General features: G+C 48.0%; 200 protein-coding genes and 3 tRNA genes (2 of these 203 running past the window's edge). 106 read left to right on the top strand and 97 right to left on the bottom strand.

The features are described from left to right. Positions 1-254, top strand: partial view of a Co2+/Mg2+ efflux protein ApaG gene (apaG, locus tag HHL17_RS05605; protein WP_169223779.1) — the 3' portion only. Its footprint begins 133 nt before the window's first position; the window shows 254 of its 387 coding nt (coding positions 134-387); its start codon lies beyond the left edge, outside the window; it ends in the stop codon at positions 252-254. An 11-nt stretch (positions 255-265) separates the two neighbouring features. Here the strand turns inward: apaG and gldB are convergent, their stop codons facing one another. Continuing rightward, positions 266-1,294 (bottom strand): gliding motility lipoprotein GldB, encoded by a 1,029-nt coding sequence (gldB, locus tag HHL17_RS05610; RefSeq protein ID WP_169223780.1) that lies wholly within the window; start codon positions 1,292-1,294, stop codon positions 266-268. Between the two features lie 139 nt (positions 1,295-1,433). Between gldB and HHL17_RS05615 the strand changes: the two genes are divergently transcribed. From HHL17_RS05615 to HHL17_RS05640, 6 genes are all read left to right on the top strand, one after another. Then, the gene (locus HHL17_RS05615) at positions 1,434-2,117 is read left to right on the top strand and encodes a porin family protein (protein WP_169223781.1); all 684 of its coding nucleotides are present in this window, start codon (positions 1,434-1,436) and stop codon (positions 2,115-2,117) included. 30 nt (positions 2,118-2,147) lie between these two features. Continuing rightward, complete coding sequence (locus HHL17_RS05620) at positions 2,148-3,815, top strand: NAD+ synthase (RefSeq protein ID WP_169223782.1); 1,668 nt, start codon at positions 2,148-2,150, stop codon at positions 3,813-3,815. A gap of 43 nt (positions 3,816-3,858) precedes the next feature. Beyond that, the gene (serS, locus tag HHL17_RS05625; RefSeq protein ID WP_169223783.1) at positions 3,859-5,130 is read left to right on the top strand and encodes a serine--tRNA ligase; all 1,272 of its coding nucleotides are present in this window, start codon (positions 3,859-3,861) and stop codon (positions 5,128-5,130) included. Between the two features lie 64 nt (positions 5,131-5,194). Beyond that, positions 5,195-5,737 (top strand): GNAT family N-acetyltransferase, encoded by a 543-nt coding sequence (locus HHL17_RS05630; RefSeq protein WP_169223784.1) that lies wholly within the window; start codon positions 5,195-5,197, stop codon positions 5,735-5,737. An 18-nt stretch (positions 5,738-5,755) separates the two neighbouring features. Further along, complete coding sequence (locus HHL17_RS05635) at positions 5,756-6,844, top strand: HesA/MoeB/ThiF family protein (protein WP_169223785.1); 1,089 nt, start codon at positions 5,756-5,758, stop codon at positions 6,842-6,844. Between the two features lies 1 nt (position 6,845). Continuing rightward, on the top strand, positions 6,846-7,589 hold the full coding sequence (locus HHL17_RS05640; RefSeq protein ID WP_169223786.1) for a sulfite exporter TauE/SafE family protein: 744 nt from the start codon (positions 6,846-6,848) through the stop codon (positions 7,587-7,589). Between the two features lie 2 nt (positions 7,590-7,591). Here the strand turns inward: HHL17_RS05640 and moaA are convergent, their stop codons facing one another. After that, positions 7,592-8,557, bottom strand: a complete 966-nt coding sequence (gene moaA / locus HHL17_RS05645; RefSeq protein ID WP_169223787.1) for a GTP 3',8-cyclase MoaA — start codon at positions 8,555-8,557, stop codon at positions 7,592-7,594. A 2-nt stretch (positions 8,558-8,559) separates the two neighbouring features. Further along, positions 8,560-8,931, bottom strand: a complete 372-nt coding sequence (locus HHL17_RS05650; RefSeq protein WP_169223788.1) for a DUF7009 family protein — start codon at positions 8,929-8,931, stop codon at positions 8,560-8,562. A gap of 78 nt (positions 8,932-9,009) precedes the next feature. Between HHL17_RS05650 and moaD the strand changes: the two genes are divergently transcribed. Both moaD and HHL17_RS05660 read left to right on the top strand, forming a co-directional pair. Further along, positions 9,010-9,243, top strand: a complete 234-nt coding sequence (gene moaD / locus HHL17_RS05655) for a molybdopterin converting factor subunit 1 (protein WP_169223789.1) — start codon at positions 9,010-9,012, stop codon at positions 9,241-9,243. A 45-nt stretch (positions 9,244-9,288) separates the two neighbouring features. After that, entirely contained in the window at positions 9,289-9,693 is a 405-nt protein-coding gene (locus tag HHL17_RS05660) for a molybdopterin synthase catalytic subunit (RefSeq protein ID WP_169223790.1), read from the top strand. On the opposite strand, the gene HHL17_RS05665 is transcribed toward HHL17_RS05660, so the two are convergent. Both HHL17_RS05665 and moaC read right to left on the bottom strand, forming a co-directional pair. Beyond that, positions 9,668-10,279, bottom strand: a complete 612-nt coding sequence (locus HHL17_RS05665) for an NTP transferase domain-containing protein (protein ID WP_169223791.1) — start codon at positions 10,277-10,279, stop codon at positions 9,668-9,670. The two genes, HHL17_RS05660 and HHL17_RS05665, sit on opposite strands and share 26 nt — an antisense overlap. A 39-nt stretch (positions 10,280-10,318) precedes the next feature. Then, complete coding sequence (moaC, locus tag HHL17_RS05670; RefSeq protein WP_169223792.1) at positions 10,319-10,810, bottom strand: cyclic pyranopterin monophosphate synthase MoaC; 492 nt, start codon at positions 10,808-10,810, stop codon at positions 10,319-10,321. A 46-nt stretch (positions 10,811-10,856) separates the two neighbouring features. Between moaC and HHL17_RS05675 the strand changes: the two genes are divergently transcribed. Genes HHL17_RS05675 through HHL17_RS05685 form a run of 3 tightly spaced genes read left to right on the top strand, consistent with a single transcriptional unit; the run spans position 10,857 to position 14,783 of the window. Then, positions 10,857-12,065 carry a molybdopterin molybdotransferase MoeA gene (locus HHL17_RS05675; protein ID WP_169223793.1) on the top strand — a complete coding sequence of 403 codons (1,209 nt, stop codon included), beginning with the start codon at positions 10,857-10,859 and terminating at the stop codon, positions 12,063-12,065. Positions 12,066-12,107: 42 nt separating this feature from the next. Beyond that, the gene (locus HHL17_RS05680) at positions 12,108-13,556 is read left to right on the top strand and encodes a DUF1800 domain-containing protein (protein ID WP_240975098.1); all 1,449 of its coding nucleotides are present in this window, start codon (positions 12,108-12,110) and stop codon (positions 13,554-13,556) included. Between the two features lie 24 nt (positions 13,557-13,580). Beyond that, the gene (locus HHL17_RS05685) at positions 13,581-14,783 is read left to right on the top strand and encodes a DUF1501 domain-containing protein (protein ID WP_169223794.1); all 1,203 of its coding nucleotides are present in this window, start codon (positions 13,581-13,583) and stop codon (positions 14,781-14,783) included. Positions 14,784-15,031: 248 nt separating this feature from the next. On the opposite strand, the gene HHL17_RS05690 is transcribed toward HHL17_RS05685, so the two are convergent. The 3 genes from HHL17_RS05690 to HHL17_RS05700 all read right to left on the bottom strand — a co-directional run bounded on the left by HHL17_RS05690 (position 15,032) and on the right by HHL17_RS05700 (position 19,567). Further along, complete coding sequence (locus HHL17_RS05690; RefSeq protein ID WP_169223795.1) at positions 15,032-15,547, bottom strand: hypothetical protein; 516 nt, start codon at positions 15,545-15,547, stop codon at positions 15,032-15,034. A 132-nt stretch (positions 15,548-15,679) separates the two neighbouring features. Next, positions 15,680-17,728: an OPT family oligopeptide transporter gene (locus tag HHL17_RS05695; RefSeq protein WP_169223796.1), complete on the bottom strand. Its 2,049-nt coding sequence runs from the start codon at positions 17,726-17,728 to the stop codon at positions 15,680-15,682. Between the two features lie 126 nt (positions 17,729-17,854). Beyond that, positions 17,855-19,567, bottom strand: a complete 1,713-nt coding sequence (locus HHL17_RS05700) for a peptide MFS transporter (protein WP_169223797.1) — start codon at positions 19,565-19,567, stop codon at positions 17,855-17,857. Positions 19,568-19,736: 169 nt separating this feature from the next. Between HHL17_RS05700 and purD the strand changes: the two genes are divergently transcribed. The 9 genes from purD (at position 19,737) to HHL17_RS05745 (ending at position 29,206) form a co-directional block, all read left to right on the top strand. Next, a complete protein-coding gene (gene purD / locus HHL17_RS05705; protein ID WP_169223798.1) occupies positions 19,737-21,014 on the top strand; it encodes a phosphoribosylamine--glycine ligase in 1,278 nt (425 codons plus the stop codon). Between the two features lie 227 nt (positions 21,015-21,241). Next, a complete protein-coding gene (locus HHL17_RS05710; protein ID WP_078669179.1) occupies positions 21,242-22,264 on the top strand; it encodes a rod shape-determining protein in 1,023 nt (340 codons plus the stop codon). 106 nt (positions 22,265-22,370) lie between these two features. Then, complete coding sequence (gene mreC, locus HHL17_RS05715) at positions 22,371-23,258, top strand: rod shape-determining protein MreC (protein ID WP_169223799.1); 888 nt, start codon at positions 22,371-22,373, stop codon at positions 23,256-23,258. Continuing rightward, entirely contained in the window at positions 23,255-23,764 is a 510-nt protein-coding gene (gene mreD / locus HHL17_RS05720; protein ID WP_169223800.1) for a rod shape-determining protein MreD, read from the top strand. The genes mreC and mreD overlap by 4 nt, the downstream gene beginning before the upstream one ends. A 114-nt stretch (positions 23,765-23,878) precedes the next feature. Then, positions 23,879-25,816 (top strand): penicillin-binding protein 2, encoded by a 1,938-nt coding sequence (gene mrdA / locus HHL17_RS05725; RefSeq protein WP_169223801.1) that lies wholly within the window; start codon positions 23,879-23,881, stop codon positions 25,814-25,816. Between the two features lie 31 nt (positions 25,817-25,847). Further along, positions 25,848-27,134, top strand: coding sequence for a rod shape-determining protein RodA (gene rodA / locus HHL17_RS05730; protein WP_169223802.1), 1,287 nt, complete (start codon positions 25,848-25,850; stop codon positions 27,132-27,134). A 41-nt stretch (positions 27,135-27,175) separates the two neighbouring features. Continuing rightward, positions 27,176-27,922 carry an MBL fold metallo-hydrolase gene (locus HHL17_RS05735; protein WP_169223803.1) on the top strand — a complete coding sequence of 249 codons (747 nt, stop codon included), beginning with the start codon at positions 27,176-27,178 and terminating at the stop codon, positions 27,920-27,922. A gap of 27 nt (positions 27,923-27,949) precedes the next feature. Continuing rightward, positions 27,950-28,807 carry a helix-turn-helix transcriptional regulator gene (locus HHL17_RS05740; RefSeq protein ID WP_169223804.1) on the top strand — a complete coding sequence of 286 codons (858 nt, stop codon included), beginning with the start codon at positions 27,950-27,952 and terminating at the stop codon, positions 28,805-28,807. 48 nt (positions 28,808-28,855) lie between these two features. Beyond that, positions 28,856-29,206 (top strand): nuclear transport factor 2 family protein, encoded by a 351-nt coding sequence (locus HHL17_RS05745; protein ID WP_240975099.1) that lies wholly within the window; start codon positions 28,856-28,858, stop codon positions 29,204-29,206. 63 nt (positions 29,207-29,269) lie between these two features. Here HHL17_RS05745 and HHL17_RS05750 read toward each other — a convergent pair whose 3' ends face one another. The 8 genes from HHL17_RS05750 to HHL17_RS05785 form a co-directional block, all read right to left on the bottom strand. Beyond that, positions 29,270-29,644 (bottom strand): hypothetical protein, encoded by a 375-nt coding sequence (locus HHL17_RS05750; RefSeq protein WP_169223805.1) that lies wholly within the window; start codon positions 29,642-29,644, stop codon positions 29,270-29,272. A 123-nt stretch (positions 29,645-29,767) separates the two neighbouring features. Then, positions 29,768-30,490, bottom strand: coding sequence for a hypothetical protein (locus HHL17_RS05755; RefSeq protein WP_169223806.1), 723 nt, complete (start codon positions 30,488-30,490; stop codon positions 29,768-29,770). Positions 30,491-30,590: 100 nt separating this feature from the next. Then, positions 30,591-31,148, bottom strand: a complete 558-nt coding sequence (locus HHL17_RS05760) for an RNA polymerase sigma factor (RefSeq protein ID WP_169223807.1) — start codon at positions 31,146-31,148, stop codon at positions 30,591-30,593. A 240-nt stretch (positions 31,149-31,388) separates the two neighbouring features. Continuing rightward, positions 31,389-32,351, bottom strand: a complete 963-nt coding sequence (locus HHL17_RS05765) for a transketolase family protein (protein WP_169223808.1) — start codon at positions 32,349-32,351, stop codon at positions 31,389-31,391. A 51-nt stretch (positions 32,352-32,402) separates the two neighbouring features. Further along, positions 32,403-33,431 carry a UDP-glucose 4-epimerase GalE gene (gene galE, locus HHL17_RS05770; RefSeq protein ID WP_169223809.1) on the bottom strand — a complete coding sequence of 343 codons (1,029 nt, stop codon included), beginning with the start codon at positions 33,429-33,431 and terminating at the stop codon, positions 32,403-32,405. Between the two features lie 31 nt (positions 33,432-33,462). Then, complete coding sequence (gene rfbA, locus HHL17_RS05775; RefSeq protein ID WP_169223810.1) at positions 33,463-34,335, bottom strand: glucose-1-phosphate thymidylyltransferase RfbA; 873 nt, start codon at positions 34,333-34,335, stop codon at positions 33,463-33,465. Between the two features lie 148 nt (positions 34,336-34,483). After that, on the bottom strand, positions 34,484-35,485 hold the full coding sequence (locus tag HHL17_RS05780; protein WP_169223811.1) for an inorganic phosphate transporter: 1,002 nt from the start codon (positions 35,483-35,485) through the stop codon (positions 34,484-34,486). 41 nt (positions 35,486-35,526) lie between these two features. After that, positions 35,527-36,177 carry a DUF47 domain-containing protein gene (locus HHL17_RS05785; RefSeq protein WP_169223812.1) on the bottom strand — a complete coding sequence of 217 codons (651 nt, stop codon included), beginning with the start codon at positions 36,175-36,177 and terminating at the stop codon, positions 35,527-35,529. Between the two features lie 180 nt (positions 36,178-36,357). On the opposite strand from HHL17_RS05785, the gene HHL17_RS05790 reads away from it, so the two are divergent. From HHL17_RS05790 to HHL17_RS05805, 4 genes are all read left to right on the top strand, one after another. Next, a complete protein-coding gene (locus tag HHL17_RS05790) occupies positions 36,358-37,185 on the top strand; it encodes a UDP-2,3-diacylglucosamine diphosphatase (protein ID WP_169223813.1) in 828 nt (275 codons plus the stop codon). 210 nt (positions 37,186-37,395) lie between these two features. Beyond that, positions 37,396-37,770, top strand: coding sequence for a hypothetical protein (locus HHL17_RS05795; RefSeq protein WP_169223814.1), 375 nt, complete (start codon positions 37,396-37,398; stop codon positions 37,768-37,770). Between the two features lie 230 nt (positions 37,771-38,000). Continuing rightward, the gene (locus tag HHL17_RS05800) at positions 38,001-40,817 is read left to right on the top strand and encodes a TonB-dependent receptor (RefSeq protein ID WP_169223815.1); all 2,817 of its coding nucleotides are present in this window, start codon (positions 38,001-38,003) and stop codon (positions 40,815-40,817) included. Between the two features lie 72 nt (positions 40,818-40,889). After that, positions 40,890-42,275, top strand: a complete 1,386-nt coding sequence (locus HHL17_RS05805) for a cell shape-determining protein MreB (RefSeq protein WP_169223816.1) — start codon at positions 40,890-40,892, stop codon at positions 42,273-42,275. A 119-nt stretch (positions 42,276-42,394) separates the two neighbouring features. On the opposite strand, the gene HHL17_RS05810 is transcribed toward HHL17_RS05805, so the two are convergent. The 6 genes from HHL17_RS05810 to HHL17_RS05835 form a co-directional block, all read right to left on the bottom strand. Beyond that, positions 42,395-43,465, bottom strand: a complete 1,071-nt coding sequence (locus HHL17_RS05810; RefSeq protein ID WP_169223817.1) for a cytochrome-c peroxidase — start codon at positions 43,463-43,465, stop codon at positions 42,395-42,397. A 24-nt stretch (positions 43,466-43,489) separates the two neighbouring features. Then, positions 43,490-43,771, bottom strand: a complete 282-nt coding sequence (locus HHL17_RS05815) for a YHS domain-containing protein (protein ID WP_169223818.1) — start codon at positions 43,769-43,771, stop codon at positions 43,490-43,492. 17 nt (positions 43,772-43,788) lie between these two features. After that, complete coding sequence (locus HHL17_RS05820) at positions 43,789-44,598, bottom strand: MbnP family protein (protein ID WP_169223819.1); 810 nt, start codon at positions 44,596-44,598, stop codon at positions 43,789-43,791. A gap of 10 nt (positions 44,599-44,608) precedes the next feature. After that, positions 44,609-45,514, bottom strand: a complete 906-nt coding sequence (locus HHL17_RS05825) for a transporter family protein (protein ID WP_169223820.1) — start codon at positions 45,512-45,514, stop codon at positions 44,609-44,611. Between the two features lie 168 nt (positions 45,515-45,682). After that, positions 45,683-46,063: a hypothetical protein gene (locus HHL17_RS05830; RefSeq protein ID WP_169223821.1), complete on the bottom strand. Its 381-nt coding sequence runs from the start codon at positions 46,061-46,063 to the stop codon at positions 45,683-45,685. A 173-nt stretch (positions 46,064-46,236) separates the two neighbouring features. Then, positions 46,237-48,303: a M13 family metallopeptidase gene (locus HHL17_RS05835; protein ID WP_169223822.1), complete on the bottom strand. Its 2,067-nt coding sequence runs from the start codon at positions 48,301-48,303 to the stop codon at positions 46,237-46,239. Between the two features lie 328 nt (positions 48,304-48,631). On the opposite strand from HHL17_RS05835, the gene HHL17_RS05840 reads away from it, so the two are divergent. After that, positions 48,632-48,952 carry a hypothetical protein gene (locus HHL17_RS05840; protein WP_169223823.1) on the top strand — a complete coding sequence of 107 codons (321 nt, stop codon included), beginning with the start codon at positions 48,632-48,634 and terminating at the stop codon, positions 48,950-48,952. A gap of 22 nt (positions 48,953-48,974) precedes the next feature. Continuing rightward, the gene (locus HHL17_RS05845) at positions 48,975-50,231 is read left to right on the top strand and encodes a replication-associated recombination protein A (RefSeq protein ID WP_169223824.1); all 1,257 of its coding nucleotides are present in this window, start codon (positions 48,975-48,977) and stop codon (positions 50,229-50,231) included. A 47-nt stretch (positions 50,232-50,278) separates the two neighbouring features. Here HHL17_RS05845 and pbpC read toward each other — a convergent pair whose 3' ends face one another. Further along, the gene (gene pbpC / locus HHL17_RS05850; protein WP_169223825.1) at positions 50,279-52,678 is read right to left on the bottom strand and encodes a penicillin-binding protein 1C; all 2,400 of its coding nucleotides are present in this window, start codon (positions 52,676-52,678) and stop codon (positions 50,279-50,281) included. Positions 52,679-52,846: 168 nt separating this feature from the next. On the opposite strand from pbpC, the gene HHL17_RS05855 reads away from it, so the two are divergent. After that, positions 52,847-53,896, top strand: a complete 1,050-nt coding sequence (locus tag HHL17_RS05855; protein ID WP_169223826.1) for a PDDEXK nuclease domain-containing protein — start codon at positions 52,847-52,849, stop codon at positions 53,894-53,896. A 61-nt stretch (positions 53,897-53,957) separates the two neighbouring features. Here HHL17_RS05855 and HHL17_RS05860 read toward each other — a convergent pair whose 3' ends face one another. From HHL17_RS05860 to HHL17_RS05875, 4 genes are all read right to left on the bottom strand, one after another. Continuing rightward, a complete protein-coding gene (locus tag HHL17_RS05860; RefSeq protein ID WP_169223827.1) occupies positions 53,958-55,457 on the bottom strand; it encodes a RagB/SusD family nutrient uptake outer membrane protein in 1,500 nt (499 codons plus the stop codon). Between the two features lie 30 nt (positions 55,458-55,487). Beyond that, on the bottom strand, positions 55,488-58,448 hold the full coding sequence (locus HHL17_RS05865; RefSeq protein ID WP_169223828.1) for a SusC/RagA family TonB-linked outer membrane protein: 2,961 nt from the start codon (positions 58,446-58,448) through the stop codon (positions 55,488-55,490). 1,108 nt (positions 58,449-59,556) lie between these two features. Further along, complete coding sequence (locus HHL17_RS05870; protein WP_169223829.1) at positions 59,557-65,160, bottom strand: alpha-2-macroglobulin family protein; 5,604 nt, start codon at positions 65,158-65,160, stop codon at positions 59,557-59,559. 221 nt (positions 65,161-65,381) lie between these two features. Continuing rightward, on the bottom strand, positions 65,382-66,872 hold the full coding sequence (locus tag HHL17_RS05875) for an ATP-binding cassette domain-containing protein (RefSeq protein WP_169223830.1): 1,491 nt from the start codon (positions 66,870-66,872) through the stop codon (positions 65,382-65,384). 94 nt (positions 66,873-66,966) lie between these two features. Between HHL17_RS05875 and HHL17_RS05880 the strand changes: the two genes are divergently transcribed. Continuing rightward, entirely contained in the window at positions 66,967-67,410 is a 444-nt protein-coding gene (locus HHL17_RS05880; RefSeq protein ID WP_169223831.1) for a GNAT family N-acetyltransferase, read from the top strand. Between the two features lie 82 nt (positions 67,411-67,492). Here HHL17_RS05880 and HHL17_RS05885 read toward each other — a convergent pair whose 3' ends face one another. From HHL17_RS05885 to fabF, 4 genes are all read right to left on the bottom strand, one after another. Further along, complete coding sequence (locus HHL17_RS05885; RefSeq protein ID WP_169223832.1) at positions 67,493-68,305, bottom strand: DUF6048 family protein; 813 nt, start codon at positions 68,303-68,305, stop codon at positions 67,493-67,495. Further along, positions 68,268-68,780 carry a DUF6452 family protein gene (locus tag HHL17_RS05890; RefSeq protein WP_169223833.1) on the bottom strand — a complete coding sequence of 171 codons (513 nt, stop codon included), beginning with the start codon at positions 68,778-68,780 and terminating at the stop codon, positions 68,268-68,270. Before HHL17_RS05890 ends, HHL17_RS05885 begins: the two co-directional genes overlap by 38 nt. A gap of 25 nt (positions 68,781-68,805) precedes the next feature. Continuing rightward, positions 68,806-71,685: an excinuclease ABC subunit UvrA gene (gene uvrA / locus HHL17_RS05895; RefSeq protein WP_169223834.1), complete on the bottom strand. Its 2,880-nt coding sequence runs from the start codon at positions 71,683-71,685 to the stop codon at positions 68,806-68,808. A gap of 136 nt (positions 71,686-71,821) precedes the next feature. Beyond that, entirely contained in the window at positions 71,822-73,084 is a 1,263-nt protein-coding gene (fabF, locus tag HHL17_RS05900) for a beta-ketoacyl-ACP synthase II (RefSeq protein ID WP_169223835.1), read from the bottom strand. Between the two features lie 357 nt (positions 73,085-73,441). Here fabF and HHL17_RS05905 point away from each other — a divergent pair, with 357 nt between their 5' ends. From HHL17_RS05905 to HHL17_RS05920, 4 genes are all read left to right on the top strand, one after another. Then, the gene (locus HHL17_RS05905; RefSeq protein ID WP_169223836.1) at positions 73,442-74,002 is read left to right on the top strand and encodes an RNA polymerase sigma factor; all 561 of its coding nucleotides are present in this window, start codon (positions 73,442-73,444) and stop codon (positions 74,000-74,002) included. A gap of 64 nt (positions 74,003-74,066) precedes the next feature. Continuing rightward, the gene (locus tag HHL17_RS05910) at positions 74,067-75,200 is read left to right on the top strand and encodes a FecR family protein (protein WP_169223837.1); all 1,134 of its coding nucleotides are present in this window, start codon (positions 74,067-74,069) and stop codon (positions 75,198-75,200) included. 215 nt (positions 75,201-75,415) lie between these two features. Further along, a complete protein-coding gene (locus HHL17_RS05915) occupies positions 75,416-79,003 on the top strand; it encodes a TonB-dependent receptor (RefSeq protein ID WP_169223838.1) in 3,588 nt (1,195 codons plus the stop codon). A 17-nt stretch (positions 79,004-79,020) separates the two neighbouring features. Beyond that, positions 79,021-80,790 carry a RagB/SusD family nutrient uptake outer membrane protein gene (locus tag HHL17_RS05920; protein WP_169223839.1) on the top strand — a complete coding sequence of 590 codons (1,770 nt, stop codon included), beginning with the start codon at positions 79,021-79,023 and terminating at the stop codon, positions 80,788-80,790. Positions 80,791-80,869: 79 nt separating this feature from the next. Here HHL17_RS05920 and HHL17_RS05925 read toward each other — a convergent pair whose 3' ends face one another. Further along, positions 80,870-81,943: a fatty acid desaturase family protein gene (locus HHL17_RS05925; RefSeq protein ID WP_169223840.1), complete on the bottom strand. Its 1,074-nt coding sequence runs from the start codon at positions 81,941-81,943 to the stop codon at positions 80,870-80,872. A 278-nt stretch (positions 81,944-82,221) separates the two neighbouring features. Between HHL17_RS05925 and HHL17_RS05930 the strand changes: the two genes are divergently transcribed. From HHL17_RS05930 to HHL17_RS05940, 3 genes are all read left to right on the top strand, one after another. After that, positions 82,222-83,238 carry a LacI family DNA-binding transcriptional regulator gene (locus tag HHL17_RS05930; RefSeq protein ID WP_169223841.1) on the top strand — a complete coding sequence of 339 codons (1,017 nt, stop codon included), beginning with the start codon at positions 82,222-82,224 and terminating at the stop codon, positions 83,236-83,238. A 330-nt stretch (positions 83,239-83,568) separates the two neighbouring features. Further along, a complete protein-coding gene (locus tag HHL17_RS05935; protein ID WP_169223842.1) occupies positions 83,569-85,857 on the top strand; it encodes a GH92 family glycosyl hydrolase in 2,289 nt (762 codons plus the stop codon). Between the two features lie 94 nt (positions 85,858-85,951). Beyond that, the gene (locus HHL17_RS05940; protein WP_169223843.1) at positions 85,952-88,240 is read left to right on the top strand and encodes a GH92 family glycosyl hydrolase; all 2,289 of its coding nucleotides are present in this window, start codon (positions 85,952-85,954) and stop codon (positions 88,238-88,240) included. 130 nt (positions 88,241-88,370) lie between these two features. On the opposite strand, the gene HHL17_RS05945 is transcribed toward HHL17_RS05940, so the two are convergent. The 6 genes from HHL17_RS05945 to HHL17_RS05970 all read right to left on the bottom strand — a co-directional run bounded on the left by HHL17_RS05945 (position 88,371) and on the right by HHL17_RS05970 (position 96,293). Next, the gene (locus HHL17_RS05945) at positions 88,371-91,778 is read right to left on the bottom strand and encodes a ThuA domain-containing protein (RefSeq protein ID WP_169223844.1); all 3,408 of its coding nucleotides are present in this window, start codon (positions 91,776-91,778) and stop codon (positions 88,371-88,373) included. Positions 91,779-91,849: 71 nt separating this feature from the next. Beyond that, positions 91,850-92,584, bottom strand: coding sequence for a ThuA domain-containing protein (locus HHL17_RS05950; protein ID WP_169223845.1), 735 nt, complete (start codon positions 92,582-92,584; stop codon positions 91,850-91,852). A 108-nt stretch (positions 92,585-92,692) separates the two neighbouring features. Next, complete coding sequence (locus tag HHL17_RS05955; RefSeq protein WP_169223846.1) at positions 92,693-93,415, bottom strand: 3-keto-disaccharide hydrolase; 723 nt, start codon at positions 93,413-93,415, stop codon at positions 92,693-92,695. 31 nt (positions 93,416-93,446) lie between these two features. Then, entirely contained in the window at positions 93,447-93,860 is a 414-nt protein-coding gene (locus HHL17_RS05960; RefSeq protein ID WP_169223847.1) for a c-type cytochrome, read from the bottom strand. Positions 93,861-94,046: 186 nt separating this feature from the next. Beyond that, entirely contained in the window at positions 94,047-95,102 is a 1,056-nt protein-coding gene (locus tag HHL17_RS05965) for a sugar phosphate isomerase/epimerase family protein (protein WP_169223848.1), read from the bottom strand. Positions 95,103-95,129: 27 nt separating this feature from the next. Continuing rightward, the gene (locus HHL17_RS05970; protein ID WP_169223849.1) at positions 95,130-96,293 is read right to left on the bottom strand and encodes a Gfo/Idh/MocA family protein; all 1,164 of its coding nucleotides are present in this window, start codon (positions 96,291-96,293) and stop codon (positions 95,130-95,132) included. A gap of 476 nt (positions 96,294-96,769) precedes the next feature. Between HHL17_RS05970 and HHL17_RS05975 the strand changes: the two genes are divergently transcribed. The 10 genes from HHL17_RS05975 to HHL17_RS06020 all read left to right on the top strand — a co-directional run bounded on the left by HHL17_RS05975 (position 96,770) and on the right by HHL17_RS06020 (position 111,768). Further along, entirely contained in the window at positions 96,770-97,369 is a 600-nt protein-coding gene (locus tag HHL17_RS05975) for an RNA polymerase sigma-70 factor (RefSeq protein WP_169223850.1), read from the top strand. A 91-nt stretch (positions 97,370-97,460) separates the two neighbouring features. Then, positions 97,461-98,450: a FecR family protein gene (locus HHL17_RS05980; protein WP_169223851.1), complete on the top strand. Its 990-nt coding sequence runs from the start codon at positions 97,461-97,463 to the stop codon at positions 98,448-98,450. A 60-nt stretch (positions 98,451-98,510) separates the two neighbouring features. Then, positions 98,511-101,909 (top strand): SusC/RagA family TonB-linked outer membrane protein, encoded by a 3,399-nt coding sequence (locus HHL17_RS05985; RefSeq protein ID WP_169223852.1) that lies wholly within the window; start codon positions 98,511-98,513, stop codon positions 101,907-101,909. Positions 101,910-101,927: 18 nt separating this feature from the next. Beyond that, the gene (locus HHL17_RS05990) at positions 101,928-103,364 is read left to right on the top strand and encodes a RagB/SusD family nutrient uptake outer membrane protein (protein WP_169223853.1); all 1,437 of its coding nucleotides are present in this window, start codon (positions 101,928-101,930) and stop codon (positions 103,362-103,364) included. A gap of 15 nt (positions 103,365-103,379) precedes the next feature. After that, complete coding sequence (locus tag HHL17_RS05995; protein ID WP_169223854.1) at positions 103,380-104,147, top strand: DUF4843 domain-containing protein; 768 nt, start codon at positions 103,380-103,382, stop codon at positions 104,145-104,147. Positions 104,148-104,158: 11 nt separating this feature from the next. Next, positions 104,159-105,667, top strand: coding sequence for a PKD-like family lipoprotein (locus HHL17_RS06000; RefSeq protein WP_169223855.1), 1,509 nt, complete (start codon positions 104,159-104,161; stop codon positions 105,665-105,667). 343 nt (positions 105,668-106,010) lie between these two features. Beyond that, positions 106,011-109,331, top strand: a complete 3,321-nt coding sequence (secA, locus tag HHL17_RS06005) for a preprotein translocase subunit SecA (protein WP_169223856.1) — start codon at positions 106,011-106,013, stop codon at positions 109,329-109,331. A 139-nt stretch (positions 109,332-109,470) separates the two neighbouring features. After that, positions 109,471-110,148, top strand: a complete 678-nt coding sequence (gene deoC, locus HHL17_RS06010; protein ID WP_169223857.1) for a deoxyribose-phosphate aldolase — start codon at positions 109,471-109,473, stop codon at positions 110,146-110,148. 20 nt (positions 110,149-110,168) lie between these two features. Next, positions 110,169-110,609 carry an SPOR domain-containing protein gene (locus tag HHL17_RS06015; RefSeq protein ID WP_169223858.1) on the top strand — a complete coding sequence of 147 codons (441 nt, stop codon included), beginning with the start codon at positions 110,169-110,171 and terminating at the stop codon, positions 110,607-110,609. Further along, entirely contained in the window at positions 110,593-111,768 is a 1,176-nt protein-coding gene (locus HHL17_RS06020; RefSeq protein ID WP_169223859.1) for a M20 metallopeptidase family protein, read from the top strand. Before HHL17_RS06015 ends, HHL17_RS06020 begins: the two co-directional genes overlap by 17 nt. A gap of 146 nt (positions 111,769-111,914) precedes the next feature. On the opposite strand, the gene HHL17_RS06025 is transcribed toward HHL17_RS06020, so the two are convergent. The 5 genes from HHL17_RS06025 to HHL17_RS06045 all read right to left on the bottom strand — a co-directional run bounded on the left by HHL17_RS06025 (position 111,915) and on the right by HHL17_RS06045 (position 116,595). Beyond that, positions 111,915-112,670, bottom strand: coding sequence for a hypothetical protein (locus HHL17_RS06025; RefSeq protein ID WP_169223860.1), 756 nt, complete (start codon positions 112,668-112,670; stop codon positions 111,915-111,917). Between the two features lies 1 nt (position 112,671). Beyond that, complete coding sequence (locus tag HHL17_RS06030) at positions 112,672-113,043, bottom strand: GntR family transcriptional regulator (protein ID WP_169223861.1); 372 nt, start codon at positions 113,041-113,043, stop codon at positions 112,672-112,674. A gap of 11 nt (positions 113,044-113,054) precedes the next feature. Continuing rightward, positions 113,055-113,858 (bottom strand): hypothetical protein, encoded by an 804-nt coding sequence (locus HHL17_RS06035; protein WP_169223862.1) that lies wholly within the window; start codon positions 113,856-113,858, stop codon positions 113,055-113,057. Between the two features lie 8 nt (positions 113,859-113,866). After that, positions 113,867-114,700 carry an ABC transporter ATP-binding protein gene (locus tag HHL17_RS06040; RefSeq protein WP_169223863.1) on the bottom strand — a complete coding sequence of 278 codons (834 nt, stop codon included), beginning with the start codon at positions 114,698-114,700 and terminating at the stop codon, positions 113,867-113,869. Positions 114,701-115,317: 617 nt separating this feature from the next. Further along, positions 115,318-116,595 (bottom strand): serine hydroxymethyltransferase, encoded by a 1,278-nt coding sequence (locus tag HHL17_RS06045; RefSeq protein ID WP_169223864.1) that lies wholly within the window; start codon positions 116,593-116,595, stop codon positions 115,318-115,320. Positions 116,596-116,788: 193 nt separating this feature from the next. On the opposite strand from HHL17_RS06045, the gene HHL17_RS06050 reads away from it, so the two are divergent. Both HHL17_RS06050 and HHL17_RS06055 read left to right on the top strand, forming a co-directional pair. Then, positions 116,789-117,781 (top strand): sugar phosphate nucleotidyltransferase, encoded by a 993-nt coding sequence (locus HHL17_RS06050; protein ID WP_169223865.1) that lies wholly within the window; start codon positions 116,789-116,791, stop codon positions 117,779-117,781. A gap of 18 nt (positions 117,782-117,799) precedes the next feature. Then, positions 117,800-118,741 (top strand): NAD(P)H-dependent flavin oxidoreductase, encoded by a 942-nt coding sequence (locus HHL17_RS06055; RefSeq protein WP_169223866.1) that lies wholly within the window; start codon positions 117,800-117,802, stop codon positions 118,739-118,741. A 133-nt stretch (positions 118,742-118,874) separates the two neighbouring features. Here HHL17_RS06055 and HHL17_RS06060 read toward each other — a convergent pair whose 3' ends face one another. The 4 genes from HHL17_RS06060 to HHL17_RS06075 all read right to left on the bottom strand — a co-directional run bounded on the left by HHL17_RS06060 (position 118,875) and on the right by HHL17_RS06075 (position 123,303). Continuing rightward, a complete protein-coding gene (locus HHL17_RS06060; RefSeq protein WP_169223867.1) occupies positions 118,875-120,179 on the bottom strand; it encodes an ABC transporter permease in 1,305 nt (434 codons plus the stop codon). A gap of 18 nt (positions 120,180-120,197) precedes the next feature. Further along, the gene (locus HHL17_RS06065) at positions 120,198-121,142 is read right to left on the bottom strand and encodes an ABC transporter ATP-binding protein (protein ID WP_169223868.1); all 945 of its coding nucleotides are present in this window, start codon (positions 121,140-121,142) and stop codon (positions 120,198-120,200) included. 46 nt (positions 121,143-121,188) lie between these two features. Next, positions 121,189-122,760, bottom strand: a complete 1,572-nt coding sequence (locus HHL17_RS06070) for an NAD(P)/FAD-dependent oxidoreductase (RefSeq protein WP_169223869.1) — start codon at positions 122,758-122,760, stop codon at positions 121,189-121,191. 159 nt (positions 122,761-122,919) lie between these two features. Further along, complete coding sequence (locus HHL17_RS06075; RefSeq protein ID WP_169223870.1) at positions 122,920-123,303, bottom strand: DUF3127 domain-containing protein; 384 nt, start codon at positions 123,301-123,303, stop codon at positions 122,920-122,922. A gap of 559 nt (positions 123,304-123,862) precedes the next feature. Between HHL17_RS06075 and dnaA the strand changes: the two genes are divergently transcribed. From dnaA to HHL17_RS06130, 11 genes are all read left to right on the top strand, one after another. Then, on the top strand, positions 123,863-125,296 hold the full coding sequence (dnaA, locus tag HHL17_RS06080) for a chromosomal replication initiator protein DnaA (RefSeq protein ID WP_169223871.1): 1,434 nt from the start codon (positions 123,863-123,865) through the stop codon (positions 125,294-125,296). Positions 125,297-125,508: 212 nt separating this feature from the next. Next, positions 125,509-125,691: a hypothetical protein gene (locus tag HHL17_RS06085; RefSeq protein WP_169223872.1), complete on the top strand. Its 183-nt coding sequence runs from the start codon at positions 125,509-125,511 to the stop codon at positions 125,689-125,691. Between the two features lie 2 nt (positions 125,692-125,693). Next, on the top strand, positions 125,694-125,996 hold the full coding sequence (locus HHL17_RS06090) for a hypothetical protein (RefSeq protein ID WP_169223873.1): 303 nt from the start codon (positions 125,694-125,696) through the stop codon (positions 125,994-125,996). A 58-nt stretch (positions 125,997-126,054) separates the two neighbouring features. Next, a tRNA-Ser gene (locus HHL17_RS06095) sits at positions 126,055-126,145 on the top strand. A 288-nt stretch (positions 126,146-126,433) separates the two neighbouring features. Further along, positions 126,434-127,444 carry a PDDEXK nuclease domain-containing protein gene (locus tag HHL17_RS06100; RefSeq protein ID WP_169223874.1) on the top strand — a complete coding sequence of 337 codons (1,011 nt, stop codon included), beginning with the start codon at positions 126,434-126,436 and terminating at the stop codon, positions 127,442-127,444. A 94-nt stretch (positions 127,445-127,538) separates the two neighbouring features. After that, positions 127,539-128,006 (top strand): GNAT family N-acetyltransferase, encoded by a 468-nt coding sequence (locus HHL17_RS06105; protein ID WP_169223875.1) that lies wholly within the window; start codon positions 127,539-127,541, stop codon positions 128,004-128,006. Between the two features lie 134 nt (positions 128,007-128,140). Continuing rightward, entirely contained in the window at positions 128,141-130,495 is a 2,355-nt protein-coding gene (locus HHL17_RS06110; RefSeq protein ID WP_206155917.1) for a TonB-dependent receptor, read from the top strand. Positions 130,496-130,953: 458 nt separating this feature from the next. Further along, complete coding sequence (locus HHL17_RS06115) at positions 130,954-134,010, top strand: SusC/RagA family TonB-linked outer membrane protein (RefSeq protein WP_169223876.1); 3,057 nt, start codon at positions 130,954-130,956, stop codon at positions 134,008-134,010. 29 nt (positions 134,011-134,039) lie between these two features. Then, entirely contained in the window at positions 134,040-135,512 is a 1,473-nt protein-coding gene (locus tag HHL17_RS06120; protein WP_169223877.1) for a RagB/SusD family nutrient uptake outer membrane protein, read from the top strand. A gap of 22 nt (positions 135,513-135,534) precedes the next feature. Next, a complete protein-coding gene (locus tag HHL17_RS06125; protein WP_169223878.1) occupies positions 135,535-137,172 on the top strand; it encodes an arylsulfatase in 1,638 nt (545 codons plus the stop codon). A gap of 24 nt (positions 137,173-137,196) precedes the next feature. Next, complete coding sequence (locus tag HHL17_RS06130; RefSeq protein WP_169223879.1) at positions 137,197-138,804, top strand: arylsulfatase; 1,608 nt, start codon at positions 137,197-137,199, stop codon at positions 138,802-138,804. On the opposite strand, the gene HHL17_RS06135 is transcribed toward HHL17_RS06130, so the two are convergent. Then, entirely contained in the window at positions 138,782-139,636 is an 855-nt protein-coding gene (locus tag HHL17_RS06135; RefSeq protein ID WP_169223880.1) for an AraC family transcriptional regulator, read from the bottom strand. The genes HHL17_RS06130 and HHL17_RS06135 overlap by 23 nt on opposite strands. Before the next feature lie 130 nt (positions 139,637-139,766). Here HHL17_RS06135 and HHL17_RS06140 point away from each other — a divergent pair, with 130 nt between their 5' ends. From HHL17_RS06140 to HHL17_RS06150, 3 genes are all read left to right on the top strand, one after another. Continuing rightward, on the top strand, positions 139,767-140,756 hold the full coding sequence (locus HHL17_RS06140) for an NADP-dependent oxidoreductase (protein ID WP_169223881.1): 990 nt from the start codon (positions 139,767-139,769) through the stop codon (positions 140,754-140,756). Between the two features lie 150 nt (positions 140,757-140,906). Next, positions 140,907-140,981: transfer RNA gene (locus HHL17_RS06145), tRNA-Pro, on the top strand. 257 nt (positions 140,982-141,238) lie between these two features. Continuing rightward, a complete protein-coding gene (locus HHL17_RS06150; RefSeq protein WP_169223882.1) occupies positions 141,239-143,017 on the top strand; it encodes a hypothetical protein in 1,779 nt (592 codons plus the stop codon). On the opposite strand, the gene HHL17_RS06155 is transcribed toward HHL17_RS06150, so the two are convergent. From HHL17_RS06155 to HHL17_RS06180, 6 genes are all read right to left on the bottom strand, one after another. Further along, the gene (locus HHL17_RS06155; RefSeq protein WP_169223883.1) at positions 142,989-143,189 is read right to left on the bottom strand and encodes a hypothetical protein; all 201 of its coding nucleotides are present in this window, start codon (positions 143,187-143,189) and stop codon (positions 142,989-142,991) included. The two genes, HHL17_RS06150 and HHL17_RS06155, sit on opposite strands and share 29 nt — an antisense overlap. Then, complete coding sequence (locus tag HHL17_RS06160; protein ID WP_169223884.1) at positions 143,186-143,659, bottom strand: DUF6036 family nucleotidyltransferase; 474 nt, start codon at positions 143,657-143,659, stop codon at positions 143,186-143,188. Before HHL17_RS06160 ends, HHL17_RS06155 begins: the two co-directional genes overlap by 4 nt. 606 nt (positions 143,660-144,265) lie before the next feature. Next, entirely contained in the window at positions 144,266-145,033 is a 768-nt protein-coding gene (locus HHL17_RS06165) for a hypothetical protein (RefSeq protein ID WP_206155918.1), read from the bottom strand. Between the two features lie 285 nt (positions 145,034-145,318). Beyond that, positions 145,319-146,218, bottom strand: a complete 900-nt coding sequence (locus tag HHL17_RS06170; RefSeq protein ID WP_169223885.1) for an alpha/beta hydrolase — start codon at positions 146,216-146,218, stop codon at positions 145,319-145,321. A 186-nt stretch (positions 146,219-146,404) separates the two neighbouring features. Then, the gene (locus HHL17_RS06175) at positions 146,405-146,938 is read right to left on the bottom strand and encodes a Crp/Fnr family transcriptional regulator (RefSeq protein ID WP_169223886.1); all 534 of its coding nucleotides are present in this window, start codon (positions 146,936-146,938) and stop codon (positions 146,405-146,407) included. Positions 146,939-147,077: 139 nt separating this feature from the next. Beyond that, complete coding sequence (locus HHL17_RS06180; protein ID WP_169223887.1) at positions 147,078-147,452, bottom strand: nuclear transport factor 2 family protein; 375 nt, start codon at positions 147,450-147,452, stop codon at positions 147,078-147,080. A gap of 228 nt (positions 147,453-147,680) precedes the next feature. Between HHL17_RS06180 and HHL17_RS06185 the strand changes: the two genes are divergently transcribed. From HHL17_RS06185 to HHL17_RS06195, 3 genes are all read left to right on the top strand, one after another. Beyond that, on the top strand, positions 147,681-148,091 hold the full coding sequence (locus HHL17_RS06185; RefSeq protein ID WP_169223888.1) for a winged helix-turn-helix transcriptional regulator: 411 nt from the start codon (positions 147,681-147,683) through the stop codon (positions 148,089-148,091). Between the two features lie 53 nt (positions 148,092-148,144). Beyond that, positions 148,145-149,197: a hypothetical protein gene (locus HHL17_RS06190; RefSeq protein WP_169223889.1), complete on the top strand. Its 1,053-nt coding sequence runs from the start codon at positions 148,145-148,147 to the stop codon at positions 149,195-149,197. A 261-nt stretch (positions 149,198-149,458) separates the two neighbouring features. After that, positions 149,459-150,418 carry a lipase family protein gene (locus HHL17_RS06195; protein ID WP_169223890.1) on the top strand — a complete coding sequence of 320 codons (960 nt, stop codon included), beginning with the start codon at positions 149,459-149,461 and terminating at the stop codon, positions 150,416-150,418. Positions 150,419-150,544: 126 nt separating this feature from the next. On the opposite strand, the gene HHL17_RS06200 is transcribed toward HHL17_RS06195, so the two are convergent. Beyond that, positions 150,545-150,832: a hypothetical protein gene (locus HHL17_RS06200; RefSeq protein WP_169223891.1), complete on the bottom strand. Its 288-nt coding sequence runs from the start codon at positions 150,830-150,832 to the stop codon at positions 150,545-150,547. 268 nt (positions 150,833-151,100) lie between these two features. Here HHL17_RS06200 and HHL17_RS06205 point away from each other — a divergent pair, with 268 nt between their 5' ends. The 5 genes from HHL17_RS06205 to HHL17_RS06225 all read left to right on the top strand — a co-directional run bounded on the left by HHL17_RS06205 (position 151,101) and on the right by HHL17_RS06225 (position 155,744). After that, positions 151,101-151,583 (top strand): GNAT family N-acetyltransferase, encoded by a 483-nt coding sequence (locus tag HHL17_RS06205; RefSeq protein ID WP_169223892.1) that lies wholly within the window; start codon positions 151,101-151,103, stop codon positions 151,581-151,583. A gap of 198 nt (positions 151,584-151,781) precedes the next feature. Beyond that, the gene (locus HHL17_RS06210; RefSeq protein WP_169223893.1) at positions 151,782-152,087 is read left to right on the top strand and encodes a hypothetical protein; all 306 of its coding nucleotides are present in this window, start codon (positions 151,782-151,784) and stop codon (positions 152,085-152,087) included. Positions 152,088-152,244: 157 nt separating this feature from the next. Then, the gene (locus tag HHL17_RS06215) at positions 152,245-152,775 is read left to right on the top strand and encodes an RNA polymerase sigma factor (RefSeq protein WP_240975100.1); all 531 of its coding nucleotides are present in this window, start codon (positions 152,245-152,247) and stop codon (positions 152,773-152,775) included. Positions 152,776-152,782: 7 nt separating this feature from the next. Then, the gene (locus tag HHL17_RS06220; protein ID WP_169223894.1) at positions 152,783-154,459 is read left to right on the top strand and encodes a hypothetical protein; all 1,677 of its coding nucleotides are present in this window, start codon (positions 152,783-152,785) and stop codon (positions 154,457-154,459) included. Positions 154,460-154,628: 169 nt separating this feature from the next. Beyond that, positions 154,629-155,744, top strand: coding sequence for a hypothetical protein (locus HHL17_RS06225; RefSeq protein WP_169223895.1), 1,116 nt, complete (start codon positions 154,629-154,631; stop codon positions 155,742-155,744). A gap of 148 nt (positions 155,745-155,892) precedes the next feature. Here the strand turns inward: HHL17_RS06225 and HHL17_RS06230 are convergent, their stop codons facing one another. From HHL17_RS06230 to HHL17_RS06240, 3 genes are all read right to left on the bottom strand, one after another. Further along, positions 155,893-156,426, bottom strand: coding sequence for a cysteine hydrolase family protein (locus tag HHL17_RS06230; protein WP_169223896.1), 534 nt, complete (start codon positions 156,424-156,426; stop codon positions 155,893-155,895). Between the two features lie 202 nt (positions 156,427-156,628). Continuing rightward, the gene (locus tag HHL17_RS06235) at positions 156,629-157,216 is read right to left on the bottom strand and encodes a Crp/Fnr family transcriptional regulator (protein WP_169223897.1); all 588 of its coding nucleotides are present in this window, start codon (positions 157,214-157,216) and stop codon (positions 156,629-156,631) included. A 51-nt stretch (positions 157,217-157,267) separates the two neighbouring features. Then, complete coding sequence (locus HHL17_RS06240; RefSeq protein ID WP_169223898.1) at positions 157,268-157,687, bottom strand: DoxX family protein; 420 nt, start codon at positions 157,685-157,687, stop codon at positions 157,268-157,270. Between the two features lie 110 nt (positions 157,688-157,797). Between HHL17_RS06240 and HHL17_RS06245 the strand changes: the two genes are divergently transcribed. From HHL17_RS06245 to HHL17_RS06265, 5 genes are all read left to right on the top strand, one after another. Beyond that, positions 157,798-158,181 carry a winged helix-turn-helix transcriptional regulator gene (locus tag HHL17_RS06245; RefSeq protein WP_169223899.1) on the top strand — a complete coding sequence of 128 codons (384 nt, stop codon included), beginning with the start codon at positions 157,798-157,800 and terminating at the stop codon, positions 158,179-158,181. Positions 158,182-158,236: 55 nt separating this feature from the next. Then, on the top strand, positions 158,237-158,875 hold the full coding sequence (locus HHL17_RS06250; RefSeq protein WP_169223900.1) for a hypothetical protein: 639 nt from the start codon (positions 158,237-158,239) through the stop codon (positions 158,873-158,875). Between the two features lie 42 nt (positions 158,876-158,917). Next, positions 158,918-159,445, top strand: coding sequence for a hypothetical protein (locus tag HHL17_RS06255; protein WP_169223901.1), 528 nt, complete (start codon positions 158,918-158,920; stop codon positions 159,443-159,445). Between the two features lie 129 nt (positions 159,446-159,574). After that, a complete protein-coding gene (locus tag HHL17_RS06260) occupies positions 159,575-160,333 on the top strand; it encodes a hypothetical protein (RefSeq protein ID WP_169223902.1) in 759 nt (252 codons plus the stop codon). Then, entirely contained in the window at positions 160,330-161,187 is an 858-nt protein-coding gene (locus HHL17_RS06265; protein ID WP_169223903.1) for a nucleotidyltransferase domain-containing protein, read from the top strand. Before HHL17_RS06260 ends, HHL17_RS06265 begins: the two co-directional genes overlap by 4 nt. A 36-nt stretch (positions 161,188-161,223) precedes the next feature. Here HHL17_RS06265 and HHL17_RS06270 read toward each other — a convergent pair whose 3' ends face one another. Further along, positions 161,224-162,045, bottom strand: a complete 822-nt coding sequence (locus tag HHL17_RS06270; protein ID WP_169223904.1) for an SDR family NAD(P)-dependent oxidoreductase — start codon at positions 162,043-162,045, stop codon at positions 161,224-161,226. Between the two features lie 36 nt (positions 162,046-162,081). Continuing rightward, positions 162,082-162,576: a GNAT family N-acetyltransferase gene (locus HHL17_RS06275; RefSeq protein WP_169223905.1), complete on the bottom strand. Its 495-nt coding sequence runs from the start codon at positions 162,574-162,576 to the stop codon at positions 162,082-162,084. Between the two features lie 144 nt (positions 162,577-162,720). Between HHL17_RS06275 and HHL17_RS06280 the strand changes: the two genes are divergently transcribed. Next, complete coding sequence (locus HHL17_RS06280; protein ID WP_169223906.1) at positions 162,721-163,143, top strand: TolB family protein; 423 nt, start codon at positions 162,721-162,723, stop codon at positions 163,141-163,143. 55 nt (positions 163,144-163,198) lie between these two features. Here HHL17_RS06280 and HHL17_RS06285 read toward each other — a convergent pair whose 3' ends face one another. The 5 genes from HHL17_RS06285 to HHL17_RS06305 form a co-directional block, all read right to left on the bottom strand. Beyond that, positions 163,199-163,399 (bottom strand): hypothetical protein, encoded by a 201-nt coding sequence (locus HHL17_RS06285; RefSeq protein WP_169223907.1) that lies wholly within the window; start codon positions 163,397-163,399, stop codon positions 163,199-163,201. 42 nt (positions 163,400-163,441) lie between these two features. After that, positions 163,442-163,822: a hypothetical protein gene (locus tag HHL17_RS06290; protein ID WP_169223908.1), complete on the bottom strand. Its 381-nt coding sequence runs from the start codon at positions 163,820-163,822 to the stop codon at positions 163,442-163,444. A gap of 373 nt (positions 163,823-164,195) precedes the next feature. Further along, the gene (locus HHL17_RS06295) at positions 164,196-164,525 is read right to left on the bottom strand and encodes a hypothetical protein (protein WP_169223909.1); all 330 of its coding nucleotides are present in this window, start codon (positions 164,523-164,525) and stop codon (positions 164,196-164,198) included. A 3-nt stretch (positions 164,526-164,528) separates the two neighbouring features. After that, positions 164,529-164,909 (bottom strand): DUF4267 domain-containing protein, encoded by a 381-nt coding sequence (locus tag HHL17_RS06300; protein WP_169223910.1) that lies wholly within the window; start codon positions 164,907-164,909, stop codon positions 164,529-164,531. 64 nt (positions 164,910-164,973) lie between these two features. Next, on the bottom strand, positions 164,974-165,585 hold the full coding sequence (locus tag HHL17_RS06305) for a Crp/Fnr family transcriptional regulator (protein WP_240975101.1): 612 nt from the start codon (positions 165,583-165,585) through the stop codon (positions 164,974-164,976). A 227-nt stretch (positions 165,586-165,812) separates the two neighbouring features. Between HHL17_RS06305 and HHL17_RS06310 the strand changes: the two genes are divergently transcribed. The 3 genes from HHL17_RS06310 to HHL17_RS06320 all read left to right on the top strand — a co-directional run bounded on the left by HHL17_RS06310 (position 165,813) and on the right by HHL17_RS06320 (position 167,367). Then, entirely contained in the window at positions 165,813-166,640 is an 828-nt protein-coding gene (locus tag HHL17_RS06310; RefSeq protein WP_206155919.1) for a helix-turn-helix domain-containing protein, read from the top strand. Positions 166,641-166,709: 69 nt separating this feature from the next. After that, positions 166,710-167,207 carry an anthrone oxygenase family protein gene (locus HHL17_RS06315; RefSeq protein ID WP_169223911.1) on the top strand — a complete coding sequence of 166 codons (498 nt, stop codon included), beginning with the start codon at positions 166,710-166,712 and terminating at the stop codon, positions 167,205-167,207. 85 nt (positions 167,208-167,292) lie between these two features. Next, positions 167,293-167,367 (top strand) — tRNA-Pro (locus tag HHL17_RS06320). A gap of 163 nt (positions 167,368-167,530) precedes the next feature. Here the strand turns inward: HHL17_RS06320 and HHL17_RS06325 are convergent. Beyond that, the gene (locus HHL17_RS06325; RefSeq protein ID WP_169223912.1) at positions 167,531-168,421 is read right to left on the bottom strand and encodes a winged helix-turn-helix domain-containing protein; all 891 of its coding nucleotides are present in this window, start codon (positions 168,419-168,421) and stop codon (positions 167,531-167,533) included. Positions 168,422-168,523: 102 nt separating this feature from the next. On the opposite strand from HHL17_RS06325, the gene HHL17_RS06330 reads away from it, so the two are divergent. Further along, on the top strand, positions 168,524-169,147 hold the full coding sequence (locus HHL17_RS06330) for a hypothetical protein (RefSeq protein WP_240975102.1): 624 nt from the start codon (positions 168,524-168,526) through the stop codon (positions 169,145-169,147). Positions 169,148-169,256: 109 nt separating this feature from the next. Here HHL17_RS06330 and HHL17_RS33705 read toward each other — a convergent pair whose 3' ends face one another. Continuing rightward, on the bottom strand, positions 169,257-169,388 hold the full coding sequence (locus HHL17_RS33705) for a hypothetical protein (RefSeq protein ID WP_262889022.1): 132 nt from the start codon (positions 169,386-169,388) through the stop codon (positions 169,257-169,259). Positions 169,389-169,409: 21 nt separating this feature from the next. After that, entirely contained in the window at positions 169,410-169,859 is a 450-nt protein-coding gene (locus HHL17_RS06335) for a winged helix-turn-helix transcriptional regulator (RefSeq protein WP_169223913.1), read from the bottom strand. A gap of 136 nt (positions 169,860-169,995) precedes the next feature. Between HHL17_RS06335 and HHL17_RS06340 the strand changes: the two genes are divergently transcribed. The 3 genes from HHL17_RS06340 to HHL17_RS06350 all read left to right on the top strand — a co-directional run bounded on the left by HHL17_RS06340 (position 169,996) and on the right by HHL17_RS06350 (position 174,918). Further along, entirely contained in the window at positions 169,996-170,919 is a 924-nt protein-coding gene (locus HHL17_RS06340; RefSeq protein ID WP_169223914.1) for a quinone oxidoreductase family protein, read from the top strand. 463 nt (positions 170,920-171,382) lie between these two features. Beyond that, positions 171,383-173,350, top strand: a complete 1,968-nt coding sequence (locus HHL17_RS06345; protein WP_206155920.1) for a hypothetical protein — start codon at positions 171,383-171,385, stop codon at positions 173,348-173,350. Positions 173,351-173,454: 104 nt separating this feature from the next. Next, the gene (locus HHL17_RS06350) at positions 173,455-174,918 is read left to right on the top strand and encodes a cytochrome c family protein (protein ID WP_169223915.1); all 1,464 of its coding nucleotides are present in this window, start codon (positions 173,455-173,457) and stop codon (positions 174,916-174,918) included. 86 nt (positions 174,919-175,004) lie between these two features. Here HHL17_RS06350 and HHL17_RS06355 read toward each other — a convergent pair whose 3' ends face one another. From HHL17_RS06355 to HHL17_RS06365, 3 genes are all read right to left on the bottom strand, one after another. Next, positions 175,005-177,611, bottom strand: a complete 2,607-nt coding sequence (locus HHL17_RS06355; RefSeq protein WP_206155921.1) for a carboxypeptidase-like regulatory domain-containing protein — start codon at positions 177,609-177,611, stop codon at positions 175,005-175,007. 80 nt (positions 177,612-177,691) lie between these two features. Continuing rightward, positions 177,692-178,528 carry a GLPGLI family protein gene (locus tag HHL17_RS06360; RefSeq protein ID WP_169223917.1) on the bottom strand — a complete coding sequence of 279 codons (837 nt, stop codon included), beginning with the start codon at positions 178,526-178,528 and terminating at the stop codon, positions 177,692-177,694. A 55-nt stretch (positions 178,529-178,583) separates the two neighbouring features. Beyond that, positions 178,584-178,871 carry a hypothetical protein gene (locus HHL17_RS06365; RefSeq protein WP_169223918.1) on the bottom strand — a complete coding sequence of 96 codons (288 nt, stop codon included), beginning with the start codon at positions 178,869-178,871 and terminating at the stop codon, positions 178,584-178,586. A 442-nt stretch (positions 178,872-179,313) separates the two neighbouring features. Between HHL17_RS06365 and HHL17_RS06370 the strand changes: the two genes are divergently transcribed. Further along, positions 179,314-179,859 carry an SRPBCC family protein gene (locus HHL17_RS06370; RefSeq protein ID WP_169223919.1) on the top strand — a complete coding sequence of 182 codons (546 nt, stop codon included), beginning with the start codon at positions 179,314-179,316 and terminating at the stop codon, positions 179,857-179,859. 118 nt (positions 179,860-179,977) lie between these two features. On the opposite strand, the gene HHL17_RS06375 is transcribed toward HHL17_RS06370, so the two are convergent. The 6 genes from HHL17_RS06375 to HHL17_RS06400 all read right to left on the bottom strand — a co-directional run bounded on the left by HHL17_RS06375 (position 179,978) and on the right by HHL17_RS06400 (position 185,069). Next, positions 179,978-180,619 carry a hypothetical protein gene (locus HHL17_RS06375; protein WP_169223920.1) on the bottom strand — a complete coding sequence of 214 codons (642 nt, stop codon included), beginning with the start codon at positions 180,617-180,619 and terminating at the stop codon, positions 179,978-179,980. 128 nt (positions 180,620-180,747) lie between these two features. Further along, positions 180,748-181,482: a hypothetical protein gene (locus tag HHL17_RS06380; protein ID WP_169223921.1), complete on the bottom strand. Its 735-nt coding sequence runs from the start codon at positions 181,480-181,482 to the stop codon at positions 180,748-180,750. A gap of 131 nt (positions 181,483-181,613) precedes the next feature. Then, positions 181,614-182,159: a hypothetical protein gene (locus HHL17_RS06385; protein ID WP_169223922.1), complete on the bottom strand. Its 546-nt coding sequence runs from the start codon at positions 182,157-182,159 to the stop codon at positions 181,614-181,616. A gap of 193 nt (positions 182,160-182,352) precedes the next feature. After that, on the bottom strand, positions 182,353-182,988 hold the full coding sequence (locus tag HHL17_RS06390; protein WP_169223923.1) for a flavin reductase family protein: 636 nt from the start codon (positions 182,986-182,988) through the stop codon (positions 182,353-182,355). 130 nt (positions 182,989-183,118) lie between these two features. Beyond that, complete coding sequence (locus HHL17_RS06395; RefSeq protein WP_169223924.1) at positions 183,119-183,649, bottom strand: OmpA family protein; 531 nt, start codon at positions 183,647-183,649, stop codon at positions 183,119-183,121. A 523-nt stretch (positions 183,650-184,172) separates the two neighbouring features. Further along, complete coding sequence (locus HHL17_RS06400) at positions 184,173-185,069, bottom strand: glycerophosphodiester phosphodiesterase family protein (protein WP_169223925.1); 897 nt, start codon at positions 185,067-185,069, stop codon at positions 184,173-184,175. Positions 185,070-185,212: 143 nt separating this feature from the next. Between HHL17_RS06400 and HHL17_RS06405 the strand changes: the two genes are divergently transcribed. Further along, positions 185,213-186,511: a serine hydrolase domain-containing protein gene (locus HHL17_RS06405; RefSeq protein WP_169223926.1), complete on the top strand. Its 1,299-nt coding sequence runs from the start codon at positions 185,213-185,215 to the stop codon at positions 186,509-186,511. Here HHL17_RS06405 and HHL17_RS06410 read toward each other — a convergent pair. Continuing rightward, positions 186,501-187,043: a hypothetical protein gene (locus HHL17_RS06410; protein ID WP_169223927.1), complete on the bottom strand. Its 543-nt coding sequence runs from the start codon at positions 187,041-187,043 to the stop codon at positions 186,501-186,503. The genes HHL17_RS06405 and HHL17_RS06410 overlap by 11 nt on opposite strands. A gap of 3 nt (positions 187,044-187,046) precedes the next feature. After that, the gene (locus HHL17_RS06415) at positions 187,047-187,520 is read right to left on the bottom strand and encodes an RNA polymerase sigma factor (RefSeq protein ID WP_169223928.1); all 474 of its coding nucleotides are present in this window, start codon (positions 187,518-187,520) and stop codon (positions 187,047-187,049) included. Between HHL17_RS06415 and HHL17_RS06420 the strand changes: the two genes are divergently transcribed. Beyond that, positions 187,519-187,677: a hypothetical protein gene (locus tag HHL17_RS06420; RefSeq protein WP_169223929.1), complete on the top strand. Its 159-nt coding sequence runs from the start codon at positions 187,519-187,521 to the stop codon at positions 187,675-187,677. The genes HHL17_RS06415 and HHL17_RS06420 overlap by 2 nt on opposite strands. Here HHL17_RS06420 and HHL17_RS06425 read toward each other — a convergent pair. Together HHL17_RS06425 and HHL17_RS06430 are read right to left on the bottom strand one after the other, a co-directional pair. After that, a complete protein-coding gene (locus HHL17_RS06425; protein WP_169223930.1) occupies positions 187,664-188,191 on the bottom strand; it encodes a DUF1697 domain-containing protein in 528 nt (175 codons plus the stop codon). The genes HHL17_RS06420 and HHL17_RS06425 overlap by 14 nt on opposite strands. Continuing rightward, positions 188,188-188,925: a DUF4184 family protein gene (locus HHL17_RS06430; RefSeq protein ID WP_169223931.1), complete on the bottom strand. Its 738-nt coding sequence runs from the start codon at positions 188,923-188,925 to the stop codon at positions 188,188-188,190. Before HHL17_RS06430 ends, HHL17_RS06425 begins: the two co-directional genes overlap by 4 nt. 177 nt (positions 188,926-189,102) lie before the next feature. Here HHL17_RS06430 and HHL17_RS06435 point away from each other — a divergent pair, with 177 nt between their 5' ends. Next, positions 189,103-189,627: a YceI family protein gene (locus tag HHL17_RS06435; RefSeq protein ID WP_169223932.1), complete on the top strand. Its 525-nt coding sequence runs from the start codon at positions 189,103-189,105 to the stop codon at positions 189,625-189,627. Between the two features lie 112 nt (positions 189,628-189,739). Continuing rightward, a complete protein-coding gene (locus HHL17_RS06440) occupies positions 189,740-190,990 on the top strand; it encodes a DEAD/DEAH box helicase (RefSeq protein WP_169223933.1) in 1,251 nt (416 codons plus the stop codon). 6 nt (positions 190,991-190,996) lie between these two features. Here the strand turns inward: HHL17_RS06440 and HHL17_RS06445 are convergent, their stop codons facing one another. The 4 genes from HHL17_RS06445 to HHL17_RS06460 form a co-directional block, all read right to left on the bottom strand. Next, entirely contained in the window at positions 190,997-191,623 is a 627-nt protein-coding gene (locus HHL17_RS06445) for a hypothetical protein (RefSeq protein ID WP_169223934.1), read from the bottom strand. A 157-nt stretch (positions 191,624-191,780) separates the two neighbouring features. Then, a complete protein-coding gene (locus HHL17_RS06450) occupies positions 191,781-192,368 on the bottom strand; it encodes a YceI family protein (RefSeq protein WP_169223935.1) in 588 nt (195 codons plus the stop codon). A gap of 42 nt (positions 192,369-192,410) precedes the next feature. Then, complete coding sequence (locus tag HHL17_RS06455; protein ID WP_169223936.1) at positions 192,411-192,845, bottom strand: DoxX family protein; 435 nt, start codon at positions 192,843-192,845, stop codon at positions 192,411-192,413. 154 nt (positions 192,846-192,999) lie between these two features. Then, positions 193,000-193,503, bottom strand: coding sequence for a MarR family winged helix-turn-helix transcriptional regulator (locus tag HHL17_RS06460; protein WP_206155922.1), 504 nt, complete (start codon positions 193,501-193,503; stop codon positions 193,000-193,002). A gap of 95 nt (positions 193,504-193,598) precedes the next feature. On the opposite strand from HHL17_RS06460, the gene HHL17_RS06465 reads away from it, so the two are divergent. Continuing rightward, positions 193,599-194,147, top strand: a complete 549-nt coding sequence (locus HHL17_RS06465; protein ID WP_169223937.1) for a DinB family protein — start codon at positions 193,599-193,601, stop codon at positions 194,145-194,147. Here the strand turns inward: HHL17_RS06465 and HHL17_RS06470 are convergent. The 3 genes from HHL17_RS06470 to HHL17_RS06480 all read right to left on the bottom strand — a co-directional run bounded on the left by HHL17_RS06470 (position 194,144) and on the right by HHL17_RS06480 (position 195,865). Next, positions 194,144-194,884 (bottom strand): SDR family NAD(P)-dependent oxidoreductase, encoded by a 741-nt coding sequence (locus tag HHL17_RS06470; RefSeq protein ID WP_169223938.1) that lies wholly within the window; start codon positions 194,882-194,884, stop codon positions 194,144-194,146. The two genes, HHL17_RS06465 and HHL17_RS06470, sit on opposite strands and share 4 nt — an antisense overlap. A 98-nt stretch (positions 194,885-194,982) precedes the next feature. Next, positions 194,983-195,492 carry a DinB family protein gene (locus tag HHL17_RS06475; RefSeq protein WP_169223939.1) on the bottom strand — a complete coding sequence of 170 codons (510 nt, stop codon included), beginning with the start codon at positions 195,490-195,492 and terminating at the stop codon, positions 194,983-194,985. Between the two features lies 1 nt (position 195,493). After that, positions 195,494-195,865 carry a transmembrane 220 family protein gene (locus HHL17_RS06480; RefSeq protein ID WP_169223940.1) on the bottom strand — a complete coding sequence of 124 codons (372 nt, stop codon included), beginning with the start codon at positions 195,863-195,865 and terminating at the stop codon, positions 195,494-195,496. A 609-nt stretch (positions 195,866-196,474) separates the two neighbouring features. Between HHL17_RS06480 and HHL17_RS06485 the strand changes: the two genes are divergently transcribed. The 6 genes from HHL17_RS06485 (at position 196,475) to eboC (ending at position 206,418) form a co-directional block, all read left to right on the top strand. Next, positions 196,475-199,717 (top strand): SusC/RagA family TonB-linked outer membrane protein, encoded by a 3,243-nt coding sequence (locus tag HHL17_RS06485; RefSeq protein WP_169223941.1) that lies wholly within the window; start codon positions 196,475-196,477, stop codon positions 199,715-199,717. Positions 199,718-199,748: 31 nt separating this feature from the next. Beyond that, the gene (locus HHL17_RS06490) at positions 199,749-201,521 is read left to right on the top strand and encodes a RagB/SusD family nutrient uptake outer membrane protein (RefSeq protein WP_169223942.1); all 1,773 of its coding nucleotides are present in this window, start codon (positions 199,749-199,751) and stop codon (positions 201,519-201,521) included. A gap of 122 nt (positions 201,522-201,643) precedes the next feature. Beyond that, a complete protein-coding gene (locus HHL17_RS06495) occupies positions 201,644-203,161 on the top strand; it encodes an FG-GAP repeat domain-containing protein (protein ID WP_169223943.1) in 1,518 nt (505 codons plus the stop codon). Between the two features lie 396 nt (positions 203,162-203,557). Next, positions 203,558-204,445 carry an EboA domain-containing protein gene (locus HHL17_RS06500; RefSeq protein ID WP_169223944.1) on the top strand — a complete coding sequence of 296 codons (888 nt, stop codon included), beginning with the start codon at positions 203,558-203,560 and terminating at the stop codon, positions 204,443-204,445. 12 nt (positions 204,446-204,457) lie between these two features. Further along, positions 204,458-205,444: a TatD family hydrolase gene (locus HHL17_RS06505; RefSeq protein ID WP_169223945.1), complete on the top strand. Its 987-nt coding sequence runs from the start codon at positions 204,458-204,460 to the stop codon at positions 205,442-205,444. A gap of 53 nt (positions 205,445-205,497) precedes the next feature. Further along, positions 205,498-206,418, top strand: coding sequence for a UbiA-like protein EboC (eboC, locus tag HHL17_RS06510; protein WP_317166522.1), 921 nt, complete (start codon positions 205,498-205,500; stop codon positions 206,416-206,418). 45 nt (positions 206,419-206,463) lie between these two features. Here the strand turns inward: eboC and HHL17_RS06515 are convergent, their stop codons facing one another. Together HHL17_RS06515 and HHL17_RS06520 are read right to left on the bottom strand one after the other, a co-directional pair. Then, positions 206,464-207,102, bottom strand: a complete 639-nt coding sequence (locus HHL17_RS06515; RefSeq protein ID WP_169223946.1) for a response regulator — start codon at positions 207,100-207,102, stop codon at positions 206,464-206,466. Positions 207,103-207,120: 18 nt separating this feature from the next. Beyond that, positions 207,121-209,100 (bottom strand): tetratricopeptide repeat-containing sensor histidine kinase, encoded by a 1,980-nt coding sequence (locus tag HHL17_RS06520; RefSeq protein ID WP_169223947.1) that lies wholly within the window; start codon positions 209,098-209,100, stop codon positions 207,121-207,123. A gap of 540 nt (positions 209,101-209,640) precedes the next feature. Between HHL17_RS06520 and HHL17_RS06525 the strand changes: the two genes are divergently transcribed. The 4 genes from HHL17_RS06525 to HHL17_RS06540 all read left to right on the top strand — a co-directional run bounded on the left by HHL17_RS06525 (position 209,641) and on the right by HHL17_RS06540 (position 214,149). Continuing rightward, positions 209,641-210,798, top strand: a complete 1,158-nt coding sequence (locus tag HHL17_RS06525; protein ID WP_169223948.1) for a 3-dehydroquinate synthase — start codon at positions 209,641-209,643, stop codon at positions 210,796-210,798. Continuing rightward, positions 210,795-212,009 carry a metabolite traffic protein EboE gene (eboE, locus tag HHL17_RS06530; RefSeq protein WP_169223949.1) on the top strand — a complete coding sequence of 405 codons (1,215 nt, stop codon included), beginning with the start codon at positions 210,795-210,797 and terminating at the stop codon, positions 212,007-212,009. Before HHL17_RS06525 ends, eboE begins: the two co-directional genes overlap by 4 nt. Before the next feature lie 86 nt (positions 212,010-212,095). Then, the gene (locus HHL17_RS06535) at positions 212,096-213,460 is read left to right on the top strand and encodes an alkaline phosphatase family protein (RefSeq protein ID WP_169223950.1); all 1,365 of its coding nucleotides are present in this window, start codon (positions 212,096-212,098) and stop codon (positions 213,458-213,460) included. 329 nt (positions 213,461-213,789) lie between these two features. Then, positions 213,790-214,149: an MmcQ/YjbR family DNA-binding protein gene (locus HHL17_RS06540; RefSeq protein ID WP_169223951.1), complete on the top strand. Its 360-nt coding sequence runs from the start codon at positions 213,790-213,792 to the stop codon at positions 214,147-214,149. Here the strand turns inward: HHL17_RS06540 and HHL17_RS06545 are convergent. Continuing rightward, on the bottom strand, positions 214,139-214,927 hold the full coding sequence (locus HHL17_RS06545; RefSeq protein ID WP_169223952.1) for a sulfite exporter TauE/SafE family protein: 789 nt from the start codon (positions 214,925-214,927) through the stop codon (positions 214,139-214,141). The two genes, HHL17_RS06540 and HHL17_RS06545, sit on opposite strands and share 11 nt — an antisense overlap. A 214-nt stretch (positions 214,928-215,141) precedes the next feature. Between HHL17_RS06545 and HHL17_RS06550 the strand changes: the two genes are divergently transcribed. Beyond that, on the top strand, positions 215,142-215,837 hold the full coding sequence (locus HHL17_RS06550; protein ID WP_169223953.1) for a hypothetical protein: 696 nt from the start codon (positions 215,142-215,144) through the stop codon (positions 215,835-215,837). A 1-nt stretch (position 215,838) separates the two neighbouring features. On the opposite strand, the gene HHL17_RS06555 is transcribed toward HHL17_RS06550, so the two are convergent. Continuing rightward, positions 215,839-217,176 (bottom strand): Gfo/Idh/MocA family protein, encoded by a 1,338-nt coding sequence (locus tag HHL17_RS06555; protein ID WP_169223954.1) that lies wholly within the window; start codon positions 217,174-217,176, stop codon positions 215,839-215,841. Between the two features lie 25 nt (positions 217,177-217,201). Between HHL17_RS06555 and HHL17_RS06560 the strand changes: the two genes are divergently transcribed. Beyond that, positions 217,202-217,348, top strand: coding sequence for a hypothetical protein (locus HHL17_RS06560; protein WP_169223955.1), 147 nt, complete (start codon positions 217,202-217,204; stop codon positions 217,346-217,348). 120 nt (positions 217,349-217,468) lie between these two features. Here HHL17_RS06560 and HHL17_RS06565 read toward each other — a convergent pair whose 3' ends face one another. Together HHL17_RS06565 and HHL17_RS06570 are read right to left on the bottom strand one after the other, a co-directional pair. Beyond that, a complete protein-coding gene (locus HHL17_RS06565) occupies positions 217,469-219,241 on the bottom strand; it encodes a DUF885 domain-containing protein (RefSeq protein ID WP_169223956.1) in 1,773 nt (590 codons plus the stop codon). A gap of 115 nt (positions 219,242-219,356) precedes the next feature. Continuing rightward, positions 219,357-220,724: a 3-keto-disaccharide hydrolase gene (locus tag HHL17_RS06570; protein WP_169223957.1), complete on the bottom strand. Its 1,368-nt coding sequence runs from the start codon at positions 220,722-220,724 to the stop codon at positions 219,357-219,359. A gap of 782 nt (positions 220,725-221,506) precedes the next feature. Here HHL17_RS06570 and HHL17_RS06575 point away from each other — a divergent pair. The 5 genes from HHL17_RS06575 to scpB all read left to right on the top strand — a co-directional run bounded on the left by HHL17_RS06575 (position 221,507) and on the right by scpB (position 229,192). Continuing rightward, on the top strand, positions 221,507-224,509 hold the full coding sequence (locus tag HHL17_RS06575) for a SusC/RagA family TonB-linked outer membrane protein (RefSeq protein WP_169223958.1): 3,003 nt from the start codon (positions 221,507-221,509) through the stop codon (positions 224,507-224,509). A 24-nt stretch (positions 224,510-224,533) separates the two neighbouring features. After that, the gene (locus HHL17_RS06580) at positions 224,534-226,156 is read left to right on the top strand and encodes a RagB/SusD family nutrient uptake outer membrane protein (RefSeq protein ID WP_169223959.1); all 1,623 of its coding nucleotides are present in this window, start codon (positions 224,534-224,536) and stop codon (positions 226,154-226,156) included. Between the two features lie 110 nt (positions 226,157-226,266). Then, positions 226,267-226,848 (top strand): DJ-1/PfpI family protein, encoded by a 582-nt coding sequence (locus HHL17_RS06585; protein ID WP_169223960.1) that lies wholly within the window; start codon positions 226,267-226,269, stop codon positions 226,846-226,848. 191 nt (positions 226,849-227,039) lie between these two features. Next, the gene (atpG, locus tag HHL17_RS06590; RefSeq protein ID WP_169223961.1) at positions 227,040-227,924 is read left to right on the top strand and encodes an ATP synthase F1 subunit gamma; all 885 of its coding nucleotides are present in this window, start codon (positions 227,040-227,042) and stop codon (positions 227,922-227,924) included. 104 nt (positions 227,925-228,028) lie between these two features. Beyond that, positions 228,029-229,192, top strand: coding sequence for an SMC-Scp complex subunit ScpB (scpB, locus tag HHL17_RS06595; protein ID WP_169223962.1), 1,164 nt, complete (start codon positions 228,029-228,031; stop codon positions 229,190-229,192). Between the two features lie 216 nt (positions 229,193-229,408). Here scpB and HHL17_RS06600 read toward each other — a convergent pair whose 3' ends face one another. The 3 genes in view from HHL17_RS06600 to HHL17_RS06610 are tightly spaced (at most 27 nt apart) and all read right to left on the bottom strand, a layout consistent with a single transcriptional unit that may run on beyond the window. Further along, entirely contained in the window at positions 229,409-229,624 is a 216-nt protein-coding gene (locus HHL17_RS06600) for a hypothetical protein (protein ID WP_169223963.1), read from the bottom strand. 27 nt (positions 229,625-229,651) lie between these two features. Continuing rightward, positions 229,652-230,440: an SDR family oxidoreductase gene (locus HHL17_RS06605; RefSeq protein ID WP_169223964.1), complete on the bottom strand. Its 789-nt coding sequence runs from the start codon at positions 230,438-230,440 to the stop codon at positions 229,652-229,654. Positions 230,441-230,449: 9 nt separating this feature from the next. Next, on the bottom strand, positions 230,450-230,686 hold the 3' portion of the coding sequence (locus tag HHL17_RS06610; RefSeq protein WP_169223965.1) for a 3-keto-disaccharide hydrolase. The gene runs 378 nt beyond the window's last position; 237 of the gene's 615 nt are visible here — the last part of the coding sequence; its start codon lies off the right edge, out of view; its stop codon occupies positions 230,450-230,452.

The following is a 230,686-nucleotide window of genomic DNA, read 5'->3' on the forward strand; positions in this document are numbered from 1 at the left end:
TCAAATTGCTGCGTCGCCACTGGTACATCATCGATTCCAACGGTACCCACCGCGAAGTGGAGGGTGAAGGAGTTGTAGGCGTACAGCCGTTACTGGCCCCCGGCGAGACTTATCAATACGTCTCGGGATCCAACCTCCGCACTGAAATAGGAAAGATGTACGGTACCTACCAAATGGAAAACCAACTGGATAAGAAAGTCTTTGAAGTAAGGATTCCTGAATTCCAGATGGTTGTTCCCTTCAAACTCAATTAATTCGTTATTAATTACGGTCTGTACTTAGACGCCTTGAATATTTCCAGCAGATTTTTCGACTCCATCAATTGCTGAACGCTTACGTCAGCGTGTTTTTCCATGTATTTGTTCACGATCTCGTAGCCCACGAAGTAGCCGATTTTTCCGGGAGATCCTTCGGACATGCCCTGGGTGGCCGGTGCATCGTTCATGAAAAGGTTGATCTTCTGCCAGTCCGTTGTATACAACAGGTTGTTCTGTACAAAAAACTGCCAGATAAATTTTTCATTTTCACGGCACCATTGCAGCTGCTCTTTCGCATAGCCGAAGCGGATAGAGTCGGGCGTATTGGGAAGTACTTTGGACAGGAAATACTGTTGTTTGCCGGCTTCTATCATCTGCTCGAGCAGGCCGCCGGCATTGCGGGGCGCAGGATACAGCTGCTGTTGCAGCACCTGCATACAGTTGGTGGTAATATACTCCGGCGCAAAATGACGGATCATATAGTCAGGATAGTCCGGTATCTGGGCATAAGGGGGGAAATCGGCGCCCATATACATGTCCAGCCCTATCCCCAGGATAGAGTCGATCGTAATGGCACCATAATTGGCAATACCGGAGGTGAAAGTGACCACTTTGGGGGGATGAAAAGCAGGAATGTAATATTTGGTATAACGAAACGCCTCTTCCAGCTGTTTTTGCAGCGTACCGGCGTTACCATATTTTTGAGACACGGCTGTCTCCAGTTGCCGGAAATCGCGGTTGGTCAGGAAAAGCCGCAGCTGCTGCTGTACTTCCTGGCTGCTGTCTGCATAAGCGCCGAAGTTCATGATCTCTGAGATATAGATAGGCATGAAAAGCGGATAGGCCTGATGCAGCCGGGTTATTCCGGGTTGTATATCGTTGGTGTCGATGGTAAACAGCGCTGAGTCGAACCGCTGGATACTAACGTTCATGGGTATATGGCTTACGTCCGGTGTTTTATTGCCGGTATTGCAGGCGTACAGGAACAGTGCCGCGAGGCAGCCAGTCAGCAGGGAATATGTAGGGTTGTTTCGCATTCAGGTAAAATTATTGGAAAATTATGAATTACGAATTACGGTTAACGAATATATGGCAGATATTATTGCGGGGTTCTTATAAGTAACGTTGATGAATAAAGTATTTCAAATTCGTAATTTCATCGTTAAAATGAATCATATGAAGCGGTTTTTTTTGCTGGCATTAACATTAGGGATAGCAACAGCAGGGATGGCACAGAGCGGACAGGGTACTTTTGCCCGTAAAGTGCGGCTGGGCTTTAAATTAGATCCTATGATCTCGATACTGAAGCCACAGGAGTCGGGCGTAAGCCGCAACAGCTCCAAAGGAGGACTGAGCTTCGGGCTGATGGCCGATTTTAACCTGAATGAAGCCGGTAACTATGCGCTGGCCTCGGGCTTTAACGTGGTGTTGGGTGGCAGTAAGCTGAAATATGATGCTGGTAAAGGATTGGGCGATTTTAAGGCCAATCCGGCAGAATACAACATGAAACTCACCTACATCGAGATACCACTGGCACTGAAGCTGAAAACAACATCGCCCAACGATCTTAATTTCTGGGGACAGTTCGGTACCTATTTCGCTTTCCCGGTAAGCGGCAGGGCGGATGTCATCTCCCTGAATCAAACGCATGACAGGGTAAACATACTACCGGAAATGAACCGCATCAATATCGGTATGCTGATCGGCGCCGGTGTGGAATACCCGCTGGGCGAAACCCTTACCGGTATTATCGGCTTAACCTACCAGAACGGCTTCGTGGACGTTACCCGAAACGCCAAATGGGATGATGGTAAAGTAAATATGAATAGCTTTGCGCTGCGGCTGGGCGTATATTTTTAACAACAGCCGATCTAAACTTTTTTCAAGGGTATGAAAATTATACTGGCACAACAGAACTATCATATAGGTAATTTTGAACACAACACACAGAAGATCATCGAAGGAATAGCCGCTGCTAAAGCACAGGGTGCTGACCTGGTGGTGTTTTCCGAACTGTGTGTATGTGGTTATCCCCCACGTGATTTCCTCGAATTTGAAGATTTTATTGCGCAATGTTATCATGCTATAGACATGATCAAAGCGCATACGCACGATATCGCCGTGCTGGTAGGCAGTCCGGCCCGCAACCCGCAACGGGAAGGCAAGGACCTGTTCAACGCAGCCTGGTTTCTCCACGAAGGGGAAGTAAAGCAGGTGGTACATAAAACCCTGCTCCCCACCTATGACGTTTTTGATGAATACCGCTACTTTGAGCCATCTTACGAGTGGAACATCATTCCGTTTAAAGGGAAAAAACTGGCCGTGACCATTTGTGAAGACATCTGGAACCTCGGTGATAACCCGCTGTACCGCATCTGCCCGATGGATATGCTGATGGCGCAACAGCCGGACGTGATGATCAATCTCTCCGCTTCCCCGTTTGATTATGATCATGATGAAGACCGTAAAGAGATCATCCGCGCCAATGTGCTGAAGTACAAGCTGCCCATGTACTATTGCAATACTGTGGGCTCCCAGACAGAGATCGTATTTGACGGCGGCTCTCTTATCTTCGACGCGGCCGGTAATGTAGCAAAGGTACTGCCCTATTTCACCGAAGCTATGGGGGGAATGGACCTGGAAGACCTGCTTTCCAAAGGAGAAGCCCCTGCCGAAATGGTGACTTTCACTCCGCTGACGGAATTAATGTTTGAACACAACATTAACCGGATATATGATGCGCTGGTGCTGGGCATCCGTGATTACTTCAGTAAGATGGGCTTTAAAAAGGCGATCCTGGGCTCTTCCGGCGGTATAGACAGCGCCGTGACCCTCGCTATTGCCTGCGATGCGCTGGGCAGTGAAAATGTGCGTGCTGTACTGATGCCTTCTCCTTATTCTACCGAACATTCCGTAGATGATGCCGTGGCGTTGTCCAAAAACCTGGACAACCCTTACGACATTATCCGCATCAATGATATTTACGAGAGCTTCCTGACTACGCTGGAGCCGTATTTCAAAGGACTGCCCTTTAACGTGGCAGAAGAAAATACCCAGTCCCGTATCCGTGGTAACCTGCTGATGGGACTTTCCAACAAATTCGGGTATATCCTGCTCAATACCTCCAACAAAAGTGAGCTGTCTACCGGTTACGGTACGCTGTACGGCGATATGGCCGGCGGCCTGTCTGTACTGGGCGACGTTTACAAAATGCAGGTGTACGCCCTTGCGCGGTACATCAACCGGGATAAAGAGATCATCCCCGTAAATATCATTGACAAGGCCCCTTCCGCAGAGCTGCGCCCCAATCAAAAGGACAGTGACAGCCTGCCTGATTACGCGGTGCTGGACAGGTTGCTGTACCAGTATATTGAGCGCCGTCAGGGACCTAAAGAAATTATTGCTCAGGGATTTGACTCCGCTTTGGTTTCGCGGGCCTTAAAGATGGTCAACACCAATGAATACAAAAGGAATCAATTCTGCCCTATTATCCGGGTATCTTCAAAGGCCTTTGGTGTGGGCCGAAGGATACCGATAGTAGGTAAATATCTCAGCTAAATGCTATTTTTCTATCTTTGAGCAAATTTTTTAATAATACAACATGTTACAAGTACCGTTTATACGTCAAAATAAAGAACTGGTATTAGAGCGTCTCGCCCTGAAAAACTTTAAAGAAACAAACCTGGTCGATGAAGTGCTGGCACTGGACGACAAGCGTAAGCGCCTCACCCAGGAATATGATGAAACACAAGCGCAGGTAAACAGTCTCTCCAAAGAGATCGGTAAACTGATGGCGCAGGGTAAAAAAGAAGAAGGCGAAGCACAACGTGCCGCCGTAAACGCCCTGAAAGAGAAACTGGGACCGGTGAATGAAGAGCTGAACGCCACTGAAAAAACGCTGCACGATACCCTCGTTAAGCTGCCTAACCTGCCTGCTGCCATCGTACCTCCCGGTAAAACCCCGGAAGAAAACGTGGAAGTGCGCCGTGGTGGCAATATCCCCACACTGGCCGCTGATGCTGTGCCTCACTGGGACCTCGCTAAAAAGTACCAGCTGATTGATTTCGAGTTGGGCAATAAAATCACCGGCAGCGGTTTCCCTGTTTTCCAGAAACAAGGCGCCCGGCTGCAACGTGCGATGATACAGTATTTCCTGGATTTTAACCTGGATAACGGTTATACTGAATATGCTCCTCCTTACCTGGTAAACGAAGCTTCTGCCTTTGGTACCGGCCAGTTGCCTGACAAAGAAGGACAGATGTACCACGCTACTGAGGACAACTATTTCCTGATCCCGACAGCAGAAGTGCCGCTGACGAATATCTACCGCGATGAAATCGTGAAAGATACCGATCTGCCTATCAGAATGACCGGTTATACCCCCTGCTTCCGCCGTGAAGCCGGTTCTTACGGTAAAGATGTACGTGGCCTCAACAGGGTGCACCAGTTTGATAAGGTGGAGTTGGTACAGATTGTACATCCGGACAAATCTTACGAAGCGCTGGACGAGATGGTGGCCCACGTGGAAAAGCTGCTCAACAGTCTCCAGTTGCCCTACCGCATTTTGCGGCTGTGTGGCGGTGATATGAGTTTTGCATCCGCCATCACCTATGACTTTGAAGTGTACAGCGCCGCCCAGCAAAAATGGCTGGAAGTGAGCTCTGTATCTAACTTCGAGACATACCAGACCAATCGCATGAAGATCCGTTTCAAAGAAGCCAACGGCAAGCCGCAGCTGACCCATTCCCTGAATGGCAGCTCTTTGGCCCTGCCCCGTATCATGGCATGTGTGCTGGAAAACAACCAGACAGAAGCGGGTATTCCGTTACCGGCCGTACTGCATCGTTATTTCGGCGCAGACAAGATTGCATAAACACTATCTTTTTTTGATGATAAAGAGCAGCCCTAAACCGGCTGCTTTTTTTTATTTTCGTACCATGAGACATTTTTTGCCCAACGGAGCAGAACTGATCATCCGGCCGCCGGTGGTAGAAGACGCCCTCGGATTGCTGCGTAATTTCCAGCGGATGACGCAGGAAACAGACTTCCTGTTGTTCACTCCCGGAGAAGCCCTGGAGCTGAATGAGAAATCAGAAGAAGATTTTATCAAAACCTACCTGAAGAATCCTGACCAGCTGATGCTGGTCGCCATCGTGAATGACACACTGGTAGGTTCTATCACCGTAAACCATGGCGGATACTACAAAAGAGGCCATACCGCCGAAATGGGCATCGCTGTGGAACGTGCCTGGAGTGGTTTGGGCATCGGCCGGCGGTTGATGACCGCCATGCTGCGCTGGGCCGAACAACATGAAAAAATACAGCTGTTATACCTGCAGGTGTTTGGTTCCAATGATAAAGCCATGCATCTCTACCGTAACTTTGGTTTCCTGGAATGCGGCCGCCTGCCCTACGGTATACAGCTGAAAGAGGGACAATATGCAGACCTGGTGACGATGTACCGCCGGGTAAAACCATGATCATAAAGACGATTTGTTATGCAACGATATGACCGACAGACAAGACTGGAAGGCTTTGGCCCGGAGAAACAACGTTTATTACAGGCAGCGTCCGTGCTGGTGATTGGCGCCGGTGGACTGGGCGTGCCGGTACTGCAATATCTAACGGCCATGGGTATAGGAAAAATAGGTATTGTGGAGCATGATACCGTATCCGTTACCAACCTGCAAAGACAGGTGCTGTATCATACTGCCGATCAGGGAAAACCCAAACTGGCCCTGGCTGCAGCAAGGCTGCAACAACTTAATCCGGAAGTGCAGATTGTACCACATGATACCTGGCTGACGACAGACAACGCGCTGGAGATTATCGGCGCTTATGATGTAGTAGTGGATTGTTCTGATAATTTTGGTACCCGTTACCTGGTGAATGATGTCTGCGTGATTACCGGCAAACCGTTGGTATACGGCGCTATCTATAAATACGAAGGACAGTTGAGCGTATTTAACTACCAGGGCGGCGCCACCTATCGCTGTATTTTTCCTGAACCACCGGAATCCGGCGAGATGCTGAATTGCAGCGAGATCGGCGTGCTGGGTGTGCTGCCCGGTATTATCGGTTGTTACCAGGCCAATGAAGCAGTGAAGGTGATCACCGGCATTGGCACACCGCTGAAAAACCAGCTGCTCACTATCGATACATTACATAATACCCACCTTACTTTTAATATTACACCGGTAGCCGCCAATCAGCAGATAACGCGTTTGGCAGACAACTACCAACAAACTGTTTGTGAAGTGAATAATCTGCAATCCCTGTCTGTAGAACAGCTGCATCAGTGGCTACAGCAACAAGGCAATGACCTGCAACTGTTGGATGTGAGAGAAGATGACGAATGGGATATCTGCCATCTGCCACAGGCCATTCATATCCCTATGGGACAGGTATTGGGGCGCGTGAACGCTCTGCAGTCGGAGGCGCCGCTGGCGGTACTATGCCATCATGGTATGCGCAGCAGGGCTGTGGGACAGCGTTTGGTAGAGATGGGCTTCAAACAGGTGTACAATGTGGAAGGCGGTATTCATGCCTGGGCCTGTGCCATAGATGACCAGATGCAAACTTATTAATGTGACCATAGAACTCTGTCTCCTTTTTTTCCTGGTAGCGTTGGTGTATTCATCAGCCGGTTTCGGCGGCGGTTCCAGTTACCTGGCTATCCTGGCCCTGTGGGGCATCGATTTTCAACTGATGAAGTCCACGGCATTATTATGCAATGTAGCCGTGGTAGCTGGTGGGGTATATCATTTCTACAAAAGCGGCCATCTCCCGATGAAAAAGGCGTTGCTGTTGTCTTTCGTTAGTGTGCCGCTGGCTTTTGTGGGCAGTTATCTGCCGCTTAAACAGGAAACCTTTTTCCTGCTGCTGGGCGTAGCCCTTACGTTGGCTGCTGTGTTCATGTGTTACCGCCTCTTTTTTGAACGTAATCAGGAGACGGAAACCCTGCGGGAAGGCAACGGTGTCCTGTATGGATTTATCGGCGGTGCTATCGGGCTGCTGTCCGGGATGACCGGCATTGGTGGCGGTATTTATCTGGCGCCGGTACTGCGGCTGGGCAAGTATGATACTGCTAAAAACGTAGCTGGACTGAGTAGTTTCTTTATCCTCGTTAATTCTATTTCAGGTTTGCTGGGACAGGCCGCTAAAAAGGCGATTGTATTTGAGCCAGCTTTCGCCGGACCGCTCCTGCTGGCGGTGATCATTGGCGGACAAATCGGTGCGCGGCTGAGTGCCCGTGTGCTTAAACCCAAATGGGTGGCAGGTGCTACGGCGGTATTGATTTTGTATGCAGGTGTCAGAATGCTGATAAAGTAATTTTATCCCCCTATCACAGACATGCTTTCTGGGGCGCTGGTGTGCAGCTGTTCGGCTTCAAACCCGTTGGCAGCGCGGTGATGCAGTGCCTGTTGAATAGCCGGTAATAACGGCTCTCCTGACCGCATCAGGTCTTTCACATTTAAAACATCGGGGCCATAGAGACAGGTTTTTACACTACCGGTAGCGGATATACGTAGTCTGTTGCAGGTACCGCAGAAGGTACGGCTATAGGCCGGTATCACCCCGATATTGCCGGCATGGCCGGGAATACTGTAGTTGAGCGCAGTGGAATGAGGGGCGTCCGGTAATTTATGCAGGGTGTACTTTTCACGGAGGGTATCAAGAATGGCCTCATAGTTCCAGTTGATACCGGAAAAAGCATGCCCCTGGCCGTTGAATGGCATTTCCTCAATGAACCTTACAGATACGGGTTGCTCGCGGGTAAGCGCTGCAAAGTGTACCAGCTCATCTGTATTTACCTGGTCCATTACGACCACATTGATCTTCACCTGCATCTGATGTGCCAGCAGGTTGTCCAGCGTTTGCATGACAGCGGCAAACTGGTCGCGGCGCGTGATCTGCTGAAAGCGCGCAGGTTGCAGCGTATCGAGACTGAGATTGACATGTGTAATGCCCAGTGCTTTCAGGTCCGGGATATGATGGTGGGTGAGTACGCCGTTGGTCGTGATAGCGATCTGCCGTATGCCGCTAATGGCATTGATTTTAGCCAGGAGGGGTATGAGGCCCGGGCGAAGGAAGGGTTCTCCACCGGTAATCCTGACTTTGGAAATGCCGGCGGATGCCAGTGTTTCCAATAAGGTGATGATTTCTGCATCTGTAAGCAGGGCGGACGATTTGACAAAACGCATATTTTCCGGCATGCAGTAAGTGCAGCGGAGATTACAACGGTCTGTTACAGACAATCTAACGTAATCGATTATACGATGATGGGCGTCCGTTAGCATGTTCAGCAGTTTTTACCTGCATTCGGATTTTCAAAAGCCTGGCTGTCATCTTCATTTCTGGGGGAAAGGCACTGGAAATCCTTTTCCACCAGTACTTTCAGCTCAGAGCCATCAGGATTGGGAAGTATCAGTTCAAAGCCCACCTGGTCCGGTGCATACCAATGCTGTAGCCGCTCTGCGGGCAGTAACAGGTGTACGCCGTCATGTTCCATTTTGATCACCGGATCGGTGATGCTTTTGGACCGTACGCAAAAATGAAGCACGCCGGCACCGATATGGGTGATGGATTCCACTTTGCCGGTAGTTTCCAGCAGTTCCATATCTGTTTTGTCCAACCGGTAGCGGATGCTATTCCCTCTTATCCTGATCTTCATAGAAAGTGATTTTCTCCGGTATTAAAAGTACTATTTTATCGCTGCTATATTGTAGTTTTAACCAACAAATTTCAATGTATGGGCCTTCTGCTTTTTGGTGTGGCAAAAGATATTGCCGGTGCGGCGCTGGTTGATCTTCCGGAAACGGTGACCAATGTGGCGGAACTGAAACGGTGGTTGTATGACCATTACCCGGCCATGCAACAGCTCAGTTCCCTGATGATAGCGGTCAACCGCGAATATGCGGCCGATACACAAATGATCCATGCAAGTGACGAAGTGGCCGTGATACCGCCGGTGAGCGGCGGGTGAAGCCGTCAGGCAAACCATGGGCCTGGGCAGATTTTAAAGATAATTATGGAAACATTAATAGCCATCAGAGATACCATCACCGTACAGGAAGCGCTGGACTTCATTCAGTCCCCGGAATGTGGTGGAGAGGTGATCTTCACCGGAACGGTACGGAATGATACCCGTGGCCGCGGGGTGACGAAATTGTTTTATGAATGTTATGAGACGATGGCGCTCAGCGAAATGCAGAAAATTGCCGATCGTGTACAGGCGCAGTGGAACATTAAAAAGCTGGTCATGTTACATGCCATCGGTGACAAATATCCCGGCGACATTGCCGTGGTGATTGCTGTTGCTTCCGCGCATCGCGGTATTGCATTTGACGCTTGTGAGTTTACCATCGACACACTGAAAGAAACGGTGCCTATCTGGAAGAAGGAGTTTTTTATGGACGGAGAGATTGGTCAGTGACCTGTTTCATCGCTGTAGCCTTTTCTTCAGGCGTATTGGCATTGTATTGCTCGGCGGCATAAGGATTGTGCAGCAGCCGGATGTTGGTATTCAGCAACGTTTTGCGGGGACAGTTTTTGCCAGACTCCACACTTTGCTGTAAAGCACGCAGACCGGCAGGCTCCCAGATGGCAATCAGCGGTTCGGGAAGGTCATTGACCGGACTGATGAAGGCGGTGGCTGATTGTGCTGCATCCCGCTCCCGGACCAGTATTTCAAGGCTTTGCCGGCTGATCAGCGGAAGATCGCAGGCCAGTACTAACCAGGCCGTGTCCGGTTGTAGCAGGTGTGCACTCAGCAATCCAGCAGAAGGGCCGCCATAAGGCACGTTGTCAGGTATCAACCGGGGATAGTGATCAAAATCTGTTTGTTGATCTGTCCGGCAGGACAGATATGTTTCCAGTTCAAAAGACGCTAATAAATCCGCCAGGTATTGCCATTGCGGTATACCATGATAGCTGATCCTGCTTTTATTTTCCTGCATCCGGGCACTTTGTCCGCCGCAGAGTACCAGTCCTTTCAATGGTGCGATATTATTCCCTGCCATATGCTGCTGTTTTTAAATTTGTTGTTGCGCATTATAGGATTACCCGCCGTGCCCGTAATCCTGTTTGCCGCCGGTTTTACTGATCAGCCGGGTTTGGCGGATGATCATTTCCTGTGTGAAAGCTTTGCACATATCGTAGATCGTGAGCGCGGCCACGCTGGCGCCGGTGAGGGCTTCCATTTCCACGCCTGTTTTTCCGGTGGTTTTCACGGTACAACGGATAATGGCTTCTTCGTCTTCGAGGTGTATCTGTACATCGCAGCCGTCCAGCAGCAAGGTATGGCAGAGCGGAATGAGGTCCGGTGTTTTTTTCGCCGCCATGATACCGGCGATAATGGCCGTCTGGAATACGGCGCCCTTGCGGGTTTGTATATCATTATCGCGGAACTGTTCCCGTACCAGTGCGGGTAAATACACCCGGCTTTCGGCAACGGCTACACGATAAGTGCTGCCTTTGCCGCTCACATCTACCATTGCCGGTTGACCGGAAGAATCGAGATGGGTAAAATCGCTGCTTGATGGATTGGCCATAATATCATAAATTTAATCACTTTCACCTTTACAAAAATAATACAAAATGATGCTGACTGTTGCCGCTGCGTATACCGCCGTATTACAAACTGTGAGGGATATGGGCACAGAAGTGCTGCCTTTTGAAGTGGTTACCAGGCGCGTATTGCGTGAGCCCGTTAAAGCTGACAGGCCCTTCCCGCCGTTTGACAGGGTTACCATGGATGGTATCGCCATCCTGTACGACAGCTTTGCACGAGGGCAGCAGATTTTTGGTGTGGAAGATATCCAGGCTGCGGGCGCTCCGCGGCTACAGTTGTCCAATACTGCCAATTGCATTGAAGTGATGACCGGCGCCATTCTGCCGGAGCTGACAGACAGCGTGATACCTTATGAACAGCTGCAAGCTACTGATCATGAAGGTTTCCGCCGTTTTACCATTACAGGTGAAGTTACACAGGGACAGAACATTCACCGCAGAGGCTCCGATGTGGCGGAGGAGACAGTACTGCTGTCGCCCGGGACCCTGATTGGCCCTGCGGAAGCGGGCGTGCTGGCCACTGTTGGTAAAACGCTCGTGGAGGTGGCGCGGCTGCCACGTGTAGCCGTGATCGCTACCGGCAATGAACTGGTGCCGGTGGATGCCACACCCGAAGAGCACCAGGTGCGTATCTCCAATATATACAGCCTGATGGCTTCTCTGCAGCAATGCGGTATTACCGCAGTATACGTACACTTACCGGATGAAGAAGCTGCCATGCACGAGCGACTGGAACCATTATTGCGGGAGACAGATGTGTGGATCAGCTCCGGGGCGGTATCAGCCGGGAAATATGATTACCTGCCGGCGGTATTACAGCGGTTGGGCATGCAGCAACGTTTTCATAAAGTACAGCAAAGGCCGGGAAAACCTTTCCTGTTCGGCACTTTCACCAACGGACCTGTGGTATTTGCTTTGCCGGGCAATCCGGTTTCGGGCTTCATGTGTTTTTACCGTTATGTGCTGCCCTGGCTGAGAGCTGCTATGGGAGCGCAGGATGAAGCACCTGTTTATGCAGTGTTGCAGGAAAAAGTGACTTTTAATCCTTCATTGGAATATTATCTTCCTGTTAAGTTGCAATCGCTGCCCGATGGCACCATGGGCGCCATCCCTCAGCCCTATCACGGCTCAGGAGACCTTGCCAGCCTGCTTCATGCCGATGCCTTCATGGCGCTTCCATCAGATAAGAACATCTTTGAAAAAGGAAGTTGTTATCAGATCTGGAGATTTCGTTAAACCCAGGCGGGAAAACACAGTCTTAGATTAAAATATTTACGTATGCCTGTAGTTGCCAAAAAACTGGAAATGCAACATCTCGCCTGGCGTGCCGGCTTCGGTGAAACCCTGCCTGTTATCTCCGACTGGGAAAGAAGACGGCGAAAAGAAATCGTGAATAAAGTATTGATCGGCCCTAAACGGGCTGAGCTGGAGTCGATAGACGTAATCAACGCCACAGACCTGCCGGATTACAGACGCTCAAAAAACATGACGGACGAGCAACGGAAAACCGTCAATGAGATGAATACCCAGGGCATCAAAGACCTCAATGTGGCCTGGATGAACATGATGCAGAAAAGCGATCATCCGTTGCGCGAAAAAATGAGCCTCTTCTGGCATGGCCACTTTGCATGCCGCACCCAGAACGTGTTGTTCAACCAGCAGCTGATAAGCGAGATCAGGAACAATGCTTTAGGCAACTTCGGCGATCTGCTGACCGCTGTCTCCAAATCTCCGGCGATGCTGCAATTCCTCAATAACCAGCAAAACCGGAAGCAACATCCCAACGAAAATTTTGCCCGCGAAGTGATGGAACTGTTCACCATGGGCCGTGGACACTACGCTGAAACAGATATTAAAGAAGCTGCCCGCGCCTTTACCGGATGGGGCTTCGATGAAGATGGCCAATTCGTGTTCCGTGAAAAACAACATGATGACGGGATCAAAAATATCCTTGGTAAAAGTGGTAACTATAATGGGGATGATGTCTTGAAGATATTATTGGAACAAAGACAGACGGCCACTTTTATCACTACTAAAATATTCAGGTATTTTATAGATGATACACCGGATGATACCCTTATCCAGTCTCTTTCAGAGAAGTTTTATCACTCGGGTTATGATATCAAAACACTGATGCGGGAGATATTTATGGCCGATTGGTTTTACGATAGTAAATACATTGGCAACCGTATCAAATCGCCGGTAGAACTGCTGGTAGGCATACGCCGCACCGTTCCCATGGCTTTTGAGCAGGAAGAAGTGACGCTGGTATTTCAGCGTATACTCGGACAGATGCTCTTTTACCCGCCTAATGTGGCCGGCTGGCCCGGCGGCCGTAACTGGATAGACAGCTCCAGCCTGATGTTCCGGCTACGGGTGCCACAGGTGATCCTGTACTCGCAGGTGCTGAATATACGGCCTAAAGAACTGACACCGGAAATGGGCGATGGCGGGAACTATAAGATGACGCTTCAGATCAATGATTTCCTGAAAAGACAATTCGCCAAAAAAGTGAATGCCCGGATCAACTGGGACCCTTATGTGCAGGGCTACAGCGACGTTCCCCGCGAAAACCTCGCGGATGCCATCGCCGGCGTGTTGTTGCAACAACCCGGCAATGTTAAAAAAACGCTGTTGGAAAAATATGCAGATACCAGCTCCCGCGAAGGATATATCAAGACGGTGACCATTGATGTCATGAGCACTCCGGAATATCAACTTTGTTAATCATTCACCAGAAAGCTATTAGTTATGTTAATACTTAACAGGCGTCGTTTTTTACAGGTAGGTTCCCTGGCTTCGGCAGCAGTGCTGATGCCGAAGTTTCTGAAAGCGTTGGAAACGGGTGCACTGGTGCCTCCGGGCAATAAAGTGCTGGTGATTGTACAACTGTCAGGTGGCAATGATGGCCTGAATACCATCATCCCTTACCGCAACGATATCTATTACCGCTCCCGCCCGGCGCTGGGTATTAAGCGGGAAACGGCATTGTCGCTCAATGATGACCTGGGTATCCATCCTTCTTTAGAAGGGCTGAAAGCCTTATATGATGATGGTTCTATGGGAATCCTCAACAACGTGGGATATCCCAATCCTGACCGCTCGCACTTTCGCTCCATGGATATCTGGCATTCCGCCAGCCAGGCAAATGAAATATGGAACGATGGCTGGGTAGGCCGCTACCTCGATGCCCAGTGCAACGGCTGTGATAAACCCACGCAAGCACTGGAAATAGACGATACACTGAGCCTTGCGCTGAAAGGCGAACATAATAAAGGACTGGCGCTTACAGATCCGGGCCGTCTTTCCAATACCAGTAACGATCGGTTTTTCAAAGAGCTCCTGCAACAGCATGCACATGAAGATGAACACCATAATGTAGAATATCTCTATAAAACCATGGGTGAAACCATTTCTTCTGCAGCTTATATCCAGCAACAGTTTAAGACTTACCAATCCAAAGAAAATTACCCGGGTACTGAGCTGGGACGTAATATGCGCACCATTGCCAATCTGATCATGTCTGATATCAATACCAAAGTGTACTATGTATCGCACGGCAGTTTTGATACCCATGTGAACCAGCAGGACCAGCAGGCGCGGCTTTTTAAACAGTTGAGCGATGCCCTGACAGTGTTTACCGGCGATCTTAAAAAGAACAACCGTTTTCAGGATGTGGTGGTGATGACCTTTTCCGAATTCGGGCGGCGCGTGAGCCAGAATGCCAGCGGCGGAACCGACCACGGTACCGCTAATAATATGTTCCTGATAGGTGGTGGATTAAAACGACAGGGAGTATTGAACGACGGACCAGACCTGATGAACCTGAAAGATGGGGATTTACAGTATAAGCTGGATTTTAAAAGCGTGTATGCCACCCTGTTGGATAAATGGTTGGGGGCCAATGATAAAATGATCCTGAAATCTGATTATGCAAAATTGGATTTTATCTAACGCCGGTCCCAGGGCTGAAGCCCTGGGCTACGATGTTGTTCAAGCATGTTTAGAAGTACGGTTTAATATTGACGCCCTAACATCATTAAAAGGCGCAAGGGTCCTATGATATCGTAACCTGGGCTAAGATGTTGTCTTGGCGTGTTTCGGGTGTAGTTTAATATTGAACCCTAAATTATTAATAACGAAATATTGATGATAAACACGCCTGAAGAACATCGTAGCCCAGGGCTTCAGCCCTGGGATTCTTATTGAGCCGTAACGGTATATATCGCTCTGAAGGCCGCGTTTTTGATGGTGCGGCTGCCGCCTACACCGCTGAGGTCTCTCACCGTGCCGGAGAAAGTTCCTTCCACCAGGATATTATTGCTATTGGTGACGGTGAGGAAACAATCAGCGCTGCCTTGTGAGCTGTAAGTAGCAGGATAGCCTCCGCTGTTGATCACCATCAGGATGCTGTTGCCCGCCCTGGTGCAGGGATATACGCCCGGAGGGAAGGGTATTTTCAATCCTGCCATGCTAATGCTGATAGCATCGTTGTTGACAGTCTTCCCGTTAATTTCCAGTTTATAGTAGTCATTCGTAGGATCATCGTCCTGAAAGTTAGGAGCATATGCTACTCCTTTAGGATTCTCGCTGAGATAGATTTTATTATCCAGCTTTACGGAAACAAACTTACGGTCTTTGCTATCGTCTTTATCTTTTCCGCAGGAGCTGCCGAGGATTACAACGGCACTGAGTAGTGCGGTTACAAGTATGCGCATAGGTACTTATTATAGAAAGATGTAATAAAAATTCCGATAAAAATAATCATTTTCAGAATAGAAAAACGGATGCCGGCCCGGTATTGTTACATTCCGGTGCCGGCATCTTAAAATATCCTGATAACTTGAGTGTTATGCTTTGCGGGCGGTGCGGTAAAGATACCAGCCCATAAAGGCAAAGAAAGCACATCCCAGTACAAAGTAGCCGCCATGGCCCAGTATACCGGCGAGGCCACTTTCCATATTGAGTTTGGCGAGTATAGCAGCAGAGCTGTCAAACCCGGCGAGTATGGCAATAATGACACCTGCCACAGCGCCTCCGGCAACAAGCCCGGTAGCAAACAGGTTGCCTTTGCCCAGTTCCTCTTCCGCGGCGGAAGTGTGGACATTGTCTTTTTTGTTTTTATGGTCTACCACGCCACGGATAGCGCCACCGATGAAGATCGGTAAAGTAGTGGACAACGGCAGATATGCGCCTACTGCGAAAGAGAGCGAATTGATGCCACACAGTTCCATGGTGATGGCGAGGAAAACACCAACCAGCACGAACTGCCAGTCAAGGTTGAACGACAGGATGCCTTTTGCCAGTGTAGCCATGAGCGTGCCTTGCGGCGCCGGATAATAGGCGCTGCCGATAGCATGTTCAGTAACACCTTTGCTGATCATCTCAGCGGTAGGCTTGTCGAGGAATTTTACGGTCAGCCCGATCACAATAGAAGATACGATCGCGCCGATGAACAGGGCCAGCTGCTGGTACATGGGCGTGGCGCCCACGATATAACCGGATTTCAGGTCCTGTGAAGTGCCGCCGGCATTGGCAGCAGCGATACAGATCATACCGCCTACGACAAGGGCCATAGGCTCAAATACTTTACCGGTCCAGCCTACAGCGATAAACACCAGGCAGGTGCCCATCAGCGTGGCGATGGTCATACCGGAGATAGGATTGTTGGAAGAACCGATAAGGCCTACAATACGGCTGGACACCGTTACGAAGAAGGCGCCGAAGACTACCACCAGCAATCCTACCAGCATTTTTTTGCCGATGGAATCGCCGGGCAGCTGTGGCAGGAAGGCCATCAGGAGGACCAGGGCGATGCTGCCAAACAGCACCACTTTGAGGTTCAGGTCTCTTTCTGTTCTTGGTACGTTTGCCTGGGCGTCGCCACCTTCTTTACGGTCTTTGATAGCGCCGATGCTGCCTTTAAAGGAAGAGATGATGGTGGGGATGGTTTTCAGCAGGGTGATGAAACCACCGGCAGCCACCGCGCCTGCGCCGATCTGGCGTACATAGGCATAATATACAGCGGAGGAATAATCAGCGAAAGTATGGGCCACAGGGTCCCAGTTACCTTGTCCGCCGGGTGTTTGCAGGCTGGCGAGATAACCGATTTTCACCAGTTGGGAGGCGATCACATCGCCTGGCAGCAGGGAGGCCAGCAGCGGAATGAGGGCCAGCCAGGAAAGTACGCCGCCGGCTACCAGTACGCCCGCAATACGGGGGCCGATGATATAACCCACACCCATATACTCCGGGGTGATGTCTGCGCTGATTTTGGCAGAAGGGAAAAACTTGTTGGCTTGTTGGGTCATGTACGCCGGTGTTTCAGCGATTACATGCAATATCTTCTGGAAGATGGCATAGGCGAAGGCGAAGCCGAGGCCATAGAACGCCGTACGGGCAAAGTCGCCTCCTTTCTCCCCGGCAATGAGCACATCGCCACAGGCGGTGCCTTCCGGGTACGGGAGGGTTTTGTGTTCCTTCACGATCAGCGACCGGCGCAGGGGGATCATCATCAGGGTGCCAAGGATACCGCCGAAGATGGCCAGAATGAGGATGGTGAAGTAGTTAAAGAACTGGGCGCCACCGCCATCGCTGAGGAACAGGAAACCCGGCAGGGTGAATACTACGCCGGCAGCAATGGATTCACCGGCGGAACCGGTGGTCTGGATGATATTATTTTCCAGAATGGTGGTGTTGAAAAATTTCCTGCCTAAGGTGATGGCAATTACGGCAATCGGGATAGAAGCGGAAACAGTGAGACCGGCTTTCAGGGCAAGGTATACAGTGGCAGCGCCAAAGATGATCCCGAAGATGCAGCCCAGTAAAATGGATTTGAGGGTAAATTCTTTCATTTGTGTGCCTGGCGGCACAAATGGTTTGAAATTGTTGTCAGCCATATTATAAGGTAAAAGTGTTAAGGGCTGAAATTAACGAATTACGGGGTTACTTACCGCGTATAAAAGGAAGACCGGAACAAATTCTATTGTTCCGGTCTTCCTTTTTATACATAAGAGGTATGTCTGTTATCTTACGCCATGCATCCATTTTTTCAGGAAGCTGCTGGACAGGAACAGGAGTACTGCGGCTCCACCTGGCAGGATCACGAACACCATAAAGAACTCATAGAGGTTATGGATCGTTTGACCGGCGAAGGTTGGATAGTGGGCAGCCAGTTTCAGTTCATGTAATTTCTCCAGTTGTTGGGCAGTGGCGGTGATCGTGCCGTCCAGGATGGCCTGGAGGTCGATGTTGTTTTTGGCCGCCAGTTCAAATTTATCCTGTGTAGGCGGCAGTAAGGCACCCAGTGTACCTGCCAGCGCGTAGCCGGCGGCGTTAGCGAGGAACCATACACCCATCAGCAGGGAGGAGAAGCGGTGTGGCGCCAGTTTGGACACCAGTGACAGGCCTATCGGAGACAAGCAAAGCTCACCGAGGGTATGGAACAGGTACATCACGATCAGCCAGATTACGCCGAGTTTCTGACCAGCGCCCAGGTTTTTCACCTGCAGGGCGATGAGGAAGAAGCCAAATGCCAGCAAAGCCAGCCCGATGGATTGTTTTATCGGGGAGATAGGCTCCAGGTTGCGTTTCTGAAGTTTCATCCACAACCAGCTGAAAGGCAGTGCAAATACGATGATAAAGATAGAGTTGGCGTTTTGTACAAAGCTCGGCGGCATGTCCCATCCAAAGAGGCGACGGTCTGTCTGATAGTCAGCCACGAAGGTGAGGGAAGAACCGGCTTGTTCAAAACAGGCCCAGAAGAAGATAACAAAGAAGGCCACAAAGTAGATTACGAGAATCCGTTGTCTTTCTACTTTGGTAATGCTTTTATCTGTCAGGATCAGCACCGCGAGGCTGATACCAGCAGCATAGATGAAGGGATACAGCCAGGCTTTGATCGGGTTGGGGTCCAGGGACAGGTAGTGGATAATAAAGAACAATGCTACCATGAGGCCCAGTACGCCCATCAGTGCGCCGGTAGAAAACTTGGCTTTGTCAGCTTCGCCTTCAGCCAGGTTGGCGGCAGGCTTGCTGAAATCAGGTTTGCCACCAATCGGTTTGCCATCGGGTGTTACCACATACTTATCCTTCATGAAATAGAACATGACGGAGCCGAGGAACATGGCTAAACCGGCAGCGAGGAAGCCCCATTTGAAGGCGCTTACCATTCTGACGTTGTCTACTTTCACGTCTCCCAGCAGCGGGCAGATCAGCATACCGAGGAATGCACCTACGTTGATGCCCATGTAGAAGATGGTGAAGGCTGCGTCCAGGCGGCTATCATTTTTAGGATACAGCTGGCCTACCATGGAGGAGATATTGGGTTTAAAGAACCCGTTACCGATGATGATCACCAGCAGGGCAGCCCAAACGCACAGTTTGGCTGTTTCCACGCTGCTGGCATAAAGGGTAGCGGCGAGTACCATGAGCAGTTGTCCGATGCCCATTACAAAGCCGCCTAATAAGATACAGTTCCTGTTTCCGAGGTATCGGTCGGAAAGGTAACCGCCAAGCATAGGAGTAAGATAACAAAGACCGAGGAAGCCACCATAGACGTAAGAAGAGTCAGCTTCAGAGAAAGCCAGTGCATTTACCAGGAAGAGGGTCAGCAACGCCCTCATGCCATAAAAGTTAAATCGTTCCCACATTTCCGTGGTAAATAAGACTGCTAGGCCTTTAGGATGCCCTTGTGACGAGGCATCAGCAGGCTTCTGTGCAACAGCTGTTTGCATCATAAATGGTTAGTTTTAGCAATAGTTGTTTTAAGGTTCTGTAAATCTCTAAATGCGGCAATTTAAAGTAAAATAGGTTATCTCGTAAAAAAATGGTGGAAATGGACCGTTTTTGTGCTTTTTTCATCTTTCTTTGCATTTTCTTTCGCACCTGCATTATTAGGCAATTCATATGAACATTTTATTACTAGGTAGTGGTGGCCGGGAACACGCCCTGGCCCGGAAAATGTCCCAAAGTCCACAGTGTGGCCACTTATTTATCGCGCCAGGCAATGCCGGCACATCGCAATGTGGAACGAACGTCGACATGGGCGTGAGTGAATTTGAGAAGATCCGGGCTTTTTGCCTGGACAATGCCATCGACCTGGTAGTACCGGGATCAGAAGAGGCCCTGGTAAATGGTATCTATGATTTCTTTGCCCAGGATGCTGCCCTGCAGCATATTCCGGTGATGGGACCTTCACAGGAGGGCGCCCGTTTGGAGGGTAGCAAGGCTTTCGCCAAACTGTTCATGGAGCGGCACCAGATCCCTACTGCTGCTTACCGGGAATTTAATGCAGACAATTTCGAAGAAGGGGTTGCCTATCTTCAGCAGCATTCCTTACCAATTGTGTTGAAAGCCGATGGGCTGGCTGCCGGTAAAGGCGTGGTGATCACCAGTTCACATGAAGAGGCGGTGGCCGAGTTTGAGCAGATGATCCGTGCCGCCAAATTTGGCGATGCCAGCAAAACCGTAGTGATAGAGCAATTCCTGACCGGTATTGAGTTGTCTGTGTTTGTGCTGACGGACGGCCATTCTTATAAAATACTGCCGGAAGCGAAGGACTACAAACGGATTGGCGAAGGTGACAAAGGCCTGAATACCGGTGGTATGGGAGCAGTATCTCCGGTACCTTTTGCGGATGCAGCTTTCATGAAAAAGGTAGAAGATAAAATAATCCGCCCTACCGTAGCGGGCTTGTCAAAAGAAGCGATCAAATATAACGGATTCATCTTTTTTGGCTTGATTAATGTGGAGGGAGAGCCTTTTGTTATTGAGTACAACTGTCGCATGGGCGACCCGGAAACGGAAGTCGTAATGCCCCGTTTACAAAACGATTTACTGGATCTGTTTACCACGGTATCGAACGGTACACTGGCAGAACAAACCATTTATGCCGATCCGCGTGCAGCCGCCACCGTCATGCTGGTGTCTAAAGGTTATCCGGAAGCATATGAGAAAAACAAGGAGATCAACGGAATACCGGCGCCTACCCAGGATCAGGTAGTATTTCATGCTGGTACGAAACAGTCGGGAGCGCAAGTCGTGAGCAATGGCGGCCGTGTATTGGCCATCACTTCTCTGGCAGCCAGTCTGCCGCTGGCACTGGCTCATTCGGTGCAAACCGCAGAGCAGATTTCGTTTGAAGGCAAAACGTATCGTCGGGACATCGGTTACGAATTCATTTAGGCATTGGATTATTTTTTTATTTAGGGGTTTTCTCTGTGGAGACATGCTTTCTAAATGATCAAATAACTAAATATTAAAATGGTAAAATAATCGTGTCGGGTTGCCGTTTAAACAACAAATAACTTTTTTTAATATTTAGCCGTATTATTGCAAGAATATCCACTTTTTGCATCGTATATTCGTTAGAATTATTCATTTTTGCATTCTAATTTTTGACCGTATCAACAATGGGATTTTTTAATTTTTTAACGCAGGAAATCGCGATTGATCTGGGTACAGCGAACACGCTGATAATACATAATGACCAAGTGGTTGTGGACGAGCCTTCCATTGTAGCGATAGAACGGGCTAGCGGTAAAATTGTGGCAGTCGGTAAGAAGGCCATGATGATGCACGAAAAAACACACGAATATCTTCGAACGATACGTCCCCTGAAGGATGGTGTGATCGCGGACTTTAATGCCGCTGAGGGTATGCTCAGGGAACTGATAAAAATGGTTTATCCTAAAAAGCCACTGTTTGCTCCCAGCTGGCGTATGGTGATCTGTATCCCTTCCAGCATTACTGAAGTGGAGAAGAGAGCGGTACGTGACTCTGCTGAGCAGGCGGGCGCCAAGGAAGTGTACTTGCTGCACGAACCAATGGCCGCTGCCCTGGGTATCGGTATCGACGTGGAAGAACCGGTAGGTAACATGATCATCGATATCGGAGGTGGTACCACCGGTATTTCTGTGATCGCCCTGGCTGGTATTGTGTGCGACCAGAGTATCCGTATTGCCGGTGATGAGTTCACCGCAGACATTATGGAGGCGCTGCGCCGCTACCATAGCCTGTTGATCGGTGAAAGGACCGCTGAACAGATCAAAATCCATATCGGATCAGCCCTGAAAGAACTGGACAACCCACCGGATGATATCCCGGTTAACGGTCGTGACCTGGTGACAGGTATCCCTAAGCAGATCATGGTATCTTACCAGGAGATTGCCGAGGCACTGGACAAATCTATCTTTAAAATCGAAGAAGCCATCCTGAAAGCGCTGGAAACAACGCCTCCGGAGCTGGCATCAGATATTTACCGCAGAGGCTTGTACCTGACCGGTGGCGGTGCGCTGCTGCGTGGCCTGGACAAACGCCTTGCCCAGAAAATCAAACTGCCGGTTCATGTAGCAGACGATCCGCTGCGCGCCGTGGTAAGAGGTACTGGCATCGCTTTGAAACATGTGGGTAAATATCCGTTCCTGATGCAATAAACCTATTTAGGTATTTAGAGATTTGGTTATTTAGAGATCTTTCTTTCAGAGAAATCTCTAAATAACCAAATCTCTAAATAATAAAATCTCTAAATGACTCGCGCTTGTGCGGAATTTAATCATTTTCTTTAGGCGATATTTCAACTTCTTCTTATTTCTGCTGCTGGAAGTGATTTGTATTGTGTTGGTATTCCAGAACAATAACCTCCAGCGATCTGCCTACCTTAACTCCGCCAATGATATTAGTGGGAAGATGTACGACAAATACAACAACGTACAATACTACTTTCACCTGAAAGCTACCAACGACAGCCTGGTAGCGGAAAATACCCGCCTGCACAATGCCATTCGCACCAGCTTTGATTCTGTGGTGACAGGTACCGGCCTCAAAATAGATACGATCCGCCAATACAGCGACGATACCCTTCACCGGGTGATCGGTACCCAGATCCGCCGCTATAAATACTTTGAGGCTAAGGTGATCAATAACTCCGTTAACAAGCCCATCAACTACCTGACAATCCACCGCGGCAGCCTGCAGGGTATCCGTCCCAATATGGGCGTGATCAGCAGCAGCGGCGTGGTAGGCGTGGTAAGAAGCGTGAGCGATAACTATGCAGTAGTGCTTTCCATGCTCTCCAAATCCAACTCCGTGTCCATCAGCGCCAGGCTGGGCCAGGGCAAGGAAATGGGATCGGTGCACTGGGACGGCGACAATGCCACCTATGCCCAGTTAAAGGACATTCCGAAGAGCGCTAAAGTACATAAAGGGGACACGGTGGTTACCAGCGGCTTTTCAGCGCTGTTTCCCGAAAACATTCCCATTGGCTACGTAGATACGGTGATGCTGTCGGATAAAGCCGGCACTTCTTTTAATATCCGTTTGAGACTGGCCACGAATTTCTATAACGTGCAATATGTGTATGTGATAGAAAATCTGCTGAAAGATGAACAACAAAGACTAGAAGACTCAACTTACAAGTTGATTAAATGAGTATACTGTTAAGAAATATTATCCGGTTTGCATTCCTGTTGCTGATACAGGTGTTTGTGCTCAACAAGATACTGATCCACCAGCTGGTGAGCCCTTATCTGTACATGCTCTTCATCCTGGCGCTGCCTTTTAACCTGCCGCGCCCGGTGGTGATGTTGCTTGGATTCCTGATGGGTATCTCCCTCGATATGTTTTCCAACACCATGGGGATACATGCGGCTGCCTGCGTATTCGTCGCTTACCTGCGACCGTTTATAATCAATGTCCTGTCGCCCCAGGGCGGCTTTGAAACAACCCAGAAAACGCCGTCCATGACCAGTATGGGCGTTTCGCAGTTTCTGATCTATGCAGCGGTGCTGGTATTTCTGCATCATGTGGTCTTTTTTACCCTGGAAGTTTTCGGCTTCGGCAACCCATTGTACCTGATGCTGAAAATCCTCCTTTCTACTGCTGCCAGCCTTATTTTGATCGTTTTATACGAATTGCTATTTTTCACAAAGAAATAGCAGTCTGCAATAAGCGTTTGCCAAATATTACTATTAAATTACATCAGAAAAAGGGAAGTTGTCAGCAGTTAATGCCAGCAACAAGCATTTAAAAATTTATCCGTCCTCAATAGCATGTCAGTTTTTAATCAGCCCAGAAAAAGAGTTATACAGGCGATTATACTTGGGATGGTGGTGCTGATCATTACCAGGTTATTTTTCCTGCAGATCGTGGAGAAGAAGTACGCGAAGCTGGCGGATGCCAACGCCGTACTCAGAAAGGTGGTGTATCCCAGCCGTGGTATTATCTACGACCGGCAGAACAGGGCTATCCTCAGTAATGACGTACTTTACGACCTGGTGGTAACACCCGCCAGTGCCAAAAACATTGACACTGCCTATCTCTGTAAGATATTAAACATCGATAAGGAAGAATTCCGGAAACGTATTATCAACGCGATCGTCAGAAACGGCCGCGTAAGACAATCGGTTTTTGCGGCGCTGCTGCCGGCTGAAGTATTCGGCCAGCTACAGGAAAGTATGTACCTCTTCCAGCCCGGATTTGAACTGGTGCCCCGTCAGATACGCTCCTATCCTTATGCAGCAGCGGCCAATATCCTGGGGTATATCGGGGAGATTTCACCGGAACGCCTCAAAGACACTACTTATTCTTCCTACAACTCCGGTGATTACCTCGGCCTGGCCGGTCTTGAAAGGACCTATGAAGCAGTGCTCATGGGCACACGCGGTATACAGTACCTCGTGAAAGATAACCTGAACAGGCCGCAAGGAGCTTATGAAAACGGTGAATTCGACAGCGCTGCTATTGCCGGCAAAAACCTGCGCCTGTCGCTCGATATTGAACTGCAGCAGTTCGGAGAAAAACTCATGAAAGGCAAAATGGGCAGTATCGTGGCCATCGATCCGCAAACAGGCGGTATCCTGGCGATGGTCAGCGCTCCTACTTTCGACCCTAACCTGCTCACCGGTTCTTACCGCAGTACCAACTCGGTGCTGCTGAACCGTGATACGACCAAACCTACCTTCAACCGTGCCATTCAGGCTACTTATCCGCCAGGGTCTACCTTCAAGCCGATGATTGCGCTGGTAGGGCTGGATGAAGGCGTGATCACGCCCAGCTTTGGTTATCCGTGTGGTGGCGCGTACTACGGTTGTAGCAGGCCCATCAAGTGTGAGCACCATGATGCCGGCCACGCTGCTAATCTGCGCCTGGCGCTCTCCCACTCCTGTAACTCCTACTTTTCGCATGTATACCGGCTCTGCGTGGATGCCAGCAAATTTGGCGGCATTCGTGCAGGAGGGCTCCAGAAATGGTCTGACTATATGAACAGCTTCGGCTTCGGTCACCGTATTGGTGTGGACGTGCCTAGTGAGGCCCGTGGTATTGTGCCTACGCCAGCGTTCTATGATAAGATGTATAAAGGCAGCTGGAACTCCTGTACCTCCGTGTTCCTCGGTATTGGTCAGGGTGAGCTGACGCTGACGCCGCTACAGATGGCCAACGCCATGTGTATTGTGGCCAACCGTGGTTCCTATTACATCCCGCACTTTGTAAAAAGCATTGACAACGACGATACCCACTTACTCGATAAATACAAGGAAAAACACGTGGTGGCCCATATCTCTGATACTGCCTACAGCGCTGTAATCCATGGTATGACAGACGTGGTGGAAAGCGGTACCGGCCGCGTGGCCCAGATTGAAGGGATCACCATCGGTGGTAAAACCGGTACGGCGGAAAACTATGGTATCGTTGACGGTAAACGGACCAAGCTGAAAAACCACGCTGCGTTTGTGGCGTTCGCTCCGGCTGAAAACGCCCGTATAGCCGTCGCCGTTATTGTGGAGAACTCCGGCTTCGGCGCCCGTTATGCAGCGCCTATCGCCAGTCTCATGATGGAGAAATACCTGAAGGACTCCATCTCCACCAAAAGACAGGCCCTGATGAAAACCGTAATGGAAACGGTAACACTGGACCCGGCCATGGTGGCTAAATCTAAACTGGACTCGCTGAACAATAGCGCCATTATCAAGAAAAACGGAACTAAATAACTAACAACGAAATAAACATACGAAACTGCTCATGAACCGCTCGCAAGCCAAACTGACACAAGGGATTGACTGGCCAATTGTAGGCCTGTACCTGGCGCTGGTGATCATCGGCATCATGTCCATCTTTGCTGCGGAATACCGGGGCGATGATAATGTCTGGCAGAATATCATCCACCTGAATAAAAACTATTCGCGCCAGATGATGTGGTTTGGCATATCGCTGGTACTGGCGTCGGTTATCTGGCTGACGGACAGTAAGTTCTTCACAGCCACCTCCAACCTGTTGTACGCCGGCGGTTTGTTATTGCTGCTATTGGTATTGGGCATTGGTAAGGATGTAAAAGGATCTCACTCATGGCTGGTGATCGGCGGTTTCCAGTTTCAACCGGCGGAGCTGACGAAACTCTGTACCAACCTCGCTTTGGCCAAATACTTATCCTCGCAGGAGACGGACTTCACCAAGTTGCGGTCGCGGCTGATCGCCGCTGCCATTGCGCTGATTCCTGCGGGCATCATCATTTTGCAGGATGAAACGGGTCTGGCGCTGGTGTACTTCTCCTTTTTCCTCGTGATGTTCAGAGAAGGGTTGCCTGGTATCCTGCTGGTGATCGCCTTTTCCGGTATCGTGCTGGTATTGTCTGCCCTGTTGGTGGACAAGTATGTGTTGTTTACCATCTTCTCCGTGATTACCGCGCTGGTCATCTATTTCATGCGACGGGAAATCAAACGAAAGAGGTCGCGTTTGCTTGTTATCATTGGTGTATATGCCTTCTGCTCCGTATTCGTCATGTTTGTTGTGCCATTTGCTTTTACCAAGGTGTTGAAAGACTATCAGGTGCGTCGTATTGAGGTAATGCTGGGCAAGGAAAATGATCCCAAGGCGACTTACAATACCCGGCAGAGTATGATCGCTATTGGATCCGGAGGTTTTTGGGGCAAAGGGTACCTGAAAGGGACGCAGACCCGCTTTGACTTCGTACCGGAACAGAGTACTGACTTTATCTTCTGTACCGTTGGGGAAGACTTCGGCTTCTTAGGCAGTGTGATCTTCCTGGGGCTATATGTAGCGTTGCTTTTCCGGATCATCTTTGTGGCAGAGCGACAGCGATCGACCTACTCGCGCGTATATGCCTATGGGGTAGCCAGTATAATCTTCTTCCACCTTGCCATCAATATATCGATGACCATTGGTTTAGCGCCGGTGATTGGTATCCCGTTGCCATTGGTGAGCTATGGTGGTTCCTCCCTGATGACCTTTACCATGCTGATATTTATTATGCTGCGGCTGGATGCCGACAGACAGATGGTGTTGCGGTAACCAGGGCTGCAACCTAATGGTGAATGGGCTATCTTTGCATCATGGCACGAATTATTCCATTATCAGAAGGTTCATTTACGGTAGATGCTACCAAACGGTTTTCTCCATTCAGACTGGGCACAGATAAGCTACAGGACCGTCCGCACGGCTCCCTGTTGGTAGAGATACAGCCTTTTCTCGTGATTACCGACCGTGACTATATATTATTTGACACCGGGCTTGGTTTCCGTAACGAAGACGGTGTATTGCAGATCCATCAGCACCTGATAGACCATGGCATAAACCCTATGGAAATCACCAAGGTGTTAATGAGCCACCTGCACAAAGACCACTCCGGGGGCGTATCTGCAGCCGATCCTATCACCGGCGAGCGCACCCTCACTTTTCCCAACGCCACTTATTATGTAAATAATGAAGAGATGTTGTATGCCATGGAGCATGCCGGCAAATCATATCTGGCCGAAGACATCGTGCTGTTGCAACAACGCGATAACGTGGTGTTTACGACCGGTAACGGTACTATAGACGGTTATATACATTATGAATTGACGGGTGGCCATTGTCCTTATCATCAGGTATTTCTGGTAGATGACGGGGAAGACAAAGTCTTTTTCGGCGGGGACGTGGCACCGCAGATTTCTCAGATGAAGAGCCGTTTTGTAGCCAAATATGACTATGATGGCAAACGCAGTATGGAGCTGCGGCAGGAGTTTATGGAGCGTGGTAAGCAGGAAGGATGGACTTTCCTTTTCTATCATGATACCAAAGAACCATTTGCCAAATTCTGATAAAGGAACAGGAGCAAGCAAACACCTATGTACACCTTGTATGATCGCTTCACACTAAGAGGGCAACACCATATCAGGACATGGGAGCAGCAAGGCCAGAGCTGGGCTGCTTATAGCAATTACCGGCAACCGGCTGCTCATGGCTTGTACATACCACAGGCGGTGCTCAACCTGGTGGTACGTGGTGAGAAGAGAATATACGACGGCTTGCGGGCACATCACCTGCGGGCCGGCGATGTGTTTCTGATACCGTCGGGCAGCGTGCTTTGCTCGGAGATATTACGGCCATCGGAAGATTATGCCAGTATTAATTTCTTTCTGCCGCCGGACCTACTGGCAACACATTACGCCTGCGCAGGTACCAGCAAACACATGGCAGGATCTACCCTGACACTTTCCCCTTCTTCTCAATGGCAGCAGCTGACGCAGGCATTGCTGCGTGATTTCCGGGAAGACGGGGCCATGCCAGCCTATGAGAACATGATGGACCGGGTGTTGCATTTACTGCAACAGGAAACCATCACCGTAAAGCAGGCACTGGCCGGAAGACCGTCTGCACCGATGCAACGGATGATGGCACGATTGCATAAAGGCATTCATGAAGTTCGGTTACTGGAAGAAGTAGCGGCCATGGGAAATATGAGTCTGGCCACCCTGAAGCGGCGTTTCCGCGAAACCTACCAATGCAGTCCTATGCAATGGATATGGACCAAGCGGTTACAAATGTCGGCATTGTTATTACGCACGACCGAACAACCTATCCCGGAGATTGCCTATAGCACTGGATTTGAAGACCTCTCTCATTTTTACCGGCAGTTCCGCAGATGTTTTGGGGTGACGCCTGTACAATGGCGCCGCGGGGAAATTGAGCTTTCCAGCCAATAACCCCGGTAACAAAAGCCCTACCTTGTCATTTCAAAAAAAGTGATTATAATGGAAAACATGACCTCCTTTGGGAATGCCTGGGTGGCAGCCTGGAACAGCCATAACCTCGACGAAGTGATGTCGCACTATTCACCGGACATTACCTTTTACTCTCCCTTTATCCAGAAGATCAACAATGATCCGGAAGGTTGTATCCGTGGCATTGATAACCTGCGCGCTTATTTCAGCAGGGCATTGACTGCTTATCCGGACCTGCATTTTGAATTGTATCATATACTGGAAGGTGTAAATTCTGTTGTGCTGTATTATAAGAGCGTCAACAATTTACTGAGTACAGAGATGATGGTACTGAAAGATGGCAAGGTGGTGGAAGTAAGAGCGCACTACAAAGCACAATAAAATCTGTATAGGTTAGTATAACAAAAAGGGAGATCAACATGATCTCCCTTTTTGTTATACTGTTTAAGGTCTTTTTCTGAAATTCCCGCCCTGATTGATTCTGTTGAGGCGTTGATTATTCAGGTGATTCAACATAATGGTCCGGAATTCGCGTTCACTTTTGAAAACTGCGCCGGCTTTGCGGGCGGGCAGTACGCGTTGAAATTCGTTGGTATATCTTGACCTGATATCGTACATTCTTTTTTCGTAGCCGAGGTCATTGTCCATATTTCTTTTGGCAATATCATCGGCGTCGCCGGGGAGTGTTCTGTCCTGTTGTCTTCTGTTATGACGTTCGGCGATGAGCGTTTCCACTTCTTTTGTATAGTTCTTATATACCGGCCAGAACTTCTCTGCTTCATCAGCGGAGAGGTTTAATTTCTGGGAGAGGTACTGCATCTGAAGGTTTTTTATTTTTTCAGCTGCGTCGTCAGATGTGGGCTTTTGTGCCTGGGTTATGGCACTGGTCAACATAAGCAGGACAATCCCTATTATTTTAAAATTAAAGCGTTTCATGCATCACTACTGGTTAGGTAATACCTCTTTGGAAAACGATGATTGTTGCAGGTATTGTTCAATGGCAGCGGGCGGAATCCCATCATTCAGTTGTTGTTGCAGGGCTTCCGGAGCTGACACGTCGGCAAAGCCGGCAAAGATAGCATCGTTGTCAAAAGCATCAGTATGGTTTTGGAGATAGTATTCAATATCCTGGTTGTCGATCCTTTCCAGTTGTTTTTCCACATTAAAGCTGCCATCCCGTTGCAGGAAGAGCAGGGCCGTGGTTCCGGCGAAAGTGATTAAACAGGCGGCAACGGCATATCTCAGCCATTTTTTGACCGGATTCCGGGTTACAACGCGCAGCGGTGGCGTAACAGGAACCGGCGGGAGTGCAGTGAGAGAGCCGAAGTATCCTGTGGGTACGGTAAAGGGAACCTGTTTGGGTATGGCCGCAAGCAGAGGGGATAACGCCTCCAGTTCGGCTATGACAGGGTTTTCCTCCGCAGCATGTATCCGTTGGAGGATGGCTTGTGGGAGCTCCTCAAAATATCCGGTGGGTACTGTAAAAGGAATATCGGGTGTAAGTACGCCCGTGTGGTTGGGTTGCAGTAAATGAACCTGTTGCAGCACTGCATCCGGTAACCGGTCAAAGTAACCAGCCGGCACCGTAAAAGGTGCGTCAGCGGGCCAGTTGACATCCGGCACCAGTTGTTTTAATTCATTGCTGATATGTTCGTGCTTGTTCATATACAATTTTTAGACACATCACTGCTTCAATAGTTTAATGAGATTTTAATCTTTTGCCAAAAAACTTTAAAGACAGCTTAAAATCGGGAGATGCAGCTGATTATATGTCCGTTCCTTTGATAAAATCCTCGATTTTTTTGACTGCATGGTGGTACGACGCTTTCAGGGCTCCTTCTGAGGTGTCCAATACCCTGCTCATTTCTTCGTAGGGCATTTCGTCGTAATATCTTAGGTTAAATACAATTCTTTGTTTTTCAGGTAATTGTAATATCGCTTGTTGTAATTTCCATTCCAGTCTATTCGCATCAAACTGGGTATCTGCCTTTAGTTTGTTGCTAAGACCGTCTTCCACGTCAGAGAGGGAGACGGCAAATTTTCGTTTTTGTTGTTCCAGGAAGGTCAGGCATTCGTTGGTGGCTATTTTATACAGCCATGTAAACAACTGGGCATCTTCCCGGAAGTTCTCCAGGTTTTTCCAGACTTTGATGAAAACGTTTTGCAGCACATCATTAGCGTCGTCATGTGAAATGACCAGTCGCCTGATATGCCAGTAAAGTCTTTCCTGGTACTTGCGGATGATCAGGGTAAAGCCCTGTTCACGGGTTTCGGGTATCCGGTATAGCGCCAGTAATGTTTTATCGTCCTGTGTAACGGCCATAGGTTAAATGGTTCTTGGACAGGTTTTATTTTCCTGAATATAAAGAAAAATCTTGCTGTCAGGTACTTTAATGATGGTATAAAGTATTGTTTCTTCTATGATATGCAGAAAATGTAAAAGTTTAACGGGGGTATCAGGTATTTGTGAGGTTTGATAGCATTTTCAACATCGTAGCCCTGGGGACATAAAAACAGCCCATGAACATTGGTCCATGGGCTGCAATGAATTTATTCGGGTGCATTATTGTTTCTTTCTCTGCATGGCTTTTTCAGCGGCAGCTACAATATGGTCTGCGTCGAGGCCATATTTTTTCAGCAGTTCCACTGGTTTGCCGCTTTCGCCGAACGTATCGTTGGTGCCTACGTATTCGATGGGCACGGGGATATGGCGGGCAGCCACCTGAGCGATGCTGTCGCCGAGACCGCCGAGCACGTTATGTTCTTCGGCAGTTACTGCACAGCGTGTTTTGCTGAGGGATTTGATGACTGCTTCTTCGTCCAGCGGTTTGATGGTGTGGATGTTGATGATTTCCACGCTGTAGCCTTTTTCTTCCAGTATTTTACCGGCTTCAACGGCGATCCATACGAGGTGGCCGCAGGCGAAGAGAGTTACATCAGTACCTTCATGGAGGATTTGTGCTTTACCGATCTGGAAGTCCTGGTTTTCCGCGGTGAAGTTAGGCCATTTAGGACGGCCGAAGCGGAGATATACCGGTCCTTCGTGCTCTGCGATCGCGATGGTAGCGGCTTTGGTTTGATTGAAATCGCAAGGCACGATCACGGTCATGCCGGGCAGCATTTTCATCATACCGATATCTTCGAGTATCTGGTGGGTAGCGCCGTCTTCACCGAGGGTGAGGCCTGCGTGGGAGGCGCATATTTTCACGTTTTTATTGGAATAGGCCACAGACTGGCGGATCTGGTCATATACCCTGCCGGTGGAGAAGTTGGCGAAAGTGGTGGTATATGGTATTTTTCCACCGATGGTCATACCGGCAGCGATGCCGATCATATTGGCTTCGGCGATACCTACCTGTACGAAGCGGTCGGGGAATTCTTTCACAAAAGCATTCAGCTTCATGGAGCCGAGCAGGTCGGCAGTCAGTGCAACTACATTTGGGTTTTTGCGGCCCACTTCCAGGATGCCCTCACCGAATCCGGCGCGGGTTTCTTTTTCGTTCAGCGGTTGAATATCTTTTACCATTGCGGTCTTTTTAAAATTGAGGCGTAAATGTAAACATTTAATATCAAGAAGTTAGTTGCTCAGCACTTTATTGCGGAGGCTTACTTCCCACTGCCATGCTGTGCGCATACAGTCTTCTATACCAATTTCCGGTGTCCAGCCGAGTTTTTCTTTGGCGCGGGTGTTATTGGCGTAGATTTCGATCACGTCACCGGGGCGGCGTGGGCCAGTGGTGTAGTTGAGTTTTACACCGGATATTTTTTCAAAAGCTTTAATGGCTTCCAGTACGGTGACGCCGTTACCGGTGCCGAGGTTAAAGACTTCGCAGTTGGAGGTATTTTTATGGTCAATCAGATACTGTAGTGCTTTCGTATGCGCGTTGGCGATATCCGTTACGTGGATATAGTCCCTTACGCAGGATCCATCGCGGGTATCGTAATCGGCGCCGTATACGGTCAGTTTCGGGATTTTACCGATAGCCGTTTGTGTGATCACCGGTACCAGGTTGTCTGGTTTGCCGAGGGGCAATTCACCGATGAGGCCGGACGGGTGGGCACCTACGGGATTGAAATAGCGCAGCAGGATGGACTGGGTATTGTTTACCCGGCTATAATCCTCGATGATCTGTTCTCCCATTTGTTTGGTGCGTGCATAAGGGGATTGTGCTTCGCCCAGTGGTGTTTCTTCTACTACCGGCAACGCGTTGGTGTTACCATATACAGAGCAGGAAGAGGAGAATACGAAATTGGGGATATTAAATTCCTTGATGCATTTCAGCACATTGATGAGAGAGGTGAGGTTGTTATGAAAGTACATCAGTGGATCTGCTACCGATTCAGGGACAGTTTTGAGGGCTGCGAAATGGATCACGCCCACGATGTCTCTGTTTTCATGGAATACAGCATGGGTATCTTCCAGGTTACAAAGGTCCACCTTGTAATTACGTACTTTTTTGCCGGTAATTTTTTCCACGCCATCCAACAACTGTGTGGTACTTTTGATGTTGCTGTCAACAGAGACCACGTCGAAGCCATGATTGATTAAATCTACAATAGTATGGGAGCCAATATAGCCACAACCACCCGTAACAAGAACCTTCATGATAATTTCAGATTTACGTTTTAATGAGATGTCAGATCATTTTTTGTTCCAGTACTTTTTCAAGGTACTGGCCATAGCCACTTTTCAGCAATGGTTTGGCCAATTCCATTAGTTGACCGGCCGAGATAAAGCCTTTACGGTAGGCGATTTCTTCGATACAGGCGATTTTGATGCCTTGTCTTTGTTCGATGACCTGTACAAACTGAGAAGCCTGCATCAGGGAGTCAAAGGTACCGGTATCCAGCCAGGCTGTTCCGCGGGGTAAGATAGAAACTTTTAACTTGCCGCGCTTCAAATATTCTTTATTCACATCTGTAATTTCGTATTCGCCGCGTGGGCTGGGTTGCAGGTTTTTGGCGATTTCCACGACATCATTGTCATAGAAATAGAGACCGGGCACTGCGAAGTTGGATTTCGGTTTAACGGGTTTTTCCTCGATGGACAATACACGCATGTCGTCGGAGAATTCCACTACACCATATCTCTCAGGGTCGGATACCTGGTAGGCGTATACAATACCTCCATTGGGATGGGTATTGGCCGCCAGTTGCGTACCGAGACCGGCGCCATAGAAGATGTTATCTCCCAGCACCAGTGCTACGCTGTCATTTCCGATAAATTGTTCGCCGATCACGAAAGCTTGTGCCAGTCCGTTGGGCAGCGGTTGTTCAGCATAGGACAGGTTCAGTCCCAGCTGGCTGCCGTCACCAAAGAGGCGTTGAAAGGAGGGCAGGTCATGCGGCGTAGAGATGATCAGGATATCTTTTATGCCGGCCAGCATCAATGTTGACAGTGGGTAATAGATCATCGGTTTATCATATACCGGCATTATCTGTTTGCTGATGGCGTAAGTGATGGGATGTAATCGGGTACCGGAGCCGCCGGCCAGGATGATTCCTTTCATTATAGATCTGTTTTGATTGGATGTTATAGGCTTTTATAGAAAACCGCACAAAAATAGCTGCTCTAATCCACATGACGGCATTTTTATGCAAAAAAAGCTCCCCGCGGTGGGCGGAGAGCTTTTTTTAATATTATTAAATAACATGATGTTAGATAAAGATACTGGCGATGAGGTAGGTAAGTGCCGCCAGCAGGCCACTGATAGGGATGGTAAGTACCCATGCCCAGAGGAGGCTGACGGTAACGCCCCAACGAACGGCAGACAGCCTTTTGGTAGCGCCTACGCCCATGATAGCACCGGTGATCACGTGTGTGGTACTGGCCGGGATACCAAGGTGTTCGGTCAGGAACAGGGTAATGGCACCGGAAGTTTCAGCAGCCACGCCTTCGAGCGGGGTTACTTTGGTGATACGGGTACCCATGGTTTTAACGATTTTCCAGCCACCGCTCATGGTACCGAGGGCGATACAGGTAAAGCAGGCCAGCGGAATCCAGTCGGGCATCGCTTTGATATTGGGTATATATCCGGCAGCCACCATGGCAGCGGCGATGATGCCCATTACTTTCTGGGCATCGTTACTGCCGTGACCGAGGCTCAATGCTGCTGAAGAGGCCAGCTGCAAGCGTTTGAACCAGTTTTCAGCCCGGAAAGGATTGGCCTTACGGCAGATATTCACAATAATGATGGTAATGATAAAGGCTACCAACATACCGATCAGGGGAGCCAGTACAATGAAGTACACAATAGGCAGCACCTTGTGGTAGTTGATCACATCGAGGGTGCCGGCGCTGGTAACAGCTGCTCCGATGAAGCCACCGATGAGGGTATGGGAGGAGCTGGAAGGAATGCCAAGCCACCAGGTAAACAGGTTCCAGGTGATGGCAGCCACCAGGCCGCAGAAGATCACTTTCAGGGTGATGAACTGCTCAAATACAGAGCTGGCTACAGAATTGGCTACTTTAAATTCGCCGATAACGTATTTGGCAATAAAAAAAGCCGCAAAGTTAAAAACTGCGGCCCAAAGCACTGCCTGAAAAGGCGTCAGTACCTTGGTCGAAACGATAGTGGCTATGGAGTTGGCTGCATCATGAAAACCATTGATATAGTCAAATATAAACGCCAGTATTATAATTATTACTAATAAAGTCATGGTAACACGAGGATTATGCGGTCAGAGCGATGTATCCCTTATCAGGAATATTTGATTATAATGGTTTCAATAACGTTGGCGCAGTCTTCGCATTTGTCAGTAGCGATTTCCAGGGCCTGGTATATTTCACGCATTTTAATCAGCTCAGCGGCATTTTGTTCGGTATCAAACAAGTCAGCAATGGCACGGTCGTAGATATCGTCGGCGTGGTTTTCGAGACTATTGATTTTTACGCAGGCATCGGTGATAACGCGCATGTTCTGCATGTTACGCAGTTCAGGGATGGCTTTGTGCAGCTCCAGTACGCCGAGGTGGATCAGCTCAGCGAGTTTGCGGATACTCTCGTTTTGTGTGTTGACTTTATACAGGTCCATTCTTTTGGCAGAACCGTGAATGTAGTCAGCTACGTCGTCCAGTGTGGCAGCCAGGTAGTGGATATCTTCCCGGTCAAATGGAGTGATGAAGTTTTGTCCCAGCTCTACGAATATGCGATGGGTATAATCGTCGTTTTTATGCTCCAGTCTCTCAATCAGATGCACTTTGTCTTTACGTACGGCTGGATCACTAGTCGCTACCAGTTCGTTGAGGACCTGGGCCATTTCCACAAGGTTGGAAGCCACGTCTTCAAACAAAGAATAAAATACCCGGTCTTTCGGCATGAACAGTTTGACAAAGGAATTGAAGCCTCCCATACGTTTGAGTTTAAAAATTTGCCGCAAAAATAGCTTTCAGAATCAATTGGAGCCAGAAAAAAACGTGAATTAATAATTCCTTAACACTGGATTAATATAAAAGTAATATAGCGATTTTTCCTTTGTATAAGAAATTATAATCATAAACAGGTACCTACAACCTGTTACATTTTCACATAGATGTCTGACAAACGCGCATTAGATATAGTTGTTATCTCCGACGTCCATCTCGGGATATACGGCTGCCATGCTAAAGAGCTGGTCCAGTACCTGGACAGCATAGATCCCCGTATCATGGTGCTCAACGGAGATATCATCGATATCTGGCAGTTTAGCAAACGTTACTTCCCCAAGGCCCATACCAAGGTGATCCGCAAGATCCTGAAGATGATTGGCAAGGGTACGGAAGTCTACTACCTGACCGGCAACCATGATGAAGCCCTGCGTAAGTACGCCGGTTTTGAACTGAGCAACTTCTCTATCGACAATAAGCTGATATTGGACGTAGATGGCAAAAGACACTGGTTCTTCCATGGCGACGTATACGACGTGACCATGAAAAACTCGAAATGGCTGGCCAAACTGGGCGGTAAAGGATATGATCTCCTGATTATCATCAACCGCCTGGTCAACAATATCCTGGAAAGCATGGGCCGGGAGAAGATGTCTTTCTCCAAAAAAGTAAAACAAGGGGTGAAATCCGCGGTTAAATTCATTTCGGATTTTGAACAGACAGTAGCGGAAATTGCGGTCGATAAAGGTTTTGACGTGGTTTGCTGCGGTCATATCCATCAGCCGCTTATCAAAGAGATGCCGGTAGGCGATAAAACCGTGACCTACCTGAACTCCGGCGACTGGGTGGAAAGCCTTACGGCCCTCGAATATGTTGGTCAGCAATGGACCCTCTACCACCACCCTGTCACTAAAAGTAGAACTGTCCTCCCTGAAGATGAAGATGATACTACCCCCGACTGGGACCCAAAAACGTTTTCGGATTTAGCCATTTAACTATTTAGGAGCGTATTGTAAATATTTAAATGATTAAATATTCAAGTATTTTTATATTTGAATGAGATTTTCACATAATCATAACAAGTGCTTAATATTAAATTAAAAGTAGACTTCTAAGTTTGCTTATTACTATTCACAGAAAACCTATTTGGAAGCGCAGTAAATGAAGATTGAACAGCAATGAAAGTACTCAAACTACACCCATTAATGACTATATCCCTTCTACAGATGCAAATTCAACGTTTGTTGTCCTGTAATGTAGCGGTATATGTGCGCCACTCCCTGGCGAATGCTTTTGACACCCTGAAAGAAGCAGGATTGGAAGAAGAGACCCTGGTGGAATATCCTATCGATGAAACACTCAGCTTGCGTGAATTTGAGGAAGATCTTGAAGAACGTTTCAACTTCAGCCTGGAGCTCTGCAATAAAGACAACAAACCATTCACCAACAAAAGCCAGCATCTTTTCCAGATTTCCTCCACTATGCAGGATAAAAGAGAAGAACGAAATTATCAACTGGATATTTCACTGGACATGTTGATGAACAACAACAGACCCACACCACCTTCTTATCTGATGTAGCAACTGTCTGCTGTACCGGCCTTTCCATATCCCTTGTTGGTCTTGACCTATCCTATGCCTGATTTTCGTGTAAGCGTTCCTGTTAACAATACCATAAACATTTCTTAACTATTAACATACTGGTAACGTCAGCTTAATACTGCGTTAATGCCTCACGGATATTTTTGCCACCGATATTAAAACGGGATTAAAACGAGATTTAAAACCGTATTAAAACAAAACCAAATATCGTGAAGGGCTTCTATTCTGTACCACTGTTATTGCTGACTTTATTTCAATTTATTTTTACGGGAACAGCGCTGGCAGGCGATCCTGCTAAGGTGACCGGTAAGGTGACCGATAAAAAAACCGGTGAAGCATTGATTGGTGTTACCATCGTTGTGCAAGGTACCGGCAAAGGCGCTGTAACGGATGTGGAAGGCCGCTATGCTTTCGCAATTGAGCCGGGCAATTACACGCTCGACTTCAAATACATGGGCTATCAGACCAAATCTATCTCCGATGTGATCGTAAAAACTGGTCAGCCCACTTCCCTGAATGTGATCATGGATGAGCCTAAATCCAAAGAATTACAGGAAGTGGTGATCAAAGGTTCCTTTAAACAGGAAACGATCAACGCCCTGTATGCGGCACAGAAAAACAATGCTGTAGTATCTGACGGTATCTCCGCCGACCTCATCAAAAAATCACCGGATAAAAACACCGGCGAAGTACTGAAACGCGTAAGTGGTACCAGTATTCAGGACAATAAATTTGTAGTGGTACGCGGTCTGAGCGAACGCTACAACACCACCCTGATGAACAATGCCCAGATGCCCAGCACCGAGCCGGACAAAAAAGCATTCTCCTTTGATATCATCCCTTCCGGCCTGATTGATAACATCACTATATATAAAACCGCTTCGCCTGATCTGCCCGGCGATTTCGCCGGCGGCGCAGTGAAAGTGAGCACCAAAGACTTCCCTGATCAACGTTTCCTGGACCTGTCACTCAGCACCGGTTACAATACACAAACTACCTTTAAGGATTTTTATACCGCGCCACCCAAAGGCAAATATGATTTCCTCGGCTACGACGACGGTTCCCGCGCGCTGCCCGATGCCTATAAAAATGCAGCAAAAGGTAACTACACCCTGCTGGAAGATGCAGAAAAAATCGCCATCGCCAAACAGTTTCCGAATACTTACAGCAGCGGAAAGATGAACGGCAAAAGCCGTCCGCCGATTGGCGTGCAGCTGTCTATGGGCAACGCCTGGCAGGTAAAGGAAAAAAATCGTTTCGGCTACATTTTCGCTGTGAACTACGGTAACAACAATAAAAGAAATGTACGTGAACGCAGTGAAAAAAATGTCAGCGAGCACCTGTTCGATTTTAACGATGACGTATACACGCAATCCAGCAACCTGGGGGCTGTATTGAATTTTGCCTACAACTTCAGAAAGAGCAAGATCGCGCTAAAGAATTTCTATAATAATGATTTTAATACTGTGTTTACCCGCAGAACGGGATTGGTGTTTGACAACAATGCCGGGCAACCGCGGTTGAGCTACAACAATGAAACCACGCAGAACAGCCTGTTCAATTCCACGCTCGAAGGGCAACATGTTATCGGTAACGATAAACTGAATGTGGACTGGAATGTCTCTTATGCACGCTCTTCCCGTGATCAGCCTGACCAGCGTATTCTTTCTTTCCAGAAGTACGACGGCAACGATTATTATTCACTGACACTTTCCGGTGAGAATAACCCCGCGATCAGAGACGCTGGCCGTGTTTACACTAAACTGACTGAAAATATTCTTGGTGCCAATCTGAACTTTTCTGTACCGTTTAAATTATTCGGCGAGAACCAGAAATTCAAATTTGGCGGTGTGAAATCATATCGCAGCCGTGATTTCTCCGCTATTGCGCTGGGATATGCTACTGCCGCTTCCAGAGCTGAAATTCCGTTGGATAAAGGTGTGACCGTAGAGAATATTTTCAGTAATGAGAATATCGATAAATACAGAATACTGTTAGCGAAAATCGATGCCAACAATAAGGATTATAAAGGTACCGCTGATCTTACAGCCGGCTACCTGATGTTTGATAACAAATTCACTGACGCCTTGCGGTTGGTGTGGGGCGCCAGGGTAGAGTCTTATGTGCAGGAACTGAAAACGGTTGGTCAGGCATCCCAACGTTACGATAATGTGGATGTATTACCTTCCGCAAACCTGACCTACGGCATGACGGAAAAGAGCAACCTGCGCTTGTCATTCTCTCAAACGGTTAACAGGCCTGAATTCAGGGAGCTGGCTAACTTCAGGTATTATGACTATGATAATGAATTCCTGATCCAGGGTAATGAATACCTGAAACGCAGCACGGCCACCAACGCAGACCTGCGTTGGGAAATGTTCCCGGGCGCAGGCGAAGTTGTTTCTGCTTCTGTATTCTACAAGAAATTTAAAGATCCGATAGAACAGACCAACGACGGCAATAATATTCTTTCCTATAATAACGCCAACAGCGCTACAGACTACGGTGCAGAGATAGAACTGAGAAAGCGACTGAACTTTATTTCCCACGCGAAAGTGTTTGATAACCTCGTGTTTTATGCCAACGCGGCCTATATCTACTCCAAGGTAGATTTGCCGGGTACCATTGACCCTGATAAAAAGACACCGTTGCAAGGACAGTCTCCTTACCTGATCAACGGTGGTATCTCCTATGCGCCTGCTGACAATGATTTCTCTGTGAACCTGCTTTACAACAGAATTGGCCAGCGGTTACGCTTCAGAGGCACTAATGCAGGGCTTGACACCTATGAAAAACCAAGAGATATTGTGGATTTTCAGATCAGCAAAAAAGTATTTAAGAATGCAGGAGAGCTGAAACTCAACATCTCCGACATTTTTGCCCAACCTATAGCACTGTATTACAAGTTTCCGGGAAACAACAAAACAGCCTATGTCGCCGGGAAGGATTATATCATCAGCTCATTAAAGCCAGGCACCACTTTCACGATTACGTTCAAATACAATTTTCTGTCTAAAGTAAAGTAACAATTAGTTAAAGCGGGCTTCATATTCCCGTAAAAGTGACTTTAATATTTGTAAATCAAATAATTAAGCAGTATGAACAAAAATTATGTATTAGCTTTGATGGCTGCTGCCACTACTTTCGCTGCGTGCAGCAAAAAAGATGACAACAATACACCTCCTCCTTCTTCCGGCAGTAGCGATACTGTAATGGTAAGAGACAAAATCAAATCCAATCAAACCTGGTCAAAAAATAAGGTTTATGTACTGCGTGGTTATGTGTATGTAGACAATGCTACCCTGACCATTGAAGCGGGTACAAAAATCATCAGCAACCGTGACTCTGCCGGCGTATTGGTGGTGTATAAAGGTGCACAGATCCAGGCTAACGGTACTGCCGACAATCCAATCGTATTTACTTCTGGTCATGCTGAGAAAAAACCGGGCGACCTGGGTGGTATCGTACTGGTAGGTAAAGCAACCGGCAACGGTAACCACGCCAAGCTGGAAGGTAACGTAGACGCTGCCTATTCTGCTTTTGGCGGTACCCAGGACGACGACAACTCCGGTACCCTGCAGTATGTAAGAATTGAATATGCTGGTAAAGCAGTAGCTGCCAACGATGAAATCAACGGCCTGTCTCTGTATTGCGTTGGTAACAAAACCACACTGCATCATATTCAGATTGTAAACGGCCTGGATGATGCATTTGAATTCTTCGGTGGTAGTGTAAACGCCAAATACCTGATTGCCTACAACTGTGCTGACGACGATTTTGACATGGATGATGCTTATCATGGCATGATCCAGTTTGCAGTGTCTGTGAAACAACCTTCTTTCACCGACAAAAAATCTGATGGCGACGTGTCCAACAACTTTGAAGTGGACAACACCAACCCAAAGAACCTGCCGATCACCACTACTCCTACAACTTTCCCTGTTCTTTCCAACTTCACCGCTGTTGGTCCTAACAACGCTACCGGTACCAGCGCTGACTATGGCTATGGCATGCGTTGGAGAAGAGGTACCAAATTTATCCTTGGTAACGCTATCATCATGGGTGCACAGAAAGCCGCATTACGTATAGACGACAACGTAACACTGGGCTTCTATGCTGATGGTACCAGCGGTCTGAAAACCAGCCTGCTGCACGGTTCTTCTGACCTGTTCGCTACTGCTGACGGCTCTGCTGCCGTGGTACTGGATGCTGCCGGTCTGCAGAACCTGGTAACCGGCCGTGACGCTACTAAAACGTTCCTGGCTGCTAACGCAGGTGATATCAAACTGAAAGATCCGTTCAATAACAAAACTCCTGACCTGACTCCTCAGACTGGCTCTCCGGCTTTATCCGGTGCTAAATTTGAAGGTAAACTGGCAGAAGCTTTCTTTGACAAGGTAGCTTACCTCGGCGCTGTTGATCCGGCTAACGACTGGACTAAAGCCAAATGGGTTGCCTGGGATAGAATCGTAGTAACACAATAGTATTTTTTTTAGATTTCATAAGCTGTATTTACACCGTCCCGGTTTATACTGGGACGGTTTTTTATTTAAATACGGATACTGCCAAAAGAAAGAGCCGTGTTGTAACACGGCTCTTTCTTTTAATTTCCCTGCACAAATCCCGGCGGCGGCGCAAACCGTTCATCGGTGATAAATCCTTTGTCACTAAGGGTTTTCAGAAATGCTATCAGTGCCTTTTTATCATTTTCGTTAAATGAGAATCCATTTTTAAAGGCCGGGTCCAGCGTTGCGGTGGGGTAGAATCCGTTATCATAGTGATTCATAACGCTTTCGAGGCTGCCAAAGCGGCCGTCGTGCATGTAAGGCGCTGTGAGTGCCACGTTGCGCAGCGACGGTACTTTAAACTTGTACAGATCTTCATCGAGCAGTGTTATTTTATAACGCCCGGAGTCGGTGCCGAAAGGCCGTGGCGCCACACCGTTGTTACGGAAACTATTGTCAGTGAATAGTGGTGGCTTATGACAGGAAACGCAACGTTGCTCAAACAGGGCGAGCCCTTTTTTCTCTTCTTCGCTGAAAGTCTCTTTCCCGGCTATAAAGCGGTCGTATCGGGAGTCTGCACTGACGAGCATCACCATGAACTGCGATAATGCCTTCAGCATGCGGGTGCTGTTGATGCCCGGTGATCCGAACGCTTTTTCGAACAGTTGCTGATAGCGGTTGTTGCGTTGCAGTTTACCGATCACGTTATTGAGTTTGTCGTCCATTTCCACCGGATTTTCGATGGGGGCAATGGGCTGCAGATCGAGATCATGTACGCCGCCATCCCAGAAGAAGGAGGTGGACCAGGCCATATTCTGAATAGGTGGCGAGTTGCGGGTGCCCAGCCGGTCGTCTATACCGTGACTGACATCGTGGCCGTGGTGTGTAAATGCATTGGCTTGTATATGGCAGCTGGCGCAGCTGATGGTACCATCGCGACTGAGAAGGCCATCGTAGAAGAGTACTTTGCCGAGGGCAAAACCATCTGTTGTGACCGGGTTGTCGGCCAGGCGGTAAACAGGCTCCGGAAATCCTGCCGGTTTCACAAAAGCGATGTTTTTAACCGGTTCAGGCGCTGTTTCGGTATTTTTTTTACTGCAAGCGGTGATGATGAAGGTGGCGAGCAAGGGCAATAAAATACCCCTACCCCACCTGTAACGATGACGCATAAACGAATAATTAATAAGGAATGCTTACTTTTTCAGTTTGGCCATGTATTTATCCGGCTTTTTGAGGAAGACTTCCTTACAGGTGATGGAACAAAAATGAATCGTGTCTTTTTGGTAGACGGTCCACTCCTTGTAGCTGGTGTCGTAAGGCATCTGGCATACAGGGTCGGGCCATTTATCGCTGACTACGGTTTCCGTTGTAGCAGGTACTTCAGGCATGGGTGCATCTTTTGTTTCAGCGGGTTTGCTGTTCTGATTGCAGGCGAGGGCCAGGAGGACGCTACAGGTTAAGATCAACTGTTTCATGATAGAATTAATTAATGTTACTCGTTATGCACGTGGTCAATGTTAAACATTTGTGTGTAATTATCCGCGATTTTCTCTGAAAATGGCGTCACCATTACATTTGGATTGGTGGCGATGCTCACGTTGGTGGTGCCATTCAGCATTTTGAGCGCATCAGCGAAGAAATGGATCTGCGCTTTGCGATCGCGGCGAACAATGGCTTTTCCATTGTTGGGAATAGTGAGGGTTACCTCACGCGTATTGTTGAGCGTACGTGGGCCGTTATTGAAGCCGCCGCCATACAGACCGATATGATACCGGAAAAGTTTCTGGGCATCTGTGGAAACTGGTGAGCTTCCTTCCAGCTTGGCGAAGATGTAACCGCTGTTCCATGACCAGTACATGTCTGCCGCACCTTCCGCCGGATCCAGTACACCAGGGCGTTTACTGATATCCATGGTATTACGGGTGCTGTCTACCCCGATCATAAATCTCACCTGGGTATAATCTCCTGCGGGAACGTTGTACAGCGTATGAAACGCGGAAGTTTTATTGTCTTCGCTGATCAGGAAATAACTGCTGTCCTGGGGTAAGGTGTATACCTGTCCGGAAGCGGTGATCAGCCGGAAATTGCTGACGTAGTAGGCAAATTTGCTGATGGTGAGTGACTCACCTGCTGCATTGCGGTATTGCTGGTTATTTAATATCAGATCGTCTGTTCCTGCGCGGTTATCGAATTCAAGGACCACAATGCCTTTTTCATTCGGATCTGTGGCCGGTGCTGTTTTGTCTTTGGAACAGGCAGCCAGTATGGTGAGTATGCTGAGGAGTAAAATATTTTGTTTCATAAAGATCGTTTTAGAAGAAGAAATTGACGGTTGCGGATAGACGGGCATACGTTTTATTATAGCCGGCTGACAGATGCTGGTAAACAGGCAGCTGTGCCTGAACACCGGCGGAAAAACGTTTGAAATAAACATCGGCGCCTATGCTGGTGTGCAGCATATCACCGCCGGTATATTCCTTGGCTTTATGCAGCTCATGGTCGCCGGAGGCGTGTTCGTACATGAGACCGGCATAAGGCTGCAGGGCCACCGTTTTGCTGACAGGCTGGTACAGGAAGCCACGCAGCGAGGTATTAAAGCGGTTGCCGAACCGGTATTCCTGTCTATTAGTGGTATTGATACGGTAGCTGGCATCGGTGTTGAGGCCCCATTTACCGCGTCTGACAGTATATACAGCGTTCAATACAAAATCGGTGCTGCGACTGCCCGGCTGGAAGTTCTGATAGATATTGCCACCTTCGTCCGGGATGCCGGTTTTGCCGGTGGGTAGTTTAATGCCGCCGCCAGCCTGGAATACATGGTGCCACTTTTTGCCGAGGTTCCAGTTGTTGTCAATCAATGTATAATTGGCCATCAGGGTGATGTCGCCGAGGCCGGAGACTGTTGTGATGCTCTTGCCCTCTTCTCTTCTAAAGTACTGGTACGGCACGAAAGCAAAGAACTGTAGCCTTTTAGTAGCGTACCATCTGCCCCACAGTTCAGTGGTATGGTAAAACTCCCGGGACTCGTGGTTCGCAGTGTTGCCCAGTTCCATGGGATGGGTGGATTTAAACTGCCGGTATCCGTAACGGAGACCGATAAAGTTTTTATATTGTGGCAAAATGCCCAGCTGGTAGCCACTTGCGGAGCATCCACAGATGTCGCAGGCCATGACAGATACGGGCATGAGAATAGCCATGATGAAAAACAGCTTTTTCATTGCAAGGGTTTAATCGACAAAATATAACAGTATCGACTATACGTAAATGATAGCGATAACAATGACAGGCACACGGATAGTGTGTGTCAGGTAACAATCAATAATAAAACAGCAGGATTCACTGACAGCGCGGGCTATCGGTTTGCCGAAAGGAATAACACAGACGGATTAGCAGAGAGGGGGGTGAAATATGCTGTTGACAGGACTATAGGTGGGTTTCATAAGATAGAATGAGTTCTGTTCTGTCGTGATATCGAAGTAGGGGGCTTCTCCGGTGAAAACAAGTTGTTCACAGAATAAGGTGACTTCCTTGTTTTCTTTTTGCGTGTATGGATTTTTTTGTTCCTGTTGTTCCTCCCGCTGCAATTGTTTCCGCAACTGGCATTTACCATTACAGTGCATGGCCGGGTTGTTCCTGTTTTCGCAAAGATTGGCAGCAATGTAGGCCTGGTTTATCTTATAGCTGATAAAGACCACTGCTGTGCCGAAGTTTTGCAGCAGGATGATGAAACATAATAATATGCAGAAGAGTTTTTTCACGCGTTGCAAAAATAGATATTTTCATCATAAAACATTCGGGCATTTAGTAAAACTGATATAAATCATGTCAGGTATATAAAGGAAACGCCCACTGCACAAGGCGGTGGGCGTTTCCTTTATATGATATTATATTGATGATCTTCCTGAATCAGGAGAATCAGCAATAATCATGATCATCACAGTTACCAGATAACCACTCTCTCAGCTTCTGGCAGTACCATTTTATTACCGGTCTGGCAACCCCATGCATCCTGGAATTCTTTCAGGTGCGGTAAGGGGCCGTTGATACGGGCTCTGGCCGGGGAGTGAGGGTCTGTCTGGATTTGCTGGCGGAGCGCAGCTTCAGTGATATTACCGTGCCATACCTGTGCCCATCCGAGGAAGAAGCGTTGTTTCCAGGTGAAACCATCAATTGGTTTGGGTTCCTCTTTACCTTCAAATGATTTTTTCAGTGCGTAGTAAGCGAGTGTAAGACCACCGAGGTCGGCAACGTTTTCACCGATGGTGAGGTCACCTTTGATTTTGAGGCCGGGCGCTACTTCCATGCTGCTGAAGTAGTTGATGTAACGTTTGGTCAGCTTGTCGAAGTTTGCGCGGTCAGCTTGGGTCCACCAGTTTTTGAGGTTACCGTCAGCATCGAACTGAGAGCCCTGGTCATCGAAGCCATGTGTGAATTCATGACCGATCACTGCGATGATGCCACCGTAGTTGATAGCGTCATCAGCGTTGGGGTTGTAGAACGGAGGCTGGAGGATACCGGCAGGGAAGACCACTTCGTTGTTCAGCGGGTTGTAGTACGCATTAACAGTTTGTGGTGTCATGCCCCATTCGCGTTTATCCACGGGCTTACCGATTTTATCGATATTCTCTTTGTGTTCGTAGAGTATAGCAGAGATAGTGTTTTCAAGCAGGGTACCCTTGTCGACCTGGATAGATGAATAGTCTTTCCATTTATCGGGATAACCGATTTTGTACGTAAAGGATGCCAGTTTTTTACGGGCCATTTGTTTAGTGGAATCGCCCATCCAGGTGAGTTTGTCGATACGTTCACCATATACGGAGCGAACGTTTTCGATCATTTTGGATACTTTCTCCTTGCTGCTTTCCGGGAAATATTTTTTAGCGAACAGTTTGCCCAGTGGCATGCCCAGTTTGGTGTCGGTAGAGCGGATAGCTCTTTCGGCACGGGTTTTCTGTGCTTTCTTACCGGTCATAACGGTACCGAAGAAATGGAAGTTCTCTTCATCAAAAGATTTAGGCAGATAGCCGGCGAAGCTGGTAAGGAGCTGCCATTTGGTGTATGTTTTCAGTACGTCGATTGGCGTAGCTTTCAGCAGTTTGTTGGCATTGGAGATATACTCTTTATTCTGGAGAACGAGGGTGTCAGTTTTGATATCCTGTTTTTGGCTGAAAGCATCCCAGTCGAAGTCCGGAGCGAGTGTTTTCAGTTCACTGAAAGCAGCTCTGTTGTATGTTTTAACCGGATCGCGGAGGGCTACGTTCGTCAGCTGTATTTTAGCCAGCTGGCTTTCGAGGCCGAGAATGGTGACACCGGGTTTTTGTTCAGGGAAACCGGCGAGGGTGAACATTTTATCTACGTGTTTTACGAATTCATTGCGCACGTTTTTAGTGGCAGAATCCTGTTGTTCGTAGTAGCTTTTTTCACCGAGGCTCAGGCCGCTCTGTCCCTGGTAGAGGATATTCATTTTGCTGTTTTTCGCATCCGCCTCAGCACCAAATCCGGTGAAGGAGGATACGCCTATTTTCTGGAGTTCGCCGGTAACCGCAGCCCAGTCAGCCAGGGTTTTGATGGCTTCAATTTTGTCCAGGTAAGGCTTCAGCGGGGTGATGCCTCTTTTTTCGATGGTAGCGGTGTCCAGGAATGAGGTGTAGTAGTCTGCGATCTGTTGCTCTTCAGTGCCTTTCTTCAGGTCTGTTTTGCTGGTGAGTTCAGCGATAATGCCTTTGAGGCGTACTTCCTTGTTTTGTTTGTCGAGGATACCGAAGGCGCCCCAGCGGCTTTCAGTGGAGGGGATGGGATTGTTTTTTTTCCAGTTCCCGTTGGCATAATTGTCGAAATCGTCGCAGGCTTTGTAGGCCGTATCGAGATCAGCGAGGTTGAACGCCGGAACTTTGGTTGTATCGGCAGATGCTTCCTGATGTTGCTGCGTGGAACTATTGGAGTTACAAGCCGCGAAGGTAACCATGGCGGCCAGCAACGGTAGTTTTACCGCATTGTTTTTCTTCATATGTAAAACAGGTTTAGTGTTTAAAGTTATGGAAAAGCAGGCACCAAAAATCAGGGCTTTTGTATGAGCGGCAAGGATTGTGAAAATGTTGCTAGATAAGAAGCTTGATTTTCTCTTTAAATTAGGTAGGAATTAGGTAGGTTTGTGTCGTAAAATAAGCTTTTTGATGAGTTTGATGTTTAAATTATACAGAATTTTTACTGCCCTTGCCTTGATGATAACAGGTTTTTTTACGTTTGCAGGCGTGTTTTCAGTCTTTACTGTAGGCTTTATTCCATTGTTGATTCTGTCTGTGATGGCCTGGGGCGCTTGTTTTATACATAGCGTTTTGTCTATATATCTTCAGCGCAGCCTGTTGTTACCGGAGATCCAGTTGAAGGAGAATACGCCCGGTGGTATCCGGATCATGGGAGTGATCACCGTGCTTTGGGGTGGCTTGTTATTTGTGCTGGGCGCTGGTATACTGGCCATGCCGCCGGAAGCGAAAAAAGATGTGATACAGCAATTGGGAGGGGATAACCCAGCTATATTAACACCGATGGGCATCGTTTTCCTGCTCATAGGTTTTATCCTGACATTTAATGCCAACCTCTCTTTCCGTTTCCTGCGTGAATGGACACGACGGAATGAAGGACAGGGGGAAGAATAGAATACAGCTTCAATAAAAGTGTATGCAACCATTAGCAGAACGGTTAAGACCTGTGACGTTAGACGAACTGGTGGGGCAGGAACATCTTACCGGAAAAGACAGTATCCTCAGAAAAGCCATTGAGCAGGGGAAAATACCTTCCATGATTCTGTGGGGCCCTCCCGGCGTAGGCAAAACTACCATCGCCAACATTATAGCACATACCCTTCAGGTCCCTTTTTATACGCTGAGTGCTATCTCCGCCGGTGTAAAGGAAGTGAGGGAAGTGATAGAGCTGGCCCGGCGTCAGCGGCATGCCGTGCTTTTCATTGATGAGATCCACCGATTCAACAAATCGCAGCAGGATGCACTCCTCGGTGCCGTGGAAAAAGGCATCATCACCCTGATTGGCGCTACCACCGAAAATCCTTCTTTTGAGGTCAATGCGGCGGTTCTATCGCGCAGCCAGGTGTATGTATTGCGACCGCTGGGCAACGATCAGCTGATGCAGCTGCTCAGACAGGCCATGGAACGCGATGAATGGCTGAAAAGCAAAAACATCGAATTAAAAGAGACGGAAGCGCTGTTTAATATATCCGGCGGCGATGCCCGGAAACTGCTTAACCTGTTTGAGTTGGTGGTAAGCACCCTGCAGGAAGATCCCATTGTCATCACTGATCAGAAGGTGATGGACATCGCTCAGCAACGGGTCGCTATCTACGACAAAACCGGGGAACAGCATTACGATATCATCTCCGCCTTTATCAAAAGCATCCGGGGGAGCGATCCTAACGCGGCCGTATACTACCTGGCACGTATGATAGAGGGTGGCGAAGACGTGAAATTTATTGCCCGCAGGCTGGTGATACTGGCCTCCGAAGATATCGGGAACGCCAACCCCAATGCGCTGTTGCTGGCTACCAGCTGTTTTCAGGCGGTGAACCTGATCGGTTATCCGGAGTCACGGATCATCTTGTCACAATGCGTGACTTATCTCGCCTCCTCCGCCAAAAGCAATGCGTCATACATGGCTATCAATGCAGCACAGTCACTGGTAGCGAAGACAGGCGACCTGCCGGTGCCCATGCATATCCGTAACGCCCCTACGAAAATGATGAAGGAAATGGGTTACAGCAAAGGTTATGCTTATGCCCACGACTATAACAGCAATTTTGTGGAACAGGAGTTCCTGCCTGATGCCATTAAAGGAACCAAGCTGTATGACCCGGGGAAAAATGCACGGGAAGATGAGCTGCGGCGGCATCTGAAGCAGTTATGGAAAGACAAGTATAATTACTGATCATAATAAAAAAAGCGAAGACACTGTCTTCGCTTTTTTTATTATGATTACTGATCTTTTTCTTTTGTCAGTATCTCAAAAGTCTGTTCAATTCGTTCTCCGTTCTCATCCACCAGCGTGATGGTATGTTTGCCTGGCGGCGGATGTAATGCCATCTGATGGAATTCCACTGTTTCCCCGATGAAGTTGTTGTCAAGGTGCCAGTATATTTTCGCGGCACTGTTGCGGTGTGTGGCCGTGAAGATAGTTTGTCCGGCTTGTCCGTTCAGTTCTGTCGGCACAAATATGCGGGCATTGGGCCGTGGATATATCAGTTCAATCGGCGCCCTGTCCTGCCCGAGGGAACCGATGCAGTCAGGTTTATAAGGCGGTAGTGGTGCGTAGTAGTTTTTACTGCGGTAATAGAATTCCTGCGATGGTGGCAGGATAAACCATGCTTTATGCTGCATGAATTGCGGTGATTCACAGCTCTCCGTTACCCGCCATTGACCGGTACGGTCGAGATGCACCAGTTGGTGGTATGGACATACACCAGAGCGGATACCCGCCGCCGGCACATAGATGGAATCTTTTTCATCACATAGATCGTTGGCGCGGTAACCGCTTTTGCGGCATATTTCGACTTTCCGGAGCAGTGCTGTGGGCGTGGTGAACCAGCTGCCGGTACGCAACAACCTGAACACGTCGAACATAATGGGCGCAGCGGTGGATACGCCGATGAGGCCGGGGCGGCCTTCTCCGTCCGCATTACCTACCCATACGCCTACCACGTATTTAGGCGTGACACCGATAGCCCATCCATCGCGGAAGCCGAAGCTGGTGCCTGTTTTCCAGGCAATGCGCTGTGAGGAAGAGAACTGCTGCCACAACAGTTCCTCGCCGGGGCGCATTACTTCTGTCATGGCTTCAAAGGTATACCAGATGGAGCCGGCGTCCAGGATACCTTCCTTGCTCAGTCCATATTGTGAAGGACGTTGTATATCTGCCTGGTAGTTCGGCGGATGGATATCGTCCATGTCATATTTGCCGTGGTATTGGTCGAGGTGGATGAGCGTACGGGCCATACTGGCGTACATGCCGCACATTTCCCAGAGCGTGGTTTCTCCGCCGCCAAGGATCAGTGACAGGCCGTAGTGATCGGCCGGCTTGTTGAGCGTAGTGATGCCCATTTTTTGTAGCAGCGTGTGGAAGCGTTCATAACGGTACATCTGCAGCATGCGCACCGCGGGAATATTGAGCGAGCGTGCCAGCGCACGGGAAGCCGGCACAGCGCCATCATAGCCGAGGTCAAAGTTTTGCGGTGAATAACCTGCTATTTGCGTGGGGATGTCCGGTATCAGTGTATTGGGCAGTATCAGCCCGTCATTGAGCATGGCGGCATACAGCACGGGTTTGAGGGTGCTACCGGGGCTCCTTCTGGCCTGTACGATATCCACATGGCTTTCCAGTTCAGGGTCTGCGGGATTGTAGATATTACCGACATAAGCGAGGGTATTGCCTGTTTCCACATCGAGTACCAGTACTGCCGCGTTATTGATGCCATTGGCTTTGTAGGCATTGTGATATCTTTCCGCGATGGCGGTGACATTCTTTTGCAGCGCTGCTTCCACCGTGCTTTTGATGCGGGTGGGGCCCTCTGATTTTTGCTGCTGGTAGTCGAGGCGGAAGCGGTCCAGCAGGTGGGGCGCATCCTGCGGCAGTGGCAGCGGTTGTTCCGGTAGTGGTTCCAGCTTTGCCAGTTGGCAGGTGGTGCTATCGATGGTGTTGTTGCGATACAGTTTATTCAGCAGCTGATTTCGTTTATTCAGCAACGTATTGCGGTTGCGGCCGGGGTGTACCAGCGCCGGACTGTTGGGCAGTACCGCCAGTGCTGCCATTTCCCCCCATGAGAGCTGGTCGGCTTTACGGCCGTAATAGCGCCAGGAAGCGGCTTCCAGTCCTACCACGTTACCACCAAAAGGTGCATTGGCAGCGTATAGCGCGATGATTTTCTTTTTAGAGGCGGCGAATTCGAGGCGGGTGGCCAGTACCGCTTCCACCATTTTCTGCCAGAACGTGCGTGGCTGGTTGCGGGAGATACGGATCACCTGCATGGTGATGGTGCTGCCGCCGCTGACGACTTTCTTGCCGCGCAGGTTTTGCCGGATGGCGCGACTGATCGCCAGCGGATCTAGTCCCCAGTGATAATAAAAACGTTTGTCCTCGTAAGCGACGATACATTTCTCAAATTTCTCCGGTACATGTGGGTTATACGGAAAGCGCCATTGTCCGTCGGGCGCTATGCTGGCATTTAACAGGTCTCCGTTCACATCTTCCAGTACAAAGGAGGTGGGGCTGGTAAACAATTGGCGGGGCAAACAAAAGTAATAGGCAATCAGTAGTATGCCGGCAGCTGTCAGCCACCATTTTCTTTTTTTACACCATTGCCTGAAGCGTTGAAATTTCATTCGTGATAATAATATTGTCGGTTGGGTTAATGTTTTGAGGTATTAAATTCATTCATTTTGATCTGTTCATTATCATCAGCAAAATGAACAGGGTATTGTATTTCCCCATACTTAAATTTGAAGCTTCTTTTTTAGAACCATATCCAATTAACCCAAAAAAACTTTTTTATGACGGAGCAATTTACGGAAATAGTAACGCTTATAAAACGTTCACAGTATAACGCCCAAAAAAATGTAAACATTGAAATGATTAATCTCTATTGGCAGGTGGGTGAATATATACACCAAAAGATAGCCAGTGCCAGTTGGGGGGAAGGGATGATCTCAGAACTAGCGCATTATATTGAGAGAAAGCATCCCGAATTAAAAGGATTCAGGCTTCGGGCACTGTATAAAATGTTACAGTTTTATACGTTTTATTTATCATATATTGAAAATAAATCTATAAAATCTACTGTAAATCAACAAGAAATTATGCCATCACTGATGGCACAATTTACGGATATTCGTAATACGATGATTGTGCAGGTCAGTTGGAGTCATCATTTAACCCTAATGACTAAAACAAAATCCCGCGAAGAATGTGACTTTTATCTGCGTTTATGCATCCAGGAAAACTACTCCGTGCGGGAGCTGGAGCGTCAAATCAAGAGCAGTTTATATGAAAGGGTGCGGTTGGGTCAACAGCAATCACCCATGTCTGGTGATAAAATCAATACCGATGAAAGTCTCCTCTTTAGAGATAAATATATATTCGAGTTTTTAAATCTCCCGGAAAGTCATAGTGAGAAAGACTTGCAACAGGCGCTTATCCACAAGATCAAAGATTTTATTCTTGAACTGGGAGATGGATTTATTTTCATTGGTGAAGAATATCGTGTGACGGTAGGCGGCACTGACTTTTACGTTGACCTGTTATTTTTCCATCGTGACCTGCAATGCCTGGTGGCATTTGAATTAAAAACAACGGCCTTTTTACCGGAGTACCTTGGTAAACTTAATTTTTACCTGGAGGCGCTGGACAGAAAGGTGAAACGGGAACATGAAAGACCCAGTGTAGGCATTTTGTTGTGTAAGGAACAAAATGATGAAATAGTGGAATATGCGATGAACAGAAGCCTGTCGCCCGCTATTATTTCAGAATACCAAACCTTCCTCCCCGATAAGAAATTGCTGCGGCAAAAGTTGCATGAACTATTCGAAAACGAGATGGAATAACTCCCAAAAAGAAAGACCGCCAGCGGAGATCGCTGGCGGTCCTATACGATAGATAAACGGATTAGTTAGCGTAACCCGGATTTTGTTCGCAGAGTTTGTTGGATTCCCTTTCTGCCTGTGGAATAGGCCACTGGAAGCGGTAGTTATCAGGTTTGATTTCACCGACAGCATTTTCAGCGGCCTGGTAGTCACCTTCCCTGTTCCTGGTGAAGCCAAGGCCCCAGCGTTTCAGATCGAAGAGGCGGTGGCCTTCAAATGCCAGTTCTTTTCTTCTTTCTTCGCGGATCTGGTTGAGCAGGGTAACATCATCGTAAGCATCAACGATGGTTCCGTCGTAACCAGGGATACGGGCGGCGCGCAGCGCTTTGAGCAGCGTTTTGGAAACGGATTTGTCAACATAATAGGCCGCTTCCATTTTGTTCAATGCCACTTCTGCATAACGTATGAGTTTTGGAGAATTGGATTTTTCCTGCCAGCCAGCGTATGCCGGGTTGCCGGGGTATTTGTTGATCACATACAGTGAATCTTTTTTGTAGCTACGCACACTGTCCTTCCGGAAGTAGATAGCTCTGCGAAGGTCAGCAGTGCTGAAGCTTTCAGCAAAAGCTTTCGGTGCGATGAAATCCGGATTAGGCTTGTTACGGGCAACGTCGTCGGAGATCAGCCACTGTCCGATGGAGAAGTATTTGGCTTCGTTGATCTCGGTGATAGCTGGTTTAAAGATGATTTCTTTGGTGCTGTTATCATCTCTCCAAACTTTCAGGAGGTTGGCGCTGGTAGTTTCGTAACCGAAGGTAGCTACACTTAACACTTTATCCGCTGCAGCGATGGCCAGGTCCCACTTCTTAAAATAGAGGTATACCCTGGATTGCAGCGCAGCGATAAAGTACTTGTTGACTCTTGTCATAGAGGTTACGTTATCATCGCCGATGTTGGCTGCTGCATCGTTCAGGTCCTGTACGATCTGGTTATAGGTCTCTTGTACAGATTTGCGTTTGTGCATGATTTCTGTAGTAGGCGCCGTAACAAATGGCAGGCCCAGTTGATCGTTCAGGTCGTACTTGCAATAAATACGCAGCGCGTCAAACATAAACATGGCGCGTAATGCCTGGATATGTGCTTTTAAGGTTTTCTTCCTCGTAGCGATCGTTTCTGCGTTTTCTCCGGAAAGTACAGGTACCTTGTCGATGTTGGTGAGAAACACGTTGCAGCGATGAAGGGCTGGATAAATAGTGCCCCACAGGTTCACCGTTTCATAAGTGCCGGAGTGGATGGTCCAACGGTGAATTTCATTGTACACGTTGTTAGCCCAGGCTGTGAAGATCATATTATCCGCCATCAGGTCAGGAATGACTACATAGTTGCGGGCATAGTATTCAGATTTATAAAATGTGCTGTATACACCGTTGTAAGCAATTTCAGCACCAGCGATGCTGGTATATATCTCATCGGTGGATACGCTGGTGTTAGGAAGCTGGTCCAGCTTCTTGTTGCAGGCAGACATCAGCATGGTAGCTCCCAGTGCAGCGGCCAAAAATATTTTTTTATTGATAGCTATCATATTTTCTGTTTTAGGAGGTTCGGTAATGGATTAGAAGGTCAGGTCTAAACCAAGTGTGTAGGAACGGGAAACAGGATAGATGCCCAGCTCCAGGTTGTTGAAGTATTCCGGATCATAACCGCTCCACTTTGTAAAGGTGAGCAGGTTGTTACCGCGGGCATATACCCGTGCACTGCGGAATGCTTTGGTAGAGCTCAGTAAATTCTTAGGCAGATTGTAATAAATGGTCAGGTCCCTTAATCTCAGGAAAGAGGCATTTTCCACGTATCTGTCGTCAAATGCGGTAGATGAACCGTATTTAGGATATTTAGCAATATCACCTGGTTTTTTCCACATATTCTGATAGAGGTCAGCTACACGGTTGGTATTGTACCATGCGTCGTTGTTCCATACCAGCCATGCCTGGGTGTTGTTCACACTGTATTTATCGAGCATATAGTTCCATTGCATGAAGATACCAATACCTTTGTAGTTGAAGTCAAAGGTAGCACCGCCATAATAGGGAGCATACATGTTTTTACCATCAAGGATCGCTGCATCACCACCATCGAAGTTGGTGGTTTCTTTACCATTTTTATCCAGCCAGATTTCGGTACCGTCGTCAGGATTAACCCGGGAGAAGCGGTTGTATTTGAACTGTCCGCGTGGATAGCCCACTTTTACGAGGATACCGGTACCAGTACCGAGCAGTTCGTCGCGGAAGCCATACAGCTCTGTTACCTTGTTTTTGTTGTAAGTGAAGTTACCGGTTACATTGAACGTGATGTCTTTGGTGTCGATAACGGTTGATTTGACAGTGAACTCAATACCGTTGTTCTGCATCTTACCCATGTTAGCTTTGATGGAGCTATAGCCGGTGAGGTAGGATACTGGTACGTCCAGTACCATGTCGTAAGTCAGTTCACGGTAGTAATCGAGGGTAAAGGTCAGGCGGTTGTCCCACAGGCCGAGGTCCGTACCAACGTTAAACTTGCGTTTCTTTTCCCAGCCCAGGTCAGGGTTGCTTGCCTGGGTGGGCACCATGCCGGCTTTGCTTTCATAACCAGCTTTAGTGGTTGTGGTATTGGGGCTGCTATTATTAACGGAGTTGATGCTATAGGAAGGATAAAAACCAATATCATCGTTACCAGTCAGACCAACACTGGCGCGTACACGAAGGTCGCTGATCAGCTGGTTGTCTTTCAGGAAGTTTTCTTTTTTAGCATTCCACAACAGACCAACTGCCCAGAAGTTACCCCATTTGTTGTTGGCGCCGAATTTGGAAGAACCATCGCGGCGTATAGATAAGTCAGCATAATAGCGGTCTTTATAGCCATAGTTCACAGACGCCAGCGTGGAGAACATCCTGTATTTGCTCAGGCTTCCACTGGAAGTGCTGGGAACTGACATGGCACCGAATTCATACAACGTAGGAAATGCTGTGTTCCGCGCTGTAGTGGAGAAGTCGTAGTCGGTCAGTGCATTGTATTCGGTACCGGCTACTGCATTGATGGAGTGGTTTCCGAAGGTTTTCCGGTAGTTCAGGAGGTTGGTCCAGATAGCGTTAGACCAACGGGAGAAACGCCTGGTAGCATTGCCATTATCTGTGGCGGCCAGTTCAGGGGCGTTCCATGTTTTGGTAACATAGTCGGAGAGATTCATACCAAAGCGGCTGGTAAATTTCAGCTCTTTGGTAATGTTTGCTTCCGCATAGGCGTTACCAATGAATTTCAGGTGATCGTTGCTGTTGCCGATCAGGTCCAGGCTACGGGACCATAGCTGGCTTCTCACGCCATTGTAACCCTGGTATTGCAGCATTTTTTTCCAGCTGCCATCAGGGTTTTTCAGGTTCTCGTAAGGCATCAGCAGGTAAGCCATCATGCCCGGGTTCTGAAGAGAGTTACGGGTTTCGTTCGGTGTGGTTTCGTCCATATAGCCCAGGTACATGGATACACCGGTTTTCAGCCATTTGGTGGTCTGGTTATCGATGGCCAGACGGCTGGAGTAACGTTTGAAAGTGTTGTCAAAGTAGATACCATCCATCTGGAAATACTCACCGGAGAAATAGATGGAAGTAGTTTCATTGCCGCTTTTTACAGACAACACATGAGATTGTGTCTGGGAAGGCTTGAATACCACTTTTGACTGGTTGAAGTCAGTTTTCATCAGTTCCGGGATCTCAGGATCATCTGCTTTTCTTTTACCGATAAAAACTTCATAGTCCAGACGGTCCTTGGTGTTCATCATTTTGAACTTGGAGCGGTTGATGTCTGCATAGCCGTAGAAGCCACGATAGTCAATCTGCGGGCGGGTGTTCTTGGTACCTCTTTTCATGGTGACCAGGATTACACCGTTTGCGCCACGGGAACCGTAGATAGAAGTAGCAGAAGCATCTTTCAGGATATTGATGTTTTCAATATCGTCCGGGGCAATCAGGGCAAAGTCACTGGCACTTACCGGCTGGCCGTCTACGATGAAGAGCGGTGCAGTGCCGGAGTTGATGGAACCCACGCCTCTGAGCAAAATAACCGGGGCAACACCAGGACGTCCGCCATTCGCCATTGTGTACGTACCTGCTGCCTGTCCCTGCAGGTTGTGCAGGAGGTTGCCCTGAGGTCTTGATTCTATTTGTTTGCCGTCCACCGTTGTGATAGCTCCGGTAATAGCTCCTCTTCTTTTAGAACCATAACCGGTGCTGATTTCCACCTGGTTCAGTGTTTTGGAATCCGGTCCCATTTTCACGAGAACATGGCTCTTTTCGCCTATGGCCATGGTGATCGTTTCATATCCCACGAAACTAAAAGCAAGCGTGGCGTTACCGTTAACATTGATTTTAAAGTTACCGTCAACATCAGTAGCGGTACCTGTCCTGGCGCCTTTAACGGTGACGGTCACACCGAGTAAAGGGGTGCCATCGCGGGTGTCAGTCACTTTTCCGGTCACCTGTCGTTGCTGTGCCATCATTGGCACTGCCACCAGGACCCAAAGAAAAAATAGTAGTGCTTTCTTCATAATCGGTCGATTTAGATGAAATTGATAAATAGAGAAGTAGAGAATACAAATTTGGACAATTGGACAAAGAACTTCCGCCCGGCAATCCAGTATTGGTGCCAGTTCCTGTCGGTCACGACAATGCTATAGCTTAACGAAGGCAGGTCAGACTAGTGGTTGGTCATCCCATGTTCACAGTTAAATTTTAAGCGTTGCACAATGATTCCGGTTGTTTTTAAACATTATATAAATCACTCAGTGAATAGTTGGAGCAAAGAAATCCCATTAACGATACAGCAGGATCTGATGGACTGTATCATTGCAAAAACCTGTTATACCAAAGGCTGTGGTACCGAAGGGTTCATCTACTCATAAGCTGCTCACTATTTCTGAGATTGTTTCTTAGAATATAGGCATCTGCGATTTAGTAAATTAGATTTTGTTTTGACTGTTGGTTGATCTAGTTAAAATTGACAGATTCAGAATGTGAAAATAATAAGTTATCATGATAAATGAAAGCAGAGAGATACTTTTCTTGATGAATGGTCGATTTTTTTATTGAACAACAGGACGTTTATACTGCTGAAATGTAGCGGTGTCGGGCGTTTTGAGATATGGTGAAAAAATAATAATTCTTCAAATAAATAACGACTTGATAAGTTCTGCTTTCGTCTTATCATAAGCCAGGTAGAGAACATTGGTCGTTGCCGCTTCTCCTTTCCATATCACCTTTATTTTGCCTTCTTTCTGAAGATCTCTTACCAGGTAATCAGCAGCAACAGTGAGGTCATCAGTGGTAAGATGTGCTGTCAGCTATGACAAAGGATTCTGTCAGTATAGGTTCAAAGACGATGTCTTTCCTTTCTGTCCGTTGTGTGGCAATGACGAAATCAAGTTTCGCCGTTACCCGGTTTAATCAGTAAATCTTTGGTCAACCCAAATGACGTTATGATGTTTGCCGGAAAGGCTTTCAATCGTTGCAGAAAAACAGAATGAAATATTTCTTTTCACAGTACCCGGCCGGATGGTTGGAAATTGTTGCTCATGGCACATCGTGGAGTTGTTGCTTAAAAGAAGCGGCCATCTCTTTTTAAGGAGATGGCCGCTTTTATGTTGAAATACATCAATCCTATTTCACCACTTCTACCCATTTACCTGGTGCAAAAGCGTGGATGGTATTGTCATACATCGCTTCGCAGGAAACGGCCGGGAGATAGTATCGTCCCAGATAGGATGCGTTGAGCAACACATTATAGGTGTGGGTTTTATTCTCTTCAAGGTTGAAGTAAGTATATACCCTGTCATCACGTATATCCATATACGTAGCTGGTGAAGAGTGGAAGGAACTGTCGTTGTCCATGAGGCGGGTGTTAAGGATTTCCCAGCCTGACGGGAATATTTGTGACAGGGCCATCTGCTCATAATAGCCACGTTTGCCCGGATTTTTGATGGTCACAGTGGCCATGAAATCGCTGCCTTGTTTCAGTGTGGCCGGGTCCAGTGGTTTGCCATCACGGGTGCTGTAACGGACCTGGAGATCGAGCACTTCAGGGTTGTTGCTGGCAACTGGTTCCTGACCTGCTTCCGGCTGGCCGCGCAGAATGAGGCGTACATACAATACGTTTTGTCCGTTGTTCTGCAGGCTGATATTGCCCTGTGAGCCGTTGAAGGTAACAGGTATCTGTGCTACAAATGATTGACCGTTTACGGTGCCTTTAGCGCCATTGAGCGTATAGCTGAGGTTGATCTTACTGCTGCCTTTATTGCTGCCGCAGAATTTGGCGATCGAGATGAGCGCGTACGCAGTCGTTTGTGTGCTGTACCACTGGTCGTTTTGAGACAGATTGGTAGCGATTTGTTTCACCAGTTCATTGGCGCGGTTACGTTGGCCGAGGAGCGTGAGTGTTTCGAGGATCATCGCTTTGTCGCGCAGATCAGAACCGAAGGTGCCACCCAACTGGTTGTATGGTTTCACTTCTGTGCTCAGGTTCTGTACCAGTGAGTTGGCCACTTCTGGTTGACCGGCCAGCTTGTAAGCTGCTGCCAGTCTCCATTTGGCGGGCACGGATAGATATTTGAATTCTTTCAGTCTGTTCATAGCGCCCACTTCCGGTACTTTGGCGAGTGCCAGCAGATACAGGCGGTAAGCCTGCGTAAGGTCGCCGCCATAGAAGTTCTGGGTGCTGGGTGCCCAGGTAGTGGCTTTGTTTCGCTGGTATTTTTTCCATTGGTCCAGCAGGCCGGGAGGCAGGGTATAGCCTTTGGCTTGTGCCTCCAGTATGAAGTGACCGGCGTAGTTGGTGCCCCATTCGTCGGACTGTGCCTGGCCTGGCCAGTAGGCGAGGCCGCCGTCGGAAGTCTGGAAGCCTTTGAGCCTGTTGACACCGGCTTTTACGTTACGGTCTATTTCTGCCAGTTGGCTTTCTTTCAGGTCCATGAGCTGATTCAGCACCAGTTGCGGGAACACGCCGGAAGTGGTTTGTTCGATACAGCCGTGCGGATAATCGATCAGGAATTGCAGGCGTTTACCGAGGTTAAGCGCCGGGATGGTGGACACCTCCAGCACACCGGAGTTGGTACCGGCCATGCCTACCGGGCTGAACGCGGTGCTCCAGCCTTTTCCGGCTTCCAGCGTATAGTCTACAACGTTAGTAATGACCGGGTTGGGGTTACGCACATTCATTTCAATGGCTTCTTCTGCCCTCTCGGCGCCGCTGCTGGCGGTCACCTTGATTTTAGCGACACCGGTCTGTGGTTTCACTTTCACATCGAAGTATACCATCTGTTCGCCTGGTTGCGGGAAGGTCACGGTTTTGGTGCTTTCTCCTACAACTTCCAGCAGCGGGCTGGTGCTGATGGTCACGTTGGCGGAGCGTACGGTTGGCTCGAGGCCGAAGACGGTGACAGGCACCTGGATGGTCTCTGACGGTCCTAATACACGCGGCGCGGTGGTCAGCAGCATCAGCGGCTTCTTCACGGCCACAGCTTTTTCGGCAAAGCCATAGGCGCCATCCTGTCCGGCTACGACCATCGCTTTTACGGAGCCTATATATGGCGGCAGTTTAAATTTATGCGTTTGTTTCTGGCCTCCTTTCAGATAGAAAGGTCCCATGAATTTCACTACCGGCTTAAAGCGGTTGGCTTTGGCTGCGCCGGCATTTTTATTCAGGCCTTCGTCACCACCAATGCTGAGGATGCGTTCCAGGTCGGAGCCGTAGGCGCCTACGACGAAGTCAAACAGGTCCCACGTTTTCACGCCGAGGGCTTCGCGGGCATAGAAGGCGCTGTGCGGATCAGGTGTTTTGAAACGCGTCAGGTCCAGCAGGCCTTCATCTACGATGGCGATGGTATATGTCATGGGTTTACCGTTGCTTTCGCTGACGGTAATATTGGCTTCTGATTCAGGTTTCAGTTTATCGGCCATGCTGATCACCGGTTTCAGGATAGTGCCCGGATCTTCTACGGTGATGGGGATGGTACCATACATGCGGATCGGCAGGTCGTTGACGGTTTGTGCATGTGGTTGCAGCAGGGTAACGTTGACGTATATATTGGGCGTCATGTTCTTTTCTGCCTTGAAGCGGAAAGTGGTTTGCCCCTGCTGGGTGTTGACCCAGAAAGTTTTGAGCACCTTGCTGCCGGACTCGATGCTGATCAGGCCTCTGCCGCCGGCACTGCTGGGGATGGTGAGGTTGATGTCCTCTCCTGCCTTATAGTGCTGTTTGTCGGAGGTGAACACGAGCATGGACGCCTCTGCAGGGTTTTCTTTCTGCATACGTTGAGCCCATCCCGGCCAGTCGATATACACGGACTTACCGGAGGTATGGCCGCTCTGCAGGTCTTTTACCCGTACCAGGTAGCGGCCCCAGTCGGGCTGATTGATACGCAGCGACCATGAGCCTTTACCGTTGTTAAGGGTAACGGTTTCTTTGGTCAGGAGCTGGTTGTAGCTGTCCTGCGTGAAGTTGGAATATTCGTCGGCTCCGCCTTCGTCCCACCACCATCTCCAGCGTACTTTATATACTTCTACCTGTACTTCGCGGGAACCGCCGATGAGGTTGCCCTTATCGTCTACATCCACGATCTCCACGTTATGCGACTGATCGGTGAGCAGCATACCGGTGGTACGGTCACCCTGCGGCAGCCGCAGCCCTACATAGGAGGTAAACGGATTGTATGGCATAGAGAAGTGGTCGATACTGAAATCGCCACCGGGCTCAAATACTTTTACTTCGAAGTTGGCCTTCAGCTGTCCGGGGGCCAGTTTACCGAGTTGAATATCGGCTTTCACCGGGGCAGCGCCGGTTTCGCTCAGCGGGCCTTCAAAGATGGTTTTGTTCTCTGCTTCAAAATGGGTTACCGGATCATCGAAGGTGAAGCCGGAGAAGTTTTTGAAGCTGGTGGAAGCCTGTACCAGCGACACGTCCACTTTGGCTTTCAGGTGCTGGGCGGTAGCGCCGAACATCCACATGGCCGACAGGGTGCCGGTAGTACCGGTTTTAGACAGGGCGGTATTGCTGCCGAAGTCCATTTTTATTTTCAGTCTGTTGGGCTTCACGGTTTCTATGCGCACATTTTTCTGGAAAGTGGCGCCGCCTACTTTTACTTTCGCTACCCAGCTGCCGGTTGGGTCTTCCGGTTGGGTGGCGGTAGCGAAGCTATAGAAGCCGTTCAGGTTTTCATGCTGGTTGATGCGTTTGTAGAGCTGACCTTTAGGGTTGTACAGTTCCAGCGTCACCGGGTGATCTGCCGGGAGCTTATCATCTTTGTCTTCCAGCATAAAAGTCAGGTAGATGGAATCGCCGGGGCGCCATACACCTCTTTCTCCGTAGAGGAAGCCTTTGATACCACTCTGCACTTCTTCACCCTGTACGTCAAAACGGCTGAGTGGCAGGGAACTTCCGTCGTCCAGCTTCAGGTAACCTCTTTCGTTGTCTTTTTTCGCAATCAGCAGGTATGGCTTGCGTTTCAGGTCGAATGTAGCCAGCCCTTCGCCATCACTTTTGGTTTTGAAGATCACCTGGTTTTGGTAGTCGAGCAGTTCAAGTTCTACGCCGGTGAGCGGTTTGGTATCACGTATATCCGTTACCGCTACCAACATGCTGTTGTTGTTGCCTCTTTTGGCAATCAGGCCCAGGTTGGAGCAGATCACGTTGCGGGAAGCCCATTTGTCTTTGTTGTAGTAGGAATTGGAGCAGGCGTCGTTACGGCGGGTCCAGTTGTATCCGTAAGGATAGTAGCTGTCGTAACGGTTCCAGAAGTCATCGTCGTCATCCAGCTTTTCGCCGCCGCCGTAGTATTCACTTTCATCCATTTCGCCGTCTTCTTCTCCTTCTCCGCCACTAGTGCTGGTGCTGTCGGATTTTTTAACTTCCGTGCAGGCTGTAAGCGAATAGGCTTTACGGAAACCGATAGTGATACGATAAATGGCGCCGGGTTCGGTGCGGAGCAATTTATCAAGATCGAGGAAGAAACGGTTTTTCTTGTGGAGGTTGACGGATTTGTCGGTATCGAGGCGAATGGTTTTTTCTACCACGGCCTTGCCTACACGACGCAGTTCTGCGTCCCCATCGAGGTTATTACGTTGCAGGTATTGCGGAACGTTGTTCTCGTATATCTTGATGATGGTCACGTCTACCGCGTTAAGGTTGACGGCTTCAAACGGCATCACCAGTTTATTGCTTTCGGGGAGGATCACACCTTTGCCGGGAATCGTTACTGCGGGCAGGGTGTTTTCGAAGTTCACATTGGCGCTGTAGGATTGACCGAGGCGTTTATCGGTGATATTGATAACGCCTTCGTTGATCACTACGTTGTAGCTGCCTTCGAGGCGAACGGGCACATATACTTTTACCTCACTACCGTCGATGGTATAACGGAGATCGCCCTGGCCGCTGATACCGATAAGGCCTTCCAGGCTTTGGGCTACGCTGACAGGGTCGGAGAATTGCACCAGCAGGTGCTGTTCCGGATCAGACATCGCTTTTACATCGAGTACTTTGAAATCGCCTACAGCGGGTACTTCCACTGTTTTTTTACCGCTGTTGTCCACTTTAAGTGCCGAGCCGTCCCAGCTGACTTCGAGGTTACGGGCAATGTTGCTGCGTTCTATATTAGCGATAGTGAATTTCGACGTACGGTCGGCAGCGTTATGCTGCCAGGTAATGGGCAGTGTTTTGCCGCCATGCCGGGCGGTGAGCAGTTTTTCGATGGACTGCGGGTTTTCCACATCGGCCGTATATACAGCGCCTGTGTAGGTCATCTTGTCCAAGGTGGTGTTGGTACTGGCTTTCAGGCCAAACATGTCAAGAGAGAAAGATGGTTTGATGACTTTGAACTCGAAATCGAAGGATTTCAGGTCAGAAGGCACGTCCATGATCTTGCTCAGCTTGAAATTGACTTGATAGGTTTTACCAGGCTGCAAATTCTCATCGGGCCGGAATTCTATGGTGGTGGCATCTACCCAATAAGATTTCCCTTTGATGGAAGGGGAAAAATCGAATACCTCTTTGTCGAGTGGTTCATTCTGGGTATGCGTTACGTTTACCTGCCCTGCCAGTTGAACACGGATGGGGCTTTGTTTGGAGATAATCCCGGCGGTATAGGCGTCGATATACTTCGCGAATCCGGGGTTCATCTCTTTTTTGGTGGTCCGGCAGCCGCTTATCAGCGACAACGCCACCAGGGAAACAAATAATGCTACTACAGCAAATAGCCGTTTTGTTGGGTGCATCAGGAATGGATTATGGTGATTAACGATTCCCGACGAAGATCGAACTATTTTTTCATTTATGCATTTATATATTGAGTTATTTGGTTATTTGATTTATGGATTTTGGAATTTTTTGATTTTGGGATTTCGGGGAGGTATACCGGATGATCCCCATAAATTTCAAAATCAAAAAATTCCAAAATCCATAAATCAAATAATAAAATAGCTCAATAACCAAATAATCAAATCATTTTGCCATTGGCGAGACGCATGAACTTATCTACACAGTCAGGTAACTCTTCCTCATAATGCGTTACATAGATCAGTGTTACGGGCATATGGTCGCACAGCATCTCGATCACTTTTTTGAAGTGTTGCTTCTGTTGCTGGTCCAGCCCCTGACAAGGCTCATCGAAGATCAGCAGGGGTGGATTTTTAACGAGGGCCCTTGCCAGCAGGCAAAGGCGCTGGGCACTTTCGGGCACTTGTTTGAATGGAGATTGCTGATGTTCATCGATCTCCAGTATTTCCATCCAGGCTTTGGCGATATCGGCTTGTTCCGGGGTAGGCTGTTTAGTACTGCCGATAATATCGGAGAAGCCGGAGCAGACCACCCGCAGACAGTTGTCGCGGGAAGTAAAGTACTGATGCAGTTCCGGAGATACGAAGCCGGTTTTTTTCTTGATGTCCCAGATACTTTCACCACTGCCTCTGCGGCGGTCGAACAACCATAGTTTGTTGGCATACGCCTGCGGGTTGTCACCATTGATCAGGCTTAACAGGGTAGATTTACCGGCGCCGTTATGGCCCAGCAGCGCCCATTTTTCATTGGGTTTTACTGTCCAGTTGATCTGGTCGAGGATAACATTCTCCCCATATTTCACCCGGATATCTTCCATGCGCACGATGGTTTCGAAGCTGGCCGGCTGATGCCGTTGCAGGATATCGGCTATTTTCTGTGCTTCCATGGCAGGCAGCGGCAGATCGGGCACTTCGGGCAATGGCAGTTGCACAAACTCACTGCGTGTATACTTGCCTGTGATAGCACCGTTTTCCAGTGTCAGCACATGGGTGATGTGTTCCGGTATTTCGTGTGGCGTAGTGGCCAGCAGTACGGTGGCGCCATTACGGATGATCTCATTGATCATTTCGGAGAAATCCTTCCGGGTTTGCACGTCCAGCCCGATGTAAGGGTTGTCGAGCATGAGCAGCTGCGGCTTTTGCAGCAGCGCCCGTGCGATCATGACACGGCGTGTTTCCCCATTGGACAGCTTAATCAGCCGTTTTTCCATCAACGGCGCTATTTTCAGGGGTTTTACCAGGTCAGGCACTTCCGTCAGTTCGAGGTATTCGCTGACGGTAGGGGAATTGTCGGCGTCCATACTATTGAACCGCTGCTGATAGTAGAAGTCGGTGGTGGTATTGGACAGGTTGCGGAAAGTATGATGATGCCCTACCAGCCCTATCAGGTTGCGATAGTTGAAGTAAGGGTCGGTGACAGTGTTTTCCTTTCTCCAGTCCTCATAAAAATGATAGCGGATGCCGCCGTTAATGATGTTGAATTTACCAAGGACCGTATTGAGAAGGGCGGTCTTACCGGAGCCACTGGGGCCGGTAACAGCCCACTGTTCGTTTTGTTGTATTTCCCAGTTGAGCGTGTTAAAAAGTGTTTTGTCGAGATATCTTACGGTGATATGTTCCAGTGAAAGGAATGGGTGCTTTGTTTCTTCCATGATTTCCTGATTGGGCTAAGAGGCATTAATATCGACTATAAAAATAACAGGAATATTGAAAGCTTCTGCTATTTTTATGATAAACCGGCTTACGATGAACTGGAAAATCAAAGCATTTGATGAACTGACCGTACATGAATTGTATGAGGTGCTGCACTTACGCAGTGAAATATTTATAGTGGAGCAAAACTGTGCTTACCAGGACCTGGATTATTCTGATCAGAAAGCGCTGCATCTGATGGGGCACAATGAAGAAGGTAAACTGGTGGCTTATACCCGTTTATTTGCGCCGGGTATTAAATATGCAGAGGCTTCTATCGGAAGGGTGATCACGTCGTCGTTGGCGAGAGGCACAGGTGCAGGCCGCCAGCTGATGGAAAAATCCATTGCTGCCGTGGAAGAAGCATATGGAAAGGGGCCTATTAAGATCGGTGCACAACAGTACCTGCACCGTTTTTATACGTCACTGGGATTTGAGCAAACCAGTGATACGTATATGGAAGATGGTATTCCGCATATCGAAATGGTGAGACCATAAATGCCAATACAGATGGAGGGCTTTCATATGAGCAGGAATGCTGCTGATAGGAAAGCCCTCCATTCGTGATCCGTAATTGGATCTATTTTTTCTTCTTTTTGTTTTTATCGTTCGCCGGCAACTTTACATGTTGCGTTATTTTGTAAAGCGGGAACAGGTAAGACACCGTGTATTGCATATCGAACACGGATTTCTTAGAGCCGCTGCCGAAGCCCGGAATCACCAGTGGCGTAAACTCATCGGACTTAACATTATTGATCATAATGCGTTCGCGTATGCTCCAGCTCAGGAAGAAGTTTTTGAGCACTTCTGCTTTGAGCCCCAGCACCAGTTCCACCCAATGGGCATTGACATTGGTTTTGGGAACGGAGCCGGTCAGATCGTTGCCCCAGTAACTGCTGGTGATCTTATAGGAAGGCACTTCGTAGGTGAGGTGGGAAAATCCGTACCGGATACCGCCGAAGAACATATTTTTCTCAGACGGGTACAGTCTTTTCATGAAGTTATAATCTATCCCGAGGGTAATAAAAGCGCCGTTGCCCTTATAGGTGTAGTTGGCGTCGCTATGGGGGGTATTGGCATATCCCACTTCCGCCGCTGCATACAGATCGCTGTTGAGGCGGAGGTCAGCCACGACGGTTCCTTCTTTTCTGTAGGGATAGTAGATGGACGTCACGATGCGGCTCAGGTCCAGCCCCACGCGGAGGCCGCCCTGCATGTGCACGACGCTGTCCTTCACGGGGATAATGACCGTGGTGTCCTTCGCCGGTTTACGGGTAGTATCTGTTTTGGCAGCGGTTTTCGCTGCTGCCGGTTTGGCCGGTGTTTGTGCCTGTGCGGCGAAGCCAATCAGGATACTACTGATTAAAGAAAAACAAAGTAAGGTGCGTATCATTACTGCTGGTGACTGCCTTTGAGTTAATAACTACAGAATCGATGGTGTGTTGGGTCGTGATAACGGTATCCAGAAAAAAGGTGGTGCCGAATCCACAACCCGGTGAGATAAATTTTTTGGTACGGCTGTACTTAAATTTAAGCGTGTCCGGTGTAAGGGTGGAATCTACCCGCAGAAAGAAGATACTGCTGTCTGCTACAGGAGAGAAGGGCAGGAAGATTTCTTTCAGAGGTTTTATTTTGTAGATAGAATCCTTGTTGACGCCATTATCGATGGCATAAACGGTTACTTTGGGCATGATGGTATCGCGCACATTGTGCAGGATAGTATCGCCCACCCTGCGGGCGGAGTCGCGCTGAAAACGCACGTGAAAATCCGACCGGAGCGTTTGGTCGCAGATCTTAGTTTCATTCTCACAGGCGATCATGCCAAATAGCACGGAGCAGGTGAGTAATATCTGGTATAACGTTCTCATTCCTTGATTTACGGTTGGCAAGATATTAAATTCCCAGCTCCTTTTTGAGGAATCGGGCGGTATGGCTGTCTTTAGAGGCGCTAACCTGTTCGGGCGTACCGGTACAGAGGATAGTGCCACCGCCGCCGCCGCCTTCGGGGCCCAGGTCCACGATGTAATCGGCCATTTTGATCACATCGAGGTTGTGTTCTATCACGAGTACGGTATTTCCGCGGTCCACCAGTTTGTTCAGTACTTTGAGCAGCAGCACGATATCCTGGAAATGCAGGCCTGTAGTCGGCTCGTCGAGGATATAGATGGTTTTGCCGGTATCTTTTTTAGAGAGCTCCGTTGCCAGTTTCACACGCTGTGCTTCGCCACCGGAGAGGGTTACGGCCGACTGGCCGAGGGTGATATAACCCAGGCCTACATCCTGCAGCGTTTTGATTTTGCGGTGTATCCATGGAACGGCCTGGAAGAATTCCACGGCTTCGTCTACTGTCATGTCCAGTACATCGGAGATGGATTTGCCTTTGTAGCGTATTTCCAGGGTTTCACGGTTATAACGGCGACCGTTACATTTTTCGCAGTGCACATATACGTCCGGCAGGAAGTTCATCTCAATCACGCGCATGCCGCCGCCTTCACAAACATCGCAGCGGCCTGTTTTCACGTTGAAAGAGAAGCGGCCTGCGTTGTATCCGCGGATTTTGGCTTCCGGCACGGAGGCAAAGAGGGTGCGGATATCGGTGAAGAAACCGCAGTAAGTGGCCGGGTTGCTGCGCGGCGTACGGCCGATAGGTGACTGGTCTATCTCGATCACTTTATCGATATGTTCCAAGCCTTTGATGCTTTTGTACGGCATGGGTACCGCCTTGGAATCATAGGCATGTTTGGAGAGTATCGGGTACAGTGTTTCGTTGATCAGGGTGGATTTGCCACTGCCGGAAACGCCTGTCACGCAGATGAAAGTACCGAGGGGCAGTTTCAGGCTGACGTTTTTCAGGTTGTTGCCGGTGGCGCCTTTCAGTTCGAGGCTGTTGCCATTGCCTTTGCGGCGTTCGGCGGGTATCTCCATGGCGCGTTTACCATTGAGGTATCCGGCGGTAGGCGTGTTGAGCTTCAATATCTGGTTGGGAGTGCCCTGGGCGATGATCTGGCCGCCGTGTTTTCCGGCGCCGGGACCGATATCCACCAGGTGATCGGCATGCAGCATGATATCCTTGTCATGTTCCACTACGATCACGGTGTTGCCCATTTCGCGGAGGTTGCGGAGTGCATCGATCAGCTGCATGTTGTCGCGCTGGTGCAGGCCGATGCTGGGCTCATCAAGGATATAGGTGATGCCCATCAGCTGGGAGCCTATCTGCGTAGCGAGACGGATACGTTGCGATTCGCCGCCGCTGAGCGTGCGCGTGGGCCTGTTGAGCGTCAGGTAGTTGAGACCTACGTTGAGCAGGAACCCGAGGCGTTCCCGTATTTCTTTAAGGATATCCTTGGCGATAGCGTTTTGTTTTTTCTCCAGCCGCTCTTCGATGTTGCGGAACCAGTTCAACAAGTGATCGAGGTCCATGTTGCCCAGTTCGGAAATATTTTTCTCATCTATTTTAAAGAAGAGGCTTTCCTTTTTGAGGCGGGTGCCGTTACATTCCGGGCAGGTGCTGAGGGCCATAAAGCCTTCGGCCCAGGAGCGCACGTGGTCGGAGCTGCTATCGTTGAAATAGCGGCGTACGGTGTTCACCACTCCTTCAAATTCTGTGGAGTATTTGGTGGTGTCAGAACTTTCGTCAAAAGAGAAGTCTACTTCCAGTTTCCCGTTTTCATCGCCGAACAGCAGTACGTTGCGGGCTTTATCCGGGATAGCGGAGATAGGACCGGTGAGGGAGAATTTATATTTTTTCGCCAGCAGCTGCACCTGTTTGTAGGTGAAGGTATCTCTGGCTTCGCCCAGTGGTTTGAGGCCACCGCTTTCGATGGAGGCGCTTTCATCGGGGATGATGGCGTCCATATCGATCTGGTAGATGGTACCGAGCCCTTTACAGCGGGGGCAGGCGCCATAGGGTGAGTTGAAGGAGAAGGTATTGGGCGATGGTTCCTCGTAGGAGATGCCGGTATCTTCACACATCAGTTGTTTGCTGTACTGACTTACCTTGTTGGTATCGTTGTCCATCACAAACAGGAGGCCTTTGCCCATGGTAAGGGCTTTCTGCACGCTCTGGCTGATGCGGGTGCGGGCATCGTCCTGTACCTGTACACGGTCTATCACCAGTTCGATGTCGTGGATCTTGTAACGGTCCACCTGCATTCTTTCTTTCAGGTCGAGTATTTCGCCGTCTACCCGTACTTTGAGATATCCCTGTTTACGTACCTGTTCAAACAATTCCCGGTAGTGTCCTTTACGGCCACGCACCATGGGTGCGAGGATCGCGAGTTTCTTTTTAGGATAATGTTTGAAGATATGTTCCAGTATCTCTTCTTCCGAAAAGCGCGTCATGCGCTTGTTGGTATTGTAGGAGTATGCCTGTCCCGCGCGGGCGAAGAGCAGTCGCAGGAAATCATAGATTTCTGTGATGGTGCCTACTGTTGAGCGCGGGTTTTTGTTGGTCGTTTTTTGTTCTATGGAGATAACGGGAGACAGACCGGTGATTTTGTCCACATCGGGTCTTTCCATGTCGCCGATAAACTGGCGGGCATAAGCGGAAAAACTTTCCATGTAGCGGCGTTGCCCTTCGGCGTAAATAGTATCAAAAGCCAGGGAGGATTTTCCACTTCCGCTGATGCCGGTGATGACAACCAGCTTATTTTTGGGCAACTGCAGGTCGAGGTTTTTCAGGTTATGCTCCCGTGCGCCAAATACTTCAATCTGGTCATCTGCCGTGATTTCCGGAGCGGGTGCAGCGGTTACATTCTCTTTTTTCTTTGCCATAATATTAAACTACTAAGCTACGCCATAATTACGAATTACGGATTACGAATTCCGAAATGAAGGGGGCATAAAAAAGAGCAGCGAAGACCTTTTTTGGAAGATCTTCGCTGACAGCTATTTTCGGGCAGTTACCTGCTTATTTGGTGTATTTTTTAAATACCACGATGGCGTTGTGGCCGCCGAAACCGAAGGTATTGCTCATGGCGATATTTACCGGACGGCTTTGTGCTTTGCCGAGGGTGAGGTTCAGGTTGGTCGGGATACCTTCGCCCAGCACGGTAGTGTTGATGGTCGGAGGAACGATATCTTCCTGGGTGGCTTTGATACAGGCGATAGCCTCGATAGCGCCGGCAGCGCCCAGCAGGTGGCCTGTCATGGATTTGGTGGCGCTGATGTTAACTTTCTCCGCGTGGTCGCCGAAGGCAGTCACGATGGCTTTCAGTTCGCTCACATCGCCTACCGGAGTGGAGGTGGTGTGGGAGTTGATGTAGTCAACGTCAGTGGTGGATATGCCAGCGTCTTCCAGTGCCTGTTCCATGCCCAGTCTGGCGCCGAGGCCTTCAGGGTGGGTGGCGGTGAGGTGGTAAGCGTCGCAGGTCATAGCGCCGCCGATCATTTCACCATAGATGGTAGCACCTCTGGCGATTGCGTGTTCATATTCTTCGAGGACGATGGCGCCGGCGCCTTCACCCATGACGAAGCCGTCACGTTCTGTATCGAACGGGCGGGAAGCATGTTCCGGATCTTCGTTACGGGTAGACAGCGCTTTGAGGGCGTTAAAGCCAGCGATGCCTGCACGGGTAACCGGGGCTTCAGAACCGCCGGTAACGATAACGTTAGCCTTGCCGAGACGGATATAGTTGAAAGCGTCTACCAGGGCGCTGGTAGAAGAAGCGCAGGCAGACACGGTGCAGAAGTTGATGCCCATGAAACCGTATTTCATGGCGATCTGTCCTGCCGCGATATCACAAATCAGTTTGGGAATAAAGAACGGGTTGAACTTAGGCACAAAGTTGGCCTGGGTAAATTCAACGATCTGTTCTTCGAACGTGAGCATGCCACCGTTGCCGGAAGCCCAGATCACGCCTATTTTGGTTTTGTCGATTCCTTCGTTGTCGAGGCCGGCGTCTGCTACCGCTTCATGTGCAGCTGCCATCGCGTACTGCGTGAAGTTGTCCATTTTACGGGCCTCTTTCTTCTCCATATATTTTTCCACATCAAAACCTTTGACTTCACAGGCAAATTTGGTTTTGAACTCTGTGGTGTCAAATTTAGTGATGGGACCGGCGCCACTCACGCCTGCCTTCAGATTGCTCCAAAAAGTATTTACATCATTCCCGATAGGTGTTAGTGCTCCCATGCCGGTAACCACAACCCTTTTCAGTGTAACAGTACGCATATTTTTTACTTTAATAAAAAAAGTTAGAGCGCAAATTTAGTTACTTATTGTTATAGATAAGCATATTCATTAAGATTATATGACATAACTTTCCTTTTTTAGGTTGAAAGTCAATGTGGTGGCGGATTTAATGGGTGCCGAAAGAGGGGCTGGAAAGGAGGCTTTGTTATAAAGTGTTAACTTTTCCCGCCTGGCAACGGGAAAAAGGCCGGTTGGCAAGGCACAGCCAAGGTCCGTCAGGACATTTAACATCGTAGCCCGGGACTTTAGCCCTGGAACTCCGAAAGATTTTGCTATAATTATATGAAACGCCGAAAATAATCTCTAATATCGCATATACTACTTGTACAATTGGGAATGACTGATCAACCAAATACAGATACCTTATGGATGGAGCGTCTGCGGGAGGATGATGAATCCGCATTTGCCGAAATTTATGGGGCTTATCGTGAAAAATTGTTGGCAGTGGCTTTTAACAGGCTGTCCGACATACAGGCGGCGGAAGATATTGTACAGGATGTATTTGTCAGCCTGTGGAACCAACGCCATAACCGCCAGATCAGCAATGCCGGCGCCTACCTGGCTACGGCAGTAAAATACAAGGTGCTGGACCGCTTCCGTCGTGAACAACTGTTGCGCCAATACCAGGAAGTATACCATACCACTATCCCGGTAAATGTGTCAGAACCCGAAATGGCGCTCCAGCAGAAACATATCCTGCAGCTGCTGCAAAAAGAAGTAAACAAACTCCCCGAAAAATGCCAGCTGATATTTCGTTACAGCCGTGAACAGGGCATGCCGGTAAAAGAAATTGCCCAAATCCTCAATATCTCCAGCAAAACAGTAGAAAACCAGCTCACAAAAGCTTTGCGCCAACTGAAAGGGAGCATCCGGCACATTTTTTCCATTTTTTTTTAATTTTTTTTCGGACAGCGTAGGGGATCCGTTCCAGTTGTTCGACAAATGACTGTAATTATCCGTTATGAAAGAAAACCAGGATCTGTTAAGCGCTGTCGAAAAGTATTTACGGGGAGAAGCCTCCCCGGAAGAATGTGCGCTGGTAAATCAGTGGTATCATTCTTTCGATGACGGGCAAGTGGTGGTAACACCAGAAGATGGCTTCAGCAAGGACGAGATTTTCAGCAGAATGGACGCAAAGCTGGCAGCGCTGATGTTGCAGCCGGCCCCTGCCCGTGGCAAAGTATTCCCGCTGTGGCTGAAACGCACGGCAGTTGCGGCCAGCGTCGCGCTGGTGCTGGGTACTGCGCTGTGGTTGCTGTCTGGCCGTAACCATATGTCCCTTACTTCCAAAGGTATGGCGGCTAAAAACGCCGCACCTGTTATGCCAGGAAGCAACAAAGCTATCCTGCTGCTGGACGATGGCAGCTCGGTGACCCTGAATGACAGTACCCAACAAACAATTGGCGATGCACGGGTACAGGGAGAATCCCTGGTATATGATCAGGCCGGCAATCCGGAGGGCATGAAATATAATACCCTGAAAACCCCGCAGGGCGGCCAGTTTGCTGTAGTGCTGCCGGATGGAAGCAAAGTGTGGCTCAATGCTGCCAGCTCATTGAAATACCCTGTGAGTTTTAACAGCCAGCATCGGGTGGTGGAACTGACAGGGGAAGCTTACTTCGACATCACGCCAGATAAAAACAAACCTTTTACAGTCCGGGTAAATAACATGGAAGTACAGGTGCTAGGCACCTCTTTTAACGTAATGGCCTATCCCGAAGAAAAAAATATCAGAACAACCCTGATAACCGGGGCCGTAAATGTAAGTGCTGATAATTCAACCAAACATCTGTTACCCGGGCAACAGGCCGTGTTGGATGATGCCCGGCAATTCACCATCGCCAATGCGGACGTAAATACCGTCATGGCCTGGAAAAACGGCAAATTCGAGTTCACAGGAGAGGAAGTGGACGTGGCATTGCGGCAACTGGCAAGATGGTACGACCTGGAACTGCAATTTGAAGGAGGCGTTCCGGAAGAACATCTCACCGCGTCTTTTCCCAGAAATACCAGTCTGGACAATATCATCAAAATGCTGGAGCTGAGCGGTGTCCGCTGTAAACTGGATAATCGCAGGCTAACGGTCCAGCATTAATTATCGTCGTTATCTAAATCATATAAATCTAAATCTAAGTCTAAATCGAAGTGAAAAATCCAATCTAAATCGAAGTAAAAATCTAAGTCGAAAAAAAGTAATCAGAACAATGAACATTTCATCTTAAAGCCAGATGTAACATCTGTGTTATGGCCTGCTGTTGTCCATAACTAAACTATTCCGGTACCAATAACCTTTACCAAACACTGTGATGTATGAGTAATCCTCAGTACAAAGGGGCTTCGTATGCCCTTAGATTCCACTTCTTCAAAACAATCCGGGTATTTAAACTGACCACGTTCCTGTTGGTATTGATCTCCCTGCAGGCGATCGCTTCAGGCTATGCCCAAACACTAACATTGCATCAACGCAATGCTGCGCTGGCCGATATTTTCAAAAGTATTACCCAACAGACCGGGTACAGTTTTATGTACCGGAATGAAATGCTAGCCCGGGCGCAGCGTGTAACCATTGCTGTTACCGATGTGGACCTGAAAGCAGCGCTGGACATTTGCTTTCATGGACAACCGCTCACTTATTCCATCGTGGATAAAGTGATTGTAGTAGATGCCAAAAAAGAAAAAACATTGATGGCCGCACCACAGGAAGATCTGCGCGGCCGGGTGGTAAATGATAAAGGTGAGAGCCTGCCGGGTGCTTCCATCGTATTAAAAGGGACTTCCAAACGGGTAGTGACAGATGAGAAAGGTGAATTCCTGATTAAAGATGCGGAAGCTGCTAATGCTGTGCTGGTGGTGGACTACATCGGTTTTGAAAGACAGGAGGTAAATCTTCAGGGGCGTTCGTCCGTTACCGTTACCCTGAAACAGAAAAATGCAGACCTGGTGGATGTGGTCGTAGTAGGATATGCCACCCAGAAAAGAGTGAACCTCACAGGAGCAGTAGCTACCGTGACCAGCAAGAGCCTGGAAAACAGACCGGTGACCAATGTGTCCAGCGCATTGGCAGGGCTTAGCCCCGGTTTACAGGTACGCCAGAGCTCCGGTAAGCCCGGCTCCGACGGCGCCACCATACGCGTACGTGGCGTGGGAACGCTCAATAATAGCGATCCGCTGGTCGTGATCGATGGTATCATCGGCAGTATGGACGCCGTTAACCCTACCGACATTGAAAGCATTTCCGTACTGAAAGACGCTGCTTCTTCCTCTATATATGGCACGCTGGCAGCCAATGGCGTGATCCTTATTACCACCAAAAAAGGTAACCGTAATCGTACTACCGTTACGTATAGTGGCACGCTGTCTTCTGTACAGCCCGCCAACATGCCGGAGTTCGTGAATGACTATGTGCGTTATATGAAACTGTATAACGAAAGCGCCCGTAACCTCGGACAGGCAGAACTGTTCAAACAACAAACCATCGATACGTGGGTGAATGCCAATGCGCATCCCAATGACCTGAACGCGGCAGGGATACCTAATTCCGTAGTATATGCCAATACTGACTGGGCCAATACCGTGTTCAAACACAACATACTGCAACAACATAATATATCCGTTTCCGGTGGCAGCGAGAAATCCACTTTCCTCGTTTCCGGTGGCTTTCAGAACAACCCCGGCACCATGGAACATACTGAGGCCAAACGTTATCAGTTACGCCTGAACCTCGACAGTAAAATCAATAAGTTTATTACGGTCGGCACCCAGACATTTGCCTCCCAGGAACTTTTTGGATTAGGTAATACCGCGAATGCCTTCAACTTCCTCCGTCAGACAACACCGGGCGTTCCCGCGAGATATGAAGGCAAATATGGTTTCCCTACCGCAACAGAAGAGTCCCAGACCGCCAATAACATCCTGCTGTACCTTAATAACGTTGCCGGGAAGAATGTGCAGAACCGTTTCAACTCTACCGTATATGCTACACTCTCCCTCTTGCGTGGACTGACATTTGAAACTAAATTCAACTACCAGACCCGGTTCCGGGACATGCAATATCACGATGTGCCTTTTGCCAAATGGGATTTGGCCAATAATGTGGCCAGGCAACCGGCCGCCACGCCCGACCAGCTCACCACCAGCGTGGAGCATAACAAGGACTTTACCACCACGTTTGACAACGTATTGCGTTACCATACTCAGTTTAAGGGAGGGCATGACTTTGCTGCACTGGCAGGTTACAACCAGAACTACTACTATTATAACCGCGATGCTGCCAGCAGAAAAGGCCTGGTATCAGAAGAGGTGACCAATATCAACGTAGCCGGCAATACCAACAACGTATTTGATGGAACAGAGTATGACAATGCGCTTCGCAGCTGGTTTGGCCGTTTGAACTATGCCTACCGCGACAAATACCTGTTTGAGGCTAATCTCCGGTATGACGGTTCTTCCCGTTTTGCACCCGTTTCCCGCTGGGGCTACTATCCCTCCTTTTCTGCGGGCTGGCGCCTTACAGAAGAAACATTCCTGAAAGAAACGCTGCACAATTTCCAACAGCTGAAACTGCGCGGTTCCTGGGGTAAATTGGGTAACAACGGCGGGGGCGACAGGTCCCAGGGCAATTATGACTACCAGACACTCTACAACCCGGTGTACTACTCTTATAATAACACCGCTGTGAATGCACTGGCGGTCACCAAATTCGGGAATCCCGGTCTGCTCTGGGAAGCTACGGCTATCGCGGATATCGGACTGGATGCAACCTTGCTGAATAATGCACTGAATATCACCATCGACTATTACAGCAAAACCACCGACGGCATCATTACCTCGCCACCGATACCGCTGACCGCAGGTAATGCACAGGCCCCTACTGTCAATACAGCCACTGTTTCCAACAAGGGAATAGAGCTGGTGGCCAGCTACAGCCGTAAAATCGGGGAAGTGGATATCACGGTTGGGGGTAATTTTTCCTACAATAAAAACGTGATCACCAGCTACCGTGGCGCCTTCCAGGATGGTTACACCACTGATGCCAGCGGTAATAAAGTATGGGCGTCCAATATCGGAAAGGTGGCTTCCAACGATGGTAACAGATACCGGGTGGAAGGCCATCAGATCGATGAATATTATCTCCAGAAACTTTACCAGGGCAACGGCAGTTACTTTAATGGCGACGGCAGTGTGAATGTTAATGGCGGCCCCAAAGACGGGATGGTCCGTACACCGCAGGACATGGCCTGGTTAAAAGCTATGATGGCCGCGGGTTATACCTTTCTGCCTGCACAGGGTGTGGATAAAGGAAAAATCTGGTATGGTGATTTCATCTACGCAGACACCAACGGTGATGGTATTTATGGCAATAACTACGACAGGTCCTTTTCCGGTTCGAGCGGTACGCCTAAATACAACTATGGATTTAATATCAGCGCTTCCTGGAAGGGACTTTACCTTAATATGATATGGGCCGGAAGTGCAGGACTGCAGTATTATTACAACGACCGCGGATACCTGAGCTCTGTAACGACCAACGGTAATGCCATCGGACTGGAAGTAGCCAATGATCACTACTATTATAATGATGCCAATCCATCTGATCCTGCCAATAATATCAATGGTAAATATCCCCGTTTGAAACTCAATACAGATCCGCAGAATAGCCAGGACAACTATTTCTATCTCTATAACGCATCTTATCTGAAGCTGAAGAACCTGCAGATCGGTTACCAGATTCCGGAACGCCTCACCAAAAAGGCTGCCATCAACCGGGCTGTGGTGTATGTAAGTGGCGAAAACCTGCTGACCATCACCAAATATCCGGGCCTTGACCCTGAAATTGGCGCCAGCGTAGGGTATCCGACTATGAAACAGTATGCGTTGGGTCTTAATGTTACATTCTAGGTTCTAAAAATTGACGTATGAAAAAATTTAGCGTATTAATATATGGCACCGCGCTGCTGTCACTGGCCGGCTGTAAGAAAAACCTGTTGGACACGGTGTCCTATACACAGGAAAGTGACGCCCAGATGTGGACCACTGACAACCTCACCGACCAGGGCATGGCAGGTGTATATGCTGCGTTGAGATTGAATATCGACCAGGGCAGTGCCTCCGGCAATGAATTATATCAGTTCGACCGTTACGGTGTAGGCGGTATGGTACGCGATGCGGATGCCTTACAGGTAGGGACCATCACGCCCAGCAACGGCATGTTCAGCAGCAACTGGAAACAGTTTTACGATGGTATTCTGCGTGCCAACACCGCTATTTTCAACATACCGCTGAAATCCCCTTCCCCAGCGGATAAAAAGGCGAGATATATAGCAGAGGCGAAATTCCTGCGTGCTTATTTTTATTCCCGCCTGAACCAGCTGTGGCATGGTGTACCGGTGTATCTCACGCCATTTACTGCCGATGACGCAGTGAAAGGCCGTGAAACAGAGGACAGCGTATGGAAAGTAGTGGTGAATGATCTTACCGATTGCATCAACGAGCCCAATCTGCCTCCCAAATATGGCAAAGGTAATGCGAGCTATGGCCATATCACCAAAGGTGCAGCTTATGCCTTAAGAGGCAAAGCCTACCTGTATACCCGTAACTGGGCTGCTGCCGCAGCTGATTTCGCCAAAGTACAGGAAGCGGGATATACCCTTTTCACTGGAGATTACAAGGCGCTCTTTAAAGAAGCGAATGAACAAAGTGACGAGATGATTTTCTCTATACAGAACATTGCGGTGAATAACTTTGGTTCCACCACGCAGTTTTTCTGTGGAAACAGAAGCTCCTTTGGTTCCTGCTGGAATACCTACCTGGTTTCCCCGGTGGTGGTAGACCTGTATGAAAAGGCCGACGGCAGCAAGTTTGACTGGAACACCGTTATCCCGGGATTTACGTCCCTGACGGCGCCACAAAGAGAGGTGTACTTTTTCAGGGATGGGCTTACAGCAGCTGAAATCACTGCCGCCAATAACCGCGGACTGGATATGAGCAAATATCTGTCTAATGGCAATGAGGCCAGGGTCAAGTCAGCTTATGCCAACCGTGATCCTCGTTTAGCCGCTAACGTTATTACCCCCTATTCGGAATACATGGGTGTAAATGGCAGCGCCAACCAACCATATGTTTCCAGGTGGCCTTTCCGGTCCAATAACACGCCTGTGTGGGACCTGGCCACTGATACCAAAGCTTATTTCTATTACCTGCACCGCAAATTTGTATATGAAGGCGCTACCGAAACGATCAACCGTGCCTACGGTCCTACCGATTTCCCGGTGATTCGTTTTGCGGACGTGTTGCTGATGTGGGCAGAAGCTTTGAACGAGCAAGGATTTAGCCAGCAGTCGCTGGACTTGGTCAACAAGGTGAGGGCGAGAGTTGGAATGCCTGCTTTGCAGAATGCAGATGTTACCAAACCGACTTATGTCGGTGATCAAACGGCTATGCGTGAGCGTATCCGTAACGAGCGCAGGGTGGAATTTGTGAATGAGGGCATCAACTATTTCGATGAGCTGCGTTGGAAAACATGGAAAGAAAAGACGTTTGCCGCTGGTGCTGGTATCCAGCAGATCTGGGGAGGCAATGTGGTCAACTATTCCTGGAAAGGGGATTACATCTACTATTGGGCCATTCCTCAAAGCGAGATAGAACGTAATTCCAACCTGGTACAAAATCCGGGCTGGATCAACTAAGAGTTATCCGAATACCTGTTATAAAAAAGCGCGCTACTGGTTTACCGGTAGCGCGCTTTTTAATGATATATCAGTTGTTTCAGGCAGCAGCCACGGCGGCTGCACGCTGTACTGTATTAATACGGAGGGTACGTTGTTTCAGGAAAGAGATGATTTCCGCATCGGACTGGAAACGATCGCCGATATTGACAAAATGTTTGGCCAGCAGATCATAACGTTTGGTCATCAGCCATAACCATACATGCAGGAAGTGGATACCATCAAATACGACAGCGTCGTTAGCGATGTATTCGTCCAGCGTTTTACGGAAATGTACCGGATGTTCTGTCCAGTGCATGCTGGGTTTAACGTGATGGCTGATATGATAGCCATCGTTCCAGCATTTATGGTTGTACTTGGTATTGATGCAGGTAATACTGTTCTTGTAGCTGTTGTCCGGGTCTTCAGCGTCTATAAACGCGTGCTGTGCCCAGTTGCCTACCATCATAATAATACGGGAGATGATAAACGGCAGGATGAACACGACGAAGGTAGCCGGGAAATTGATGAAGGAAAGGCCTACGCAGGCACCGATGAAAAAGAGTTCACCGCGGACCAGCTTTACCATCAGTTTACTCCTTTTTTTGCGGATATGGTACTTGGCGGTATCGTAAACGCCAAAAGTCACGAAAGACCAGAGGTAGTGGAGGAATCCCCGGAAAGAGTCGCGCTGGTACATCATGGTACAGCTGTCATCGTCCGGCATATTATTCTCCGGGTGGTGCATCCCGATATGGTGGGAATAGTAGGACTCCGGTGTTTGTCCAAACAACGGGCCTATTGCCCAGGGGAGGTAATTATTCAGGAAGCCGTATTTCTTTTCAAAGAAGGCGCGGTGGCTGGTGCAATGCAGCATCAGGCCGAAAGGGCCTTTGAAGGTGATATTGTTGAAAAACTGGTAAGCAATAGCAGCAGTCCACCAAAGCCAGTTGTTCACACCCGGCCAGTACATCAGGATGGCCAGTGGCCAGAGGGTGAAAGTAATCTTCAGGGTAAGGTATACAAAGGGAAGATCACGCTCGTCACGGATCATCGACTTAAAAAGCCTGTCAAAGACAGTCTCCCGGTCAGGTTTAACGTAAACGGGATCTGTAAGATGGGTGAGTTGCTTCATATTGCGTGTTAAAATGTCAAGTTGGCTACAATACCAGGTCGTAATTGCTTGATTGGCCGGTACTTACTCTGTTTCTGATCCAATAACGCATATTACAGGCTGATAGTATCCACATGCCCGGCCGCGCTGCTGTAAGATACCCATTTTACGGAGAGTTTGTAATGTTTTAACAGTTTTTTGTAATTTCCGGCCCCGTGCATTCCCCGCATACCCGGCAACTAAACCTGTAATTATAAGCGGTGGTGCAATGGCCAAACCAATCAAACTAACAAGCAAGAATGAAGAGACTTACGCTTAAGGATGTCGCTAAAATGGCCGGTGTGGCACCTTCTACTGTATCTTTTGTACTCAACGGCAAAGGGAAACAGATGCGGATACGTGACGAAGTCGCGGCCAAAATCATACAGGTAGTGGAGAAATCCGGTTACGAGCCCCACCGGGTGGCGGTAAACCTGCGTACCGGTCAATCCAAAACACTGGGCCTGATCGTGGAAACTATTTCCGGCAGTTTCTTTGCCAGCCTTGCCAAAACAATTGAAACGGAAGCGGAACTGATGGGGTACAACGTAGTGTATTGCAGTACGGAAAACAACGCCCAGAAAGGAGGAGAGCTGATACGGATGCTTGGCCGGCAGATGGTGGACGGATACCTGATTACTCCCGCGCCCGGTATGGAAAAAGAGATACAGCAGCTGGTACAGCATCATAAGCCTGTAGTGCTGATGGACAGTTATTTCCCTTCTATCAAGGCGCCTTATGTGCTGATCGATAATTTCGGCGGCGTGCAGCAGGGCATGAAACACCTGATTGAGAAAGGTTTCACCCGTATCGCCTTCGTGACAGTAGACGTGAAGCTGATCCAGCTGGAAGAGCGCCTGCGTGGCTACGTGTCTGCCCTGAAAGAACACAAGCTCCCCCTGCGTAAGAAACATGTACTGCACCTGAAGTACCACAAGCTCCGGGAAGATGCCCTTCGGGAAATGCAGGAGTTCATTGAAAGCAATCCTGACCTTGAAGCGATATTTTTTGCCACCAATTATCTCGGTATCCTTGGACTGGAAGCCATTGCCCGCATTGGTCTCCGTATGCCCGATGACGTGTCTGTGATCTGTTTCGATGACCACGATATTTTCCGCCTGTATCCACCAGGCATCTCTGTGATAGAGCAGCCGATAGAAGGCATCGCCAAAACTGCGATTGCCATGCTGATGCAGCAGCTGGGTAAAAAACCGGTGCCTATTAAGAATCCCGCAGTAGAGCTGCCGGGACGATTTATCGTGCGCGGCTCCGCGTAAGCAGCGACGCGTATCATCACGCCAGGTCCTGTTTCCGGCACCGCTTATCCATTTTCCGGCAAAAAAATGGACAATACCTGCGATAGATCCAAAAATATGTATACATTTAAAAACTGTTTCCGGAGAAAATGATGTGAGTTTGGGGCTCCGGAAACAGGGAGAGGATTCTGTGAATCTTTTTTTTCTGTATTGATGCTAAATCGATTTTTCTAATAATTGCACGTAATGAAATACCGGCCGGCGAAAGCGGGGAAATTTTTGGCCCTGCCTGATCATCTTCCCTGCGCCTTTGCCCTCTGGTATCGATTTACCAAGAAACAACACTACAACATGAAAAAAGTTGGAATGCTGGCAGCTGCTTTATTATGCCTGCATGGCGCACAAAGCCAGACAGTATACAAAGTGGCTGAACCGGTGGAATGGGTCAACACCCTGATGGGCACCGATTCTAAAGTAAGCCTGTCAAACGGCAACACCTATCCTGCCATCGCCCTGCCATGGGGGATGAACTTCTGGATGCCCCAGACAAACGTGATGGGCAACGGATGGGCGTATCAATACACTGCCGATAAAATCAGGGGCTTTAAACAAACACACCAGCCTTCTCCCTGGATCAACGACTATGGCCAGTTTGCCGTGATGCCCGTTACCGGTAGCCTGAAAATCGATCAAAACAAAAGAGCCAGCTGGTTCTCCCACAAAACGGAAATAGCCAAACCCTACTACTACAGTGTATACCTGGCAGATGCGGACGTGACCACCGAAATCACGCCCACAGAACGCGCTGCTCAACTGCGTTTTACCTTCCCGTCTACTGATAGCGCCTTCGTGGTGGTAGATGCATTTGATAAGGGATCCTATATTAAGATCTTACCAAAAGAACAGAAGGTCATCGGTTATACCACCAAAAACAGTGGTGGCGTACCGTCCAACTTCAAGAACTATTTTGTTATCTATTTTGATAAACCATTTACCGTTGCCGCAGCATGGCGCGATTCCACCCTGGAAGACCAGCTGGAGCTGCAGGCAGACCATGCCGGCGCAGTGGTAGGCTTCAAAACAAAGAAAGGAGAACAGGTAGTGGCCAGAACAGCATCTTCCTTCATCAGCTTTGAACAGGCGGAACTGAACCTCCAGCGCGAAGTAGGTAAAGATGCTTTTGAGGTTACCCGTCAGAAAGCAAAAGACACCTGGAACAAAGAACTGGGCCGGTTGTCAGTGGAAGGCGGTACCTCCGAACAGGTAAGTACCTTCTACTCTTCCCTGTACCGCACTATGCTGTTCCCCCGCAAATTCTATGAAATCAATGCGAAAAACGAAGTGGTGCACTACAGCCCATTCAACGGCCAGGTGCTACCCGGTTATATGTTTACCGACAATGGTTTCTGGGATACCTTCCGCGCGGTACATCCGTTCTTTACGCTGATGTATCCTTCGCTCAGCGCGCATATCATGGAAGGTTTGGCCAACGCCTACAAGGAAAGCGGCTGGTTGCCTGAATGGGCAAGCCCCGGTCACCGCGATTGTATGATCGGCTCCAACTCTGCTTCCCTCATCGCTGATGCTTACCTGAAAGGTATCCGCGGTTATGATATCAATACCCTGTACGAGGCGATCCTGAAAAACACGGAAAACGAAGGCCCGCTTACTTCTGTAGGTCGCAAAGGCGTGAAATACTACAATCAACTGGGTTATGTGCCCTACGATGTAGACGTTAACGAAAACGCTGCCCGTACACTGGAATATGCCTACGACGACTTCACCATCTACCAACTGGCAAAAGCGCTGAACAGGCCTAAAGAAGAGATAGCACGTTTCGCTAAACGCTCACAGAACTATCGGAACCTCTTTGATCCGGAAACAAAACTGATGCGTGGTAAAAATAAAGACGGCCGTTTCCAGTCACCATTCAATCCTTTCAAATGGGGGGACGCCTTTACCGAGGGTAACAGCTGGCACTACACCTGGTCTATATTCCATGACGTACAAGGTCTTGCGGGCCTGATGGGAGGCCGCGAATCCTTCGCCAATATGCTGGATTCCGTTTTCAAAATGGCGCCGGTGTATGATGAAAGCTACTATGGTACTGTGATTCACGAAATCCGTGAAATGCAGATCATGAACATGGGTCAATATGCACACGGCAACCAGCCTATTCAGCACATGATCTACCTCTATAACTATGCCGGCCAGCCGTGGAAAACACAGTACTGGATCCGCCAGGTAATGGAGCGTCTTTACAAAGCTACACCCGATGGCTACTGTGGCGACGAAGACAACGGGCAAACCTCTGCCTGGTATGTATTCTCTGCTATGGGCTTCTATCCCGTTTGTCCCGGTACCCAACAGTATGTATTGGGCACTCCCCTGTTCGCCAAACTCACCATGACGCTGGAAGACGGCAAAAAAATGGTGATCGAAGCACCTGGCAACAGTGCTAAAAACCTGTACGTACAACAGGCGACCCTGAACGGTCAGCCCTATACGAAAAACTGGATCAGCCATCAGGATCTGCAGAAAGGCGGCAAACTGATGTTCCGTATGGGCGCTACCCCTGAGAAATCAAGAGGTACACAGCCTGCTGCGTTCCCTTATTCTTATTCAACAGATAATAAATAAAACGATATAGAAGAATTTCATTGTTCACTGTAAATAATTCATCCCGATTCTTCGGGATGTAGCATTTTTCCAGACACGTTTTAAACTGATACCGATGACCAACAGGCTTATTTTCTTATCGATACTCTGCTGTATCTGTACTTCGCTCCGCGCGCAGGAGAATGTGTTGTCCTACGTAAAGCCGATCACGGGCACACAACGGATGGGACATACCTATCCCGGCGCTACCGTGCCTTTCGGCGCGGTGCAGCTCAGCCCCGAAACGGATACGCTCTCCTACGAGATGAACGGCAAATACAACAAGGACGTATACAAATACTGCGCAGGCTATCAATATGAAGATAAAACCATCGTGGGTTTCAGTCACACGCATTTCAGCGGTACAGGCCATTCCGATCTGGGCGATTTCCTGATCATGCCTGCTACCGGTGCACTGCAACTGAACCCGGGAACGGCAGACCATCCGGAGAGCGGTTACCGCAGCAGGTTCTCACACAACACAGAAGTAGCGGAACCGGCTTATTATAAAGTGAAACTGGAAGATAATAACATCCTTGCCGAACTCACCGCCAGCAACCGTGTGGGCTTTCATCAATATACCTTCCCCGCTTCTGGTGAGTCGCACATCATCCTCGACCTGATGTCCGGTATCTACAACTACCCCAACAAAAACGTATGGACTTTTGTACGGGTGGAAAACGATACGCTGATTACCGGATACCGGCAAACCAGCGGCTGGGCGCGTACCCGCACTGTCTATTTCGCCATGACGTTTTCAAAACCTTTTAAAGAATACGGCCATCGTAATTATGCCAATGACGTATACAAAGGTTTTTACCGCAAGTTTGACCAGACAAAAAATTTCCCTGAAATGGCAGGCCGCCAGATAAGGGCTTACTTCGATTTCAATACCACCGAAGGTGAAAAAATCAAAATAAAATTTGCTATCTCCCCGGTAAGCACCGCAGGGGCGCTCAAAAACCTGCAAACAGAAATACCCGGCTGGGATTTTGACCAGGTAAAACGTGAAAGCCAGGTACTGTGGACAAAAGAGCTGAACAAAATACAGATCGCCTCCGGCAGCCGCGAAGAGAAAGAAAATTTCTATACCGCCATGTACCACGCGTTTATTAATCCAACTACCTACATGGACGTAGATGGAAAATACCGTGGACTGGACCAGAACAACTATACCGCTAACGGATATACGAATTATACTACTTTCTCCCTGTGGGACACCTATCGCGCTTTGCATCCGCTTTTTAATGTGGTGCAGCCTACCCGCAATGCTGACATGGTACAGTCTATGCTGCATCATTATGAGCAAAGCGTGCAGCACATGCTGCCGGTATGGTCGCATTATGCCAATGAAAACTGGTGCATGATCGGCTATCACAGCGTATCCGTGATTGCAGATGCTATCATGAAAGGCAACGCTCCTTTTGATGTGAACAAAGCGCTGGAAGCCTGTGTGACCACTGCCCGCCACCGCACCTACGACGGACTGGGATACTATATGGACATGGGTTATGTGCCGGAAGATAAAAACGGCTCTTCTGTTTCCAAAACACTGGAATATGCCTATGATGACTGGTGTATTGCGCAGGTGGCCAGGAAGCTGGGCAAAACAGCTATCTACGATGAATTTATCAAACGGGCAGCCAACTATAAAAATGTTTACGACAAAGCCTCCGGCTTTATGCGTCCCCGCCTGAACGACGGCACTTTCAAAGCCGCTTTTGACCCGCTGCAAACACATGACCAGGGCTTCATTGAAGGCAACGCATGGAATTACAGTCTTTATGTGCCGCACAACCCCGACGATATGATTGCTATGATGGGCGGCAAAAAACAATTCACGCAACACCTCGATTCGCTGTTCACTATGGAGTTGCCGGATAAATATTTTGCTGAAACCGAAGACATCACCCGCGATGGTATCATCGGCAACTATGTACACGGCAACGAACCCTCTCACCACGTAGCTTACCTCTATAACTGGACCGGCTATCCGTGGAAAACACAGGAACGTATACGCATGATCCTGAAAAAAATGTACCACCCCGGTCCTGATGGCCTCGGCGGTAACGACGACTGCGGACAAATGAGCGCCTGGTATATTTTCAGTTCCCTCGGGTTTTATCCGGTGTGCCCGGGCTCCGATCAGTACGCATTAGGAAGTCCTGCGGTAGACAAGGCTACCCTGCAGCTGGAGAACGGCAAAACGTTTGTTATCGATGTGAAAAATCAGGGGGATAAGAATGTATATGTGCAGAAAGTCTTACTGAACGGCAAACCGCTGGACCGCCTGTACATTACGCACAGTGAGATTATGGATGGCGGCAACATGACGTTCTATATGAGCAACAAACCGAAAAAGTGACCCGTTCGAATGCATACAAGCAAGGCCCTGCGTTGTTGCAGGGCCTTTTTATTTGTGGTAGGAAACATAATAGAAGATGTATAAAAAAAACGCCGGAGATCATATCTCCGGCGTTTTTTTTATACATCTTCTAACCTCGTAGCGTAAACGAAGCAATGCCCAAAGGCACTTGTTTACCCGGATCAGTAGGTCTGATTTTAATGTAGAGATGATGTTTTTTGCCATCGGTAACCGGAGCAAAACTGATGCTGGATTTGTTAGGCATCTTCGGTTGAGCGCCAGGTCCTATGGTAGTTTCACCCAAACGGGTGCCGTTGGCATTGTCGAGGAATGCTTCCACTACAAAGCCCTGCTGCTGCGGGTCTTGTACCATATAGGTAACATCGATGCCATTGACGTCGGTCAGGTCGAGATCGTTGTATACCACCCAGCCGTTGGCTGTAGCGGGAATCAACAGTTTCATACCATTGACTTCAAAGGTAGAAACACCATCAGCTTTGCTGAAGCCTGCTGCGGGTAATTTAGGATTCAGCAGTTGTGCCGCAGCGGTACCTGTGATGGGTTTAATGCCCGGTGCTCCTTTATCCGTGTAGCTGGCCAGGAGCAGCAGTGCGCCATTGTCTTTCAGCTCATTGCCCAATGTGGGGTTGAGGCTGCCGGTAGTAGGCAGGGATGCCACTTTAGGGGCATTGCCGCCCAACGAGAAAATATATTCCACCAGTTGATGTGCTTCTCCGTTGGAGATGCCCGGGTGGGCAGACATCGCGGTTTCTCCCCATACGCCGCCACCGCCGTTGATGATCTTTTTCGCAAGCGCATCCGGTGCGGCAGGATCGTTTTTGTATTTCTCTGCTATCTGTTTGAAAGATGGTCCGATGGATTTTTCATCTGGCTTGTGACAGGTTTTACAGTCAGACACCTCCATGATGTTTTTACCTGCGATGGCGCCGGTAACGATCTGATGCCCCTGTGGCATGGCCGCTTTATCGCTGCCTTGAACATAATCCGCTTTCACAAATATGTTGCTGGCATCGAGTTTCCCGCTGGCACTATTGCCGTCTTCCTTGTCATTAACGGTAACGGTATAACGTACTTGTTTGCCAGGGAAATAAAACATCTGGTTGCCTTGCAGCGCGATGCTGACTTGCGGTGTTTCATTACCGGCATAAAGGGCGATCTCTTTACTTTTTGTTTTACCGCCTTTACCGTCCTGTACTTCTACGTATACGTTGTATTCACCGGCAGTGGTGTAGGTCATTTCCACAGATGGCTCGGTGGTTTCCTTTTTATTGCCGTTGCCGAAATACCAGAGGTAGGCGAGCTTGTCGCCATCAGGATCTACGGAGCCTTCGGCTGACAGTTTCACTTTAAACGGCAGTGCGCCGGTAAGCTGTGTAGTATGTATTTCAGCCTGCGGTGCGCGGTTGCCGCCATTGTAATCAATGCGGGCAAGCGCAGCGTCCGGGTTTTTGCTGAACCAGCCATTGCCATATTCCAACACGTATAAACGGCCATCGGGGCCCATTTCCATGTCTATCGGCGCATTCAGTTTAGTGCCGGGCATAAAACGTTCCATCTTGGAGAAATCGCCGTTTTTATCCATGGTAACGGCCATGATCCAGCCGCGGATCCAGTCGTAGATAAACAGTTTACCGTTATAGTAGTCCGGGAAACGGGTTTCTTTCGGATAGAATTCGCTGTAGTATACCGGGCCTGCTTCGGCATTACGGCCGCCGCTGCCTACGATGGGGAATTCATCGGATTTGCCGTACGGGTACCAGATAAAGGCTGGTACAGCCGGTGGCAGCTCTTTCAGGCCGGTATTGTTGCGGGAGTTGTTGATCGGCTTTTTGGGATCAAACGCCGGACCGGTTTCGCCTGTTTCGTAGTTATAGGCGTGGTAAGGTTTGTTGTCTGCGATGAACATGGGATATCCGTAGTTGCCGGGCTTTTTGGCCTGGTTCACTTCATCGTATCCGCGTGGGCCCCTGTTGGGATCGTCGTTGTTGGCGTCCGGACCTACTTCACCCCAGTAGAGGTAGCTGGTCTTCCGGTCTATTGAGATACGGTAGGGGTTGCGGGTACCCATGGCATATATTTCCGGGCGGGTGTTAGGCGTGCCTTTCGGGAACAGGTTTCCTTCCGGTATGCTATAGGAGCCGTCAGGTGCTACTTTGATGCGCAGGATTTTACCACGCAGATCGTTGGTGTTGGCGGAAGAGCGGCGGCCATCGTATTGTTGATGCCCGGGGCGGTCGTCCGTAGGGCCGTAACCGTTACTGACGTATTTCTGGCCTGCTTCGTCGAATGGCGTGGTATTGTCGCCGGTAGAGACATACAGCAGTTTATCCGGTCCGAAGGCAATGGAGCCACCGGTATGGCAGCAGATATCGCGCTGGGAGTAGAACTGCAGAATTACCTTTTCGGAGGCCATGTTCAGCTGGTTGTTTTCAAACTTAAAGCGGGACAGGCGGTTGACGGAAGTATCTACGGGAGAATACATCACATAGATAAAGTGGTTGTCTTTATAGTCCGGGTCAGCAGCGAGGCCGAGGAAACCTTCTTCCGCATTAACGTTGGGCACTTCTGTTTTGAAGTACACTTTCAGGAAGCCGGCCTGGGTGAGTGTTTTATCTGCCTGTTTGTAGAGCATCAGTTCACCGCGGCGTTGTGCCACGAGGATGTCGAGGTTGGGCAGGATCGTCATCTCCGTTGGTTCAAAGAACTGGCCGGCGGTGAGCACGTTTTTAGTGAAGCGGTTTTCGTCCGGTGTGCGCAGCGTGGTGGCTTTGCTATAGTCGAGCACCAGGTTTTTGCCGATCGCGTATTGGATACCGCCGAGCACATGTTTCAGGAACAGGCTGTCGGTATAGCACTCTTCGGTATGACCGAGCGCGGTGTAGAAAGCGCGGCCGCCGTCGTATTCGTGATACCAGCTTACGGGATGGTCGTTGTTCATGGTGCCGCCTTCGTAGGTTTTTTCATCTACTTTCAACAGTACAGTGGTGGTGGTATCTCTCTTTTTAAAGTTGTACCATTCGTCTGTATGTTCAAATTTGTCGGGCAATCCGGCGGTAGCAGGGAATGATTTGTTGACCACTTCCACGGTTGCCTTGTGGGTACCGGGAGGATGGCTGAGGAAATAGGCGCCGGCCAGGTGGTTGTACCAGCCCCATTCATATTCTGTATCGGTGGCGGCGTGTACGCCTACATATCCGCCGCCGGCCTGAATGTATCTTTCAAAGTCTGCTTCCTGTGCGGTATTGAGCACGTCGCCAGTGGTGTTCAGGAAGATCACCGCAGCATATTGTTGGAGGGAGTCTTCCGTAAAACGGTTGGCATTTTCGGTGGTGTCTACCTCGAAGCCGTTTTCTTTGCCGAGCTTCTGGAGGGCCGCAATGCCCGCTGGTATGGAAGCGTGGCGGAAAGCGGTGGTTTTGGTGAATACCAGCACCCGCGGTTGTCCGGGGCGCGATTTGTTACAGCCTGCCGTGGCCACCAATGCCAGCAGCAGCAAGAGCTTAATGGTTTGCTTCATAAACTGTGATTACCATGATTATTGCTGATTCGCCTGATCAAGGAGATCTTAACGAAGATCTCAACGAGATTTTAGCGAAGCTTATTACCCATCGTATACTGAATACCACCCAGGAGGTGTTGCAGATAGGCAGGGTCCTGATATGATTCTTTGGTATGGCCCATTTCGGTATAGAAAGCGCGGCCGCCTTCAAAGTCATGGTACCAGCACATCGGGTGATTATCCCCGTTTTTGCCGCCTTCATAGGTGGATTCATCTATTTTGATCAGCACGTGCACGTCCGGGTTAAGGTCTTTGAAGTTATACCATTCGTCTTTGCGTACCCATTCATCCGGCAGGTGGCGGGTGGCGGGATGGTTGTGGTCTGTTACGCGGAGGGTGGCCTGTTGTTGTTTCGGGTGACTGAGAAACCAGGCGCCGGCCAGTTTATTGTACCATGGCCAGTCGTATTCCGTATCGGTGGCTGCGTGGATGCCCATCCAGCCGCCGCCTTTGTGGATATACTGCTGGAAGGCCACTTGCTGGGCGCTGTCCAGTACATCGCCGGTGGTGCAACTGAAGATCACAGCGGCATATTTTTTCAGGTTGGCGGCAGTAAAGGCGGAAGCATCTTCGGTGGTGTCCACTTCGAAGCCGTTGTCTTTACCCAGTTGCATGATCGCGGCTTTGGCAACGGGAATACAGTCGTGGCGGAAGCCTGTTGTTTTTGAAAAGACCAGTATCTTTTTGGCCTTATGTTTTTTGCCGGCCTGCGCACAAAGGGAGGCGGCCAGTAATAGCGCAATAAACGCGGTGAATGTTCTCATGTTCGTGGTAGTTATAGCATCCAAAAGCAAAAGACGCAGGGCAGGGAAAAAGGATCTTCTTCTTTGCTGCCTTGCGCCTTTGTCAAAAAAAATAATATCTGAAAAAGATTACAGCGCTTTTATTTTGATGTTACGGTACCATACTTTGTTACCGTGGTCCTGGAGCGCGATGTGGCCTTTGGCGTATTTACCGAAGCCTTTCCAGTCTTTAAATTTACTATTGGCTACCAGTGCGTCCCATTCAGGAGTACCCATGGTTGTTTCCACGGTTTTTACGCCGTTGAGCCAGAGGCTAAGGTGACCATCTTTTTTCACAATTTTGGCGGTATTCCACTGACCTACGGATTTAACCGCTTTCTGTGAGGATTTCACGAGGTCGTAGAGGTCGCCGGCATTGTGTTTGTTGATTTTTCCATCAGGGTGTTTATCATCATCGAGCACCTGCATTTCAGGGCCGGTGAGATAAGTAGCTTTGAATTCAGGATCTTCGTGTACGCTGAAGATGATGCCGCTGTTGCCGCCTTCTGAAATTTTCCAGTCGATGCTCAGCTCGTAGTTTTCGTATTCGCCGTTGGTAACGAGGTCACCGCCGGGGGCGCCGCTTTTTTTGGCGTCCACATCAAATTCGAGTGCGCCGTCCACCACTTTCCAGGCGGGGCTGGCTGCATCTTTCAGGTAGGTATGCCATCCGTTGGTGGTTTTACCATCAAACAGCAGCTGCCATCCTTCCTTTTTCTCTTTGGCAGAGAGGCTATTTACTTTCTGTGCCTTTACCGCTGTAGCGCTGGTGATAGCGCCCAGCATAAAGGCTCCGATGATGATTTTTTTCATTTACTATAGTTGAATGATGATGGAAAAGCCATTATTTTCCGATGGACAGGATGTACTGTACCATTTCTTTGGCATCCTCTTTAGAGACATTTGGATGCGGGAGCATGGCTACTTCACCCCAGTTACCGGAACCGCCTTTGATGACTTTGTCGGCCAGCTTATCCACATTTTCCGGTGTGTTGGGATATTTGCCGGCGATGTCTTTCAGCGCGGGGCCGATCACCTTGATTTCTTCTTTGTGGCAGGTTTTGCAATCGCTTTGTGCCATCAGTTGCTCACCTTTGCTGGCTGGTTTGTTTGCACCCGGAGATACCATGGAAGTGTCTACGGCATTGTTTTCCTGGGTGGTCTTAGTAGTTTCTTGTTCCGCTTTTTTATCACCTCCGCCGCAAGCTGCAAAAAACAGCGCGCTTAATACAAACGGTGCCAGATACCTCTTTTTCATTTTGTGATTTTTTTATTTTGTTATTTGTTTATTTGACTGGTGTTGTGTTGTTTATATGTTTTTCCGTCTGTGTGTTATTTTTTTCGGGGGATGAATATGTTTTGTTCATTCATCCGATAGCTTTCCTTATCGATTTTGACCTGTTTCACCAAGTCAAAATATCAAAATGACTAAATATTAAAATAACTAAATGCCCAATACCCTTTTGTTGAACGCATCATCGGTAGCAGCGCCGGCGAAGTCGTCGAACGCTTTTTCGGTTACGCGGATGATGTGGTCTTTGATAAACGGAGCACCTTCGCGTGCACCGTCTTCCGGGTGTTTCATGCAGCATTCCCATTCCATAACGGCCCAACCGGCAAAATCGTATTGGGTGAGTTTACTGAACACGGATTTAAAATCCACCTGTCCGTCGCCGAGGGAGCGGAACCTGCCGGGACGGTCTATCCATGCCTGGAAGCCGCCGTATACGCCGGAGCGGCCGGTGGGATTAAATTCCGCGTCTTTTACGTGGAACGCTTTTATTTTCTCGTGGTAAATATCGATATATTCCAGGTAGTTGAGGCATTGCAGCACGAAATGGCTGGGATCGTACAGGAGGCATGCCCGGGCATGGTTGCCGGTAGCCTCGAGGAAACGTTCATAGCTGGCGCCGTCGTGGAGGTCTTCGCCGGGATGTATTTCGTAACATACGTCTACACCGTTGGCGTCGAACTCGTTGAGGATGGGCAGCCAGCGTTTGGCCAGTTCAGCGAAACCTGCTTCTACCAGTCCTGCCGGCCGTTGTGGCCAGGGGTACATAGCCGGCGCCCACAGCAGCGCACCACTGAAAGTGGCGTGTGCATTGAGGCCGAGGTTACGGCTGGCTTTGGCCGCATATTTCAGCTGGTCCACGGCCCACTCGGTGCGGGCCTGGATATTATTGTGGTACTGTGCCGGCGCGAAACCGTCGAACATCTCCGTGAAAGCGGGGTTCACGGCTACCAGCTGGCCCTGCAGGTGGGTGCTCAGCTCTGTGATCTCCAGGCCTGCAGCGTTTACAATACCTTTTATTTCGTCTGCGTAGGTTTTACTTTCGGCGGCCTTTTGCAGGTCTATCAGGCGGGTGTCCCAGCTGGGGATCTGTACGCCTTTGAAGCCGATGGAGGCAGCCCATTCGCAGATGGATTTCAGGCTGTTGAATGGCGCTTCATCTCCCATGAACTGCGCCAGGAATATACCAGGACCTTTGATTGTTTTCATATAGTCGTACTTGTTATCGGTGGTATATTAAATGTCAAAATTTGTCCATTTGGCATCGCTTTGTGAGGAGCGCACCACATTATCGATGAACGCCATGCCACGCACGCCATCCGCTACGCTGGGGAAGTCGAGCGACTCCGGTGACGGCTGTACGCCGTCAATTTTGGCGGAGAGGGTTTGTGCGAAGTTGCGGTACAGGTTACCGAAAGCTTCCAGGTATCCTTCCGGATGACCGCCCGGGGTGCGGGTATTGTGGGTCATGTAGGAGGACTGGAAGGTGTAACCACCGCCGGCACGATAGACTTCTGTGGGTTTATCGAGCCATTTCACCAGCAGGGTGTTCGGTTCGTGTTGTGCCCATTCGAGGCCGCCTTTTTCTCCGTATATGCGGATTTTCAGGGCGTTTTCCTCGCCGGCAGCTACCTGGGAGGCCATCAGCACACCCGCAGCGCCGTTGTCGAAGCGCAGCAGCACGGCCCCGTCATCATCGAGGGCGCGGCCAGGCACCATAATGTTCAGGTCGGCGCACAGTTTTTCAATTTTAGCACCGCTGATATATTCAGCCAGATTGGCGGCGTGGGTACCGATATCGCCCATCGCGCCGGCCTTACCGGATTTTTTAGGATCTGTTCTCCAGGCTGCCTGTGCATTGCCTTCCCGCTCACTCATTTTGCTGAGCCATCCCTGCGGATATTCTACCCATACTTTACGGATTTTACCGAGCGCGCCGTCTTTTACCATCTGGCGGGCCTGTTTTACCATTGGGTAGCCGGTGTAGGTGTGGGTGAGCAACAGGGTGAGACCGGTAGCTTCCACTTTGGCCTGCAGTTGTTTGGCTTCTTCCAGGGAGAAAGTGATCGGTTTTTCGATCACTACGTTGAAGCCCAGGTCCAGCGCCATCATGGCTGGTTCAAAGTGAGCGAAGTTAGGAGTGACGATGGTCACGAAATCGAGGCGCTTGTCGGCCGGCATAGCGGCTTCTTTCTGAAGCATGGTTTTGAAATCGAGGTAAGTGCGTTCCGGATCGAGGAACAGCATTTTACCGGATTCCAGGGCTACTTCGTTGTTGATGCTGAGCGCACCGGCTACCAGCTCTATCAGGCCGTCCATATTGGCGGCAATACGGTGAATAGCGCCAATAAAGGCATCTTTTCCACCGCCGATCATTCCCATTCTTAACTTACGGTTCATCTTCAAAAAATTATTTAGGTTTCGTGGTTTTAGTTTAAAATCGCGTTGTGCCTGGGCTGTGCCGGATCAAAAGGCAAGATAGCAGCTACAGACAATATTTGGGTACCGTCCATAACATTTAATCTGCGTGCATGTTTCCCGGAACAGGTATTAGCGGAGAGCATATGACAACCGGCTGAAGTGGTGGTCATCGTGGCATTCCCGGCTATCACTGGTCGGAGGAAAACGGCAGTGCTCCGGAGGAGAGCCCTGACATTACAATCACGGACAAACAGCGCTCAGGCTGTATCTGGTTCGTCATAACGTGGAAGTTTATAATTTAAGAATAACGGCTTTAAAGCCATTAAATTTATAAAAAGTATTTACATATTTTCATCTTTTGACCGTTGGAACGGCATTTTTTTTGAAAATTTCCTTTTCGCCCTGTAATGGGTTATCTTAGCTCCCACTTATGCCTTTCTGACGTTTATTTTTTTATGATTAGCGGGTTATACAGCGAAGAGGTGTTGCAGGGCTTGCAAGCCAGAGACCGTGCGGTATTTGCCCGGGTATACGAACATTTTTACCCCCTCCTTTTTGCTACCGCCCGGAAATACCTGGGAGAACGGGAGCAGGCCGAGGAAGTGGTCCAGGATGTTTTTCTCCGTTTATGGGAGAAGGACTTTGCCCTGGAACATGCTGCTGCGCTGAAAAGTTACCTTTTCCGCGCTGTTATCAATCAGTGTATCAATCATCTGCAGCGTAACCGGCTGTTAGAAACACACCATAATACCATCAGGTATTTACAGGAAGAAAGTTACCTCTGCACTTTCCTGGAAGAACAGGAACTGCGGGAGCGGATACACTATGCTGTGGAACGTTTGCCGGAACAGTGCCGGCGTATCTTCAAGTTAAGCCGCTACAAAGGGCTCAGGAATGCGGAAATCGCCCATGAACTGCAACTGTCTGTAAAAACGGTGGAGAACCAGATGACCATCGCGCTCCGGCAGCTCAAAGCAGCTTTGCTGGACCCACCGGAAAAACCTATATCGGCTGCCGACCGGTTAAAGCTACTGCTGTGGCTTGTTTCAGTCTGAAAATATTAAAATCTGAAAATTTTCAAATTTCTTTTGGGGGTAGGCTTTTGCTGATTTGTCTCAGCTTAAAAGCGCATCCTTTTTTCGTAAGATGACCAAACCAACCGATCATTATTCTTTTATCCTTTTGTGCCTGCAGTCGCCGGAGGATGAGGCATTACAGGCACAACTGGCATCCTGGCTGGCTGCTGACGCCGCGCACCGGGAACTATACAGACAGGTCTGCCTGCTATGGGAGCAGGCGCCCCATGCCGCTTTTTTTGAAGAGGCCGATGCGCCTGCTGCTACCGCCAGGTTTCTGCAGCTGCTGGACCAAACCCAGGCCGCAACGCCGGTAGTACCACTCATCACTGCCCGCCGCCGCTGGTGGCCTGCCGCCGCTGCTGTATTGCTGATAGCCGTGGCTGCCGGATGGTGGCAATATTCACGCACCCGCGTACAGTGGATCGCCAAAACTACCACCGACCATCCCGATTCCGTATTGCTGGCCGACGGCTCTAAAATCTACCTGAACAAACAGGCAACCATCAAATACCCGGCTACTTTCAAAGGAGCGGAAAGAAAAGTGGAACTAATAGCAGGGGAAGCTTTTTTTGATATTACCACTAATCCCGTGTATCCCTTTACTGTAGTGAGCGGCCCGGCAGAGATCCATGTGCTGGGTACCTCCTTCAACGTAAAGGCGGTCAATACCACCATACAGGTATATGTGCTCACCGGCAGCGTGGCCGTGGCGCATCAGCAACATTCCCTCCGTTTGCAGGCCGGCCAGGGCGCCTCCTGCAATACCCGCACCGGGGAAATAAAAGTGGACTCCACTGCCGGTAACAACCAGCTGGCATGGCGTACCCGGGAGCTGCAGTTTACAGATACCTCCCTGCAAGCTGTATGCGAAACCCTTTCCAATGCCTACGGGGTGACCATGGTGCTCGACCCGGCCATCAGCAAGGAACGTAAGCTCAACGCCAATTTCAGCAATAAAACTTTACCGGATATATTACAAACACTGACTGCTTTATATGATTATCAATTTGAACAACTGAACGACACGATATATGTGCACTTGCCCATCAAAAGATAGCGCATAAGAACCATCATTACCAACCAAAATGCTTTAGCCAAAAGCTAAAACGCCTTAGCCATGAGTAAAAATTATCTACGGTACATCACCCGTTGCGGGATCCGTATGTACTGCCCCCTGGCAATGGCTGCCATTCTCCTGTCGGCCTGGCCGGCAAGAGCACAGGATACTTCTCCGCTGAACCGGAAAGTGACTGTGAAAGCCAATAACCAACCTATAGCTGTTGTACTGTCAGAGATCGAAAAACAAACCAATCTGAACTTTGTGTACGATGGTAGCCAGATCAACAGGGCCCAGGCTGTCACCATCCGGGCCAATGATGCGGCATTAAAGAATGTGCTGCACGATATTTTCAGTGATGACGTACAGTATACGATTGTAGGCAACCAGGTGATCGTGAAAAGCGCGCCTGCCCGTGTAGCTGTCTCCGTGACCGTAGGCCGCATGGAACAACAGGACCAGAGCATCCGCCTCCGCGGCTCCGTGTCCCTGCGTGACAGCAAAGGGAATCTGCAACAGATACCAGGCGTCACCATCAGGGTGAAAGGGAAACCATTGGGCACACATACAGATGCCGCCGGGAAATTTGAAATCACTGTTACAGCGAATGATGTGCTGGTCGTTTCATTCGTCGGCTACAAAACGGTGGAAATGCCCGTGAAAGGCGCTTCCAATATCATTCTCGACGAAGACGCTTCTAAAATAAAAGAAGTGGTGGTAACGGGCATCTATGAACGAACAAAAGAAAGTTTCACCGGGTCTGCATCTACCTATACTGCTAAAGAACTGAAACAGATAGGCAACCAGAACGTCATCCAGAGCCTCCGCTCCCTCGACCCCGCCTTTACGGTGTACGAAAATAACCTGATGGGATCCAATCCTAACGTTATGCCCAACCTGGAGATACGCGGTAAAACCAGCGTGCTGGGGATGAAAGAACAGTTTAGTACAGATCCTAACCAACCGCTGTTCATCCTCGATGGTTTTGAAACCAATCTGCGTACCATCGTAGACCTGGACATCAACCGCGTGGAAAGCGTGACCATCCTGAAGGATGCGGCATCCACCGCTATCTACGGCGCCAAAGCCGCTAACGGCGTAATCGTTATCGAAACGAAAAAACCGAAACCCGGTGAACTGCGGGTGTACTATACCACCGATAACAGCATCACCATCCCCGATCTTCATGATTATAACCTGATGGATGCCGCGGAAAAGCTGGAGTTTGAACGTATTTCCGGCAGGTTCCGGCTCAATGAAGGGTTTGAAACAAACCAGACACGGCAAAAGGAACTGGAAATGGTCTATAGTGAACGGCTGGCAGAGGTAAAACGCGGCGTTAATACCTACTGGCTCAGTGAGCCGGTCCGTACCGGCTTTACCACCGGGCATTCCCTTTATGCAGAGGGCGGCGACAACCAGATGCGCTACAGCGTAGGCCTGAACTACAAAAAGATCAACGGCGCCATGAAGGGCTCCGGCCGTGATATCGGTGGTGCCAACGTGAAACTGGTATATCGCAGGAAAAAACTCAGCTTTAATAATAACCTGTCGCTTAACTTTTTTACCGCGAAAGAATCGCCCTATGGCTCCTTTCAGGACTTTGCACAAGCGAGCCCCTATTATCGCAAACGCGATATAAACGGTAATCTGCAGCCCTACCTCGAACTAAGGGCCAATACCGCCTCTTCCGGTACCGATACTACTACCAACCCGTTATGGAACGCCTCCATCGGTAACTCTAATGTTACCCGCAACTTCTCCGTGGTCAATAACTTCATGGCGGAATGGGAACTTAATCAGGATTTTCGGGTAAGAGGCCGCCTGGGCATTACGAAAGAAGAGAGCAAACAGGAAATATTCCTGGATGCCCGTCACACGCAGTTTGCAAAAAAAGTACCTACGGAAAGAGGTAGCTTTTCCGGTTCTCAAACGTCTGTTTTTAACTATGATGGTGAAATAACCGGTATCTATGGTAAACTGATTAAAGACCGTCATCAGATCAACGCGGTGGCTGGCTGGAAGTTCCAGCAGTTCCGGAATACCGGCGACGGTTATACGGTGATTGGCTTGCCGCCGGGTATATCGTCGCCAGCCTTCGCTGCCGGTTATCCTGCCAGTGGTAAATCCACCTCTTCGGAAGCCACCACCCGCAGTACCAGCGCCTACCTCAATGCCGGCTATATGCTGGATGAGCGTTATATGGCTGATGTGAATTTCCGGCTGGATGGTTCCTCTGTGTTTGGGTCCAATCAATTCTTTACCACTTCCTGGTCTGTTGGTTTGTCCTGGAACCTGCATAAAGAGCCGATGCTGGCGGAACTGAGCTGGATCAACTTCCTGAAATTACGTGGTTCCATTGGTACGCCGGGCAACCAGAATTTTTCTACCTACCAGTCGTTTACCACTTACCGTTATAATACCACTGCTGTCAATGATTTTGGTGTAGGGGCGATCATCGATGCCTTTGGCAATCCCAACCTGTTATGGCAGAAAACCTTCGACAAAAACATAGGCGCCGATGTAGTATTGCTGAATAATCGCCTGCGGTTGAACATCGATGTGTATAACCGTGTCACCGATCCGCTGGTGGCCCAGATCAGCCTGCCTTCTTCTGTGGGTGCCACTACTTACATGACCAATCTTGGCAAACAGGTGGGCAATGGTTACAACTTTATGTTCAGTGTGTCACCCTGGTACAAGCCTGAGGAGCGTATCAACTGGAGCGTCAATTTCTCTGCGAAGCACGAAAATGCACGTTATGACAACATGGGTAACAGCCTCGATGTGCTCAATAAAGAGAACCGCACCAAAAACCTGGAACGCTACTACGATGGTGGTAGTCCCACTGCTATCTGGGCGGTGCGTTCCGCCGGCATCGATCCCGGTACCGGAAGGGAAGTGCTGATCAAAAAAGATGGTACCCTGACGTTGAATTATGATGCTGCCGACGAAGTAGTAGTCGGTGATGGCCGTCCCAAACTGGAAGGCATCGCCGGTACCAACTTCAGCTATAAAGGGTTTATGTTGGGCATCTACCTGCGTTACCGCATGGGGGCCGATGTCTTTAATAATGCACTGTATGATAAAGTGGAGAATATTAATTCCACAGACATTCTGTTGAATCAGGACCGCCGTGCATTGTACGACCGTTGGAAGCAACCTGGCGATATCGCCAAATACAGGGCCATTTCAATGACGACTTATGATAATGTGATCGCCGCTAACATTCCGCCCATGACTTCCCGTTTTGTACAGCGGGAGAATATACTGGCCGGTGAGTCGATTAATGTGGGATATGAATTCGCCAACAGCAGGATAAAGCGCTGGCGCATGTCGTACCTGCGGGTGAATGCCTATATGAACGATATCTTCCGCTTGTCTACCATCAAGCGTGAGCGCGGTATAGATTATCCATTTGCCAATACGGTTTCTTTCTCTGTAAGTGCCGGATTTTAATTACTAAATGAAAGAAAAATGAAAAAACGTATACTCTTCAGCGTAATTATACTGGTGGCGGTCACAGGTACCTCCTGCAAAAAATGGCTGGATGTAAAACCCCGCGACAAAGTCATCGAAGGGGTGTTGCTGGAAAATGAAGCCGGGTTTATGACCGCGCTCAACGGCGTGTACCTCGATATGACGGATGAAAAATCCTATGGCGGACAGATGACCATGCAGATGACGGAGATACTGGGCCAGCGATACAATATCGGTGGTGGCCACAAGCAGTACAAACTAGCCTCCTATCAATATACAGAGCCGGAAATACAGACCATGTTTGGCAATACCTGGGGCAGTATGTATAAGACAGTGGCCAATGCCAACAAAATTTTGTCGGTCATCGATGAGAAAAAAGGACTGTTCTCCGGCAACCATTATTCGTGGGTAAAAGGAGAAGCGCTGGCATTACGGGCACTGATCCAGTTCGACCTGTTTCGTTTATTCGGCCCTGTATACCAGCAGGACTCTACGGCGGTAAGCATTCCGTATTATACCTCCTTTACTACCAGGTATGAAGATTATCTTAAAGGCAATGTGTTTTTAGAGAAAGTACTGGCAGACCTGGATGCAGCCGAGGCGTTGTTAAAAGATGATCCCGTGGTGAGCGGCTATACGCTGGGGAGTAAAGACCAGAGTGTCGATGGCGTTGCGTGGAGCTATCGTAATCTCCGGTTGAACTACTATGCCGTAAGGGCCTTGAAAGCGCGGGTGTGTTTGTACCGCAGGGATAAGGTCAGCGCGCTGAAATATGCTACAGAGGTGTTGACCGGAGCCGGTGGCGTATTCCCGTTTGTGACGTTGAATGAGGTACAGGGCGATCCCCGTAACCCCAACCGTGTGTTTTCCAGTGAACTGCTGTTTACCTTACAGGACAGCCGGAGAACAGATAAATACAGAAATTATTTTGATCCGTCGCTGAAAGATCCGGACATCCTGACCGCTGCTCAAACCCGCCTTACTTCCGAGTTTGAAAGTAATACCAATGATTTCCGTTATGGTAATTCCTGGCTGGTGCCCGGTTCCAATCAGAAGAACTACCGCTGTTTTTACAAGTATGCTGATATAGAAGAAACAAGCTTTCGTTTCCGTAACCTGGTACCGATGATACGGCTGTCTGAGTTGTATTTTATTGCTGCTGAGTGTGCGCCGGACCCGGCTGCAGGCATAGCGTACCTCAATGTGGTGCGTCGCAACCGGGGCATCAGCGATGCGCCAGCCAATGCTAATCTTGCCACAGAATTGCTCAAAGATTATAAACGTGAATTCTATGGAGAAGGCCAGATGTTTTTCTATTACAAGCGTAATGCTACCGCCAGCATCCCCGGCGGTACCGGCAGCGGAACGATCACTATGGGTAAAGAAAAGTATGTGCTGCCTATTCCGTTGGACGAATCCCGATTCAGAAACTAATCCAATGTATTTGTTATGATCAAGCATCTTCAATATATCGCCGTAACAGCAGGATTGCTGCTGTTGTTAGCGTCCTGCCGCAAAGCAGAGATACCTACCTATGCTACAGATGATGATGTTTATTTCTCTGTGGTGAGGGCCTTCGTTACCTATGATACCACTATCGTCACGTTTGCTTATACACCATCTGCTACGGATACCACCATGGTCCTGCGAGTGGCGACGCTGGGCAAGCCGGTGAATCGTGAAAGGAATGTGAGTTATCGCGTCATTGATACCAGTGCCAGTGCTGCTGCCCTCCATACTCATTTTGACCTACCGGCCAGGCTGGTGGTACCTCCCGATAGTGTCAACTGCTATCTTCCGGTGGTCTTGCACAAAACACTGGACATGTCTAAACGAACTTTTTCCATCACGCTGCAACTCGAGCCAAACAATGAGTTTAATACCCGCCTGCAGGTATTGGTGAAAGACAAAAACAATAACCTGTTTACTTCCCTTGTAAGGCATGTGATCCTTGTGGATAACCGGCTGAATAAGCCGGCCAAAGGGTGGTATGACGATTTTTTCGGGCCATTCTCTACAAAAAAGATGTTGTTGATGAGTGATTTGCTGGAGTTGCCCGTACTGGAGTTATACACCAAAATCTCCAATGCTGATCCAGGTGGTACAAGGTTCTACGCGAATTACCTGAAAATATACCTAAAAGATATGGAGGCTGCCGGTACGCCTGTATTGGAAGACGATGGTACGCCAATGAAAATGGGTAAATACATGCAATAAAAATGAAAAGGATGAAAACGAACTATATTCAATTGTTATTGGGCGGATGTCTCCTTAGCCTGTGTTTTGCCGCCTGTTACAAAGACAAGGGCAATTATGACTACCATGAAATTAATCAGGTAGACAGTATTGGAGGGATAGCGAAAAACTATCCTGTATTATATGGCGATACGTTGCGTATCGTGCCTCAGATAATGGCTACAGAGGTAAAGGATGATACCAGCCGTTATACTTACCGTTGGGAGGCGCTGATAGAAGGTACTGCCCGTCAGGTCGGGGAAGCGTCCATTGTCACAATTGGCACTAGCAGGAACCTGGCTATCCCGGTGAAATTGAGACCCGCGCCTTATGACGGTTTTTTCCGGGTAAAGGACAAACAGACCGGTGTGGAGTGGTTTAAGCAGTTTAAGCTGGTGGTGCAGTCAGCGGTTTACCAGGGATGGGTAGTGCTCTGCGATGTAAAAGGGGCAGCCCGGTTGGACATGGTGGCCCGTCTCGGGGATAACGACAAGCTGATAACAGACGTATTGGCTTTTACCAATGCCGGTATGCCGGCGCGTCGTCAACCGAAGCAGTTGCTGTTTGCTTACCGTTCTGCCGGTAGACAGTTTTATCTCCGGAGTGGCGATGGGCTGGAACGGATTGATGGAGAAGAGCTGACCTGGAAAAGCACCTATAATATCCGGTATGAAATGATGACGCCGGTAGAAACCAATTTCGCACCGGACTATTTTTTTAATTCGCCAACATCGCCTGGTGTGGATTATGTGGTGGCAGGTGACAGGCTTTTTCACAGGAGCGCGGTGCAGGGGGCTGCCGCTTTTGGTGCACCGGTGAACTATGTAGACGAAGAAAAAACACCCTTCAGGCCAGCGCCTTTCGTTGCCTGTGGGTATACCAACGCCGTGCTGTATGATCAGGACCACCAGCGTTTTGTGGCTCATGACCCGATGTTTGGAACCAGTTGCAGCAGCCTGAGAGACGGGGCCCTGTTTTCTTATAGTACCGGCAAAACCATGGTCTATATGGCTTATACCAACTATAACCGGGGCGATGTATATGCGGTCCTGAAAGATAAAGCCGGTAAATTCTACACATACTGCATGAATATTGGTGGCGCCGGTATTAAACAGAGCTACTATACAGAGATGACCAACGCGCCGGAACTGGACAAAGCGACGGCTTTTGCTGTCAGCAATCAGCTGGGGTATGTGTTCTATGCCACCGGCGGCCGTGTGTACGAATATGATATTTTTACCAATAAAGCCACCCTTATGGCTGATTTGGGAGGAGAGCAGGTGAGTGTGTTAAAATGTCCGCTGTTCAACTCCTACGGAAAGGAATTTTATACGAACCTGTCCAACTCCCTGGTAGTAGGCAGTTACGACCCTGCCCGCCCGGATACGGAGAACGGTTCCATCCGCATCTACAGCATACCTGCCAGAAATGAACAGTTGCAGCTCACCTGGAGCTATACCGGTCTTGGTAAAATTGTGGACCTCGCCTACCGCGAAAGATAAAACCCTTTATGTGACGGATTTGCAGGGAGTTTTACTATATCCTCCCTGTAAGTCCGTTATTCTCAATTATCGACGGAATTCCCGCTTAAATCCCTTCATTTCCCCGAATTTATTCCTAATTTTACCCTCCTTGATAAAGCGGCTACAACAAAACTGACAGCTTGGCAGGCCTGCTTTCCAAGCATAATATTTGAGTAACTGGTATTCTCCGTCTATCCAACACTTCGCCCGCAGCTTCAGTGCCACAGGCCTGGTAGAAAGGAAAAACCAACTGACATAGCTTCAGCCGGGACGGGGAGATGTTACAGAAACTAAAATTGTAATTCGTAATTAAACATTCAATATGTTAGGTTTTTTAACAAAACTTTTTGGAGGGAATAAATCAGACAGAGACATTAAATCTGTCACTCCAATAGTGCAGCAGATCAACGATGAGTATGGAAAGCTGCAATCCCTGCCTATCGACGACCTGCGTCATAAAACCCGGGAATTCCGCGAACGTATCGCTGCCCACCTGGCTGCCATCGATAAAGAAATTGCTGAGAAAAAAGAAGCGGCTGAAGCCGTAGAAGATATAACCGAAAAAGATGTTATTTATCAGGAAATCGACACCCTGAAAAAAGACCGCGACAAACAACTGGAAGTGGTGCTTAAAACCCTCCTGCCGGAAGCATTTGCCGTGGTAAAAGAAACTGCCCGTCGTCTTTCCACCAATCCCACACTCTCCGTTACCGCTACAGACATGGACCGTCAACTGGCCGTGCTGAAAGACTATGTAACGATTGAAGGTGACAAGGCTACCTGGAAAAACAACTGGAAAGCCGCTGGCAACGAGGTGACCTGGAACATGGTGCACTACGATGTACAGCTGATCGGTGGTACCATACTGCATCAGGGTAAAATTGCCGAAATGGCGACCGGTGAAGGTAAAACCCTGGTATCTACCCTCCCGGCATATCTCAACGCCCTCGCCGGCGAAGGGGTGCACATCGTAACCGTGAACGATTACCTGGCACGCCGTGACTCCGAATGGAACGGTCCCCTGTTTGAATTCCTCGGTATCACAGTAGACTGTATCGATAAACACCAACCCAATACACCGGAGCGTCGTAATGCCTACCTGGCAGACATCACCTACGGTACCAACAACGAATTTGGCTTCGACTACCTCCGTGATAACATGGTGCACAGCCCGGACGAAATGGTGCAACGTAAACACCACTTCGCCATGGTGGATGAGGTGGATAGCGTGTTGATTGACGATGCGCGTACACCGCTCATCATCTCCGGTCCTATCCCCCGCGGTGAAGAACAGGAGTTCCATGCTCTGAAGCCACGTATCCAGTACCTGGTGGACATGCAGAAAAAAGCAGCCAACCAATATCTCCTCGAAGCTAAAAAGCTGATCGCTGAAGGTAAAGACGACCCCAAAACCGGTGGTCTGGCCCTGATGCGCGCCTGGAGAGGTTTACCGAAAAACAGCGCGCTGATCAAATATCTCAGCGAGCCGGGTATTAAAGTATTATTACAGAAAGCCGAAAACTACTACCTGGCAGACCAGCAACGCGAAATGCCCAAAGTAGATGAAGGCCTGTTCTTCGCGATAGAAGAAAAACAAAACAGCGTAGACCTGACTGAGAAAGGCATCGGCCTGATCACCCAGGGCGGTGAAGACCCTAACTTCTTCGTGATGCCGGACGTAGGGTCCGAACTGGCGGAGATTGAAAAAATGGCAGTCACACCGGAAGAAAAACTGCAGCGCAAAGAAATGATGCTGCAGGACTACGCCCTGAAGTCAGACCGTATCCACTCCGTACAGCAGCTGCTGAAAGCATATACCCTGTTTGATAAAGACGTGGAATATGTGGTAATGGACGAAAAAGTGAAGATCGTAGACGAACAAACCGGCCGTATCCTCGATGGACGCCGCTACTCCGACGGTCTGCACCAGGCGATCGAAGCGAAAGAAAACGTGAAAGTGGAAGCTGCCACACAGACATTCGCCACTATCACCCTGCAGAACTACTTCCGTATGTATCACAAGCTGGCCGGTATGACCGGTACGGCTTCCACTGAAGCAGGCGAGTTCTGGGAAATCTACAAACTGGATGTGGTAACCATCCCCACCAACCTGCCTATTTCCCGTGGTGACGCGGAAGACCTGGTATACAAAACCAAAAGAGACAAGTATAAAGCCGTTATCGAAGAAATCAAGCAGATGCAGTCAAAAGGCCGCCCGGTACTGGTAGGTACTACCTCCGTGGAAGTGTCTGAGTTGCTGAGCAAAATGCTGACCTTCGAGAAGGTGCCACACAACGTACTGAACGCCAAACAGCACGCCCGTGAAGCACAGATCGTGGCAGAAGCCGGTCTGACAGGCGCTGTGACCATCGCTACCAACATGGCCGGTCGTGGTACCGACATCAAACTGGGCCCCGGCGTGAAAGAAGCAGGCGGTCTGGCTATCATCGGTACAGAAAGACACGAAAGCCGCCGCGTGGACAGACAGTTGCGTGGTCGTGCCGGTCGTCAGGGTGATCCGGGATCTTCCCAGTTCTTCGTATCCCTGGAAGATGACCTGATGCGTATGTTCGGCTCCGACCGTATCGCCGGCCTGATGGACCGCATGGGCTACAAAGAAGGAGAAGTGATCCAGCACAGCATGATCACCCGCTCCATCGAAAGAGCACAGAAAAAAGTAGAAGAAAACAACTTCGGCATCCGTAAACGCCTGCTCGAATACGATGACGTCATGAATAAACAGCGTACCGTTATCTATTCCAAACGTAACCACGCCCTGTTCGGCGAGCGTCTGGCCATCGATATCGACAACGCCTTCTTCGACGTATCAGAAAATATGGTGATCTCCAATAAAGAAACCGGCGACTACGAGGCTTTCAAAATGGATGCTATCATCAACTTCGGCATCGATACCAATATCACCCAGGAAGAGCTGCTCCGTACAGACGTGCCTACGCTGGCTTCTAAACTGTACCACCAGGCAATGGACAGCTACCACCGCAAAGTACAGGACATCACTACCAACACCCTGCCGGTGATCGATCGCATCTACCAGGAACAAGGACACCACATCGAAAACATCTCCATTCCGTTTACCGACGGCAAAAAAGGTGTTAACGTACTGGCCAACCTGAAAAAGGTAGTGGATACCAAAGGCCACGAAACCATGAACGCGCTGGAACGCAGCATTACCCTGGCTCTCATCGACGAAGCCTGGAAAGAGCACCTGCGCGCGATGGATGAACTGAAACAATCCGTTCAGGGCGCCGTATACGAACAGAAAGATCCGTTGCTGATCTATAAACTGGAAGCCTTCAAACTGTTCAAACAGATGGATGGCGAAACCAGCCGCGATATCGTGTCTTTCCTCTGCAAATGCGGTATCCCCGTAAGCCAGGACCAGGGCCGTCAGGAAGAACAAATCCGTGAAGGCTATGAAGAGAAAACAGACATGAGCCGGATGCGCGCTTCCCATGAAGATATCGTGGAGCAACAGCATAACGGTCATCAGGCAGCTCCGGAATACGATGTGCCTGAAGAAAAGCAGGAGCCGGTAAGAGTAGGCCCCAAAGTAGGCCGCAATGACCTCTGTCCCTGCGGTAGTGGCAAGAAATTCAAAAACTGCCACGGCAAAGACCTCTAATAGTTGATATTACGACATAACCAAGGCGGATTACGGATGTAGCATTCTCAAATGTGAAATACGTAATCCGCTTTATTTTTGCCGGTTTCCGTTCTCATCCGGTAATTGTTTATTTTTGGCTTCGATTTATGCAAATCTCATGAAGATAAACAGATACATTGACCATACGATTTTAAAGCCCACTACCACACTCGAGGATATTAAGAAGCTGTGCATGGAATGTGTGGAATACGATTTTGCTGCGGCCTGTGTGCCCCCGCCCTATGTGAAAGTAGCCAAACAGTTTCTGGGCGCCACCAATACCAAAGTGGCCACTGTCATCGGGTTCCCATTCGGTTATTCCGCTATTGAAGCTAAAGTGGCTGAAACAGTATTGGCTATTGTAGACGGTGCTGACGAGCTGGACGTGGTGATCAATATCTCTGCACTTAAAAACAACGACTGGGAATATCTCGAAAAAGAGATCGCCAACCTGATGTATATCGTCCGCGAAAAGAAAAAGGTGATCAAGATGATCATCGAAAGTGGCATATTATTGGAAGAAGAGATCGTCAAATGTTGCCAGCTCTACAGCAAATACGGGGTAGATTTTGTAAAGACTTCCACCGGATACGCTGAAAAAGGCGCTACAGTAGAAGCGGTGAAACTCATGAGAGCCAACCTGCCCGATAATATACAGATTAAAGCTTCCGGCGGTATTCGTACCTTTGCTTTTGCGAAGGAGCTGATAGAAGCCGGTGCCACCCGCATAGGTGCCAGTGCCAGCGTTAATATCGTGAAGGAAGGCGGAGAAGACACTGCTCATTCAGATTATTAATTTTTAATTATACAGTATTCATGCAAAAATTATTCATCCTGGTTTGCTGCCTGTTGGGAAGTAGCTGGGCCATGGCGCAGGACTACACTGCGTCCGGCAATGGTTCGGTAAAAGTGATCAAGGATAGCCGGTTGGACGTGCTGATCAGAAAACAGATCTACATCAACACCCTGGCTATTCGTAACCAAAATGGTTTCCGGGTACAGGTGATCTCCACCAACAAACGCGGCGATGCCAATGAAGCCAAAGCCCGGGTAATGCAGTTGTACAACGATTATCGTACTTATCTGGATTATCAGGCCCCCTATTTTAAAGTGCGCGTAGGCGATTTCAAAACCCGCGAAGAAGCGAGCGAGTTGCGCGATAAGCTCTCCAGCCTCTTCTCTGGCGGCGTATTTGTCGTTCCAGCCGTCATCAACGTGTCACCGGATAAAGAACTGTCGAATGAAGAACCGTATTAAAGAGTTGGCCAAAGCCTATGCACCTGCTTTTATAGACATCAGGCGTCATATTCACTCCCATCCCGAATTATCCTTTCAGGAACATAAAACCTCCGAATTTATCCAGCAGCAACTGGATAAATTCGGTGTGCCTTATAAAGCCGGTATTGCCGGTACGGGTATTATTGCCCTGATAGAAGGTAAAAATCCGTCCTCCAAAACCATCGCGCTCCGTGCAGATATTGATGCGCTGCCGATCACCGAGGCCAACGATGTATCTTATAAGTCCGTAAACAACGGCATCATGCACGCCTGCGGCCACGATGTGCATACTACGGTGGTGCTGGGCGCTACCAAAATACTGCATGAGCTGAAAGATGAACTGGAAGGCACTATCAAGATCCTGTTCCAGCCCGGGGAAGAAAAACATCCCGGCGGCGCCAGCATCATGATAGAAGAAGGCGCACTGGAAAATCCACGTCCTGATGCTATCCTGGGCCTGCATGTGCATCCTTCCATGGAGACTGGTAAACTGGGGTTCTGTGCAGGAAAATATATGGCCAGTGCCGACGAGATTTATGTCACCATCAAAGGTAAAGGCGGGCACGCCGCCCAGCCGCACCTTACGGTAGACACCATCCTGGTGGCTTCGCAGCTGGTGGTGAGCCTGCAACAGGTGATTTCCCGCAATAACAATCCGTTCTCCCCGTCTGTATTGTCCATCTGTGCTTTCAACGGAGGGTTCACAACCAATGTGATCCCCAGCGAAGTTAAGCTGATGGGCACTTTCAGGGCCATGGATGAAACCTGGCGTTTTAAAGCCCATGAGCTGATCCGCAAACAGGCGGCTGGTATCGCTGAGGCCACCGGCGCTGAAATTGAGATGGATATATTGGTGGGTTACCCTACCCTGTATAATAACGAAGTGGTTACCGCTAAAGCAAGGGAACTGGCGGAAGATTATATCGGCAAAGAACAGGTGGAAGATACCGAGCTGCGTATGGGCGCAGAAGATTTTGCGTTTTATTCGCAGATCGTACCGGCCTGCTTCTTCCGGCTGGGGACCGGTAACAAAGAGAAAGGTATTACCTCCGGTGTGCATACACCTACCTTCGATGTAGACGAAAGAGCCATCGAAATTGGCATGGGTACCATGGCTTACCTGGCCACACAATTCTGATCGTTATAATAATAAAAAAGAGCGTCCTGATAAACATCAGGACGCTTTTTTTATATAGTGATTAACTTTTGTGATGACAGAGGGGGAGTGAAAAATCTTCCTCGTGTTATGAATCTATAAAATCGTATATTCTAAGACGTTAGTTTTTATTTTATTTCTTTGATTTTTTGCAGCACTTTTTCGGAGAGCTCTATTTCCTGCAGGCTGTCTACCTGTATATGTCCCCGTTGATAGGCGCCTTTAAAATGAAGCTTGGAGCCTTTGCCCAGCGCGATGTTTACGCTGTCTGCCGTGGTTTCTTCGTTGACCAGCAGTGTGCCTCCCTGTCCGCCGGAAAAAGAAAGCGTACCTACCTGGTTGTTGTTGACATAAGCTTCTACATTCGGACCAGCTGTGATGGTCAATGAAGGTATCTGGTAGTTGTTGATCCTTACATGGGAAGAAGGCGCTATTACCTGCGTGATACTGGGGGCTTTAAGCTCCAGGTTACTGGCATTGAACACCGTGAGTATCAAAGTATCGGCAGCATAACTAACCAATACGCTGTCGGTAACGTCTTTGGTCAGGGTATAGTTTTTATTAGCTACAATATTAATGAAGCCGGAAGCCCAGGTGCTTCTGACGGTGGTTTCACTGGTGGTTTCGCCGTTAAGTGTACGGGCCTGGCGTACACGGGTTTCATTCAGCGTGTCATACTGAGGATGACCGGAAGCTGAAAGGATCTTTACCACCTGGAAAGGCTGCAGTGTGATGGTGGTGAGCTGTTCAGCAGGTCTTCTTTTGCCAAATGTGGAATTAGTAATCCCATTGGCGAAATTGGCACGCAGCACAATATCGGTACACAGCATCAATAACACGAGCGAACCGAAGAAGCCGAGTAATAATTTATTGCTGGTTTTCATGTTATTTGAAATTAGATTTTTTAAATTTTTCGTAATACGGTTTCAGTTCATCCACATCAATATCAAGCAGATACATACTGCGGAAGAGGGTGGGCAGCTCGTTGGTGATAAACGAGTCTTTTTTGAACTGCCTGATTTTTTTGACAGCATCACCACTGATGAAATAACCGATACCTCTTTTATTGTAGATGATCTCCTGTTGCTGGAGCAGCTCACAGGTGCGCATGACTGTATTGGGATTGACTTCCAGCAGAACGGCCAGCTCCCGGACGGAGGGGATGCGTTCTTCCGGTTGCCATTTGTTCAACAGCACCTGTTCGCATATATAGTCTGCGATTTGCAGATAAATGGCTTGTGAGTCTTTAAATTCCATTTCGCAATGTTTTAGATTTCCTTGTCTTTTAACCGGAAATAGGCAATAGTCCAGAGAACGGGGACCAGTACATATTGAGCGATGAACGCATAACTGTGGACCATCTTGTCTGAAATAATAAATACATCGGTATCAAATTTGCCGCCGCGGGCTCCTACCAGCAGGAAGGGGACGTTTTGAAACGGTGTTTGCGTATGGCCTGCAAACAGTATCCAGACAACCAGCGTATTCAGCAGATATAGCACTAGGAGTACGAGCAGGTTGGCCACGAGCGTTTTAATGAAAGCCAAACGGGAAAAGGATACGGCGCCCAGTAAAAAAATGGCCTGGAGCAGGATATAGGCAAAATAGATATAGATATGACCATCCTGCTTGTCAAAGAAATTCCAGTCTATCAGTATGCCGGCGTCGTGTCTGATAACAGACACCTGGTTGAGGAACAGCAGTGCTGAATAAGCGGCGATATGATATACAAGGAGGTAACCAACAGTGGTGATCAGGAAAATAGTGATGAATTTCTCAAAATGAGAGGCGGGCAACATCAGAAAGTGACTCCCTTTTTCCTTGCTGGCGAGATCGCTGAAAGCCATACTGGTGAATAACAAACCGCCAAAGAAAAGACCGAAGTAATAGAAGCCGACCACTTCGCCCAGGTTCCCGGGAGAGTTATCAGTGAGCAGCATAAAGGTGGGTATCAACATTAGCAAGCCAAAGATAGAGAGTGCCCCCAGCAGATACGATTTCCACGATGCCAGCATGTGGTATTGGAAATAATAGCCCAGGCGGCGGAAATCCAGGACGTTATTAGTTTGCATGTGTTTAATCAGTTAAAGAGTTCTTGAATGGGTTGGCGGTTGGAGAGGATAGCGTTAAACAGCAGCTCCATGTCGATCTTGCTTTGTTCCATGTTTTCATTTTTCATGATCACGGAGTGGCCGCGCAGACTGCTGTCGGCGTACAGAATAGGCAGACGGTCGTCCAGCTGTGCCAGCAGTTTGAAGCTCAGTTTATCCGTTACCGTGCCTACATCCTGATGGAAGATGATTTTGTGATCATCGATGATGACGATGCTGTCTATCAGGTTATCGAGGTCTCTCACCTGATGGGTGGAAATCACCATGCATTTATCATCTGTAACGGCGGCGGCCATTACTTTACGGAACTGGCTCTTGGAGGGGATGTCCAGCCCGTTGGTGGGCTCGTCCATGATGAGCACTTTCGTGTTGGTGGCCAGGGCAAAGCTGATGATGACTTTTTTCTTCTGGCCGTAAGACATGTTGGTCAGCTGCTGGTCCTGTGGGATCGCAAATTCCTTCAGGTAGCTGTAAAAGGCCTGTTCATCGAAACGGGGATAGAAAGGGGCATTAGCGATAACATAAGTACGGATGCTGACTTTGGGCAAAAAGAACTCTTCCGGTACCAGGAATATTTCCCGGAGGAAAGCAGGTTGCCTTTTGGCCGATTTATAACCCATTACCTCACAGGTGCCCCTGTCGGGGAATAACAAACCGGCTATCTGCTTAAGCAGGGTGGACTTGCCAGCACCGTTTTTGCCGAGGAGGCCATATATATGACCTGCCTCCAGATGCAGGCTGAGATCCTCGAACAGGGGCCTGTTGGGGCGGTAGCTGAATTTCAGGGATTGGATGTTAATCATATCGTGTGATTTAGTGTACTACTTAACTAGTACACTATAAAAGTACGACTTCCGTTGAGAAATCAAAATTTTTTTTTGGGAGATGGGTGGGTGTTTGAAAAGGAGAATTGAAAAAATGATGCGAAATCGAATCGTGCATGGGGTTTCAGCACGGTAATGATGGGATGAAATATGGGAATTCACCTACAATTTTTCCCAGGTTCCCAGGGCTAAAGCCCTGGGCTACGTTGTTGTTCAGGTTCTTTTACTGTAATGATCCGTTAGGAGTTGGGGTCTGGGTTTCTGTGTCTGGTTTTTATTCTTTTAGCGTAACGATCTCTTAGGAACTGGATTTATGTTTCTGTACCTGGTTTTCATTCTTTTACTGTAATGATTCCTTGGAAACTGGATTTGGGCTTCTGTACCTGGTTTTCGCGGAATAATCTTGTTAAATAAAAAAGCCAACCTGTACGATGAATATCCCATAGAAAGCGGATTTGAACAACAACGTAGCCCAGGGCTTTAGCCCTGGGAACCTGGGAAAATCGCGAATGTATCCCCACCATCCGGGGATTGCATTATAAAATAAAAAAGGCTGACCTTACCGGTCAGCCTTTCTATAATAGTGTGTGATAATTCTAGAGTTCCGGATACAGCGGGAACTGCTGCATGAAACCATTCACTTCACCTCTTACTTTGGTGATAAGGGCTTCGTTGTCAGCATCCATCAGCAGTTGATCGATCCAGTCTACGATCTGCTCCATATGACCTTCTTTCAGGCCGCGGGTGGTGATCGCAGGAACGCCCACACGGATACCGGAAGTGATAAAGGCAGATTTATCGTCGAACGGCACCATGTTTTTGTTGGCAGTGATTTCTGCTTTCACCAGGGTTTGTTCTGCTTTTTTACCAGAGATATTTTTATTGCGCAGGTCAATCAGCATCAGGTGGTTGTCTGTACCGCCGCTGATGATCTGGTAGCCTCTGTTTACGAAGCTTTTAGCCATGGACTGGGCGTTTTTCAGGACTTGTTTGGCGTATACATCGTATTCGTCAGACAGGATTTCGAAGAAAGACACCGCTTTGGCAGCAATAACGTGTTCCAGCGGGCCACCCTGGATACCAGGGAATACAGCGGTATCGATGAGGGAGCTCATGAGGCGGATTTCGCCTTTCGGTGTTTTCAGGCCGAACGGATTTTCGAAGTCCTTGCCCATCATGATCATACCGCCGCGGGGGCCGCGCAGTGTTTTATGGGTAGTAGTAGTTACGAAATGGCAGTGTTCAAATGGTGAGTTGAGCAGTCCTTTGGCGATAAGGCCGGCAGGGTGTGCAATATCAGCCAGTACGAAGGCGCCTACCTGATCAGCGATCTCGCGGATACGTTTGTAGTCCCAGTCACGGCTGTAAGCAGAAGCACCGCATACGATCAGTTTTGGTTTTTCGCGGTTGGCGATTTCCTCCATTTTATCGTATTCTACGAGGCCGGTTTCTCTGTTAACGCCATAGAAATGAGGCTCATAAAGCTTTCCGGAGTAGTTTACAGAAGAACCGTGGGTCAGGTGGCCGCCCATGCTCAGGTCCAGGCCGAGGATTTTGTCACCAGGCTGCAGGATAGCGAGCATTACTGCTGCATTGGCCTGTGCGCCGGAGTGAGGTTGTACGTTGGCATAAGCAGCACCAAATATTTGTTTAGCCCTGTCGATAGCCAGTTGTTCGCTCTGGTCCACGATTTCGCAGCCGGCGTAGTATCTTTTGCCAGGGTAGCCTTCGGCGTATTTATTCGTCATCACATTACCCATGGCCTGCATTACCTGCAAGCTGGTAAAGTTTTCAGATGCGATCAATTCGATGCCATGGCGCTGACGCTCCAATTCCTGGCGGATAATATCAAATATTTGCTGGTCTCTTTGCATGATGCCTTAAAATTTGCTGCAAATTTAGAATAACTCCTGATGAAATGCAATTCAGAGATTTAGGGATTTTCATATTGGTGAATTTTGTGTTTTTGATTGTTAAAATTCGCACATACATAAAGCCCAAAATCAGTAAATCTTCATAATTTGTCCTATTTTCGCGGCATTCGGAGCTTATCCTAACTACAACTACATGAAGGCAATAATACCCGTGGCCGGAGCAGGTACGAAACTCAGACCACATACATATACACAACCCAAAGCACTTATTCCATTAGCCGGCAGGACCATATTGAGCATTATCGTGGACCAGCTGGTGGACGCAGGTATCACGGAATTCGTTTTTGTGGTGGGATATCTGGGTGAAAAAATACAGCACTACGTTGAAAAGAAATACCCGCAGCTGACCTGCCACTTTGTGCAGCAAAACAGCCGTGAAGGTACTGGTCACGCGATCCTGCTGACCCGCGAAGTAGTGGCCAATGATGAAGTGCTGATCGTATTGGGAGACACCATCTGCGAATGCGACTTTAAAGAAGTGATTGCTTCTCCGTATTCCGTATTGGGACTGAAAAAAGTGGATGACCCGCGCAACTTCGGCGTGGCAGAACTGGAAGAGGGCGGGAAAATTACCCGGGTAGTGGAAAAACCACAAATCCCTAAATCGAATCTGGCGCTGGTAGGGCTTTATAAAATCAAGGAGAGCACGCAGCTGTATGAATGCCTGCAAGCCAACATCGACAATCATATCAAGTCACACGACGAGTTTCAGTTGACCGATGCGCTGGAATGCATGATTGAGCATGGGGTGCAGTTTAATGCTTTTAAGGTGATCAACTGGTTCGACTGCGGCCGTAAGGATACCTTGCTGGAAACCAATGCCATCCTGCTGAAGAAATACAAGGCGGCTAATAATCCGGTGTTGCCGTATGAGAATACCATTATCATACCGCCGGTGAGCATCGGGGAAGGCTGTAACATCAAAAACTCCATCATCGGCCCTAATGTGGCCGTGGGCGATAATACAGTGATCAACTATTCTATCGTTAAAGACTCCATTATCGGTTCATTCAGTAACCTGTATGAAGTGGTGCTGAAATCATCGCTGATAGGCAGTGATGCCAATATCCGCGGCCTTAGCCAGAGCCTTAATATCGGCGACAATACGGAAATTGATCTGGGCTAAAGATATTATATTCGTTACATGAACCGGATTTCAACTTTATTCGGGATACAATACCCGATTGTACAAGCCGGCATGATATGGGCCAGCGGATGGCGTTTAGCCAGTGCAGTGAGTAACGCAGGCGGGCTGGGCCTTATTGGCGCAGGCAGTATGTACCCCGATGTACTGAAGCATCATATCCAACGCTGTAAAGAAGCTACCAACAAACCTTTTGGGGTGAATGTGCCCCTTTTGTACCCGGATATTGAGCAACTGATCAACATCGTCCTGGAAGAGAAAGTACAGGTGGTGTTTACTTCCGCCGGTAATCCCAAAACCTGGACACCGGTGCTGAAAGCTGCTGGTATTAAGGTGGTGCATGTGGTGTCGAGTTCCGCATTCGCGCTGAAAAGTGAAGCTGCCGGCGTAGATGCCGTGGTGGCAGAAGGTTTTGAGGCCGGTGGACATAACGGTCGCGAAGAAACGACTACCATGGTGCTGATACCTGCTGTCTGTGAAAAAGTACAGATACCGGTGATCGCAGCAGGTGGCATCGGTTCCGGAAGAGCCATGGCAGCAGCTTTTGCGCTGGGAGCTTCCGGAGTACAAGTTGGCAGCCGCTTTGTGGCAACCCCGGAAGCGTCTTCCCACATTAACTTCAAACAGGCGGTGGTCAACGCTAAAGAAGGCGATACCATGCTGAGTCTGAAGAAACTAACCCCTGTACGCCTGATTAAAAATCATTTTTACGAAGCGGTGAAAACCGCGGAAGATGGCGGCGCCGAGCCGGACGCATTGAAAATACTGCTGGGCCGCGCCCGCGCCAAAACAGGCATGTTTGAAGGCAACCTGGAAGAAGGAGAGCTGGAAATAGGCCAGGTAAGCGCGTTGATCCACGATATTAAGCCAGCCGCGGAAGTACTGGAGAATATCTGGAATGAGTTTCAGGCAGTGCGGAAACAGCTGGGAGCAGAGATTTAGGGATTTTTTGATTTACGAATTTTTTGATTTTGCGAATAAAAAGCGAAGACCAAAGCTGGTATCAAAACCACTTTGGTCTTCGCTTTTATTGATCCCTGAAATCAAAAAATTCGTAAATCAAAAAATCCCTAAATTATTTAATCACCCATTTCAGGGCTTCTTTCAAAGTAACTTTTTTACCATATAACAAAATGCCCGTGCGGTATATCTTTCCGGCTGCCCAGGTGTTCACGATAAAACCTCCGATCAAAAAAGCAAAAGATAATGCCAGTTGCCAGTAAGGCACGGTTCCCGGCACGCCATAAGGCAAACGGGCCATCATTACCATAGGCGAGGTGAAAGGAATAATGCTGCCCCATACAGCCAGTGAGCTGCCCGGGTCATGCACGGCTTTCATCATGATCATGATACCGATAATGATGGGCACTGTGATGGGAAAGGTCAGTTGTTGCACATCGGAGGCATCTTCATTGGCCAGGCTGCCGATAGCGGCAAACAGGGAGGAATAGAACAGATAGCCGCCGAGGAAATAAAAGGTAAAGCAGGATAACAGCAATGACCAGTTGATGCTGTCTACCACGTCGGTTACCCGGCGGAAAGCCTCGGCTGCCTCAGCATGGTTGCCTTGCGCCATCATGCTGCCTTGACTGGCTGCCTGGATACTTTCCGGAGAAAGGAACAGCGGTATGATGGTATAGATCGCGCAGATCAGCACGCCCCATATGAGAAACTGTAACAGTCCCACAGCTGCGATACCTACAATCTTGCCCATCATCAGCTGGAAAGGTTTTACACTGGAGATCATCACTTCAGCGATGCGGTTCACTTTCTCTTCCATGACGCCGCGCATCACGGAGGTGCCGAACAGCAGCAGTACGATATAGATGGTAAAGCCGCAGGCATACCCTACGCCGTAGGCTACCCATGAGTTGCCTTTCTTTTCATCATCACCGCTTTTGAATTCGACGGCGATATTGGAACGGAGCGCGTCCAGCTTGGATTTGTCGATGCCTTCCAGCTCCATGCGTTTTCTTTCGATCACATTATTGATATCACTGTTGATCGCTGTTTCCAGGGAGATGCCCACCTGGCCTTTACTGTAGTATTCAAGTCCGGCCGGGCGGTTAATATCAATATCTGGTATATAAAGAATACCGGAGTAGTCTTCCGCTTGATAGTGGCGTTTGAGGCTGTCGAGATTGGCGCCTGGCAGGTATTTGAAGTAGACGCCTCTTTTGTCCGGCAGTTGGTTGTTGAAAATGCCGCTTTTATCGATGACCGCGATGCGTTTGCTTTCGTTGCCACCGATAGCCATGAGGATGGGGATAATGATCATGGCGGCAAATGCCACTGGCACCAGTAGTGTTACTACCAGGAAGGAGCGTTTGCGGACGCGGGTAAGGAATTCTCTCTTGATGATAAGCCATATCTTGTTCATAGTCGATGTGCTGGGTGATCAGGCTGGTTGCTGCGCAGCTGTGGGAACAGGCGCTTGCTCCGTTTGTTGGACCTGGGTGATAAATACTTCGTTGATGGAGGGTAATATTTCCTCGAAATAGGTAACGGGTATGTTCTGATGGATGAAGTGCAGCAGGATATCGTTGGTGGAGCTGTCTTCATTCATCTTTACCGTAACGGTATTTTCGTGTATGCTGATGATGGTGAAGTGATAGGTGGCCATCTGTGCCGCGTTGGGCACTACGCCAAGACCTATACGGAAAAGTCCTTGTTTGAAGTCCTGTTTGATTTGTTTAACGCTGCCATCGAGTATTTTATGGCCTTTGTTGACCAGCATGATGTGGTCGCATATTTCTTCCACCTGTTCCATGCGGTGAGTGGAGAAGATGATGGTGGTGCCTTGTTGCGCGAGGTTAAAGATCTCCTGTTTGATCAGGTTGGAGTTGATGGGATCGAGGCCGGAGAAAGGTTCATCGAGGATAAGCAGTTTAGGGTCATGCATGATGGTAGAGATGAACTGTACCTTTTGTTGCATGCCTTTACTGAGTTCATCTACGCGTTTGTTCCACCAGGAGTTGATATCGAATTTATCGAACCATTTTTTGATTTTCTCCGTGGCTTCTCTTTCGCTGAGGCCTTTGAGGCGTGCGAGGTAGAGGGTTTGTTCGCCTACTTTCATTTTTTTGTACAGGCCTCTTTCTTCAGGCATGTAGCCGATGAGCGGGGTGTCACGCTGTGGATCAAAGGGTTTGCCATTGAGCAGGATGGAGCCTTCATCGGGGTAGAATATGCCGGTGATCATGCGTAGCAGGGTGGTTTTCCCGGCCCCGTTGGGGCCGAGCAGACCGAATATACTGCCTTGCCGGATATCGAAGCTGATATCGTCCACGGCTTTATGGGTGGCATAGTGCTTCTTCAGGTGTTTGACTTCGAGTAGATTCATGATGAAAATTTAGCAATTATTCGTGAATGATGTGCTATGCCTTTCATCATGATAATGTCTGGAGACGGGTAGCGATCATGGCGGCCACGCGTTCCCCGTCCATTGCGGCGGATACGATACCGCCGGCATAACCGGCGCCTTCACCACAGGGGTATAAGCCTGTCAGTTGGGGATGTTCGAGTGTATCGTTGTCGCGTGGTATCCTTACGGGGGAGGATGTACGTGATTCTGTCGCCACGAGGATGGCATTATCTGTATAGTAGCCTTTTATTTTACGGCCGAAAGCTTTGAAAGCGCCGGCGAGGCGTTGGTGTACAGCTGCTGGCAGCACGGTACGGAGGTCTGTGCTGTTGACGCCGGGCAGGTAAGAGCAATCGGGCAGCGTAGCCGATACTTTGCCTTTCACGAAGTCGGTCATCCGTTGTGCTGGCGCCACGAAGTGGCCGCCGCCGGCGAGGAAGGCCTGGCGTTCCACCGCCTGTTGATAATACATGGCTGCGAGTGGGCCATGGTGGGCGAATGGCGCGAAGTCGGATTCATCTACGGTAACGACCATACCGGAATTAGCGTATGGGTTGTTGCGTTTGGAGGGCGACCAGCCGTTGACCACCAGTTCACCGGGATCTGTGGCTGCCGGCGCGATGATGCCACCGGGGCACATGCAGAAGGAGAACACGCCGCGTCCTTCCACTTGTTCCACGAGGCTGTAGCTGGCAGGTGGCAGGTATTCGCCGCGCAGGTCGCAATGGTACTGGGCGCTGTCGATCAGTTCCTGTGGGTGTTCCACGCGAACGCCGAGGGCAAAGGGTTTAGCTTCCAGCAGTATGTTCTGCCGGTGGAGCATGACGAAGATATCGCGGGCCGAGTGGCCGGTGGCAAGGATCACGTGGCGTGCGCTGAAAGTGTGTCCTGCCGCGGTTTCTACGCCGGTAATAGCACCATTGTGTATCTGAAGGCTGCTGACTTTCTGTTCAAAGTGTACTTCTCCGCCGGCGGCGATGATCTGTTCGCGCATGGCCGTAATGATATGCGGTAGTTTGTTGGTACCGATATGCGGGTGTGCGTCGATCATGATTTTCTCTTCCGCGCCGAAGTATACGAATATGTTGAGGATGCGGTTGATGTCGCCTCTTTTGTTGGAGCGGGTGTAGAGCTTACCATCGGAGTAGGTGCCTGCGCCGCCTTCCCCGAAGCAGTAGTTGGAATCGGGATCGACGATGCCTGTTTTATTAAGGGCCGCGAGGTCGCGGCGACGTGCGCGTACATCTTTGCCTCTTTCGAGGATGATGGGTTTAATGCCGGCTTCAATGAGGTGCAGGGCGGCGAAGAGGCCGGCAGGGCCTGCGCCGGCGATGATGACTGCCGGAGCGTTGGCTGGCAGTGGTTTGTAGACAGGATGTGCATGTACCCTTTCATGGAAGGGTTCATTGACAAATACGAGCAGGGTGAGGATGAAATATACCTGTTGTCTGGAACGTGCGTCGATAGAGCGTTTGAGCAGGTGGTAGCCGGTGATGGCAGCAGGTTTTACGCCGAGGGCGGCAGCAGCCTGTGTAGTAATGTGGGAGGGATGAGCTGCGTCGGCAGGCGTCAGCTTCAGGGAAATTTGTTGTTGCATAAACGTAGTTAGGGAGTTATCCTAAAAAGAGTTATGAATTATAAATTTTGAGCTTTGACTTTATAACGAAGAGCTTAGCGGATAATGTGCTTTTGAAGCATTATACGCTAAGCTCTTCGCAATAAATTCGTCTCGTCATTCAACATGACCGGGTGGTCATTAAAATGGCAGATCGTCGCCACCATCGCCGGCAGCAGGCATCTGCGGAGCGTTGTAGTTAGGCATTGGGTCTGCGCCGGGAGCAGGAGCTGCCATTACAGATTCCATACGCCATGCGTCCAGGTTGGTGATGTAGTTGACCTTGCCATCTTTTTCCCATCTGGTGCCTTTGATATTGAAATAAACTTTAACGTTTTCGCCTTCATTGAACCGGTCAACGATACCTGTACGGTCCTGTACGGACTGGAATTTGATATAGTTGTTAATCACACGGCCATTGATATCATCGGATTTCTCAATAACGAACTCTCTTGTTTTAAAAGTTTCGCTGCGTTGTACCGTGTTGTACTTCACAATCAGCTTTCCGGTAATTTCAAAACTCATAGAAAATTTTTTTAAATTCAGAAGCATCAAAGATACGGTATTCAGCTAAGTGCGTGCAAATATTTTTTATTTAAACCGGGCGCGCGGATATCTAATAAATTTATCTGGTAATAACTAATTGGAAACACATTTTTTTAAATGGAGATACTAACATAGTTTTGCACCCTCGCAGAAAAAATTGTGAATATCTCACCCTTTTCCTGCGGTCGTTTTTTTTGCCATGAGGAGGTGCGATATTATTTTATCAGTTATATATCCATATTTATGATAAAAAGGACAATGAGAAAGACAAAGATGTTGCTAATCAACGGAGTTTATAGTACTGAAATCCGTGTAACGTTAGTGCTGTAAAGCGCTGGCAGCAGGGCATGGCGCAGTATCAACACACTGTTGTCAGCAGAATATAAACAAGGGTAGATAAATTTTTTTTTTCAACATTTTCTACAGATATTCGTCGTCCTGTCTGAAAATTTTTCAACATCCTGCGTTGGGAGATTTCTAAAAATTCGAGAACTAAGCAGCATCCTTAATTAAGAAACAACTAATTTATTTTATCTCAATGAATAAAACTTGCGAACAAGTTTGGGAAAGGTGTCTTAATATAATTAGGGATATTGTGGAATGGCAGCCGTTTAAAACCTGGTTTGAACCTATTAAGCCCATTAAACTTGAAAACAATGTTTTAACCATCCAGGTCCCCAGCCAATTCTTTTATGAATACCTTGAAGAGCATTATGTGGGATTGTTAGGGAAAACAATAAAAAGAGAATTAGGTAAAGAAGCCCGGTTGGAATACCGCATTGTAGTGGAGAACGGTACACCACATCAACATCCCAGAACGGTGAATATGCCTACGCAGTTCACTAAGCCCCAGAAAGATAATGAGGTAGACTTTCCGTTAACCATACATAACCCGGTAAAGAACCCCTTTGTGATCCCAGGGATCAAACGGGTACAGATCGACTCTCAGCTCAATCCAAACTATACGTTTGACGCGTATATAGAGGGGGATTGTAACCGTGTGGCGCGCCGGGCAGGAAAAACGGTCGCGGAAAAACCAGGCGGTACATCTTTTAACCCATTGGTGATCTATGGTGGCGTTGGACTGGGAAAGACACACCTCGCACAGGCTGTGGGCAATGAAGTAAAGCGTATTCATCCGAATAAAGCTGTACTGTATGTGAGTGCCGAGAAATTCATCAACCAGTTTATTGATCACTCCAAGAACAATATCATCAACGACTTCATTCACTTCTATCAACTGATAGACGTACTGATCGTGGATGACATCCAGTTCTTTGCCCGTGCAGAAAAAACACAGGACGCATTCTTCGCGATCTTTAACCACCTGCATCAATCAGGCAAACAACTGATCCTCACGTCGGATAAGGCCCCCAAGGACCTTGATGGCGTACAGGAACGACTGCTGAGCCGCTTCCGCTGGGGCCTCAGCGCGGATATCCAGATACCGGACTTTGAAACCAGAATGGAAATTCTGGAACTCAAAATGAGAAACGACGGACTGGAAATGCCAAAGGAAGTGGTGAAGTATGTAGCCTATAACATACAAACCAACGTACGTGAACTGGAAGGTGCGCTCATCTCCCTGCTGGCACAGTCTTCCCTGAACCGCAAAGAGATTGACCTCGAACTGGCCAAACGTGTACTGAAGTCTTTCGTTAAAACTTCTTCCAAAGAAATTACCATCGAAAGTATCCAGAAAATGGTCTGCGAATACTTCGACGTGCCTTACGATAAACTGCTGCAGAAAACACGCAAACGCGAAATCGTACAGGCGCGACAGATAACCATGTACTTAGCTAAATCATTCACAAAAAATTCTCTGAAAACCATCGGCGAACATTTCGGTGGCAGAGACCATACTACGGTGATCCACAGCTGTCAGACTGTTAAAGACCTGATGGATACCGATAATAATTTCCGCGATAGCGTCATCGAACTACAGCAAAAAGTACAGCTGGCCGCTATGTAATGGCCACCCCCTAACCTATTTGAATAATGCCGCTCCACACCGGAGCGGCATTATTTTTTATTATATATTTATAAATATTTGCATGTATTTAAATGCACTATAACTGTACCTATGAACCTGCGCCGTATTAACTGGGGCGTGCTGCTGGTAGCCGCCTTCCTGTTCTTCAATAATTACATCGCTGCCTGCCTGAGTATCCACAGATCTACCGGTTGATCTATGATGCTGCCTCCAACGAGAGAAATACCGGTATCCGCAGCCGCGAACTGCTATTGACAGATCTTGAAAAGATGCTGGATACTATCCATACACAGGAAGCACTTGGTGCGTGCCTGAATAAAATCAGTTATCGCTGGGAAATGGAGCAAACGAAAGATGAGGACCAATGTGGGTGAACGTGGGGACACAGGACGTAATCAGGCTCACACCCGGTAAAGAAATTTGCGCAACACAACATAAAGAGTCAGAAGGCAACCTGGTAAATCCGGGCAAATCCGGATATGAAAGAATTAAAGACATCCCTGGTTCTCCTGCCATCGAAAATGACCTGAGCGCATTCGACAGGCTCCCTGCAACGCTTTACCAGAAAGGGTCCTATCAACTGGTGATACAAGTCGGATGGGTAAAACAAACCCGGTTTTACTTCCTGGTATTAACCCGCGATTCCGCTGCTTCAAAGAAAATTTCTGAAAAAAATTAAATTGCTTTTGGAGAATATAAAACTTTTCCTATTTTTGCAACCCCTTCACAAAGGAACTGGTGAGGTGCCTGAGTGGCCGAAAGGAACGGTTTGCTAAACCGTCGTACGGGCTTAAACCTGTACCGAGGGTTCGAATCCCTCCCTCACCGCGAAAAAAAGCCTTTAAACATAGTTTGAAGGCTTTTTTAATTTTAACAGGTTTCGGGGGTAGATATTGACTCCCGCATAGTACAAAACAGCGGTAGAAGTTTGATAAGAACTTGTATCGCTGTTGTGTTTTGTAGCAGATTCGTTAAGAACGAAGCTGCTATCTCCTTCATTGTGCTGTGTACTGGATGATCCTGAAAGGATATTTGCAAGCGAGTCACAGGTAAGGATTTAGTTTTAAGGAGGAATTTTGTTACCCATATCAATCCAAATTGTTAAAACCCATATTTATGTTAATCAACCAGTCGTTTGTTACAGACATTAAATCAATCATTTCAGATTCAAGAGAAAATGCTATTCGTGCAGTAGACCATCAGCGGACGTTGATGTACTGGCATATTGGTAAACGTATTTTTGAAGAAGAACAAGCAGGAAAAGGTCGGGCAGATTACGGCACCTATCTGATAAAGTACCTTTCTGAAAAGATTCAACCCGAATTTGGTAGCGGTTTTTCGATCAGGCAATTGGAGCGTTATCGCCAGTTCTACCGCACATTTCCAATTGCGTCCGCACTGCGGACGCAATTGAGCTGGACCCAGTATAAATTGCTGTTAAGTGTTGATAATGAAGATGAAAGGGCGTTCTATATTGCTGAAACGATAAAAAATAACTGGACTTCACGACAATTGGAAAGGCAGGTTTACAGTAACTTATATGAGCGACTTTTGATAAGCAATGACAAAGAGAGTGTTCTGGCCGTAGCAAAAAAAGAAAAACTCCCATCGGATGCTAAAGAAATCATCAAAGACCCTATACTGCTGGAATTTCTGGGAATGAAGCGGGAAGCAGCATATTATGAGAAAGACTTGGAAAGCGCCATTATTACTCATCTGCAGGATTTCTTATTAGAATTAGGCAATGGCTTTTCGTTTGTAGCGAGGCAGAAACGAATTCATATTGAAGGCGATGAATTTTATGTAGATTTGGTATTTTATAATCGACTGCTACAATGTTTTGTAATCATTGAAATAAAAACCCAAAAGCTAACCCATCAGGATATAGGGCAGCTGCAGATGTATGTAAATTATTACGACCGGATTGAGAAATTGCCACGCGAAAACGCCACCATCGGTATTTTGCTTTGTGCGAATAAAAATGATGCAGTGGTGAAGTTCACGTTACCGGAGGGACAAAAACAAATCATTGCCAGCCAGTATAAGCTTTACCTACCAACTGAAAAGCAATTATTGGATGAGGTAAATAAAGAGTTAGTGAGTTTTGAAGAAAAGGATATTAATTAGTCGTTTTTAAGATAAATAAGCTAACAGCGGTAACTAAAAGTTATCAAGTGCAAACATGCGGATGTAAGGGAATTATATCATTAAATAGTTTAGCATGGAATCAATTACTATCAGAGAAGCTTCTCCCCTCGATTCAAAACGATTAAGTGATTTAATCTCTGAAAATGCGGAAGCCCTGTTAAAGCCTCACTACAGCGCCGAACAATGGGAGATATTTATTAAGTATTATTCCGAACAGACAATGGTTGAAAAGATAAATCAACAAACCGTGTTCTGTGCGGAAACAAATGGAGACATCATTGGCACTATAGCGCTTGACGGCAATTTCGTGGTGGGTTTTTATACACGGCTCCAACGTGTGAACCAGGGAATAGGAAAACAATTGATGTCGCATTTGGAAAATTACGCGCGTGCCCGGGGAATAGACACTTTACAATTGGCTGCATCACCCGCCGGACTTGCATTCTATTACAAAAATGGCTGGCAGAAGGTTAAGGACTTTACTGTTTACCATTATGGGGTAGGCTTTGAAGAGACGTTAATGACAAAGAGGTTAGATTGATATGCTTAACTCCGATATTCATTCAGTAATGCAATCCTTCCAAAATTCCTGAATGCACAAATACCGCCCCTTATTATTCCTGAATTCATAAACCATTCCGTTTGCCTGCTTCTACCTTTGCAAAAAATTTTTGCATGAGCATTATGTTGAAGCGGATGGTATGGGGGATATTGATCCTGCTGCCTTTGTGGGTGGCTGCCCAGTATGAAACAACAGGGGCCTTGTCCGGTAAAATTACTTCGCTGGACCATCAGCCACTGGAACTGGTATCAGTGTCATTACCGGTGCTGCAGAAAGGAACGCTGACCAACAACGCAGGGGAATACCAGATCAGTGGCATCATCCCCGGAACATACACATTGCGTATACAGATGCTGGGCGCTACTGAAAAGGATTTTACGGTGGTCATCACCGCAGGACAACCAACGGTACTGGATTATCAGTTTAGTAAAGAAAATATACAGGCCTTGCAGGAAGTGAGGGTGGTCGGTAACGTGAATAAGTTCTCCCATAAAGAGAGTATCTATATCAGCCGCCTGCCGCTGAAAAACCTGGAAAACCCGCAGGTGTACAACATTGTGCCGAAAGCGCTGATAGAAGAACAGATGGCGCTTGATCTTGGCAGTATTTCCCGCAATGTGCCCGGTGCCGGTATCCCCATGCTGGCCAATCAGGGCCGTGTCACTTTCCGTTCCCGCGGTTTTGAAACAGAACCTAATGCCAGAAATGGTGTTGCTGGAGCAGCTTTTTCTGCTATCGACCCGGCCAACCTGGAAAGGGTGGAAGCCATCAAAGGTCCGTCTGCCACATTGTTTGGCACTAATGTGTCCAGTAGCTATGGAGGTTTGTACAACCGCGTTACTAAAAAACCTTATAACGGTTTTGGTGGTGAAGTGGCCTACTATGGTGGTAACTGGAACTTTAACCGGTTGACCGTAGATGTGAACACGCCGGTGAATACAGATAAAACCATGCTGTTTCGCCTGAATGGCGCTACTACGTTTGAACAGAGTTTTCAGGACATGGGCTTTACCCGCAGCCTGAGCCTGGCCCCCAGCTTCTCTTATCAGATCACAGATAAACTGTCATTGCTGCTGGATGTGGAATTCGGTCAGGCTAAAGGCACTTCGGTGGTGCGTTTCAATCCCTACACCGGCAGCAATAAAACGCAATCTATCGCTGATATGGGTTTTCCCTATAACCGTATGTTCCTGGGCAATGATATCGCTTATCAAACACAGATGATGAACATCTTTGCGCAGGTGAACTATAAAATATCTTCCAACTGGACTTCCCAGACGATCCTCTCCCGTGCGCGCTCCTCCATCGACGGATATATCACGGCGCTGAACGGCCGCTCAGATTCCACCCTGCGTGCACAGGTGATGGTGGGTTATACCGCTTTCATAGCCACAGATATCCAGCAGAACTTTATCGGAGACTTTAAACTGGGTTCTTTCAGGAACCGCCTGGTAGTGGGACTGGACTACTACAACAATTCCAATTCATTTGACCGCGTTTCCGTGAATGGTCCTACCGTGAACTTTATCAATCCGGGTAATAATTACAAGATCACCCGTGCTGATATCGATGCGCTGGTGCCCAACGGCACGCCCCGCCGGGAGAACAATGGCGATAATACCTATGCCGTGTATGCGTCTAACGTGATCAATTTTACGGACCGCCTGATGGCGATGTTGAGCCTGCGACTGGACCGCTACGAGAACCAGGGTGTGTATAACATCACTACCGGAGTGACCAACGGCGCTTACGGCCAGACATCATTGTCTCCCAAGCTGGGCCTCGTGTACCAGGTGGTGAAAGACAGGGTCTCCCTGTTTGGGAACTACATGAATGGCTTCCTCAACAAAAGCGGTTCAGATGCACAGGGCAATTCGTTTAAACCGGAACAGGGCAATCAACTGGAATACGGCGTAAAGGCGGATGTGCTGGACCATAAGTTGGTTGGTACGGTCAGCTACTACGATATCCGTGTAAAGAACGTGCTGCGCACAGATCCCAATGATGTGAACTATTCCATCCAGGACGGTACCCAGCAAAGCAAAGGCGTGGAAGTGGAGGTGACTGCTGCGCCGGTAACGGGATTGAACATTGTGGCTGGATATGCTTATAACGACAGTAAATACACGAAGGCGGATAAATCGGTTGAAGGGCTGCGCCCTGCGCTGTCCGGACCAGATAAAATGCTGAATTTCTGGGCCAGTTACCGCTTCCCGATAGGTAAACTGAAAGGCCTCGGCATTGGTTTCGGCGGTAATGCCGGCAGTGCTTCTTACCAAACCAATACCCAGACGGCCAAGGTGATCATCCCGTCGTACACCATCCTGAATGCCGCCTTGTTTTATGACTATGGCAAAATTCGTGTAGGCGCCAAGGTAGATAACCTGACCAGTGAAAAAGCCTGGTCGGTACGGTTAACGCCGCAAAACCCGGCACGTTTCACGGGGAGTATCAGTCTTAAATTCTAATCAATAGCAAAGAAGCCGGGTTTAGCCCGGCTTTTTCGTTTATGGTTAACTTTCTACCAGTTAACAAAAAAATCTCACAACGAATAGTCTACAAATATTGTGTACTAATAAAAATAGTATTACTTTTACGCCGTTGTCATACAAGAGCACACTGTAAAACCAATCTATATACAGCAGAACCGGCCTTACGTAGTTTTTAGCACCACCCGATAAAACTACCGGCAGCAGTGTTGCGGGCAACTTATTCTTCAATACTAAACTTTAAGTAGATGTCAACCACTGACTACTTTAACCGTACATGCGGAGCGCGGTGCTGTTTCGTATGCTGTTGTAGACGGTAACAGCTTTCCGGCGCTTTCCCTTTTATCATTTCTCTGAGAAGCCCGTTTTCTCCGGGCAGGCCTTGTTATGTCCTGCTGCCAACAACGCTGGCAGCGGGTGGTCTAAACTTTTAAAACATGCAAAGAATGTTACAAAAAAACATACTGGCATGGATAGGGCTATCTATGCTTTATCTTCTGCCTCTGCTGGTGGTGGCGCAGGTACCCACCACACCGCTGATCAATTCGCACCTGACGGGGCGGGTGGTAGATGCCCGTACCCATGAGCCGTTACCCGGCGCGGTAGTTAATATCAAAGGCACTACGCATGGCGTTTCCACGGATGCAGAAGGCCGTTTTGTATTCGTTACCGGGCAGAAATTTCCCTATACGCTGATCATCAGTTATATCGGTTATCGTAAAATAGAAGTGACCGCTACCGGCGGCCACATTGAGATTCCGCTGGAAGCTATACAGAGCCAGTTGAACGATGTGGTGGTAGTGGGCTACGGCACACAGAAAAAAAGCGACCTTACCGGCGCTATCGCCTCTGTTTCCGGTCCGCTGCTGAAACAGCCGGTCAGCTCTTTTGATCAGGCTTTAAAAGGCGCTATCCCCGGCGTACAGGTAACGCAGACATCGGGGCAGCCCGGCGGCGGCGTCAGCATCCGCATCCGCGGCGGCAGCTCCATACAAGGCGGCAACGAACCGCTGTATGTCATCGATGGTTTTCCCATCTACAACAGCACCGCCAGCCCCGGCATCCTCACGGGCGCGCCTGTCAACCCCCTGGCCAGCATCAATCCTGCAGACATAGAAAGCATCGATATCCTGAAAGATGCCTCGGCTACGGCGATCTATGGCTCCCGTGGCGCCAACGGCGTAGTGATCGTCACTACCCGCAAAGGCAAAGCAGAAAGAAATACGCTTAACTACGAAGGCTCTTATGGCGTACAGTCGCTTCGCAAGAAAATAGACCTGCTGGACGCCCATGACTTCGCCATCCTGCGCAACGAAGCGTTGTACGACGCTAATCCGTCTAAAGGGCCTAACCAGTACCTGTCGCCGGACCAGATCAACCAGCTGGGCAAAGGCACCGACTGGCAGGATGCTGTGTTCCGTACGGCGCCGGTGCAGAACCACCAGTTGTCTATCAGCGGCGGCAACGCCAAAACCCGCTACCTGCTCTCCGGCAACTACTTCGATCAACAGGGGATTATTAAACACACGGATTTTACCCGCCTGGGTATCAGGGCCAACGTAGATGCGCAGCCGTTAGATAGGCTGAAAGTAAGCGCCAGCTTGTCTGTTAATAAGTCTGATGCTAATGTGGCACCTTCCGGGTTTATTACCTCGTTGTTATCGATGCCACCTACCGCTACTATCTACGAACCTAATGGCAGCTATACCCTGCGTAATCCTTTTGAAAATATTTTCGCCAACCCGGTGGCCACTATCCATGAACAGATCAACAAGTCCACTACCAATCGTTTGCTGGGAACGGCTTTTGCGGAATATAGCCTGCTCGATGGTCTCAGCTTGAAAGTGTTGTTGGGCGCCGATGTGAACAATACCACCGAAAAAAATTATATCCCATCCACTATCTACGAAGGGATACAAACCAAAGGCAGCGCTGCCCGTGGTACCTACAACGCTTACTCCTGGCTGAATGAAAACACGGTGACGTATACACGCAATATTGCTAAACATACTTTCGATGTGCTAGCGGGCTTCACGCAACAGGAATTCAAAAGCGACATTCTAAGAGCCGGCGCACAGAACTTTGTTACAGATGACCTGACCTACAACAGTTTGCAGAGCGGCGCCACGCTGGTACGTCCTTTCGCCGATGCTACCGCCTGGGTGCTGCATTCTTACCTGGCGCGTGTTAACTACAACTACAACAGCCGTTATTACTTTACTGCCAGCATCCGGGCAGATGGCTCGTCCCGTTTTGGGAAAGGCAATAAGTGGGGTTATTTCCCCTCCGCCGCGGCGTCCTGGCGCATCAGCAATGAGCCGTTCTTTAAAGAGGCATCCCATGTGGTGAATGACCTGAAACTACGCGCCAGCTTCGGTACTACCGGTAACCTCGAAATTGGGGAGTACCAGTCGCTCGCTACGTTATACAGCCTGAACTATCTCTTCGGGAAAAATATGGCCACCGGCTTTGCTCCTTCCCGTTTGGCAAATGACCAGCTGGGATGGGAGAAGACATATCAGTATAATGCCGGTCTGGATGCGGCTTTCCTCAACAGCCGTTTGTTGTTTACCATAGATGCCTACTATAAGAAGACAACCAATCTGCTGTTGAATGTAGAAATTCCCTGGACCTCCGGACAAACTTCTTCCTTACAGAATTTCGGATCGGTACTCAATAAAGGCATAGAGCTGAGCCTTAGCAGCCGGAACTTTACCGGCGCCTTCACCTGGAACACCGATTTTAATATCTCCTTTAACCGCAATGAAGTACTGAAAATCGGTAACGGCGCCCAGTCCTATATCAGCGGGAACTACATCATCCAGGTAGGAAAACCACTGGGCAGCTTTTACGGCACCGTCACAGACGGTATCCTGCAAACCGGGGAGGAAACCACCAAGGGGAAATATACCGGCAATGCTGCACCTAAAGCGGGTGACCGGCTGTATAAAGACATCAACGGTGATGGCGTTTTTACTACCGCCAATGACCGTACGATTATCGGTAATGCGCAACCGGATTTTATACTCGGGCTTGGCAATAACTTTTCCTGGAAAGGCTTTTCGCTCTCCGTGTTCCTGCAAGGCTCTTATGGAAATAAAATCCTGAACTCCAACCGGCAGTCACTGGAGCTGTTTACGGGTCAGCAGAATGCAGCAGCTTCTGCCCTCGACCGATGGACACCCACGCATCCCAGTCAAACGATGCCGCGCGCCAAGTTGGACCCCGCGCCGGTGTTCTCAGACAGGTTCATTGAAAATGGCTCGTTCCTCCGCGTGAAGAATGTTTCGGTGGGCTACTCATTGCCGAAGTCCATCATCGGGAAAGTATCAGCTATTAATGTATTTGTGTCTGCACAAAACCTGTTGACATGGACATCCTACACGGGTTTTGATCCGGAAGTCACTTCCGGCAATAATGTCTCCCCTGGAACAGACCTGGGCATTTATCCGGTATCGCGGACAGTCAGTGCAGGCGTACGCGTTACCCTGTAGTCGTTATTCATCTTCCAAAAAATGAACGTATGAAAAAAGCTTTTTTACGATATAGTGTGTTGCTGGTACTACTGGGAGCTTCCTGCTCCAAACTGGATGAGCATCCGGAATCAGTACTGATCACCGATAACTTTTACCAGAACGAAGCCCAGGCCAATGCGGCCGTGACAGCGGCCTACCGCAAGTTATACGAGACGGGCCAGTCACTGTACAACAGCCTTTTCCAGATAGGCGTGGAAATGGCCACCGATGACTATGAAGCAGGGCCAAGAGCACGCAATGCCCATGTGCGGGCTATTTCAGGCCTTACCCATGATGCCTCCAATGACAGGATGGAACAGTTGTGGAAGCAGAGCTATGATGCCATCAATGTGTCTAACATTGCTATAGACAAGATTGCCCTGATCAGAAAAGAAAATATCTCCGAAACGATACGTGCCAGGTTGATCAATGAAGCTAAATTCCTGCGTGCCCTCCACTATTTTAACCTGGTAAGATGGTTTGGCGCGGTACCGTTGGTATTGCATGAACCTGGCTCTCTGTCGCCAGAGGCGCTGTACGTAGAGAAAGCGCCGGAAGCTGATGTATATGCTCAGATTATCAGCGACCTTACCGCTGCAGAAGGGCTTCCTGCTCCCGGCGAGTACGGCGCTAATGATATCGGGAGGGCCACTGCCGGCGCAGCCAAGAGCCTGCTGGCTAAAGTTTATCTCACCCGGAAAGATTGGGCAAAAGCAGCTGCCAAAAGCAAAGAGGTGATTGACAGTCACTGGTATGGCCTGTTTGATAGTTACGCTGATGTGTTCAATGTAGGCAAGAAGAATGGTATTGAACATATCTTTTCTGCGCAGTTTCAGGGCAATTCCGGTTATCAGGGCAATAGCCTGGCCAGCCGCTCTGCACCCAATGAAGTGCCTGGTATCAATGGTGATTATGCTGACGCCCTGCACAAACAGGGAGGGCTATACGAAAGTTTTTCCGAAGGTGATGCGCGCAAGGCTGTCACCTTTATCACACAGATGATAAGCCCTACCGATGGGAAGCTCTATACGTTTGAACCGCACTTCAACAAATATTACGACCCTGCGGTAGTGGGCAGTCAGGGAGAGTCTTCCAAAAACCTCCCCATTATCCGCTATGCGGAGGTATTACTCATCTATGCCGAAGCCCTCAATGAGATTAATGGTCCCACTGCTGAGGCTTATGGAGCTATAGACGCCGTAAGGTTGCGTTCCGGTGTGGTACGTTTGCAGGACGTGGCGCCGGGTCTTAGTGCCGATAACTTCCGCGATTCCGTATTCCAGGAAAGAAGAAAAGAGTTTGTGTATGAGTACCAGCGCTGGTTTGATCTGGTCAGGCGCGGGCCGGACTACTACGTCAAAGTGCTGAAAGCCGCGGGTAAAACGCTGGCGGCACCGAGGCATATCCATTTCCCGACACCGCAGCGGGAGCTGAACCTCAATCCCAAACTGAAACAAGACCCGCTGTGGGTTAATTATTGATATCGCTTTTAAAGTATGTCTGATGAAAAAGATGTTTACCACCCTGGCGCTGCTCGGCTGTTTCAGCTGGAGCATGGCCCAGCAGAAACAGCAACCCAACATCATCCTCATCATGGTGGATGACATGGGCTACTCCGATATTGCGCCTTATGGCGGAGAGATACAAACACCTAATCTGTCACGGCTGGCAGCCGAAGGGCTGCGGTTGCAGGAGTTTTACAATAACTCTATCTGCGCGCCTACCCGCGCGTCTTTGCTGACGGGGCAGTCCAATCACAAAGCGGGTATCGGCTTCTTTAATGTCAATCTCGGTTTGCCGGCTTACCAGGGATACCTGAACCGGGAATCGCTGACACTGGCAGAAGTGCTGAAACAAGCGGGTTACAGCACACTGATGTCCGGCAAATGGCATGTAGGCGATGATAGCATCTATTGGCCCAACCAGCGTGGATTTGACAGGTTCTTTGGTTTCATCGGCGGCGCCAGCAACTATTTTGATATAGGTAAATATGCAGACAAAGTGCCACCGGTGCCGTTGGTGGAAAATAACCAACGTTTCAACCTGGAGCCGGGGCATTACCTCACAGATGAAATTGCCGGTCATGCGGTGAAATTTCTCGAAGAGCAAAGTCATACCAGTAAACCGTTTTTCCTGTATGTGGCTTACAATGCGCCGCACTGGCCTTTGCAGGCGCTTCCGGAAGATATCGCCAAATACAAGGGCCGTTATGCCATTGGCTGGGATTCCCTGCGTGAGGAACGTATTGCCCGGCAGAAAAAACTGGGGCTGATCAAACCTGACGCCACCATCGCGCCTGATCCTGAAGTGCCGGAGTGGGAAAGTCTTACCTATGACGAGAAGAAGTTATGGGAGAAAAAAATGGAAGTATATGCGGCCATGATAGACCGCATGGACCAGGGTATTGGTAAGATCCTCGATAAACTGAAAGCATTGAAGAAAGATGATAATACACTGATCGTGTTTATTTCTGACAATGGTGCCCAGGGCGGATTTATCCCTACCGGCAGAAAGCGGCAGCGCAGTTCGGGCCCCATCGGTTCCGCCGGTTCTTATGACTACCAGGAGCAGAGCTGGGCGCATGTGTCTAACTCTCCCTTCCGTTCTTACAAAGCCAGCGCTTATGAAGGCGGTATCAGTTCTCCGCTGATCGCGTGGTTTCCCGCCAAAATCAAAGGTGGTGGTATCGCCCGCGGTACAGCACACCTGATAGACTTGGCGCCTACTTTTTATGAAGTGGCCGGTGCTGCTTATCCAACCACTTATCAGAACGTTACTACCAATCCATTACAGGGAGTGAGCCTTGCACCTTTATTTTTTTCCCTTCGGGAGATAGACAGGGCAGCGCCTTTATTCTGGGAGCGGGCGGGCAACAGGGCCGTGCGTAAGGGCAAATGGAAACTGATATCGTCATACCCATCCAAACAATGGGAGCTGTATGATATTGACCGCGACCGTGGCGAAACCACCGATCTCGCAGCACAGCAGCCAGAGGTGGTGAAAGAGCTGTCGGCCGCCTACGACGTATGGGCTAAAAACAATAACGTGGTGGATTATGATAAGATCAAACCCGTTGGCCCTGCCGGGTTTGCCGGTCCAACAGGAGGAGGTCCCACATCGCCGGCAGGCAGAAAAAAATAAGGTCATCACCCAAAAAAATCAAACATGAAAAAAATATGGATAGCACTGGCAGCTATCGCACAGCTGTTGGCCGCAGGTAACCTACATGCGCAAACGAAGAAACCCAATATTATCCTCATCCTGGTAGATGACATGGGCTACTCCGATCTCGGGGCTTATGGTTCGGAGATCCATACGCCTAACCTGGACCGCCTCGCCAAAGAGGGGTTGCGGCTGAAGGAATTTTACAACAACTCTATCTGTGCGCCTACCCGGGCTTCTTTGATGACCGGTCAATACCAACACAAAGCCGGCGTTGGTTTTTTCGATGTAAACCTCGGGCTGCCCGCCTACCAGGGTTTTCTGAATAAAGAGTCCCTGACCCTGGCGGAGGTGCTGAAAACGGCGGGTTACAATACGCTGATGTCCGGCAAATGGCACGTAGGTAATGATAGCCTCGCATGGCCCAATCAGCGTGGTTTTGAGCGATATTACGGTGTGATCGGCGGTGGAGCCGATTATTTTGATGCCAGGCCGATGCCGTTGTTTGGTACGGAGTATCCGGTAGTCCTCGTAGAAAATAATCAGCGCCTGCATCCGGCAGATAACAGTTATTACTTCACTGACGAGATCGCCGGGCATGCGGTGAAATACCTGGAAGAGCAAAGCAAAAGCAACAAACCGTTCTTTCTGTATCTCGCCTTTAATGCGCCACACTGGCCGCTGCAGGCACTTCCCGAAGACATTGCCAAATACAAAGGCCGCTATGATATCGGCTGGGATTCGTTGCGCAACGAACGGTTAACAAAACAGCGGCAACTGGGCCTTCTTGATGCGCAGCAGACCGTCGCTGCCCGCGATGCGGACGTGCCCGAATGGAACAGCCTTACCTACGATGAAAAAGAACTGTGGAAAGCCAAGATGGAGGTGTATGCCGCCATGGTAGACCGTATGGACCAGGGTGTGGGTAAGGTGCTGGATAAACTGAAAGCGTTGAAAAAAGATGATAACACGCTGATTGTATTTATTTCTGACAACGGTGCGCCGGCAGAAGATGTGGCGCACTGGGGTGGAAAACGGGCTGCCCGTAATGCCGGTCCGGTAGGTACTGCCGGCTCATTTGAGTCGCAGGGAAAAAACTGGTCGTATGTGTCCAATACGCCTTTCCGTGCGTTTAAGAACTTCATGTATGAAGGTGGTATCAGTTCCCCGCTGATTGCCTGGTATCCCGCTAAAATCAAAGGTGGCAGCATCGCCCGTGGCACTGCCCATCTGATAGATCTCGCGCCTACATTCTATGAGCTGGCCGGCGCCCGGTATCCGCAGCAGTATAAAGGCGTACAGCCGAATCCGTTACCCGGCCGTAGCCTGACAGGACTCTTCTTCCGCGGGGAAGACCTGCACCGCGAGGAACCCGTATTCTGGGAGAGGGCTGGTAACCGCGCTGTACGCAAAGGCAAATGGAAGCTGGTGTCCATCTACCCGCAGTACCGGTGGGAACTGTACAACATCGATGAAGACCGCGGGGAAACCAACGACCTGGCCGCCAAAAATCCGCAGCTGGTCAATGAGTTGTCAGCCGCCTATTTTGAGTGGGCCAAACGTACCGGCGTGGTGGAATATGAGCAGATCAAGCCAAAGGGGCGGCTATAGCGCTTTTACGGATAGCTGACATGCCTTTGTTATAAAAACGTTTCATCATTTTATTGAGGTGACTGCTGTCGGTGAAGCCAAGGTCGTATGCTATTTCCTTAAAAGGGATGTCCGTGTACAGCGCCTTGGCTTCCGCCAGTTTCAGCTTGGACCGAAGCACGAACTCCTGGTAGGTTTCGCTGGCATTGCGTTTGAAATATTCGCTGAAATAGGTCGCTGAAATATGGAACCTTTCTGCCAGGTATTGCGGGGAGATCATCTCTTCATCCAGCAGATGGTAGTGTATATGCAGCAGCATGTCCGCAAATTTTTTCTCTTCGTACAGGGCCTGGGGAGATATCACCGCCGCCACGTTGCGGGCAATCAGTTCCAGTACGGTGACCATGGTACTCTGCATGATACGGCGTGTATGCAGGTCGTTACGCTGGGTTTCTACCATCAGTAACCGCAACAGCTGTATGAGGTGTTGTTTGTCCACCGGATCGCTGACGAGTTCCCCGGGCAGTCGGTTGTAGTTGCCGATAATGAAGTTGAGCCGGCAGAACCATTTACCAAAGTCAATCACACAATCTTCACCGCTGGAGAAGTAAGTCGCCGTAAAACGGATGAAAAGGAAGGTGGTTTCTTCCGTGATGGTATACGTATGGCAGTCCGACGCCGGTAGCAGGAATACGCTGCCTTCCTGGTAAGAGATGTGGTTATAGTTGACACATTGTGCGCCTTTCCCTTCGATAATATAGACCAGTTCAAAAAAATTGTTCCGCCGGTTCCGTTTCTCCCAGTGGTCCAGTGTTTCTATACTGACGCTAAAGGGTGAGTGTGCTTTTTCCATACCGCTAAGTTACATATTTTGGGACTGGCCCTTCAGGGGTATCCCATCTCGTTACCGTTCTTCCCTTTCTGTTTACCACTCCATCGGCAGCTGGCCTTCTACCTTTGCCAGTACCAAAAATTACCGAAAGATGAAAGCTATAGTATTAGAACAACTCGACCCTGCATCTCCGCTGGCAGTAACAGAAACAGCTATTCCTGCTATTGCCGCCGATGAAGTGCTGGTAAAGACCCATGCCCTGGCCATCAATCCTGTAGATGTAAAGACACTGGAGGACTATACCATTGTACGTGACGGAGAAAAGATACGTGCCAGCGCCGCCGGAGTATTTGACGGTGTATCACCTATTATCCTGGGCTGGGACATCGCCGGGATAGTCACCGCCGTAGGCAGCGATGTCACTAAATTTAAAGTGGGCGACGCCGTATTTGGCATGGTCCATTTCCCGGGTCATGGTAAAGCTTATGCCGAATATGTAGCTGCCCCGGCATCACACCTCGCGCTGAAGCCCGCACAGGTGAGCTTTGAGGCCGCCGCTGGCGCCACTTTGGCCGCTATTACCGCCTGGCAGTGCCTCGTAGCGCATTATACCGTTAAGCCCGGTGACCGTATCCTCACCACCGCTCCCACCGGCGGCGTAGGGCATTATGCCGTGCAGATGGCCAAACATCTGGGGGCATATGTCATCGCGCTGACCAATCCGGCCAATGCCGCGCTGGCAGCCGAACTGGGCGCCGACGAAGTGCTGGAGTATACTTCTTTCGATGCTGCTACTGCTACACCGCTGCAGCTGGACCTCGTGCTGGACGCCGGTGGCCGGAATGCCGCCCCCTGGTTTGCCCGTCACCTCAAACCCGGTGCGCCTCTTTTCTATCTGCCTTCCAGTCTCAGTAAAGCAGAACAGCAGCGGTACCAGGAGCAAGGGCTCAATGCCGCTTTTAAAATGGTCACCAACGATGAAAGTGCTATTGATGCTATCGCACAGCTGTTGCACGATGGCAGCATCATCACTAAAATCGCCGGTATTTTTGAATTTACTGATATGAAAGCCGCTTTCGCCGCACAGCAAAAAGGTACCGCTCAGGGAAAAATTATCATCCGCATGCCGGTGTCAGCATAAAAATATCTGCTGAAGATGCCCGTCTATAGGGTGTCTTCAGTAGATAACTTTTTTTTATTTGAAATTTTTTTGGATATCATTTTAATATCCCTACCTTTGCACTCCACAAATCAGGAAACAAAGTACTGAGGAGTTGGTCCAAGGGGACTTCGGGGCGTAGCGTAGCCCGGTTATCGCGCCTGCTTTGGGAGCAGGAGGTCGCAAGTTCGAATCTTGCCGCCCCGACGGAGAAAAAGCCATCTGAATACTCAGATGGCTTTTTTGTTTTTAGGAATCAGAGCCAAGTAAAGGACTTTTAACGCTAATAAAAATGAAAAAGGTTAGCAGATATCTGCTAACCTTTGGTTTCTTAGGGGAACGAAAATTAACTTATTTTCAAGACCTAAATCTATCAATAGAGGTAAACTCCCGAGCCCCTTTCTGTATCGTTAAATATGATTTTTTTATCGTATTGCGTACAAAAATAAGTAATAATTTTGTATATGCAAAATATAAGCCTGATCTACGGCACAAACCCGTTTGAAAAACTATTTATTGAGAAGGGAATTGAATTACTGTATAGCAATACGATTGATACTTACAGATTAAGACTACATAATCCTAAGACCTTAATCGAAGAATTGATTACAGTAGCTGCGGAATCGGTATCTGGTATTCTTACAAACAATGACTACGTTGTTTATACTTGTAAGGAGCTGAAAAAAATAATCGATAATGAGAATCATGGATTGAATTTCACCAACCTTAATAAAAAATATTATTCCGAAACCATTTCCAAATTTGATAAGTCGAACTATAAACTCTTAATCCAATCAAGTAAGATTGTGTTGAGAGATAATGAACAATATGAGAGATATCTTCTTCACTCATTATACAAATTGGTTTATTCCCATAAGTTCTTGAATGATGATGGCACCTCTAGATTTAGGAATGATGTTAATGACTTACAGAAGAAATTGATTGTTCTCTCAAACCATTTACTTGTCGCGTTAATTCATAAGGGGTATAGTAAGCAATATCTGTATAATTTTTTCCAAATAATATTTATTCGAAAGAGAAGCCTGACCTTTAAGGATCGTTTTAGAATTTTTACCTCGTTGATAACTAAAACAGAGGAACGTTTTTTGGTTATATATAGAATACTTGGAGGTGCATTTCGACATTCTGAACTCAATAAAATTGATGATACTTATCAGAAAATTTCGAAATCATTTAGGAATTCACATCAAAAGAGGCTTTCGCAGCAAGTGAATGCATTTTTAGATAAGAATAAAGAGAGTAACCTTATTGGACTTAGAGTAGAAGCGAGAGATTATGTAAAAGCGATTGAAAAATCGCTGGATAAATTGTCTAAAGATATTGATATTTATCATCTTGGATTTAATCAACATGTATTCAAAATAGGTGACCAGTGTGCTGTGATTGGAGAGAGAGATTTATCAAAATCAGCAACATTTCCCAGTAATTTTCAGATAGATGGCTATACCAGAAGTAATTCGGAGGTATTCAATAAATTGCTTGATAAAATACAGAAAATACAAAATAACAATATTGACAAAGAAAGCTATAACAAAATATTATCAGCTGTAAGATATTATAGAACGGCTGGGGAATCTCCGGAAGTAGAAACTAAACTATTGAACTATTGGATTGGTTTGGAATACATATTTACGGCGTTTAATAGTGAGGAAAAAACTATTGATAGGATAAGGAGATATTTCCCCAAGTGTCACGCGTTGATTTATGTTAAACGGAATATGTTCGATTTTCACAAAGCACTAGGTAGACAAGGCCTAAGTGGTGTAATAAACAACTATAGTGACGATTTGAATTATCTGTTATCCATAAATAGTTATAGAGATATTTGTGCTCAAACGAACAGTGAATTATTAAAGTTTAGAACTCAGTTTTTTCAAAAATGGTATGAAGAGCCTAATAAGATAGAGGAATCACTGAAACATCATCAGGATAATTTGATCTGGAATTTTACAAGATTGTATAGAATTAGGAATGAAATTGTTCATAATGCAGCAATAAAAAATGGTATTTATGTACATATATCACATATCAAGTATTATCTGACATTCATTCTGAATTCAGTTCTTGACTATATGGCTGAAATGGGTGTTGATACAGATAACGACGGCAAAATTACAATTGAAGATTTTTTTATCGCACAAGAAATAATACTGGGTTCTTTAAAAGGTAAAAAACTCGCAGAATTTCTTAACGTTAAGAACCCAACCCAAATACTGAATTAATTATAGTAAATTTTGTTAAACTGATTGTTTCCCCTTTTTGTTCTTTTGCTGTCCTCCAAAAGGCATGTAAAGCTGTATTGTCCTCCATCATTTGTCTAAGTCTTTCCCCAGGAGATTTGGAAAGCCAGATTTTAAGCTGCAATTGTTTTATATGGTCAGGTGTGTCGGTCATGTTTTAAGAAGATTAAAGGTATTCAAATTAAGCTTGCCAACCCAGTCTTTAATATAGTCCCAATCCAGCGTTTCGAGTGAAGCCAGATTCTTGATATCTTCTATTTGCATTGCAGACTGATATGTCTGAATCCATATGAGTTTAGAAATAAGCAGATCTTCAACCGAAACTGCGTAGACTATTTGACCCCAAAAATCTATCTGTATCCTTCTGCTGAATTCTATTTGTCTGAATGGATCAGGCTTCAAAACAACAAAATCTGCATTAAAGTCAGAAGCATGATCAATAATGTTAAACATGCTTCGGCGATTTATCGCATCTTGTATGGCATCTTTATCACAATAATACCCATTCTCAAAATTTGCAATAAAGCTGTCGATATCTTTGGATTCAAGATGTATGATAAAGTCAAAATCCCTTGTTGCTCTTGGCACGATGTATAAACTCATCTCCACACTACCCGAAAGCATATATGGGATATTGAGCTCATGGAGTATACCATGAGCCGAATATTTTAATTATTCGGCTCAATTTACGGAAAAATATGAGCCGAATAAGCCCTCGAATCGGCTCATTTCAGAAAAAAGAATCTAATTACATGAGCTACTTTCTGGCATTACCATATTTTGGCATTAAAACAAAGAATCATTCTTGTCTGCTATAAAAGAGTTCGAAATTTGTCCGTTCCCCCCGACGGAAAAAAGCCATCTGAGTACTCAGATGGCTTTTTTGTTTTTAGGCTAAATAATTAACCCTAAAATCATTTCACGGATCAAGTTGAAAACTTGGGGGATGAAGTAACAACACATTGCCTGGCGACAGCAATGAGAAAGGAGTGTTTCCCTGGATATATCGCTATGGTACATACAGCACGCCTATAGTAACCCAGGGGGAAAGGTGGACTTGATGCGGGGGGTGTTCTTTGGATGTATAGTTTTAATGAAATGTAACAGGAAGGATGGAGAAGATGCAGGACATCCATGTAAAGGCAGACCACAGGTTAAGCCTGCGGGCAGTAGGTGGGAGTATGTAGTTCAAAGGGATCATCAGTATACAGTTGCCAGGCAGGAAATGGCTTATTCCCGCTGAATGACAGGGAGCAGGAGTTGCACTGATGCAGCGGCAGGTATTTTTTCTGGCTGCAGGTTTAACCGGGGGAATTCCGGACAGATCTGTTTGTGCAGGATCTCCGGCAGGGGTGGCGGCGGCTCTGCTGCAATAATATCAGCGGCGAAGTATTTCGTGTTGCAGGAAGGAACATGGTCCTGTATACCTCTTACCTGTAGAACAACTATCAATGTTCCTTTACCCGGTACGTCCACATTACACGCTGCTCCTTTAAAATCTTCTCCGGTTTTTACTATGAGCACAGCGCTTTCCGTACCTGCTACCTGGTGTGTAGCGAAATGGATACGGGCGGCGATCACCTTTATTTCCAGGCTGTTGATGCCTTTGTATGCAGGTAATGCCTGTGGCGGAATGTACAGGATACCATCACAGGAAAGCCTGGGAGCATGGATGAGAAACCTGTCTGTTCCCGTATGCCGGTTGAACCTGAAGCCGGTAATGCTCCTGATGTTATTACCGGTGGCGGGAATGAGTGCGCTGGTCAGCCTGTTGATATGCCCGCTATCGCAACCAGCATCCAGCTTGCCGGAAAAAGCCCTGCGGATGAGCGCCCCTTTTTTGCTGGCTATGCCAAATCGTTGAGCAGCCCTGCGGGTAGCTGCCGTCTGCCGGACGTATGAAGGCATGCTTCGCAGGAAGTGTTTGCCATTACGCCTGTAACCGATCAGGTTGCCGAGCCTGCCGGTGAAGGTGATGATAGAAAGCTGTTTTGCCATAACGAATGATACTGATGATAGCTAAAGATAGCATTATCAGCAAAAGCCATTTGATGGCTATATTGAAGATCATTCAATAGTAGGGTGTGACTGTAGGGAAAATATTCAGGCGGAGTGCATCAGGCATTAGATATCCGTTAAAGCTGGGTGAACCTGGTTTAGAAAATTTTGAAAATACACAGCCATTTATATTTTTGCTCCGACGGAAAATCCCAAGCGGTTGTATCATATTTTGATACAACCGCTTGGGGTTTGAATGAACGTTCTCATAAGCAGATTCCCACACTATTTCCCCTGTTGCAGAATACGCATCAATTTATTGAATACGTCTTCAGCCTCGGGCATATTTAGAAAAATCCATGCGTGATACATTTCCTTGTATTCGTAATAATTAATGGCAATGTTTCTTTCACTTGCAAGCGCTACCAGCCTTCTTGCATCGGGCAATACCACTTCGTGGGTCCCGGCAAATAAATGGATGGGGGCCAGGCCTTCCAGATCGCCATATATCGGGCTTATCATATAATTGGAAATGTCAGTGTTTGCGGCATAGATTGAAATAGATTTGCTGAGTCCCTTAATATCGATGTAGGGGTCATACTTGTCAATTATCGGAATGTCGGGATTCCGCATGGTGGCATCCAGAAGAGGGGACAACAAAATGATTTGAGAGGGTTGGGCAAGGTGATTGTTGCTGGCGTATTGCGCAAGCGAAAAAGCAATTCCCCCACCTGCAGAGAACCCCATCAATATTACGTTTTCGCTACCGGCCTGCTTCAGCAGTTCTTCATATGCAGGTACTACCATGTCAAACACATTTTTGTGATTGCTTGCAGGAACCAGCGGGTAGTCGGGCACCACAATTCCCAAACTTGTATGTTGTACGATCCTGTTTAGAAAATACCAATCATATTTGGTGATATTAGCAACAAAACCGCCTCCGTGCAGAAAAAATATATAGCGTTGCGGCTTGCTGTTTTTTTTCTTCAGTTCCCAGATTGTTCTCCCTGTGGGTGATTTTCGATATAGGACGTCACACTGACTTTTTACTTTACCTGGTATACTGGCGGCTTGGTGGAATTTACTGAAATCTCCGGTCCTGAATTCCTTTTCGATTTTTGATTTTATACCCATTACACGGATGAGTATCCGGTAAAATTTGCTTTTGAAACTTGGTCTTTCCATATAATAAGAGTTAGTATTTTGAACGACCCCATAACTGTCTGCAGGCCGCGGAGAAATTGAGCAGGAAGTAGTAAACTCAATAAAGTAAAAAGGGCAAAAATGTCTTTACCATTTCAATATTGTTGGGTAAAGCAAATTTAGGTGCGGTAAGAAGATGATTTTTTAGCAAATGCTAAAAAATGGCTGTCAGATCTGAGCCCGCATACGGCTCAGTGTTACGGGTGACATGCCCAGGAAGGAAGCTATTGAAGAAAGTGATGCTCTTTGCAGGATAAAGGGGTGCCGCGAAACAAGTTTGCGGTAACGTTCTAAAGCGTTGTCAAATTGAAGGGACAATGTTCTTTCTTCCAGTGCGAGATAGTGCTTTTCCATCAGCAACCGGTATAGGTTGAACAGATCCGGGTGATCCTTACAGAGGTTGATAAACGTTGAGTAATTTATTTTCAGCAGAACGGAGTCTTCCAATACTTCAACATTTTCATCACTGCCGGTTTGGGTAAACAAAGCATAAGTTGATGTGATGATATCATTTTCCCTGGCAAATAAGGTGGTGATTTCCTTGTCGTCAATAACAGAAAATATCCGCGCAAACCCTTTTTCAATAATGTAGAAATGATCACAGCGCTGCCCCTGCTTTATCAGAAAGGTGCCTTTAGGAGTATCCATAAAGGCAATATGCTTGTTGAGAAGCTCAACAGCCTCGTTGGACAAGCTTGCCATTTTGGATATATTTTCTAATACAGAAAACAACTTGATGAATAATAAGCCAAAGATAAGTTTGGTTGATAGAAATGCAAATAGTTTTAGCATCTTATCTTGTAGTGGCATTTCCACTCCCCAATGTAATTGTCCCTACCTGCTATTCAATATTCACAATGGTGGCCTGCCTGGCCACTTCACGCCAGCCATCCTTTGTTTTCATCCATACATCGGTATATTGCCTCGTTACTTTTTTGTCTGCATGTTGCGTTGCCTTCTCCGGGATGACAATTTCTTTACCCATGGTGATGGCGATGTTATCCACAATTGTTACCCGTTCTATTATTCTTTCGAACGAGGTATAATCTATTTTGCCTTCGCGTATAAAAGCCAGTATTTGCGGTAATGTTACAATTTGGCCATAGGGGTTGTTAACAACAAAATCCTTTGACCAGATCTGTAACAGGGTTGTTGTATCGGCCTTCTGTATCGCCACTACTTCCTGCTGTTCCAGCCGTCTGATTTCCTTTTCCATACTGGATTGACCATAAGAAAATAAACTTGTCAAGAGAAGGAAAGAAAGCGTCAATAATGTCTTAGTCATAGTAATTGATTTTGATTCTCAATTGATTCTGTATAAGGAGGTTATTCAACAGCTATTTATTAGGGGCTATAGCACTGTAAAGTAAGCACATAATCCTGTTCATCGGTGAAATGTACCTTCAGGTAATTAACTTACCTTGAGGTAATTAAAGGATGTAACATGGCTTCAAAGGAAACATTGGCCGGTTGTCCGGTACAACATGCACTTCAGTATATTGGCGGGAAATGGCAAATGGGTATCCTCTGGCAGTTGCGGAAAGGAGCCACGCGGTTTAACGTCCTGAAAGATGCCTTACCTAACCTCAGCGAAAAGGTGTTGACTGAAAACCTTAAATTTTTTGAGGAAAAGGGGATGGTGGAGAAACAATCCTTTCTCTCAGTTCCACCTAAAGTGGAATATATGCTCACGATAGAGGGACAGAACCTGATTCCGGTTATTGAAAAAATCATTCTTTGGGGTTATGCACATTTGCAGGAGGAAAAGGTGAAAAGAGATACCTTGTCTACACCTTCGGTAGTCATGAATGAGCTGCAGCAAAAATATGATGCATCAGAGAACGTTGGCAGCTAAAGGCCTTATGGAAAACCTGTTTTTATGCGTCTTATCATCCAATTCCACGTTACATGCAAAAAATCCCTTTGTTCCAGAAAATCATTACCTGTACACTGGCCGGACTGGTAATTGGCGCAGCTGTGTTGCGTATCTGTTTTACATTTATCAGGGCGTGGCTGCCTATCAGGATGATAACTATCGTTCCTGCGCTGTTGCTGGCTGCTGCTGTTATTTATGCTGTTATCTGGTCGGTTAGAAAAACGAATAATCCGGCTACGCTGGCTTTCTGGCAGGGTGCCTTGCGCTACGGTGTGGCATTTGACCTCGCCACATTTGGATGGGAGAAGCTCTTTCATTTTCAGTTTGTGGTACCGCTGAGCAAGCTCGATCTGCCCTTCAATAGTTTTTCATCACAAGACCTGTTCTGGGCTTTTTTCAGCCACTCTTACCCTTTGGGCTGTATGATTGCCGGATGCCAGATAATGGGTGCTATGTTGCTATTATTCAGCAGAACGAGGCTGGCGGGTGTTTTTGTGTTGTTGCCTGTGCTCGCCAACATTTTATTGATGGATATCTTTTACCAGATCGGTACCACCGTGGTTATTCACGCTTCCATCATGATGGCTGGTGTCTTGTATTTCCTGTTCATCGAGTTTGACCGGTTGAAAGCGTTTTTCTTTGCTGCAAAAGATCAGTTGCCGTCTCTGCCTATTTCCCAATATTTTAAAACAGCGGTTCGCCTTTCTATTATTTATATACCCTTGCTGTTAATTGCGATGCGGGAGAAGCCGGACAGAGATCCGCAGCTCATGGGTAAATATGAAGTGAAGCAGATGACGGTCAATCAGCAGGTCCTTAACCCTTCCAGTTGCGAAGACAGCATACTCACCCGGGTATATTTTGATATTAAGAATGGATGTGTCTTTGAATTTAATACCACACAAAGAAGATGGTATGGGATTTATAAAAAGAAAGGCGATCAGCTGGAAATAAAATGGGCATCAACGGGGAAGCCTGTTTTTACGGGTGTGATGTCTCCGGTTAATCCCTCCGGAAATATAGCGCTGACCGGAGTATTGGGGAATGATTCCATGAAAATGATATTGCAGAAAACGAATAATTAAAGTCCGGATACCAAGAGAGCACATCCGCGGAAAATATTGTCTGATTTGCATTGGCTCAAATAGAACGGGTTTTCAGGACAATAAACCTGCTTTAAACGGAGTCATTGTAAACCTGTTTGGGCGATTTTTGATATTTTGTATGGGGAAATTATAACGTTGGAAAAATGAAAAATTGTATTAAATTAGGAGCCCTAAGTTATTGTCAGATAAATTTAATACCCTCAATAATCAATTCAATTTTTCACCCTTAAACCATTTTCCATGGAAACTCAAATCAAACCCTCATCCGTGTCTTTGTCCGAAGCTGTTCAGTACGCCAAAATTGTCAACCTGGCGGATATTCTCTACAAACAGGCAGTAGCGAATAAAGATAAGGCCACCCAACTTAATCCTTCACTAAAAGCGTATCAGAATATCCTGGACGATACGGAATTCCAGGCGCTGGTAGACACAGACTTTTTGACCAACTACTACCTGCTGTATAATATACAGATGAATGACATTATTATTCCCGGAAACAAGGATCAGGTCTATTACGGTTTTATCGCACAAAATAAGAGCTCTAAAGAATACGTGATGGCTATCCGCGGTACAGAAAATTTACTGGAAGCGCTCGCAGACGCCTTTTTCGTGCCTAAGGCTTTTAACGAGTTTAACAACGGTGCACAGGTTCCATCCGGCTTTTATGATCTTTATGAATCAGGCCTGCTCGTATCTCCACCCGATTCTGAATTGCAGATAGTGCCGGTCCTGTTAAATATTGTTGCAGCAGATCCGTCACTGGTAATGCCGGATGCTCAAAAAGTGCGGACAGTGGTTGCTGGTCATAGCCTGGGAGCTTCGCTGGCCACCTACTTTGCTGCCGCAGCTTCTGTTGGAATGGGCAAAGGCATGGACCTGTGCGTATATACTTATGCGTCTCCGATATCAGGTGATGCGACCTTCGCTAACACGTATAACAGCAGCGTAGGTGAAAACCATCGCATACATAACGCACCGGACGTTGTTCCTGGCCTTCCGATATATCTCCAAAACGGAACTAATATCTATATCCAGGTAGCCGGCGGCTACCAGATCGATTCGACAAAGTATTCGCTGGTAAAGACCGGTGCTGGATGTGCGCACCAGCTGCCGGTGTACCAATATGTATTGGAAAACCTTAACGGGACTGATGACCCGAGTATCATGGAGGAATACAATAGTGGTGCCTGTAAGGCATAAAGCTTAAAATGGACCGGCAGCAAAATTTTGCTGCCGGTCCCCCGTTTATTCCCTTGCTATTGACAGATGGCAGTAATGCGTCTATACACTATCGGAAAACCCACCCTCTCATATTCTGCTGATTGACTAGAAACAGCCGTTGGAGTCCATCTGGCTTTCTGCAAATCTCAGCGCTGCACGGTACCTTTGCATGGAGGTGCCACCGGACATATACACCAGCAGGATGCTTCCACATCCGTCACGAAAGCCGAAACATTCTGAAAAAGCTGCAGTTTTGGTGCTTTTTTCAGTGGCTTTTGTATTGTTAAGACTAAATTCTACTACTTTCGGAGCTGCCTCTTTGGCTTTGGTTTCTGTGGCGAAGGCGCCCATGCTTACAGCGAAAAGTGCGATGGCTAATACTATTTTTTTCATGATTTTACTTTTGGGTTTTGAATGATGATTAAATTATTCGAAATGGAGGTGGTTATAAAGTGATGAATGTTTTATTTTGATGCAAGAAATAGTAGAAACAAGAGAGAAGGAGGCGTCAATCAATATGTGCGGCAAATGGGTCAATATTCGCGGTTCCCTGAAGAATGTTCTGTTTCTGTTTTTTGTAGTATCTTACAACAACAGATAGTAAATGTTAAGGAAGAACTGTTTGTATGTTTAAACTATCGCCAATAAAAATCTACATAAAATGGTAAACGATCGCGAAATAACATTGCGCAAAACAGTAGCCGCCGATTTAGAGCACTTCTTTATCTTCCAGCTTGACGAAGAGGCCAACTACTTAGCCGCTTTTACTGCAAAAGACCCGACCGATAAACCAGCTTATCTTCAGAAATACACCAAGTTTCTCAGTGACCCTACTATAAATATGTGCACCATCATAGTGGATAACATGATTGCAGGAAGCATCGCAAAGTTTGAAATGGAAGGCGATGCAGAAATTACCTATTGGATTGATAAACAATTCTGGGGAAATGGGATCGCCACAATAGCACTGCATGATTTTTTAACCATCGAAAATGCCAGACCTATTTTCGGACGGGTAGCATTTGACAATCTCGGTTCACAGCGGGTATTGGAGAAATGCCGCTTCATAAGAATTGGAACTGACAAAGGGTTTGCAAATGCCCGGCAAACAGAAATAGAAGAATTCATTTACAAACTGATCTAGCTGCAATATTTTTTTGACCTTAAGCTCTCCTTATTCAAAACATACCTTTTTAGGTTCCTGTAAATCCGCTATTGGAGCAGGCTGACGATATGTTAACAACCGATTCTGGTTGTTGAACTTATCTACCATTATTTTCTCCCCTACGTACCCAACCTTTCCGATTATTCCCGCCGTTTACTATTATAAACAAACTTTTCTATGAGATATCTTCCCCTTTATTTTTTGGCAGTAATGCTTGGTATTTGCTGTGTGATCGGTTGCAGAAAGGACATGACAGAAGTGGCCCGCCAGGAGCTGGCAGCCGAAAAAGCGGCGAAACTTGCTGCCGGACTTGATTCTGCTGGTAACCCCAGGGACACGACCCGGCACGATTCTATTCCCCATCCAGGAGATACCACCAAACCTCATTGGCCAGTGGACAGTCCCAAAGTCCCCGTAGACAGCCCCAGACATCCGATTGATACGCCGTGGCATCCACGCCCGGACAGTTCCCGGAGGAGGTAACCTGATTACGTATATGCTATCATGTTAGAAAAATCGTATTCTGTTCTACATTCGCGCGCAGAATTGATAGTAAAAACGATAGTTGCTGTATGACTAATAGTCTATAGCAACTTTCCCCGTTTTGATAACCCACTTTTGCTACTGTAACGGATTGCCCTTGGAAGATTTACAGCAAATGGTACGTGAGTGCCTGACCAATAACAGGCGGAGCCAGGAAAAACTATACCGGAAGTTCTATCCGGCACTATTCCTATTGTGCAGGAAATTCTTCAGCCAGCATGAAGAGGCGGTGGAAGTATTGAATGATGGCATGTTGCGGGTATTTACACAACTGGATAAGTACGACGCAGATAAGGGCGAATTTTTTAACTGGGTATATACGGTTGTCAGAAATACGGCACTGGATAAAATAAAGAACCGTAAATGGCCGTCCCATAATGAAATTGACGAAGAGATGGTGGCAACGCAAAATAATATCCTGAGCAAGTTGGCCTGGGAAGATATCTATAAACTGCTCGATGCGTTGCCTCCATCTACCAGGGCTGTATGCTCGTTATTCTATCTGGAGGGCGTCCCGGTGAAAGATATTGCTGAAATGCTGCAACAGAGCACGGGAACAGTGAAATGGCACCTGAGTGAAACACGAACTAAACTGAAACCGATATTGGAGCAACATTACCTTAAATGATACCTGAGTGAGTGAAAGTAACCTGCATAAACACTTCCGGGACGATGGCAATGTCCCCATTCCCATACCTCCCGCTGATGACAGCTGGAAGCTCATGGAGCAACGGCTGAATGAAGTGATGCCTGTGACACACCAGGCCGGTGGACATACCACCCCCAACTCATCAGGTATCGTCGCTAAAATACTGCCGATTGTTAAATATGCAGTCGCCGCCATATTTGTATCCGGTGTGGTATTATATAGCATACACCGGATCAATCAACCTGTAACGGTACCAACTCCGGTGGAGGTCAGTCCCATCGCTACAAAAGATAGTACTACCCTGGCAACAGACACCATGGCTGATGAAAGCTCCATCGTTACAACACCGGATACAACCCTGGCCATTAGTACAACATCACCTGCCGGCGCAAATACACCGGCAGCCTCAGACAAATCTGCCCTGAATGCACCCGTCAGCACATTTACGGGAAATGCCATACATCCGTCTGCTACTGAGGTAATAGCGGCGAATGCTCCTGTCACTGCTACTTCAGCAACGAAGACAACGACCGTTACAAATACGAATAATACAACGCACACGCCTGCTGCCGGTATGGTAGCGCCAAAAGCTGCTGCTGCCAACAAAACAACCCATGCCAGCACCACCGCTCCTGCTGCGGGAAATGTTTCGCGTCATGCCGATGCCACTGTAACACCGGCCAGCACGCATATGGCCTCAAATGGCCAGCCCACTCACGGCACTACCCCTGGCAGGATTTCAAAGTCAGTTAACCAACAAAAACTAAAGTCCGGTCAACAGCAGCCAGGCGATGTCAGTAATGCATTGCCCCCTGCCAATAACCCGGAAGAAAATAATGTTGCAGTAGTAGGCCTGGCAGACAATAACCACTCCAAAACAGCCGCCATGCTAAAACCTGGGTTACCTGCCCGGCTGACCCTGCAGCAACTTCCGCTTCATGTGGATAAAGCATCAACGGACCATCCTTTGAAAGTGGGCAGTGAAACCATGGACCGTCTTGCGGGTTACCGCGTGCCCCGCACCAAATCCTATACCCCGGGATACTGGCAACTGATGGCACAATGGAGCGTACCGCTGCCTGTAGTCAGCAGCCCTGCCTATTATAAAGGTCCCGATGGGAATACCCAGCTATACAGGCTGGCGATTCCCGGCATAAGGGTGCAGCGTACCTGGAACAATGCGGCCCTAAGCCTGGACGTCAATGCCATGAGTACGCAACCATACAGGAATCAGCCTTACTATATCAACAAAACCATGGGATGGAACATCGACTGGATGGCCAGCACCCTCCTGCAGACCTTCGGCTACAGCGCTTCGCTGGCTTATCATCACCGGATTGCTGGTAATTTCTTCGGTGCCGCAGGCGTGCAGGCGTATTACGGACGTACCGCTTCCATCCTGGAAGTGACGCAATCCCATGACAGTTTAGGTGAACACACCCAGACAGCCATCAGGAGCGAAAAAAGCAAGGTCTGGAACAGTATCAGCAAATTCCACGGGAATATAACAGGTGAAATCTACTATGACCATGCCAGATGGCAGGCAGCGGTACGTACGGCCGTTCCCGTATTACACACGTCAAGAGACTCCATAGGTGGTAATATGAAGCCCGTAATGCAATTGGAGCTATTGCTCAGATGGAAGATCAACCGGCGAAAATGATCCATTACGTTTGCCCCGTCCGTTAGTATAATTTTATTATTATATTTGGAGGATATAACTGTCCCATTTTCCCAAATAGAAAAACCTGATAGTTAACCTTAGTAACCATGTTGGTCAGTAATAAACATTTTACTCCGGTAATCGGACTGGATATTCATATCGTTATATAATGAAGGTCAATATCATGGAATTGCTCTCCTATCGCGATTTGAGAGCAGTTGGCACGGGAAAGGACATGTTATCGGAAGACGGACTGTTTATTTACAAACGGCATCAGGGCGCATACAGGCTTTGTTTTGGAGATGCCCCCGAAATCGCCGTTGATGAGTTTATTACGCCTGAACTCTATGAAGAGGCCACGGCCTTTACAGGGGATGAGGCCACAGAAGATTTTGTTTTTCTGGCAGAAATACTGCTAAATATATTCCAATACCGGAAAAAGAAACAGGTGATCAACCAGCGTCTGAAGTTGTTCTGCCTGAAACAAATTATCTTCCAACAACATCATGATACAGCTGAACTGGCCACACTGTTCCGGTTCCTGTTGTTCTTTCATCCCTGTTCGGAAGATTATATAGACCGCTTCTCTTTAAACAAAGATGGCTTTTTATACAAAGGATCACCGGTAGATCTCCTCACGCTGATAACAAACTTATTCGACAACTTTATCAATCATAAAGATCAGTTCCCTTCCCTGGCTGACTTCAGTGCAGAACATTTGTCTGTCAGCAAAGTACTGGTGCTGGAAACGCTGAAAATGATGCTCCCCCATGTGGGGCAGGTTCCTTATGTGGTGCCCGGAAAGGGTGGCCCGGTGTTGCTAACTGCCATCTTTTCACAGCCACAGGCCTTTTTTGATATTTACAATAATAACAAAGAGGAATTCTTCCGTTTGCTGAAGGAAAGCCAGCCTGCCTATACGGTGAAAAGCTGGGACGATGATCCGGAGGCACAGGCTGCTGTATACTACGGCACCACCAGGAATGATACTATCGAAGCATATTTTAACAGGCCTGCCCGTGTGCTGCGGAGAAAGAAATACCTGGTGGAGTTCTTCGTTGACATGTATGTTTTCTATATACTGTGTAGTCCGGATGGCCTGAAAACTTTACTGGAGGTTTTGGAGCCCGGGAATGTTTTCCTGCAGCAAATCCTTACGATACTTTTCTCGCATCCGTTTTATAACGGGGAGGCTAAAGTACGATTGATTGAATCTGGCTTATATAAGCAGCTGCCAGAGGGGTTCTGGAAAGAGCGGATCAATAAAATGGCTGCTAATATGTAAGGATTAGGAACGGCTCTTTCCCTTTTCCATTCTCAGGCGGAGTGTCTCGTTTTCACCGTGTGTGCGTCATCGTTAGTTGCCTTGTAAATGTAAAAATAAGAAGCATTATACCCGTATGATGCTTCTTATTTTTTCTATAGAGAGATTATTATAAATACTGCTGCGTGTTAACGATGTCGGCATAAAAGAACGCCAATCCGGCCATCATGGAGCGTTGTACTTCTGCTGCTGGTACTTTCTGTTGATTAATTTCCAGGTCCCTGGTGGCGCAGGCGTCCGCTACCACGGTGCAATGGAACCCAAAGTCTTTGGCTGCCCGTGTGGTAGCGTCAACGCAGGCGTGGGTCATCATACCGGTGATGATCAGGTCAGTGGCGCCGATCTGCTGTAGATGCTTCAGCAGTTCCGTTTCCCGGAAGCTATTGGGGTAATGTTTGGTGATGATCTTCTCGCCAGCCAGTGGTTGTACGGAAGGATGTATCTCTGCGCCGGGGGTATTGGTGACCAGGAAACCGGCATCTGCCTGGTGTTTGATGTAAATGACAGGAATACCCTTTTTGCGGCATTTCTCCAGTATCTGACGGATGTTAGCCGCCGCGGCATCGGGACCGGACAGCTCCATTTTCCCGCCTTTGAAATAATCTTGTTGTACGTCAATGATGAGAAGCGCTTGTTTTTTCATGTTTGTTTTTTTGTTTGGACCTTCTGCAAATATGTTTCCGGTGAGAAACAGTAAAATGAGTGCCAGTACGGACACCCGGAGGTGGCGCATGTTCATGAGATAAAATTTAAAATGATGAAAGAGAAGTAAAGCGCTTTACAAGACAAAGGTGGGGATAATAAAAAAAACGCCACTTGACCTGGATCAAGTGGCGGAATAAATTTTAGGAATGACGCTTTGATTTAAGCATGCGGCTGAAGAATGCCGGTGTTACGCCAATGAAGGAAGCTATCTGTTGCTGGCTGAAAGCGCCTGCAATCCGATGATAGCGCCGGAGGAACTGCTCATACCGCTCTGCTGCCGGAAGGCTCAGGATATCCGTTATACGTTGCTGACTAACGGCAAATGCCCGCTCGGTAAGTATCCGGAAGTATTGCTCAAAATGGGGTATCCGGGCAAATAACGTTTCCCGTTTTTCTTTCGTCAATAGTAGCGCTGTTGTGGGCTCCACGGCTTCTATGAAAAGCTCTGACGGCGTATCAAAAACAAGGCTCTGGTAATCGGCTATCCACCAGTCGGCTATCGCGATGGTTAAAATATGTTCATTCCCTTTCTGATCGAGCAGGTAACTTTTCACACAACCGCTGATGATAAAGGCCAGCTGGTTGCAGATACTACCTTCCCGGAGGAGGTATTCTTTTTTGTGGTACTGCCGCTCCTGCAACAGCGAACAGAAGAAACTCTTTTCCGCTTCGGAAAGGGAAATCTGTTTCGCTACATTCTGGAGGATGGGTTCGTATCCGGTTGTCATACTACCACAAAAGTACGTTGCAGCTTTATCTCTGCGACAAGTTTTTTCTGCTCATGCCTGCCGGCACTGCGCCTTAGGAAAAACAGGATACTTCCGTGTTCTGCCCCATACCACCGCGCCGGCCAGCAAGGTTACGACCATGTTGAAGCCCGTTACGGATGCTTCTCCCCGTGAAATATGGAACAGCGTTGCCAGTGTCATTAGCGCAATGATGCCGATAGCGGCCCATACGGTCAGTATCGGCTTGATGCGGAGCAGGGATGGCAGCAGTAGCCCCAGGCCACCTGCCAGGTCTACTATGCCGAGCAGCCGCACATATACGGCAGATACCTGCCCTGTCCATGGGTATAAGGCGGCTAATTTATCTATGGGATATCCCAGTTTCATCCCTCCCGATATGATAAACAGCGCGGCTAAAAGTAATTGCACTGCCCACAGCAGGATGTTGAGCACAGACTTTCTTTGTTGCATAAAATTGATTTTTGATGCGGTAAAATTAGGCTAGCTTTACTATAAAAAGGTAAGTACTATACTGTAGTATAGCCCTATACTACAGTATAGGAGACCTTAAATTACTGCATATGAAAAAGCCGTATGATTCCTGGGTGGACTTCCGTTTGTCGCCACAGGACTGCCCTAAAGAGTATATGCTCGCTTTAAATGATGCACTGAACGTACTGACCGGAAAATGGAAGTTGCATGTGATAGGTGCACTAACAACCGGGAAAAAACGTTTCAGCGAGATTGAGCGCTTCATCCCGGAAATTAATCCGCGAATGTTGTCCAAAGAACTAAAGGAACTGGAAGTGAATGGCATCGTGTCCCGTATCGTGCAGGATACATTGCCTGCTATCGTTGAATACGAGTTGACAAAATCAGGAAGGGAAATTAAACCTGTCTTTGATGCGATGATCATGTGGGGGCTGGAACATCGGCAAAGCACTATCAGGAATGGCGGAAAATGAATGATATCCGTTGTCCTTCTATTTTTAGGCTGACCTATACCCAATATACAGAAAGATGATACCTGCAAATACCCGTACAATTACTCCCTATCATGGCAACTGGAAACGGGCAGATGGGATGGAGCTGATAGCTACTCCGGAAATCAATAACAGCTATATTATTGCAGCAGTTAGTAAGTCAAGGCTGAAGAAACAGGCCTCCCTTTGGCTGGTGTATCTGGAGGATAATAATGGGATACGCGATTACGATACAGGGAATGAGATAGAAGGGATTAGACTTTGTTATGGAACGATTACTGAAATAACCTATTCAACCGATTCAGGAAGAAAACGAAGGGAAATAACTTTTTTAGTTGCCCACGTGATAAGGCTGGTGGATGTCCCGTCTATATTACCGGCGCAGCCATTCCCATCCGGGCTGGCAAACAAAATCGACGATCATCTGACGGGGATGACCTACTTTGGTGGCTGTGGCCACGTCGAAAGAAATGGAGACTATTACTTTCTTACATCGGAAATACATGGGATCGATGAACAGGTAGTTGCCCTGAAATATAATAATGAAGTTCACATATTATTATCGATTCAATGCAATGAATGGAACAGGACAATCATTTGGCGTACGATAGGTAACTATATCCCGAAAGAAAAGTTCGTTGAGTTTTTGGAACATGACAAGAATAATGAGTTGTAACATTTAACGATGTGATACCGTTCTACCCGTAAACTCACACGCATGAAAAACAACATTTACACCCTTATTCTGTTGCTTACCTGTGCCTTGTTTGTAGCCTGTAAAAAAGATAAAATTGAATACAAAGGCGATTTCCAACGCAGCTATAACACATGGATGAATTTTAAAGACGCTACTGGCAATTCCTACCGCTACAAGACTACTTTCGGTTCCTGGACTGGTTACGGTACCGAAATGACCGTTACCGTTAAAGCAGGCAAGATTGTTCATCGTTCTTACGTAGCTAAACATTACGATAACCGTGGCTCCCAGCCACCGCAAATTGTGATAGATAAAACATGGGATGAAGACGAGACAACACTCAATACACACACTGGTGTCTCCAAATCCATGACGCTGGATGAAATATATGAGAAGGCGCAGCAGGAATGGTTAATAAAAAGAAGCGATGCCAAGGTCTACTTTGAAACCAATAACAGTGGTATGATTTCCAATTGTGGATATGTACCGGATGCTTGTGTAGATGACTGTTTCAATGGTATTTCGATCACACTAATTGAAAAGATATAACAATAAGACCCCGAAGATTTCAGGGGCTTTGCCAAATTTTCATCAACACTTTTTTTGAGCTGGCCGGCATAAATCTCTCAGGATTTTTGACCGGCTTTCGTACCTTTCGTCCTTTAAAACGGACATGCCATGAGCAACTTTTCAGACATCGGTTTTGATATTAATACGGAAGAAGAATTTCAGGAATTACTGGAGAAGACATACCATGAAAGCACCCTCATCAGGGTGAACGAAGGGGCTTATGCGGTATACGCAGATGAATCAGGGGCGGAGCTTTGGATACAGCTCAATCATCAACAGGAGTGTATCGGCGCTAACCCGCATTATAAAGGAAAAAGCCGGAGGAAAGTTTGCCTGACCGCTACGGTGGAGAGACCGGAAAATCCGCTGGACGGCGGGTTTTATGCCTGGGCTGAACCGGCGGAAAACCAAAACCCGAAAAGTGGCCTCTATCCCTTTGTATTTGATGTGCCTGATTTCAAAACCCTGGAGGCGTTCTCTTTTCCCGCCGATGTGGAAATTCAGCTGACAGCCTTTGCACAGGATGTACAGCTATACGAAAACGAAGCAGCTTTTGATGCTGCACAAACAAAGGAACCCAAATTTTCTGTGCAATCATTTATTCCAAGCGGATTGTTTTCTTCTTCGGAAGAAGATAAGCCCTCCACACCTGAAGCATTTGGTTTTTTCACCGGTGTCATTAAACAGGTAGAAGGCAGGCAGAACGCGCTGACCGGACAAATATTCTATGTCCTGCTGGTAGCTACTCTGGGCGGCGAAATAGATGTGGTGGCAGATGCCGGCTTTTTTGAAAAAGCGCCGGTGGTCAATGAGATCATTCAGGTGGAATGTTGGTTGTCCGGTCAGGTAATCAATGCGGCATCATGAACATACCGGAAAATAAACAACGATTATTAACACAAATAGCGGATGACCTGCAAAGTGTGGAGGGTGTCGCGGCGGTGGTGCTGGGAGGTTCCTATGCGGCAGGAATGGCATCTGATCAGTCCGACCTGGATATCGGCATCTATTACCATGCGGATAAACCGTTTAAGGTCGATGATATTAAAGCGGTAGTGGAGAAATATGCCGTCAGTCCGGCTACGGTGACTGATTTCTACGAATGGGGCCCCTGGGTGAATGGCGGTGCGTGGATGATAACAGAACATGGCAAGGTGGATTTTCTATACCGGAATATCCACCAGGTGCAGCAGACTATCGACAAGGCACAGCAGGGGGAATGGGAAAATCATTTTGAACAACAACCGCCTTATGGTTTTTCTTCTGTTATCTATCTGGCTGAGGTGAATATCTGTCAGCCTTTATATGACCCGGCCGGCGTGCTGGCTGCATGGAAAAAAGCGGTATCGGTTTATCCGCGGGCATTACGGGAAACGATCATCCGGCAATCATTGTGGTCGGCGGACTTTACCATCTGGCAGGCTGCCGGATTTGCGGAGAAGCACGATGTGTATAACACTGTCGGATGCATGGCCAGGGCGGTGAAAAACATCATGGCGGCGTTGTTTGCTATTAATGAACGGTATCCGCTGGGTGATAAAAGAGTGATGGAGCAGTTGCAGGATGCAGCCAAAGTACCAGCTGGCCTGCGGGAAAAAGTGGATGCAATATTATGTGTGTCCGGCGATACTTTGCCACAAAACGTAACACGCCTGACAGCGCTGCACCAGGAGGTGGTGCTGCTATCAGATGGACTGTATAAGCCATTGTATCAGCTATAACTGGTACAGAGAGGCGGCCGGTGAGGCTGCCTTTTTTTATGGATGAGGGAAAGGTGGTACGCGGTGATTGGGCACCCGGTAATTCAGTGCTGCGGTGGTGCCGCTGGTCACGTCGATGGTCACGCCGGTGATTTTACTGGCCATACCGGAAGCCAGGAATACGGCTGTCTGTGCGATATCTGCCATCAGCGGCAGTTGTTTCAGCATGGTATCGGCTTCCATTTTCCCCAGTACATCTTTCATCACTTCCGGAGCGCTTTCTATCGCGCTTTTGAATACGTTGGAATCCGGCGAACCGCCGGAGCGGATGGTCAGTACCCTGACGCCGTAAATGCCCAGTTCGGAGGCGAGATTGGTGGAGAGGGATTCGATAGCGCAACAGGCAGCAGCGAATCCTCCGGTGAGTGGATAACCGATCCCGCCGGGTGTTGCGGTCAGGAAAAGGATAACGCCCGAGCCCTGGCCTTTCATCACCTGTCCGGCTGCTTTGGCTGTCAGGAAGCGGGTTTGCAGGAAGCGGGTGACTGGTGTTACATAGTCATCTACGGAAAGTTCGATGAGCGGTACATCCTGGATAACATCTACTCCTGCTGCATTGAAGGAGATGTCTACTGTGCCATATTGTTGTTTTACGGCGGTGATATGCTGTATGACGGCTTTTTCGTCAAAGGCGTCCACTTCCGCGATTTCGGCCTGTCCGCCGGCAGCCTTTATCCTGTCTGCTGTTTGTTGAACAGATGCCAGCCGGTGACCAGTCAGCAATACGCGGGCGCCAGCCTGTGCCAGCGCTTCCGCTACGGCACTGCCGAGCGAACCGCCGGCGCCATAAACAATCGCATTTTTGTGTTGCAGTAACATAACATGGAAGATTTACAAGGTGATCGATGTACTCAGTTACGCCAATAATGTTTCATATAGCAACAGCTCCTCTCCGTTATACATAATCGTTTCGCTATAGTGAAGCCCCAACTTTTCCAGTAAGTGGATAGAACGGCTGTTTCCCGGCAGTGTGGTAGCCAGGATATGTGTGTGTGCTTTATCCGTTTTCAGCGCCTCCAGCAGGGCGGATGCTGCTTCAAAAGCATAACCCTGGCTGGCATGTTCCGGCAGAAAAGCAAATCCGATATCATGGTGTGGTAAATAGGTCCGCTTGATAACGGTAACGATGCCCATCGGCTGACGGTCATGCTGCCGGAAGACGACCCTGAAGTCTGTGTCAGGGTTGTCAATCACCCGTTGTATATAACTGATGGCATCGTTTATATGATGCACATGCCGATCGCCGATAAACTGTTTCCAGGCAGGGGTGTTCACCAATACAAAAATAAAGGCAGCTTCATGGGTTGTGATGGGTTCTATGAATAGCCGTTCTGTTTGCAATGTCTCCATCGTGAGAATGCTGTTTCAACGAACTTACAATTTTTACAGAAAAATCGTAAAAAGATTACATGAGAAGTTGATTTGAAATATATTATAATGCGATATTTTTATTATATATATTGGATGTTCAACCTAAATGTAAATCGTTATTTTATGAAAAAACTCATCCTTGGTTCCTTCGCCCTGTTGATGTTTTCAGCTTCTATGCTGATATTCCAGATCAGCTGTAAAAAATCTGCTGAAGCAGAAAGTCCCATGCCAGCTGTGCCTGTACAGATTAATAAAGTGGCATTTACAAGATACTCCCAGAATGGGGGAACAGAAATCTGTGTGATGAACTATGACGGCACCGGATTGGTGAAAGTGCCAGTTCAGCTGGGAGCAAACCAAAGCATCACAGACGAAGTACGCCTGTCGCCGGATGGCAGAAAGGTGTTCTTTGTCCTGTACACACCGGGAACCAATGAAACCAAAAAAGAGGACATTTATTCCTGTGACATCGACGGTAAAAACCAGAAGAAAATTTACGGCATGCCCGACGGTGGTGGTAACACTATCTTAGGTGGTGCTTATTAATTGCCCGGTATATTGGAATAAAAGGTCCGTGCCATGGCACGGACCTTTTTTATGATCAGTTGAAAGCCTGGAAATCAATGGTGGCAGGCTTATCGGCGTTTTCTTTTTCCGGATGCACCACTACTTCTATGGGCGCTTCTTCCCTGAATCGGGGCATACTGATAGGCACGCCGGCAAAAAGGCATAAGCACATGGCCGCGAGCATACAGTACGCAACGATCCGTAATGCCCGGAATACGGGTTGCAGACGTTTCATTTTGTAATGTTTAAATCAAAAAATAACTACTTGAATAAATAACTAAATGAACGGGGCGTCTGTGGGAGAAGGTTCAGGAAATATTTTTAGTTGCGGGAGATGCCTGACTGTTTCAAAGCTCCGGCATGTTTCCGCTGCGCGACGAAGCTGTATTTTGGTTTGTTGTTCGGTGAAAGCCAATATATACGTGACCGGTACCTTGTACTCACAGGATGGGGCACACGCGGCCAGAGCCCGGAAGTACCCGATGGTCCTTCCTTTGCAGCAGCGGGCATGGTAAACAAGTTCATCCTGTATGGGAGGCCGGTTACAATTGTTCCCCTCCAATGGCAGGTAGGAGGCCATGCTGCACAGCAACAACATCACTACCAGCCAGCCCGGGGGCAGGTCTCTTCTGATGGTAGTAGTACATGCTGATGTCATCTTTCAAAGATAAAAAAATCCGGCTGAAGAAATATAGCACCATAAAAAAGGGCGTCTGTGAAAAGACACCCTGCTGTTTTATTAACTTCTAACATACCTGCGTTTAACTTTTAACGCAATATCGTTGTTCGCTTTCTGGTTGCTGACAAGGTTGCTGATCAATTATAAAAATCACCAACACTACGAAGATAATGGACAATCGGTTAGTTATCTCCTCACTTTTATACAGTCGGTCATATTTAGTGTCGGAGAACTGATGAGATATACTGCCAGTATAGTGCCATTTTTTCGTTTTGCTGATTGTCAGGTAGTTATAGCGAAGTAAAAACGTAGGTACGTCCGGTTTTGTACAACCGCCTGTCCGGTTTTACCGTTACACCCTGATAACAGCAATCAGTGCAGCCAGCGCGGTGAGGCCTGTCAGCCAGTAGTAGGCCTGCCGGGTGAACGGCTTATCGGCAAAACGGATATTCAGCACCGTGATCACCAGGAATATTAGCAGCTTGGGCACCACTTTGTAATAGTTGATGGCCGGGTATTTCAGGGCTGCAAGCCCAACACCGGTGAGCAGGATAACGATGCCCAGTATCATACCGGTTTTGTCGCGGTGGGCGGTGACGTCCTTCCATAAGGTGGCCAGGATAAAGAGGTAACCGGCAAAGGCGGCGAAATGCAATAACAGCAGGATGTTGAAAAGCAGCATGGATCAGGATTTAGCGGTGGTGCGGATATAATAAAAGCCCAGTATCAGTGACAGTACTACGGCGATGGCATGCGGGTACAGGCGGGCGGCCACATAGTCGGTATGGCTCATGACAACGGAGAAATCAACCATCGGAATGATACTGCCAGCCAGCAAAAGGAAACCGGCTGCGCGGAATTCACGCATCAGCAACAACAACACGATCGCCGCTCCGGTAAATAAATCACGGATGCCTTTGATGTAATGGAAAGAATAGTCACCGCCGGTGGAGGTATGAATGCCGAAGGCGGTTTCAGCGGTCATCGGCACCAGCAGAAAACGAGCGCCGATAAAGATCAGGAGCAAACCGGTGAGCAGGGTGAGATAGTAAAATAACTGTTTCATATACTTCGTTTGTGAATGATGAAACAAAGCTATGACGACATTAAAACCTGTTCATTCACCTGGGTTAATAAATCTGCCGGGAGGCCATTCTTTTTCGGATACGGCTCAGGGATGGTGGTTTAACACCCACAAATGAGGATACATAATATTGCGGGATGCGTTGTTGCAGGTCAGGATAGTCTTCCTGGAATTGCAGGTACCGTTGCTCCGGCGAGTCTGCATACAGCGACGCTATTTTTTTGATGGCATATACGTACAGCTGTTCACATACCAGCCTGCCAAACCGTTCGCCCTGTTTTACGCCGCTGTACAGGCGTTGCAGGTCTTCGTGAGAAATACAGAGCACTTCGCTGTCTTCCATAAACTGAATATTGCTGGCGGAGGGGGAGTGATCAAGGAAGCTGCTGTAGTTGCACATAAAATCATTTTCTTTACCGAAGTCGTATGTCTGTTCTTCTCCATTGGCGTTGATAGCATAATAGCGTACCAGTCCGTGGTTGATGAAACCCACCGCTTTGCATACCTGGCCTTCCCGCAGGAAATAGTCCTGCCGGTCGTATTTTTTCAGGTGAAAAAGGGAGGTGACGAAAGCCTTCTCTGCTGCTTCCAGTTGTATAATGTTTTCGATAGCGTGAATAACCCGTTGATGCATACCTAAAGTTAAGCATGTTATCATGTTTGCAGATAATTTTCTGTTGATATGAAAGACATTTATTTTTACTGCAGAAACCAATGCTTATTATGCCAGCTCCCTGCGGTGCTCACTATTGTCGCGCAACAGACAACTTTATTTACCAGTTTTTATACAGACATAACGATGTATTATCATCGAACGGCATACTTCGGCTGATGCCTGCAATAATTGGCAGTAGGCTATATCACTTTTTATGTAATTTTAGGTAGATGAAAACCGCAGATACCCATATCAGGTACGAACTCATTCCGGCGCCTGCCCACCTGCAGGCCTATATCCGTTATTTCTGGACGTTGGAGGGAGATGATCCGCAGGCGTTGGCCAAAGCTTTTGGCTCGCTGGTGGATGGTTGTCCGGGGTTAATTTTTCAACGCCCCGATGTAGGCGCTTTTATCCGGGAAAGTAAAAAACTGCCCGAAATGTTCCTTTACGGCCAAACCACGAAGAACGTGGAAATAGCCTCACTGGGCCCTTCCAAAGCTACCGGCGTGATCTTTCAGCCTAACGGGCTGAAATCCGTTTTCGGGCTGAATGCCGGGGAACTGACCAACGATTGTGTGGATATACAGCTGGTGCCCGGGAACGGCCGCTTGTCTGAACAGCTGGGAGCTGCGGGGACTGCCGGCACACAGGTGGAAATCCTTTCCTCCTGGCTGCATAAACGTATCACCGGTAACCCGGCCGCTACAGATCCACTGGTGGACTATGCTGTGGCGCAGATCGCTAACTCCAACGGTAACACGTCCCTCCGCGATTTACAGGAGAAGCTGCAGTTAACGGAACGGACCTTCGAACGCCGGTTTAAAGAACAGGTGGGCATCACCCCCAAATTATTCTCCCGCATATGCCAGTACCAGGCATCCCTGCATCAACTGAAAAGCAACGATTACAGCAAATTGTCAGATATCGCCTTTGAAAACGACTATGCCGACCAATCCCACTTTATCCGTTCCTTCAAGGAATTTACCGGCTGCTCTCCCTATCAGTTCCAAAAGCTGCTCGATGAAGCCGGAGCAGAAATTATGCTGATTAAATAGCCATTGTCGGTTTTGTTCAATTTTTAAAATTCTATCCACCCTAGCTTTGGGGTATAAATAATCCATCCCATGAACGCAAAACAAATTGTATTAATACTCGCAGTACTGACCACCGGCCTGCTGACCGGCCTGTTTTTCGGATTTGAAGTCGCCATCAACCCGGCATTTGCCCGCCTGGATGATACTCAGTTTATCATCGCTATGCAGGCTATCAACGATGTGATTGTGAACCCGGTATTCATGTTCGCATTTCTGGGAGCAGCGGTATTCCTGCCGGTGGCCGCTTTCCAGCAACACGGCCGGAGGAAAAGCCTGTTGTGGATAGCTGCTGCATTATACATCGTAGGCGTGCTGGGCATCACTTCTGCTTGCAATGTGCCGCTGAACGATGCCCTCGCGAAAGTACAGGTGGCCGGCGCTTCCGCCCAACAGCTGAAAACTGCAAGGGAAGGCTTCGCCGGCCCCTGGAACATGTGGCATACCATCCGCACCATCGCCGGTATTGTAGCTACAGTAGTAGCCATCGCAGCCTGCCTGCAAAAAGAGACCGGTAAAAAGGGGGCTTAAGGAATTTTTTTACGAAGAGTTTGGTTTTGTGAAATTTATACCTACATTTGCATCCCGAATCGCCGGAAACGGCACCTTGTCGGAACGGGGCGTAGCGTAGCCCGGTTATCGCGCCTGCTTTGGGAGCAGGAGGTCGCAAGTTCGAATCTTGCCGCCCCGACTTGGAAAATCAAAAAGGCTGTCTCGAAAGTTCGAGACAGCCTCTTTTGATTTGGTTAGGTAGTTGAATATGCGATTCTTGGCGCCTTCAAAATATTTTTGGTACACCTCCTTTTTATTTCCCCGGTAGAGAAACTGATCGGTTTTGGACGGGAAGATTCTTCTTAAGAGCTAATTTCAAGCTTATAACCTTTGCCGCGTATAACAACAATTTTGATATTCGGATCAAATTCCAGTTTTTTCCTGAGTTTTGATATGAACATATCAAGACTGCGGCCTACTATCACACCTTCATCTTCCCATATCTCTTTTTGGAGTTGGCTTCGCTCTATAACCTCGTTAGGAGACAACGCAAAAATGCGTAGTACACGGGTTTCAGTTCTGGTCAGGTCTATTGTCTTTTCATTTATTATGAGCTTCTGATTCTTCGCATCGAACAACACAGCACCCAAAGTAAACATACCGGTATCCTGAATGTCGGGTAAAGCTCTTCGCCGCTTAACAGATCTTAAAAAAATAAAACCGACAAATGCTAAAACCGGCAGGCTGCCCAGGAGGTATACATTCTTTGCTGTATTTATTCCTGTCGGTTTAAATTTAATGTTGATCATGTAGCATGCTGTGGGCTGCACTCTCCCTTTACATGCTACAATATCATCTTTTTTATTTGCGGATATAGCAAATCCATAGGCTGCACTGGCGTTGCCACAGTTAAGTACGTTAACAACATAATCAGTTGCGAACGGATCTTTGGCTAATAAACGTTGAGTAGTATTTACGAGGGAGTCCGGCTGAAAACTAAGATCATTTTCAAAGCTGATCCGGTATTCATTTTCTCCGATCTTTTTTACAGGAAGTACTCTTGATGTCCTGTCGCCCGACTGTAAAAGTAGTTCATGTCCGATTTGGCGGAGTAAAACTTCCCGTCTGGCGATGTCAAAGTCGTCACTATTCCTCATGCTGAAAGCCACGCAAATTACAGTGATAAACGAGAGTAATATCAATCCGAACACGTATTTGCGTTTCCCAGAGAGGAAATTTCGGCCATCAAACATACTATTTACGATTTATTTACAAAGGTTACATTTTTATTTACAATCCTGATTTCCAGGCTAAAAAACAGGAAGTTAATTTCGGTGAAATCAACTTTATAAGATATGAAAAATAAAAAAAATGCCTTAAACGGATCTGATTTATCTGGAGATAGATCTATGTTAATTAAACCTGCAAAAAATATGAAAAAAGTTATTTATGCGCTGATCTTACCGCTGGTTGTGGTAAGCGGACTAGTATTTGCTATTGGCGATAGCAAAAATGAAACTTCTAAAAAATCAATCCCAAAGCCACTCTCTGCTGCTGAAATGAAAGCCGAAAGGAAAAGATGGGAGGCTACCCCTGATGGTATAAAGTTCAAAAAATGGGAAGCATCTCCCGAAGGTAAAAAAGTGCTTGTCAGTGCTGCTAAAATAAGTAACCAGATAAGTGCTTCTGCCAATATGGAGGCTGTTGTAACCTCTCTTTCTCTTCCGCCAGGCTCACGATTAGGTTTCGGAGTGATGGTCCGGATTAATGGTGACGACTATATTCTTAGCTTTGGGCTGGAAAATTCTGGCAATGAGTTTCAGCAATTGCATAGCCTGAAAGTTAACGACAAAATAATTATAAAAAGCCATAGTGTATCGTATGCGCCCAAGTATTCATATCCAATAGTATCGGGCAACTATGTAGAACGAGATAGTAAAATAATTTATAAACGTGCCCCCCGCAAAGGCGGTTGCTAGGAGAAAACCTCGAATCTGAAATATGTAGAAAATGTGCAATTTAATCGGATTTTAATAATGGTAGCCGTCATTTTCGCGACTACCATTATTAATGACTGATAGTCAATAACTAATCATCCAATAAAGCCGCCAGCCGCCTTAAATCTTGCAGGAATAAGTTCGAAATTTGTACAGGCAGGGCGACAATAATGAACAAGGCAGCAGTAATGCTGCCTTGTTTGTTTTTATCACTTTCTGCCATATGGCCCATTAGCAGGGTAAATTATTTGATGGCGATTCGCCGGCCACGGTTCACCGGCCAGTCCTGCTGCATTTCCGAAATATAGCTATGTGCGCTTTTTTCGCCCAATGTATCTTTTCCAATCAATCTTTTTCTGTGGACCAGTCCCCAGGCCAGTAGTTCGAAGATGGCTTTTTCCAATGTCCTGCCGTAATCTGTTAATGTATATTCCACTGTAACAGGACGTGTGTTCAATACCGTTCGGGTCACCAGTTGATTTGATTCCATTTCGCGCAATTCCTTTGTCAGCGTTTTGGCTGATATGCCAGGCACATGCCTTACAATATCCAGGAAACAAAGGCTGCCTTGCTGCATCAATACGCACAAAACCGGGATTTTCCATTTGCCCGACAGCATAGATACAGCATCCATAATGGCAAGTCGATTATAAGAACATTCTGCAATTTGTTCAACACAGTCTTTCTTCTTCATATAACACTGTTAATATGTTGACAAGTTATTCATTATTTTGATCGGTTACCCATCAGTAATCAGTTGCCTGAAGGTAACCGATGCCTGCCACAGCCCCCTGCCGAAATACCTTTGGGCTTGATTAAAACCCAATATTATGTCAGTTAAAGTAATAAGTATTAAAGCATTTGGAGGGCCCGAAGAGCTGAATGTAACAACAGTTGAACCCGTTAGAGCAGGTGCAGGCCAGGTGCTGATAGCAGTAGAAGCCTGTGGTGTTGGATTAGTAGATGTATTTTTCAGAAAGGGGGTAATCCCAGGTCTTTCCCCGATAGGATTGGTGCCGGGGGTGGAGGTATCAGGGACAGTTATAGACGGTGCTGCGGAATGGATAGGAAAACGCGTATTTGCCAAAGTAGATAAGGGCGGTTATACAGAGCAGCTTATTGCCAATGTCACCAATATCGCTGAAATACCTGATGCATTATCTTCAGAGGCAGCCGTTGCATTGGGTATTAACGCACTGGTAGCACATTTCTCTTTATTACAGGGACGCTGCGGAAAAGAGGAACAGGTATTGGTGAGAGGTGCCGGCGGCGGAATAGGCACCATGACGGCACAGTTGGCAAAGCTTGGCGGTGCGCAGGTAACAGCATCAACTACCTCACCTGAAAAGCGCTCCATGCTAACAGCATTAGGTGTGCGGCAATTTGATAACGGGTATCAGGAGTATGATGTGATCATTGATACCGTTGCAGGAAATGAGGTAACATCTTTCTTTAACAGGCTGAAGCCCAATGGCCGTTATGTGCTTAATGGTGTAGCCGGTGGTTTTCCTCTACCCGATTTTGCGATGCCGATGGTGACATCGTTCCAAAAATCTCTCGCAATTTCATTCCTTAGTCTTAATTCCATTGCCGATAGCCTGTTGATGACTGCTATGACAGATATATTTATGCTGGCAGTACAGGGTAAAATCACTCCGGTAATTGACAAGGTTTACCTGCTGACAGAAGCGGTCAGCGCCCATCAAAGACTGGAGTCCGGTAAAGTGTTTGGGAAAATAGTGCTGAAAGTTTAATTCTGGATATTGTTTTTATCAGGAATCCTTACTGTATAGATGTAGCCGGTAGCCATTCGTGTCTGTGTAAAAAGCCCGACCCTGGCTATTTAATAGAAAGCCTCCGGTACATAGCCGGGAGGCTTTTTTGTGTTCGCTGTCTTTTAATATACTGAAATTAAACTTCAGCAAAAAATGTTATTCATGTTTGTTTAATCAACTGATCCCCTACATTTGTAACTACAAATGGAACCCCTTTAATTTATTTAAGCCTCAAAAATATTTAAGCCTCAAATAATCGAAGGCCCTTGCGCATACATACGCTGCTTCCTCACAATTTTAAATAATCATTTAAAACTTAAACGAAATGCAACGTGTAGAAAAAAAAGCCCCAGAAAAAAAAGCCCCCTCCACTACCTCGGGGTTTCAATTCAGGACACCTGCAGACATCCAGGATTTTGCAAGTGACCCGTCAAAACAAAACATGATGAACAGTCTATGGAGTAACAACCTGGATGGATTCATACAACAAGGCATGTTGAATAATCCCTGGAATACAACCAACACACCCCCTACAACCAATTATTACAACCCCATCGACAACAATCCACCAAGCCAGGCCGCCAATATTCAATGGCTGGCGTTCCCGGGAAGGCTGGAGCATAATTTCCCAAGTGCAACACAGGACCAGTTGTATCAGATGGCTGATACCGGATCAATGCCCGGACAAATATCTAATGACCCCTGTGGTACCGGGCAGAACGTAGCCTATTTCCCTTATGGCCCCAGAGGTTGGCAGGATGAATATTGTGAATGGGCTGTTACCCGGAATGCTGCGGGAAAAATTACGCGGATTGACTTCACCTGCGAAAACCCTGAATACTGGAACACCTTGTGGATGGTGGACCCCAACAAGGTACTGGCACTGTATCAGACTATCCTGGATAAGCCTCAGATCACTTTGCAGGACCTGTCAGTATCTGGTATCGTGAATCCCATCACCAATCAGCCGGTATACAACCCATTGAACAAATGGAACAGCGGAACAGTATCTAACACCACTACAGGTGGCGCCATACATCTGACCAGTACGCCCAACACCATACAAACCGAAATAGGCCTGGCCACCACATCCGGCATCCAGCGCTTCAACCCGCCACCTCCACCGCCTACTACCAATACGATGTGGCCATCTGCACAATTCAACAATTTAATTTGTGTGGGCCAGTTTGGTCAGCGGTACCGTAACAGCGACCCTAATATAGGCGGTACCGTCAATAATTTCGTTACGCAAGGCTTTATGGTGACCCTGGCAGATCCTCCGGGGCTCTACATTCAAATGCCGAATTTCTCCGCCTACAAAACACCTGATGGCACCGATCCGTCCACTTTCTGGACAATTAAACGTGGCAGCAAAACGCTCACTGACCAGTCTGGTAACCCCCTGCCCGGCAATTTTATCCTGCATGCTGTGTATGAAGTGCCGGCCAGTAAAGGTTATACAGTAGGCGATATTACTATTTCAAATGTGCCTATCAACTGGGGATCCCAGGTGGCATACACCTTCAAAATGCAAATTGTTGCCAGTGCTTATCAGGGTACCACTCCCCAGGGATATGAACCGGTAGGTGATACCCCTCCTGCCCAAACATTTGCACAACCGCTTCAGCTCTTTTACAAAAACTATTTTGATACTTTATATAACACCAATGTTCCTAACCCGGTTAACAATCCCATTCCATTATTAAGTAACAGTACGTATGTGCCTTCATACATTAATGTTGGTACTACAGCTGCCAGCATGGTAGTGGTGGTGGGCACCTGCACCGCGAAGGAGAACCAGCCGGCCACCTATCCTTCGGTTACCTTCGACGATCCCAATATCACTGCGCAGGTAACTGCTGTAAAAGAAAATGTTACCTATGCTATACCGGGTAACAGCCAGCCCAGTACTAATACAGCGTTGTATATCACGGTTGCCGTTGGCGCCAATGCAACACCCGGGCAACATGGTGTTTTTGTTACCAATGTTGGCCAGCAACGTCAGGCAGCTATGCCTGCGCTGTTTATGGTGTCGCCCGTAACGGTACAGGCCAATATTGCATGGCAGAATACCGGTGTAGTGCTCACCGCAGCCAATAAGGCCACCATAAAATATGCATCGGGCTTGTGGACCGCCAACCCGCAGGATAACGGAGGCCAGCTGTACGATGCCGCCGGTAATCCGGTCTTCATCCCCGCCAAGCAAGGCTACACGATGCCTGGACAGAATGAAGGCGCACTCATAGGCAGAGTAGGCAGTACCGTTTTCCTGGTTGGCATGAACGCTACCGTTCCCGCCAACCTTAGCGGCGAGATACAATTATGTATCAATGATGATCTGAACGGACAATATGGCGCCGGATTAACGGATAACATAGGGTCTATCTCCGTTGTCATTGGTGTGAGCTGAATGATGTGAAACATCACGTTGTCAGATCGATAAATGAGAGAGGCACATATGCTTAATGTGTGCCTCTCTGGTTATAAGCACTCCCTCATTTAAATCCTGCAAAAATGAAAAGATCTGTTACTATCTTCATTATCACTGGTGCGGTTTTATTTATCACCCAACACTTTATAACAGCTTTCAAGCCGGGAAATGCGCTGCGGTCAATGAACACCTGCAACTGTAACGCTAATTCTCCTCTTTACAATATTGTCATTCAATTCAACAACCAGGTGCCTGGCGATCTCCCGGCATTTAATAATCAATCCCAGGCAAATTGTTTTGCCTGGCAGGAGTTCATTTCTTTGAACTGGCCGGTTAACCCCTCCGGGTATTTTGGAGCTCCCGGGGACACTACACCTGTCAGCTGGGAAAAATATATGCCCATAGAGGTGCTATTCCCACCAGACGGAGCAAGGCCATCTTCCTGGGGTACGCTTGTTTCTCCGAAGTATGCCGCCAGGTTTAAAACACAAAAATTGTTGATGAACCCAACTAAAACGAAACTTTTAACTTTCACCACCAAGTTTGCGCTCGATACCACGTTTGGCATGGACCCTGATCAGGCAGCGCCTTTTGGCAAGCCCAACTGGCTGGGCGCTCAGAATAACACCAATGTATGGTATGAGATCAAGCTGAATAAAGATTATTATGATTTTGTCATCAGGAACGGCTATTACAATGCCGTCACACAGCATGATTCGGCGAAAAACGGCGTCCCGCTTAATTTCCCGCAAGGTGTGTATAACGGCCCTGTAGGGGCTATAGAAGTAAAAGCCGCATGGATGGAAGTGGATAGCATTCAATCACCTAAATGGCAGCGATATAAACTCTCCCAGGCTACAGTATTTGATTCTGCCACGGGGAAACTAAGAGAAACCACGGTAGCGTTGGTTGGCTTGCATATCCTGCATAAAACACAGAATCAACCCACCTGGGTATGGGCTACTTTTGAACAGGTAGATAATGTGCCAGACGCCAACAGTAAAACAACTCCGCCATACGGATATAATTTCTATAGCGCGAATTGTACGCCCCGCCAGGTAAACCTGAATGGAGGAGGTACGGCAACCGTGAGTTGTACAACCAATATTTCGCCCCCCTATTACCTGTCACAGGCGGCACCGGTACCTATACAGGTTGCCCGGTTAAACCCGATCGATCCGACAGATGCCGTACCTATCAACGATAGTATGCAAAGCAATATCAGGAAGTTTTATCCTAAATCTGTTTTTCAGTATTATGAACTGGTAGACGTTATCTGGTCACAAACGTTGCAGCCAGACAAGACAACGCCCATTCAGGCGCCGTTTCCGCTAAATACGTCCGCTATGCTGAGTGGTGCCCATATAGTGGCCAATACCACCCTGGAGAGCTATGTGCAAACGACCAACACCTGCTTTAGCTGTCATAAATACAGTACCATTGCGTCTTATCCGGCAGATTCCGTGAACAATAATATCTTCGGCGATTTTAGTTTCGCAATATCTGCCGCTCAATACCCCTCACTAAAGGCTAAGAAAAAACGATAATTTCTTGCAGCGATTCTCAACTACCAAACGGAGGAAGCCTTACAGCTCTTTACTGTAAGGCTTCCTCGTTTTTCTATGCCCATACTTTAAAATGTAAATACGTACCGCAACAGGAAAGTTCGCTGCCGCAACGGCACTACAGCTGTGCTTACCTGGCCGGCCGTTGTACTTACTTGTGTGTACAATCTCTGGTTGAGCAGGTTTGTACATTGAAACTCAAAATAACTTTTTTGCTTTGGCAAGGCATACCTGATTTCCGCATCTAAAAAATGGCTGTTAACAGGCTGCCAACCCGATTGATGGTAAGCAACCAGTTGATAGGAAGCATTGTAAGAGAGCCGGTCGTTTAACTGTTGACGCCACTTGGCATTAAGCCGGGTAAGCGCTGTACGGTTTTTTGACTCCGCTTTATTGCCTTTGCCCTGCTCATTGATAAACAGCCGCTTTTCGCCTGTAAGGGAAAGTGTACCCTTTTGAAACAGTTTCTTTTCTGCAGAAACCGACAGGCTCGCGTTATAGGCATGATAGGCCAGAATAGCGTTATTATAGTAATTGTTGCCTTTTTGCAATCCAGCACTGCCATTCGCCGATACACTGGCCGCTATACCAAAAATATATTTGGATACGCCACTACCCAGCGTATACCCGTCTGCAATATTTTTAAAATCCATCGCGGTAGATCTTGTGATGCCACTATCCAGCGTATAGGCCTTGATGTAGTTTTGACGGGTCCTGTTGTAGGATAGGTTAATATAGTAAAAGAGAATCTGAAGCGGTTGGCGATAGCTATACCGGAAGCTATAACTATTCATATCCGTCTTTGGCAATGGAGTGGTGTTGGCATTAAAAGACCGGTAGTTTTCCAGGATACTGCCGGTATAAATATCACTTACCTGGCCCGGCATTGCCTGCTGTGCGTACCTGGCGGAAACCTCCCCATATCTACCGGTTTTGGTGGTGAACTGTGCCAGCGGGTTTAGCAGAAAGTAACTTTTTTCAATGGCAGCACCAGTGGGGAGTGTATAATCCACCCGGCAATAACCAGGCGTTGTGGCTATTGTAAAAGAGCCTTTTTTCAAGGGATATATCGCTGACAGTTTTCCATACAGCATCCGCGTGTGAAAGGCAATATCGTTTTTAAATGACGGTCCTGCTGCAGTTGCTGCATAAGAACTGTCTGTTTTATACAGGTCGGTTTGAAGCCGGTTGGCGTGATAAGACAAGCCGGCAGATACAGAAAAGACCCACTGGGAGAGTTTGGTCTTGAAGGTAACAGACTGGTCAATGTAAGTGTTGGTCGAATGTACCTGCTGATCTAATTTGATGTAATCTATACTATCATTTATGATGTCTTTATGTACCCCTGGCAAAACGGTTAAATTTTCGTTAGCGGTGTAATACTGTAGTATAGATGAATATTGAAGTATGTTTTGGGTGCCCAGCGCTTTAATGAGGACCGTCTCATTGCTGATGGAAGTATTCTTCGTTGGCTGCCTTTGGTTTAACATCTGGCCGTTTTGAATAGTGGCGCCGGTCCGGTCCCATTTGGGTATGTCCAGCCTGGAGATAGATTTTACATAGGCGCTTTTACTGTTTTTTTCAAGTTGTGCGCCTATCTGCCATTGATGAAGCTGATATATGTTATCCTGTTTTTCATCATAGCTAATGGTGTCTGCACCAGGAAAAAAATAGCTGGTTGAAATATCGGTCCCGTATTTTCTTTTCAGCTGAAGACCAGCGATGTTTATCCGTAGACCCCAATCCTGCTTTAGTTTGAACAAGGTGTGGGTATTGATGGCATTGTCATTATTTTTTAAATAGTACTTTTCATCCATCATGGCTGGCGCCGTTTCGCTCCCCATAGAAAGGTAAGACTGAGATTTTTTTAGCGTAGCTTCATTATTGTCGAAAGATACCCCTACCTCTTCGTTTTCGTTGAGCAGGTTTTTACCGGTATTGTTTGTTTTAAGTGTATTGATAGATAGAATTTTCCTTTTGAACATAAGGCTGCTAAGCTCTCCGACATAGCTTTCATTTCCTGCGCCTGCAACGGCATTGTTGACAAATGTGGCTTTCGCTGCCTTCGCCAGCTGTAGGTTGAGTGAAGTGTTATTGGCCACCACATAGCCGTTCAGCGCCTTGATAGGTTGATCGCGTTCTATTACCTGCACCTGTGTTACGGCATCTACAGGAACATTGTCGGTGGCTATTCTATACCTTCCGTCCAGGATATTATTGCCGTCAATATATACGTTGGTAATGGGTTTCCCGTTATAGCTGATAGCGCCTTTCTCATCTATCTGTATGCCGGGAAGCCGCCCTATAAGATCACCAATGACGCGGTCATTTTTGTCTTTAAATGCGTTGACGTTGTATTTTAGCGTATCACTGGAAAGTGATATTTTTTTATTTGATTTTACGGTTACTTCCGGCAATTCAGTCGGGCGCTTGTTGAGTGTTACATTATACGCTTCTGTAACGGTGACGGCTATAGGTACTGTGGCCGGAAAGTACCCCATGGCTGTTATTTTGATGAATACCTTTTCTTTGCTGCTTTCAAATTTGCAATCGAAAAACCCTTTCGTGTCAGATTGCCCGAATACCAGGCCGGCGCCATTTTCGGTGACAACAGACACTGCTGCGCCGGCAACCGGTGCACCGCTGCTACCTTTTACAAAACCACGGACTGACACCGTGTTTTGAGACAATAGCAGCTTAACCGGAAAGACAAGCAGCAAAAGTATAAATAGATGCTTTGGATACAAGAGAAAGGCTATTTTTCTAGTTCAAGCGGATAATTGGGTGCCATTTTTTTCCTGAAGCTGCCAGTGAGAGGGAATCCGTTTACTGTTACTTTGGAGACTTTTATTTCGCTATCGGTACCACCATTGGTATTTAACCCTTCTTCATAGGCTTTTTCCATTTTGCGGTATGCTTCAGTTGTGGTAGCAACGGCATCTGCCGGGAAAGCCAGAAGCGATTGGTGCGATGGCGGAACATCCAGCAGTATTTTGGTACAGGTAAATTGTATCCGTTTATTACTGTCAGTGGCTTCCAGGATGAGGCCGGGCAGGCCATGCAATTTCCAGGGACCGAATTTTGCAGGGATGTCGGTAGTGAACCAGGCGGTATATGCCCTTCCTTTGCAGGTGCCTGTTGCTTTCTGGCAGGTATATCCCAAAAGCTGTTTGGTGTCTTTTTCGATCTTCCAGGCAATATTTTCAAAGGACTCCCTGATCAGGTAATCGTTCTGCCTGAAGTTTTTAAGAATGTATAAGAAATCATTACCTGCTGGTGTATAGATATTGCCGCGCGTGGATGGTCGTAATACTCCCATGTCTATCGTTCCTCCGGTAGCGCTGTAGGCCTGTTTTATTGTTGCTTGTTGGGCTGAGTCCTGCACTAAAGCGGTGTAGCTGGTATATACGCTTTTCTCTGGATTAAAGACAAGCATAAAATCCTCGTTCCAGACATGTGTGGGGTCTGCGGTGTCCCGGATATGGGATAAACTATAGAATGCAGCACTGACGGGTGGAGGCGATACATTCTTAAATGAATAAAAAGTGTGTAGTAACACGACTGCCGCAAATAATTTTAAATACAAACGCATATATTTTCATTTGATGTGAACAGGAAAAACCATCCTCCTATATCCTATTTTTTAACTAGAAGCATCCGTTGGCATCCATGTGGCTCTGTGCATAAAGGAACGCAGCATGGCCTCTTTGGTTGAAAGTGCCGCCGGATACATACACGATTAGGATGTTTCCACAGCCGTCGCGGAAGCCGAAACCGTCTGAAGCAAGCGCGCTCTTTTTGGTGCTGACAGTTATTTTTGTGTTGTTAACATTCATTTCTATTACTTTGGGAGCTGTTTCTTTGGCTTTTGTGCCTTTGGCGAAAGCGCCCATGCTTACAGCGAAAAGTGCGATGGCTAATAATGTCTTTTTCATAATTCGATTTTTATTTTTTAAAAAGTGATTCAATAATTCAGAAATGGAGGATGGTTTAAAGTGATCAATTTTCCAATCAGTAACTATTTTGATGCAAGAAACAGCAGTCAGCGGAGGAATAAGGGGCCGATCAATATTTGCCGGAGATGGAGCAATATTCGAGGTGTTTGAATAAAACTTCCCGCGGCCTGGGGGTAAGGGTGACGTTATTTTAAGCTTTTGTGGGCTTCATGCATGAATAATTAATAAATGTCCAATTCGCCCTGTAAGAATGTCCGTTAAGCACCGGTTGCGAATGATATTTAGGTGATAATTTTGAATTTGTAAAGTGTAAAAAAGAAAACATGCTGAAAAATGAGCATTTTTTTTGCTTTATTTGGTAACCGATCGGTTACGCATTTGAACAAAACCCGTATTCATTAACAAAACAAATCATATAGTTATGTCAAATCAAAGTTTCACAGTTACCCTGTTGCTGGACCAATCACCTTCAGATGTATACGAAGCCGTTATTAATCCCCGTGCCTGGTGGTCAGAGGAGATCGAAGGCGCGACGAGTAAAGCTGGTGACGTCTTCGATTATCATTTTGAGGACATCCACCGTTCGAAAATGAAGTTAACGGAGTCGGTTCCCGACAAGAGGGTTGTCTGGCTGGTACTGGAAAATGCTTTCAAACCCGGGCTCTTCGATGAGGCTGCCGGCGGACATGCAAAGCATGATGGCTTTGAAAACGATAAAGCAGAATGGGTAGATACCCACGTAGTCTTTGATATCACAAGGGAGAATGGAAAAACCCGGTTGCGCTTCACGCATGATGGACTGGTCCCCGATTATGAATGTTACGACGTTTGCATTAATGGCTGGAGCCATTATATTCAGGGAAGCTTGCATAGCCTCATTACCACCGGGAAAGGACAGCCCAACAAGACTGGAAGACCGATGACCACAGATGAGGAGAAGTTCAATGCCGCCGTGGGTAACGTGTAAAAATGCCACCGCACCGGACATATGTTGAATGGCATTTGTTCCCGTAACAGCCAGGTGTAGAACTTGTTTGTTTCCCGGACATAGAAGGACAAAACGGAGTTATTGCTGTTTTGTCCTTTTATTGCTCAAATGGTGGCAACTGGAAAATGACCGGTTGCAATACCATTTCCTGCGTAATCCGCGCGATCAGCTGTCGTGCCTGTGACAGGTGGTGCGACGGAAACATGGTATCATATTCCGGCTTTTCTGTAGCATTCATGACCACCCCTTCCCGAAAACCCGGTTCATAAGGGTCAGCTGATAATAGATCTGTATCAAAACCGCTTTTTGACAGCATATCCATTACCATGGCTTCCCGCATGCCGGTATGCCCTGCTTCAACGGCTGTTACTTTCAGTACATAGCTGCATTCCTTAAAAGGAATAATGACTGACGCGATGTAAGTAATGCCGTTGGGCTGCTGCGGGAATTTAAACAGGGTGCTTACCAATGGGATGTGTTGGTGATGGGACAGGTCCACAGCGATGATACCTCCCCCTGCCTGCGCCACGGAAGACCGGAAAAACTGCCGGATGACAGATAGATCCTTTGCGGAAGGCAGGTCCGGCGGAAGATCAAAATAATTAACGGAAACGGATATACTTTGTTCTGGATTGACCCAGTGAATAATACCGGAGGTATCTCGTACCTTCTCCCATCCTAAATCAGGGATGCTCACGGCTTTTATAGGGGCAGCTTTTTTACGAAAGAAGTTAAACATAGGTATTTGTAAGCTATTGGGACAGTTTGCAAAATAATCAAAATAGCCTGTAAGCATATAAAAATAAATGGCCCCCGCCATGACAGCTGCCTTTGAGCCATAGCGGGGACCAGTGAATAATGGTGTGCTTAGAAATTAGATGACAGGTAGTTGCTGCAGTTAGGATCGGAACCGGCTAATGTGCTGGCATTGTAAGGCGGACGGTTCGTGTTGCAGTATTTAGCTTCTGCTGACACTGCAAAGTATTCTGCCTGATTGCTCAATACATAGGATCCTGCTGGATAAACGTTGGAGGAACGACAATTCTGCCACAGATTATAGATGGTGGAATTGTTGAAACCGCCTGATACCCAATTGTCGTGCAGGTAGTGGAACAGTTCATGGAAGATAACGTTACCTGGTCCGGTATGTACGCTCCGGTAAACACTGAAGTTTACAATATAAACGTTGCCGTTAGTGTAAAACAGGTCGCCCTGACCGGGAGCATTGTACACATTGATGGGACAGTTGGTCATCCTTGATTTGGTAGTACTGGTTGTGCTGGTGTTGTACAATTGATCGATTTCTCCATTTACCAATGTCTTGATGTCATTAGGCACGGTGCCATAATAGTTAACAGTAAAATTACGGTAGGCGGCAGCTGCTACGAGGCCAGTGGCTTCGCCTCTGGCATTTTTGTTTTTGTTGAAGAGGTCGATGATCTTTTGCCTTTCTGGTGTGATGGTAAGGTGATCTTCAACAAGTTGTTGCGCGGGTGTTTCAGGGGCTACAGCAGGTTGGTCCGCTTTTTTACAACCGTACTGAATGGTGATGGTTAACAGCAGAACAATAGCTGAGTTAACGAGGGTTTTGGTGTGTCTCATTGGTAAGATTTTGGGTGAAGGTTATTACTCGCCTGAACGGGCCAGACAAGTGGGTTTCAAAAATCACACAATGCTACAAACTAAAACTGCTATTGAGCGTCAATTGCTGTGGGGTTACAGGCTGTCATTGCCTAAAATGTGACGCCGAGAATGAACACGTTGGTACTCACCATTTTGTCTGAGATATTTACTATCTCATCATTTATTTTAATGTCAGGAGGATATTTGTAGGTATAACCACGGTATAAATAAGACGCATATACGCCGAACTGTTTGAAATGCCGGATGATACCGGCTCCCACACCCCAGAAATATTTGCCTGTTTCATTAAAAGTGGTCATCTGCTGAATGCCGGATGGGGCTGTCAGATTTTGTATTTGTTTGACATTGTAGTTGTTGTAGCCAAACTGACCGGCAACATAGGGGGACCAGTTTTCCAGCCGGTATTTGATTTTCAGGTCCAGGAACACCGGGATCATGGTATGACCATCAAAAGATGTCAGCTCTACTGCCGGCCCGATGTTGACAAGGTTCCATAGTTCCACATTGCCGGCGAGACCGCCACCGAAGGCGCCGTCGTGTATCATGCCGTAAGCATAACCATACAGCAGTTTGTCCGTTTGTTGCGCAATGCTGAAAGCTGGCATCATTAACAGTAAGAACAAAAGTTTTTTCATGGTGATCGCATGTTTAAATGATCAGGGAATCCCTTACTTTAACAGATGGCCTATGGATATTGTTGTTTGTACTGCGGTAAGGGAACAGGAGCGCTGCTACCTGTTATTTTCTCCGAAGATAATACAACAGACCGCAGGCTCCGATCACCCGTGTGGATGCTTTGCTTCCGCTTTTCCAACTGATGGCAACGGATTAACGGTACAACCGCTCTGGTATCTGTGCCAGGGTGGAAGGAAATACCTTGTCGCCCAGGCCATAAAAATGCTGAAAACTCATGATTAATGGGCGCCATTTGTCTGGGTCTACTCTGTCCGGCTGCCCATCCATCAGGATAGACGTATCAAGGTGTACACGCATGATTTTCAGTTCGAAGGTGATAATCCTGCCATGTTGCGCCGGATCATCCTGAGCAAGGCGGTGCTGGGCTATCACAGTGGCTTCCAGCTGTACCGGGCATTCTGCGGCTCCTGGTGCAGCTACTGTTGAAGAAACGGTTGGCGTAAATCCGGCCAGCGCGAATTTTTCTTTTACATGCCGGTAGCCCCGCTGCTGTTTCTTCTCCGGTACAGGATCGGCTCCGGTGGTCAGCGCCAGCCGGTCAACGGCCGCCGCTTCTGCTATGGAAGGCAGGTTCAATACACATTCCCGGGTACGGACCAGGTTTTGTGCTGTCTGGGAGGTGCTGCCCAACCCAATCATACAACGCCATCCCAGCCAGAAGGCAGATGACATCGGTGCCAGGTTATAACTGCCGTCCTCATTAATAGTGCTGATCAGCACCACTGGTGTGCCGAAATAAAGGATTGCCGGATGACTGTCTATATGCATAACATGTTTATTTATACAGTCAAAGTTGCCGCTTTGCATCAGCAGTGAAAACCCGTTTCTTGTGTTTCCGGATGGGGCATAAAAAAAGCCGCATCCGTTTGGATGCGGCCCTGGATATCCCATAATATCGTTAATCTTTTACGTCGTAGAGGATCACAAATTCCACCCGCCTGTTTCTGGCTTTGCCTTCTTCTGTGCTGTTGGAGGCAATCGGATCGCGGTCTGCCAGGCCCCAGGTAAACATCCGGTCGTTGTTTACTTTGAACTCACTGAGAAGGTCTTTGGCGCGTATGGCGCGTTTCTCAGATAATTCCCGGTTGTAACTGGCAGAACCAGTACTGTCTGTGTGGCCTGTTATCAGGATTTTGGTCTTGTTGTATTTGTTCAATACATCAGCAAAATGACCAAATGTTGGTTTGATCTCAGGTTTCAGCTCATCAGAGGAAGAAGCGAACAATACATTATTAGGAAAGATTACTTTCAAACTGTCTTTGATAATACTTACTTCCGCTTCATTCAACACATTCTTCAGTTCTTTGTACTGTTTGGTCATGTAAGCATGCGGACTGGCACTTTTCTTTGATGATGCGCAGGAAGCCATAAAAGTAACGGCCAGCAAAGCGTATACCCAGTAACGTGAGGTCATTAACATTCTTTTCATATCCTGTTTATTTGGCTGCAAAGGTATCTAAATTTCAGATTATCAATTTGTTGTGATGATATTCTTTAATATCTGATTAAAAATATATGTAAGAGAATTATTTACCGGTTCTTATGACTCGTTTTATGATAGCTCCCTTTTCACAACCTTCCCATGCCTCGTTAAATTGTTATAAACGGATAGCGTTTAATCAGCTTGTCAAACGGAAATTTTCCCTGCCACTATAGTTGTTCCATTCGAGGAATAAAAGAAGATTGTTACTAGATAACAATAGTAAAACACATTTTGTTGAAACAGGATGTATCGGAATATATATGTTGTTGGGCACATGGTATGCATCGTGGCGGATGACTGTTATACATCAGGGAGGCTTTGTGCTGTATGCATCGTACCTGGGGCTACATGGCACATCTTGTGGTGGTGGGGCGTGCTACACATCTCGGGGCTTCTACTGCCTGCGTATCGGGTGGTGACGGATTCCGGGAGTCTATATCCGGAATCCGCCACAGGGAGAAAAAAATAATTAACGTTGATAGCTGCCTACGATTTTAATCAGTCTGTCAGGATAATTGGTGATGATACCATCTACCCCTAATGACAACAACTGTTGCAGATCGGCCTCTTCATCTACTGTCCAGGGCAGTACCTGTACTTTCTTCGCGTGTGCTTCTTTTATCAGCGCTGGTGTCACCAGCTTAAAATTGGGGCTGTAGATATCCGGTACAAATCCCAGTTCTGCGATGTTGGCTTCGAATGATTGCAGGTTACCGATCAGCAGTGCAGTTGTTTGTTTAGGCCATTTTTTATGCAGTACCTGTAATGTTCTGATGTCGAAAGATTGTATGGTCACCCTGGCAGCGATTTTTTTCTGGTTAATGACTGCCATCACCCGTTCGACGAATACATCCGGAGCGGGGTTGTAAACGCCATCACCATCGGGGGAAGATTTTGTCTCCATGTTATAATACACCGGTTTCAGATGATGTTGTTTGACATAGGCTTCCACGCTGTCGATCAGATCGGTCAGCAGCGGACGATGCACATTCATTTTCTGCTGCTGCGGAAAACGCGGATGCGGTTTGGTACCGGCATCATATTTACGGATGCTGTCATAAGTCATGGAATACAGCGCCAGTTTCTTCTGCTCTTCTTTGGTGATATCGCTGCCGTCGGGTTTGCGCATGAACTCTGCTGACATATAGGCATCATGCGATACGACCACCTTATTGTCTGCTGTGATGATACAGTCCAGCTCCAGCGTGCGGGCACCCAGTTTGACAGCATTCAGCATGGCAGGAATAGTGTTTTCCGGCATCAGTCCCATACCGCCGCGGTGGGCCTGTACATCTGTTTTCTGTTGGGCGTTGCTGCTAAATCCGAGGAGACTTCCTCCCAGCAATAAAATAAGGATGCGTTTCATCTCAATTATGTTTTTTGAATCTGTTCCACAAGATACAATATTCGTTTTCGCCATAATAGCCTGCCCGCCTTGCAGCCGGGAATCATAAACTAAATTTAACGATACACGGCGCTTTCAGTACCTTGGTACGATAAAAATGAACGATGTTTGGTTGCTTGGTATTGGCCGCAGGCCTTTGGGTATATGAACCGGGAATGGTGACGGCGGCAGCCCGGCCGGAGTTGCGGGAAAACAAACAATGGATCTCTGTGACGGCTCCCTGTTACAGCTACTTCAAACAATGGATCTCTGTGACGGCTCGCAGTAACAACTACTGCAAGCAATACGTCCCTGCGGCGGCTCCCGCTTACACATGGAGCGCAGACACTGCTGCATTACCTGCCAACATACCGAAAGCGGACCATATTATCGGAGCTTTCATGGAAAAGTACCATGTGCCGGGGATGTCCGTGGCGATTACCCGTAATGGTAAACTCGTGTATGCCAAAGGGTTTGGTATAGCCAACCGGCGTACCGGTGAACAGGTAACTGCGGATAGCCGTTTCCGTATTGCCAGCGTGTCCAAGAGTATAACGGCAGTGGCTATACTAAAACTGGCAGAAGCCGGAAAGCTTTCCTTGCAGGATAAAGTATTTGGCCCCGGCGCCCTGCTGGGCACCGCTTACGGCAGCAAACCCTATGGCCACCGTATACAGGCCATCACCGTGCAGCAGTTGCTGCAACATACTGCCGGTGGCTGGTCCAATACCGCCAATGATCCCATGTTCAGCCACCCTGAATGGTCTGCCGACACGTTGTTGGCCCGTACCATCGATCAGCAGCCACTGGAGTATGATCCGGGCACCGTATACGCCTATTCCAATTTCGGCTATTGTATCCTAGGACGGATCATCGAAAAAGTGACGGGCAGAAGTTATGCTGCCTATGTACAGGAAGCTGTACTGCAACCTGCCGGTATCCACCAGATGGAAATTGGCGGCAGCACCCTGTCGGAAAGAAAGCCGGGTGAAGTGGTGTACTATGGCCAGCAGGGGCAACAGCCTTACAACTTCAATCTCTCCCGGATGGACGCCCATGGCGGCTGGATAGCATCTGCTACAGATCTCGCCTTGTTCCTCACCGCTATCGACGGTTTTAATACCCGCCTGGACATACTGTCGCCTGTATCTGTGAAGGCGATGACCACCGGTTCAGCGGTTAACGCCGGTTATGCGCTCGGATGGGCGGTCAACGCCTGGAATAACTGGTGGCACGCGGGCTCCCTTCCTGGTACCGCCAGTGAAATAGTACGTGCTGCCAACGGCTTCAACTGGGTGATACTGTGTAATACCCGCACGGATAAAGCCTTTTTCAATGATCTTGACGGACTGGTGTGGAAGATCATAAATGATCGGCAGCTGGTCTGGCCGGGTGCAGACCTGTTCCGCCGCCTCAACCGGTAAACGCCGACAGGGTTTCATTTATCCGGTTGATCCGCCGCTGCCACAACTGCCACAACAGTCCCATTTGTATGGCCATGATCACCGTGGCACCGGCCAGCAGCCAGTATTTGGGCGTAGTCCATGTGATGCCGGTGCAAAAGAACACCAGGATGCCAGACCAGCCCAGCATCCGCGAGCCTACCGATAACCAGGCATACTGTTTCAACTGCCGTATCTTTTGCTGCAAAGACTGCAATATGTCCGGTTCCCTTAACCGGCCTGCCGCCAGGAGATAACCGTTGATATGCTGTACCAGCATACAGGCCACAGACAATACCAGGATAATGTTCAGGTACAGTGGTTTGGTGTGACCGTCAAAAAAATCGTAATACACCAGCAGGAACACGGCGTAACTACAGCCTTCCAGTAACAACTGCCGGCGTATACGGGACATGACGGGATGCCCGCCCTTTGTACGTACCAGCGCCTGCAAGTTGTCATGCGCTGGTAGTGTAGCCTGTTGCCAGGCTGTTTTTAATGGATCGTTTGTCATGGGTCATGATTTTAGAATGGTCTTCAGTTTAGCTTTAATACGATTGAGTTTTACCCCTACATAATTCACATCGATGCCGGTAATGGCCCCTATCTCCTGATAGCTAAGGTCTTCCAGGTACAGAGTGATGATCGCTTTCTCTGCATCAGAAAGCTGTTGCAGGGCCCGAAACAACTGCTCCTGTTGTTCGGTGAGTACCGGAGCGGGAACGGCAATATTATCGGGCAGGGAATCCTGGTAGCTGACCCGGGGTGTCTTTTTCCGGAAAGAAGCCAGCGCTGTATTCAGCGCAATACGGTAAATCCAGGAAGAAAGCTTCGCCTGGCCCTGGAAAGACGGATACGACTTCCAGAGCTGATAAATAATTTCCTGAAAAAGGTCTTCCCTGTCTTCCGGCGTGTCACGGTACAAACGGCATATCTTATGAAGAATGCCCTCATGTTGCCGCAGCATACCTAAAAATATTTCCTGATTCATGGACAGCAGCTGTTTGGGGATATTAGTTGCTGAAGGAGCAAAAAAACTTACAGCCCGCCTGGAAAATTTTCAGATTTTGGTATTTAATTATTCAGGAGCTGTTTTTACTAAAACAACCCGCTCAATAACCCAACATCAAAATATCAAAATGATGTAACTTTTGTTACGGTGGCCAGGTTCCGCGTAGTGGCCACAAGGCCCAGTTTCTTTTCGAGGTAGTTATTGGAGAAGGGGGACGCACCTGTATTTTTTTTCATCAGCACATATACTTCCCTGCTGTTCATCCGGTAGGTTTCAATGTCGTTTTGCATGGTCTCCAGGATAGCCGCAGCCTCTTTGCCGGGAAGGGTTTGCAGGAAAGCAATGTATATCTGCAGGTCTTTGTCGGGAACAATGCCGGGATAAGGATTATTGTCAAGCACTGCCTGTATTTCAGCCACACTTCTGATACAGGTGGGCACATCGAAGCCCAGGTTTTTCTCCAGCAGCTTCTCTATTTTGGATTCCAGCGCTGTACTGTTGCTACCGGAGTCGAAGATAACATTGCCGCTCTGGATGTATGTTTTTACATTTTTTAGTCCGGCCTGCTCAAACAACGCTCTGAGGGCTTCCATTTTTACCTGCCGGCCACCTACATTAACGGCCCGCAGGAATGCAACGTACCTGGTCATAACTTCGTTAGTTTTTGACTCAATACTACGGCAAAGAATCCATAAAATGCAGCGGCCATCACAATGGCGAGATAGTCCATGCTTTTGCGGAACATATGTGGCTGCTGCCGGTAAAACAACAGGATAGCACTGGCAACAACGATGATGAGCAGCCAGAATACCGGCTTATGACGGCCCTGTACTTCCGGCGGCAGGTAAGGACGCGGAAGACGCATAAAAAACCAGCACAACAACAACAGCCCCACGGCTGAAGTAAGATATTGCATCAGGTACCATATCTCCATCGTTTCTCCGAAAATGACCGCTTCTCCCTGTAGAAAAGGAAACAGCTGTACATAATAGCCATGGCCATGTGTAAAACCATCCAGGAAAAAATGGGTAAGCGTACCGGCTATGATGGACAGTATCACCACGACATAGTTTTTCCGGAAATAACTGCTCCACTGAAAATACCTGAAATGATGCAGCCGGGCGCCCGCCCAGGCAGGTAAATAACGTATCAGCGCTGGTTTGGCTAATTCATGGTATAAAAACGCCAGCAGCAACGCTAATGGAATGTCGTATAAGAAAATGCCCCACCACTGATGCCCGTCATCGAAATAAGGATCAAACAGGACAAAATAGAAAAAGTCAGGTACCATCGCGCCTATCATCAGGCCGGTCATGGAAAGGTAGGGTCGCTGTCTGCAGGTAAGCGGCAAAACAATGGCTATATGAGAGATGGTAAAAGGCATAGCGGCGTAGTTGTGGCTAAATTTAACGCATATGTTGGTATTATGTTAAAATTCGAAAAGTTAAATTATTGTGCTTGTGCAAATTGTCCATCATTTCCAGTATTTTATCCAACATATAAAAGACAGGCCGGAACTAAATTTGTTGGGTCTTTGAAAACATAAAAAAAACAATGTGCTATGACTAACTGGAAAATTGATGAATCACACAGCGAAATAGGATTCAAAGTAAAACATCTCATGATCACGAATGTGAGCGGCTACTTTACACGCTTCTCCGGCAGTATTCAGACAGAAAGCGAGGACTTCCACGATGCAACGATATCTTTTGAGGCTGCAGCCGATAGTATCGATACACAGAACCAACAACGGGATGAGCATCTGCGTAACGGCGACTTCTTTGATTCTTCCAACCACCCTAAAATCAGCTTCACGTCTACAAAAGTGAAAAAGATAGACGGCGAAAAATATAAACTGGTGGGAAATCTCACTATTAAGGGCCAAACCCACCCGATTGAACTGGAAGTGGAACACAACGGTGTCTCCGTTGATCCATGGGGCCAGCAAAAAGCCGGTTTTGCGCTGAAAGGCCGTCTGCACCGCGCGGACTACGGCCTGCGCTGGAATGCCACTACGGAAGCCGGTGGCATCGTTCTCAGTGATGAGGTGAAACTCAATATGGAAATACAGTTGGTCAAATCTTGATCATATCCTCCGTCAGACGCACGGCATCGGAGCATAGAAATGCCCGGTGCCGGCGTCTGTTCTTCTTTGCGTGCGGTAATTGGTTTATCTTCGCGGCAGATAACCAGCGCAAATGAAATTTGAACAATACCATATATCTTCTGAAATTAAGGATAGCCTCGCGGAATTGGGCTTTAAACGTCCTACGGACATTCAGTTCAAAGCTATTCCCTCTATCCTGAAAGGAGATGACGTGATGGCCATTGCCCAGACAGGTACGGGCAAAACGGCCGCTTTTGCCATTCCCGTACTGCACCGGCTCCAGCAACAGGACCGCTACCAGCGGAAAGGCAAATATGAAGTGAAATGCCTGGTAATGGTGCCTACGCGCGAACTGGCCATCCAGATCGCGGAGGTGTTCCAGCAAATCGGCCAGTATACAGAGCTCCGTATACTCGCCCTCGTGGGCGGTGTGGACCAGGCCCCACAGGTCAAATTCCTGGAAAAAGGGGTGGACGTGCTCATTGCTACGCCCGGTCGTATGTTTGACCAGCTGAACCAGCAACACCTGGACCTCACCAAGGTGCAGACGCTGATCCTCGATGAGGCCGACCACATGCTGGACCTGGGCTTTATCCGCGATATTCGCGATGTGATCAGGCATATCCCCCGCCAGCATCAAACCTTGTTTTTCTCTGCTACGCTCGATAAAGACATTAAAGACCTCGCTTATTCCGTGGTCAATAACCCTATCCGTATACAGATCTCCCCCGAAGATCCGGTGTCTAAAAACGTTACCCACTCCGTGGCCTACGTGGAAATGGATGATAAACGCTTCTTCCTGGAACGGCTGGTAAGGGAATTCCCGGACAAAAAAATCCTGGTGTTTGTACGTACCAAAGTACGTGCGGAAAGAGTGGTGGCTGCCATGGCCCGCGTTGAGATCGGCTCCCTGGCCATGCATGGCGGCAAAGAACAGGATGACCGCCTGCAGGTAATGGAAGAATTCAAAAAGGGTGATGTCCGGGTATTGATCACTACCGATGTAAATGCGCGTGGTATTGATATCCCGAATGTGGATTATGTGGTCAATTACGATCTGCCGGACGTGCCGGAAAACTATGTACACCGCGTAGGCCGTACCGGCCGTGGCGTACAGAAAGGCCGCGCAGTCTCTTTCTGCAGCACGGAAGAAAAGCCGCTGCTGGACGCTATTCAGAAGTTCATCGGTAAGGAAATCACGGAAATGAAGATCAATAAAGGGGATTATGAAGACACGATCCGTTTCTCCGAAGAGGCGCCTAATGATAACTGGCAGTTACTGATAGATCAGCACCAGGAAGAAATGGCCAAACTGGGCAAGAAAAAGAAGAAAAAGAAATAATAACGGTTACCCATACACTTTTTTCATTCCGCGATAAAGCAGCTGTGCTTTGTTACGCATGGCCTTGCTGTCGGGGGATGGGTGCAGCTCGGCATGGAGGATAGCCATACCGTATAGCAATGGTATCTTCTGAAAGTTGATATTGTTGTTGTGAAGGTCGTTTTCCCAGTTATTGCCGGCATAGCTGTCTTTGTAGCTCTCTTCCATGGCGTCATACTGTACCTGGCAACTTTCTTCATCAAACCAGCCGGCCATGGCGGCAATGCCGGTCAACTCTTCCATCAGGGCTCTTTCTTCCTGCTCATCAGGGCGGGAGCGGCCATAGAGGAGCACCATGTACAAGGTTGCCAGGGTGAGGATAACGGCAATGGCTATAGATATTTGGCGGGGCCGGTCGCCTGCAATGAGAATGGCTGCGATACTGCTTACCACCAGCGGGGCACGCAGATAGCCGGCGATAACACTTTCGCGGTTTAGTTTAATCCGGAACCCTTCTTTTTCCTGTCCTTGCTTACCTACCACCAACATGGAATAGAGTGGTTTGACAGGGAGTATCACCAGTGCGAACCTGGTTTCGATTTGCTGATGGTTGAATTTTTTGACTGCACCGAGGAAAATACTGCCAATGGCCATGTATGAAAGGGTTTTAAGGGTAAGAACAAATCTAGGATAATATTCAGAACTTTTCTGATTTGCGGTTTTTTTGATTTCACCGCTTGATAAAAGCGAAGGCCAAAGCAGGTATTAATCTGCTTTGGCCTTCGCTTTTTATTCGCAAAATCCCTGAATATTATTGTTTAACGATTTCAGCGTTTACCAGGATATCAACAGTTGGTGCTACTGCGTATACGCCGGAAGGCAGTTTGTCAGCATATTTCACGCCGAAGTCCAGACGGTTGATGGTAGCTTTGGCGGTGAAACCTGCTCTCCACAGTCCCCAAGGGTCTCTTACTACGCCATTGTAGGTAACGTCAAAGGGTATACGTTTGGTGGTGTTACGGAGGGTAACATCAGCCAGCATGATGTATTTGTTGCCGGTTACTTTTTTGAAGGATACGCTTTTTACCTTGATATCAGGGTATTGAGCGGCATTGAAGAAGTCATCTGATTTCAGGTGACCGTCACGTTGGTCTATACCGGTGCTGATGCTGTTCACATCGGCAGTGAAATCTACTTTTGCGTTCTGGAAGTTGGTGCTGTCGGCAGTTTCAATGGCGCCGCTGAATTTGGCGAAATGACCTTGTACATAGTTAATGCCGAGGTGTTTTACGCTGAAAATGATAGCGGTATGGGCCGGATCGGCATTCCATTTTACCTGTGCAAAAGAGGCGATGCTGGCTAATACCAGGAGGGCGGTGGAAAAAAATGCTTTCTTCATGTGTTGTTATTGTTGTTGTTGTTGTATGAAAAGAAATTAAAATTATTTAGTCAGTTGACGGTCTACAGACCAACGGCCTGCACCTTTGATCAGCAGGGCTAACAGGATGCCCAGTACCAGTATGTGGTATTCAAAACCTTCTCCTTTCTGAGTACCTCCCCAGTTCATAAAGAAACCATTGGCGGTATGCACAGACGTGGCAACCAGCATTACAGCTGTCAGCATTAAAGCCCACAGGCGGGTGGTGAAGCCAAACAAGATCAGCAGGGAACCAATACTTTCTGAGATGATGACAAGGAAAGCAAGGATAGCGGGCGTTCCATTGGAAGTAAAGTAGTTAATGGTGGCTTTGAAACCATATCCGCCAAACATGCCGGCCAGTTTCTGTAAGCCATGTGGCAGCATCACGATAGCCACTGTTACACGGATAATAAACGATGTAATACTATCATCTGTTTGCAATAAGCGCTTAAACATAAAAGGGTGTTTTTGTTGTTTGTTATAGTGTTTAGGTATTTAATTCGATATAATTATAATACAAAGTCGAAACAAGTATTGTATATACAACTGTTAGGGCAAAAAATAATCTCCGTCAATCAGGAGAATCAGTAGCCATCATGGCCATCACAGTTTAATCCCTTAGTTTGTCCAGCATATCCCCCAGCAGCTTCACTTCAGACGCCGTGAGCTTTTCGGCCAGCAGCTGATCATTTTTATCCATGGCCGGGTCCAGCTCTTTCAGCACCTCCATGCCTTTATCTGTGATTTTGATCTCTACCTTACGGCGATTGGTAGGGCATTGGATACGTGTCAACAACTCTTTCTGGCGTAATTTCTCCACCAGGCGGGTGGCGTTGCTCATCTTATCCATCATACGCTCCTGGATATCCAGCAGATTCAGTGGATTAGGCCGGCTGCCCCGCAGGATACGCAGTACGTTGTATTGCTGGGAAGACAGATCATACTTCTTCAATAAGTGCGAAATGCCCACCTCCAGCCAGTTTGCCGTAAATACAATATTTAACATGGCCCGCTGATAGTCGTTAGCAAATTTTACCTGTTTTATTTCATCCTCCAGTCTCATAATTACAATTACCACTGTTGTATATACAACAAAGGTAAGTGTATTTTTCATTCCGGCAAATTTTTTTTAAAAAAGTAAAAAGCTGCTGACACAGGGTTGTCACAAAAGGGTGTTTTCTTTGTGTCATAATAATAAACAAACAAACTATGATAAACACTACTGTCACTCCTGCAACTGCTACCGCTGAATTGGTTAACTACGCAAAAGGCTTTGCTGGCTATGAATTATGGGCTATTAAAACCACGGTGGAATGGTTAAAGACAAAAGATGCTACGCTGTTGGAAACACCGGTAGTTTCCAGCTATGGAACAATTAAAGAAACATTGAAGCACATGTGGGATACCTCCGCCTGGTGGATAAAAAACCTCCGCGGCGAACATCCGTCACTCACTTTTGGTCCATTTGAGTGTAATGAGTCCGTCGCAGAGGTATTGGATGGAGTAGTGAAACAAGCAGAAGAGCTGATGGAGCTGGTTAGCGCGATGACACCAGAGCAACTGGTACAGGCTTACCCCGTAACCATCCCGTTTACCGGCGATTTTAATATTCCAGGTTATGAAATACTGTCACAGATCACCCATCATACTACCTATCACCGCGGACAGATAATAACCATGGGGCGCCATCTTGGTATCACCGATGCTACCAACACGGATTATATGTTTTATCTGCTGGTAGGAGAAAAACGCTACTAGCTGTTAGTCCCGCCGTCAATAGTGATGGCAGTGCCGGTGATATAACCACTTTCCGGTGAAGCCAGGAAAGTGACCAGGGAAGCGATATCCTCTACTTTACCATATTCTCCCAGGGAAATATTTTTCCTTTGCGCATCGGCATGTGCTCCGTCAGCGGGGTTCATGTCGGTGTCAATTGGACCTGGCTGTACCAGGTTAACGGTAATGCCTCTTGGCCCCAGATCACGGGACAGGCCCTTGTTGAAGGCGGTGAGCGCTGATTTGCTCATGGCGTAAAGCGTTCCATAAGGACCAGATACCCGATCGGCCATGCAGCTGCCGATAGTAATGATACGGGCGCCTTTGCCCATATGTTTGGCGGCTGCCTGGGAACCTACAAACACAGCCCGGGCATTGATGTCCATGGTTTGGTTGTATTCTTCCAGCGTATAATCTTCAAACGGTTTCATGACGGCGATACCGGCATTATTAACGAGTATGTCTATACGCCCAAATTCGGCTACGGTTTTATCTACTGCCGCTACTACTGCAGAAGGATCTGCACTGTCTGCCGCAATGGCCAGGCTACGCTGTCCTTTGCCGGTAAGCTCCGCCGCTACACTGGCTGCTTTTTCAGCTCCCTTGTTATAAGTAAATGCTACGGTTGCTCCTTCGGCTGCCAGTTGTTGTACAATGGCCGCACCCATTCCGCGGCTGCCTCCTGTTACCAGGGCTATCTTGTTTTCCAGACGTTTCATATGATTTGATTTTATGCCTGCAAAGCTAGATGGGGTGCGGGAAATAAAGAAGAGGAGATGTAATTGTTAAGGACTAACATAAATGTTAGTCCCTATTACTATAAATATCTTTCGTGGAGAATACGGAGGTGATGTATCTGATGGCCTACCATCGTAAAACCCATAGCCAGCACACACATCTGGTATTTCCAGGAAGTGCCCGTTCTTAATAGTGCTTCGTCGGGAAGGCTGCGGAAAAGCGCAATAGTGGATTGTCTGATCGCAATCAGTTCCTGCAGCACGTCTTCAAAAGAACGTTGTGCCGTGAAGGCCTCGTCAGCATAGAGGTCCTGATCAAAGCCGGGTGTGGCGTTTTTATCATTACGCGCAAACACCAGTGCCCGGTAGGCAAACACTCTTTCTGTATCGGAGATATGCTGGAATACCGCTTTGACGGTCCATTTGCCGGGTGCATAGGCATAGTCGCCCAATGCCGCCAGTTTAGCTTTGTCCAGCGTTTGCAGCTCCTGCAGCGACTGCTCAAGGGCTTCCATAATAGAAACATCCGGTACCTGATCAATGTACCGGCCAAAATATTCAGGGTCCGGGTAGATGGCCTGCTTTTTCATGTTATGCTTTCTTTTTGGCGTAAAAATAATTGATGCCTAAAACTACGATACAAATGAATAACCCGAAAAATTCACGGGTGTCTTCTATCCATGGTTTTTCTGCTTTCATGGTTTGTGCAATGTTCTCTGCCTGATGTTGAGAAAACCAGTCCACTACCCCGTCTTTGGTGAAGAATAAATAGATCGCATATACGAAATAGATGGCGATGCCCGTCAGATACCAGCGGGGATAAAACCGCTGCCGCGCTGCCAATCCACAGCATACGGCGGAGAACAAATAAATAGGCATCCATACGTAAGGATCAGGATCGTTGTATTGCAGCCCCGCGAAGACAATAAAAACGAAACAAAAGATAATGTTGAAAATTTTCATGGCCCGGAATAATTGAGACGCTAAACATACATAAAAGATCAAGTGCTTGTACTTTTTTAGCCATAAAGTATTGTACTTTTTTATCCCGCCGGTGTGGATTACTGTAAGAATGCCCCCACAAATTTTTTTTATTTAGAGAAATGTTAAAAGAACACTTGTCTGGGCTAATTTAATGTTATATATTCGACTTATTGTAAGAAAAATTCCACGTGAGAACCAAAATCTGAAGAAGAAAAGTGTTAGTACTAATTTGAACCGTTTCTCACTAGTTCATTGTCAACAAATCAATTGTTTACTAAAAAACGTTGCTTTATTCCATGTAGTTAAACCTTGGTGTAAACATGCCCGCATCCATGTCTTGCATCTTCAAATTTGTGGTTTTTAATTGTTGAACAGACAGTTATTGTTTGTGCTGTCGTCGCTGTAACGCATCATACAGGGGCCGGAGCAGATAATGCCTGTACATGACACCTGTTTTTGCCGACTTTCACACTGCATTGCCGGAATGGGATTGTTATGCCGTAAACTGTCTGGTGGACAAAGGAACATACAAGACAGGTACTTTATTTTTTAACCGATTTTTCTAAAACGTTACCCTTCAACCACGTTATGAAAAAACATTTTTACCAGGGACTGGCCGTTCTCTTATGCGGCATACTGCTATTACTGGGCAGTAGTAACGTATTCGCACAAACGAAAATTACGGGAAAGGTGTCTGATAAAGCATCAGGCAACCCATTACCGGGCGTTTCGGTATATGTAAAAGGTACTAACCGCGGTACCGCTACTGATCCCAACGGCAGTTTTACCATTCAGGCTAAATCGGGAGAAACATTGGTGTTCTCCTTTGTAGGTTTTGATCCGCAGGAAGCGGTAGTCAGCTCGGGCACTGTCAACGTACAGCTGGCCGAAAAAGTTGGTTCACTCGAAGAAGTCGTAGTGACCGGTTATTCCAGCCAGAAGAAAAAGGACCTCACCGGCGCGGTGTCTGTCGTGAAGGTGGAAAACATTACCAAACAACCTACCTCGCAGATCGCTAATCAGCTGCAGGGACAGGTGTCCGGTATTACCATCGTAGGTACTGGTCAACCCGGCCAGGAACCACAGGTATCGGTACGCGGTAAAAATACCTTCGGTAACAATACGCCGCTGTACATTATAGATGGGGTGCCTATCTCCAACCTCGCGGATGTAAACCCTAACGACGTACAGACCATGCAGGTACTGAAAGATGCAGGCGCAGCCTCTATCTATGGTGCGCGTGCAGCCAACGGCGTTATTATCATCACCACCAAAAGAGGTACCGGTAAAGTAAAAGTACAGTACGACGGTTACTACGGTACACAAAGACCACAGCGTGGCAATCCTTTCCACATCCTCAATCCACAGGAACAGGCCGACCTGCTGTGGATGGCTACCCGTAACAGCACTGCATCCGGCAGCACACCGGTGTTTGATGATGTGCTCTACGGTAAAGGTGATAAACCGGTACTGCCGGATTACATCTTCCCCGAAGGCGCCATGGAAGGAGATCCCCGCGTAGATCCATCTAAATACTATCTCATACCAGACTATAAAGATCCGGGGCTGCTGAATAGCTTCTATCGTATCAACAAATCCAACAAACAAGGCACGGACTGGTACAGTGAGATATTTAAGCCCGCTCCCATTACCAGTCATAATATATCTGTGGCCGGTGGCGGAGATATCGGCAGCTACTTCTTCTCCATGTATTATTTTAATCAACAGGGTACGCTGACCAATACCTATAACAAACGTTACGCGGTAAGGGCCAATAGTAGCTTCAATATCACCGATCATATCCGCGTGGGCGAAAACATGGAATATTCCATTATTCAGAACCCGCAGATCGGTATTCTCACAGAAGGCAGCGGTATCGGTATGGCTTTCCGTGAGCAAAGCATCATCCCGGTACGTGATATCAAAGGCAACTATGCCGGTACCTGGGGCGGTGCGTTAGGTAATGCGCGCAACCCGGTGGCGATACAGGACCGTTTCGGCAGCACCAAAGCGCTCGCCAGCAGATTGCTGGGTAGCGTATATGCCGAAGCTGACATCCTGAAAGACTTCACCCTGCGCACCTCTTTCGGCGGTGAAATCTATTCCTTTAACAACCACAACTTCACCTATCCGGAATACGAAAACAAAGAAAATACCAGCGTGAATTCCTATACGGAAACTACCGGTAACGGCTATGACTGGACCTGGACCAATACCCTCAGCTATCACAAAAAGATAGCCCGTGAGCATGACCTGAAAGTGATGATCGGTACAGAAGCTTTCCAGCAGGTAGACCGTACACTGACTGGTACCACTACCAATTATTTCTCCTTCGATCCAAACTTTACCACGCTTACCTCCGGCTTCGGTACGCCCGTAAACGGCAGCGGCTATGGCTCCAATACGTTGTTCTCCCTGTTTGGCAGAGTAGATTATTCCTTTAAAGACAGGTACCTGCTGGGCGCCCTGATCCGTCGTGACGGTTCCTCCCGTTTTGGTGCCAACAACCGCTATGGTAACTTCCCTGCGGTGAGCGCGGCCTGGCGTATATCCCAGGAAGAATTCATGAAAAGCATTACCTGGATATCCGACCTGAAACTCCGCGGTGGCTGGGGTATTATGGGTAACCAGATCAATGTGGACCCCGCCAATGCCTTTACCACTTTCACCTTTAATAAGGCAACCTCCTTCTATGACATGACCGGCAGTACCAGTAATCTGGCCACCGGCTTTATGCAGGGAAGAATTGGTAACCCAAATGCCAAGTGGGAAAGTAATACCAACTCCAATATCGGTATCGATGCGACCCTGTTCAGAGGTGCATTGGAGTTCTCCATTGATTACTATAACAAACGTATCAAAGACCTGCTGTTCAACCCTGAGCTGCCCGGCGTATACGGCGCTGCTGCACCGCCTTATGCCAACGTAGCCGAAATGAAAAACCATGGTTGGGATTTCTCCGCTACCGGTAACATGCAGCTGGCTTCCAAACTGAAACTTACCCTCACCGGTACGTTCACCAGCTACAAAAACGAGATCCTGAAAATATCTGAATCTGCTCCCTATTTTGAAAGAGATACCCGCCGCTATGGTGTAGCGATTATCCGCAACGCAGTAGGCCGCAGTATCAGCGAATTCTTCGGATATCAGATCGATAAATTCTGGGATAGCAAAGAAGAAGTGGACGCTGCCAACAACGCCGCAAAAGCCAAATATCCCGGCCTTTCAGAATATCAGCAGGCAGCAGCCCCCGGCCGCTTCCGTTACAAAGACGTAAACGGCGATGGTAAAATCGACGCACAGGACCGCACTTATCTCGGTAGCCCCAATCCTGACTTTACCTACGGCCTGAACATCGGCCTTACCTATAAGAACTGGGATTTCTCCATGTTCTTCTATGGTGTGCACGGCAACAAAATCTGGAATCAGGTAAGATGGTGGACCGATATCTATGGTTCCTTCAACGGCGCAAAAAGCAAAACAGCTTTGTATGATTCCTGGCTGCCTGACCGTAAAAATGCCAAAGCGCCTATTCAGGAGCTGAAACCTAACTTCAGCACTTCCGATCCTCCAACATCCTATTATGTTGAAAACGGTTCCTACCTCCGTGCTAAAAACCTGATGCTGGGATATACTTTCCCTGCTTATATGCTGAAGAGAGTAGGCGTGGAAAAACTCAGGATATATGCACAGGCGGCCAACCTGTTTACCATTACCAAATACACAGGTCTCGATCCTGAAATTACCGGTAATACAGACTCCTTCGGTATCGACGAAGGCGCTTATCCTAACCAGCGCCAGTACCTGGTGGGTGTTACACTGAATTTCTGATCTGATTATTTGAATTGTTAAACTGAGAAAAATGAAAACATTACGATATACTAGTGCAATATTGCTCGTGGCTGCGCTGCTGAACAGTGGATGCTCCAAGGACTTTCTTGAAAAGCCGGCGTATAGTTCATTGTCGGAACAGATCGTGGCCAACAAGGATGGTGTGAACTATTTGCTCGTAGGTGCTTATGCGGCACTCGATGGTTCTGGTACGCCTACCAGCTCCCTCGGTGGCGGTAATGCCTGGGAGGCTGCATCCACCAACTGGGTGTATGGCAGCGTGGCAGGTGGCGATGCACATAAGGGCAGTGAAGGTACCGACCAGACGCCTATCAATGAAATTGCCATCTGGCAGCCCAACGTCGCCAACTCTTTCTTCAATACCAAATGGAGGGCAGTGTATGAAGGCGTTGCCCGTTGTAACAATACCCTGAGGCTGATGGCACAGGCTAAAGATATGTCTGATGCTGATAAAACAAAGGTAACGGCAGAAGCACGGTTCCTCAGGGGGCACTATTATTTTGAACTGAAGAAAATGTTCAATAACGTGCCTTACGTAACGGAAACTACCGCTGACCCGCTGGTGTCCAATGATGTGGACATATGGCCCAATATTGAAGCTGACTTTAAATTTGCGCAGGCCAATCTGCCGCCTACACAGCCGCAGGTGGCCCGTGCCAACAAATGGGCTGCACAGATATACCTGGCTAAAGTCTATCTCTATCAGAAAAAATATGCAGACGCCCTGCCGCTTTTCAAGGATGCCATCGCCAACGGCGTAACTTCCAATGGTCTGAAATATCAGCTCACGGATAACTTTGAAGACAACTTCGACGCGTCTAAAAAGAATAATTCGGAATCCGTATTTGCGATCCAGATGTCTGCCAATGACGGTACCAATGGTATCGCCAACGCCAATATGGGAGATATGCTGAACTTCCCGGCCAACTTCAAATGCTGCGGTTTCTATCAGCCTACTTTTGACCTGGTAAACTCCTATCGTGTAGATGACAACGGCTTGCCTTACCTGGATGATTATAATCAACATGCAGTGAAGTCTGATATGGGCATCAAGGCCACCCAGCCGTTTACGCCGGATAATGGTCTCGTGGACCCGCGTCTGGACTGGACGGTAGGCCGTCGTGGTCTTCCTTATCATGACTGGGGATACTTTGCGGGTTCCTCCTGGATACGCGATCAGTCACAACGATATGCCGGTCCCTATGCCACTAAAAAAATGGTGTACTGGAACTATAACAAAGACAAATACATGGACAACAACTCCTGGGCGCCCGGTACAGCCATTAACGTATTACTGATCCGTTTCTCCGATGTATTGTTGATGGCAGCTGAATGTGCTGCTGAAACAGGAGACCTGGGAACAGCTATGACGTATGTCAACCAGGTGCGCAGCCGTATGAAAGATCATCCGGAAGGCTGGGTGCACGATTATAAAGATCCGGCTAACCCTATCCAGGGCTTTGATCCGGCTAAGCCGCTGCCTTATTATAAGATTGGCTTGTATACCGCTTTCCCGGATGTGACGTATGCGCGCAAAGCAATCCGTTTTGAGCGTAAGCTGGAACTGGCCATGGAAGGGCATCGCTTCTTTGATTTGTCCCGCTGGGGCATTGCAGACCAGGTACTGAATGCTTATTTCGCTTTTGAAAGCGCTATCACAGATGATGTGAAAGGTGGTCATTTTACGAAAGGCAGAAATGAATATTTCCCCATTCCACAACGACAGATAGACCTGACGCTGAAAAGTGGTCAACCTGTATTGAAACAGAATACAGGATACTAATCTATACCGCGTAAACTTCGGGACAGGAGCAAAGCAGCCGCATGAAATTTTTTTCACGGAGGCTTTGCTCCTGTCCCGTAATGTTTAATTTGTAACTTGTAATTTATACCAAAATCCAAGAGATGAAAGGACTTGTTCCGGCCACGTTATGTACCGTATTTAGCGGCCTTGCGATCTTTAGCAGTTGTTTTGCCCCGTCAGCCAAAGAGAAAGGAAAAATGCTGGCAGATAAATATTGTTCGTCCTGTCATCTGCCGGTAGATCCATCTATGCTGGACAAAGAAACATGGACCAAACATGTGCTGCCGGCCATGGCGCCTAAACTGGGTATCCGGGTCTGGTCCGGTGATCAGTATTATCCGGTGGAAGGCCAGCGGCAGCAGGGCCAGATATCTTTTCAGGAATGGGTGGACCTGGTGAAATATTTTGAACAGCAGGCACCTGAAAAGCTGAAACCAGCCAAACCACCGGTACCGCTGCAGCATGATTGGTTCGGATTCTCCATTAAACGGCCCGTTGGTGTGGATTCGGCCGGAGTGGCGGCCACCACGATGGTTTCCTTTGATACCGCGGCCGCCCACATTTTTACCAGCGATACGTATAAGAGTACGCTTAACACCTGGGACAGTTCCCTGCGTAAAATCAATGCGTGGCAACTGCCTTCCGCGGTGGTGGATATCCTCTACACGCAGGATAGCGGAAAATCATCACCTGCTATCATCACCCAGATCGGAAATATGAGAGCAATCGATGAGCCATCGGGCATTGTAAGCAGGCTCAACATTAATAATCCGGGCAGTAAAAAGACGGACCTCATGCCTTTTCTGAAACGTCCGGTACAAACACTGCGGGCGGATTTCGACAAGGACAATCTGGTTGACCTGCTAGTTTGTGCCTTCGGGCATAACCAGGGTGGGTTGTATTGGCTGAAACAGTTGCCCGATCACCGTTATGAGCAGAAGACGATTACAGAGGTGCCAGGGGCCATACACGCAGAAGTGGGGGATTTTAATGGTGACGGATGGCCGGACGCCATGGTGCTTTTCGCCGCAGCGGACGAAGGCATCTGGTTATATGAGAATGACCGGCACGGAGGTTTTAAATCTACCAATCTGCTGAGATTCCCGCCACTCAATGGTTCTACCAGTTTTCAACTAGTGGATTTTAACCAGGACGGTAAACCTGATATACTATATACCTGCGGAGATAATGCAGATTTTTCTATGGTGCTTAAACCTTTTCATGGTTTGTACGTCTATATCAACGAAGGTCACAACAGCTACCGTCAGGCATGGTTTTATCCCGTGAATGGCTGTACAAAGGCTGTAGCAGCAGATTTTAACCAGGACGGTAAAACAGATATCGCGGCGATTGCTTTTTTCGCAGACATGAAAAATAATCCTGCAGAAAAATTTATTTTGTTTGAAGGAAAGGACCATCAGCTGAACTTCACGCCCCATGCGCCTCCTATCGAAAAGGAAGGGCGCTGGATTTGTATGGACGTAAGAGATATGGATGGTGATGGAGACCAGGATATCATACTAGGAAACTATGGAAAAGGATTTAATATACTGGATGGATATACGCCTGATTGGAAGGAGTATCAACCCTTTATAGTGCTGGAGAATAAACGGAAGTAAAAAGTGTAACGTAAAAATCGATGGTTTATTTGGAGAAGAAGTAGAATAATATGTATATTACAGCCGGTAAATATTTCCACGAACGGGTACTTATATATGTCGGGTCACACATTGCAAATAAATGCACTAATTGTTACTGATGTAACGTACCTTTGCTCTTTCAATTCAGCTCATCATCATAGCAAGATATTTTCATGGTGCTATAGCCAGGCAGCATGAATAAAGATATCCTGATGTATAATCAGGTTTTAGAATGGCGGAAGGAGAGGCAGCAATGCCTCTCTTTTATTTTTATAACCACCTATCAAATATTAGCCCTATAAATCGGAAAATCTGCCCAATCCTGTTTATTTTTAATCAGAAATCAGTGTTCTCATTCTAAACAGGATTGTTCAAGTGGCGGAATATGTATATGACAGGCAGAAAATAAGCGAAGGACTTGCAGCCATTATTGCCGGCAATAGTAGTGATACAGCCAGAGAATGGCTACAGCAGCGGTTGCAGAAGGCCGCTTCCCTACCGCAGTTTAACCAGACTTTTACCGCGATTCCCAGGTTCACCGGAAAAAATATGATCGTCGTGTCGCCGGAACAGGCTGCAGTACTGCAACAGCAGGTACCCGGATTCTTCGTACACGGGTGGACGTTAGACCGCCTGATACGGGCATGGTGGTTGTTGCAACTCGATACTTCCGATAAAGCGGTTTATCTCGACACCATCGAAAAACTGTTCCTCTCGGCCGAAATGAATGAACTGGCCGCGCTATACAGTGCGCTACCTTTGCTCGCCTGGCCGGAAGAATGGAAACTTCGTACAGCCGAAGGCGTTCGGTCCAATATCGGGGTGGTACAGGAAGCCATTATGCTCCGGAATCCATACCCTGCCCGTTACCTGGACGAGCCCGCCTGGAACCAGCTGGTGATGAAAGCGATTTTTACCGATAAACCGCTGCACCTCATCACCGGCCTCGATGAACGTAGAAATGCTGCATTGGCGGCTATCCTGACTGATTTTGCACACGAGCGCTGGGCTGCCGGCAGAAAAGTATCGCCTATGCAATGGCGGCTGCTGACAGCACTGATTACGGCAGATAATATGGCAGACCTCACCCGGGTATGGCATTCTGCCGATCAGACGGAAAAAGCTGCTGCGGCCCTCGTATTTGCCTATACAGATTATGCACCGGCCAAAACATTATTGGCCTCAGATCCGGCACTGACTGCCGAAATACAAAGTGGCGCCCTCAACTGGGACGTCATTGCTGCTAAATTATCCCAGAACTAAATCTGAAAAATTATGTGTGGTATTCATGAACTGACCGAAAAAGATCTTCAACCGTTAACTTATACACCGGCTTACCTTGATAAAATAAAAGGCATGCGCTTCTTTGATCCGCATGTACACATGACCTCCCGTACAACAGACGACTATCAGGCTATGGCAGATGCCGGCGTGGTAGCCTTGATTGAGCCCGCTTTCTGGCTGGGACAACCACGTACCGGGGTAGATACCTTCCGCGATTATTTCAACAGTATCCTTGGCTGGGAACGATTCCGCGCGTCCCAGTTCGGTATTAAGCACTACTGCACCATCGGGCTTAATTCCAAAGAAGCCAACAACGAAGCGCTGGCAGAAGCTGTCATGGAAATACTGCCACAGTTCATCTATAAAGAAGGCGTGGTAGGCGTAGGTGAAATCGGTTTCGATGACCAGACACCGCTTGAAGAAAAATACTATCGTGCCCAACTGGAACTGGCCAAGGAAGCCGGTTTACCGGTACAGATACACACCCCTCACCGTGATAAGAAAAAGGGCACACAACGGAGCATGGACATCGCCATGGAACATGGACTGGCGCCTCACATGGTCATTGTAGACCACAACAATGAAGAAACCGTGAAAGAAGTGCTGGACCGTGGCTTCTGGGCGGCGTTTACCATCTACCCCTTTACAAAAATGGGTAATGAGAGAATGGTGGAAGTCGTGAAACAATACGGCAGCGAAAGGATTATGGTCAATTCAGCAGCCGACTGGGGTATCAGTGATCCGCTCGCCGTTCCCAAGACAGCAGCCCTGATGCACGAAAGTGGTATTGACTTGAATGACATTCATTTGGTAACTTACATGAATGCTGTAAAGGCATTTGCGCAAAGCGGCCAGATAAATGAAGCGGATTTTGATTTAGCCGGAAATATTGACCAGAGCGAGAAATTTAATGGAAGCACCGTTTTACGTGGAGGCCAGCAGCCCAGAATTAATAAAAATACAACCATCATCCGGTAAAGGCCTGGCAGTTTCGTTACTGCTGGCAATGAACCATGAAAACCTGTTATTCGGTGAGTTATATTGTTAGCAAAGTAATCGGATACTTGCGCCTGATGCGCCCGGCCAATATTGTCACCGCCATTGCGGATATCCTGGCGGGTGTGGCCATTTCCGGCTATTTCCTGAATGTGACCGTTGAAACACTGACACTGGACCAAACACTTCCGGTGGTATGCCTGTGTCTTGCTACTGCCGGCTTATACGGCGGCGGCGTTGTATTCAATGATGTATTTGACGCAGAACTGGACCGCACAGAACGGCCGGAACGGCCCATTCCCAACGGCGTTATCTCGCTTACCCAGGCCATCATCCTGGGGAGCTACCTGCTGCTGGTGGGTGTCCTGGCGGCCTTTTCGGTAGGGGGAATCAATGGCCTCGCCGGCTGGCTGGCCATTGCTACGGCAGTTGCTGCACTCGTATATGATAAATGGGGAAAACACCACCCTTTCCTTGGGCCTGTTAATATGGGCCTGTGCCGGGGCCTGAACCTCCTCCTGGGTATCTGCATCGTACCAGGAGCAGTGGCTACCTGGTGGTGGGTAGGGCTGGTACCTATTCTCTATATCGCAGCGGTGACCAACATCAGCCGTGGAGAGGTATATGGCGGTACGACCAACAGTATCCGGATTACGGCTGTCTGTTATACTATTGTATTGCTGACAATTGGTACCGTGGCCATTTTTCACCATAACGGCTGGAAAGTGTTGCCCTTCCTGCTGCTGTTCGCATGGATGATTTTTACACCACTACGGAATGCATGGAAAAATCCCATCGGGCCTAACATCGGCAAAGCGGTGAAAGCTGGTATCGTGGCGCTGATCGTCATGAATGCTTCCTGGGTGGCAGCTTTCGATGCACTGAGTTATGCATTGGTAGTACTGCTGTTATTGCCGATCTCTTTGTCACTCGGCAAAGCTTTCGCCGTCACCTGAGCCGGTTACTAAACAGTCGGGCATAGCAACGGCCTTCATTCGTAATTAATCTATGAGCCCTCTTTTGATGGCTTCTTTCACCAGCCCGGCGGTATTTTTTACGGCCAGCTTTTGCGTGAGATTAAGCCGGTGGGTTTCTACGGTGCGGAGGCTGATAAACAGTTTCTCGGCAATCTGCTGGTTGGAATGTTCTTCAGCGATCAGCTTCAGTATTTCTTTTTCGCGACGCGTAAGCGGAATCTCATAACCGGATGATCGTTGCCCGGTGAGCATTTCATGGAGCAACTGTTGTTTGATGCCGGCATCAAGATATTGTTCTCCGTTATATACCTGTTCAATGGCAGCTACCAGTGTTTCTTCATCTGTATTTTTCAACAGGTAACCACTGGCGCCATTGCGCAGCATCTGTTTGATGTAATGTGATTCCATGAAGTTGGTCAGTGCAATGATTTTGATGTCGGGATGATTTTTATGCACCTGTTTGCACAATTCCAGTCCGTCAATATCGGGCATTTGTATGTCTAACAGCAGCACATCGGGTTGTGCTGCCGGCAATGCTTCCATCAGTGCGGTAGCCGCATTGCTTTCATATACGATCGTAATGTGCGGATAAGGTGCCAGCATGGCTTTTAACCCATTGATGACCAACAGATGATCGTCTGTGATGGCTAATTTTATCTTCATAAAAAATAGTTGGGGCAGCTATCCTATTTCTGCCAGTTGCATAATCGCGATATTAAATTCTATATAGGCGGTAGTTCCTTGTCCATGTGCGGCTGCGATCTCCAGGTTGCCGTTCAGCGCCCTGATTCTTGACTGTAGCGCGTTGAGTCCCATACCAGGCTGGGCATCGCGTGTTTCCTGAAACCCGATGCCGTTGTCTTCTACGGTAATGCTCAGCAAATGGTCCTGCCGCGTGAGCTGCACAAGTGCCTCGGTAGCCTGCGAATGTTTGATGATGTTATTGACCAACTCCTGTACAATACGGTAAACAGACAGTTCAAAATTACCTTTGAAGCGGCCAATGGTATCGGGCGCATAGCACGAAATAGTTAGGTGCCGGGAGTGGCTGACGTTACGGCAATAGAAACGTACCGCTTCTGCCAGCCCCATTCTGGCCAGTAGTTCCGGCATCAGGTTGTGGGCGGTCTTGCGTACTTCGCCGATAGCGTCGTCCAGCATGCCCATTGCATGGCTGAAGCTATTGTCTGTTTTCAGTGCCGGCTGTTCGTGTTTCAGCGCGCCAAAATGCATTTTCACGGCCGACAGCAGTCCGCCTACGCCATCATGCAGGTCTTTCGACAGGCGGGTACGTTCTTTTTCCTCGCCCTGTATCATCGCTTCGAGTACCTGCACGGTTTTCTCCGCTTCCATGGTATGCAGCTGCTGCTCCTGCAGCCTGGTGCGGTGTTTTAACCGCTGCCAGATGAAGAAGGCTGTTGCAAGCAACAGTACGGCGGCAATGAGAAAGAGGAAAATCCACATGTTCTTTTGTTGTATCTGGAGGTCCTTCCTGGCCAGTTGTAGTTCTTTAGCGGTGAGCTCCCTGTCTTTTTTCTCAGACTGGTACTGTATTTCCAGCAACATCACGTTGTTACGGGCAGCATCACCGGTGAGTGAGTCGTTGAGCGCTTCATACTGTTCACGTAAGGCAAAAGCCTGCTCATAATATCCCATGGTGGCTTTCAGGTTGGAAGCTACGAGATATGCCCATCTGAGCTCATTGCTGGATTTGTATTGCCGGGCCATGGTGATGGCTTTCTCCACATAGGATAAAGCTTCGGCATACTTCTTCAGGTTAAACAGTTCCCGGCCATAACCAAGGTATATGTAAGTCAGCATGTCCGGATCAGGGAATTTACGGGACAGCTCCAGTGACTGCGCGTATTGCTGATAGGCCTCCGGTCTTTTGTCCTGTTCAAAATACAGGTTGCCAAGGTTCACATGGGCTTTCAGCACATAGGCGCTGTCTTCCAGGTCATGCCCTATGTGGATAGCTTTGTAGTAGTACTGTTCACCTTCCGGATAACGTTTCTGGGCCACCATACAGGAACCCATCGTGATCAGTGCAGAAGTGATGCGTCGTTTGTTACCGATGGCAACTCCGTTCCGGTAAGCTTTTTCTGCATATTGGAACGCTTTATTGTAGTCTTTCAGGATGATAAAAATAGTGGCCAGGTTGTTATTCATCAGGCCGGAGAAGAGGCTGTCTTTGGTGGCATCGGATAATTTGAGCGCTTCGAGATACCGGCTCGCAGCAGCAGAATAGTTCCCCAGCTGGTGGTGTTCATTGCCGCTGAAACTCATGGCACGCATCAGGTTGACTGTATCCCGCAGGCCAGCATAGATCTTCACGGCATTGTCTACCATGAACAACGATTCTTCATTCTGGCCCTGCATATCCTGTATATACATGTAATAGCAGGCAAAATCAGCCACTCCTTTGGGATAGTTCAGCTGCCGGCTTAAACGGAGGGCCTCCCGGAAGATACCATCAGCTTTCCGCATGCTGTCGGGCATATAACTCATGGCGTAGGCAAGCAGGGTATTTACCCGGCCGGTATCAGCTTTCTGATGCTGCAGTACCCTGAAAAGGCTGTCCTGTGCCGCTGTATTGAACGCCCGTGCAGAGATGCCCTGCATAACAATCAAACAGACAGCAAACAATATCTTTTTAAACATCGCTTAATGCGCTTACCTGTTAACAATCAGATCTATAAATGCAACAAGAGAAGTATGAAAAAACATCCGTGTTACAGGGTTAACAACATGGGGGGCTTACGCCAGATATCTATCTAAAACAAACAAATTTGTTGGCCTGCAACAAGCCCGGAGGTTATTGCACCGAAGGGTAAATATCTTCATTTCCCTTGTTATACGCAATAGGTAGCTGGATGAACGGAAACAACCGCCGACCGTATTTGTCCCGGTGTAAGGCCACAGTGGCCTGCTGGTAAGGATTTGGGCCTCCTGGAACGACCTCCGTAGAAATACGCATTTTTTAAAATAATGGTTTGTACCGTTAAATACCCCCTGTAAACCGGGTTTCTTTGCATCCAGTAATGAACCATTTCTCTATTGCATACCGATAACAACAAACAGGTAGAACCCCAAAAAAGGCTCCGTTCACGGAGCCTTATTCTTTATGGAAATATCTCATTTTTATGTGTACTTTTAAAGGCTATTGAATTTTTTTTAGATTGATGCAAGCGGAACAATGCCATGGAGTACATTCAACAACAATTCGACGTTAACTTTTCGTTCAGGGTCTTTTTTTCAAGAGATTTATTTGATCCGGCTAATACCTGTTTGTCAGCCTTCCTGGAATCTAAAGCCGAAGCGGCTTTTCAGAAAAAATTGCTGGTGGTCCTCGATGGAGGCGTAGCTGCCAGCCATCCCGGCCTCGCCGAAAAGATTTCCTATTACCTGATGCAGGTGCGCGGCTTCCGGCTGGCACCGGAAATGATCACGCTCACCGGTGGAGAAAGCGTGAAGAATGATTTGTCACAGCTGTTTTCCCTCGTGGATGCCATCGATCAGCATGGCATCGATCGCCACTCTTATGTGATTGGCATTGGTGGTGGGTCCCTGCTCGACCTTGTTGGTTTTGCGGCGGCCATCTCCCACCGCGGCGTGAAACATATCCGTATACCCACTACCGTATTATCACAAAATGATTCCGGTGTGGGAGTGAAAAACGGTATTAACTATAAAGGCAAGAAAAACTTCCTCGGCTCCTTTGCCCCGCCGGCAGCGGTGTTTAACGACAGCACATTCCTGGCTACGCTGGACGGACGCGACTGGCGCTCCGGTATGGTGGAAGCGGTGAAAGTAGCGCTTATCAGGGATGCTCCTTTCTTTGAATGGATGGAGAAAAAAGCGGAGGCCCTTACCGGTGGCGACATGCCCGCCATGGAGGAACTGATCTATCGCTGTGCGGCACTGCACATGGCGCATATCGGCGGTGGCGGCGATCCGTTTGAAAGCGGCTCGGCACGCCCGCTCGATTTCGGGCACTGGAGCGCGCATAAATTGGAACAGCTGACAGACTTCTCTCTAAGGCATGGAGAAGCAGTGTCCATCGGTATTGCACTCGACAGCGTGTATTCCTGCCTGTTAGGATGGATCGATGAAGCAGCTATGCTCCGTATTGTCAATGTGCTGAAGGCCATGCAGCTGCCCATCTGGCATCCGCTGCTGCAAAAGCAGGATGACGAACCATCTCCGGTGATCGCCGGACTGGAAGAGTTCCGCGAGCACCTCGGCGGACAGCTCACTGTCTCGCTGCTGCGGGCTATCGGAAGAGGCGCAGAAATACATCATATAGATCTGGATATGCTGTACAAAGCAGCAGACATCTGCCAAAAACTACAGTCATGAAAACAGCATACGGACACCTGACTTACTGTACCAATATCCATCCCGGGGAAAAGTGGGAAGACCACTTTGCACAACTCCGGAAATACATACCTGCCGTCAAACAACAGGTAGCGCCCGATCAGCCTTTCGGCATCGGCCTGCGCCTGGCCAATACCGCCAGCCTGGAATTGACAAAGGAAGAAAACCTGAAGGCTTTCAAAGCATGGCTGCAACAGGAAAACTGTTACGTATTTACGATGAATGGTTTTCCCTATGGCGGTTTTCACGATACCGTGGTGAAAGACCAGGTACATACGCCTGACTGGACGGATGCCGACAGGGTGGCATATATCATCCGGCTGTTCCGCCTGCTGGCAGCATTGCTGCCGGAAGGTATGGAAGGGGGCATCTCCACGTCTCCTTTATCTTACAAATACTGGTGCAACCGTTGTGAAGAAGAAAAAAATTCTTTCACGGAGAGTGCTACTTTGAATATGTTGCTTGTAGTAGAGCAGCTGGCACGCATCCATCGTGGCGGCGGCCCGTTGATGCACCTCGACGTGGAGCCCGAGCCTGACGGCCTGCTCGAAAATACGGCGGAATATATCAGCTGGTACATGGAGTCGCTGCTGCCGGCAGGTATCCCGTTTATCATGGACAAACTGCGTGTGGACGAAGCCGAAGCGGCTGCCATTATCAAAAATCACGTACAGCTTTGTTATGATGTCTGCCACTTTGCGCTCGAATACGAAGCACCTGAGGTGGTACTGGAACAGCTGCGGCTTTACGGCCTTAAAGTGGGTAAATTGCAGATCAGCGCAGCCCTGAAGGCAGATCTGCCTGCAGAAGCAGCTGCCCGGAAAAAAGTGATCGATGCCTTCCGGCCTTTTAACGAGCCTGTTTACCTGCATCAGGTGATCGGCAGAAAAACAGACGGTTCCCTGGTACGTTACCCTGACCTGCCGCAGGCGCTGGAAGACGCCGGTAATACAGACGTTGTGGAATGGCGTTCTCATTTCCATGTGCCTGTATTTGCTGACAGGTTTGAAGTGCTGCATTCCACCCAGTCAGATATTGTGGAGGTACTGACTTTGCAGCGGCAACAACCCTTTACGGCTCATATGGAAGTGGAAACCTATACCTGGGATGTGCTGCCACAGGGCTTAAAGGAAGAAATGGCGGTGTCTGTGTCAAGAGAACTGAACTGGATTAAAAAGATCATCATGGGATAGGGATGAGTTACTCTTCCAATTCGGAATTTGTAATTCATAATTGAATTAATAGCTTTATACCGGAAAAAGAAACGTTGGTTGTATCTATGAGAAAAACAGTCGTATTGGACGTTGTAGGATTATCTTCCGCACTGCTGGAGCACATGCCTTTTCTGAAAGCATATGCGCAGCAAAGGCATGTGGCTACTGTAGCCCCTATGTTGCCTGCTGTGACCACCTCGGTGCAGAGTACCTATCTGACCGGTAAGTGGCCGAGTGAACATGGTATTGTGGGCAATGGCTGGTATGACCGTACCGACTGTGAGATCAAATTCTGGAAACAGTCCAACAAACTGGTGGAATCTGCCAAAATATGGGAGAAAGCCCGCCGTCTGGACTCTTCCTTTACCTGCGCACAGATGTGCTGGTGGTACAATATGTACGCCGATGTGGATTATTCCCTGACACCTCGTCCCAACTACCTGTCGGACGGTCGTAAGATACCGGACTGTTATACCACTCCGGGTGACCTGCGTGATTATCTGACGCAGGAACTGGGGCCTTTCCCGCTGTTCAACTACTGGGGACCTACCGCCAATATCAAATCTTCGCAATGGATCGCTGACGCTACCATCCTGACCGATAAACGCCATGACCCCACGCTGACGTTCATCTACCTGCCTCACCTCGACTACTGCCTGCAGAAATTCGGGCAGGACCCTGCCGGCATCGCTAAAGAGCTGCAGGAGATCGATGGGGTATGCCGGCAGCTGATCACTTATTACCAGCAAAAAGGTTGCGACCCGATCGTATTGTCGGAGTATGGCATTACCAATGTCAATCATCCTGTGCATATCAACCGCGTTCTGCGTGAGGCTGGGCTGATCGCCGTACGTGTGGAAAGAGGCCTGGAACTGATGGATGCCGGCGCTTCCAAAGCTTTTGCCGTGTCAGACCACCAGATAGCGCATATTTATGTAAATGATCCTTCCTGTTATAAAAAAGTACGGGACATCGTTCAGAAAATACCTGGTGTACAGCTGGTGCTGGACCGCGAAGGGAAAAGGCAGCATCATATGCATCACGAACGCAGCGGCGACCTGGTGCTGATGGCCGATGCCAACAGCTGGTTTACTTACTATTACTGGCTGGACGACAACAAGGCGCCGGATTTTGCGCGTATCGTCGACATTCACCGTAAACCGGGATATGATCCGGTGGAAATGTTTATGAATCCCGCAGACCCGCTGATCAAGTTGAAAGCGGCCGCCAAACTGCTGAAGAAAAAGCTCGGGTTCCGTTACCTGATGAACGTTATTCCGCTGGATGCCACACTGATCAAGGGCTCGCATGGCCGTCTCGAGGAGAATCCCGCAAACCATGCAGTGGTCATCAACAAACAACCTTTCAAACAAAACCAGCTACAAGCGACCGACGTATACGAGGTGATATGGAACCAGTTGGTTGATTAAATCATCCCCCACAAGTATAAATACGGCTGTATCCTGATCTGTTGACTGCTGCTGGCCGGAAAGCTGGCAGCACAGGAGTTCTTTTCCCGCCACTGCCGGGGATCTGGCAACCCTGCATTAAAATCTCGTTAATTCCCCGCTTCTGTACGTTTTTGGTGCGTTATTTTCTCCGATTAATTCGTTATTTTTATAGAGCAGTTTCATCTCTATTTACAGCGAACACCCATTCCACAGTGTGACATATTTTTATATGTTTATTTGTGGCCAGATTCTATTGAGGTAGCCGTTCAGAAAAACGGGAATATAAACTATGTTTTAAACCTGCTGCTATGTTTGACAATGCCCTTGATTTTTGCCGGTCTTTACCGGCTGTTACCACTGATAAGAAGTGGGATAACGAACTGAGATTTTTTGTAGGAGAGAAATTGTTTTGCATGATTTCCCCTGACCCGCCATGCCGTGTTTCTTTCAAATGCACCACCAGCCATTACCACCAGCTGATTGCCAAGAGAGGTATTGTGCCTGCGCCGCACCTGGCACGTTATCACTGGGTACAGCTGCAACAGGAAGATGTGATGCCTGGTCCGGAACTGGAGCATTTCCTGCACGAAGCTTATGACCTCATTCTCGGAACGCTGCCCTCTTATGAGCAGGAAGCGATCCAGAAAATGCAGAAGATCAATGCTTGAGGAGCGTAAAGAAGATATCGTACAGCCCAAAGACCACCAGTGTGCCCGCGAATATCTTTTCCAGTAGCGGGGTTTTCATTTTTACCGCTGTTTTGGCGCCCAGGTAGGATGCCGGAAAAGCGGTGAGGGACAGCAGCAGCGCAATATTCCAGTCAATATGCCCGAGGCACCAGTGTGTGATGGCGCCGGGAACGGAAAGTACCGCCGACAGAATAACTGCACAGGCCAGTGCCTGTTTGATGGGCATCTTCAGACGTCGGATAAAGAAGGTGCTGAACAGAATACCTCCCGCATTGGCCAGCAGGCCCGACAGAAAACCGATGAACAAAGCAGCGCCCACAATTTGAGAAGCCTTGATATCCTCACTGTTGACTGGCGTTTCCACGGAAGAACCTTTATGACGCAGGTAGGAATACAGCAGGGAGCCTCCCAGTGTCACAATGAATAGGGCTGTCAGCAGCATCAGTGTTTTACCCGGCAGGTAACTGCTGAACCAGGAACCCACCACGGTGGCTGGTACCCCGAATGCAGCACCTAATAATACCACCCGTTTGTTGAACAGCTTTTCACGGCTATAGACCGCTGTGGCAGAAAGTGTGCTGGAAATAGACGCCGGTAACGGCGAAGCGAGGGCAAAAAAAGGATTGACGCCCGCAAAAATTTGTAACGCAGGGGTGCTGATGGCGCTGCCGCCTTTGCCTAACAGGCCCGATAAATAGCCGACTACTACCCCTATGATCAATACTGACAGGTAGTTGGATTGTTGTAAATACTCCATTCAAATCATCCCTCCGGGAACGTGCAAACTAATGGTTGGTGGTTGGTTTGTCTCAATTACAGGTTTATCAAAAATAGGGGGCATTCATTAATAATAACGATAACTATAAGTTATGGGAGATAACAATATATTATATTTATTGCTAGTCTATAAAACTAATGAAGTGAATATTCGTTATTTTCATACCGCTAACGAATAGCAGTTAAATTGTGATATGACAAAAAAAGTGGATTTCCCCAATGCTGATTATTCCTTACAATGGCTGTACAGGGATCCGGACCAGCACATCTATGAAGATTACAATACGATCGGCGTTCCCGATGAGCGGATTTTTGAGGATGTCCACCGAGTACTCGAGATATTGCATGCGGCGCAGTTATTAATACCTGTTAACGTGAACCGGTCGAAGAAGTTTGAGTTTTCCGGTACCGGCATCGATGATATTGTGGCGGAAATCCGGCAGTGGGTGCGTTCGCGGGTTATCAAGCAGAAATTGTCCATCTATGGCCACGGGGTGGTGAAGTTGCCCAATGGAGAAGAGGCTGTGCAGAAAGACCTGGTACAGGTGGCAGATCTGCGGTTTACAGAGAGAAGTTTTAAAATAGCTACTGCCAAAACCATTTGGGTACCGGTAGTGCTGGATGATGCCGATAACTACAACTGGCAGATAGGGCTGGCGGAGCAGAATGCGCCGCGGCTGGAAAACTGCCTCGCTGCTGTATTCCACAAGCTGAAGCTGGAGGTTACACCGGGCCTGGAGGAGGAAGACCGTTCCAAACCGGTATGGCAGAAAGGGTTTAAGCTGTACCCTTCCCGCGAAGCAATTGAAAGCGCTTATATAGAAGACCCGCCCCCACCCAGTTTTGACATCGCCAAATACCTGTTGCCTAAAACGGAGGCGGACCGATAAATTATACTTTAGGCGCCCAACCTTTTTCGTATTCCCTGCTCCATAATTTCATGGCTTCCTTGTCATTGAGGATGTGGCCATTGGAGGGGTCGGTGTGCAGGACGCGGCCGGTGCGTTGTGCAATGTTGCCCAACAGGCAGAGGAGCGTGCTTTTATAACCGATGTTGATTTCTGAGTTGAGCGTTGCTTTTCCACGGATACTTTCGAGGAAGTTGTTGATGTGAACAGCATCGTAGAATTCACCGGCAGGGCTTACCGTGTTGGTAACGCTTTGGTTGGGATTAGCGGCCTGTTTCACTTCTTTTACCACTTTGCCTTTATTGTCTACGATCTTGTAGCTGTCGCCACCGGAGTTGTACAGTGAACCGTTTTCGCCGAAGATGGTGAACCCGCGGCCGCTGCCTTCGAGGGTGAAGGGGTCGCAGCTGCGGCCTTCCCAGGCGATGGCTTTATTCCCTTCAAATTCAAAATTCAGTGTCTGTGTATCGGGTGTTTCCCAATCATCTCCTGCGAAGGAGTAACGACCACCGGCGGAAGTCACTTTCGTTGGGAATTCCAGGTCCATGAACCAGCGGAGGCAGTCCAGTTCATGCGTGGCGTTGTTGCAGGTTTCTGAGGTGCCCCAATGCCAGCGCCAGTGCCAGTTATAATGTACTATATTGTCCAGATAGTCTTTGCGTGGTGCAGGGCCTTGCCACAGATCCCAGTCGAGCGTGGAAGGGACCGGTATTTTTTTACCTGTGCCGATAGGCTGCCGGTCATTGACATACCATCCGCGTCCATAATGTACTTTACCGATGATGCCTTCTTGTTTTACTTCCTTGATGGCTTGTTGCAGATTGGGCCAGGAGCGGCGCTGGTTACCCATTTGCACGAGGCGGTTGTATTTTTTCGCTGCAGCCACCAGTAATTCACCTTCATGCGGATTATGGGCACAAGGTTTTTCCACATATACGTGTTTGCCGGCAGCAGTGCCCATGATAGCGGCAGGAGCGTGCCAGTGGTCCGGTGCTGCTACGATCAGCGCATCAAAGTCTTTTTGTTCCAGCAGTTTGCGGATGTCTTTTATCACGGTGGGCTTACGTTCCTGGGCGCCGGCTACGGCTTTCAGGCCTTTCTGTATAGCACCGTCCTCAACGTCGCAAATATAGCCGATCTCGGCGCCGGGCAGTTTGGCTGCTACCTGTGCCAGCCAGTTACCGCGGGAGTTGACTCCCATCACGCCCAGCACTATTTTATTGCTCGGTGCCTGTTTGCCGAACACCGGGAAGTTCAGAATCGTTAGCCCGGCCCCTACTCCAGCCAAGGAAGTGGTTTTGATAAAGTCTCTTCTTTTCATAACGGATCTCTCCAATTGAAATAATATGTTTTTAGCAATCGGTTGCAAAGGTAAAATAACAAGAAAAATTTATGGTGGATATAAAATTTTGATGAAGGGTGGTGAAGTGAAAAAAATTGCCTGTGTGCATACCCATAAATTAGAAAATACAACGGTTAATGACATTGAATAACATCGTAGCCCAGGACTTCAGCCCTGGGGCACCAACGTCACCACGAATGAAGGTGTTATCCCCAAAAAATTGCCCGGCCGTATAACAGCCGGGCAATGATATTATTCCTACAACAACATCTTACTGACCATAAAACCGCACCATTTTCTGTTCGAGCACGGAGAGCGGTACGCAGCCATCTTTCAGCAGTTCATCATGGAAAGCAGGGAGACTGAATTTATCGCCCAGTGCTTTGGTATATTTTTCCCGCAGTTCCCTGATTTTGAGCTCTCCTATTTTGTAGGACAGCGCCTGACCGGGAATAACCATGTAACGCTCTATCTCAGCGGTAGCATCATGTTCAGATACCGGTTCATTCTCCATCATGTATTTAATGGCTTGCTCACGGGTCCAGCCTTTATGATGCATACCAACGTCTACGACTAAACGAATAGCACGATGGATTTCATCGGTCAGCCGGCCAAAGTACATATACGGATCGGTATACAGTCCGAGTTCTTTACCCAGGCTTTCGCAGTAGAGCGCATATCCTTCGCCGAAGGCGCCCACCCAATTAAAGCGGCGGAACTTAGGCAGCGAGTCATTTTCCTGTTGCAGGGAGAACTGGAAGTGGTGACCGGGAATGGCTTCATGCAGGAAGAGGCTTTCCATGCCGGGGTATGGAAATTCCGCTGCATTCAGGATGGGTACATAGAATGTACCAGGACGGGAACCATCCGGATTGCCAGGCTGGTATTCAGCAGAGGCGGATGCTGCGCGGAAGGCTTCTGTTTGTCTGATCTCGAATTTGGATGTAGGGAGATGACCATACATTTTTTTAACACCGGGCATGATTTTGTTTTCGATCGCTTTGAAAGAATCGAGGATGGCGCCGGGCGTTTTGAAAATGCGCAGTTTTTTGTCGTTGCGTACTGCTGCGAAGAAGGCTGTCAGATCTCCTTTGAAGCCGGTGCTGTTTTTCACTTCTTCCATTTCACCGCGGATACGGGCTACTTCGCGCTCACCGATGGCATAGATTTCATCCGGTGTTTGGTTGGTGGAAGTCCAGTATCTGACGAGGAATTCATAGTATTTCTTTCCATCAGGAATACCTTCAATGCCGCTGGTTTTGCGGGCTTTGGGCAGGTATTCTGTTTGCATGAAAGTATACAGCTTCCCGTAAGCCGGGAGGATATATTTTTCGATGGCTGCGGTGTAATCGGCTGTCAACTGCTGTTTGGTGGCAGCGTCCAGCGAATCCGGCAGTGTTTTGAGCGGCGCGTAGAAAACGTTGGCGGTATCTTTTTTAGCCAGGTCTTTCAGCTGTGGCAGTGTTTTGATCACCAGTTTTTCCGGTAATACATAGCCGGTGGCGATGCCCTGGCGCATGTTGGAGATGGCGGTATCTGCCCACACAGAAAAACCTTCCATGCGATGCATGAAGTTTTCATAGTCTTTCTTTGTTTTGAAAGGCTGGGCAGAAGAGCCGGAACCCAGTTGTGCCAGGGTGATAGGGAGACAGGTGAACTGCTGTACCGGCATCAGGTAGTCATGATACGTGAGTGTTTCCCGGTTGATCGCCAGCTCTCTTTGCAACATGTCATAAGTGATGCGGTCATTGCTGGACAACCCGGAAGTATCGATGTTTTTCAGTGACTGTTGGTAGGCAGCAAAGAAAGAGTCGGCATGTTGCCGGAAGGCAGCTCCGATATCTACCGGCAGCTGATCGTTGTATTTTGTTTCACCGTTGAAAGTGGCTTGAAGCGGCTGTAGGGCCATATTACCATCGTAATAGCGCTCCACCAGCTGATGCAGGGAGTCCCGCGAGGCTTGTTGGCTGTTGTGGGGACCTTTTTGCTGACAGGAGGTGGCGGCCAGCAAACTGCCCACTAACAATAAAGAGGCGTATTTCATGTTGAGTATGGATTAAGTGAACAATTTAATCAAATCCCAACAACAAAAAAGCATTCCGAAGAATCGGAATGCTTATTTAGAACAGTGAACAATGAAAAAAAAGATAAAAAATATTTTATTTCAATACTTTAATACGAATGCTTTTAAAGGAAACCTCATTACCATGATCCTGTAACAGGATGTGTCCTACCGGCCATAAACCAAAATTCTTCCAGTTTTTGTATTTGCTGATCGCCACCAGATCTTTGAAGGCTTGGGAGCCCCGCTCATATTCCAATACTTTAAAACCGTTCAGCCAGTGCTCTACGTGGTTATTTGGATACACAATAATACGACCTTTGTTCCAATCTCCAATAGGTAACAGGGCACGTTTTTCCTGTTTTCTTGTCATGAGGTCGTAAAGTGACGCCAGGGTCCGGTTTCCGTCGCGTCCAAGCTTGGCATCAGGGTGTTTTTCATCATCTAATACCTGGTATTCCAGTCCAATAGCTGATTTACCGCCGGTTTCATATGATTCATTTACGAAATATTTAACTCCGCTATTCGCTCCGGGCGTGAGTTTGAACATAAACTCCATCTCAAAAGCGGCATATTCTTTTTCTGTGACGATATCGCCGCCGCTGCCTTCTTCATCCCCATTGGAATGCATGATGGTCAGCAGGCCATCCTGCATATGCCACCCGGAAGCCGGGAAATCCTTTCTGTAGGCGCCTCTCCAGCCTTTGGAGGTTTTACCGTCCCAAAGCAGTTGATATCCGTTCTTTTTCTGTTGACCGGAAATGGTGTTATCCACATTATTCACCACATAGATATTATCATAGGGAGAATACTGGGAAGCCGCCGGTTTGTCTATGATCCGGATATTTTTCCAGTAGATATGTTTGTTTTCGTCGGTTGCATTTTTACCGATGCCGTGTACCTGCAGTGCGATGAAACCTTTAGGTAGTGCGGTATCCACCAGGTGTGCGGTAGGGACGCCATTCACCCAGGTACGGATTTCATTGCCACGGCATTCAATGCGGTACTTGTTCCAGTCAGTCGGTTTGAAGGCATTTTGTCCGGCAGGATTTAATTCCATCGGATATTGCCAGCCTCTGCGGCCTTCTTCATAGACGCCACCGCTCCATTTACGGTCAGACGGGTCTATCTCCATCTGGTAGCCAAATACGCGGCCGCTCTGATAATCTTCGCGGCTCTGGCTGCGGAACTGGATGCCGGAATTAAAAGGAGCGCCCAGTTTGAATTCCAGCTCCAGGATGAAATCTCCGTATTCCTTATCGGTGGCCAGGAAGGAATTGGGGGTGCCGGTCACGGTTGTACCTACTATCTGCCCGCCTTCTACATTATATACGGCCTTGCCTCCCAGCTGTTTCCAGCCTTTCAGGTCTTTACCGTTAAAAAGTGTTTGCCACTGGCCCTTTTGAGCAAACAGGCTGCCGTACATACAAAGCAGGCTGCCGCATAATAAAATCGTCTTTTTCATAACTGTTTATACTGGAATAAAGGTGTCAAAATAAACAATGAAAATGATTTTTACAACCGATTGCAAAGAAAAAACCTTTTCTAGAGAAAAAAGGAGTGGTTGGGTTTGGTAGGGATGGAACAAACAGCTATTTCCGGAACCTGGCTAAATGACACTATTGCGGATTGAATAAGCAGGTTCCATTCTCAGGAATCAGCAGGAAGCAGCTATTTCCGGAATCTGGCCAGATGAGCGCTTTCCCGGAATTGAAAACTCATCAATAGTCGGACTGGAATAAGATGTCATCAGTAAGATCCTGAGAAAGCATCTGTAGACCTCCTTCTAACGGTAATGAACATATGGCCTGCAGTATGCCGAAGTGAATCTTTTTTGAAAACCTTACAGGCAACCTTCCGAAATCCCCTCGGGAAAATTCTTATCCAAAGCCTCCTCAAGTTGTAAAGGTTGATATATTAGTTGTCAATCTTCCTGAAAATCTTACAAACGACCTGCTAAATTTCTTCCCAAAAAATTCCTCCTATACAAATCACCCAACAATCTCTTAAAAAAATACCTGTATAAAAGCTTCATCCAAAACACGTTGAAAAAATATCGCAGAAAATTGTCCAGCTCCAAAAACTACAATACTCCTTGCTGTCAACGCTTCTTACCCGCTTTTTCCTCTTTACCCGCAAAAAATTTGCATTCTTGAATTGCAATCGTTTGCATCTCTGCAAATAATTATTATTTTGGGCTGGATAAGTTAGTACCCAATTCCATTTTTTAGAAAAACTGATAACGTTATGAATAGGATTTCACGCTTATGTTTTGCAGCGTTATGCCTGCTGCTATGCCATCAGCTTGCTCAAGCACAATCCAAACAGGTGGAGGGGAATGTTGTGGCAAAAGATAAAACTCCCCTGGTAGGCGTTACTGTAGCTGTTAAAGGCGGTACTTCCGGTACGCAAACCGACGCCAATGGACACTTTAAATTGCATGTCGCCAATTCCGCCAATGCCGTACTGGTTTTTTCCTTCATCGGTTATATCCGGCATGAAGAACCCATCTCAGGACGTGGTGTCATCAGCATCACCCTGGAGGAAGACCAGAAAAAACTGGAAGAAATTGTTGTCGTTGGCTACGGTCAACAAAAGAAAAAAGACGTGACGGGCTCCATCGCTTCTGTCAGCAGTAAAGCCATCCAGGAAGTTCCGGTGACCAACGCGCAACAGGCGTTGCAAGGCCGCACACCGGGCGTGGACGTAATCAGCAACAGCGCCAAACCAGGTGATGAGCCTACTGTCCGCATCCGCGGTACCCGCTCCCTCTCTGCGGGCAACGATCCGCTCTACGTAATCGACGGTATCCCGTACTCCGGTAGCTTAAATGACATCGGCCCGGGTACCATCCAGTCCATGGAGATCCTGAAAGATGCTTCTGCAACGGCTATCTATGGCTCCCGTGGCGCTAACGGTGTAGTGCTGATCACTACTACCCGTGGTAAAGTCAGCCGGCCGATAGTTACCTATTCCGGCTCCTATGGCATGGTTAAAAACCTCGGACAAACAGACCTGATGAACGGCGCCCAGTTTGCGGACATGCGCCGCGAAGCTTACCGCACCATCGGCAGGTATAACGATAATAACCGCGACTCCTCCGACAAGGCCATCTTTGTTCCACAGGAATATGCCGGCATCCAGAAAGGGACCAATACCGACTGGCAGAAACTGCTCCTGTCTACCGGCTATCAAACCAACCACTCACTGGGCGTAAACGGTGGCACGGAAAAAACAAAATATGCTGTCGGCCTCGGCTACTTCAAAGACCAGGGCGTGCTGAAGCTACAAAGCTATGAGCGCTATAATATCAATATCAGCCTCGATCAGATGATAGGCTCCCGCGTGAAAGTGGGTGCTACCATGCTGGCCTCCTATAGTAACCGCAAAGGAGAAACCTACAATGGTATCAACAACGCCATCCGCATGCTGCCGATCTCATCTCCCTATGATGATAACGGCAACCTGATCACCTTCCCCAACAATGACAGTAACCTGCCTAACCCCTTGCTGGACTATGTGCCCGGTGCGCGTGTAGAAAACCGCAAACGTTTCCGTCTTTTTACCAGTCTCTATGGTGAAGTGGAAATTATTGACGGCCTTAAATACAGGTTGAACGTTGGACCGGATATCTCGCAATACAACTACGGCCTGTTTCAGGGCAAAAATACGTTCGACCTCCTGGTCGGCGGTGGCGATGCTACTGCTTCTAAAACCAGTGGCGAAACGATTGCATACACCGTGGAAAACGTGGTCACCTACAACAAAACTTTCAACAAAAAACACAACATCGGTTTCACAGGTCTGTATAGCGTACAAAGACAAAGAGGCGACAGTACTACTGCCAACGTACGCGGTGTGCTGGTAGAAGCACAGGAATACTACAACCTCGGTCAGGCGATGAACGTTACCGGTGTAGGCAGCAGCCTCGGTACCTGGACTATCCTGTCTTACATGGGACGTCTCAACTACGGGTATGATGACCGCTACCTGGTAACGCTTACGATGCGCGCCGACGGCTCTTCCCGTTTTGCTCCCGGTCATAAATGGGGCTATTTCCCCTCTGTTGCCGCAGCCTGGAACATGAGCAATGAACAATTCCTCAAGAACAGCCGTAACATCAGCCATATGAAACTGCGCGCCAGCTTCGGCCGTATAGGCAATACCGGTATAGACCCGTATGCTACACAAGGAGCACTGGCCCGTATCCCTTATTCCTTCGGCGGAAAAGGTGTACTCGGTTATACGCCTCAGATGCTGCGTAATCCCAATCTTACCTGGGAAACCACCACTTCCTTCGATGCAGGCCTTGACTTCGGATTCTTTAAAGACCGGTTAACCGGTACTGTCGATTTCTACAAACAGAAGACCACAGACCTGCTCATGCCTTTCCTGCTGCCCTACAGCAACGGCTTCAACAGCGTGCTGCAGAACGTAGGCGCTACCAGCAATGCTGGCTGGGAAGTAGCACTGTCCGGCATCATCATCGACAACCCGAAAGGATTTAACTGGAGCATGGACGTGAACTTCTCCCGCAACCGGTCTAAAATCCTGGAACTGATGGGCGGTAAAACAGAAGATATCGGCAACGGCTGGTTTGTTGGTCAGCCTACATACGTATACTACGATTATAACAAAATCGGCATCTGGCAAACCAATGATAAAACCGATGGTCTCCAGTACAAACCCAAACCCGGAGAAATCAAAGTAGAAGACACCAATGGCGATAAAAAAATCGATGCCAGTGACCGTAAAATACTCGGTACGCCGCAGCCTGACTGGACTGCCGGTATGACCCAGCGGGTTTCCTATAAAAACTTTGAATTGTCTGTAGTGGCTTTTGCCCGTGTAGGCGGTATGATCAAAAGTGATTTCTACCAAAACACCAACACGCTGTTCGGCCGTTTCAATAACCTGAACATCAACTACTGGACACCCACTAATCCAACCAACGATTTCCCACGGCCCAATAATAACCAGGAACGTCCGATCAATTACCAGTCCCTCAGCTATTTCGATGGCTCGTTCTTTAAAATAAGGAACATATCACTCTCTTATGCGCTGCCGGAAGCTACCGTAAAACGTATGCAGATGCAGGACCTGCGCTTTAATGTGAGCGTAAAACAACCACTCATCCTGGCGCCTTACAGGCAGAAATACAAAGGAGTAGATCCTGAAGACGTGAACGTAATTGGTATTGACGCACCCGCTACCTGGATGCTGCAGTTTGGTGTGAATGCACGGTTCTAATTTTTTCAATCAAAAACATTCAACATGAAAAATATTTTGTGGGCAATAGCATTAACAGCACTCGCTGGTACAGGGTGTAACAAAATGCTGGACGAAGATGTAGTCACCAGTACAACCGATGATTTCTATAATACCCGGAACGGTTTCACCACCGCCGTTAATGCCGGTTATGCCGGTATGCGTGTTTTCTACAGCACAGAACGGGGCATGACCCTCAGTGTAGCAGGAACAGATACCTACACCAACGGCTCCGACGGTAACTTTAAATTTGCCAACCAGTATACTTCACAGCTGGATGCCCGTTACGACCACGTGCGGGAATTGTGGAACAGCCTGTATCAGTCCATCAATAACTGTAATGTGGCGGTAGACCGTGCAGATAAGGTGAGTGGACTGGATTCGGCCACTAAATTCAAGGGAGTGGGAGAAGCGCTGTTTTGCCGGGCGCATTACCACTTCCTGCTGATGCAGACTTTTGGGAACATACCCTTACGGCTACACGAAAATAAAGAAATCAATACAGCCGCTACCCGCGACAGCACCACTAAAGTGTATGACGCTATCATCGACGATCTGACAAAGGCAGCCCAATACCTGCCGCCAACGCAGAGTGAATGGGGCCGCGCTACCAAGCCGGCTGCAGAACACCTGCTGGCCAGGGTATACCTCACCCGCGCCACTTCGCCTGATGCGAAGCCTGATGATTATGCGAATGCGGATAAATTCGCAGAAGGCGTGATCAAGAACTATGGTTTTAAATTATTGGATGATCCGGGAAAAGTATGGGCGCAGGGCAATGAAAACAATACAGAAACTATCTTCGCCGCCCAGTATACAACAGACCCGCTGTATGCATCGCCGGACAATAATGCCTGCCGTTTTTTCCTCATGCAGTACGATGTGCTGAACGGTATGCAGCGCGATCTGCCCAATGGTACGCCGTGGAAACGTTTCCGTCCTACCGCCTTCCTGATCGATACGCTTTACAAGGAGCGGGTGCATGATACGCGTTACCAGAAATGGTTCACCACCGTCTGGTTTGTGAATAAACCCACTACCACTCCCTGGGTGATGAACCTGGGCGACACCGCCGTATACATGCCGGGCCGCCTGGTTACACCGGCGGAAGTGGCCAGCAAACGTTATCTGTTGGTGGGCTCAAATAAGTACACCGAAAAACTGTACCCTTCCCTGAATAAATTCGCAGACGCGCTGCGCCCCGATAACCAGGCTTCCGGTGTAAGGCCCTTTATCGCCTTCCGGTTGGCAGAAACCTATCTGATCGCCGCCGAAGCGCTTTATAAACTGGGTAATGCACAGGGAGCCGCCGATATGGTGAACATAGTGCGGATGAGAGCTGCCCGTCAGGGTACTACGCCGGCTGAAACCCAGGTGCACCAGGAGGCGATGAAAATCACCGCCGGCGATATCAATATCGACTTCCTGCTCGATGAAAGAGGCCGGGAACTGATTGGAGAGCAGCTGGCCTGGTTTGACCTGAAACGGACCGGTAAGCTGCTGGAGAGAGTGCGCATGCACAATCCGGAGGCATCGGCGAATATTGATCCCCATCATCTGCTGCGGCCTATCCCGCAGGACCAGATAGACAGATCATCTACGCCGTTCCCACAGAATCCTGGTTACTAATCACGTTATCACTTCATGATTTCTTAACAGACGCTCCGGGCAAAACGTCCGGAGCGTCTGCGTTTATACCGTTATTTTGTGTATATTGAAGAACTTAAAAATATAACCATATGGCACAGAAGAAGATTTTATTACTGACAGGAGATTTTGCGGAAGATTATGAAACCATGGTACCTTTCCAGATGCTGCAGATGATTGGGCACGAGGTACATGCGGTATGCCCCGACAAGGCTGCCGGCGACAAGATAAAAACAGCTATCCATGATTTTGAGGGTGACCAGACCTATACAGAGAAACCCGGTCATGGTTTTGTGCTCAATGCCTCCTTTGCCGATGTATCAGGGGCAGACTACGATGCGCTGGTGATTGCCGGCGGAAGAGCGCCTGAATACCTGCGGCTCAATAAAAATGTGATAGAGCTGACCCGGCATTTCTTTACGGAAAATAAACCGGTGGCAGCTGTTTGTCATGGTATCCAGATCCTGACCGCCGCCGATGTGGTACGGGGCAAAAAACTGACCGCTTACCCTGCTGTAGCGCCGGAGGTAACTGCTGCCGGTGGGACCTATGTGTCTGTTAATGTGACGGAAGCTGTAGTAGACGGCAAACTGGTGACTGCGCCGGCATGGCCAGCCCACCCACAATGGATCGCTGCGTTTCTCCAGGTACTGGGCACCACGATCACGTTATAACTTTATTATTTTAATATTTTATTATTCATATAATGTTGATAATTAGCATTTAAAAGAAAGGTTTAATTATCTTCTTAACGGATTTTCAAATTATACCTTCATTGCTTACCTTTGCAGCCAAATTCAGGAAATCAACTGCCTGGATGCATGATCGTCAAAGTAATTTGTCATTCCGTAATTGATTAAAATATATGTCCGGACAGCTTAAAGAAGTTCGTAACCGAATCAAATCTATTCAATCTGGTCAGCAGATCACAAAAGCCATGAAAATGGTGAGTGCTGCGAAATTAAGACGTGCACAGGATGCTATTTTACTGATGCGTCCATACGCCTTGAAACTCCAGGAGATGCTGCAGAATATTGTTTCCAACAGCGAAGGCAATATCGCCACTCCCCTGGCAGCACAACGTGAGGTTGAAAAAGTACTGATTGTGGTGATCACTTCAGACAGAGGTCTGTGCGGTGCCTTCAACTCCAACCTGATCAAAACTGCGAAACGCGTGATCCGTGAAAAATACCAGGAGCAGTTTGAGCAGGGTAAAGTAGAAATACTGCCTATCGGCAAAAAAGGATACGAGCATTTTGCCCAGAACGGTTATAAAGTAATCGACAAATACTGGCAGCTGTTCGGCAGCCTGACTTTCGAAAACGTGAAAGAAGCGGCTTCTGTAGCACTGAACGGTTTTATCAACGGTACTTACGATGCGGTGGAAATCATCTACAGCGAATTCAAAAACGCTGCTACCCAGGTATATGTTTCTGAACAATTCCTGCCCATCGCTAAAGTGGAAAGCAAAGAAGACAACAACCTGAAAGCTGATTTCATCTTTGAACCACAGAAAGAAGTGCTGATTGCTGAACTGATGCCGAAAATCCTGAACACCCAGTTCTTCAAAGCGGTACTGGATTCTCACGCTTCTGAACATGGCGCTCGTATGACCGCTATGGACAAGGCTACTGAAAATGCCCAGGAATTGCTGCGTTCCCTGAAGATCTCTTACAACCGCGCCCGTCAGGCCGCCATCACCACCGAGCTGACTGAGATCGTGAGCGGTGCTGCTGCACTGGCAGGTTGATAACACTACGTCAATACTGAATATTGAAATATTTTCAGATTAGGGTCAAAGACTGTATTTTTAGTCTTTGACCTTTTTTTGTAATTCACACCTCTGATAGCAACATGGAAATATCACAGCTCATCCCACATGTGGAAGCACTAATTTTTGCAGCCGACCGGCCCTTACCCCTGCTGGAAATAGTGGAGTTGCTCAATAACGCGCTGGCATTCCTGGAAGACCGCGCTACGCTGGAGCAGGTAGAAGCAGCCATGGAAGCCATCAGGGAGAAATACAGCTCCGAGTTTTATGCCTTTGAAATCAGAAGCAGCGGCGGCGGATATCAATTCATGACCAAAAAGGAATATTATCAGACCGTAGCACAACTTAACGGCGATAAATTCCTGAAACGCCTGTCAACCGCTGCCCTCGAAACACTGGCTATCATCGCATACCGTCAACCTATCTCCAAAGGAGAAATTGAATACATCCGCGGCGTGAGCACGGACTATTCCATTCAGAAACTGCTGGAAAAAGAACTGATCGTGATCTCCGGCCGCAGCGAAGACCTGCCCGGTAAGCCACTGCTGTATACCGTTTCCCGCTCATTCATGGATTATTTCGGTATCAATTCCGCTGCCGATCTGCCCAAACTGAAAGAACTTTTCGAGGAAGATCTCGTACAGCCCACGCTCATCAATGACGAAACCGCTACTATCGGTCGCGGGGATAATGTGCAAGTGCCGGAAACATCCCATTCCCTGATGGTCTCCGAAGACGGCGAATTGCTGGACCCCGATCATGAACTGGACCGGCTGGAAACCCCGGAGGTGCCCGCCGCAGAAGATGAAGAGGCCGAGCCGGACGATGAAATCATCGCATTCAATACCTACACCGAAGAAGATACCACCGAGGAGCTCCCCGCCCCGGAAGACGCCGTGGCTCCCGAAGCTTCCTCCCCGGAAAATGCCGCCACTGCCACCGATGAGCAGGAAGAAACGCCTTCTATAGCAGATGAAGCCCCCGGCGGTCAGGGACCGGTGGAAAATGAGGACAGTGACAAAGATCCCGATGGTATCGTAGAAGAAGCCATGGAGCTTCCTTCAGAAGATGATGAAACTATATCCGAAGAAGATGAGGATGAGGATGAGGATGAGGATGAGGATGAGGATGAGGATGAGGATGAGGATGAGGATGAGGATGAGGATGAGGATGAGGATGAGGATGAGGATGAGGATGAGGATGAGGATGAAAGCTCAACCAACGAAGATACAGATAAAAAAGACTAATATAATAGCCTGCTTTTTGCAGGCTTTTTTATGCGCTTCGCGCGATGTTAATGCCTGCTGATTGCCAAAATGTCTTGCTATCTGGATGATAGATAGTACTCATGAAAAGACGGTGTTTTTCGAAAAAAGTGGCATTTTCTACTAAATTTCGGCATTTTTGACCGGGAAGTTCAGTTCCCGTGTTGCTATTTCCTGAAAGATTTCCACCCATTGCAGCTACTCTACTTCTGCCATATAGGCGCCTACCAGTAACCCCGATGGCTCTACAGAAGCGCTGATGTGTTTCTCATTTTCGTTGGTCCCAAACCAAAAGGGAATGCCATTTGAAAAGCCGACCCATCCCGGTAGTTGTTCATATACAGCTATAACTTTTTCCCATGCTGCTGCCGGCATGTCATCGTCGAGGTTAAAGGTTGTTTCGTAATAATCCATTTGTACGATGGTTGAGGTAGCGTGATATCAATTCCCTTTCCGGGAAATAAAATAAAACAGTGGTGGGAAGAAACGTTTGAACCATAACAATATCCTTTCTTCCCGGGCAATCAGCACCTGCTTTTTTCGTTTGCGCATGCCCGTGATAATGCGGCGGGCACATTTTTCTACGGGGATACCGTGTGCCTGACCAGGGTCCATTTTGCCAAAGGGGGAGCCATCTGCAGTGATGGCGGCATAAGTGATAGGGGTTTGGATACGGCCCGGACAAACGATGGTGGTATGTAACTGAGGAATGGGCTGTTCTGTTTGCAGGGTTTCAAAATAGCCTTGCAGCGCATGTTTGGCGGCGTTGTAGCCGGAGCGCCAGGGGTAGCCCATTAATCCGGCCATGCTGCTGATAACGACGATCTGGCCGTGTTGCTGTTGCTGAAAATAAGGCAACAGGGCTTTGGTGAGCATTACAGGACCGAAGAAGTTGACCTCCATTAATTGCCGGATGGCAGATACCTGCGTATCGATCAGTTTAGAGCGTTGTGTGACACCGGCGTTGTTGATCAGCACATCTATCCGGCCGTACAGCTGCCAGGCCTTTTCAGCGCCGGCATCAACCTGTTCGGGCAGGGTGATGTCCATGGTCAGGATTTCGCAGAAAGGTGTGTATTGCAGGCATTCCTGTCGCACGGCTTCGAGGGTGGCTGCATGTCTGGCGGCGAGGATAAGCCGCGCTTTTTCCTGCGCTAACAAAAGCGCCAGCTGCCGGCCTATACCGGAGCTGGCGCCTGTAATAAAGATCACCTGGTCTTGGTAGGACATAAGGTTGTATTATCCCTTCAGGGGAACCAGTTTAATATTTTTCCATTTTACCTTGATACCACCGCCGGAGTGAATTTGCAGGGCGATCTGACCATCGATGGAGCCGATTTTTTCGTCTTTCAGGGTGATCATTTCATGACCATTGAGCCAGGTGGTCACCTGATCTCCGTCAACGCGGATTTTCATGGTGTTCCATTCTCCCATTTTCAGGTATTGTTCCTTGTCTGCCTCCGGTTTGATCAGCCA

Origin of the sequence: Chitinophaga fulva (assembly GCF_012927205.1) — a bacterium.
GTDB classification, from domain to species: Bacteria; Bacteroidota; Bacteroidia; order Chitinophagales; family Chitinophagaceae; genus Chitinophaga; species Chitinophaga fulva.

Excerpts from the sequence above, each read along its gene's own strand:
- moaD (WP_169223789.1), top strand. The coding sequence starts at position 9,010 with ATGGGCCTTCTGCTTTTTGGTGTGGCAAAAGATATTGCCGGTGCGGCG.
- HHL17_RS06255 (WP_169223901.1), top strand. The coding sequence starts at position 158,918 with ATGAAAAACAACATTTACACCCTTATTCTGTTGCTTACCTGTGCCTTG.
- HHL17_RS06135 (WP_169223880.1), bottom strand. The coding sequence starts at position 139,636 with ATGGAAAAAGCACACTCACCCTTTAGCGTCAGTATAGAAACACTGGAC.
- HHL17_RS06245 (WP_169223899.1), top strand. The coding sequence starts at position 157,798 with ATGAAAAAGCCGTATGATTCCTGGGTGGACTTCCGTTTGTCGCCACAG.
- HHL17_RS06435 (WP_169223932.1), top strand. The coding sequence starts at position 189,103 with ATGACTAACTGGAAAATTGATGAATCACACAGCGAAATAGGATTCAAA.
- HHL17_RS05910 (WP_169223837.1), top strand. The coding sequence starts at position 74,067 with ATGAAAGAAAACCAGGATCTGTTAAGCGCTGTCGAAAAGTATTTACGG.
- HHL17_RS05745 (WP_240975099.1), top strand. The coding sequence starts at position 28,856 with ATGGAAAACATGACCTCCTTTGGGAATGCCTGGGTGGCAGCCTGGAAC.
- HHL17_RS05685 (WP_169223794.1), top strand. The coding sequence starts at position 13,581 with ATGTTAATACTTAACAGGCGTCGTTTTTTACAGGTAGGTTCCCTGGCT.
- mrdA (WP_169223801.1), top strand. The coding sequence starts at position 23,879 with ATGTCAGTTTTTAATCAGCCCAGAAAAAGAGTTATACAGGCGATTATA.
- rfbA (WP_169223810.1), bottom strand. The coding sequence starts at position 34,335 with ATGAAAGGAATCATCCTGGCCGGCGGCTCCGGTACCCGATTACATCCC.
- HHL17_RS06360 (WP_169223917.1), bottom strand. The coding sequence starts at position 178,528 with ATGCGTTTGTATTTAAAATTATTTGCGGCAGTCGTGTTACTACACACT.
- HHL17_RS06450 (WP_169223935.1), bottom strand. The coding sequence starts at position 192,368 with ATGAAGAAAGCATTTTTTTCCACCGCCCTCCTGGTATTAGCCAGCATC.
- galE (WP_169223809.1), bottom strand. The coding sequence starts at position 33,431 with ATGAAGGTTCTTGTTACGGGTGGTTGTGGCTATATTGGCTCCCATACT.
- HHL17_RS05875 (WP_169223830.1), bottom strand. The coding sequence starts at position 66,872 with ATGGAAGAAACAAAGCACCCATTCCTTTCACTGGAACATATCACCGTA.
- HHL17_RS06600 (WP_169223963.1), bottom strand. The coding sequence starts at position 229,624 with ATGGATTATTACGAAACAACCTTTAACCTCGACGATGACATGCCGGCA.
- HHL17_RS05925 (WP_169223840.1), bottom strand. The coding sequence starts at position 81,943 with ATGAAGCAACTCACCCATCTTACAGATCCCGTTTACGTTAAACCTGAC.
- HHL17_RS06275 (WP_169223905.1), bottom strand. The coding sequence starts at position 162,576 with ATGGAGACATTGCAAACAGAACGGCTATTCATAGAACCCATCACAACC.
- HHL17_RS06285 (WP_169223907.1), bottom strand. The coding sequence starts at position 163,399 with ATGAAACGTCTGCAACCCGTATTCCGGGCATTACGGATCGTTGCGTAC.
- HHL17_RS06460 (WP_206155922.1), bottom strand. The coding sequence starts at position 193,503 with ATGAAAAATACACTTACCTTTGTTGTATATACAACAGTGGTAATTGTA.
- pbpC (WP_169223825.1), bottom strand. The coding sequence starts at position 52,678 with ATGAAATTTCAACGCTTCAGGCAATGGTGTAAAAAAAGAAAATGGTGG.
- HHL17_RS05995 (WP_169223854.1), top strand. The coding sequence starts at position 103,380 with ATGATCAAGCATCTTCAATATATCGCCGTAACAGCAGGATTGCTGCTG.
- HHL17_RS05630 (WP_169223784.1), top strand. The coding sequence starts at position 5,195 with ATGAGACATTTTTTGCCCAACGGAGCAGAACTGATCATCCGGCCGCCG.
- HHL17_RS06495 (WP_169223943.1), top strand. The coding sequence starts at position 201,644 with ATGAAAGGACTTGTTCCGGCCACGTTATGTACCGTATTTAGCGGCCTT.
- HHL17_RS06225 (WP_169223895.1), top strand. The coding sequence starts at position 154,629 with ATGAAGGTCAATATCATGGAATTGCTCTCCTATCGCGATTTGAGAGCA.
- purD (WP_169223798.1), top strand. The coding sequence starts at position 19,737 with ATGAACATTTTATTACTAGGTAGTGGTGGCCGGGAACACGCCCTGGCC.
- scpB (WP_169223962.1), top strand. The coding sequence starts at position 228,029 with ATGGAAATATCACAGCTCATCCCACATGTGGAAGCACTAATTTTTGCA.
- HHL17_RS05755 (WP_169223806.1), bottom strand. The coding sequence starts at position 30,490 with ATGAACAAGCACGAACATATCAGCAATGAATTAAAACAACTGGTGCCG.
- HHL17_RS06150 (WP_169223882.1), top strand. The coding sequence starts at position 141,239 with ATGCAAAATATAAGCCTGATCTACGGCACAAACCCGTTTGAAAAACTA.
- HHL17_RS06060 (WP_169223867.1), bottom strand. The coding sequence starts at position 120,179 with ATGAACAAGATATGGCTTATCATCAAGAGAGAATTCCTTACCCGCGTC.
- HHL17_RS06455 (WP_169223936.1), bottom strand. The coding sequence starts at position 192,845 with ATGTTTAAGCGCTTATTGCAAACAGATGATAGTATTACATCGTTTATT.
- dnaA (WP_169223871.1), top strand. The coding sequence starts at position 123,863 with ATGAATAAAACTTGCGAACAAGTTTGGGAAAGGTGTCTTAATATAATT.
- HHL17_RS05950 (WP_169223845.1), bottom strand. The coding sequence starts at position 92,584 with ATGAGAACATTCACCGCGTTTATTGCGCTATTACTGGCCGCCTCCCTT.
- HHL17_RS06125 (WP_169223878.1), top strand. The coding sequence starts at position 135,535 with ATGAAAAAGATGTTTACCACCCTGGCGCTGCTCGGCTGTTTCAGCTGG.
- HHL17_RS05820 (WP_169223819.1), bottom strand. The coding sequence starts at position 44,598 with ATGAAACAAAATATTTTACTCCTCAGCATACTCACCATACTGGCTGCC.
- HHL17_RS06560 (WP_169223955.1), top strand. The coding sequence starts at position 217,202 with ATGTTTTTAGCAATCGGTTGCAAAGGTAAAATAACAAGAAAAATTTAT.
- HHL17_RS06160 (WP_169223884.1), bottom strand. The coding sequence starts at position 143,659 with ATGCTTTCGGGTAGTGTGGAGATGAGTTTATACATCGTGCCAAGAGCA.
- HHL17_RS05710 (WP_078669179.1), top strand. The coding sequence starts at position 21,242 with ATGGGATTTTTTAATTTTTTAACGCAGGAAATCGCGATTGATCTGGGT.
- HHL17_RS06385 (WP_169223922.1), bottom strand. The coding sequence starts at position 182,159 with ATGAAAAAACTTTTGTTCTTACTGTTAATGATGCCAGCTTTCAGCATT.
- HHL17_RS06110 (WP_206155917.1), top strand. The coding sequence starts at position 128,141 with ATGAGCATTATGTTGAAGCGGATGGTATGGGGGATATTGATCCTGCTG.
- HHL17_RS05750 (WP_169223805.1), bottom strand. The coding sequence starts at position 29,644 with ATGCAGTACCTCTCCCAGAAATTAAACCTCTCCGCTGATGAAGCAGAG.
- HHL17_RS06140 (WP_169223881.1), top strand. The coding sequence starts at position 139,767 with ATGAAAGCTATAGTATTAGAACAACTCGACCCTGCATCTCCGCTGGCA.
- HHL17_RS05635 (WP_169223785.1), top strand. The coding sequence starts at position 5,756 with ATGCAACGATATGACCGACAGACAAGACTGGAAGGCTTTGGCCCGGAG.
- HHL17_RS05620 (WP_169223782.1), top strand. The coding sequence starts at position 2,148 with ATGAAAATTATACTGGCACAACAGAACTATCATATAGGTAATTTTGAA.
- HHL17_RS06020 (WP_169223859.1), top strand. The coding sequence starts at position 110,593 with ATGAAGAACCGTATTAAAGAGTTGGCCAAAGCCTATGCACCTGCTTTT.
- HHL17_RS06545 (WP_169223952.1), bottom strand. The coding sequence starts at position 214,927 with ATGGAGTATTTACAACAATCCAACTACCTGTCAGTATTGATCATAGGG.
- HHL17_RS05905 (WP_169223836.1), top strand. The coding sequence starts at position 73,442 with ATGACTGATCAACCAAATACAGATACCTTATGGATGGAGCGTCTGCGG.
- HHL17_RS06055 (WP_169223866.1), top strand. The coding sequence starts at position 117,800 with ATGAACCGGATTTCAACTTTATTCGGGATACAATACCCGATTGTACAA.
- HHL17_RS05615 (WP_169223781.1), top strand. The coding sequence starts at position 1,434 with ATGAAGCGGTTTTTTTTGCTGGCATTAACATTAGGGATAGCAACAGCA.
- HHL17_RS05780 (WP_169223811.1), bottom strand. The coding sequence starts at position 35,485 with ATGACTTTATTAGTAATAATTATAATACTGGCGTTTATATTTGACTAT.
- HHL17_RS05815 (WP_169223818.1), bottom strand. The coding sequence starts at position 43,771 with ATGAAACAGTTGATCTTAACCTGTAGCGTCCTCCTGGCCCTCGCCTGC.
- HHL17_RS06205 (WP_169223892.1), top strand. The coding sequence starts at position 151,101 with ATGGTAAACGATCGCGAAATAACATTGCGCAAAACAGTAGCCGCCGAT.
- HHL17_RS06430 (WP_169223931.1), bottom strand. The coding sequence starts at position 188,925 with ATGCCTTTTACCATCTCTCATATAGCCATTGTTTTGCCGCTTACCTGC.
- HHL17_RS05935 (WP_169223842.1), top strand. The coding sequence starts at position 83,569 with ATGAAAAAAGTTGGAATGCTGGCAGCTGCTTTATTATGCCTGCATGGC.
- HHL17_RS06115 (WP_169223876.1), top strand. The coding sequence starts at position 130,954 with ATGCAAAGAATGTTACAAAAAAACATACTGGCATGGATAGGGCTATCT.
- HHL17_RS06575 (WP_169223958.1), top strand. The coding sequence starts at position 221,507 with ATGAATAGGATTTCACGCTTATGTTTTGCAGCGTTATGCCTGCTGCTA.
- HHL17_RS06065 (WP_169223868.1), bottom strand. The coding sequence starts at position 121,142 with ATGAATCTACTCGAAGTCAAACACCTGAAGAAGCACTATGCCACCCAT.
- HHL17_RS05695 (WP_169223796.1), bottom strand. The coding sequence starts at position 17,728 with ATGGCTGACAACAATTTCAAACCATTTGTGCCGCCAGGCACACAAATG.
- HHL17_RS06230 (WP_169223896.1), bottom strand. The coding sequence starts at position 156,426 with ATGAAAAAACAAGCGCTTCTCATCATTGACGTACAACAAGATTATTTC.
- HHL17_RS06330 (WP_240975102.1), top strand. The coding sequence starts at position 168,524 with ATGAAAAATAAAAAAAATGCCTTAAACGGATCTGATTTATCTGGAGAT.
- HHL17_RS05985 (WP_169223852.1), top strand. The coding sequence starts at position 98,511 with ATGAGTAAAAATTATCTACGGTACATCACCCGTTGCGGGATCCGTATG.
- HHL17_RS05975 (WP_169223850.1), top strand. The coding sequence starts at position 96,770 with ATGATTAGCGGGTTATACAGCGAAGAGGTGTTGCAGGGCTTGCAAGCC.
- HHL17_RS06535 (WP_169223950.1), top strand. The coding sequence starts at position 212,096 with ATGAGAAAAACAGTCGTATTGGACGTTGTAGGATTATCTTCCGCACTG.
- HHL17_RS06240 (WP_169223898.1), bottom strand. The coding sequence starts at position 157,687 with ATGCAACAAAGAAAGTCTGTGCTCAACATCCTGCTGTGGGCAGTGCAA.
- HHL17_RS05735 (WP_169223803.1), top strand. The coding sequence starts at position 27,176 with ATGGCACGAATTATTCCATTATCAGAAGGTTCATTTACGGTAGATGCT.
- HHL17_RS06485 (WP_169223941.1), top strand. The coding sequence starts at position 196,475 with ATGAAAAAACATTTTTACCAGGGACTGGCCGTTCTCTTATGCGGCATA.
- HHL17_RS05810 (WP_169223817.1), bottom strand. The coding sequence starts at position 43,465 with ATGCGTCATCGTTACAGGTGGGGTAGGGGTATTTTATTGCCCTTGCTC.
- HHL17_RS06165 (WP_206155918.1), bottom strand. The coding sequence starts at position 145,033 with ATGGCAAAACAGCTTTCTATCATCACCTTCACCGGCAGGCTCGGCAAC.
- HHL17_RS06345 (WP_206155920.1), top strand. The coding sequence starts at position 171,383 with ATGATGAACAGTCTATGGAGTAACAACCTGGATGGATTCATACAACAA.
- HHL17_RS06180 (WP_169223887.1), bottom strand. The coding sequence starts at position 147,452 with ATGGAAAAGGAAATCAGACGGCTGGAACAGCAGGAAGTAGTGGCGATA.
- HHL17_RS05920 (WP_169223839.1), top strand. The coding sequence starts at position 79,021 with ATGAAAAAATTTAGCGTATTAATATATGGCACCGCGCTGCTGTCACTG.
- HHL17_RS05845 (WP_169223824.1), top strand. The coding sequence starts at position 48,975 with ATGCAACCATTAGCAGAACGGTTAAGACCTGTGACGTTAGACGAACTG.
- HHL17_RS05990 (WP_169223853.1), top strand. The coding sequence starts at position 101,928 with ATGAAAAAACGTATACTCTTCAGCGTAATTATACTGGTGGCGGTCACA.
- HHL17_RS06040 (WP_169223863.1), bottom strand. The coding sequence starts at position 114,700 with ATGATTAACATCCAATCCCTGAAATTCAGCTACCGCCCCAACAGGCCC.
- HHL17_RS05665 (WP_169223791.1), bottom strand. The coding sequence starts at position 10,279 with ATGGCAGGGAATAATATCGCACCATTGAAAGGACTGGTACTCTGCGGC.
- HHL17_RS06270 (WP_169223904.1), bottom strand. The coding sequence starts at position 162,045 with ATGTTACTGCAACACAAAAATGCGATTGTTTATGGCGCCGGCGGTTCG.
- HHL17_RS06425 (WP_169223930.1), bottom strand. The coding sequence starts at position 188,191 with ATGACCAGGTACGTTGCATTCCTGCGGGCCGTTAATGTAGGTGGCCGG.
- HHL17_RS06395 (WP_169223924.1), bottom strand. The coding sequence starts at position 183,649 with ATGAAAAGAATGTTAATGACCTCACGTTACTGGGTATACGCTTTGCTG.
- HHL17_RS06555 (WP_169223954.1), bottom strand. The coding sequence starts at position 217,176 with ATGAAAAGAAGAGACTTTATCAAAACCACTTCCTTGGCTGGAGTAGGG.
- HHL17_RS05890 (WP_169223833.1), bottom strand. The coding sequence starts at position 68,780 with ATGAGAACGTTATACCAGATATTACTCACCTGCTCCGTGCTATTTGGC.
- HHL17_RS06075 (WP_169223870.1), bottom strand. The coding sequence starts at position 123,303 with ATGAGTTTTGAAATTACCGGAAAGCTGATTGTGAAGTACAACACGGTA.
- HHL17_RS06605 (WP_169223964.1), bottom strand. The coding sequence starts at position 230,440 with ATGTCCTACCAAGACCAGGTGATCTTTATTACAGGCGCCAGCTCCGGT.
- HHL17_RS06130 (WP_169223879.1), top strand. The coding sequence starts at position 137,197 with ATGAAAAAAATATGGATAGCACTGGCAGCTATCGCACAGCTGTTGGCC.
- HHL17_RS05940 (WP_169223843.1), top strand. The coding sequence starts at position 85,952 with ATGACCAACAGGCTTATTTTCTTATCGATACTCTGCTGTATCTGTACT.
- gldB (WP_169223780.1), bottom strand. The coding sequence starts at position 1,294 with ATGCGAAACAACCCTACATATTCCCTGCTGACTGGCTGCCTCGCGGCA.
- HHL17_RS06025 (WP_169223860.1), bottom strand. The coding sequence starts at position 112,670 with ATGAAAACCAGCAATAAATTATTACTCGGCTTCTTCGGTTCGCTCGTG.
- HHL17_RS06410 (WP_169223927.1), bottom strand. The coding sequence starts at position 187,043 with ATGACAAACGATCCATTAAAAACAGCCTGGCAACAGGCTACACTACCA.
- HHL17_RS05740 (WP_169223804.1), top strand. The coding sequence starts at position 27,950 with ATGTACACCTTGTATGATCGCTTCACACTAAGAGGGCAACACCATATC.
- HHL17_RS06045 (WP_169223864.1), bottom strand. The coding sequence starts at position 116,595 with ATGCAAAGAGACCAGCAAATATTTGATATTATCCGCCAGGAATTGGAG.
- HHL17_RS06420 (WP_169223929.1), top strand. The coding sequence starts at position 187,519 with ATGGACAGCAGCTGTTTGGGGATATTAGTTGCTGAAGGAGCAAAAAAA.
- HHL17_RS05870 (WP_169223829.1), bottom strand. The coding sequence starts at position 65,160 with ATGCACCCAACAAAACGGCTATTTGCTGTAGTAGCATTATTTGTTTCC.
- HHL17_RS06070 (WP_169223869.1), bottom strand. The coding sequence starts at position 122,760 with ATGCAACAACAAATTTCCCTGAAGCTGACGCCTGCCGACGCAGCTCAT.
- moaA (WP_169223787.1), bottom strand. The coding sequence starts at position 8,557 with ATGCTAACGGACGCCCATCATCGTATAATCGATTACGTTAGATTGTCT.
- HHL17_RS06250 (WP_169223900.1), top strand. The coding sequence starts at position 158,237 with ATGATACCTGCAAATACCCGTACAATTACTCCCTATCATGGCAACTGG.
- HHL17_RS05880 (WP_169223831.1), top strand. The coding sequence starts at position 66,967 with ATGAACTGGAAAATCAAAGCATTTGATGAACTGACCGTACATGAATTG.
- HHL17_RS06030 (WP_169223861.1), bottom strand. The coding sequence starts at position 113,043 with ATGGAATTTAAAGACTCACAAGCCATTTATCTGCAAATCGCAGACTAT.
- serS (WP_169223783.1), top strand. The coding sequence starts at position 3,859 with ATGTTACAAGTACCGTTTATACGTCAAAATAAAGAACTGGTATTAGAG.
- HHL17_RS06155 (WP_169223883.1), bottom strand. The coding sequence starts at position 143,189 with ATGACCGACACACCTGACCATATAAAACAATTGCAGCTTAAAATCTGG.
- secA (WP_169223856.1), top strand. The coding sequence starts at position 106,011 with ATGTTAGGTTTTTTAACAAAACTTTTTGGAGGGAATAAATCAGACAGA.
- HHL17_RS06580 (WP_169223959.1), top strand. The coding sequence starts at position 224,534 with ATGAAAAATATTTTGTGGGCAATAGCATTAACAGCACTCGCTGGTACA.
- HHL17_RS06585 (WP_169223960.1), top strand. The coding sequence starts at position 226,267 with ATGGCACAGAAGAAGATTTTATTACTGACAGGAGATTTTGCGGAAGAT.
- HHL17_RS06515 (WP_169223946.1), bottom strand. The coding sequence starts at position 207,102 with ATGAAGATAAAATTAGCCATCACAGACGATCATCTGTTGGTCATCAAT.
- HHL17_RS05865 (WP_169223828.1), bottom strand. The coding sequence starts at position 58,448 with ATGAAGAAAGCACTACTATTTTTTCTTTGGGTCCTGGTGGCAGTGCCA.
- HHL17_RS06325 (WP_169223912.1), bottom strand. The coding sequence starts at position 168,421 with ATGTTTGATGGCCGAAATTTCCTCTCTGGGAAACGCAAATACGTGTTC.
- moaC (WP_169223792.1), bottom strand. The coding sequence starts at position 10,810 with ATGGCCAATCCATCAAGCAGCGATTTTACCCATCTCGATTCTTCCGGT.
- HHL17_RS06490 (WP_169223942.1), top strand. The coding sequence starts at position 199,749 with ATGAAAACATTACGATATACTAGTGCAATATTGCTCGTGGCTGCGCTG.
- HHL17_RS06390 (WP_169223923.1), bottom strand. The coding sequence starts at position 182,988 with ATGCATATAGACAGTCATCCGGCAATCCTTTATTTCGGCACACCAGTG.
- HHL17_RS05805 (WP_169223816.1), top strand. The coding sequence starts at position 40,890 with ATGAACAAAAATTATGTATTAGCTTTGATGGCTGCTGCCACTACTTTC.
- HHL17_RS06200 (WP_169223891.1), bottom strand. The coding sequence starts at position 150,832 with ATGAAAAAAATAGTATTAGCCATCGCACTTTTCGCTGTAAGCATGGGC.
- HHL17_RS05660 (WP_169223790.1), top strand. The coding sequence starts at position 9,289 with ATGGAAACATTAATAGCCATCAGAGATACCATCACCGTACAGGAAGCG.
- uvrA (WP_169223834.1), bottom strand. The coding sequence starts at position 71,685 with ATGGCAAAGAAAAAAGAGAATGTAACCGCTGCACCCGCTCCGGAAATC.
- HHL17_RS06195 (WP_169223890.1), top strand. The coding sequence starts at position 149,459 with ATGGAAACTCAAATCAAACCCTCATCCGTGTCTTTGTCCGAAGCTGTT.
- HHL17_RS06570 (WP_169223957.1), bottom strand. The coding sequence starts at position 220,724 with ATGAAAAAGACGATTTTATTATGCGGCAGCCTGCTTTGTATGTACGGC.
- HHL17_RS06520 (WP_169223947.1), bottom strand. The coding sequence starts at position 209,100 with ATGTTTAAAAAGATATTGTTTGCTGTCTGTTTGATTGTTATGCAGGGC.
- HHL17_RS06525 (WP_169223948.1), top strand. The coding sequence starts at position 209,641 with ATGGAGTACATTCAACAACAATTCGACGTTAACTTTTCGTTCAGGGTC.
- HHL17_RS06465 (WP_169223937.1), top strand. The coding sequence starts at position 193,599 with ATGATAAACACTACTGTCACTCCTGCAACTGCTACCGCTGAATTGGTT.
- HHL17_RS05765 (WP_169223808.1), bottom strand. The coding sequence starts at position 32,351 with ATGGTAAAAGATATTCAACCGCTGAACGAAAAAGAAACCCGCGCCGGA.
- HHL17_RS05885 (WP_169223832.1), bottom strand. The coding sequence starts at position 68,305 with ATGATACGCACCTTACTTTGTTTTTCTTTAATCAGTAGTATCCTGATT.
- HHL17_RS06550 (WP_169223953.1), top strand. The coding sequence starts at position 215,142 with ATGACAAAAAAAGTGGATTTCCCCAATGCTGATTATTCCTTACAATGG.
- atpG (WP_169223961.1), top strand. The coding sequence starts at position 227,040 with ATGTCCGGACAGCTTAAAGAAGTTCGTAACCGAATCAAATCTATTCAA.
- HHL17_RS06380 (WP_169223921.1), bottom strand. The coding sequence starts at position 181,482 with ATGAGACACACCAAAACCCTCGTTAACTCAGCTATTGTTCTGCTGTTA.
- HHL17_RS06290 (WP_169223908.1), bottom strand. The coding sequence starts at position 163,822 with ATGACATCAGCATGTACTACTACCATCAGAAGAGACCTGCCCCCGGGC.
- HHL17_RS06440 (WP_169223933.1), top strand. The coding sequence starts at position 189,740 with ATGAAATTTGAACAATACCATATATCTTCTGAAATTAAGGATAGCCTC.
- HHL17_RS06120 (WP_169223877.1), top strand. The coding sequence starts at position 134,040 with ATGAAAAAAGCTTTTTTACGATATAGTGTGTTGCTGGTACTACTGGGA.
- HHL17_RS06470 (WP_169223938.1), bottom strand. The coding sequence starts at position 194,884 with ATGAAACGTCTGGAAAACAAGATAGCCCTGGTAACAGGAGGCAGCCGC.
- HHL17_RS06310 (WP_206155919.1), top strand. The coding sequence starts at position 165,813 with ATGAAAACCGCAGATACCCATATCAGGTACGAACTCATTCCGGCGCCT.
- HHL17_RS06170 (WP_169223885.1), bottom strand. The coding sequence starts at position 146,218 with ATGGAAAGACCAAGTTTCAAAAGCAAATTTTACCGGATACTCATCCGT.
- HHL17_RS06415 (WP_169223928.1), bottom strand. The coding sequence starts at position 187,520 with ATGAATCAGGAAATATTTTTAGGTATGCTGCGGCAACATGAGGGCATT.
- HHL17_RS06260 (WP_169223902.1), top strand. The coding sequence starts at position 159,575 with ATGAGCAACTTTTCAGACATCGGTTTTGATATTAATACGGAAGAAGAA.
- HHL17_RS06480 (WP_169223940.1), bottom strand. The coding sequence starts at position 195,865 with ATGAAAATTTTCAACATTATCTTTTGTTTCGTTTTTATTGTCTTCGCG.
- HHL17_RS06365 (WP_169223918.1), bottom strand. The coding sequence starts at position 178,871 with ATGAAAAAGACATTATTAGCCATCGCACTTTTCGCTGTAAGCATGGGC.
- HHL17_RS06475 (WP_169223939.1), bottom strand. The coding sequence starts at position 195,492 with ATGAAAAAGCAGGCCATCTACCCGGACCCTGAATATTTTGGCCGGTAC.
- HHL17_RS06000 (WP_169223855.1), top strand. The coding sequence starts at position 104,159 with ATGAAAACGAACTATATTCAATTGTTATTGGGCGGATGTCTCCTTAGC.
- HHL17_RS06105 (WP_169223875.1), top strand. The coding sequence starts at position 127,539 with ATGGAATCAATTACTATCAGAGAAGCTTCTCCCCTCGATTCAAAACGA.
- HHL17_RS06565 (WP_169223956.1), bottom strand. The coding sequence starts at position 219,241 with ATGAAATACGCCTCTTTATTGTTAGTGGGCAGTTTGCTGGCCGCCACC.
- HHL17_RS06015 (WP_169223858.1), top strand. The coding sequence starts at position 110,169 with ATGCAAAAATTATTCATCCTGGTTTGCTGCCTGTTGGGAAGTAGCTGG.
- HHL17_RS06370 (WP_169223919.1), top strand. The coding sequence starts at position 179,314 with ATGTCAAATCAAAGTTTCACAGTTACCCTGTTGCTGGACCAATCACCT.
- HHL17_RS05835 (WP_169223822.1), bottom strand. The coding sequence starts at position 48,303 with ATGAAGAAAAACAATGCGGTAAAACTACCGTTGCTGGCCGCCATGGTT.
- HHL17_RS06035 (WP_169223862.1), bottom strand. The coding sequence starts at position 113,858 with ATGCAAACTAATAACGTCCTGGATTTCCGCCGCCTGGGCTATTATTTC.
- HHL17_RS05855 (WP_169223826.1), top strand. The coding sequence starts at position 52,847 with ATGACGGAGCAATTTACGGAAATAGTAACGCTTATAAAACGTTCACAG.
- HHL17_RS05700 (WP_169223797.1), bottom strand. The coding sequence starts at position 19,567 with ATGATGCAAACAGCTGTTGCACAGAAGCCTGCTGATGCCTCGTCACAA.
- HHL17_RS06100 (WP_169223874.1), top strand. The coding sequence starts at position 126,434 with ATGTTAATCAACCAGTCGTTTGTTACAGACATTAAATCAATCATTTCA.
- HHL17_RS05795 (WP_169223814.1), top strand. The coding sequence starts at position 37,396 with ATGACTATATCCCTTCTACAGATGCAAATTCAACGTTTGTTGTCCTGT.
- HHL17_RS06175 (WP_169223886.1), bottom strand. The coding sequence starts at position 146,938 with ATGGCAAGCTTGTCCAACGAGGCTGTTGAGCTTCTCAACAAGCATATT.
- HHL17_RS05790 (WP_169223813.1), top strand. The coding sequence starts at position 36,358 with ATGTCTGACAAACGCGCATTAGATATAGTTGTTATCTCCGACGTCCAT.
- HHL17_RS33705 (WP_262889022.1), bottom strand. The coding sequence starts at position 169,388 with ATGGCAGAAAGTGATAAAAACAAACAAGGCAGCATTACTGCTGCCTTG.
- HHL17_RS06400 (WP_169223925.1), bottom strand. The coding sequence starts at position 185,069 with ATGAAACGCATCCTTATTTTATTGCTGGGAGGAAGTCTCCTCGGATTT.
- HHL17_RS06505 (WP_169223945.1), top strand. The coding sequence starts at position 204,458 with ATGTGTGGTATTCATGAACTGACCGAAAAAGATCTTCAACCGTTAACT.
- fabF (WP_169223835.1), bottom strand. The coding sequence starts at position 73,084 with ATGCGTACTGTTACACTGAAAAGGGTTGTGGTTACCGGCATGGGAGCA.
- HHL17_RS06210 (WP_169223893.1), top strand. The coding sequence starts at position 151,782 with ATGAGATATCTTCCCCTTTATTTTTTGGCAGTAATGCTTGGTATTTGC.
- HHL17_RS06305 (WP_240975101.1), bottom strand. The coding sequence starts at position 165,585 with ATGATAACATGCTTAACTTTAGGTATGCATCAACGGGTTATTCACGCT.
- HHL17_RS05690 (WP_169223795.1), bottom strand. The coding sequence starts at position 15,547 with ATGCGCATACTTGTAACCGCACTACTCAGTGCCGTTGTAATCCTCGGC.
- mreD (WP_169223800.1), top strand. The coding sequence starts at position 23,255 with ATGAGTATACTGTTAAGAAATATTATCCGGTTTGCATTCCTGTTGCTG.
- HHL17_RS06185 (WP_169223888.1), top strand. The coding sequence starts at position 147,681 with ATGGCTTCAAAGGAAACATTGGCCGGTTGTCCGGTACAACATGCACTT.
- HHL17_RS06340 (WP_169223914.1), top strand. The coding sequence starts at position 169,996 with ATGTCAGTTAAAGTAATAAGTATTAAAGCATTTGGAGGGCCCGAAGAG.
- HHL17_RS06235 (WP_169223897.1), bottom strand. The coding sequence starts at position 157,216 with ATGACAACCGGATACGAACCCATCCTCCAGAATGTAGCGAAACAGATT.
- HHL17_RS06315 (WP_169223911.1), top strand. The coding sequence starts at position 166,710 with ATGAACGCAAAACAAATTGTATTAATACTCGCAGTACTGACCACCGGC.
- HHL17_RS06190 (WP_169223889.1), top strand. The coding sequence starts at position 148,145 with ATGCAAAAAATCCCTTTGTTCCAGAAAATCATTACCTGTACACTGGCC.
- HHL17_RS06280 (WP_169223906.1), top strand. The coding sequence starts at position 162,721 with ATGAAAAAACTCATCCTTGGTTCCTTCGCCCTGTTGATGTTTTCAGCT.
- HHL17_RS06540 (WP_169223951.1), top strand. The coding sequence starts at position 213,790 with ATGTTTGACAATGCCCTTGATTTTTGCCGGTCTTTACCGGCTGTTACC.
- HHL17_RS05860 (WP_169223827.1), bottom strand. The coding sequence starts at position 55,457 with ATGATAGCTATCAATAAAAAAATATTTTTGGCCGCTGCACTGGGAGCT.
- HHL17_RS05785 (WP_169223812.1), bottom strand. The coding sequence starts at position 36,177 with ATGGGAGGCTTCAATTCCTTTGTCAAACTGTTCATGCCGAAAGACCGG.
- HHL17_RS05960 (WP_169223847.1), bottom strand. The coding sequence starts at position 93,860 with ATGAAAAAGAGGTATCTGGCACCGTTTGTATTAAGCGCGCTGTTTTTT.
- deoC (WP_169223857.1), top strand. The coding sequence starts at position 109,471 with ATGAAGATAAACAGATACATTGACCATACGATTTTAAAGCCCACTACC.
- HHL17_RS06335 (WP_169223913.1), bottom strand. The coding sequence starts at position 169,859 with ATGAAGAAGAAAGACTGTGTTGAACAAATTGCAGAATGTTCTTATAAT.
- HHL17_RS05675 (WP_169223793.1), top strand. The coding sequence starts at position 10,857 with ATGATGCTGACTGTTGCCGCTGCGTATACCGCCGTATTACAAACTGTG.
- HHL17_RS06375 (WP_169223920.1), bottom strand. The coding sequence starts at position 180,619 with ATGTTTAACTTCTTTCGTAAAAAAGCTGCCCCTATAAAAGCCGTGAGC.
- HHL17_RS05915 (WP_169223838.1), top strand. The coding sequence starts at position 75,416 with ATGAGTAATCCTCAGTACAAAGGGGCTTCGTATGCCCTTAGATTCCAC.
- HHL17_RS05955 (WP_169223846.1), bottom strand. The coding sequence starts at position 93,415 with ATGAAAAAAATCATCATCGGAGCCTTTATGCTGGGCGCTATCACCAGC.
- HHL17_RS05930 (WP_169223841.1), top strand. The coding sequence starts at position 82,222 with ATGAAGAGACTTACGCTTAAGGATGTCGCTAAAATGGCCGGTGTGGCA.
- HHL17_RS06295 (WP_169223909.1), bottom strand. The coding sequence starts at position 164,525 with ATGCTGCTTTTCAACATCCTGCTGTTATTGCATTTCGCCGCCTTTGCC.
- eboE (WP_169223949.1), top strand. The coding sequence starts at position 210,795 with ATGAAAACAGCATACGGACACCTGACTTACTGTACCAATATCCATCCC.
- HHL17_RS05650 (WP_169223788.1), bottom strand. The coding sequence starts at position 8,931 with ATGAAGATCAGGATAAGAGGGAATAGCATCCGCTACCGGTTGGACAAA.
- HHL17_RS05970 (WP_169223849.1), bottom strand. The coding sequence starts at position 96,293 with ATGAACCGTAAGTTAAGAATGGGAATGATCGGCGGTGGAAAAGATGCC.
- HHL17_RS06265 (WP_169223903.1), top strand. The coding sequence starts at position 160,330 with ATGAACATACCGGAAAATAAACAACGATTATTAACACAAATAGCGGAT.
- HHL17_RS05980 (WP_169223851.1), top strand. The coding sequence starts at position 97,461 with ATGACCAAACCAACCGATCATTATTCTTTTATCCTTTTGTGCCTGCAG.
- HHL17_RS05680 (WP_240975098.1), top strand. The coding sequence starts at position 12,108 with ATGCCTGTAGTTGCCAAAAAACTGGAAATGCAACATCTCGCCTGGCGT.
- HHL17_RS06350 (WP_169223915.1), top strand. The coding sequence starts at position 173,455 with ATGAAAAGATCTGTTACTATCTTCATTATCACTGGTGCGGTTTTATTT.
- HHL17_RS05825 (WP_169223820.1), bottom strand. The coding sequence starts at position 45,514 with ATGAAAAAGCTGTTTTTCATCATGGCTATTCTCATGCCCGTATCTGTC.
- HHL17_RS05965 (WP_169223848.1), bottom strand. The coding sequence starts at position 95,102 with ATGAAAACAATCAAAGGTCCTGGTATATTCCTGGCGCAGTTCATGGGA.
- HHL17_RS06405 (WP_169223926.1), top strand. The coding sequence starts at position 185,213 with ATGTTTGGTTGCTTGGTATTGGCCGCAGGCCTTTGGGTATATGAACCG.
- HHL17_RS06050 (WP_169223865.1), top strand. The coding sequence starts at position 116,789 with ATGAAGGCAATAATACCCGTGGCCGGAGCAGGTACGAAACTCAGACCA.
- rodA (WP_169223802.1), top strand. The coding sequence starts at position 25,848 with ATGAACCGCTCGCAAGCCAAACTGACACAAGGGATTGACTGGCCAATT.
- HHL17_RS06445 (WP_169223934.1), bottom strand. The coding sequence starts at position 191,623 with ATGGCCATTGGCAGTATTTTCCTCGGTGCAGTCAAAAAATTCAACCAT.
- HHL17_RS05760 (WP_169223807.1), bottom strand. The coding sequence starts at position 31,148 with ATGGCCGTTACACAGGACGATAAAACATTACTGGCGCTATACCGGATA.
- HHL17_RS05945 (WP_169223844.1), bottom strand. The coding sequence starts at position 91,778 with ATGAAGCAAACCATTAAGCTCTTGCTGCTGCTGGCATTGGTGGCCACG.
- HHL17_RS06300 (WP_169223910.1), bottom strand. The coding sequence starts at position 164,909 with ATGAAACAGTTATTTTACTATCTCACCCTGCTCACCGGTTTGCTCCTG.